Source organism: [Actinomadura] parvosata subsp. kistnae (genome assembly GCF_900323885.1).
Taxonomy (GTDB): Bacteria; Actinomycetota; Actinomycetes; order Streptosporangiales; family Streptosporangiaceae; genus Nonomuraea; species Nonomuraea composti.
The window spans coordinates 1-225,400 of sequence record NZ_OOHJ01000006.1; the positions used below are offsets into that span (position 1 = coordinate 1).

219 protein-coding genes and 12 pseudogenes are annotated in these 225,400 nt (G+C 70.2%); 107 read left to right on the forward strand and 124 right to left on the reverse strand.

The features are described 5' to 3' along the window. The first annotated feature begins 14 nt into the window (after positions 1-14). Both KIS93_RS03575 and KIS93_RS03580 read left to right on the forward strand, forming a co-directional pair. Entirely contained in the window at positions 15-140 is a 126-nt protein-coding gene (locus tag KIS93_RS03575) for a hypothetical protein (protein ID WP_478212894.1), read from the forward strand. Beyond that, a complete protein-coding gene (locus KIS93_RS03580; protein ID WP_186403567.1) occupies positions 137-670 on the forward strand; it encodes a GerMN domain-containing protein in 534 nt (177 codons plus the stop codon). Before KIS93_RS03575 ends, KIS93_RS03580 begins: the two co-directional genes overlap by 4 nt. An 82-nt stretch (positions 671-752) precedes the next feature. Here KIS93_RS03580 and KIS93_RS03585 read toward each other — a convergent pair whose 3' ends face one another. Next, a complete protein-coding gene (locus KIS93_RS03585; RefSeq protein WP_281261940.1) occupies positions 753-1,655 on the reverse strand; it encodes a D-alanyl-D-alanine carboxypeptidase family protein in 903 nt (300 codons plus the stop codon). A 207-nt stretch (positions 1,656-1,862) separates the two neighbouring features. On the opposite strand from KIS93_RS03585, the gene KIS93_RS03590 reads away from it, so the two are divergent. Together KIS93_RS03590 and KIS93_RS03595 are read left to right on the forward strand one after the other, a co-directional pair. Then, positions 1,863-2,045, forward strand: coding sequence for an ATP-binding protein (locus KIS93_RS03590; RefSeq protein WP_186403568.1), 183 nt, complete (start codon positions 1,863-1,865; stop codon positions 2,043-2,045). Between the two features lie 3 nt (positions 2,046-2,048). Continuing rightward, the gene (locus tag KIS93_RS03595; RefSeq protein ID WP_186403569.1) at positions 2,049-2,291 is read left to right on the forward strand and encodes a hypothetical protein; all 243 of its coding nucleotides are present in this window, start codon (positions 2,049-2,051) and stop codon (positions 2,289-2,291) included. A 4-nt stretch (positions 2,292-2,295) separates the two neighbouring features. Here KIS93_RS03595 and KIS93_RS03600 read toward each other — a convergent pair whose 3' ends face one another. The 4 genes from KIS93_RS03600 to KIS93_RS64495 form a co-directional block, all read right to left on the reverse strand. Continuing rightward, the gene (locus tag KIS93_RS03600) at positions 2,296-2,436 is read right to left on the reverse strand and encodes a hypothetical protein (protein ID WP_186403570.1); all 141 of its coding nucleotides are present in this window, start codon (positions 2,434-2,436) and stop codon (positions 2,296-2,298) included. Positions 2,437-2,628: 192 nt separating this feature from the next. Next, positions 2,629-3,000 carry a beta/gamma crystallin domain-containing protein gene (locus KIS93_RS03605; RefSeq protein ID WP_186403571.1) on the reverse strand — a complete coding sequence of 124 codons (372 nt, stop codon included), beginning with the start codon at positions 2,998-3,000 and terminating at the stop codon, positions 2,629-2,631. 167 nt (positions 3,001-3,167) lie between these two features. After that, positions 3,168-3,431: an SDR family NAD(P)-dependent oxidoreductase gene (locus KIS93_RS64490; RefSeq protein WP_246005163.1), complete on the reverse strand. Its 264-nt coding sequence runs from the start codon at positions 3,429-3,431 to the stop codon at positions 3,168-3,170. After that, a complete protein-coding gene (locus tag KIS93_RS64495; RefSeq protein WP_246005164.1) occupies positions 3,341-3,649 on the reverse strand; it encodes an SDR family NAD(P)-dependent oxidoreductase in 309 nt (102 codons plus the stop codon). The genes KIS93_RS64490 and KIS93_RS64495 overlap by 91 nt, the downstream gene beginning before the upstream one ends. Positions 3,650-3,896: 247 nt before the next feature. On the opposite strand from KIS93_RS64495, the gene KIS93_RS03615 reads away from it, so the two are divergent. Continuing rightward, on the forward strand, positions 3,897-4,763 hold the full coding sequence (locus KIS93_RS03615; protein ID WP_186403572.1) for a helix-turn-helix transcriptional regulator: 867 nt from the start codon (positions 3,897-3,899) through the stop codon (positions 4,761-4,763). Between the two features lie 77 nt (positions 4,764-4,840). Here KIS93_RS03615 and KIS93_RS03620 read toward each other — a convergent pair whose 3' ends face one another. The 6 genes from KIS93_RS03620 to KIS93_RS03645 form a co-directional block, all read right to left on the reverse strand. Further along, positions 4,841-5,041, reverse strand: coding sequence for an Lrp/AsnC ligand binding domain-containing protein (locus tag KIS93_RS03620; protein WP_186403573.1), 201 nt, complete (start codon positions 5,039-5,041; stop codon positions 4,841-4,843). A 173-nt stretch (positions 5,042-5,214) separates the two neighbouring features. Next, positions 5,215-5,457: a hypothetical protein gene (locus tag KIS93_RS03625; protein ID WP_186403574.1), complete on the reverse strand. Its 243-nt coding sequence runs from the start codon at positions 5,455-5,457 to the stop codon at positions 5,215-5,217. A gap of 328 nt (positions 5,458-5,785) precedes the next feature. Further along, positions 5,786-7,393, reverse strand: coding sequence for a tyrosine-type recombinase/integrase (locus KIS93_RS03630; protein WP_155127225.1), 1,608 nt, complete (start codon positions 7,391-7,393; stop codon positions 5,786-5,788). Between the two features lie 4 nt (positions 7,394-7,397). After that, entirely contained in the window at positions 7,398-7,718 is a 321-nt protein-coding gene (locus KIS93_RS03635; RefSeq protein ID WP_080038708.1) for a helix-turn-helix domain-containing protein, read from the reverse strand. Next, complete coding sequence (locus tag KIS93_RS03640; RefSeq protein ID WP_080038709.1) at positions 7,715-8,155, reverse strand: hypothetical protein; 441 nt, start codon at positions 8,153-8,155, stop codon at positions 7,715-7,717. Before KIS93_RS03640 ends, KIS93_RS03635 begins: the two co-directional genes overlap by 4 nt. Next, positions 8,152-9,210 (reverse strand): tyrosine-type recombinase/integrase, encoded by a 1,059-nt coding sequence (locus KIS93_RS03645; protein WP_222107218.1) that lies wholly within the window; start codon positions 9,208-9,210, stop codon positions 8,152-8,154. Before KIS93_RS03645 ends, KIS93_RS03640 begins: the two co-directional genes overlap by 4 nt. A gap of 367 nt (positions 9,211-9,577) precedes the next feature. Between KIS93_RS03645 and KIS93_RS64500 the strand changes: the two genes are divergently transcribed. Then, positions 9,578-11,209 carry an IS1634 family transposase gene (locus KIS93_RS64500; RefSeq protein ID WP_420895844.1) on the forward strand — a complete coding sequence of 544 codons (1,632 nt, stop codon included), beginning with the start codon at positions 9,578-9,580 and terminating at the stop codon, positions 11,207-11,209. Positions 11,210-11,289: 80 nt separating this feature from the next. Here the strand turns inward: KIS93_RS64500 and KIS93_RS03655 are convergent, their stop codons facing one another. Genes KIS93_RS03655 through KIS93_RS03665 form a run of 3 tightly spaced genes read right to left on the reverse strand, consistent with a single transcriptional unit; the run spans position 11,290 to position 12,274 of the window. Next, positions 11,290-11,586 (reverse strand): hypothetical protein, encoded by a 297-nt coding sequence (locus KIS93_RS03655; RefSeq protein ID WP_186403575.1) that lies wholly within the window; start codon positions 11,584-11,586, stop codon positions 11,290-11,292. Positions 11,587-11,603: 17 nt separating this feature from the next. Beyond that, positions 11,604-12,002, reverse strand: coding sequence for a hypothetical protein (locus KIS93_RS03660; protein WP_186403576.1), 399 nt, complete (start codon positions 12,000-12,002; stop codon positions 11,604-11,606). Continuing rightward, the gene (locus KIS93_RS03665) at positions 11,999-12,274 is read right to left on the reverse strand and encodes a hypothetical protein (protein WP_186403577.1); all 276 of its coding nucleotides are present in this window, start codon (positions 12,272-12,274) and stop codon (positions 11,999-12,001) included. Before KIS93_RS03665 ends, KIS93_RS03660 begins: the two co-directional genes overlap by 4 nt. A gap of 1,063 nt (positions 12,275-13,337) precedes the next feature. Here KIS93_RS03665 and KIS93_RS03670 point away from each other — a divergent pair. Together KIS93_RS03670 and KIS93_RS03675 are read left to right on the forward strand one after the other, a co-directional pair. Continuing rightward, positions 13,338-15,341 (forward strand): DNRLRE domain-containing protein, encoded by a 2,004-nt coding sequence (locus tag KIS93_RS03670; protein WP_186403578.1) that lies wholly within the window; start codon positions 13,338-13,340, stop codon positions 15,339-15,341. Next, positions 15,260-19,543: a phospholipase A2 gene (locus KIS93_RS03675; protein ID WP_186403579.1), complete on the forward strand. Its 4,284-nt coding sequence runs from the start codon at positions 15,260-15,262 to the stop codon at positions 19,541-19,543. The genes KIS93_RS03670 and KIS93_RS03675 overlap by 82 nt, the downstream gene beginning before the upstream one ends. A 66-nt stretch (positions 19,544-19,609) precedes the next feature. On the opposite strand, the gene KIS93_RS64505 is transcribed toward KIS93_RS03675, so the two are convergent. Further along, a complete protein-coding gene (locus tag KIS93_RS64505) occupies positions 19,610-19,846 on the reverse strand; it encodes a hypothetical protein (protein WP_246005165.1) in 237 nt (78 codons plus the stop codon). Between KIS93_RS64505 and KIS93_RS68735 the strand changes: the two genes are divergently transcribed. From KIS93_RS68735 to KIS93_RS64520, 4 genes are all read left to right on the forward strand, one after another. Further along, positions 19,763-19,954: a helix-turn-helix transcriptional regulator gene (locus KIS93_RS68735; protein ID WP_420895851.1), complete on the forward strand. Its 192-nt coding sequence runs from the start codon at positions 19,763-19,765 to the stop codon at positions 19,952-19,954. The two genes, KIS93_RS64505 and KIS93_RS68735, sit on opposite strands and share 84 nt — an antisense overlap. Before the next feature lie 15 nt (positions 19,955-19,969). Further along, on the forward strand, positions 19,970-20,755 hold the full coding sequence (locus KIS93_RS68255; RefSeq protein WP_335673877.1) for a response regulator: 786 nt from the start codon (positions 19,970-19,972) through the stop codon (positions 20,753-20,755). 614 nt (positions 20,756-21,369) lie between these two features. Continuing rightward, complete coding sequence (locus KIS93_RS64515; protein WP_246005166.1) at positions 21,370-21,633, forward strand: RNA polymerase sigma factor; 264 nt, start codon at positions 21,370-21,372, stop codon at positions 21,631-21,633. Next, positions 21,611-22,468, forward strand: coding sequence for an RNA polymerase sigma factor (locus KIS93_RS64520; protein WP_246005167.1), 858 nt, complete (start codon positions 21,611-21,613; stop codon positions 22,466-22,468). Before KIS93_RS64515 ends, KIS93_RS64520 begins: the two co-directional genes overlap by 23 nt. A gap of 1,421 nt (positions 22,469-23,889) precedes the next feature. Here KIS93_RS64520 and KIS93_RS03700 read toward each other — a convergent pair. From KIS93_RS03700 to KIS93_RS03715, 4 genes are all read right to left on the reverse strand, one after another. After that, positions 23,890-25,284 carry a DNRLRE domain-containing protein gene (locus KIS93_RS03700; RefSeq protein ID WP_186403581.1) on the reverse strand — a complete coding sequence of 465 codons (1,395 nt, stop codon included), beginning with the start codon at positions 25,282-25,284 and terminating at the stop codon, positions 23,890-23,892. 644 nt (positions 25,285-25,928) lie between these two features. Beyond that, on the reverse strand, positions 25,929-26,249 hold the full coding sequence (locus KIS93_RS03705) for a hypothetical protein (RefSeq protein ID WP_186403582.1): 321 nt from the start codon (positions 26,247-26,249) through the stop codon (positions 25,929-25,931). A gap of 118 nt (positions 26,250-26,367) precedes the next feature. Continuing rightward, positions 26,368-26,865: an Imm51 family immunity protein gene (locus KIS93_RS03710; RefSeq protein ID WP_186403583.1), complete on the reverse strand. Its 498-nt coding sequence runs from the start codon at positions 26,863-26,865 to the stop codon at positions 26,368-26,370. Positions 26,866-26,936: 71 nt separating this feature from the next. Beyond that, positions 26,937-27,302 (reverse strand): hypothetical protein, encoded by a 366-nt coding sequence (locus KIS93_RS03715; protein ID WP_186403584.1) that lies wholly within the window; start codon positions 27,300-27,302, stop codon positions 26,937-26,939. A gap of 300 nt (positions 27,303-27,602) precedes the next feature. Between KIS93_RS03715 and KIS93_RS03720 the strand changes: the two genes are divergently transcribed. Further along, positions 27,603-27,968: a hypothetical protein gene (locus KIS93_RS03720; RefSeq protein ID WP_186403585.1), complete on the forward strand. Its 366-nt coding sequence runs from the start codon at positions 27,603-27,605 to the stop codon at positions 27,966-27,968. A gap of 155 nt (positions 27,969-28,123) precedes the next feature. Here KIS93_RS03720 and KIS93_RS03725 read toward each other — a convergent pair whose 3' ends face one another. Both KIS93_RS03725 and KIS93_RS03730 read right to left on the reverse strand, forming a co-directional pair. Then, the gene (locus KIS93_RS03725) at positions 28,124-28,669 is read right to left on the reverse strand and encodes a hypothetical protein (RefSeq protein ID WP_186403586.1); all 546 of its coding nucleotides are present in this window, start codon (positions 28,667-28,669) and stop codon (positions 28,124-28,126) included. Between the two features lie 43 nt (positions 28,670-28,712). Continuing rightward, entirely contained in the window at positions 28,713-29,663 is a 951-nt protein-coding gene (locus tag KIS93_RS03730; RefSeq protein ID WP_246005168.1) for an NmrA/HSCARG family protein, read from the reverse strand. Positions 29,664-30,016: 353 nt separating this feature from the next. Between KIS93_RS03730 and KIS93_RS03735 the strand changes: the two genes are divergently transcribed. Further along, a complete protein-coding gene (locus tag KIS93_RS03735) occupies positions 30,017-30,670 on the forward strand; it encodes a GlxA family transcriptional regulator (protein WP_222107220.1) in 654 nt (217 codons plus the stop codon). A 389-nt stretch (positions 30,671-31,059) separates the two neighbouring features. On the opposite strand, the gene KIS93_RS03740 is transcribed toward KIS93_RS03735, so the two are convergent. Then, on the reverse strand, positions 31,060-31,674 hold the full coding sequence (locus KIS93_RS03740) for a TetR/AcrR family transcriptional regulator (protein ID WP_186403587.1): 615 nt from the start codon (positions 31,672-31,674) through the stop codon (positions 31,060-31,062). 119 nt (positions 31,675-31,793) lie between these two features. On the opposite strand from KIS93_RS03740, the gene KIS93_RS03745 reads away from it, so the two are divergent. Beyond that, entirely contained in the window at positions 31,794-32,612 is an 819-nt protein-coding gene (locus tag KIS93_RS03745) for a class I SAM-dependent methyltransferase (RefSeq protein ID WP_186403588.1), read from the forward strand. Positions 32,613-32,707: 95 nt separating this feature from the next. Here KIS93_RS03745 and KIS93_RS03750 read toward each other — a convergent pair whose 3' ends face one another. Then, positions 32,708-33,184, reverse strand: a complete 477-nt coding sequence (locus KIS93_RS03750; protein WP_186403589.1) for a CPBP family intramembrane glutamic endopeptidase — start codon at positions 33,182-33,184, stop codon at positions 32,708-32,710. Positions 33,185-33,623: 439 nt separating this feature from the next. Here KIS93_RS03750 and KIS93_RS03755 point away from each other — a divergent pair, with 439 nt between their 5' ends. Continuing rightward, positions 33,624-34,715, forward strand: a complete 1,092-nt coding sequence (locus KIS93_RS03755) for a sensor histidine kinase (RefSeq protein WP_186403590.1) — start codon at positions 33,624-33,626, stop codon at positions 34,713-34,715. Between the two features lie 40 nt (positions 34,716-34,755). Here KIS93_RS03755 and KIS93_RS03760 read toward each other — a convergent pair whose 3' ends face one another. Beyond that, complete coding sequence (locus KIS93_RS03760) at positions 34,756-35,010, reverse strand: hypothetical protein (protein ID WP_186403591.1); 255 nt, start codon at positions 35,008-35,010, stop codon at positions 34,756-34,758. 43 nt (positions 35,011-35,053) lie between these two features. On the opposite strand from KIS93_RS03760, the gene KIS93_RS03765 reads away from it, so the two are divergent. Continuing rightward, positions 35,054-35,563, forward strand: coding sequence for a hypothetical protein (locus KIS93_RS03765; protein ID WP_186403592.1), 510 nt, complete (start codon positions 35,054-35,056; stop codon positions 35,561-35,563). Between the two features lie 239 nt (positions 35,564-35,802). Here KIS93_RS03765 and KIS93_RS03770 read toward each other — a convergent pair whose 3' ends face one another. Beyond that, the gene (locus KIS93_RS03770; RefSeq protein ID WP_186403593.1) at positions 35,803-36,156 is read right to left on the reverse strand and encodes a hypothetical protein; all 354 of its coding nucleotides are present in this window, start codon (positions 36,154-36,156) and stop codon (positions 35,803-35,805) included. A gap of 228 nt (positions 36,157-36,384) precedes the next feature. Beyond that, positions 36,385-37,211: pseudogene (locus KIS93_RS03775) on the reverse strand (transposase). 133 nt (positions 37,212-37,344) lie between these two features. Between KIS93_RS03775 and KIS93_RS03780 the strand changes: the two are divergent. Together KIS93_RS03780 and KIS93_RS03785 are read left to right on the forward strand one after the other, a co-directional pair. Beyond that, a complete protein-coding gene (locus KIS93_RS03780; protein ID WP_186403595.1) occupies positions 37,345-37,638 on the forward strand; it encodes a type II toxin-antitoxin system Phd/YefM family antitoxin in 294 nt (97 codons plus the stop codon). Between the two features lie 6 nt (positions 37,639-37,644). Next, positions 37,645-37,884, forward strand: coding sequence for a hypothetical protein (locus KIS93_RS03785; RefSeq protein WP_186403596.1), 240 nt, complete (start codon positions 37,645-37,647; stop codon positions 37,882-37,884). A 76-nt stretch (positions 37,885-37,960) separates the two neighbouring features. Here KIS93_RS03785 and KIS93_RS03790 read toward each other — a convergent pair whose 3' ends face one another. Together KIS93_RS03790 and KIS93_RS03795 are read right to left on the reverse strand one after the other, a co-directional pair. After that, complete coding sequence (locus tag KIS93_RS03790) at positions 37,961-38,365, reverse strand: hypothetical protein (RefSeq protein WP_186403597.1); 405 nt, start codon at positions 38,363-38,365, stop codon at positions 37,961-37,963. 692 nt (positions 38,366-39,057) lie between these two features. Continuing rightward, on the reverse strand, positions 39,058-39,609 hold the full coding sequence (locus tag KIS93_RS03795; RefSeq protein WP_186403598.1) for a peptidase inhibitor family I36 protein: 552 nt from the start codon (positions 39,607-39,609) through the stop codon (positions 39,058-39,060). A gap of 354 nt (positions 39,610-39,963) precedes the next feature. On the opposite strand from KIS93_RS03795, the gene KIS93_RS62960 reads away from it, so the two are divergent. Together KIS93_RS62960 and KIS93_RS62965 are read left to right on the forward strand one after the other, a co-directional pair. Next, entirely contained in the window at positions 39,964-40,185 is a 222-nt protein-coding gene (locus KIS93_RS62960) for a transposase (protein WP_222107221.1), read from the forward strand. 27 nt (positions 40,186-40,212) lie between these two features. Continuing rightward, the gene (locus KIS93_RS62965) at positions 40,213-40,494 is read left to right on the forward strand and encodes a transposase (protein ID WP_335673880.1); all 282 of its coding nucleotides are present in this window, start codon (positions 40,213-40,215) and stop codon (positions 40,492-40,494) included. Between the two features lie 268 nt (positions 40,495-40,762). Here the strand turns inward: KIS93_RS62965 and KIS93_RS03805 are convergent. Beyond that, a pseudogene (locus KIS93_RS03805) lies at positions 40,763-41,593 on the reverse strand (IS5 family transposase); the annotation flags it as partial. Between the two features lie 108 nt (positions 41,594-41,701). On the opposite strand from KIS93_RS03805, the gene KIS93_RS03810 reads away from it, so the two are divergent. The 3 genes from KIS93_RS03810 (at position 41,702) to KIS93_RS03820 (ending at position 43,497) form a co-directional block, all read left to right on the forward strand. Continuing rightward, on the forward strand, positions 41,702-42,091 hold the full coding sequence (locus KIS93_RS03810; protein WP_186403599.1) for a transposase: 390 nt from the start codon (positions 41,702-41,704) through the stop codon (positions 42,089-42,091). Between the two features lie 163 nt (positions 42,092-42,254). Then, on the forward strand, positions 42,255-42,458 hold the full coding sequence (locus KIS93_RS03815; protein WP_222107223.1) for a helix-turn-helix domain-containing protein: 204 nt from the start codon (positions 42,255-42,257) through the stop codon (positions 42,456-42,458). Positions 42,459-42,567: 109 nt separating this feature from the next. Continuing rightward, entirely contained in the window at positions 42,568-43,497 is a 930-nt protein-coding gene (locus KIS93_RS03820; RefSeq protein ID WP_186403600.1) for a TolB family protein, read from the forward strand. 201 nt (positions 43,498-43,698) lie between these two features. On the opposite strand, the gene KIS93_RS03825 is transcribed toward KIS93_RS03820, so the two are convergent. Further along, positions 43,699-44,193, reverse strand: a complete 495-nt coding sequence (locus KIS93_RS03825; RefSeq protein WP_186403601.1) for a hypothetical protein — start codon at positions 44,191-44,193, stop codon at positions 43,699-43,701. Positions 44,194-44,613: 420 nt separating this feature from the next. On the opposite strand from KIS93_RS03825, the pseudogene KIS93_RS68740 reads away from it, so the two are divergent. From KIS93_RS68740 to KIS93_RS03870, 9 genes and pseudogenes are all read left to right on the forward strand, one after another. Continuing rightward, positions 44,614-44,724: pseudogene (locus tag KIS93_RS68740) on the forward strand (transposase family protein); the annotation flags it as partial. A 122-nt stretch (positions 44,725-44,846) separates the two neighbouring features. After that, the gene (locus KIS93_RS68745; RefSeq protein ID WP_420895845.1) at positions 44,847-45,497 is read left to right on the forward strand and encodes an ISAs1 family transposase; all 651 of its coding nucleotides are present in this window, start codon (positions 44,847-44,849) and stop codon (positions 45,495-45,497) included. Positions 45,498-46,131: 634 nt separating this feature from the next. Further along, on the forward strand, positions 46,132-47,319 hold the full coding sequence (locus KIS93_RS03840; protein WP_186403603.1) for a lipid-transfer protein: 1,188 nt from the start codon (positions 46,132-46,134) through the stop codon (positions 47,317-47,319). A 1-nt stretch (position 47,320) separates the two neighbouring features. After that, on the forward strand, positions 47,321-47,779 hold the full coding sequence (locus KIS93_RS03845) for a MaoC family dehydratase N-terminal domain-containing protein (protein ID WP_186403604.1): 459 nt from the start codon (positions 47,321-47,323) through the stop codon (positions 47,777-47,779). Continuing rightward, a complete protein-coding gene (locus KIS93_RS03850; RefSeq protein WP_186403605.1) occupies positions 47,776-48,171 on the forward strand; it encodes a MaoC/PaaZ C-terminal domain-containing protein in 396 nt (131 codons plus the stop codon). The genes KIS93_RS03845 and KIS93_RS03850 overlap by 4 nt, the downstream gene beginning before the upstream one ends. Positions 48,172-48,183: 12 nt before the next feature. Further along, positions 48,184-49,014, forward strand: coding sequence for an SDR family NAD(P)-dependent oxidoreductase (locus KIS93_RS03855; RefSeq protein WP_186403606.1), 831 nt, complete (start codon positions 48,184-48,186; stop codon positions 49,012-49,014). Between the two features lie 37 nt (positions 49,015-49,051). Next, positions 49,052-50,599 (forward strand): long-chain-fatty-acid--CoA ligase, encoded by a 1,548-nt coding sequence (locus KIS93_RS03860; protein WP_186403607.1) that lies wholly within the window; start codon positions 49,052-49,054, stop codon positions 50,597-50,599. 89 nt (positions 50,600-50,688) lie between these two features. Further along, positions 50,689-51,897 carry a TetR/AcrR family transcriptional regulator gene (locus tag KIS93_RS03865; protein WP_186403608.1) on the forward strand — a complete coding sequence of 403 codons (1,209 nt, stop codon included), beginning with the start codon at positions 50,689-50,691 and terminating at the stop codon, positions 51,895-51,897. Further along, a complete protein-coding gene (locus KIS93_RS03870) occupies positions 51,894-52,697 on the forward strand; it encodes an enoyl-CoA hydratase/isomerase family protein (protein ID WP_186403609.1) in 804 nt (267 codons plus the stop codon). The genes KIS93_RS03865 and KIS93_RS03870 overlap by 4 nt, the downstream gene beginning before the upstream one ends. On the opposite strand, the pseudogene KIS93_RS03875 reads toward KIS93_RS03870, so the two are convergent. The 4 genes and pseudogenes from KIS93_RS03875 to KIS93_RS03885 all read right to left on the reverse strand — a co-directional run bounded on the left by KIS93_RS03875 (position 52,694) and on the right by KIS93_RS03885 (position 55,637). Next, positions 52,694-53,728 (reverse strand): annotated as a pseudogene (locus tag KIS93_RS03875) (IS630 family transposase). The gene KIS93_RS03870 and the pseudogene KIS93_RS03875 overlap by 4 nt on opposite strands. A 240-nt stretch (positions 53,729-53,968) precedes the next feature. Then, on the reverse strand, positions 53,969-54,262 hold the full coding sequence (locus KIS93_RS68260) for a cytochrome P450 (RefSeq protein ID WP_335673881.1): 294 nt from the start codon (positions 54,260-54,262) through the stop codon (positions 53,969-53,971). Positions 54,263-54,438: 176 nt separating this feature from the next. Further along, a pseudogene (locus KIS93_RS68265) lies at positions 54,439-55,161 on the reverse strand (cytochrome P450 family protein); the annotation flags it as partial. After that, a complete protein-coding gene (locus KIS93_RS03885; RefSeq protein WP_222107224.1) occupies positions 55,158-55,637 on the reverse strand; it encodes a MarR family winged helix-turn-helix transcriptional regulator in 480 nt (159 codons plus the stop codon). The gene KIS93_RS03885 and the pseudogene KIS93_RS68265, both read right to left, overlap by 4 nt. 83 nt (positions 55,638-55,720) lie before the next feature. On the opposite strand from KIS93_RS03885, the gene KIS93_RS03890 reads away from it, so the two are divergent. Further along, positions 55,721-57,163 carry an FUSC family protein gene (locus KIS93_RS03890; protein ID WP_186403611.1) on the forward strand — a complete coding sequence of 481 codons (1,443 nt, stop codon included), beginning with the start codon at positions 55,721-55,723 and terminating at the stop codon, positions 57,161-57,163. Positions 57,164-57,919: 756 nt separating this feature from the next. Here the strand turns inward: KIS93_RS03890 and KIS93_RS03895 are convergent. Next, entirely contained in the window at positions 57,920-59,059 is a 1,140-nt protein-coding gene (locus KIS93_RS03895; RefSeq protein WP_222107225.1) for a SagB/ThcOx family dehydrogenase, read from the reverse strand. Positions 59,060-60,160: 1,101 nt separating this feature from the next. Here KIS93_RS03895 and KIS93_RS67245 point away from each other — a divergent pair. The 3 genes from KIS93_RS67245 to KIS93_RS03905 all read left to right on the forward strand — a co-directional run bounded on the left by KIS93_RS67245 (position 60,161) and on the right by KIS93_RS03905 (position 62,414). Continuing rightward, complete coding sequence (locus KIS93_RS67245; RefSeq protein ID WP_281261941.1) at positions 60,161-60,295, forward strand: hypothetical protein; 135 nt, start codon at positions 60,161-60,163, stop codon at positions 60,293-60,295. A 51-nt stretch (positions 60,296-60,346) separates the two neighbouring features. Then, positions 60,347-60,544 (forward strand): hypothetical protein, encoded by a 198-nt coding sequence (locus KIS93_RS62970; RefSeq protein WP_222107226.1) that lies wholly within the window; start codon positions 60,347-60,349, stop codon positions 60,542-60,544. A 481-nt stretch (positions 60,545-61,025) separates the two neighbouring features. Beyond that, on the forward strand, positions 61,026-62,414 hold the full coding sequence (locus KIS93_RS03905) for an FAD-dependent oxidoreductase (RefSeq protein ID WP_186403612.1): 1,389 nt from the start codon (positions 61,026-61,028) through the stop codon (positions 62,412-62,414). A 655-nt stretch (positions 62,415-63,069) separates the two neighbouring features. On the opposite strand, the pseudogene KIS93_RS68750 reads toward KIS93_RS03905, so the two are convergent. The 3 genes and pseudogenes from KIS93_RS68750 to KIS93_RS03920 form a co-directional block, all read right to left on the reverse strand. Then, a pseudogene (locus KIS93_RS68750) lies at positions 63,070-63,633 on the reverse strand (hypothetical protein); the annotation flags it as partial. A 102-nt stretch (positions 63,634-63,735) separates the two neighbouring features. Continuing rightward, positions 63,736-64,326: a hypothetical protein gene (locus KIS93_RS03915; RefSeq protein WP_186403613.1), complete on the reverse strand. Its 591-nt coding sequence runs from the start codon at positions 64,324-64,326 to the stop codon at positions 63,736-63,738. Between the two features lie 44 nt (positions 64,327-64,370). Beyond that, on the reverse strand, positions 64,371-65,150 hold the full coding sequence (locus KIS93_RS03920) for a TetR/AcrR family transcriptional regulator (RefSeq protein WP_186403614.1): 780 nt from the start codon (positions 65,148-65,150) through the stop codon (positions 64,371-64,373). A 72-nt stretch (positions 65,151-65,222) separates the two neighbouring features. Between KIS93_RS03920 and KIS93_RS03925 the strand changes: the two genes are divergently transcribed. The 8 genes and pseudogenes from KIS93_RS03925 (at position 65,223) to KIS93_RS03955 (ending at position 72,316) form a co-directional block, all read left to right on the forward strand. After that, positions 65,223-65,576: a hypothetical protein gene (locus KIS93_RS03925; protein WP_186403615.1), complete on the forward strand. Its 354-nt coding sequence runs from the start codon at positions 65,223-65,225 to the stop codon at positions 65,574-65,576. A 127-nt stretch (positions 65,577-65,703) separates the two neighbouring features. Then, positions 65,704-66,357, forward strand: coding sequence for a TetR/AcrR family transcriptional regulator (locus KIS93_RS03930; RefSeq protein WP_186403616.1), 654 nt, complete (start codon positions 65,704-65,706; stop codon positions 66,355-66,357). Next, a pseudogene (locus tag KIS93_RS68755) lies at positions 66,354-66,836 on the forward strand (FAD-dependent monooxygenase); the annotation flags it as partial. The gene KIS93_RS03930 and the pseudogene KIS93_RS68755, both read left to right, overlap by 4 nt. A 26-nt stretch (positions 66,837-66,862) precedes the next feature. Next, entirely contained in the window at positions 66,863-68,023 is a 1,161-nt protein-coding gene (locus tag KIS93_RS03935) for an FAD-dependent monooxygenase (protein ID WP_186403617.1), read from the forward strand. Continuing rightward, positions 68,020-68,946 (forward strand): ketopantoate reductase family protein, encoded by a 927-nt coding sequence (locus tag KIS93_RS03940; RefSeq protein WP_186403618.1) that lies wholly within the window; start codon positions 68,020-68,022, stop codon positions 68,944-68,946. Before KIS93_RS03935 ends, KIS93_RS03940 begins: the two co-directional genes overlap by 4 nt. Next, the gene (locus KIS93_RS03945; RefSeq protein WP_222107227.1) at positions 68,933-70,048 is read left to right on the forward strand and encodes an enolase C-terminal domain-like protein; all 1,116 of its coding nucleotides are present in this window, start codon (positions 68,933-68,935) and stop codon (positions 70,046-70,048) included. The genes KIS93_RS03940 and KIS93_RS03945 overlap by 14 nt, the downstream gene beginning before the upstream one ends. Positions 70,049-70,061: 13 nt before the next feature. Then, positions 70,062-71,042, forward strand: a complete 981-nt coding sequence (locus tag KIS93_RS03950) for a fumarylacetoacetate hydrolase family protein (protein WP_186403619.1) — start codon at positions 70,062-70,064, stop codon at positions 71,040-71,042. Beyond that, positions 71,039-72,316 (forward strand): RidA family protein, encoded by a 1,278-nt coding sequence (locus tag KIS93_RS03955; protein WP_186403620.1) that lies wholly within the window; start codon positions 71,039-71,041, stop codon positions 72,314-72,316. The genes KIS93_RS03950 and KIS93_RS03955 overlap by 4 nt, the downstream gene beginning before the upstream one ends. A gap of 22 nt (positions 72,317-72,338) precedes the next feature. Here the strand turns inward: KIS93_RS03955 and KIS93_RS03960 are convergent, their stop codons facing one another. Both KIS93_RS03960 and KIS93_RS03965 read right to left on the reverse strand, forming a co-directional pair. Next, a complete protein-coding gene (locus KIS93_RS03960; RefSeq protein ID WP_186403621.1) occupies positions 72,339-73,067 on the reverse strand; it encodes a hypothetical protein in 729 nt (242 codons plus the stop codon). After that, positions 73,054-73,569 (reverse strand): SigE family RNA polymerase sigma factor, encoded by a 516-nt coding sequence (locus KIS93_RS03965; protein ID WP_186403622.1) that lies wholly within the window; start codon positions 73,567-73,569, stop codon positions 73,054-73,056. The genes KIS93_RS03960 and KIS93_RS03965 overlap by 14 nt, the downstream gene beginning before the upstream one ends. A gap of 130 nt (positions 73,570-73,699) precedes the next feature. Between KIS93_RS03965 and KIS93_RS03970 the strand changes: the two genes are divergently transcribed. Continuing rightward, positions 73,700-74,608 (forward strand): hypothetical protein, encoded by a 909-nt coding sequence (locus KIS93_RS03970; protein ID WP_186403623.1) that lies wholly within the window; start codon positions 73,700-73,702, stop codon positions 74,606-74,608. Between the two features lie 207 nt (positions 74,609-74,815). After that, positions 74,816-75,790, forward strand: coding sequence for an SMP-30/gluconolactonase/LRE family protein (locus KIS93_RS03975; RefSeq protein ID WP_186403624.1), 975 nt, complete (start codon positions 74,816-74,818; stop codon positions 75,788-75,790). 777 nt (positions 75,791-76,567) lie between these two features. Here KIS93_RS03975 and KIS93_RS03980 read toward each other — a convergent pair. Both KIS93_RS03980 and KIS93_RS03985 read right to left on the reverse strand, forming a co-directional pair. Next, the gene (locus KIS93_RS03980; protein WP_222107228.1) at positions 76,568-77,014 is read right to left on the reverse strand and encodes a hypothetical protein; all 447 of its coding nucleotides are present in this window, start codon (positions 77,012-77,014) and stop codon (positions 76,568-76,570) included. Between the two features lie 676 nt (positions 77,015-77,690). Continuing rightward, positions 77,691-78,182: a glycosyltransferase family 39 protein gene (locus KIS93_RS03985; protein ID WP_186403626.1), complete on the reverse strand. Its 492-nt coding sequence runs from the start codon at positions 78,180-78,182 to the stop codon at positions 77,691-77,693. Between the two features lie 391 nt (positions 78,183-78,573). Here KIS93_RS03985 and KIS93_RS03990 point away from each other — a divergent pair, with 391 nt between their 5' ends. Further along, complete coding sequence (locus KIS93_RS03990; protein ID WP_186403627.1) at positions 78,574-78,810, forward strand: hypothetical protein; 237 nt, start codon at positions 78,574-78,576, stop codon at positions 78,808-78,810. A gap of 151 nt (positions 78,811-78,961) precedes the next feature. On the opposite strand, the gene KIS93_RS67250 is transcribed toward KIS93_RS03990, so the two are convergent. The 7 genes from KIS93_RS67250 to KIS93_RS04020 form a co-directional block, all read right to left on the reverse strand. Next, positions 78,962-79,087, reverse strand: coding sequence for a hypothetical protein (locus KIS93_RS67250; protein ID WP_281261942.1), 126 nt, complete (start codon positions 79,085-79,087; stop codon positions 78,962-78,964). A gap of 20 nt (positions 79,088-79,107) precedes the next feature. Next, the gene (locus KIS93_RS03995; protein WP_186403628.1) at positions 79,108-79,467 is read right to left on the reverse strand and encodes a hypothetical protein; all 360 of its coding nucleotides are present in this window, start codon (positions 79,465-79,467) and stop codon (positions 79,108-79,110) included. Between the two features lie 214 nt (positions 79,468-79,681). Beyond that, a complete protein-coding gene (locus tag KIS93_RS04000; RefSeq protein ID WP_186403629.1) occupies positions 79,682-81,886 on the reverse strand; it encodes a transglycosylase domain-containing protein in 2,205 nt (734 codons plus the stop codon). 111 nt (positions 81,887-81,997) lie between these two features. Next, the gene (locus KIS93_RS04005) at positions 81,998-82,198 is read right to left on the reverse strand and encodes a hypothetical protein (RefSeq protein ID WP_186403630.1); all 201 of its coding nucleotides are present in this window, start codon (positions 82,196-82,198) and stop codon (positions 81,998-82,000) included. Beyond that, positions 82,195-83,682 (reverse strand): alpha/beta fold hydrolase, encoded by a 1,488-nt coding sequence (locus tag KIS93_RS04010; RefSeq protein ID WP_186403631.1) that lies wholly within the window; start codon positions 83,680-83,682, stop codon positions 82,195-82,197. The genes KIS93_RS04005 and KIS93_RS04010 overlap by 4 nt, the downstream gene beginning before the upstream one ends. Positions 83,683-83,814: 132 nt before the next feature. Beyond that, positions 83,815-84,756 carry a hypothetical protein gene (locus KIS93_RS04015; protein ID WP_246005170.1) on the reverse strand — a complete coding sequence of 314 codons (942 nt, stop codon included), beginning with the start codon at positions 84,754-84,756 and terminating at the stop codon, positions 83,815-83,817. A 97-nt stretch (positions 84,757-84,853) separates the two neighbouring features. Then, a complete protein-coding gene (locus tag KIS93_RS04020) occupies positions 84,854-85,738 on the reverse strand; it encodes a LysR family transcriptional regulator (RefSeq protein WP_186403632.1) in 885 nt (294 codons plus the stop codon). 70 nt (positions 85,739-85,808) lie between these two features. On the opposite strand from KIS93_RS04020, the gene KIS93_RS04025 reads away from it, so the two are divergent. Beyond that, positions 85,809-86,993: an MFS transporter gene (locus KIS93_RS04025; RefSeq protein WP_186403633.1), complete on the forward strand. Its 1,185-nt coding sequence runs from the start codon at positions 85,809-85,811 to the stop codon at positions 86,991-86,993. A 105-nt stretch (positions 86,994-87,098) separates the two neighbouring features. Continuing rightward, complete coding sequence (locus KIS93_RS04030; RefSeq protein ID WP_186403634.1) at positions 87,099-88,283, forward strand: chymotrypsin family serine protease; 1,185 nt, start codon at positions 87,099-87,101, stop codon at positions 88,281-88,283. Positions 88,284-88,289: 6 nt separating this feature from the next. Here the strand turns inward: KIS93_RS04030 and KIS93_RS04035 are convergent, their stop codons facing one another. After that, on the reverse strand, positions 88,290-88,598 hold the full coding sequence (locus KIS93_RS04035) for an ArsR/SmtB family transcription factor (protein WP_240973605.1): 309 nt from the start codon (positions 88,596-88,598) through the stop codon (positions 88,290-88,292). Between the two features lie 113 nt (positions 88,599-88,711). Here KIS93_RS04035 and KIS93_RS04040 point away from each other — a divergent pair, with 113 nt between their 5' ends. The 3 genes from KIS93_RS04040 to KIS93_RS04050 all read left to right on the forward strand — a co-directional run bounded on the left by KIS93_RS04040 (position 88,712) and on the right by KIS93_RS04050 (position 91,681). Continuing rightward, positions 88,712-89,881, forward strand: a complete 1,170-nt coding sequence (locus KIS93_RS04040; protein WP_222107229.1) for an MFS transporter — start codon at positions 88,712-88,714, stop codon at positions 89,879-89,881. Positions 89,882-89,951: 70 nt separating this feature from the next. Beyond that, positions 89,952-90,662 (forward strand): dienelactone hydrolase family protein, encoded by a 711-nt coding sequence (locus KIS93_RS04045; RefSeq protein WP_186403635.1) that lies wholly within the window; start codon positions 89,952-89,954, stop codon positions 90,660-90,662. Continuing rightward, positions 90,659-91,681, forward strand: coding sequence for a TolB-like translocation protein (locus KIS93_RS04050; protein ID WP_186403636.1), 1,023 nt, complete (start codon positions 90,659-90,661; stop codon positions 91,679-91,681). Before KIS93_RS04045 ends, KIS93_RS04050 begins: the two co-directional genes overlap by 4 nt. Positions 91,682-92,109: 428 nt before the next feature. On the opposite strand, the gene KIS93_RS04055 is transcribed toward KIS93_RS04050, so the two are convergent. Next, a complete protein-coding gene (locus KIS93_RS04055) occupies positions 92,110-92,976 on the reverse strand; it encodes a TIGR03621 family F420-dependent LLM class oxidoreductase (RefSeq protein ID WP_246005171.1) in 867 nt (288 codons plus the stop codon). Between the two features lie 186 nt (positions 92,977-93,162). Between KIS93_RS04055 and KIS93_RS04060 the strand changes: the two genes are divergently transcribed. Then, positions 93,163-93,822: a carboxymuconolactone decarboxylase family protein gene (locus tag KIS93_RS04060; protein ID WP_186403638.1), complete on the forward strand. Its 660-nt coding sequence runs from the start codon at positions 93,163-93,165 to the stop codon at positions 93,820-93,822. A 682-nt stretch (positions 93,823-94,504) separates the two neighbouring features. On the opposite strand, the gene KIS93_RS04065 is transcribed toward KIS93_RS04060, so the two are convergent. From KIS93_RS04065 to KIS93_RS04090, 6 genes are all read right to left on the reverse strand, one after another. After that, positions 94,505-95,353: an SAM-dependent methyltransferase gene (locus KIS93_RS04065; RefSeq protein ID WP_186403639.1), complete on the reverse strand. Its 849-nt coding sequence runs from the start codon at positions 95,351-95,353 to the stop codon at positions 94,505-94,507. Positions 95,354-95,389: 36 nt separating this feature from the next. After that, entirely contained in the window at positions 95,390-96,541 is a 1,152-nt protein-coding gene (locus KIS93_RS04070; RefSeq protein ID WP_186403640.1) for a pyridoxal phosphate-dependent aminotransferase, read from the reverse strand. A 186-nt stretch (positions 96,542-96,727) separates the two neighbouring features. Further along, entirely contained in the window at positions 96,728-98,317 is a 1,590-nt protein-coding gene (locus KIS93_RS04075) for an alpha/beta hydrolase (RefSeq protein WP_186403641.1), read from the reverse strand. 135 nt (positions 98,318-98,452) lie between these two features. After that, the gene (locus tag KIS93_RS04080; protein WP_186403642.1) at positions 98,453-99,874 is read right to left on the reverse strand and encodes an aminomethyltransferase family protein; all 1,422 of its coding nucleotides are present in this window, start codon (positions 99,872-99,874) and stop codon (positions 98,453-98,455) included. 25 nt (positions 99,875-99,899) lie between these two features. Next, positions 99,900-100,811, reverse strand: coding sequence for a formyltetrahydrofolate deformylase (gene purU / locus KIS93_RS04085; protein WP_246005172.1), 912 nt, complete (start codon positions 100,809-100,811; stop codon positions 99,900-99,902). Further along, a complete protein-coding gene (locus tag KIS93_RS04090) occupies positions 100,775-101,512 on the reverse strand; it encodes a methylenetetrahydrofolate reductase (protein WP_222107230.1) in 738 nt (245 codons plus the stop codon). The genes purU and KIS93_RS04090 overlap by 37 nt, the downstream gene beginning before the upstream one ends. Positions 101,513-101,821: 309 nt before the next feature. Here KIS93_RS04090 and KIS93_RS04095 point away from each other — a divergent pair, with 309 nt between their 5' ends. After that, complete coding sequence (locus tag KIS93_RS04095; protein ID WP_246005173.1) at positions 101,822-103,003, forward strand: cytochrome P450; 1,182 nt, start codon at positions 101,822-101,824, stop codon at positions 103,001-103,003. Between the two features lie 7 nt (positions 103,004-103,010). Here the strand turns inward: KIS93_RS04095 and KIS93_RS04100 are convergent, their stop codons facing one another. Then, on the reverse strand, positions 103,011-104,216 hold the full coding sequence (locus KIS93_RS04100; RefSeq protein WP_186403643.1) for an FAD-dependent oxidoreductase: 1,206 nt from the start codon (positions 104,214-104,216) through the stop codon (positions 103,011-103,013). After that, a complete protein-coding gene (locus KIS93_RS04105; protein ID WP_186403644.1) occupies positions 104,213-105,598 on the reverse strand; it encodes an amidohydrolase in 1,386 nt (461 codons plus the stop codon). Before KIS93_RS04105 ends, KIS93_RS04100 begins: the two co-directional genes overlap by 4 nt. Positions 105,599-105,668: 70 nt before the next feature. Here KIS93_RS04105 and KIS93_RS04110 point away from each other — a divergent pair, with 70 nt between their 5' ends. Continuing rightward, positions 105,669-106,262 (forward strand): TetR/AcrR family transcriptional regulator, encoded by a 594-nt coding sequence (locus KIS93_RS04110; protein WP_186403645.1) that lies wholly within the window; start codon positions 105,669-105,671, stop codon positions 106,260-106,262. On the opposite strand, the gene KIS93_RS04115 is transcribed toward KIS93_RS04110, so the two are convergent. The 4 genes from KIS93_RS04115 to KIS93_RS04130 form a co-directional block, all read right to left on the reverse strand. Further along, entirely contained in the window at positions 106,263-106,871 is a 609-nt protein-coding gene (locus KIS93_RS04115; RefSeq protein ID WP_168015997.1) for a PadR family transcriptional regulator, read from the reverse strand. A gap of 681 nt (positions 106,872-107,552) precedes the next feature. Next, positions 107,553-108,089, reverse strand: a complete 537-nt coding sequence (locus tag KIS93_RS04120; protein ID WP_186403646.1) for a TetR/AcrR family transcriptional regulator — start codon at positions 108,087-108,089, stop codon at positions 107,553-107,555. Between the two features lie 142 nt (positions 108,090-108,231). After that, entirely contained in the window at positions 108,232-108,708 is a 477-nt protein-coding gene (locus KIS93_RS04125; protein ID WP_186403647.1) for an RICIN domain-containing protein, read from the reverse strand. 191 nt (positions 108,709-108,899) lie between these two features. After that, positions 108,900-109,349 (reverse strand): protein-tyrosine phosphatase family protein, encoded by a 450-nt coding sequence (locus KIS93_RS04130; RefSeq protein ID WP_222107231.1) that lies wholly within the window; start codon positions 109,347-109,349, stop codon positions 108,900-108,902. Between the two features lie 180 nt (positions 109,350-109,529). Here KIS93_RS04130 and KIS93_RS04135 point away from each other — a divergent pair, with 180 nt between their 5' ends. After that, complete coding sequence (locus KIS93_RS04135) at positions 109,530-109,961, forward strand: YbaB/EbfC family DNA-binding protein (RefSeq protein WP_186403649.1); 432 nt, start codon at positions 109,530-109,532, stop codon at positions 109,959-109,961. A 51-nt stretch (positions 109,962-110,012) separates the two neighbouring features. Beyond that, entirely contained in the window at positions 110,013-110,834 is an 822-nt protein-coding gene (locus tag KIS93_RS04140; RefSeq protein WP_186403650.1) for a WXG100 family type VII secretion target, read from the forward strand. Between the two features lie 248 nt (positions 110,835-111,082). On the opposite strand, the gene KIS93_RS67255 is transcribed toward KIS93_RS04140, so the two are convergent. Both KIS93_RS67255 and KIS93_RS04145 read right to left on the reverse strand, forming a co-directional pair. Beyond that, a complete protein-coding gene (locus tag KIS93_RS67255; RefSeq protein ID WP_281261943.1) occupies positions 111,083-111,217 on the reverse strand; it encodes a hypothetical protein in 135 nt (44 codons plus the stop codon). A gap of 67 nt (positions 111,218-111,284) precedes the next feature. Continuing rightward, positions 111,285-112,751, reverse strand: a complete 1,467-nt coding sequence (locus KIS93_RS04145; RefSeq protein ID WP_186403651.1) for an FAD-dependent monooxygenase — start codon at positions 112,749-112,751, stop codon at positions 111,285-111,287. A 101-nt stretch (positions 112,752-112,852) separates the two neighbouring features. Here KIS93_RS04145 and KIS93_RS04150 point away from each other — a divergent pair, with 101 nt between their 5' ends. From KIS93_RS04150 to KIS93_RS04160, 3 genes are all read left to right on the forward strand, one after another. Continuing rightward, entirely contained in the window at positions 112,853-113,494 is a 642-nt protein-coding gene (locus KIS93_RS04150) for a TetR/AcrR family transcriptional regulator (protein ID WP_186403652.1), read from the forward strand. A gap of 237 nt (positions 113,495-113,731) precedes the next feature. After that, positions 113,732-114,697, forward strand: coding sequence for an IclR family transcriptional regulator (locus KIS93_RS04155; RefSeq protein ID WP_186403653.1), 966 nt, complete (start codon positions 113,732-113,734; stop codon positions 114,695-114,697). 49 nt (positions 114,698-114,746) lie between these two features. Further along, entirely contained in the window at positions 114,747-114,956 is a 210-nt protein-coding gene (locus KIS93_RS04160) for a hypothetical protein (protein ID WP_186403654.1), read from the forward strand. A gap of 15 nt (positions 114,957-114,971) precedes the next feature. Here KIS93_RS04160 and KIS93_RS04165 read toward each other — a convergent pair whose 3' ends face one another. Continuing rightward, a complete protein-coding gene (locus KIS93_RS04165; protein WP_186403655.1) occupies positions 114,972-115,976 on the reverse strand; it encodes a GlxA family transcriptional regulator in 1,005 nt (334 codons plus the stop codon). A gap of 100 nt (positions 115,977-116,076) precedes the next feature. On the opposite strand from KIS93_RS04165, the gene KIS93_RS04170 reads away from it, so the two are divergent. The 3 genes from KIS93_RS04170 to KIS93_RS04180 all read left to right on the forward strand — a co-directional run bounded on the left by KIS93_RS04170 (position 116,077) and on the right by KIS93_RS04180 (position 119,239). Next, entirely contained in the window at positions 116,077-117,036 is a 960-nt protein-coding gene (locus KIS93_RS04170) for an NADP-dependent oxidoreductase (RefSeq protein WP_186403656.1), read from the forward strand. 466 nt (positions 117,037-117,502) lie between these two features. Next, positions 117,503-118,426, forward strand: a complete 924-nt coding sequence (locus tag KIS93_RS04175; protein ID WP_186403657.1) for an NAD(P)H-binding protein — start codon at positions 117,503-117,505, stop codon at positions 118,424-118,426. Positions 118,427-118,501: 75 nt separating this feature from the next. Then, positions 118,502-119,239, forward strand: coding sequence for an aminoglycoside phosphotransferase family protein (locus KIS93_RS04180; RefSeq protein WP_186403658.1), 738 nt, complete (start codon positions 118,502-118,504; stop codon positions 119,237-119,239). Positions 119,240-120,266: 1,027 nt separating this feature from the next. On the opposite strand, the gene KIS93_RS04185 is transcribed toward KIS93_RS04180, so the two are convergent. Both KIS93_RS04185 and KIS93_RS04190 read right to left on the reverse strand, forming a co-directional pair. After that, a complete protein-coding gene (locus KIS93_RS04185; RefSeq protein ID WP_186403659.1) occupies positions 120,267-120,554 on the reverse strand; it encodes a hypothetical protein in 288 nt (95 codons plus the stop codon). 23 nt (positions 120,555-120,577) lie between these two features. Then, positions 120,578-120,997, reverse strand: a complete 420-nt coding sequence (locus tag KIS93_RS04190) for an RNA polymerase sigma factor (RefSeq protein ID WP_246005174.1) — start codon at positions 120,995-120,997, stop codon at positions 120,578-120,580. 696 nt (positions 120,998-121,693) lie between these two features. Here KIS93_RS04190 and KIS93_RS04195 point away from each other — a divergent pair. From KIS93_RS04195 to KIS93_RS04205, 3 genes are read left to right on the forward strand one after another with little or no spacing between them, the layout of a single operon-like run. After that, the gene (locus KIS93_RS04195; RefSeq protein WP_186403660.1) at positions 121,694-123,070 is read left to right on the forward strand and encodes a hypothetical protein; all 1,377 of its coding nucleotides are present in this window, start codon (positions 121,694-121,696) and stop codon (positions 123,068-123,070) included. Between the two features lie 29 nt (positions 123,071-123,099). Continuing rightward, a complete protein-coding gene (locus KIS93_RS04200; protein ID WP_186403661.1) occupies positions 123,100-123,483 on the forward strand; it encodes a DoxX family protein in 384 nt (127 codons plus the stop codon). Between the two features lie 58 nt (positions 123,484-123,541). Further along, complete coding sequence (locus KIS93_RS04205) at positions 123,542-124,105, forward strand: TetR family transcriptional regulator (protein ID WP_186403662.1); 564 nt, start codon at positions 123,542-123,544, stop codon at positions 124,103-124,105. A gap of 108 nt (positions 124,106-124,213) precedes the next feature. Here KIS93_RS04205 and KIS93_RS04210 read toward each other — a convergent pair whose 3' ends face one another. Next, positions 124,214-124,750, reverse strand: a complete 537-nt coding sequence (locus KIS93_RS04210) for a hypothetical protein (RefSeq protein ID WP_186403663.1) — start codon at positions 124,748-124,750, stop codon at positions 124,214-124,216. 182 nt (positions 124,751-124,932) lie between these two features. Here KIS93_RS04210 and KIS93_RS04215 point away from each other — a divergent pair, with 182 nt between their 5' ends. The 11 genes and pseudogenes from KIS93_RS04215 to KIS93_RS04265 all read left to right on the forward strand — a co-directional run bounded on the left by KIS93_RS04215 (position 124,933) and on the right by KIS93_RS04265 (position 133,085). Next, the gene (locus KIS93_RS04215; RefSeq protein ID WP_186403664.1) at positions 124,933-125,592 is read left to right on the forward strand and encodes a cupin domain-containing protein; all 660 of its coding nucleotides are present in this window, start codon (positions 124,933-124,935) and stop codon (positions 125,590-125,592) included. Next, the gene (locus KIS93_RS04220; protein WP_186403665.1) at positions 125,585-126,313 is read left to right on the forward strand and encodes a dienelactone hydrolase family protein; all 729 of its coding nucleotides are present in this window, start codon (positions 125,585-125,587) and stop codon (positions 126,311-126,313) included. Before KIS93_RS04215 ends, KIS93_RS04220 begins: the two co-directional genes overlap by 8 nt. Further along, positions 126,310-126,633, forward strand: coding sequence for a Rieske (2Fe-2S) protein (locus tag KIS93_RS04225; protein WP_186403666.1), 324 nt, complete (start codon positions 126,310-126,312; stop codon positions 126,631-126,633). The genes KIS93_RS04220 and KIS93_RS04225 overlap by 4 nt, the downstream gene beginning before the upstream one ends. Positions 126,634-126,637: 4 nt before the next feature. Continuing rightward, a complete protein-coding gene (locus KIS93_RS04230; protein WP_186403667.1) occupies positions 126,638-127,717 on the forward strand; it encodes a mandelate racemase/muconate lactonizing enzyme family protein in 1,080 nt (359 codons plus the stop codon). Positions 127,718-128,008: 291 nt separating this feature from the next. Next, positions 128,009-128,610 (forward strand): annotated as a pseudogene (locus tag KIS93_RS64535) (fumarylacetoacetate hydrolase family protein). A 31-nt stretch (positions 128,611-128,641) separates the two neighbouring features. Then, complete coding sequence (locus KIS93_RS04240; protein WP_186403668.1) at positions 128,642-129,949, forward strand: MFS transporter; 1,308 nt, start codon at positions 128,642-128,644, stop codon at positions 129,947-129,949. A 44-nt stretch (positions 129,950-129,993) separates the two neighbouring features. Then, the gene (locus tag KIS93_RS04245) at positions 129,994-130,299 is read left to right on the forward strand and encodes a hypothetical protein (protein ID WP_186403669.1); all 306 of its coding nucleotides are present in this window, start codon (positions 129,994-129,996) and stop codon (positions 130,297-130,299) included. Positions 130,300-130,378: 79 nt separating this feature from the next. Further along, positions 130,379-130,792, forward strand: coding sequence for a YbaB/EbfC family nucleoid-associated protein (locus tag KIS93_RS04250; protein WP_186403670.1), 414 nt, complete (start codon positions 130,379-130,381; stop codon positions 130,790-130,792). Then, complete coding sequence (locus tag KIS93_RS04255) at positions 130,789-131,106, forward strand: hypothetical protein (RefSeq protein ID WP_186403671.1); 318 nt, start codon at positions 130,789-130,791, stop codon at positions 131,104-131,106. Before KIS93_RS04250 ends, KIS93_RS04255 begins: the two co-directional genes overlap by 4 nt. Before the next feature lie 6 nt (positions 131,107-131,112). Continuing rightward, the gene (locus KIS93_RS04260) at positions 131,113-132,870 is read left to right on the forward strand and encodes a WXG100-like domain-containing protein (RefSeq protein ID WP_186403672.1); all 1,758 of its coding nucleotides are present in this window, start codon (positions 131,113-131,115) and stop codon (positions 132,868-132,870) included. A 2-nt stretch (positions 132,871-132,872) separates the two neighbouring features. Further along, positions 132,873-133,085 carry a hypothetical protein gene (locus KIS93_RS04265; RefSeq protein ID WP_186403673.1) on the forward strand — a complete coding sequence of 71 codons (213 nt, stop codon included), beginning with the start codon at positions 132,873-132,875 and terminating at the stop codon, positions 133,083-133,085. 89 nt (positions 133,086-133,174) lie between these two features. Here the strand turns inward: KIS93_RS04265 and KIS93_RS04270 are convergent, their stop codons facing one another. From KIS93_RS04270 to KIS93_RS04285, 5 genes are all read right to left on the reverse strand, one after another. Beyond that, positions 133,175-134,053, reverse strand: a complete 879-nt coding sequence (locus KIS93_RS04270; RefSeq protein WP_186403674.1) for a hypothetical protein — start codon at positions 134,051-134,053, stop codon at positions 133,175-133,177. Positions 134,054-134,066: 13 nt separating this feature from the next. Continuing rightward, the gene (locus KIS93_RS04275) at positions 134,067-134,780 is read right to left on the reverse strand and encodes a hypothetical protein (RefSeq protein ID WP_186403675.1); all 714 of its coding nucleotides are present in this window, start codon (positions 134,778-134,780) and stop codon (positions 134,067-134,069) included. 163 nt (positions 134,781-134,943) lie between these two features. Further along, positions 134,944-136,965, reverse strand: coding sequence for a helix-turn-helix domain-containing protein (locus KIS93_RS04280; RefSeq protein WP_246005175.1), 2,022 nt, complete (start codon positions 136,963-136,965; stop codon positions 134,944-134,946). After that, positions 136,860-137,714 carry an AAA family ATPase gene (locus tag KIS93_RS64540; protein ID WP_246005176.1) on the reverse strand — a complete coding sequence of 285 codons (855 nt, stop codon included), beginning with the start codon at positions 137,712-137,714 and terminating at the stop codon, positions 136,860-136,862. The genes KIS93_RS04280 and KIS93_RS64540 overlap by 106 nt, the downstream gene beginning before the upstream one ends. Positions 137,715-137,974: 260 nt before the next feature. Continuing rightward, positions 137,975-139,036 (reverse strand): saccharopine dehydrogenase family protein, encoded by a 1,062-nt coding sequence (locus KIS93_RS04285; RefSeq protein ID WP_186403676.1) that lies wholly within the window; start codon positions 139,034-139,036, stop codon positions 137,975-137,977. A gap of 99 nt (positions 139,037-139,135) precedes the next feature. Between KIS93_RS04285 and KIS93_RS04290 the strand changes: the two genes are divergently transcribed. Next, positions 139,136-139,738: a TetR/AcrR family transcriptional regulator gene (locus KIS93_RS04290; RefSeq protein ID WP_186403677.1), complete on the forward strand. Its 603-nt coding sequence runs from the start codon at positions 139,136-139,138 to the stop codon at positions 139,736-139,738. A gap of 39 nt (positions 139,739-139,777) precedes the next feature. Here the strand turns inward: KIS93_RS04290 and KIS93_RS04295 are convergent, their stop codons facing one another. Both KIS93_RS04295 and KIS93_RS04300 read right to left on the reverse strand, forming a co-directional pair. After that, positions 139,778-140,422: a carboxymuconolactone decarboxylase family protein gene (locus tag KIS93_RS04295; protein ID WP_186403678.1), complete on the reverse strand. Its 645-nt coding sequence runs from the start codon at positions 140,420-140,422 to the stop codon at positions 139,778-139,780. A 5-nt stretch (positions 140,423-140,427) separates the two neighbouring features. Continuing rightward, positions 140,428-141,318 carry an SDR family NAD(P)-dependent oxidoreductase gene (locus KIS93_RS04300; RefSeq protein WP_186403679.1) on the reverse strand — a complete coding sequence of 297 codons (891 nt, stop codon included), beginning with the start codon at positions 141,316-141,318 and terminating at the stop codon, positions 140,428-140,430. 161 nt (positions 141,319-141,479) lie between these two features. On the opposite strand from KIS93_RS04300, the gene KIS93_RS04305 reads away from it, so the two are divergent. Then, complete coding sequence (locus tag KIS93_RS04305) at positions 141,480-142,739, forward strand: alpha/beta fold hydrolase (protein WP_186403680.1); 1,260 nt, start codon at positions 141,480-141,482, stop codon at positions 142,737-142,739. A gap of 27 nt (positions 142,740-142,766) precedes the next feature. On the opposite strand, the gene KIS93_RS04310 is transcribed toward KIS93_RS04305, so the two are convergent. Beyond that, on the reverse strand, positions 142,767-143,459 hold the full coding sequence (locus KIS93_RS04310; RefSeq protein ID WP_186403681.1) for a TetR/AcrR family transcriptional regulator: 693 nt from the start codon (positions 143,457-143,459) through the stop codon (positions 142,767-142,769). A gap of 127 nt (positions 143,460-143,586) precedes the next feature. Between KIS93_RS04310 and KIS93_RS04315 the strand changes: the two genes are divergently transcribed. Then, positions 143,587-144,804 (forward strand): cytochrome P450, encoded by a 1,218-nt coding sequence (locus KIS93_RS04315; RefSeq protein WP_186403682.1) that lies wholly within the window; start codon positions 143,587-143,589, stop codon positions 144,802-144,804. 169 nt (positions 144,805-144,973) lie between these two features. Here the strand turns inward: KIS93_RS04315 and KIS93_RS04320 are convergent, their stop codons facing one another. Together KIS93_RS04320 and KIS93_RS04325 are read right to left on the reverse strand one after the other, a co-directional pair. Next, positions 144,974-145,729, reverse strand: a complete 756-nt coding sequence (locus tag KIS93_RS04320; RefSeq protein ID WP_186404009.1) for a hypothetical protein — start codon at positions 145,727-145,729, stop codon at positions 144,974-144,976. Further along, entirely contained in the window at positions 145,713-147,290 is a 1,578-nt protein-coding gene (locus tag KIS93_RS04325; protein ID WP_222107234.1) for an AMP-binding protein, read from the reverse strand. Before KIS93_RS04325 ends, KIS93_RS04320 begins: the two co-directional genes overlap by 17 nt. 804 nt (positions 147,291-148,094) lie before the next feature. On the opposite strand from KIS93_RS04325, the gene KIS93_RS04330 reads away from it, so the two are divergent. From KIS93_RS04330 to KIS93_RS04365, 7 genes are all read left to right on the forward strand, one after another. Further along, positions 148,095-148,505, forward strand: coding sequence for a CoxS/CutS family dehydrogenase iron-sulfur subunit (locus tag KIS93_RS04330; RefSeq protein WP_186403683.1), 411 nt, complete (start codon positions 148,095-148,097; stop codon positions 148,503-148,505). Next, positions 148,502-149,398 (forward strand): hypothetical protein, encoded by an 897-nt coding sequence (locus KIS93_RS04335; RefSeq protein WP_186403684.1) that lies wholly within the window; start codon positions 148,502-148,504, stop codon positions 149,396-149,398. Before KIS93_RS04330 ends, KIS93_RS04335 begins: the two co-directional genes overlap by 4 nt. 293 nt (positions 149,399-149,691) lie before the next feature. Then, the gene (locus tag KIS93_RS64545) at positions 149,692-150,954 is read left to right on the forward strand and encodes an ISAs1 family transposase (RefSeq protein WP_246005177.1); all 1,263 of its coding nucleotides are present in this window, start codon (positions 149,692-149,694) and stop codon (positions 150,952-150,954) included. A 536-nt stretch (positions 150,955-151,490) separates the two neighbouring features. Continuing rightward, on the forward strand, positions 151,491-151,748 hold the full coding sequence (locus KIS93_RS04350) for a hypothetical protein (RefSeq protein ID WP_186403685.1): 258 nt from the start codon (positions 151,491-151,493) through the stop codon (positions 151,746-151,748). A gap of 204 nt (positions 151,749-151,952) precedes the next feature. Then, positions 151,953-153,281 (forward strand): IS256 family transposase, encoded by a 1,329-nt coding sequence (locus KIS93_RS04355; RefSeq protein WP_420895853.1) that lies wholly within the window; start codon positions 151,953-151,955, stop codon positions 153,279-153,281. Positions 153,282-153,362: 81 nt separating this feature from the next. Continuing rightward, positions 153,363-153,743 (forward strand): hypothetical protein, encoded by a 381-nt coding sequence (locus KIS93_RS04360; protein ID WP_186403687.1) that lies wholly within the window; start codon positions 153,363-153,365, stop codon positions 153,741-153,743. 12 nt (positions 153,744-153,755) lie between these two features. Further along, entirely contained in the window at positions 153,756-154,616 is an 861-nt protein-coding gene (locus KIS93_RS04365; RefSeq protein WP_186403688.1) for a hypothetical protein, read from the forward strand. 194 nt (positions 154,617-154,810) lie between these two features. Here the strand turns inward: KIS93_RS04365 and KIS93_RS04370 are convergent, their stop codons facing one another. The 8 genes from KIS93_RS04370 to KIS93_RS04405 all read right to left on the reverse strand — a co-directional run bounded on the left by KIS93_RS04370 (position 154,811) and on the right by KIS93_RS04405 (position 171,777). Beyond that, positions 154,811-155,077 (reverse strand): Imm32 family immunity protein, encoded by a 267-nt coding sequence (locus tag KIS93_RS04370; RefSeq protein WP_222107235.1) that lies wholly within the window; start codon positions 155,075-155,077, stop codon positions 154,811-154,813. 69 nt (positions 155,078-155,146) lie between these two features. Further along, positions 155,147-161,893, reverse strand: a complete 6,747-nt coding sequence (locus tag KIS93_RS67260; RefSeq protein ID WP_186403689.1) for a polymorphic toxin-type HINT domain-containing protein — start codon at positions 161,891-161,893, stop codon at positions 155,147-155,149. Positions 161,894-161,902: 9 nt separating this feature from the next. Then, entirely contained in the window at positions 161,903-166,081 is a 4,179-nt protein-coding gene (locus tag KIS93_RS04380; protein WP_222107236.1) for a LamG-like jellyroll fold domain-containing protein, read from the reverse strand. 286 nt (positions 166,082-166,367) lie between these two features. Then, entirely contained in the window at positions 166,368-167,111 is a 744-nt protein-coding gene (locus KIS93_RS04385; RefSeq protein ID WP_186403691.1) for an enoyl-CoA hydratase-related protein, read from the reverse strand. Between the two features lie 99 nt (positions 167,112-167,210). Next, positions 167,211-168,644 carry an FAD-dependent monooxygenase gene (locus tag KIS93_RS04390; RefSeq protein ID WP_186403692.1) on the reverse strand — a complete coding sequence of 478 codons (1,434 nt, stop codon included), beginning with the start codon at positions 168,642-168,644 and terminating at the stop codon, positions 167,211-167,213. Next, positions 168,641-169,258, reverse strand: a complete 618-nt coding sequence (locus KIS93_RS04395; protein WP_186403693.1) for a TetR/AcrR family transcriptional regulator — start codon at positions 169,256-169,258, stop codon at positions 168,641-168,643. The genes KIS93_RS04390 and KIS93_RS04395 overlap by 4 nt, the downstream gene beginning before the upstream one ends. An 81-nt stretch (positions 169,259-169,339) precedes the next feature. Further along, entirely contained in the window at positions 169,340-170,308 is a 969-nt protein-coding gene (locus tag KIS93_RS04400; protein WP_186403694.1) for a quinone oxidoreductase family protein, read from the reverse strand. Further along, positions 170,305-171,777, reverse strand: a complete 1,473-nt coding sequence (locus tag KIS93_RS04405) for an FAD-dependent monooxygenase (RefSeq protein ID WP_186403695.1) — start codon at positions 171,775-171,777, stop codon at positions 170,305-170,307. Before KIS93_RS04405 ends, KIS93_RS04400 begins: the two co-directional genes overlap by 4 nt. Positions 171,778-171,992: 215 nt before the next feature. Between KIS93_RS04405 and KIS93_RS04410 the strand changes: the two genes are divergently transcribed. Then, positions 171,993-172,541, forward strand: a complete 549-nt coding sequence (locus tag KIS93_RS04410; protein WP_186403696.1) for a TetR/AcrR family transcriptional regulator — start codon at positions 171,993-171,995, stop codon at positions 172,539-172,541. A gap of 23 nt (positions 172,542-172,564) precedes the next feature. Here the strand turns inward: KIS93_RS04410 and KIS93_RS04415 are convergent, their stop codons facing one another. From KIS93_RS04415 to KIS93_RS62985, 6 genes are all read right to left on the reverse strand, one after another. Next, positions 172,565-172,972 (reverse strand): RidA family protein, encoded by a 408-nt coding sequence (locus KIS93_RS04415; RefSeq protein ID WP_186403697.1) that lies wholly within the window; start codon positions 172,970-172,972, stop codon positions 172,565-172,567. A gap of 347 nt (positions 172,973-173,319) precedes the next feature. Beyond that, the gene (locus KIS93_RS04420) at positions 173,320-174,315 is read right to left on the reverse strand and encodes a hypothetical protein (RefSeq protein ID WP_186403698.1); all 996 of its coding nucleotides are present in this window, start codon (positions 174,313-174,315) and stop codon (positions 173,320-173,322) included. A 42-nt stretch (positions 174,316-174,357) separates the two neighbouring features. Beyond that, the gene (locus KIS93_RS04425; protein WP_186403699.1) at positions 174,358-175,311 is read right to left on the reverse strand and encodes an NADP-dependent oxidoreductase; all 954 of its coding nucleotides are present in this window, start codon (positions 175,309-175,311) and stop codon (positions 174,358-174,360) included. A 636-nt stretch (positions 175,312-175,947) separates the two neighbouring features. Then, complete coding sequence (locus KIS93_RS04430) at positions 175,948-176,652, reverse strand: alpha/beta fold hydrolase (RefSeq protein WP_186403700.1); 705 nt, start codon at positions 176,650-176,652, stop codon at positions 175,948-175,950. Further along, positions 176,649-176,993: a hypothetical protein gene (locus tag KIS93_RS62980; RefSeq protein WP_222107237.1), complete on the reverse strand. Its 345-nt coding sequence runs from the start codon at positions 176,991-176,993 to the stop codon at positions 176,649-176,651. Before KIS93_RS62980 ends, KIS93_RS04430 begins: the two co-directional genes overlap by 4 nt. 144 nt (positions 176,994-177,137) lie before the next feature. Beyond that, a complete protein-coding gene (locus KIS93_RS62985) occupies positions 177,138-177,566 on the reverse strand; it encodes an LLM class flavin-dependent oxidoreductase (RefSeq protein WP_222107238.1) in 429 nt (142 codons plus the stop codon). Positions 177,567-178,367: 801 nt separating this feature from the next. Here KIS93_RS62985 and KIS93_RS67265 point away from each other — a divergent pair. Beyond that, entirely contained in the window at positions 178,368-178,493 is a 126-nt protein-coding gene (locus tag KIS93_RS67265) for a hypothetical protein (protein WP_281261944.1), read from the forward strand. A 272-nt stretch (positions 178,494-178,765) separates the two neighbouring features. Here the strand turns inward: KIS93_RS67265 and KIS93_RS04440 are convergent, their stop codons facing one another. The 4 genes from KIS93_RS04440 to KIS93_RS04455 all read right to left on the reverse strand — a co-directional run bounded on the left by KIS93_RS04440 (position 178,766) and on the right by KIS93_RS04455 (position 183,749). Then, positions 178,766-179,950 carry a M24 family metallopeptidase gene (locus KIS93_RS04440; RefSeq protein WP_222107239.1) on the reverse strand — a complete coding sequence of 395 codons (1,185 nt, stop codon included), beginning with the start codon at positions 179,948-179,950 and terminating at the stop codon, positions 178,766-178,768. Positions 179,951-180,028: 78 nt separating this feature from the next. After that, a complete protein-coding gene (locus tag KIS93_RS04445) occupies positions 180,029-181,078 on the reverse strand; it encodes an MBL fold metallo-hydrolase (protein ID WP_222107240.1) in 1,050 nt (349 codons plus the stop codon). Positions 181,079-181,546: 468 nt separating this feature from the next. After that, positions 181,547-181,804 (reverse strand): hypothetical protein, encoded by a 258-nt coding sequence (locus KIS93_RS04450; protein ID WP_186403702.1) that lies wholly within the window; start codon positions 181,802-181,804, stop codon positions 181,547-181,549. 523 nt (positions 181,805-182,327) lie between these two features. After that, the gene (locus KIS93_RS04455; protein ID WP_222107241.1) at positions 182,328-183,749 is read right to left on the reverse strand and encodes an FtsW/RodA/SpoVE family cell cycle protein; all 1,422 of its coding nucleotides are present in this window, start codon (positions 183,747-183,749) and stop codon (positions 182,328-182,330) included. Positions 183,750-184,585: 836 nt separating this feature from the next. On the opposite strand from KIS93_RS04455, the gene KIS93_RS04460 reads away from it, so the two are divergent. The 3 genes from KIS93_RS04460 (at position 184,586) to KIS93_RS04470 (ending at position 187,382) form a co-directional block, all read left to right on the forward strand. Continuing rightward, the gene (locus tag KIS93_RS04460) at positions 184,586-185,062 is read left to right on the forward strand and encodes a hypothetical protein (protein WP_186403703.1); all 477 of its coding nucleotides are present in this window, start codon (positions 184,586-184,588) and stop codon (positions 185,060-185,062) included. 21 nt (positions 185,063-185,083) lie between these two features. Next, positions 185,084-186,172, forward strand: coding sequence for an NAD(P)-dependent alcohol dehydrogenase (locus KIS93_RS04465; RefSeq protein WP_186403704.1), 1,089 nt, complete (start codon positions 185,084-185,086; stop codon positions 186,170-186,172). Between the two features lie 88 nt (positions 186,173-186,260). After that, the gene (locus KIS93_RS04470; protein WP_186403705.1) at positions 186,261-187,382 is read left to right on the forward strand and encodes a cytochrome P450; all 1,122 of its coding nucleotides are present in this window, start codon (positions 186,261-186,263) and stop codon (positions 187,380-187,382) included. Positions 187,383-187,532: 150 nt separating this feature from the next. Here the strand turns inward: KIS93_RS04470 and KIS93_RS04475 are convergent, their stop codons facing one another. The 9 genes from KIS93_RS04475 to KIS93_RS04515 form a co-directional block, all read right to left on the reverse strand. Next, positions 187,533-188,885: a dihydroorotase gene (locus KIS93_RS04475; protein ID WP_186403706.1), complete on the reverse strand. Its 1,353-nt coding sequence runs from the start codon at positions 188,883-188,885 to the stop codon at positions 187,533-187,535. A gap of 31 nt (positions 188,886-188,916) precedes the next feature. Then, positions 188,917-190,011, reverse strand: a complete 1,095-nt coding sequence (locus KIS93_RS04480) for a mandelate racemase/muconate lactonizing enzyme family protein (protein WP_186403707.1) — start codon at positions 190,009-190,011, stop codon at positions 188,917-188,919. A gap of 28 nt (positions 190,012-190,039) precedes the next feature. Continuing rightward, positions 190,040-190,660 carry an SRPBCC family protein gene (locus KIS93_RS04485; RefSeq protein WP_186403708.1) on the reverse strand — a complete coding sequence of 207 codons (621 nt, stop codon included), beginning with the start codon at positions 190,658-190,660 and terminating at the stop codon, positions 190,040-190,042. A 2-nt stretch (positions 190,661-190,662) separates the two neighbouring features. Then, complete coding sequence (locus KIS93_RS04490; RefSeq protein WP_186403709.1) at positions 190,663-191,628, reverse strand: MBL fold metallo-hydrolase; 966 nt, start codon at positions 191,626-191,628, stop codon at positions 190,663-190,665. 13 nt (positions 191,629-191,641) lie between these two features. Then, positions 191,642-193,873: a xanthine dehydrogenase family protein molybdopterin-binding subunit gene (locus KIS93_RS04495; protein WP_186403710.1), complete on the reverse strand. Its 2,232-nt coding sequence runs from the start codon at positions 193,871-193,873 to the stop codon at positions 191,642-191,644. Beyond that, on the reverse strand, positions 193,870-194,733 hold the full coding sequence (locus KIS93_RS04500; RefSeq protein ID WP_186403711.1) for an FAD binding domain-containing protein: 864 nt from the start codon (positions 194,731-194,733) through the stop codon (positions 193,870-193,872). The genes KIS93_RS04495 and KIS93_RS04500 overlap by 4 nt, the downstream gene beginning before the upstream one ends. Beyond that, positions 194,730-195,269, reverse strand: coding sequence for a (2Fe-2S)-binding protein (locus KIS93_RS04505; protein ID WP_246005178.1), 540 nt, complete (start codon positions 195,267-195,269; stop codon positions 194,730-194,732). Before KIS93_RS04505 ends, KIS93_RS04500 begins: the two co-directional genes overlap by 4 nt. Next, positions 195,266-196,267 (reverse strand): asparaginase, encoded by a 1,002-nt coding sequence (locus tag KIS93_RS04510; RefSeq protein WP_222107242.1) that lies wholly within the window; start codon positions 196,265-196,267, stop codon positions 195,266-195,268. The genes KIS93_RS04505 and KIS93_RS04510 overlap by 4 nt, the downstream gene beginning before the upstream one ends. Before the next feature lie 391 nt (positions 196,268-196,658). Beyond that, positions 196,659-197,123, reverse strand: coding sequence for a hypothetical protein (locus tag KIS93_RS04515; RefSeq protein ID WP_186403712.1), 465 nt, complete (start codon positions 197,121-197,123; stop codon positions 196,659-196,661). Positions 197,124-197,502: 379 nt separating this feature from the next. Here KIS93_RS04515 and KIS93_RS04520 point away from each other — a divergent pair, with 379 nt between their 5' ends. Beyond that, the gene (locus tag KIS93_RS04520) at positions 197,503-198,636 is read left to right on the forward strand and encodes a hypothetical protein (protein ID WP_186403713.1); all 1,134 of its coding nucleotides are present in this window, start codon (positions 197,503-197,505) and stop codon (positions 198,634-198,636) included. 187 nt (positions 198,637-198,823) lie between these two features. Here KIS93_RS04520 and KIS93_RS04525 read toward each other — a convergent pair whose 3' ends face one another. Next, complete coding sequence (locus KIS93_RS04525) at positions 198,824-199,213, reverse strand: hypothetical protein (RefSeq protein ID WP_186403714.1); 390 nt, start codon at positions 199,211-199,213, stop codon at positions 198,824-198,826. 37 nt (positions 199,214-199,250) lie between these two features. Here KIS93_RS04525 and KIS93_RS04530 point away from each other — a divergent pair, with 37 nt between their 5' ends. Further along, the gene (locus KIS93_RS04530) at positions 199,251-199,913 is read left to right on the forward strand and encodes a hypothetical protein (protein ID WP_186403715.1); all 663 of its coding nucleotides are present in this window, start codon (positions 199,251-199,253) and stop codon (positions 199,911-199,913) included. A 29-nt stretch (positions 199,914-199,942) separates the two neighbouring features. Further along, a complete protein-coding gene (locus KIS93_RS04535) occupies positions 199,943-200,227 on the forward strand; it encodes a hypothetical protein (RefSeq protein WP_186403716.1) in 285 nt (94 codons plus the stop codon). Positions 200,228-200,233: 6 nt separating this feature from the next. On the opposite strand, the gene KIS93_RS04540 is transcribed toward KIS93_RS04535, so the two are convergent. Together KIS93_RS04540 and KIS93_RS04545 are read right to left on the reverse strand one after the other, a co-directional pair. Beyond that, the gene (locus tag KIS93_RS04540; protein WP_186403717.1) at positions 200,234-201,145 is read right to left on the reverse strand and encodes a hypothetical protein; all 912 of its coding nucleotides are present in this window, start codon (positions 201,143-201,145) and stop codon (positions 200,234-200,236) included. An 8-nt stretch (positions 201,146-201,153) separates the two neighbouring features. Next, a complete protein-coding gene (locus tag KIS93_RS04545; RefSeq protein WP_186403718.1) occupies positions 201,154-201,702 on the reverse strand; it encodes an RNA polymerase sigma factor in 549 nt (182 codons plus the stop codon). A 283-nt stretch (positions 201,703-201,985) separates the two neighbouring features. Between KIS93_RS04545 and KIS93_RS04550 the strand changes: the two genes are divergently transcribed. Next, entirely contained in the window at positions 201,986-202,552 is a 567-nt protein-coding gene (locus KIS93_RS04550; protein ID WP_222107243.1) for a TetR/AcrR family transcriptional regulator, read from the forward strand. A gap of 230 nt (positions 202,553-202,782) precedes the next feature. Here KIS93_RS04550 and KIS93_RS04555 read toward each other — a convergent pair whose 3' ends face one another. From KIS93_RS04555 to KIS93_RS04565, 3 genes are read right to left on the reverse strand one after another with little or no spacing between them, the layout of a single operon-like run. Continuing rightward, complete coding sequence (locus tag KIS93_RS04555; RefSeq protein WP_186403719.1) at positions 202,783-203,565, reverse strand: alpha/beta fold hydrolase; 783 nt, start codon at positions 203,563-203,565, stop codon at positions 202,783-202,785. A 14-nt stretch (positions 203,566-203,579) separates the two neighbouring features. Beyond that, on the reverse strand, positions 203,580-204,059 hold the full coding sequence (locus tag KIS93_RS04560) for a DUF3224 domain-containing protein (protein ID WP_168017671.1): 480 nt from the start codon (positions 204,057-204,059) through the stop codon (positions 203,580-203,582). After that, on the reverse strand, positions 204,056-205,246 hold the full coding sequence (locus tag KIS93_RS04565; protein ID WP_186403985.1) for an FAD-dependent monooxygenase: 1,191 nt from the start codon (positions 205,244-205,246) through the stop codon (positions 204,056-204,058). The genes KIS93_RS04560 and KIS93_RS04565 overlap by 4 nt, the downstream gene beginning before the upstream one ends. On the opposite strand from KIS93_RS04565, the pseudogene KIS93_RS68765 reads away from it, so the two are divergent. Both KIS93_RS68765 and KIS93_RS04575 read left to right on the forward strand, forming a co-directional pair. Further along, positions 205,212-205,550: pseudogene (locus KIS93_RS68765) on the forward strand (helix-turn-helix domain-containing protein); the annotation flags it as partial. The gene KIS93_RS04565 and the pseudogene KIS93_RS68765 sit on opposite strands and share 35 nt — an antisense overlap. Next, complete coding sequence (locus tag KIS93_RS04575) at positions 205,472-206,191, forward strand: IclR family transcriptional regulator (protein WP_420895846.1); 720 nt, start codon at positions 205,472-205,474, stop codon at positions 206,189-206,191. The pseudogene KIS93_RS68765 and the gene KIS93_RS04575, both read left to right, overlap by 79 nt. 364 nt (positions 206,192-206,555) lie before the next feature. Here KIS93_RS04575 and KIS93_RS04580 read toward each other — a convergent pair whose 3' ends face one another. From KIS93_RS04580 to KIS93_RS04595, 4 genes are all read right to left on the reverse strand, one after another. Continuing rightward, complete coding sequence (locus KIS93_RS04580) at positions 206,556-207,296, reverse strand: hypothetical protein (protein WP_186403722.1); 741 nt, start codon at positions 207,294-207,296, stop codon at positions 206,556-206,558. Positions 207,297-208,145: 849 nt separating this feature from the next. Continuing rightward, positions 208,146-208,529, reverse strand: coding sequence for a DoxX family protein (locus KIS93_RS04585; RefSeq protein ID WP_186403723.1), 384 nt, complete (start codon positions 208,527-208,529; stop codon positions 208,146-208,148). Positions 208,530-208,819: 290 nt separating this feature from the next. Continuing rightward, positions 208,820-209,566, reverse strand: coding sequence for a class F sortase (locus KIS93_RS04590; RefSeq protein ID WP_186403724.1), 747 nt, complete (start codon positions 209,564-209,566; stop codon positions 208,820-208,822). A 1-nt stretch (position 209,567) separates the two neighbouring features. Beyond that, positions 209,568-210,275, reverse strand: coding sequence for a lysophospholipid acyltransferase family protein (locus KIS93_RS04595; protein ID WP_186403725.1), 708 nt, complete (start codon positions 210,273-210,275; stop codon positions 209,568-209,570). Positions 210,276-210,733: 458 nt separating this feature from the next. Between KIS93_RS04595 and KIS93_RS04600 the strand changes: the two genes are divergently transcribed. Genes KIS93_RS04600 through KIS93_RS04620 form a run of 5 tightly spaced genes read left to right on the forward strand, consistent with a single transcriptional unit; the run spans position 210,734 to position 216,376 of the window. Next, the gene (locus tag KIS93_RS04600) at positions 210,734-213,253 is read left to right on the forward strand and encodes an ABC transporter permease (RefSeq protein ID WP_186403726.1); all 2,520 of its coding nucleotides are present in this window, start codon (positions 210,734-210,736) and stop codon (positions 213,251-213,253) included. Then, a complete protein-coding gene (locus KIS93_RS04605; protein ID WP_186403727.1) occupies positions 213,250-213,987 on the forward strand; it encodes an ABC transporter ATP-binding protein in 738 nt (245 codons plus the stop codon). Before KIS93_RS04600 ends, KIS93_RS04605 begins: the two co-directional genes overlap by 4 nt. 56 nt (positions 213,988-214,043) lie before the next feature. Continuing rightward, the gene (locus KIS93_RS04610) at positions 214,044-214,436 is read left to right on the forward strand and encodes a GntR family transcriptional regulator (protein ID WP_186403728.1); all 393 of its coding nucleotides are present in this window, start codon (positions 214,044-214,046) and stop codon (positions 214,434-214,436) included. Further along, positions 214,433-215,383: an ABC transporter ATP-binding protein gene (locus tag KIS93_RS04615; protein WP_246005180.1), complete on the forward strand. Its 951-nt coding sequence runs from the start codon at positions 214,433-214,435 to the stop codon at positions 215,381-215,383. Before KIS93_RS04610 ends, KIS93_RS04615 begins: the two co-directional genes overlap by 4 nt. Positions 215,384-215,395: 12 nt before the next feature. Continuing rightward, positions 215,396-216,376, forward strand: a complete 981-nt coding sequence (locus KIS93_RS04620; RefSeq protein ID WP_186403729.1) for an ABC transporter permease — start codon at positions 215,396-215,398, stop codon at positions 216,374-216,376. 302 nt (positions 216,377-216,678) lie between these two features. Here the strand turns inward: KIS93_RS04620 and KIS93_RS04625 are convergent, their stop codons facing one another. The 5 genes and pseudogenes from KIS93_RS04625 to KIS93_RS04645 all read right to left on the reverse strand — a co-directional run bounded on the left by KIS93_RS04625 (position 216,679) and on the right by KIS93_RS04645 (position 220,395). Further along, positions 216,679-217,341, reverse strand: a complete 663-nt coding sequence (locus KIS93_RS04625) for a response regulator transcription factor (RefSeq protein ID WP_186403730.1) — start codon at positions 217,339-217,341, stop codon at positions 216,679-216,681. Continuing rightward, on the reverse strand, positions 217,338-218,429 hold the full coding sequence (locus KIS93_RS04630; RefSeq protein WP_186403731.1) for a sensor histidine kinase: 1,092 nt from the start codon (positions 218,427-218,429) through the stop codon (positions 217,338-217,340). The genes KIS93_RS04625 and KIS93_RS04630 overlap by 4 nt, the downstream gene beginning before the upstream one ends. 90 nt (positions 218,430-218,519) lie before the next feature. After that, a complete protein-coding gene (locus KIS93_RS64555; protein ID WP_246005181.1) occupies positions 218,520-219,221 on the reverse strand; it encodes an FtsX-like permease family protein in 702 nt (233 codons plus the stop codon). Positions 219,222-219,306: 85 nt separating this feature from the next. Then, positions 219,307-219,819, reverse strand: a pseudogene (locus KIS93_RS68770) (FtsX-like permease family protein); the annotation flags it as partial. After that, positions 219,816-220,395, reverse strand: a pseudogene (locus tag KIS93_RS04645) (ABC transporter ATP-binding protein). The pseudogenes KIS93_RS68770 and KIS93_RS04645, both read right to left, overlap by 4 nt. Positions 220,396-220,532: 137 nt before the next feature. On the opposite strand from KIS93_RS04645, the gene KIS93_RS04650 reads away from it, so the two are divergent. Then, complete coding sequence (locus tag KIS93_RS04650; RefSeq protein WP_186403734.1) at positions 220,533-221,045, forward strand: hypothetical protein; 513 nt, start codon at positions 220,533-220,535, stop codon at positions 221,043-221,045. Beyond that, positions 221,042-221,734 carry a hypothetical protein gene (locus KIS93_RS64560; protein ID WP_246005182.1) on the forward strand — a complete coding sequence of 231 codons (693 nt, stop codon included), beginning with the start codon at positions 221,042-221,044 and terminating at the stop codon, positions 221,732-221,734. Before KIS93_RS04650 ends, KIS93_RS64560 begins: the two co-directional genes overlap by 4 nt. Before the next feature lie 13 nt (positions 221,735-221,747). Here KIS93_RS64560 and KIS93_RS68775 read toward each other — a convergent pair. The 3 genes and pseudogenes from KIS93_RS68775 to KIS93_RS04665 all read right to left on the reverse strand — a co-directional run. Next, positions 221,748-222,011 (reverse strand): annotated as a pseudogene (locus tag KIS93_RS68775) (1-acyl-sn-glycerol-3-phosphate acyltransferase); the annotation flags it as partial. 154 nt (positions 222,012-222,165) lie between these two features. After that, positions 222,166-222,786 (reverse strand): GNAT family N-acetyltransferase, encoded by a 621-nt coding sequence (locus KIS93_RS04660; RefSeq protein ID WP_186403987.1) that lies wholly within the window; start codon positions 222,784-222,786, stop codon positions 222,166-222,168. A 65-nt stretch (positions 222,787-222,851) separates the two neighbouring features. Further along, positions 222,852-223,451, reverse strand: coding sequence for a hypothetical protein (locus KIS93_RS04665; protein WP_168017656.1), 600 nt, complete (start codon positions 223,449-223,451; stop codon positions 222,852-222,854). Positions 223,452-223,579: 128 nt separating this feature from the next. On the opposite strand from KIS93_RS04665, the gene KIS93_RS04670 reads away from it, so the two are divergent. Then, complete coding sequence (locus KIS93_RS04670; protein ID WP_186403736.1) at positions 223,580-225,067, forward strand: alpha/beta hydrolase; 1,488 nt, start codon at positions 223,580-223,582, stop codon at positions 225,065-225,067. Positions 225,068-225,400 lie beyond the last annotated feature (333 nt).

The following is a 225,400-nucleotide window of genomic DNA, read 5'->3' on the forward strand; positions in this document are numbered from 1 at the left end:
GCCTGGGCCTGGCCATCGCCCGGGAGAACGCGCGCCTGCATCGGGGCGACCTTACCGTCACCAACGCCCCGGACGGCGGCGCGGTGTTCACCCTACGCCTGCCCCACCACACACCCGACCCGGACGGAGACCCCGCATGAGCACCCGGCCCGCCCGTCTGCTCGCCGCTGGCTTCGCAGCGCTCGTAGCGGTGGCCGGCTGCGGCGTGCGCCCTAGCGATCCCATCTCCGTCGGCGTCCCGCCGAGCGGTGGCGTCGCACGGCGGACGTCGATCGCCCTCTACCTGGTGCGGGACGGCCGGCTCAGCACGGTGAAGCGGCCCGGTTTCCGCCTGTCCCAGGCGGACGCGCTTGTGCTGCTGGCAGTCGGGCCCACCGAGAGTGAGCGGGCGCGCGGATTCACCACCGCCATCCCGCCTGAAGCCGCCCCGTTCTCGGTGTCCACCAAGGCGGCGGGCGGCCTGATGGTGAATGTGTCCGTCCCGGCCGGCGATCTGCCCGTGCTGGCCGTCGGACAGATCGTGTGCACGGTCGCCGCCATGGCGGAGGAGAGTCCTGCCCGGGTCACCGTCGTTGGCGCCGGGCAGAACGTCAGCCCTCCGGACTGCGCGAGCGCCGGTAGTGACCGGCCTGATGTTCCGGACCGGCCGTCGTCGTCCCGGCCGGACTGAGCGCGGACGGCGGTGACGGCGACGGGGACCGAGGACGACCGGTGGGGGCGGGGCCTGACCGCTGGACAGCGAGGCACGGCGTTCATGAGGCTGGCGTTCGCCGTGGGTGCAGGTATCGCTGGGCGGCTGTGATCAGCTTCCGGCCGGCGGCGAACGCGGCCTGCTTCTCCTCCTGCAGTGTGTCGCCGGGGTCGCCCTGGCGCAGGGCCACCCCGAGAATCAGCCGGTCACGGTTCCGGAAACGGGACAGGCGGCCCAGAGTAGCGCTCCGCCCGCCGGCGTGCTGCTGCCGGTCTGGAGACCGACCACCCCGGGCAGCGCGAGCAGGGTGTTGCTGTTGAGGATCACACCTGGGATGCCCGGGACGGTGGTTCTGGCGGTGGCGACGATGTCCCGCAGTACGGGGTTCTTCATGGCGTGGCGGGCCAGATGGCGTGGCGGGCCAGCTGAGCGGGTCCACCGCTGTGCTGACCATGGTGGGCTCGTACCCGCTGGTCCCGGTGTAGGTGGCGTTCCGCATGCCCAGCTCGGCGGCGGTCGCGTTCATCTTGCGGACGAACGCCTCCTCCGAGCCGGCGTCCCAGCGCGTCAGCAGGCGTGCGACGTTGTTGCCCGAGGGGATCAGCCTCAGTTCGAGAAGCTGTCGCTCGGTGAGGCGCCGCCCCTGCCTGAGCGGCACCGTGGACTCGTCCCAGTTGCCTGACTCGGTGGCCGCCTGCCGGTCGACACGGATGGACGGCCCCTGATTGCTCTGCCGGAGCGGATGGTCGCGAAGGATCATCAGGGCGGTCATCACCTCAGTGACACTCGCGATCGGCATGGGCCGCTGCTTGCCGTGCGCCTTGAGGCCGTCCGCCTGCCCCGTGAACTGGACCGCCGCCTGCCCCCTCAACGGCCAAGACAGAGCCGACGACCGCGTCAGGGCATCGGGCGCCGTCCAGTTGCCCAGCAGCAGCAGCGACCGGGCCTGTTGATGACAAACCACGATTGGTGGCGAATGTGCCCGCGCTGCCCGCTGAATGTCACCGTTTCTCGACGGCGGTCACCTCCGGCGCGCTGGCGACACGACCATGACCTGACGCGGACACGATGGCGCCACGGCCGATCGAGCGCGAGGGCGAGGTGAGTGGCGTGAGAGCGCCACCGCGTATGATCCCCGTGCTCGCAACGCGGGTATTGCCGGCGAAGAAGAATGGATGTCCCCATCAACGCGCACCACATAATCTATGGACGAGATGAGGAGCTGCGGCGCATTCAGCGGCTGCTCGACCGGATCCGCCGGGGAGGCGGTCCCGCCCTGGTGATCCGCGGCGAGGCCGGCGCGGGCAAGAGCACGCTGCTGCGGGAGGCGGGGAGCGGGGCGGTCCTGAGATGACCCGTGCTGACAGCCACGGGCGTCGACTCGGAGATCAGGCTAGCCTTCAGTGGGCTGCATCAGCTGCTCACCCCCGTACTGGACAGCCTGGACCTGCTGCCGGAGGAGCAGGCGCAGGCGTTGCGCTGTGCTCTCGGCCTGCGCGGCGGGCAGACCAGCGAGCACGTGCGCGGTGACGTGCCGGGGAACCGAACGGTCACCACGCCGGTAGAGAGTCGCCTCCACAAAGATCACTACATTGAGTAGTTAGTCACTTGACCGCGTCGGCCAGTAGCGGCCCTTCCGCGCGCTGCGCCGCCGCCATGGGCACGTGCTGGGCTGGGCGCGCGGCCGTCGCCGCGGCGGGAATGGGGGTGGCGGCCATCGAGGTCATGCTGGCCAGGAGGGTCACGTCGGTGATGGTGGTGCTGAGCAGGGAGTGGCACTGTGGGGGGTGGGGCAGCCAGAGCCAGTTGATGTCAGTGGCGGTGACGCGAACTCGCGACCTCACTGTGAGGGCCCGACTTTCCCGGGGCTGTGCCCCGGGACCTTGCCGGCCGGAGCGGCGATCGCGCAGGACCGCCGCCCCGATATCGCCGGCGGTTCAGACGATCCTGATTCCCTGGATGCGGACCCCACCGGGATGGTTCGGCCAGGTGAACACGGTCCACTTCGGGATCGGCTGAGCCGGCTGCCACCTTCCGTCCCCGTACCACTGGACGCGGTTGTTGCCGGTCGAGATCCGGGTGACCCACCAGATGTTCAGGGCGTACATGTCCTCTCCGGCGTTGGCGTAGCAGTAGTCGACCGACGAGCTGCCGGTTGCGTGGATCGTGGCGCGCACGAGGTCGGTCCGGTCGCCGCACGCGACCTCATTGATCGCGTACGCCGCCGTCGGGAGGGCGACGGCAAGTGAGGCCGTCACCGCGACGGATGCCAGAGTGGCCAGGCCCGCGCGTTTGGCGATGCGTTTCATGGACTTCTCCTTTGCAAGTGAGATTCATGCGGTGGAAGTGGAGCCGGACTATCCGCAGACTTGACCAGGAGGAGATCTCTGGCCACCTGCCGGGGTGGCCGTCTCGCTTCCGATAGGAACACCACGGCTCACGACCGGCTGCGATGCCACTAGGTGTCAGATCTGCCTCAGACGGGCTGGCCGACCGGCCGGATGGTCAGGGTGTTGAGGTCGACGCCAGCCGGCTGGCGGCTGGTGGCGTACATGCGCAGGTTCTCAGCCATGCCGGTGACGGCCCACTTGGTGGCGGAGTAGAGGTTGGCGGGGCTGTTCTTCAGGCCGGCGACGCTGCCGATGAGGATCAGCCGCCCGCCGGTGGCCTCGAGGTGGGGCAGGGCGGCGTTGGCCAGCAGGCGGGGCCGAGGACGTTGGTGAGGACCATCGGCGCCCACAGCTCCGGGTCGCCGTCGGCGATGGTGCGCGGGTGGCCGGCGGCGGCGATGATGCCGAGCAGCCGGTCGGGATGGCCGGTCTCGTCGAGGAAGAACTTGAGTCTGGTCTCGTCGCGGCCGGTGACGGCCACGCGGTGGCCGCGGTCGAGGAGTAATCGTGCGGTGTGGGCGCCGATGCCGCTGGTCGCGCCGGTGATCAGTACGGTCTTGCCGGTCATGGTCATACTCCCGGGTGCTGGAGGTCCTGGTGGTGCATCACAGGAGGGCATCGACGGTGATGGGCGGCCCGATCAGCACTACAAAAGCTGGTCGGACAGGGGCCATCTCCGTGTCGCAGGTCGCGTTCGATTCGCTGATCCCAGAAAACCCGCCTGGCCGGGCGCGAGACAGAGCGCATTTATAGGGGGATAAGCTCAACCCCCTTACCGTCGGCGCCTGTGCGAACCCTGCAGTTACCGTGGGAGCATGGACGACCGGCCCGACAACCGCGACCAGATCCGGGATTTCCTCGCCATCCGGCGCGCGAAGCTCACTCCGGAGCAGGTCGGGCTGCCCACCGGCGGTCGGCGCCGGGTCCCCGGGCTGCGCCGCGAGGAGGTCGCGGTGCTGGCCGGGGTGAGCACCGAGTGGTACACCCGGCTGGAGAAGGGCCACATCAGCGGCGTATCGGAAGAGGTACTCGACGCGGTCGCCCAGGCCCTTCGCCTGGACCAGGACGAACGCACCTACCTGTTCACCCTGGCCCACGCCGCCCGGCCCGCCCACCGCGCACCTTCGCGCCGCAAGGACGTCCAGGTCCCGCCGCGCGTCCAGTGGCTGCTGGACTCCATGACGATGTCGGCGGCGTTCGTACGCAACGGCCGCCAGGACCTCGTCGCCCACAATGCGCTGGCTCGGGCCCTGCTCGCGCCGGTCTTCGACAGCCCCGCCACCACACGGCACGGCTGCGCCAACCTCGCCCGCTACATCTTCCTCGACCCGGGCTCCCAGCGGTTTTTCGTCGACTGGGACGCGGCCACCGCCGTCAGCGCCGCGCTGCTGCGCGCCGAGGCCGGACGCGAGCCCCACGACCGGGCGCTACGCGACCTCGTCGGCGAGCTGTCCACGCTCAGCATCGCTTTTCGCGGCCAGTGGGCCGCCCACGACGTGCGCATCCGCCACGCTGGCGGCAAGCGGCTGTGGCACCCGCAGGTCGGCGACCTGGAGCTGACCTACCAGTCCCTCGACCTGCCCATCTCCAACCGGACAGTGTACGACCTCACCATCTACACCGCGGAACCGGACAGCACCTCCGAAGAGCGGCTCAAGCTCCTGGCCAGCCTGGCGCGATGATTGTGTCGGTGAGGCATTGGCCGGGGTACGGGCTGAGTTTCAGGGTAGGAAGGTGCCCGCCCGCTTGACCGTGCGGATCAGGGTGCGGTCTCCAGTTCGCGCACGCCGTGGAGAGGTGCTACCCGCTCGGTGATGTAGCTGTAGAGGTCACGGGTGTCGCGGCAGGTCACCCCGGCCATGAGATTGGTGGGGCCGGTGATAGCTGCCACCACGTCGGCCTCGGGGTGGGTGGCCATCGCGGTGCCGACCGAGGCCAGGGCCGACGGCTCGACCTTCATCCTGGAGGCACTCGCGCGCGACCCCTGTCTCCCCAGACGCTTGCCCGTCTGCGCGACTGACGTTGTGCGCCGTACTGAACGAATCGCAACGACTGGTGCGGTCTCCGCTAGGAGGCTCGCCCGCAGGATCTCCTTCCGTCCAGGGCTCCGGCGACGGTGGACCTGGTTGCCGGCTAGCGACCGCCGCCGATGGTCATCGGGCCGATCGCCTTGACGGTGCGCAGCACGGAAGCAGTCTCGATCGTGTGGATGGCCTCGGCCAAGCCGAGCCCCTGGGTGAGATAGCGGTGCAAGGCGGCCGGATCGGTGCACAGCGCGTTGGCCATCAGGTTGGTGGAGCCGGTGGTGGCGACCCGGTCCAGGTGTGCCGGGGCGACCGACATCCACAGCAGGGTCTGGACGGCGATGCCGAGCACTGCTCCACTCGGGTCCGTGCCACCAGCCGCAAAGTAGCTGTGAGTAACCGAGAGCTCCCGGACGGCTTGGCATAAAGGCTGTTAGCGAGCAACAGTCGCGACCTGCGAAAACGTCCCTCCCGTCTTATCGCGGTGTGGCGAGCGCCCGGACTCATCCCCGAAGGCCCGGACCGAAACTCGCGGTCGGACACCGCAGCCGTTACCCGCTGTGGCCGGCGGCAACGCTCTACTTTGGGGCTCATCGCACGGACCCGAGCGGAGGGCCAAGATTTCCTAGAGTTCAGGCAAACCGAAGGGTTCTCAGGATGAACTTATGGATTCTCATGCTCTATGTGGTCTGTGGACCCTTGGGTTCGTCTCGACTGGCGGGGTCTTGTTCCTCGGCCTGGGCGACGAGCAGTGCGCGGGCGTTCTCGGCGTAGCGGATGGCGGTCTTGGGATCAAGACCGAAGACGGCCGCCAGGTGGAGAGGATCGGGGCCAACGGCAAGTGCTTCGTCGAGCTGTCGTTGGACGCGTAGCCGCTCGAGAGTGGCGGCCTGGCCTCGGAAGGGTTCGGTCAGATGGACCTTGCCTATGGGGCCGGTTTCCATAGCCGTCTGCTGATTGATGAGCAGGTGGGGGTTGGCTGTGTTCGGCCAGCGTGCGCGTCGGTGGGTGAGCCAGGCCAGAAGCACCTGGTGGGTCAGGTCGTCCAACGGTCGTGAACGGCCAGCGACCGTCAGGCGTCGATTGCCCAGATCGACGTCGTCGAGCTGGAGTTCCCGGATGGCTTTGGGCCGGGCTGCGTGGATGGCAGCCAGGGCGAGGATGAGCCGGTCCAGAGGCTTGGAGACGGCGCTCACGGCCCCATCGATGTCTGCGTCTGCCAGGGGCATGATCAGTTTGCGGGGTTGTTCTCCGACTCGCAGGCGGGCTGCTGGGTCGCGGAAGATCATGCGGTTCTTCTTGCAGTGGCGAAACAGGGAGCGGATGACGCTGAGGGTGTGGTGGCGTTGGGCGCCGTGAAGGTCGTCGATGACGGCGAGGATGTCGTCGCGGGTGACCTCCCTGAGGTGGTCATAGCGGTCTGACCAGGTCAGCAGGCTAGGCCGGACAGCTTGCAGGTATGCCCAAACGGTGGCGGCGCTGCGGGACCGAGATCGAGGTCCGCCATCTCGCAAGGTTCGAAGCCAGTGCTCAACATCGGCTCGGATTCCAGGGGCGAGAGCGGCGAGGTTGCGCGCCAGCCATGATTCAAACGTGGGGATCCGGTCGTCCTCGACCAGGTCGAGTTCGCCGAGGACTTCGACGGTCCGTTCAACGCTGAGCCCGTAGCGGCGGAGCACGGGGAAGAGCTCCGAATATCTGATCCTGTCGTGTCCGGCATGGGAGGACAGCAGGATGACGAGGGCCCGGTCGACGTCGTTGGCAACCCATCGCGTCCAGCCCCGGCGCTCGCCGAGGTCGCCGGCGATCCTTCGGGCCTTGAGCAGAACCGGGTTGGCGAGGTCAGCGTGCTCGCGGCGGTTGAAGCGCAAGTAGTCGCGGCGGGTCGCGATCGGTAGCTGAAGTTGAGTCCAGCGTGAAGGTAACGGTGGCTGCTCGGGTGCAACTGCAGGTTTGCGGCCCTTGCGGCCGCCGGCCCTGCCCAGTAGCGGACCACCGCGCTGGCGGATGCGGTGCATCCCGGCGAAGAACAGCTGCTGGTGAGTGAGCGCCCGCAGGAACGGTTCGAGGACGGTGACGTGTCCTTTGGCGTTCAGACTGGCTTGGAGCCAGCAGAGCCGGCAGTAGCCGCGCTTGACCGGAACGAACCGGCCGCAGAAGGCGCACTCGCCCTTGTCGTGGAGCTGGCCGTAGGTGTAGCAGGCTCGACAGTAGCGGCCGGGCAGCACTCCCCAAGCGAAGCAGCCGACGCAGGTCGCGGCCGGCTTCTTCGGTGAGATGTAGCTCAACGGATCAGGTGGGTGGCAGGGTTCGTCCGTCCTTGCGCCGGGGTGTCACGGCCGAGCTCGCCGAGGCTGCGACCGGGAGATCCTGCTGCTCATTGACTCGCTTAACCTTCTCCGGCTGAGGGATGAGTAGTTCATCGACCCCGCAGCCGAGGACGGCGCAGATGACGTTGAGGTCATCGAGTTTGATGCTGGCGGGCTCGCCCGACCACAGACCGGACATCTTCCCGGCGCTGATCTTCAGGCCGTGTTCGGCGAACATCCGCTGCAGCTCAGAGGCTTTCCAGATGCCGCGGTTGGCGGCGGCCAGCCGCAGGTTCCATCTCATGTGTTCTCGGCCTCCTTCCAGGGCGCGGCCGATCCGGCCGGATGTCCGGCGGCGGCTCCTATCGCGGTCGCGGTCAGGGCGAGGTTGACGCCGTCCAGGCTGGTGAGCACGTCACGCAGGTCGACCGGGATGCCGCCGCTCATGCTCGCGGCGATGCGCAGAACGGCGCGTTCGCCGCCGCTGCAGGGCAGGCGGCCCTCCTGCAAGGCCGTGATCGCCCCATCCCAGTCGACAAAGGCCAGCGCCGTGGCGACGCCGGCGTCGACGGTGATGTACTCGGCGACGAAGTCGGGCCGGTGCAGCCACAGGTCGGTGTCGATGAGCAGTTCGACTCCTGCCTGGACGCAGGGCAGTCCGGTGGCGCCGAGCGTGAGTGCGCACGCCAGCTCGTGTCGGGCCCAGTAGTCGCCGACCGGTCCGGCGGGATGTGCGGTCATGGCGTCCGTCCCTTCCCGAGTCCCGTCAGGCGGGCGGCGGCACGCCGCTGACCTGCGGTCCAAGCGTCTTCTATGTGGGTGCCGGTGACGTGCACATATTTCATCGTGGTGGCGATCCAGGCATGGCCGAGCAACTGCTGGATGGCGATCAGGTCCATGCCCTGCTGGTAGAGCTGGGAGGCGCAGAAGTGCCGCAGCACGTGCGGGGTCAGGACGTCGGCCCATTCCGGCAGGTGAGCGGCGGCGGCCCTCGCGAGCGCGGCCCGGAGTGTCTCGTCGCCGATGCGGGCGACCGAGCCGTCGGTGTTCTTGCGCTCCGACAGCAGCAGCGCCACGCCGGGCCGGGTGTGGTCGTCGCCGAACTGGCCCCACACGTCCTCGACGAACCAGCGCAGCGTCGCCGCGGCGTTGTTGATCAGCGGCACCATCCGCTCACGCGGTCCGGACCTGCGCGCGCCCTTGCCATGGCGGACGTGCAGTTTGCCGAAACGGCCCAGACCCCACTTGATGTCGGCCAGGTCCAGCTTGCACGCCTCGTTGACGCGCAGCCCGACCTCCGACATCAGCCGGCAGGCGGTGTAGTTGCGGGCGGTCGGGGCGAACTTCCGGCAGGTCGTCAGCTCCTGCCGCCACCCGGCGAACAACCGGTCCACCTGCTCGATGGTGGGCGGGATGCGCAACTTGCCCTGCGGGCCACCGCGCGGCCGGTTCATCTCATCGATCGGGCACTCGACCACGCGGCCGGTCATCTGGTGGATCTCGACCTTGTGCCGCAGCTCCAGGAACAGGAAGAACGTCTTGATCGCCTGCGCCCGGGCCAGCCTGGTGCCCTTCGCGGTGGCACGCAGCACCTTGCCGAAGTACGCGTCGGCGTCAGCCGGTTCCATCTCCCACAACGGCCGGCCGAACCAAGCCCGCACCTGCTCCAGGTGCACCACGTCGGAAGAGATCGTCCCATCCGACAGCCCCGCCGCCGCCCGCGCCAGCACGAACCCGGCCAGCACGTCCGTCTCCAGCGCCTCCAGGTCCTCGGCAGTGGCCGGGGCACGCGCCACCCGAAGATCCTTCACCACAGCCAGCGTCAACTCCGGCCACCTCGCCTTCACCATCACAGCAAGACGAACGACCAGGACGATAGACCTTCAGAATCCCCGAAATCTCATCAACACCAGAAGAAGCCGGAGCACCAGCAGATAAGCCCAGGTCCAGGAGCTAAGGAGGTTCATAGAGCCTCAAGCAACTCAAGGGTTATTGGTTACCGCTCAGGCCATCGCACACTCTTGCATCATTATCACAGGTCAGAGATGGGTTCGTTGAATTCTCCGCGATTGCTACCGGAACCCCATGATGCGCTAGCCCCGTTTTCCGCATGTTGCGGTAAGTGAAGATCGCCGGGTTTGCCGTGGTGATCGTTGTCGCGGTATGACCTGGCTGGTGAGACAGCGTGCGCAGTGGGGTCAGGCCAGTGTCGAGAAGATGCTCGGGGCATTACCGGTGGTGGCCGGGTTTTGCTCGCGGTTGCGGGTCCGGGAGTTGGTGGATGCGGCCTGTCCGGTGCGCGATGTCGCCGAGTTGACTCATGGGCAGGTGATCGAGGTGCTGGTGGCCAACCGGCTGACCTCGCCCGCCCCTTTGGTGCATGTGCGGGACTGGGCGCGCGCCTGGGCGGTGGGTGAGGCGTTCGGGGTGGATCCGGAGTTGCTCAACGATGACCGGATCGGCCGCGCGCTGGATGCCATCGCCCCGCATCTGGAGCAGCTGGCCGGGTCGGTCGGGCTGGCCGCGATCGAGGCGTTCGGCCTGGACGTGGCGCGCCTGCACTGGGACATGACCTCGATCTCGCTGCATGGCGACTACGAGCAGGCCGAGCCCGCTTTCGCGACACCGCGCTTCGGTCACCCCAAGGACCGGCGGCCGGACCTGAAGCAGATCCAGGCCGGGATCGCGGTGGCCGCCGATGGTGCGATCCCGGTCTTGCACCGCGCCTACGACGGCGCGGCCGGTGAGGTCGGGCAGGTCATCGGCGCCATGCAGGGCCTGCAGAAGCTGGCCGGCCCGCAACGCATGCTCATGATCGGCGATTCCAAGCTGATCTCGTATGCCAATCTGGCGGCGATGAGCGCCGCCGGGGTCGCCTTCATCGCGCCGGCCTCCAAGCAGTACGTCGGCGCCGCGGCGCTGGCCGGCCAGAAGATCGACGACGCGGCCCGGGTGGACTACGTCGCCGCCCGGGACGAGCGCAAGAGCGCCGACCGGCGTGGTGCCTGGCATGTGCGCGAGGACGACACCATGACGCTGGCCGGGCCGCGCAAGAAGGACCCGATCCTGACCCTGCGGCGCATCTTCGTGCACTCCTCCGCCCGCGCCCAGGCCGCCGCCTGCGCCCGGGCCAAGAAACTCGATCGCGCCCGCGACGATCTGGCCCGGCTGGAACGCGGCCTGGGCACCCGCCACTACCCCACCGAGCAGGCCGTCGCCGACCGCCTCGCCGCGATCGGCCGCGACCGCCGGGTCAGCACCTACCTGACCGCCCGGACCGGCACCGACCCGGCCACCGGCAAACCCACCCTGACCTGGCAGTTCGACCAGAACGCGATCGACGCCGAAGCCGCCGCCGACGGCTGGTACGCCCTGCTCACGAACCTGCCCCCCGGGGCCGCCGACGCCGGACAGGTGCTACGCCACTACAAAGGCCAAGAAGCCGTCGAACGCCGCTACCAGGCCTTCAAGGGGCCGCTGGCCGTCACCAGCCTGTACCTGAAGAACAACCGCCGCATCCACGCCCTGATCACCGTCATCTGCCTGGCCCTGCTCATCTTCTGCCTGATCGAGCGCCAGGCCCGCCAAGCCCTCGCCGACCGCGGCGAAACCAAGGTCAACGGCCTGTACGCCGGACGGCCCGCCGTCCCCACCGGCAGACTCATCCTGGACGCGCTGGCCGGCATCCGGCTGATCCCGGGCACCGGCCAGTCACCCCCGACCATCCCGCAACCCACCGACCTCCAACTCGACCTCCTGGACCTCCTCGACATCGATCCACGAGACCTCCGCTGAAGATCACTCACCTGCGGAAAACGGGGCTAGCCGGGATGGCGGTTCCTGCCATGCCGTCTGCCCGAGCGCCGTTGCGCCGCCTACTCCACGATCGGCGCGCTGTCGGCGACGCTCACCTTCAGCTGCGCGCTCGACGACACGACACTCCCCACTGGGGCATTAGCCAGTTTCGCGTCCACGACCGCTCCCCGGCGGCCGAGATAGTCGTAGGTGTTCCGGTCGAAGATGTACTCCTCCCTGACTCCCATGGGCGAGACCATCGCCGCCGCGATGCCCGTGCGCCCCGCAGCGTCCTGCGCCTGTTTCGCGGTCACCACCCCGGGGATCGTGGCCGCCGCGCGGTAGAGCGCGGCTTGCTGCGCGGCGGCTGCTGGCACGGACCCGGCTCCCGGGCCTACACCTGGAAGAACTCCAGATGTCCGTATCCCGCCCAGCCTGCCGCGTCTCCCGTGAGAACGGGCCAGCCGCGGTCCAGTGCGAGGTGGGCGGTGTGGGCATGGTGCAGGGGCACCTCGAGAGGGCGTGCCGCGTGCCGGGCTTGACGGACGACGCGGAAGATCTCCTGCCGGGCGAGGTCTTCGACGACGCAGGAGCGGAAGCCGAACAGCCACATGAGTTGCGCGGGATCCGGGTCGGCGACGATGGCCGCCTGGGCGAAGGCGGTGACCGGCAGGAGCAGGGTGTGCCCGTCCTCGGTCAGGACCTCCAGGGCGGTCCGGGCGTCGGCGCCTTCCTCGTTGTCGGCCAGGAGTCGCACGATGGCGGTGAGATCGGCGACGTAGCCGGCGATCACGCGATGCCGGCCTTCTTCTCCGCCGCGGCCCGTTGGGCGGCGTGCATGCGCTCGCGCATCTCCGCCTTGCGGCGGTCGTAGCCTTCGGGATCGGCCGCGCGGTCTTGAGCGGTGAGGCGGGCGAGCCGCTCGCGGGAGGCCCGGTCGGCATCGGCGCGCTCCCTTGCCAGGCTGGCGAGATAGCCGGAGAGGGTTGTGCCTTCCTTTTCGGCCATCTCCTTGACGAGCTCGTACACCTCATCAGGCAGGCTCATGGAGAACTTCTGCGCCATACCTGAACCCTACCTGGTAGGAAACGGCTTGTCTCGCAAGAGCGGGAGCCGTCGGCCACCTCTCGCTGACCGATCGCTTCGACGCTGAAGAGATTGGGAACGGGATGCTGCGGTAATGGGTTTCCGGGAGGCCAGCGAACGGCCTCTCATGCACTCGGCCGAACGTGCTCGAGCCAGATTTCGTCCGCCTTCACAGGGGCCACACGGAGCGGGACACTACGGGGCTGGAGCACACCTGGGGCCTTGCCACGGCATTCGGGCGCAAGACTTCGCCTCGGCCGAGGCCGAGCCGGCGGGCAAGGTGCGGACCCACGCGTGAAACATCGGCGGTGGCTCGACCGCGTTGTTCCAGGACGCGGTGCACCGGCTGCGCGAGAACGATGTGCTGCTGCCCGGGATCAGCACGCTGTCCAGGCTGGTGGAGCGCGAGCGGGAACACGCCGCCCGGGAGCCGCAGGACGCCCTGGCCGCGCTGCTCAGCGCGCAGCAGCGCGGGCGATGCTGGACCTGCGGCTGGAGGTACCGCCGGACAAGACGGTCTCGAATCTGGAGCGCCGGCGAACCGGGCCGGCCGGAACTGGAGGACGCCACGGTGCCGCAGCAACGGCTGGACGAGCCGGCCCGCTACGGCCTGACCCCTCATTCGGCCCAACTGAAGAAGCATCCCACTCCCGGCCGTTGGCCACCGTGCAGCGGCTGGAGACCAAGACCACCGACGACACCCCGGAACTGCTGGACCTGCTCATGGTGCCCGAGTTGCGGCGCGCCAGACCCTGGCGGCCGCGGCCGTCTCGGAGGGGATCGGCCCTCACGCGAAGCGCCCGTCGAGGCCGGCGCTCCGCCCGCGCGTCCGTCGACTTGTGCAGCGCACACCAGTCAACTGACAGATTCACCCACAAAGACCCAAGCCTACCGTCGGGACAGTGATCGGCCTCCCCGCCGGGCAGGCATGGGCCGTGTTGCGACGCGTGTCGATCGTCTCTCGCGGGCCCCGCAATCTCCCCCTCTCCCTGGTGAAAAGGATCGCATCGTGCCCCCACACAGTCGTCCCGGATTCCGCAGCTTGGATGTAGACGAAGACCGACAATTATCCGGCTATCGGCCGCCGTTCGGCTCACACCTGTCGGCCTGGACCGGCGCCGCCCTGGCCGTGCTCCTCCTGTCGGCCGACCTGGGGGTCGCCTCCGCCACGTCCGCACCGGCCTCCCGGCCCGCCCCGACGGCCGCACCGGCCGCCACCACCCGATTCAACGGTCCTGGGCAGGCGCCCGACCAAGCGTCGGCACGGCTGATGGCCAGAGTGCAACGGAGGCGCATCGAGATCACGGGCGAGCGGACGGACTCGACCACGACATGGGCCGAACCGGACGGCAGCACCACGGTGGAAACGTTCACCGGGCCCATCCGCGCACGCGACCGCGATGGCACCTGGCAGCGCATCGACACCACCCTCCAGGAAGTCGGCGGCATGGTGCGGCCCAAACTGGCCGCAGCCGACATCGCGTTCTCCGCCGGCGGCACCGGCAAACCCCTCGCCCAGGTCCAGCGGGGCCGGCAGATGCTGGGCCTGTCATGGGAAGGCGCGTTGCCCCGGCCACGGCTGGACGGCCCGACCGCGACCTACCCCGGCGTCGCCGCGGGCGGCGACCTGGTCCTGACGGCGCTCAAGGAGGGCCTGTCCCACCATGTGGTCCTGCGCCGGCGGCCGCAGGGCGCGGTGGAGGTGCGCCTGCCGATCACCTCCGGCGGCTTCCGCGTCAAGGAGACCTCGGACGGGCGGCTGGCTTGGCAGGACGGCAAGGGCAGGACGAAGGCCACCGCTCCGGTACCGGTGATGTGGGACTCCTCGCTCGACCGCCTGTCGGGCGGGCCGGCCCATCAGGCGCAGGTCTCGGTCGAGATCGACAAGAGCCGGGACGGTTCGGAGCAGGTGCTCGTCCTCAAGCCCAGCCCCGAGTTCCTCGCCCGGCCTGACACCGCCTACCCGGTGACGATCGACCCGACCGACACCCTGATGGGACCGGTCACCGACACCTGGATCCAGTACAACGACTACCCGACCTCGCAACGCGGCTCGAGCGAGCTCAAAGCCGGCACCTACGACGGCTCGGCCAAGGCGCGCTCCTACCTGAAGTTCGACGTCGCGAAATACGCGGGCAAGCACGTCCTGGACGCCAAGCTGCGCCTGTACTCGTACTATTCCTCCACCTGCGCGACCTCCGGCACCGGCGTCAAGGGCGTCGAGGTACGCCGGATCACCTCCGACTGGGACCCGTCGGCAGTCGCCTGGTCGAATCAGCCCAGCACGACGACGACCGGCGCCGTCGCCATCACCGACGCCAAGGGCTACAACTCCTCCTGCCCTGCCGGCCACAACACCTGGGACATCGACGCGATCGGGCAGGCGTGGGCGAACGGCCAGCCCAACTACGGGCTCAGACTGGCAGGTGTCAGCGACACCGACACCTACAGCTGGAGACGGTATCGATCGGCGAACCACGTCGCGGGCGCGCACGACCCCGCCACCGAACCGTCCCTGACGGTGCAGTACAACACCAGGCCCGGCAAGGTGAGCCAGGTCTCCCCGCTGCCGCAGGCCGCGACCAACGACACCACGCCGACGCTGGCGGGCAAGGCCGTCGACCCCGACGGCAACACGGTGAAGCTGACCTTCGAGATCTGGACCCCCACTGGCACCACGGCCCTGACGAGCGGGACGTCACCGTTCGTGGCCTCCGGCGCCACGACCGGCTGGGCCCCAGCGCCGCCCTGGCGCCAGGCGCCTACAAATGGCGGGCGACGGCCCACGATGGCACGGACCCCAGCAGCGAATGGTCCCCCTGGCAGACCTTCACCGTCGACACGACAAGCCCCGGGCCGGCCACCATCACCTCCGACGACTTCCCCGCCGAGCAATGGTCAGGAACGCCGGACGGCTCAGGCGGGTTCTCGGGATCGTTCACCTTCGCCCCGCCCACGACCGACGTGGCGAACGTCCAGTACAAGATCGACAGCGGAGACTGGATCGATCTCGCCACGACCGGAGCCGCGGTCACCGCGAAACTGAGCTTCCCGGCCGGCGCGCACACGATCAGCGCCCGCACCCGTGACAGCGCGGGCAACGCCTCCGACACCACCGCCTACACCTTCTACGCAGGCAAGGGCGCGGCCCTGCTCGCACCCGCCCATGGCGAGCGCCCGGCACGACGCACCGCCCTGCTCGCTCAGGGCAGCAGCACCGACACCGGCGTCCGCTACCAGTATCGGCAGGGCGAGACCGACACCTGGCACGATGTCCCCCTGACCGACGTCCGCTCCAAGGCCGACGGTTCCACCCCCTCCGCGTGGCCGGTGCCCGTCACCAAGGGCGCCACCCCCGAACTGGTGTGGAACATCGCCGACAGCATCCGCGACGATGGCCCCCTCGACGTCCGCGCGGTCTTCATCGAAGGCACGACGTCGACGGCCTCCCCGCACAACACCATCGTCCTCGACCGCGTCGCCGGCGCCGCCCCCCGCCTGCCGATCAGCCTGGGCAACGTCAACGTCCTGACCGGCGACTTCACCCTCAACGCCGCCGACGCCACCATGTTCGGCATGTCCGTCACCCGCTTCGCCTCCTCCCGCCGACCCCAGCTCGGCACCGCGAACCCGGGCCAGGCAGCGATTTTCGGCCCTCAGTGGAGCTTCGGCAGCGATCTGGAGAGCACCGCAACGACCTGGACCTCCATCCAGGCGATCTCCCCCGGCCTGGTGGTACTGAAAGACAACGAAGGCGGCCAGACCGGTTTCACCGCCACCGCGAACGGCGGCTGGAAACCGGAGCCCGGGGCCGAGAAACTCGCCCTCACCAAGACCGCGGACGGCGGCTTCCTCCTCACCGACACCTCCGGTGTCACCAGCACTTTCGCCGCGATGGGCGGCTCCACCACGAGCTGGCAACTCGCCGGCACCGCACGCGCCGCCGACGACAGCCCCAGCGTCCTGCTGGTGTCGGAGGCGGTCACCGTGAGCGGCAAGACGCTGGCCAGGCCGAAGTACCTGATCGCCCGCACCTCGGCCGTCAGCAACGACACCTGCAAAGCCGCACCCGCCACAAAGGGCTGCCGGGTACTGGAATACCTCTACGCCACCTCCACCACCGCCACCGCAGCCCAGTTCGGCACCTTCGCCGGCCAGGTCGACGGCATCCGGCTGTGGGCGACCGACCCGGGCGCCGGCTCGGCCACCGCGACCACGCTCGCGTCCTACGCCTACGATCCGAACGGCCGCCTGCGCCAGGTCTGGGATCCGCGGATCTCCCCGGCGCTCAGGACCCAATACGACTACGACGACGCAGGCCGCCTGCAGAAACTGAGCCTGCCCGGCTCACTGCCCTGGACCTTCGCCTACGCCAAGGCCGGCGGCTCGGCAGTGGCGGGAGAGGGCATGCTGCTCTCGGCCGAACAACCGGCCCTGCGACCGGGGTCCAAGACGCAGACCGACGGCACCGCCACCTACAGCCTCGTCTACGAGGTTCCGCTGACCGGCGCCGCGGCACCGTACGCCATGGGCCGCACCGACGTGGCCGCCTGGGCGCAGGCCGACGCGCCCACCGACGCCACCGCGCTGTTCCCCCCGGACGCGATCCCGCGCGGGCACACCGGCATCGAGCTGACCGCCAACGACTACAAACGCGCCACGGTCGTCTACACCGACGCCTCCGGACGCTGGGTGAACGTCGTCCAGCCAGGCGGCCATGCCGAGACCGTCGAATACGACAGCTTCGGCAACTCCGTCAGAGAACTCACCGCCGCCAACCGAGAACTGGCCCTCGGCAAAGGACCGGACGCGCAGGCCCGGCTCGAGTCCCTCGACCTCGCCGAGCTGAGCACGGCCGAGCGCGCCCAGCTGCTGTCCTCGACCCACCTCTACAGCGACGACGGGCGCCGGGAGATCGACTCCTACGCACCCTTGCGGCTGACGACGGTCACCACCGGACTGAAGGCCACCGCAACCCTCCCGGCCGTTCCTGACGGCACCGAGATCCCCGGACGTCAGCACATCCACCAGGAATACGACACCGGACGCCCAACCGACGGCTCGGCCGCGATCAGCAACGTGATCACCAAGACGACGACCGGCATGCAGGTGCCGGGGTACCCGGAAACCGATCGCCGCAGCCAGAGCAGCTCCTACGACTGGTCCAAGGGCATGCCCGTAGGCCAGACCGAAGACCCGGGCGGGCTGAACCTGACGCGGACCACCACCTACAACGCGGCCGGGCGGGCGGTCCAGGCCGCCACACCCCTGTCCGACGGGGACGACGCCGGCACGACCGTGGTGCGGCACTGGACCGCGAGCGGCACCGGCGCCTGTGCGGGACGGCCCGAATGGGCCGACCTGACCTGCAGCGTCAGCCCCAAGGACAAGATCACCGATACCAACGGCAACCCGGACGAGGACCTGACGGTCAGCACCGAATACGACCGCCACGGCCAGCCAGCGAAGATCACCGAGACCGCCAACGGCGCCACGCGCGTCACCTCGATCTCCTACGACCAGGCCGGCCGCGCCATCCGCAGCGTCGTCACCGGCGGCCCCGGCGTCCCGGTGCAGGCATCCACCACCACCTACGACCCGGTCACCGGCAAACCGGCCACGATCACCTCCGACGACGGCAGCAAGGTCTCCTACGACTACGACGCGCTCGGCCGCAAGGTGACATTCACCGACGCCGACGCAGCCACGACGACGACCGAGTACGACGCGCTCGAGCGGGTGCTGCGCACCGTGAGCTCGGCCCCGTCCACCACCACCTACGAATACGACACCAGCATCGAACCGCGCGGCCTGGCCACCAAGATGACCGACTCCGCGGCCGGCGTCTTCACCCAGGTCTACGACGGCGGCGGCAACGTCATCCAGCAAACACTGCCCGGCGGCGTGACCATGCGGCAAACCCTCGGCCCCGATGAGGAACCGTACTCGCGCGCCTACACCATGCAAGGCGCCGCTGAACCCTTCTTCACCAGCACCGGCTCGACCTCCGTACACGAAGAGGTCACCGAACGCACCGGCCTCTCACGGGTGCGGCAGAAGTTCGACCCAGCCGGCCGCCTGGTCGAAAGCCTCGCCGAAAAACAGGACGGCAGCACGGACTGCGTCCTGCACACCTACACCTACAACGCCAACGGCAGCCGCAAGAGCGAGGCGTCGGCGACCTCGAGCTCCGGCACGGCATGTCCCACCACCACCGCCACGCCTGTCACGCACGCCTACGACAGCGCCGGCCGGATCGTCGACCCCGGCTACGCCTACGACGCCCTCGGCCGGCTCACCGCCACTCCCGACGGGCTGGCGAGCGCCTACTTCGCCAACGACGAGCTGCAGCAGCAAACGGCCGGCGGGCTGCGCCAGACCTGGACGCTGGATCCGCAAGGACAACATCGCCGGGCTGTGGTGGAGAGCAATGCCACCGGCACCTGGCAGAGCACCGCGACCATGCTGTCCCACTACGACGGCGAGGACGTCGTCTGGAGCGTGGACGGCGCGGGCGGCGTGACCCGAACGGTGCTCTCACCGGTGGAGGACCTCAACGGCATCGCCACGGTGCGGCCCGACGGCTCCGTGAGCCTCGAACTCGACGAGGTCACGGACGACGGCGAGATCGAGTACATCACCAGCAGCGGCGAGCTCATCGTCCATGACATGAGCGACGCCGCGATGACGAGCGTGCCCGCCCAGATCGTCGCCGGCGAGGAGGCCATCAGCCCGGCGCAACTGCTGGCGCAGTGTCTGGGCTGCGAGGCCACACTGCTGGACGACGCGGAAGCGCCGACCACGGCCGAGACCGTGACGCCGCTGTACTCACGATCGGGTTCCCGGGCATCGGCCACCGACTACTGGCTGTTCAGCGTCAGTCTCTGGGCCTTCAAGGACTACAAGAACTGGGGTTCTAACTCCTGCCGGCGCAAGGACCTGGTCTGGAAGGACGACGGGTGCTCGGTGCCCAAGGTGCTCGGTGGCATCGCCGTGAAGCACTACAAGAAGCAATTCAGCTGGCCGTGCCAGCGGCACGACTTCGGCTACCGCAACTATCGCAAGCAGCGTCGCAACACCTCAGAATCCCGCCGGCACCGCATAGACAAGCGGTTCAAGAACGACATGTACAAGTACATCTGCAAGCCGAAGAACTGGTTCAGCGAGAGAGCGTGCAAGGGAGCGGCCTGGAGCTTCTACCAGTCGGTGGACAAGTTCGGAAAGAGTGCGTTCTACAAACGCTGGTAAATCCACTGGCCGTCAGCCTGATCTCAGGGCCGCGGGCCGCCGACCGTGACCGCCCGGCCACGCACTTCAGAATGGCCGGCACGTGAAACACCTCTCGCCCTGGATGATCGCCGACTGCGTCAGCCGACGATCACCCAGGGCGGAGGCGTCCTCGGCCGTCCTGCCGCGCGCACTCTGCAACGGGCCTTCGCGCACGAAGGGCAGCCCCTGAGCGCCTACATCCGAAATCGCCGCCTCGACGAGGCGCGCCGCCCGCTTGCGGCACCGCACCCGCGCATGACGATCACGGACATCACCGCTCACTGGCAGCTCCCCGACAGCGGCCACTTCGCCCGCGCCTCCCACAACCGCTATGCGGCCGGACCCCCACCGACTACGCCACGACCGCCGGCGGAGCAGCGGACGTCATAGGAGAATGCGCGGAGTATGACAAGAGCGCGGAGACCGCGGCCCGCAGCCGGATGTCCGGCAGCGCCGCGTCCGGTCCCGGTCTTCTGGCGTGATGACGCGAGCCGGTCCGGAGGAATCCCCCATGTGTGCGTACGTCCTGGTGGCCGAGGACGATCCGAAACAGGCCGAGCTGATGCGCCGTACCTGTGCCGGGAGGAGCACGTCGTGCGGGCCGTCGCCGACGGGCGCTCGGCGATCGACGAGGTACGGCGGGAGCGGCCCGACCTGCTGGTGCTGGACGTGATGATGCCTGGGGTCGACGGTCTGGACGTGTGCCGGGCGTTGCGGCGCGAGCATGACCTGCCGGTGCTGATGGTCTCCGCGCGGGCGTCGACGTCTCCCGCCTCGTCCAGCGGATCCGCCCCGGTGGCTGGAACCGGCATGACCGACGCCAGCACCGCGCCCGTCACCACGATCCCGGCCGGCCGCGAACGGACCCGCCCCCACCAAGCGGCCATCTCCCAGTCCCTTCCCCGGCGAACTCCACGGGCCCGCGGAGAAACAGCCCACCTCTGGCCGGCCGGTGCTCCGCAGCGAACACCGGCAGAGCTGGATGGCACGCACGCGGGCGAACCCGTCAGTCCCCCACGGGATGATGACCGACTTCACGACGAAAGTAGCCACCAGCCGTTCACCGCTGAGTGGAATTTTCGGCTCCACCAACCGCGGCAGTCCACGTTCGAGATCAATCGGCCGCGGGAGCCGGTGGAGATCAGGCGGTGGGCTTGCCGGTCTCGGCGGCGAGCACTGGCCGGTCATTGAGATGGTGGTGGTTCCGCCTCCAGGCGGAGGCGAACGACGCTTCGCGGAAATCTGCCACCACTTCCCGCGCCGGACGTGGTCACGGCAGGTCTTCTGACAAGCCGGGCCGGGGATGTACGGACGCCATTCGGCCGCGGACAGCCCGCCGTCATTGCGGCAGTTCCGCGCGGTGGCAGCGATCCGATCGACGCTGGACTCGTATGTGACACGGTCTGCAATCGGGTCGAGGAGCACTGTCCGGTTGAATGCCTTCGATCTGTCTGGCTGCCCGAGGTGAAGCATGCGGCCAGACGGATTGAGATGTTGGGGTTGTTGAAGGAGGTACGGGCGAAGCCCGTACTGTTGTGAGAAAAAGGGCAGATTGCTTTACCATCTGGGCGCCTTTACAAAGTAAATCTGCGCTTGGACGGGAGAACGTGCTGGGAAACGTCAGCAAAGGAGCGGAGGGATGACCGGGGGTCATCCCTCCGCATGACGAATGCTGCCCGGCCGGTATGGAGACGCATGCCACTCGGTTCGGCGACGTGGAGTCTTGGCGTGCCCGCCTCGTAATGCACCGCAAGCTTCGGTCAAGTACAAGGCGTAAGCACTGTCGACCGAAGGGAGCCCGGCTCGTGCGGCCCGATCAGGAGGAACCGGGGGACCCGCTGACACGGACGCAGGCCTTCGAAGATTTCTACCTTTGGCACTTCGACATGATGACGCGGTTCGTCGCGCGGCCGACGGCCGATCCGCACACGATGGCCGACCTCACGGCGGAGATATTCCTCGCGGCACTGCACTCCCGGCACACCTACCGGCCAGGACGAGGCAACAAGACCGGATGGCTGTACGGGGTGGCGCGCAACGTGCTGGGTGGCCCAGCGACGCCGCACTGAGCGCGAGGCCCGCGCCGTCGAACGGATCGTCGCGCGCCGAGTGCTGGACAGCGACGACATCGCCGACCCGACCGACCGCATCGACGCCGGAGAACCCACCCCGCGCGCACTATCAGCCATGGCCGACCTGCCGGACGGGGAAAGGGCGTTGCTCGAGTTCGTGGTCATCGACCAACTGACGATGGCGGAAGCGGCCCAAGCCCCTGGACATCAGGGTCGGAACGGCCAGAGTCCGGCTGCATCGTACCCGCCGGACCCTGCGGAAGGGACCCGGCGTGGCGGCGGCCCTGGTGACGGAAGGACTGTGAGGGCGGTGTCGTGCAGGAACAAGCTGTTCGAGGAACAGCGCGCGAAGGCCGCCACGGTCTCGTGGCATGCCCGGCCGGCACGTCGGCCCGCACGCCCGTTGGCGGCTGCGGCGGTGGTCGCCGTACCGCTGGCGCCGCACACGCCGGCGTTCGCCGTCGTCAACAATCCCGACGGAACCGTCACCGTGCGGATCAACAAGTTCGTCAGGCCCAAGGAGTTGGAGAAGAGGCTGCGGGAGAAGGGCATGCGAGCGGTGATCGATTACGTCCCTTACGAGCAGATCTGCCGCGAGCCGCGGGGAGAGACCGTGCCCCGGCCAGATCGGATGCCGTTCAGGCGGATGAACGGCTCCGGCTTCTGGATCAACCCGAAGGACCTCGGGCCGGATGAGACGCTCGTCGTCGACACGCACTCCGCCAACGGTGATCTGGCCAAGAACCATGGAGGCAGCGTCGGAGTCATTCACGGACCGGTCGCAACCTGCGAACTCGTACCGGCTGAGGTCAGCGGCGTGGATGGCGGATGACTCAGCGGAGGAAGCCCGCACTGCCGTCACTGGGGTCATCGCGAGGGGCGGCAGAGCGCTCCAGGCTGAAAGGCCACGCCAGACCGATTGAGATCCACCACGTCATGTCGCGTAGATGTTCTTGCCCCAGGCCAGCCGATGGTCGCCGACTCCGTGGCCATAGCGGCATTCAGCCGTTCCAGGGACGGCGCCGCTTTCTTGGCGCTATGCCTGTGAACCGGAGTAGCGCGTAGGCGAACATTCCAGTCCAGTGGATCTTGGTGGAGCACTGGACAGCACGTGGCCGCCGTCGCATGGTAGGAAACTTGCCTGCATGAGGGCGGCTCCCAGCCGATGATCGCTGGTGGGCGGCGGAGGCCAGCGCTGGGAAGGGGGATCCGTATCTACCGCAGACCGGCCGCCTTGACAGCAGAACCGCCTCGCATGGCACCTTCGTTTTGGGACAGCAGCGTCACCACGCGCGTGACGCTCAACGACTCGAACATCGGGAGTGCCCTCAGTTCGGGCCGTCTCGTTGCCGAGAGGGTTCCTCTGCCGGTCATTGCGGTCGGAGCGCTCAAGCTCTTCGACGCTAAGCGGAATGAATCGCCTTTCCGTTCACCTCCGTTTCATGCTCCGATCCGATACAAAGGATATTCGGGGTCAAGCAACATATATCTGTCATATGACTGGTGTGTGGCAAAGCCGCTGAACGGCGGACGGCCTTCCCTGCCGCGGGACGACCGTCCGGCCACACCTCAGGAGCGACACCAGTGGAGCAGCGCAAGCGTGCACAGCAGCAAGCTCACTGGACCGGCCTGCTACACCCGCGATTGACGCGCTCTTCGGCATCCCAGGCGATCCAGTCGTCGCCGACGGGGATGTCTTGGTCAAGAAGTTCCCGTATCCTCGACCGCCCGGATCGGGCTCGATGACGACTACCGCCTGCAAGTCGCGTTCCCTGATCTCGGACTTGACCTCGCCGACCGTCTTCTCCCTCCACCGGGCTCGCACGGCGCCACCGGACCCCGCATCAGGTACGTGGGGTCGTGCCGCATTCGCCGCTGATGGTCCACACGAATGTCTCGCCTGCTGCTGGAGACCGAGCAGCGCAGCGGGCCCCCGCCCGCACAGCAGGCTCGGCCATCGTAGCCTTGCCGACGACGAGGCCGCAGCGGCCTGGCCCCCACAACGATGATGTCGTCGGGGCCGAGCACGCTCAGGTCGTGCGGCTCTGCGCCGCAGTCGAACCACGCCGTGGCCAGGCCAAGGCAAGGGGTCAGCGACTGCTCGGCCGAGGGCTCTCCCTTGCGGAGGGTCCTCGGCCGTCGACCGCGACGTCCGCCGGCGCTGGCTGCTCCCCCTCAAGGCCGGGCCCGGCCGGAGCCGAGAGCGCGCCGTCGGCGCCTGGCAGGCAGGCGAACGCCGGCGCGCGGGTGCGGCTAGCGCCAGTAGACGACCGTGAGGGTCGGCGGCTTGACGCCCGCGTCCTTATTCTCGGAGGCGGCGAAGGCCCGCCAGTTCGTCTTCTCGCTCTCGTCGGCGCCCCGGAGCTGGATGCCGTAGTTGGGGGCGCCGTCCGCCCAGGCCTTGACGATGTCGGTCACCGGCCAGGCGAGATAGCCGGCGCCGTCCGGGCACGGCTCGGTCCAGGTGCGGCCGCGGCCCGCCTGGGTGGTGCTGGCCCCCTGCGAGGTCGTGGTGGGCTTGTTGTTCCAGGTGAGGTTGGTCTCCGTCCAGGGGCTCGTGATGCGCTCGGCCGTGAGTCCGGAGCCGACCCTTGGGCCGCAGGCGTTGGTCTCGAGATTCCACATGCCGAGGCCGGCCAGGACCACCCGCTTGCCCTTGAGCGTGGCCGTGTCGAACGAGACCAGGCTGCGCATGATGTCGCCGCCCTGGCCGTTCTCCCACGGCATCGTGCCGGCGATGATCATCGCGTCGCCGGGGTGGGACGCCCACGAGGTGGCCACGTCGGTGTCGGTGACGACCGTGGGCATCGTGATCCCCGGGACCAGGCGCACCGGGTAGACGCGGTCCGGGTCGGACAGGAAGCCGGTGTCCGGCTTGAGCACCAGGACCTGGGCTCCGTCCTGGGACTCGACCGTGGCCGGCACCTCGGCGAGGGCGTCGCCGCGGGGCTTGCCACGGCCGCTGGAGTCGTACATGACCGGTGGGGCCGACGAGGCGAGCACGTCACCACCGGTGCTCTTGAGCTGCAGGCCTCCATCTGCGCTCCGCGTCAGGTCCGCGCCCTGCGTGCGGATGGGGATGCGCAGTTCGAGCGGGCCCTTGGGCTTCTCCCGCAGCACCACGTCGTGGCGCAAGCCGGTCGGCAGGACGGTCACCACCAGATCGGCCCCCGGGCCGGCCGCGTCGGCGTAGGTGGCGACGTTGGCGCTGACCGACGGCTTGGGCAGCGGATTCGCCCAGTTGAGGATGAACACCCGGCCGGCGCTGTCGACGAGCTTGGCCGCCGGCCCGTCGCCGCCGCCGGAGACCTCGACGACCGCCTGCGAGACGCGCGGCTTGAGCACCGAGCCTTCCGCCACGAGCGTGGTGTCGATGGCCGCCCAGGTGCCGTCGGACCGCTTGACGTTGGAGGGGCCCGAGGTGATCGTCGCAGTGAAGCTGCCGTCGGGGTTGGCGACGGTCGTGCTGTTCTCGTCGGTCAGGCTGGGCACGGGCACCGCGGTGCCGGTCTCGGCGGCGCGGGCAGAGGCGGCCGCCTCCGGGCTCTGCTCCACTGCCGCGACGGCCGGCAGGCCGGTCGCAGCGGCGAGCGTGACGACGGTTGTCAGGCCCAGGGCCAGTTTTCCTACCGCAGCAGAAAATCGCATGTACGTCCTTTCATGAGGGGTGGCATCACAAGGGCACGGATCACCGCTGGTCGCGTGCGCGCTCGTTCCCGTTGCGGTGATCCGCGCCTTCCGTGCACGATTTTTGGGATCTGTCAGGGCAGGGAAAGGGAAATCCCTGGCGATCCGACCGGGGTCATGGCACCATCGGCTCGCGGTTCCGACGGTCCGTGAGCGATTCGCCGGCGCGGATACGGCTGCGGCGGGGCAGGGTCACGACGGCGTCCGGAGGTTGCGCAGCCCAGGCGCGGCCGCTGGGCTGAGGATGAGAGCCGACCGGGCCGCCGTACGCCGGCCGGTGGTGCGGTTCTTCCCCCCTGAACCACAGGCCGGAGGATGGCCACTCAGCCGGCGTGACAGCCGCGCCCCTGGCGGGGGCGCCGCGCCGCTCTGCTGCCGGGCGAGGTTCGCCGCCGTGGAGACGTCCCAGGCCGCACCGAAAATCTGCGCAGGCGTCGTTTCGACATGGGACGACCGTAGTGAGAGCCACGGGCGGAACGCATCAGTCACATGACCAGTTGCCCGCCACCGGCGGCTTGGATGTGTGACCGGGCAGGCGGTCGAGCTGCTCGTCCGTTATGGGCTGTACGGGCTCATCCGCCGGATCGGCCAGAACGTCGGCTCGATCATCGGAGCATGGAGTCCGGAACCGATGTGGTGACCTCAGGCTCCGCGGTGGGAGGCTGCGGGGATGCCATGTGGATGAACTGCGCGATCATCAAGCCCCGGTCCTTCAGCAGTGCCCGCACCTCCTTCACGCTCTTGTTGCGGTATGGGACGCAGTACATGGGCTCCCCCGCGGCGGCGACATTGACGCCCTGCTCGTACTTCTCTCCGGGGCGAGCCGCATGTTCGATGGTGACAAGAGCCGGTCCCGCGAGGTCCTTGGCCGGTGAGTGCTCGTGGAGCGAAGTGCTGTCCGGGAGCCGGGCTGCCGTGGCATCCACCGAGGCTTTCTTCGCCGGCACCCCGCAGGCACATACCCGTCCCATTTGCGGGGCCGCCGGCTTCCGGAGCCTTGCGGATGCTGGTCAGCGGCGGCCGGGCCGCGTCACCCGGCGGCCGTCAGAAGCCGTCCTCCTGGACGCCGGCCGCGCCCTCACCGCGGAACCTGTCGAGTACGGCACAGCCCTGATCGAAGAGGCCGGGGTCGGCCGCGCGGATCACACGTGCCAGGCGCTCGGGCTCACGGTACAGACGGGCCATCATGATAGCGAGCCTGCGCAACGCGCCGATGTCCGCCTCGAACGCCGTCACGGCGAACCAGGTGTCCCAGATGCCTTGATCGCGTCCGGCATACTCCTGGAGCGAGAGCCGGTCCGACCTCAGCATCTCCGCGATGTCGGGAGCCTCGGCCTGAGTGGCGAGGAGGGCGACCACGGCCCAGTCACCGCCGTGTCCGGCGAGCCCGTGCTCAGCGAAAACGGCTGCCCGGACCTCGATGCCTGCCCTGGCGAGCTCCAGGGCGTATTGCGGTGGGTCCGAGCAGTGCAGGAAGAGGCCGAAGGGAGCCAGATCGCACTCGGGGATGCGGCAGTCGGGCGTTCGTGACGGGTCGGGCATGGGCCACATGCTAGTGAGGCGGCCCCGCAGCTGGGGCCCAGGTTCCGGAGGAGAGCCCGGACCTCTGCGGTCTAGCGGGTCAGGGCAACTCGAATCCCTGCTCCGGCTGCGGCAGGTCGACCCGCTCCGGTCCGGGGAACCTGGCCGTCCTTGGGTACGTCGGCCAGCGGCGTGCTCAGCACGAACGGGACCGACAGGCTGCTCCCGGGCAGGCCGACGGTGACGTTGGTGCCGGTCCCGCTCTCGTCGCTGTCGATGCGGTCGGTCCCGGCGATCAACAAACCGATCCTGTGGCCCTTCTTGGAAAGGTAGTCCTGCGGCAACGTCAGCCACGCGACCTTGCCGTACGTGCCGGCTGGCGACGCCTCGATCACGTTCGGCACCGAGTGCCGGCCGCGCCGCCGTTTTCCTTCTTTGGCGGTGAGGATGAGCTCCATGTGGTCAGTGCGGTGGCGAGCCAGGCCCTCAGCCGATGCCCTGTCCAGAACCGTGCGCCCGCCGTTGCAGCGGCTTTCGTTTCGGATCGGGGAGCCGATGGCGGCGTCGGCGGCCTTGCGAGCCTCCGGCGCGACCGTGTCCGCGGATCTGAGGTCGTCGTAGCGGAGCTTCCCGGTGGGGGCCCTCTGACATGTGGGCCTCGTCGTCAAGGCCTGGGCTGTTGACGGACCGGCATGAGGCCGTGATGATCACATCGCATGAGTCGTCCCGCTGCTGAAGAGACCAGCTTTCGAGTGCGGATGGAGACCAGCCAGTGGCTGATCATCGATGCCACGATGGACAACGAGGTGAGCGTTGAAGTTGTCGAGGGCGACCCGCGGGACGTGGCCGACCTCGGTGACAGCATCCGTCAGGCCGGCTGGGACCAGATTCCGGACTGGCCGCGTGACCTGGCCGGGTTCGAGCATTGGCCAGCGCCCGGCCAGACCTCAACGCTGACTTTGAGCCGAGCGCAATGGGACCTGGTCATCTCCGCGCTGGAACGCTGGTCGGCCGTGACCGCCGACCTCGGGGATCCCGAGGACGCGGACCAAGCCGAAGCAGATCGCGCCCTCCTCGAGCTGATCCGCACACAACTGCTGGAGCAAGGATGGACGCCTCGCTGACGTGCGCGGAGAGGCTCAGCCGGCTTGTTGGTCCAGCCGGTTGAGGAGTGTCGCCCGCGGCGCCGCCACCGCCGGTGCTCGTGCGCCGGGTTCACGAAGTCACCGACACTGTCGGGAGCTCATGCCTCCGTACGGTCCGGGTACCGGTGGCCCGCTCAGCCTTCGTCGGGTTCGTCCCAGAAGGGCGGGACGAACCCGCCGTCGCGGCGTGCCACGACCTCGCCGTCCTGGATGCTGAGCTGCTCCAGCCTGTCGTCCTCGTACCAGCGCTGGTAGCCGGAGAAGGAGTGGTGGTCCTCGTGAAGCCGGGCGGTCAGCCAGCCCATCAGCTCGGCCACCTCGCCGTGCCCGTCGGGATGGATCTCCCAGCGGCAGGTCAGCGCCCAGCGTCCGGTGTCGCGGTCATCCGAGCGCACCAGAACCGAGAAGCCCGCGCCGGGAAGCTTCGAGGCCGCGTACGGCGAGCCGTCGCTCCATGCCGGTTCCGGTAACTGTTTGATCACCCAGTCGCCGTGCTCGTCCCGGACCGGCTCCTGGTCCTCATCCAGCAGGTCGAGGACCTCGTTGACGATGATCGTTTCTTCGGTGAGGTGCGCGGGCCGCGGGCCGAGGCCCAGGTGCCAGCGCAACTCGGCCAGCTCGGTATCCGGCAGGTCATCGCGCACGTCCATCGCGAACATGAGCTCGTGAATGTCAGCCATGGCGGCAGCGTAGGGCAGGGGTCCGACATCCGGCGCGGGAGCGTCAGGGCAGGAGGGCGGCGATGCGGGCCGCTCCGCCGGTGGTCAGCCACTGGTCGAAGGTCAGCAGGCCGGGATGGAGCTCTCGGGCGCGGGCCAGGTCGGCGCCGTAGCCGCCGTTGCGGTTGAGGAAGCCGACCGCCTCGGCGAACGCCGCGTTCTGCGCCCGTACCGCTTCGATCGGGACGGGCACGTACGGGATGTCGCGGCCGAGGGCGGCACTCAAGGCACGCGCGATCTGCGGCGGGGTGAGCTGGTCGCCGGCGAGGTCGACGGCCCGGCCGAGATAGCCCTCCGGGTCGCCGAAGGCCAGGGCGGCGAAGGCGCCGATGTCGGTGAGCGCGATGAGCTGTTCGGGGACGCCGGCGGCAAACGGTGTGGCCAGCGTTCCTGAGGCGAGGCCGGAGGAGGGATCGGCGTAGTTGTCCATGAACGACGCGGGCCGCAGGATCGTCGCCGGCGCGCCGATGCGCCGCAGGTGGTGCTCGATCCGGAGCTTCGGCTCGAACACGCGTACTCCCCCGGCCCGGGGCGCGCCCGCCACCGACGAGTACACCAGGTGTGCCGCGCCTGCCGCCAGCGCGACGTCGGCGATGAGGCGCCCCCTGGCGACCTCCGCGTCGTACGGGACGGGCGTCGCGCCCAGCACCCCGGCCTGGACGCTGAACACCCCGTGGACGCCGGCCATCGCCGCCTCCAGCGTCGCGCGGTCACCGGGCCGGTCCTGAGCGATCTGCGCGCCCGCCGCGGCGAGTTCCCTGGCCGGGGGTGAGTGCGGGGACCGGGTGAGCGCCCGCACCGTCCAGCCGTCGGCGAGCAGCCGGTACGCGACCGCTCCTCCCTGCCTGCCCGTCGCCCCGGTGACCAGGATGACCTTGTTGTGGTGGTGTTCCGCCATGATGCCCGCCCTTTCGACGTGATCGAGGTCCGGCGCCAGCCTGGCGGGACGGGGCATTGCGGAAAAGTGGCCGTATTGCCGTTGATCGCGGGTTTTCTGCCAGGATGACGGGCCATGGGTTTTGAGCGGATCGTCGCCTACGCGCCGAGCGGGGTCACCGCCCTGGCGCTGGGCATCGTCAGCGGGGTGTTCGGCGCCGGGCCGGGCCGTCCGGCGTTCGAGACGGTGATCTGCGCCGAGCGGCCCGGCGAGCTGCGGACCGACCTCGGCCTCCCGCTCCAGGCCGGGCACGGCCTGGCCGCGCTCCGCGGCGCCGACCTGGTGCTGGTGCTGCCGGGCGATTCGTTCCGCGCCGAGCCCGCCGCGGCCGTGCTGGACGCGCTGCGCCGCGCGCACGCGGCGGGGCGGTCGTGGCCGCGCACTGCACCGGGGTGTTCGCGCTCGCCGCCGCCGGCCTGCTGGACGGCCTGGAGGCCACGACACACTGGCGGTACGCCGGCGAGCTCGCCGCCCGCCACCCGGCCGTACGGGTCAGGCCGGACGCCCTCTACCTCGACCACGGGAGCGTGGCCATCGGGGCGGGCGCCGCCGCCGGGCTCGACCTGTGCCTGCACCTGCTCCGCCGCGAGCACGGTGCCGCGCTCGCCAACCGCGTCGCCCGCGACCTGGTCACCCCGCCGCACCGGGCCGGCGGCCAGGCCCAGTACATCAGTACGCCGATGCCCGGCGACGGCGACGACGGTCGGCTCACCGAGGTCATCGCCTGGGCCCGCGCGAACCTGGACCGCCGCGTCCCCGTCACCGAGCTGGCCGCGCGGGCACTGATGAGCCGCCGCACGTTCGCCCGCGCCTTCAAGTCCGCCACCGGCGCCAGCCCGCACGCCTGGCTGCTGGCCCAGCGCCTCGACCGGGCCGAGCACCTGCTGGAGACCACCGACCTGCCGGTCGAGGAGGTGGCGCGCCGCGTCGGCTACGGCAGCGCGACCGTCCTGCGCGAGCGGTTCGTCGCACGCCGCGGCGTCGCGCCCCGCGACTACCGCCGGGCCTTTCGGCAGCTTCACTGACGCGGAGGGTCTGGCCTGTTCGACGTGTTCGCCCGCTCCTGCTCTCTCCATGGTGACAAGAGAGCGCCGGGCGAAGCATGTCGATGGAGATCCGCGGTTGGCGGCGTTCGTGGGGGAACGGGATGCCGTGTCACTGCGTCACGGCTACGTTCTGGCCGCGAACCGGCATGGCCATGAGCCGCGCCAACGCCTGATCGGGGGCCTCAGCGGGGCCTTTGGCCGTGGCGGCCGTCGTCGCCGCGGTCTGCTGCGGCTCGGGAGTGGGTGCCGCGGCGGCCACGCGGGTGTCGCTGAGCGGCAGGAGCAGGACGGCGCCGGTCCTCGCCGCACACCGGCACACGGTGCCAGCGCCTCGTGGGTCATCCCGACGCTCCCGCGGATTGTTCGATCTACAACGAGCGCAGCCCCTGCAGGGCGACGTCGAGGGCACGCCGGATCGAGGCCAGGTACTCCTCCATGGAGGGTCCTTGGCGGAGGCTGGCCGTGCCGGCGGCCTGAGCGGCTCCCATCAAAGATCCGACGGCGGCAGCCGCGGTGACCGGGTCGAGCACGCCGGGGTAGGCGTTCAGGAGCGCGCCGGCGATCGCCTGCTGGAGGTCGGACATGACGTGCAGGGCCTTGGCCTGCACGGCGGGCAGTTTCATGACGGTGTCGTCGAGGCGCTTCAGATCCTTGCCGGCCACGGCGAGCGGCCCCTCGGCCAGGCGCCGGGCGAAGACTCGTTCGTAGATCTCGAGCAGGACGTCGGAGACGTGTTCCCGCGGCGCCCGTTCGCGGATCACTTCGACGGCCGCCTCGACGTACTGGCCGGTGTCGGCGAACAGCACGTCCTCCTTCGTGGGGAAGTGGTTGAAGAACGTCTTCTTGGCCACGTCGGCCGCCTGGGTGATCTGCGCGATGGTGGTCTGCTCGTATCCCTGTTCGGCGAACAGCCTGAGCGCTGTGTCGACCAGCAGTTGCCTCGTCTGGAGTTTCTTGCGCTCGCGCCGCGTCTCATCCGCCATAGCACGAGAGCTTACACCAGGCGTATGGTTATACTCAGACTACTTTTAGTCCGGGTGTCATTTCATCGACGGTGTCGACGAGCCGGCACGCACGTCGGCGCAGAAAGGACGGAAACCCCATGACGCTTTCCCTTCCCGCTCTGACCCCGGTGGAGGAAACTTTGTGGATCACCCTGACCGGCCGGGCGTTCGACAGCCGCCAGCCGGACCCGATCCTCGGGGACACGATGGCCGACGCACTCGTCCGCAAGACCGGCTACACCAACGACAAGCTCCGCTGGACCAGGGCTTCCTGCGTCGAAGTCGCCCAGCGCGCCAAGAAACTGGATGAGGTGGCGCGGCGGTTCATCGCCCGCCACCCCGACGCGATCGGTATCGACCTGGGCGCCGGGCTGGACACGCGGGCGCTCCGCATCGACACACCGCCCACCGTCGACTGGTACGACGTCGACTTCCCTGACGTCGTCGCCGCCCGGCGGCAACTCATCCCCGGCCGCCCGCACGTCCACACCATTGGCGCGGACCTGACCGACCCGGCCTGGCTGCAGAGCCTCCCCGCCGACCGCCCCGCCGTGATCGTCGCCGACGGCCTGATGGCGTTTCTCGCCGAAGCCGACATGATCTCCCTGCTGCGGCGGCTCACCGACCATCTCCGCAGCGGGGAGATCGCGTTCAACGTCTACAACAAGTTCACCGTCCGGGCCGCGAAACTCGCCCCCAGCGCTCGGTTCCTGGTCCCCCTCTTCAAGTCCGCGGGCTTCGGCAGCCGCGACATCGTGCACTGGAACCCCGAGCTCACGCTCATGGAGGAGATCCTGCTGGTCCGCGAGCCGGAGGTCGCCCAGTATCCGCCGGCCCTGCGCCTGTGGACCCGCATGGCGGCGCTCAGCACGTCCGTTTCCAGGCTGGGCACCGTGGTCGCGCACTACCGATTCTGATGCGAACGGCCCCGCGAGCCCCGCCCGGCTGACCGATGCGCGGAGACGCGCGGCGCTGCGGGCGTCGGGAGCCAAAGCGTGCTGCTCACCGGCTTCTAGGCCGCCACCCGGCCGCTTTCCCGTGGAGCCGCCTTGACGCCGTCCCGTCCCCAGAGCAGGACGGCTCCCGTCAGCGCCAGCCCAACAGCCATCAGCACGAGCAGGAGCTCATAACTCCCCGCCTTCACCGGCACGTTGCGCCAGGCCAGATGAAAGCCCCAGTGCACGCCGGCCGCCATCCACAGCCCGCCGCCACGCACCCGGGCCACCCCGGCCGCGAAGCCGAGCGTCGTGGCCATGAGCGCGTAGAGCAGTTTGGTCCCGAGGGTGGTCCCCGAGCCTATCGAGATGAGGTGCATCGACCCGAACGCGACCGACGTGATGATCAGCGTCGCTCGCGGCGAGAGCCACTGCCGCAGGCTGTCGAAGACGTGACCGCGCCAGAGCAGCTCTTCCGGGAAGGCCTGGCCGAGCAGCAGCGCGACGGCCAACGCCGGCAGCAACGCCAGCACGGCAGAGACGTCCAGCGACACCCAGGTCCCGGCCCGACGACCACGACCATCCCGTGGGCGGCGAGTATCGGCAACCCACCGGCGAGGACACCGGACAGGAGACGCCACGGCCGCCGCCAGCCCAGCGCCCGCCAAGGCCGCCGGTCCAGGAATCGCCGCACCATATACACCACGAGCAGCGCGGTCAGCGTGATCCCCGCCGCGCCGGCAAGGTGCTGCAGCACCGGGCCGGCCCGGTGCGGGACCAGTGACGACAGAAGAGAGCCGATGAACGCCTGGACGAACATGACGACCACGGCCAGCAGGACGGTCCACAGAGGTTTCATGCCGGGAACGCTAGGCTTGCGCGGACACGCGGCGCATCGGACGTGCGATAGAGCCGGTCATGCCTCGGCCATGACCAACGTCATGATGACCTTTGGTGGATCACAGGCGCGCAGCGGGATCATAGGGTCGTCACATGGTGTGGCGACGTGACCCCGACCGGCCCGCTTTCCTCAGCGTGGTGTTCTGGCTGACGCTCGGGGCCACGGTCGCGATCAACCTGGCGGTGGCGCCCGGCACCGTCCTGGAGCGGGTCTTGTTCCTGTCCGACGTCGGGTTGCTGTGCGGGCTGTGGCCGGTGATGCCGTGGCGGCCCGTACACGGCGTTCGTCTCCTGGCGACTCCTGTTTTCCTGGCCGGCACCCTGCTCCTGGGGCTGGTCGGGGCGGCCGGCACGCACGCGCCCCTGGTGCTCATGGGGGTGGCCAACCTCGCCCTGGTGTACGGCCTGCGCATCGCCACCCCCATCCTCGCTGCCTTCGTCGCGATCATGACCGTCACCTCTTTGATGTTCTACGGCCGAACGCTCGTCCAGACGCTGGCCGATCTGGCGGTCATCGCGGTGCTCGCAGCCTTCTCTCTGGGCATGGCCGTGGCGGTGTCACGGGCCCGGCAACTGGCCGAGCGCGTACGGGAGCTGACCGTCGCCGAGGAACGCGCCAGGATCGCGGCGGAGATGCACGACTCGATCGGCCACCACCTGACCGTCATCAACCTGGGCCTGGAGAACGCCGAGCGGTTCCGCCACCGCCGGCCGGAGGCCGCCTGGAAAGAGGTGCGCCAGGCCAAGGAGCTCACCCAGGCGGCGCTGGCCGACACCCGCCGCTGGGTGCGCGCGCTGCGCCCGCTGGCACTCAGCGGCGACCTGGGCAGTGCCGCTCTGCGGAAACTGGCCGACTCCTTCTCCGGTACGGGCCTCACCGTGACCTTCCAGGTGCAGGGAACGGAACGCCCGCTGGACCCCGACACCGAACTCGTGCTCTACCGGGTGTTGCAGGAGGGGCTCACCAACGCCGTACGGCACGCGCAGGCAAGGTCCGTGCACGGCACGCTGACGTTCGAGAAGAGCAGGATCGTGCTCGCGGTCACCGACGACGGCAAGGGGGCCGGCCAGGGCGCCGGGTTCGGCCTGACCTCGCTGGGCGACCGTGTCAGGGCACTGGGGGGCAGGCTCGTCAGCGGCAACAAGGCCGTGGGTTTCGAGTTGCGCGCGGAGCTGCCGTCGTGAGGGCGGGGCGGGTACGTGCCTCACGTCTGACACCGCGGTCTCATACGAATGGCTTCGCCAGCCGGTCACCGGCCTCGTGCGGCGTCATGGCGGCGCCCCGCCGGTATGCGGTGTCGGAGCCGGCGCTGCCGAGCCGTTCCACGAGCGCCTGAACGAGGGAGCGCAACTCGGTGTCGCCGTGGTCGAAGACGCCGCGGAGAACCTGACTCAGGCCAAGTGCAGTGGCGGCGGCGGCCGGGTCGTCCTCCAGGAGCAGCAGCCGGGCCAGGAACCGGGCGGCGGAGGGGGCGTCCACGTTCGCCCGGGCCGCGCGGACGGCAGGGCAGCGGTTCGCGGGCGTGCGCGGTGTTCCCGGCGGTGAGAAGGCTGGCCATCCGGGCGGGAAGCAGCAGGTTCTGCGTCGTCTCGGCAGGAGGGGGTACCTGGCGGGCGAGCACCTCCATACGGTCGAGTTCCCGCTCGGAGTGTTCGACATCGCCGGAGCCGCGATACAGCTCGGCCAGAGAGCCAAGGAGCTCGATCTGCACCAGCACCGCTCACGTACGCAGGTCATGACGAAGGTCGACCAGGAGGGCCTCACCGTGCTCGTCGTGGGAGGCACGGGTGTGACCTGCTTCCTCGGCACGCGGAGGCTATCTTCGCCGGGACGCCGTTCGCTGGACGATGGCTGTACCCGGACCTGGGTCCACATGGATGAGCACGGCTGGCGCTTTCTGGCCACTCACGCCAGCCTGGGGGAGAGCGCGATGCGCTCGACGACCAGAGGGAGAACGGATCGCTGTCCATGGTCTGTTGCCGTGGTCATCACGTGCCCCCTGTGCCGGGCCTGCCTCAATCCAGCCAGGTGATGCGGACGATCAGCACCAGGCGCGGGTGCTCGGCGACGATGAAGTGCAGGAAGCCTCTGCCGCCGAACAGGTCCAGCGTTCGCAGTCCTCCTCCGTGCAGCGGGCCCCTGCCCCCGTCGGGCCGCGTCCCTGCCCAGGATCACGAACTGGCCGGCAAGCCGTTCCTCTCGGCGAGGACAGGAGCGGGCAGTCCTGGAGCAACGTGTTCTTCGTCCGGGTCATACTCCCAGGCCCAGGCGTCACTCACCGGTGGCGTCACGGCGTGCGGCGGCGGTGATCTCTCTGATCTGGGCCAGGGCCGCCGATACGGTACGCCGGTCGGTGGCATCGGCTACCTGCTGTTCGAGTTCTCGCAGGCGCGCCGCTCTCGCCGGGTGGCGGTGGATCGCGACGAACTCACCCCACTGAGCCAGGAATCCATGCAGAGGCGCGACGGTGCTCTGTCGCGCGGCCTGCTCCGTCGCCTGGTCGAGATGGTCGACGAATTGGCCGAGGTAGGCGGGCGCGATCTGAGCCACAGCGGCCCGCAACGCCGCCGTTGTGAGCGGCGGACGAGGGATCAAAGCCTCGTCGTCGCGATGCGGGGTGGACACCGGCGACCTCCAGGTTGTTGCCCACCTCACCGTACCGCCGGCCATCCAAGCCTTCCCACCGGCCGGCCGAGGCATGACGCATTCTCCGCGCCCGCTGGCGCTCGTACGGTAGTTTCATGTCGAAACCACTGCCTGCGCAATTTTCGGCGCCCTGAGTACGGCGAGGCCGATCCAGCGAACCCGGATCGTCCTGGCAAGGTAGTGGTCATGGGCGGAAGCGTCGCCGGGCTACTGGCCGCCCGCGTGAGTGACTGGCCCACCTTGTCCCGGCCACCACGACCCGCGTCCCGCCCATCCGCGGAAGGCGACCGGGTCGGTGAAGCGGAATTCGCCGCCGTGCTTGGGCGGGCGGTCGCCGGCGGGGTTGGCAAGGCAGTGCTCACGGCGCGGGTGCGCCGGGCGGCGCAGCACCCGATCGGAGCGGAGCCGGCCGAGCACCTCTACCGGCAGATCGGCCAGGAGGAAGGCCAGGCGGGGTAGGTCGTAGCCGGCGTCGAACACCAGCAGGATGTCCGGATCGCCCGGCCGCCACTGGCGGGCCTCGACCAGCCGCATGACCAGGTCCCGGACCTGGACGGCGGGCACGGCCGCGACATCGGCCTCGGCATCGAGCCGCAGGGCGTCCAGCATGTGTGTCCAGGAGGTGCGGCCGGTCTCGAGCGCGGCGATGATCGAGTACAGCCAGCCGGGGATCATCAGGTGCTGGTCCTTGCTGCGGCCGTAGGTGTGGCAGAACGCGCGTGCTGGGCTGGTGGCCGCGTCCGGCCGCAGCCATGGGGAGACGTCCGCTGCCAGGACAGGCGGCCGCCCGCGGCTCTGGGCAGGGGCAGGCTGGCCAGAGCGCGCCGAAATCGCCCGATCTGGATCCAGCCGTGATGGAGCTCGTCGTACAGGGTGCCATGCCCGCGCCGGTGCTCGGCCACCAGCGTCAGATCCACCAGCGACGTCACCGCCCCGTCGGCGCATAATACCGTGTCGACCAGCGCGAACAGCTCATCGCGCCGTGTGCTCAGGCACGCGTGCAGCAGGTGCCGGAAGTGGGACAACTCTCCCATCCGGGTCGTTGTGCAACATGTACATATTGCACACCCTGTGCTGGATGTTCAGATCCTCGTATGATGGAGAGACACCTGACACACTCACCTCGCGACCGGGGAGAGCGACCCCCGGCTGGTACAGGAGAACCGCATGACCGCCACGCATGACTCACTGGGGATTTCGGAAGCCCGCAGCCAGCTCGGCACGCTGGTAGCGCGAGCCGTTCACGGCCACCAGCCCACCACCATCAGCCGCTCCACCACGGAGCGCGCCGTCCTGATCTCCGAAGCCGACTACGAGGAACTGCTGCGAGCCCGCCGGGAACTGGAGGCCGGCCAAGTGACGGAAGCGATCGCCGCCCACGACCGCGGCGAGCGCGAAATGATGACCTACGACAGCAAGGAAGCCCTCTATGCCGATCTTGGCCTACCGATCCCCCAGTGAGCGCTCTTGAAAAGGCTCCTCCACATCGACCTCGCGGTCCGCGACATCCTGCGCCAGGCGGCGCCCGGTCTGCGAACCGCCATCGCGAACACCCTTCTCGAACTGGTCGAAGACCCTGAACCACTCGGAGCCGTGCCGTACGGCGGTATCCCCCACGCCTTCGAGATCCGTACCGACACCTTCCGCATGATCTACACGTGCGGCCCCGATCATGTCTCCACCTGGGTCTTGGAGATCAACACCTAGCCCCGGTCAAGCGAAAACGCGCTGGGAGCACCGCCGAGGCGCCCCCTGGCGCTCACCATGCCGCCCGTGGTGCTCCTCACCCGCACCCGTACGGCGTTCCTCCTCGCCCGGGCCCCGTCATCGCCAACACCGGAACGAGTGGTGGGTGAAGATCGCCATTCCTCTCTGCCCCGACGTGACCGGCGGCCCGCCCAGCATCGACACCCGCTGAATGGCCTGCACGATGCTGGCGCGCCTCGACGGCGTCGACTACAGCGAAGTGCCGACGCCCGACGACCGCGATGACCAGTGGATGGGTCAGATCGCTGGCAGCACCGTCCGGGCCGGGCAACCCGGTTGCGTCCGCCACCCACTCGGCGGCCAAGGTGAGAAGATCATCCCAGACACATCTCGCGCCGTCATCGGCCGGCCGCAACTGCCTGTACCTCTCGTCGTAGACGATCGTTGCCTGCGGGAGGTCCTCGTCCAGCGGATACAGCAAGAACCACGGCGTCGGGTCGGGGACCCGCCTCAGCGTGAAGAGGCTACACACAACTGCCGAGCCGTCCGTGACAGGTGAAGTGGCCGGCCAACGCGAGGTCACGCCATGATCAATGGCCCGGTTCGATGTCACCTGACACTCAGCAACGCCCCGAAAACCGCCTCGCCGGTCTCGTTACCGACGTCGCCGCCCCCGATGTGGATCGTGATCAGCCTGCCCCTTGGTGGTAGGCACGGTCACATCGGGGGTGGACCGGGCTCGGGTGGGACGGGCACCGGGGCCGGGTGCGGGGAGTTGGCCGAGGAGATGCTGGCCGATGGGGTAGCCGGCAGGGGCCTGGCCGAGAACGGGGCGGCGTACGGCTACGAACGATAGCCGAGACGGCGATGGCCGCCACCCTGGTCGAGGCGGCCATCGTGGCGTCGGTCAGTAGGGGCGGTTGATGAGTCCGGCCTTGGATGTGATGCGGGCACGGCCGACGACGGTGAGCCCGCGTCGGGCGGCTCGGCCTCCAGCTCCTCCAGGCCCGTGTCGGTGAGACGTGGCCGAACACCTCGTACTCGTGGCTGGTCGGGTCCTGGACGAGGATGACCTTCACTCATGGGCGCCGAAGGATCAAGATCAAAGAGCCGTCTCGAGGCAGCAGCGGCGCGGTGTCCGGCGCCACGCGCCGGACACCGCATCGGTCATCGCTATGAGGACGTGAACTTGATGGAACTCGCCTCGTCGCCCAAGCCAAAATCCTTCTCCAAGTCAAGCGAAGCGCTATTAGGCGGAAACCAGATATATGTGCCAACGTATCCGGTGTCTACGAACAGATTGCCATATCGGTTGGTATTGTTCCATGCCGAACTGGCTTTGTCGTTGACCGAGGTGTTGGTGCCATCCCACTCGTCGTTCTTGAAGTTCGCGTCGTTGGCGTTGTAGGACTTCTGATGGCCCCTATAAGAGTCATGTTCGTAGATCCAGAACCGGCCCGAGACCGCGGTGCTACCCATGTTGCCGGGCGGCTCCACAGGAGACGTCGACTGGAGGAGGTCCCAGCCACGATTTTCCTCCTTCGCCTTGCATGCGAACGGCCTTCCGCTCGCCTTGCCGGCTTTGACGCAGCCTGCGTAATCGGGATACCCGATGGCTGCCTGGGCAGAAGAACTGGCATTGGACGGCACGGCGAACAGTGCGCCTGCGGAGGAAACCGCTGCAACCATCAGCAGGATAGGAGTGAAACGCTTGGCTAGTGACATGCCTCTCCTTCTGTATCGACATCCGTTCGACGACCCCTCGACATTATCGGAGCGGTATGAATGTCATATCAGTCACTTGACTGGGCTTATTCGAGAATCGGGTTGCAGAACGAGTGCCCGCACTCGCCACGGCCTCTGGCGTGCACCACCGGCGTGCCACGGGAATACGGTGGAAACAGGCTGCGGGGAAGCCCTCGCCGATGGCCATGATGTACGGGTCTTCAGATCTGATCGAGCCCGGCCACCCGTGGCAGTGCGGCCGGTCAAAGATGGTGAGAAGCACGAGAGGGTGTCTGGCAAGGGTTCGGCGAGTCATGCTGGCAGGTATCGGGGGTGTGAGCCTGGAGGCGTGCGATGGTTCCTCGGCGTCCGTACCCGACCGATCTGTCCGATCGCGAGTGGCAAGTCCTGGCTCCGCTGATCCCGGTGCCCAAGCCGGGTGGCCGGCCTGTCGTTCATGAGCGCCGGGAGATCGTCAATGCGTTGGCGTACTGGGTGCGGGCCGGTTGTGCCTGGCGGCTGCTGCTCCACGACCTGCCGCCGTGGCAAACGGTCTACCACTACTGGCGCACCTAGCGCATCAAGGGCCGCTGGGAACAGATTCTGGCCCGCTTACGCGAACGTGAACGTGTCGGTGGCGGCAGTGACCCCACACCAAGCGCCGGCATCATCGACAGCCAGAGTGTGCGGGCCACCGACCGGGGCGGCCTGCACGGCTACGACGGCGGCAAGAAGGTACCGGGGGTTAAGCGGCACCTGCTGGTCGACACGCTTGGCACCGTGGTCACCGCCTACGTCAGCCCGGCCAGCGTCAACGACCGCGACGGCGCGGTCGTACTGCTCGCTCGCGCCGGCGAGCTGTCACGACGTCTGAGAGCCTGCTGACAAAGGCTTAAGTGCTGATGGACATGGGCCCGTAGAGAGCAGGACCGATCTTGTTGATGTGGCCCTGGTGAGACCATTGGGACAACTGAACGCGGAAGCTGTTGACGTTCTCGATGCCGAGGATGGCGGCCAGTTCGCTTCCCTTCCAGGCCCGCCAGGGCTGAGCGGCCAGCAGTTGCAGGACCTTGCCCCGCCGGTCGGGGCTGGTCAGGTGTGGGAGCGGTGGTGGGTCGCCCCAGCGACGGCCGGGTGGCCGGCCTGCCAGTTCGCGGGTCAGGCGGCGGGTCATCTGGTGCACGGTGGCCCACCAGATCAGGGCTTCGTGGTGGTCGGGCCGGCGTTCATAGACGCGCGCCAGGCGGCGGTAGCGGACCAGCCAGGCGAAGGTCCGCTCCACCACCCACCTGCGGGGCAGTACCACGAAACCGCGCAGGTCGTCGCTGCGCCTGACGATCGACACGGCCAGACCCAGGACCTGCCAGGCCCAGGTGACCAGCCGCCCGGCGTAGCCGCCGTCGGCCCAGACCAGAGCGATGGTGGAGAACTTCTCCCGCAGCAGCTCCAACACCGGATGCGCGCCGTCGCGATCTTGCACCGACGCGGCGGTGACCATCACGCACAACAGCAGCCCGAGCGTGTCCACCACGATGTGCCGCTTCTGCCCCTTCAGCTTCTTGCCCGCGTCATACCCGCAGGCCACCGCGTCGACAGTCTCGGCCGCACGGACCGTCTGGGAGTCGAGGCACCCAGCCGTCGGCAGTTCCGCCCGCCCGGCCAGAATTCGCAACCGCCCGGCCAGCCGCTCGGGCAGGCCACGCCGCGACCAGCGCACAAAGAACGCATACACCGCCTCATGCGGCGGGAAGTCGACCGGCAGGGCCCGCCACTCGATCCCGTACCGGGTCACATAACCGATCGCGTCCAGCACCGCGCGCAGGTCATGCACCATCGGCCTGCCGGTCGCGGTGACCAGCTCGGCCATCACCGCCCGCGCCTCGGGCTCGAGGATCTCCCACTCGATGTCGGCGAGATCCGACGGGTATGCCGGTTTCCGGCCGCGACATGCGCATCCCGATGAGGCACAACCGCTGGCGTTCACAGCCGCGGGCGTGTAGACAGACAACTACGGGCTCCTGGCCGCTGAGCTGCTTAGACACCACCTCAGCTATCGGGAGCCCGCTCCTGTTCACCGGTCAACAGCCCAAAGATGACCACACCCCGGCACTCTCCTGACCTGAGCCTCGACACCAAACCCCTTTGTCAGCAGGCTCTGAGGCATGTCTGGGTGGATCAGGGCTATCGCGGCCAGGAATTCATCGGCTGGGTCTTGGATCAGTTCGGCGTGACGCTGCAGATCGTCGTGCGGCGCGATAGCGGATTCCGCCACACCTGGGCCAAGAAGGGAAGCCGCCGCGGCAGGTCTCCCGATTCTCCCTCGTGCCCCGCCGGTGGGTGGGTCGAGCGCACCTTCGCCTGGCTGGGCAAGTATCGCCGCCTGGCCAAAGACTACGAATACCTGAGCGCGACCTCAGAGAACGTCATCTACCTCGCGATGACCATGATCCTGCTGCACCGCCACAGCGGCCGCTCACCCTGACCCTTTTCAGACACCCTCCACACAGGTTGAATGCGTAGTGTCTTAGCCTCGTGACGGATCGCTTCGGGTGAGGTACGACCCGGAGCATGCGGTATGCACAGAGAGGTGGGTACACGCCTGCGGAGCAGGAGCGGCGCGAGCGTGTACGGCTGCAGGCGGCCGAGTGGTTCGAGGCCGGGAGTCGACCAGGGCGATCGCGGCGCGGTTACGGATGCACGAGCGGTCGGTGACGCGCTGGCGCAAGGCCTGGCGCGAAGGCGGTGGCGCGGAGGCGTTGCTGTCGAAGGAGCCGGTCTCGAGGGAGAAGCTGTCGGCCCGGCAGCGGGCGCGGCTGGATGCCGAGCTCAAGCACGGGCCCCTGGCCTGAGGCTATGTCGAGGATTAGTGCTGGCCGGTGCAGGTGCCGACCCGGCGCGCCATCGAGCAGGGACGAGCAGGCGATTGCGCTGTGGAAGGCCGAGGTATGGCCGCAGGCCGTGCTCAAGGTCCCGGCCAGGACTCCCGACGAGCGCGGAATCCGCCCGATCCTGCTCCTCGACGGCCGGACCATGCTCGTCACCACCTGGAGCAGCTTCGAGAAGACCGACGCCATTTACGCCTACGACCTCACCACGCACGACCTCCGCAAGATCACCGACGTGCCGACGCCGAAAGGCACCACGCTGTTCGCCGGCGACTTCACGATCGGCGAAGGCCAGGTCGTCTGGTGGACGAGGCTGAAGCGCGGCCCGGCACAGATCTGGGCGGCGCCCCTGGACGGCGGCCAGGCCAGGGCGATCGGCACCCAGCAGACGGACGGCAGCGGCCTCGACGGCGTGGAGGTGTCCGGCGGCCGGGTCGCGTTCTCCGCACGCGCGGACGGCATCTACAGCCTTCCGCTCGCCGGCGGCCGGCCCGAACCGGTCGAGGGCGGCGCGCCGATGCACCTGCTGCGCTGGCCGTGGATCGGCACGCCAGGCCGCTTCAGCCACGGGTCCACGACTTTCACCGAGATCCGCAACGTCGAGACCGGGCAGACCAGCGAGGCCATGATCCGCGATGGCGAACGGTTCATGTCGTGCGACGTGGACATCTGCTGGAGCGGCCGGGAGGACCGCGCCTTCTACCGGTTGCGCGACGGCTCCGATAAGCGGCCGCTGCCCGGGAACGTGAGCCGGATGGGACAGATCGCTCGGAACCGTTTCCACGTGAGCTCGCTGATCGACCGGACGCGGACCGGCATCGACCAGTTCGTCGCCGCCGCCTTGTACGACCTGCCCACCGGCCGCGTGGGTGATCTCGGCGTCCGTCCCAGGAAGAACGGTGAGGGTTTCAGCTGCGATCGGCCCGGCTTCGACCGGACGGGCAGGCTGCTGGCCTACTCCATCGGCGAGCAGATGTACGTCATCGACCTCGATAAGCTTTAGCGGGTGGTGGACTTTCCGAGCGGTGGGACGGCGTCGGACGCCGGGATGGTTGTGGCCTGCCGACGGCACCCGGACAAGGCCGCCGGCGGGACGCATCCCAACGCTCGGGCGCCGGTGTCGATGGGGAACTGATCGGCAAGCGTGCGGAGTCCGAGCACCACCCAAAGCCTACGGTCGGTGCGTCTACGCATCGGCCAGGAATCAGGCCTCCCGGATGAGCCATCTCGCGGTCTTGCCGCCTACGACACCCGTATACACAAAACCGTCGGGTGTCTCCCCATCATAGAGATACCCGTCAGTCTGGTCGCTGACGAGCTGATAAAGGCCGTCACCCCAGTCGATTTTCTTCCAATGCCTGCTTGTCCAGTCTTCACATGTTCCCATCTTGACCGGACTTGTCGAGACCAGACAGCCTCCGGAGATCCTGTTCTTGAGGAGGCGATACCCGTCATTCCATGAGCTGTTGACCCAGTGCCATTGAATGCTTTCTCCAGAACCGCAGCTACCCATAGAGACCTCGCCGACCGGCTCGAGCTGGTCGACCGCCAAGCATCTACCAGTGCCTTGGTTCTGGACAAACCAGTAGATCACGGCGATAGTTTCGGTGCCGCCTGAGACGGCCTGTGCCGGTTGTGCGGCCACGAGGCTACAGACGGTCATCGCGAAAGCACTGGCGATTCTGCTCGGCCCGCGCATTAAGATCCTCCATCGGTCTCACCTCTGGTGCTCGGCGAATGCCCGAGAACCCACAGCACTGTGGCGTGCATCCACGGCTGAGACAGTAGACCGAAATGACAAAAGCGGAATCAGTCACGTGACTGGTGCACCGGTCTTCCGCTTGCCTTCACCTGAAACGTCTTCGATTTCCGTATGATGAGTAGACAGGGCCGTTGCGTTCTCGACTGGCGAGACTGCTGCACCCTTGAGCCGGGTGGGCAAGTAGGGCCCCGGTGCGGAGATGACGAACGCGACCCCTCATGATCATCGGTGTCTAGCCAGTCGATCAAGAACAGGGGCCGCGTTCGCGTGCCATCATCCACGATCGACGTGCTCTTCCGCCACCTGAAGCACGTCGCCCTCACCGACCCCGCCTCCGACCTGCCCACCCTGGCCGAGGTGCTGGATGCCGTACCCGACCCGCGTCACCGCCGAGGACGTCGCTACCGGCTCGGCCCCCTGCTCGCGTTATCCCTGCTCGCCGTCCTCAGCGGAGCGACATCCCTGGCAAAGATCACCCGGGTCATCGCCGGCTACGACCCCGACCTGCGCACCCAGCTCGGGCTTCCGGCCACCTCCCGGCCAGCCGGCCGCCAGCACCCTAGGACGGCTGCTGGCCCGTCTGGACGGCGATGCCTTCGACGCCGCGACCTGCGCCTACCTCTTCGCGATCACCACCGGCCACCCGCCGGAAACGACCACCCAGACGATCACCGCCACCAGAACCTCCCTGCTCGGCCTGGCCGTGGACGGCAAGACCCTGCGCGGCAGCCGTACCGGCGACGGTGTCACTCACCTGCTGGCCGCCGTCCGGCACGACACCCAGACCGTGCTCACCCAGCGGCAGGTCCGAGGCCAAGAGCAACGAGATCCCCGCCTTCACACCTCTGCTGTCCGGCCTGTACCTGCCCGGCCTGGTCATCACCGCCGACGCTCTGCACACACAAACCGAGCACGCCCGGCAGATTGTCGCGGCCAGCGGCCACTTCCTGTTCATCGTCAAGGCCAACCAGCCCACGCTCCACCACAGGCTCAAAGCGCTGCCCTGGCGCGAAGCACTTCTGAACGACCGCACCGACGAGCGCGGGCACGGCCGCCGCGAGATCCGCCGGATGAAGATCTGCACCACCCGCCCCCACCTGCCCTTTCCCATGCCACCCAGGCCATCCAGGTCAAACGCCGCCGCACCGACCTCAAGACCGGCAAGACCACCATCGTCACGATCTACGCCATCACCAGCCTGCCGCCGGGCCGTATCACCCACGCCCAGCTCGCCACGCTGATCCGCGGCCACTGGAGCATCGAGGCCCTGCACCACATCCGCGACGTCACCTACCGCGAAGACGCCTGCAAGGTCCGCACCGGCGCCGCACCCCGGATCCTGGCCGGCCCGCGCAATCTGGCCGTCGGCCTGACCCGCCTGATCGGTTGGACAAACATCGCCGCCGCCACCGACCACTACCGTAGCCACCCCGCCGACGGCCTTCAGCTACTCGGTCTCACCACATGAGAACGCTCCGGCCCTGGATGAGTAGAAGGTCGCCATGGCGAGCCAGCGGTGAACAGTTCCCTTGGACTCCGCGTCCTGGATCGGGCGCGTGACTCGGCAGGCGCGTGCGCACTGCCGTCTGCTCGATGCCGTGGCGTTGCAGCGCGTCGGTGACCTTGTCCGGCTCCGGTTCGGTGGCCCCCAGGTCCCATGGAATTTGATCAGCAGAGCGTAGGAGGTGACCTCCAGACCGGCGCGAGAGAAGCTGAGCCGTCGAAGGACGGCACCGTGTGTCGCGTTGGCGACAGCAGCCGGGCCAAGTGGCCAGGCACCCCGCTGTACCGCAGGAGTCGTTTGAGTCCTCTAGCCGACTAAGTGAATTATGCATAGGGTAGCTTGAAATCAATCGGCGCGTTCAGGAGGTCGCTGTGAGCAGGCGCACCCGGGTCGTCGGGGTGGGGATGAGTCCCTTCTCTACCCCGAGAAGGGCTGGGACGTACCTGGCCATGGCGGAGGAGGCGATCAGGGCCGCGCTTCGCGACGCCGGGATCGGCTACGAGTCCGTCCAGCAGGCCTACGTCGGTTATGTGTATGGTGATTCGACATCGGGACAGAACGTTCTCTACCAGGTGGGGATGACCGGCATCCCGGTCGTCAACGTCAGCAACAACTGCGCCACCGGCTCCTCCGCTCTGTGGCTGGCCCGGCAGGCCATCGAGCACGGCGCCGCCGACTGTGTCCTGGCGGTCGGCTTTGAGCAGATGCGCCCGGGTGCCATCACGGCGCAGTGGGAGGACCGGCCGAGCCCGTTCGACCGGTTCGACGCCGCCGCGGACGCGGCACTCGGCCCCGACGGCTCCACCCCCATGGCGCCGCGCTACTTCGGCGCCGCCGGTCAGGCCTACGCCGAGCGGCACGGCACGGCGCCGGAGACGTTCGCGCGGATCGCGGTCAAGGCGCGGGCGCACGCGGCGGGCAACCCGTACGCGGTCTTCCGCGACCCGGTCACCCTGGAGGAGGTGCTGGCCTCGCCGCACGTGTACGGCCCGCTGACCCGCCTGCAGTGCTGCCCGCCGACCTGCGGAGCCGCCGCCGCGGTGCTGTGCAGCGACGAGTTTGCGCTCGCGCACGGCCTGGACGCCCGCGTCGGCGTCGCGGCCCAGGCCATGGTCACCGACAGGCCGGGCAGCTTCGCCGAGCACGACATGATCAAGCTCGTCGGCTACGACATGTCCGCCGAGGCCGCCGCCCAGGTGTACGAGGCAGCCGGGGTGGACCCCGGCGACATCCGGGTGGCCGAGCTGCACGACTGCTTCACCACCAACGAGCTGCTCAGCTACGAGGCGCTGGGGCTGACCCCGGAGGGCACGGCGGAGAAGTTCGTCCTCGACGGCGGCAACACCTACGGCGGCCGGGTGGTGACCAACCCGTCGGGCGGCCTGCTGTCCAAGGGCCACCCGCTGGGCGCGACCGGCCTGGCGCAGTGCGCGGAGCTGGTCTGGCAGCTGCGCGGCCAGGCGGGGCCGCGGCAGGTCGAGGGCGCCTCGGTCGCCCTCCAGCACAACATCGGGCTGGGCGGCGCGGCGGTCGTCACGCTCTACGAGAGGATGTCCTGAGGTGCCGATCCCCTGCTCCGCCGCCGGCACCGAGCTGCCGCCCGTCACGGTGGACGTCGAACGCGGCAGGCTGCGCTTCTTCGCCGAGGCCGTCGGGGAGACCGACCCGGTCTATCTCGACCTGGCGGCGGCCAGGGCGGCCGGGCACCCGGATCTGCCGGTGCCGCCGACCTTCCTGTTCGGGCTGGAGCTGGAGCGGCCGGACCCGTTCGGCTACCTCACCGGCCTCGGGGTGGACCTGCGCCACGTGCTCCACGGCGAGCAGGCGTTCACCTACCACTCGGTGGCGCACGCGGGCGACCGGCTCGTCCTGCGCCCGCGCATCGCCGAGATCTACAGCAAGAAGGGCGGCGCCCTGCAGTTCCTGGTGAAGAAGACGGCGGTGACCCGCGCCGACGGCTCCCCGGTCGCCGACCTCACCAGCGTCATCGTCGTACGCGACCCGGCGAGCGCGCGGTGAGCGGCCGGCGCGTCCTGGAGGCCGGGCCGATCACCAGGACCACGCTCGCGCTGTTCGCCAGAGCCTCAGGCGACCACAACCCCATCCACCTCGATCCGGCCGTCGCCAGGTCGGCGGGTCTGGACGACGTGTTCGCGCACGGCATGCTGTCCATGGCCTACCTCGGGCGGCTGCTCACCGGCTGGGTGCCCCAGGAGCGCATCCGCTCCTTCCGCGTCCGTTTCGCCGCCATCACGCCCGTGCACGCCCGGCCCACCTGTACGGGCGAGGTCGTCCACGTCACCGCCGAAGGGGTGGCCACCGTCCGGCTGACGGTCGCCCTCGCCGACGGCACCGTCACCCTCACCGGTGAAGCCGTGATCGAGCTTCCCGCCACACCCCCGCACGACTGAGAGGCGCCGTCCATGGGATCACTCGACGGGAAGGTCGCGATCGTCTCCGGCTCCGGCCGGGGCATCGGGCGCGAGGTGGCGCTCAAGCTGGCGGCGCACGGCGCGCGGGTCGTGGTCAACGATCTCGATCCAGGCCCCGCTGCCGAGACGCTCGCGGCGGTCCGGGCGTTGGGCGGCGAGGCGGTCGCCTGTGCCGGGAGCGTCACCGACGCCGGGTTCGGCGAGCGGTTCGTCGGCGCGGCGCTCGACGCCTTCGGCGGCCTGGACATCGTGGTCAACAACGCCGGCTACACCTGGGACGGCGTCATCCAGAGGATGAGCGACGAGCAGTGGGACGCGATGCTGGACGTGCATCTCAAGGCGCCGTTCCGCATCCTGCGCGCCGCGCAGCCGGTCATCGCGGCGGCCGCCAAGCGGGCCGCGGCGGCCGGGGAGCCGGTCCCCTGCCGCAAGGTCGTGAACATCTCCTCGATCGCCGGGCTCAGCGGCAACGCGGGCCAGGCGAACTACGCGGCGGCCAAGGCCGGCGTGACCGGGCTGACCAAGACGCTGGCCAAGGAGTGGGGCCGCTACAACGTCACCGTGAACACCGTCGCGTTCGGGCTGATCAGGACGCGGCTGACCGAGACCGCCGCGGCCGACGGCGCGGCCATCGACGTCCAGGGCAGGCGCGTCAGGGTCGGCATCGGCGCCGACCTGATGGAGAGGATGGAACGCGACATCCCGCTCGGCCGCGTCGGCACCCCCCAGGAGGCGGCGGGGGCCGTCTACCTGCTGTGCTCACCCGAATCCGACTACATCAGCGCGCAGACCCTCGTTTGCGGCGGCGGCCTCACGATCTGACCCGCCATCGGACCCATCCGTTCGAGGAGTGGCCCCCATGTACCTCACCCAGACCGTGCACCAGGCGGTGCAGCAAACCCCCGCCGCCCCGATGACCGTCCACGGCCACCGCGTGCGCACCGCGGCGGAGTCCGCCGAGCGGGTGGCGCGGCTGGCGGGCGCGTTCCGCTCGCTCGGCGTCGCCCCCGGCGACCGGATCGCCGCCCTCGCCATGAACTCCGACCGCTACCACGAGTACCTGCTGGCCACTCCGTGGGCGGGCGCCGTGGTCCTGCCGCTCAACGTCCGCTGGAGCCCTGCGGAGATCGTGCACGCGCTGCGCGAGTCGGCCACCGGGGTGCTCCTGGTGGACGACACGTTCGCGCCCCTCGTGCCGTCGCTGCGCGCCGAGCTGGACGACCTGGCCACCGTGATCTTCTGCGGCGACGGCGACCCGCCGCAAGGCATGATCGGCTACGAACGGCTCATCGTGGACGGCACGCCGGCCGAGGACGCCCGGCGCGGCGGCGACGAGCTTTTCGGCATCTTCTACACGGGCGGGACGACCGGCCATCCGAAGGGCGTGATGCTCACCCACCGCAACCTGGCGGCCTCCGCGCTGGGCAGCCTGGCCACGGGTCAGTTCCTCACGCCACGCGGGCGGCTGCTGCATGCCGCGCCGATGTTCCACCTGGCCGACATCGCGGCCTGGACGGCCGGCATGATCGTGGGCTCGACCCACGTCATCATCCCGGCGTTCACGCCCGCCGGGGCGCTGGAGGCGATCCAGCGGCACCGCGTGACCGACACGCTCTGGGTGCCGACGATGATCCAGCTCGCGATCGACCACCCGGACGTCCTGTCGTATGACCTGTCGAGCGTCGAGCACCTGGTGTACGGCGCTTCCCCGATCTCCGAGGCGGTGCTGGAGCGCGCCCGCGCGGTGTTCTCCCGTGCCGGGTTCGTCCAGGCGTACGGGATGACCGAGCTGTCCCCCATCGCCACCCTGCTGCTGCCGGCCGACCACGATGACCCGGCGCTGCGCCGGGCGGCGGGCCGCGCCGCTCCCCATTCCGAGGTCCGGGTGGTGGACGCCCACGGCGCCGAGGTGCCGCGCGGCACCGTGGGGGAGATCGTGGTACGCGGTGACCACGTGACGCCCGGCTACTGGCGGCGGGAGGAGGAGACCGCGGCCGCGTTGCGGGGCGGCTGGATGCACACCGGCGACGGCGGTTACATGGACGAGCGTGGCTACGTGTTCGTCGTCGACCGGATCAAGGACATGATCGTGTCCGGTGGCGAGAACGTCTACTCCGCCGAGGTGGAGAACGCGCTGGCCAAGCACCCGGCCGTCGCCGCGTGCGCGGTCATCGGCGTGCCCGACGAGCGGTGGGGCGAGCGGGTGCACGCGGTCGTCGTGCTGCGGCCCGGCCTGGCCGCCACGGAGGAGGAGCTGCGGGAGTTCTGCCGGGACCGCATCGCGGGGTACAAGCTGCCGCGCAGCGTCGCCTTCGCCGGGGAGCTGCCGCTGTCGGGCGCTGGCAAGATCCTCAAGCGGGAGCTGCGTCGCCGGTACTGGAGCGGCGGCGCGCGCCAGGTATCTTGACCGCGAGGCGGGCTGTCTTGACCACGGAGTGCACGGTCTCGACCGTGGGGCGGACTGTCTCAACCGCGCAGCGGACGAAGGGACGATGGGTGACGGCAGAGCGGACGGCGGCTGCGGCGCCGGCGCGGGGCACCCGGCCGCGCAACCGGCGCACGCTGATCATCGAGGCGGCGGCCGAGCTGTTCGCGCGCCACGGCTATGACCAGGTGGCCATGAGCGACGTCGCCGACGCGATGAACGTGCGCCCCTCGGCCCTGTACCGGCACTTCGCCGGCAAACCGCGGCTGCTGACCGCCGTCGTCCTGGCCGAGATCGAGCCGTTCGAGCGGGTGCTCGCGACCGGCGGTCCCATCGACCGCCTGGTGCCGCGCCTGGCGGACGTGGCGCTCGAACATCGCCGCCTGGGCGTGCTGTGGCAGCGGGAGGCCCGCGCCCTGCCCGAGGAGGAACGCGGCGTGCTGCGCGACGCGCTGCGCTCGACCGCGGGCCGGCTGGCCGTGGCGCTGCTGGCCGAGCGTCCCGAACTCGGTCCGGCCGGCGCCGACCTGCTGTCGTGGTGCGCGTGGTCGGTGCTCAACAGCGCCGGCCACAGCAGCGTCGAACTGCCCAAGGCCGAGTACGCCTCGCTCCTGGAGCAGATCGTCCGGCCGGTACTCGCCCTCACTCCCCCGCCGCAGGCCACCGCCCCCGCGGAGCCGGACGACGGCTTCGACCCGCGCTCACGCAGGGAGAAGCTGCTCGCCGCCGCCGTCCCGCTGTTCGCCGCGCAGGGCTACGCCGGCGTGCGCATGGAGGACATCGGCGCGCGGGCCGGCATCGCCGGGCCCAGCGTCTACCACCATTTCACCTCCAAGCAGGAGATCCTGTACGCGGTGCTCAACCGCGGCAGCGAGTGGCTGCGCCAGGACCTGCACCGAGCGCTCGCCCGCGCCATGGACCCGGCGGACGCGCTGAGCAGGCTGGCCGGCTCCTACGTCAGGTTCGCGGCGGACAACAGCGCGCTCATCGACGTGCTGATCAGCGACGTGCGGCATCTGCCCGCCGAGCAACGGGCGGCGGTCGTCCAGGCCCAGCAGGACTACCTCGGCGAGTGGCAGCACCGGCTGCGCCTCGCCCGCCCACAGACGACGGCGATGCAGGCGCGGGCCCGCGTGCACGCCGCGCTGGCGATCGTCAACGACATCGCGCGCACCCCTCACCTGCGCGCGATGCCGGGCGCGCTGGAGACCGTCAGGCAGGCCGCCCTGCTCGCCCTGCTGGGCTGTGTGAATCATCATGAGGAAGTGGTGACGCGATGACCGCGAACGGCCGCGACGCCCGCGTACGGGTCGAGCACCACGGACCGATCTCCGAGATCGTGCTGGCGTGCCCCGACCGGCGCAACGCGCTGAACACCGCGGCGGGCCACGCGCTGGCCGCCGCCGTCAAAGAACTCGGCGCCCGCGCGCGTACCAGGGTCGTGGTCATACGCGGCGAGGGCGCCGGCTTCTGCGCCGGCGGCGACGTCAAGGACATGGTGTCGGGGGTGCGGGCTGGCCGGGGCACACCAGTGCTGCGCGAGATGGCGGGCGCCGTGCACCAGGCCGTCGCCGGGATCGCCCGGCTGCCGAAACCGGTGATCGCGAGCGTCCACGGCCAGGCGTACGGCGCGGGGTTCTCCCTCGCGCTCGCCTGCGACCTGGTCGTCGCCTCCGACGACGCCACGTTCTGCCAGGCGTTCGTCAAGCTCGCCGCCACGCCAGACTCCGGCAGCACCTTCTTCCTGCCGCGCGTCGTGGGGCGGCATGTCGCGGCGGAGTTGATCATGCTGGGCGAGGCCGTGGACGCCGCGGAGGCGTACCGGCTCGGCCTGGTCAACCGGGTGGTGCCGCGGCAGGAGCTCGGCGAGCACGTGCGCGCGCTGGCCGAGCGTCTGGCCGCCGGCCCGGCCGGCGCCTACGCGCGGATCAAGCGGCTGCTCGCGCTCAGCGGGGGCGGCGACCTGGAGCGGCAGCTCGACCTCGAACGGGACGCGCTGGGCGAGAGCGCGGCCACCGGCGACTTCCTGGAGGGCATCGAGGCCTTCACCGCCCGCCGCCCCGCCCGCTTCGGCGGCTAAGCGGCATTCCAGTAGTTCCGCTTGTAACCGGCGGGGAGCCAGGGGCTGACTTCGGGGATCGCGGTGGTCAGGAACTGGTCGGGTGAGCGGGCGCGGAAGAAGGCGTGGATCTGTCTGAGGCGGCCGGGCCAGGTGACGGCGGTGTTGGCGATGAACGCCTTCAGTGCCGCTCAGATGCGTTCGACGGGGTTGTCGTGCGGGCTGTAGCGCGCCCCGTACAGCAGCTCCAGGCGAGGGTGCTTGTCCAGGTAGGCGGTGACGGCCTTGGCGTGGTGGATGCTGTCGTTGTCGCAGATCACCACGATTGCCGGGGCGGCCGGGAACGCGGCGAGCACCTGGTCGAGCAGGAGCAGGAAGTCGGTCGCGCGTCGGAGGCCGAGTCGGTACACCCATCGGCCGGTGGTCATCTCCAGTGCGCCGAGCACGGTGACCTGCCGGTTCTTGCCTGGCGTGAGAACCTCCGGGCGGTGCGTGCGCAGCGTCCAGCTGGAGCGGACGTGCGGCAGCCAGTGGACGTGGGTCTCGTCGGCGGCCCACACCACGGCGCCGCGCGGCAGCGCCCGTAGCCGGGCGGTGAGGTCGAGCAGGATCCGCCAGCGGTCCGGGTCGCCCTTGGTGATCAGTTTGGGCCGCCGCCAGACGGCCACCAGGCGCACCCGCCGGTACAGGGTGCGGCGGCTCAGCGCGGGCCGGTTCAGCCACCGCCACAGCCGGGGGATCGTCCATGGTCCGGGCCGGGTCAGCAGCGCGGCGATGCGGCGCACCAGCCGCCGGCCACCCCGCCGCGGGCGTCCGGGGCGGGGACGGTCGGCCAGGCCCGCAACCCCCAGCCGGTTGAACCGCCCGATCCAGCGGCGCACCGTGCCCGGGTCGTAGCCGAGCAGGTCAGCGATCTGTGCTGCCGGCAGCCCGTGCAGCGACAACAGCACCATCACCGCCCGCATCGCCTGCCGCCAGCGTCCGCGTAACTCCGCCTGCAGGTGCTCGATGGAGGCGTCCGGAGCATTGGCGAACACGACAGGAGGGCGCATACTGACCACGACCTCGCCGGGACCGGAGAGACGGTGTGAGCAACCTCGATCCAACCCCCGGCGAGGCCCCTGTCAATGCCCATCCGCCTTGACGATCTCACGCCTCGTTACGCGCGGAACTTTTGGATACGCGCTTAGTGCCCTGAGCCGCGGCCGCTGCGCTCCGTGACGCGGTTTTGCCGTCAATGACCCGGCCCCCGGGGCTGAGCCGCCTGAGGCCCGGTCGGTGGCACCGGAGTTTCACCAGGTGACGGGAAGGGTGTCCACGCCGTACACGGGCATCTCATCGCGAAAGCGTAGCTGTGCGATGTCGGTGGCGAGCTTCATCCGGGGGAAGCGCCGCAGCAGCGCGGGGTAGGCGATCTGCAGTTCCAGCCGGGCCAGCTGTTGCCCGAGACACTGGTGGACGCCGAAGCCGAAGGCGACATGGTGGTTGGCGGGCCGCTCGGGGGACAAGCGGTCGGGGTCGGCGAAGACCTCGGGGTCGCGGTTGGCGGCGTCGGCGGCGGCGATGACGCCTTCGCCGGCGCGGATGACGTGCCGCGCAGGTCGACGTCCTCGACGGCGGTGCGACGGCGGCCGGTGTGGGTGATGGTCAGCAGGCGGAGCAGCTCCTCGACGGTACCCCTGACATAGGCGGGTTCGCCGTCACGCAGCCGTCGAGCCTGCTCGGGGTGCTGCAGCAGAGTGAGGGTGCCGAGGGCGATCATGTTCGCGGTGGTCTCGTGGCCCGCCACCAGCAGCAGCATCGCCATGGCCACCATCTGCCGGGTGGTCAGCTCGCCCGTGCGTCCGTGGCGTTCGATCAGCCGTCCGATCAGGTCGTCACCAGGATCGGCCTGTTTGGCGACCACCAGTTCGTGGAGGTAGCGGGCCAGGGCGCGGCGCGCGCCGGCCACGTCTTCGGGGTCGGCTCGTGTGTCCAGCATCGTCCTGCTGTGCTGCTGGAAGAAGGCGTGGTCGGCGTACGGGACGCCGAGCAGCCGGCAGATGACCATCGATGGAGCGGGCAGCGCGAACGCCTCCACGAGATCCACCGGTCGTGGACCGGCGGCCATCGCGGAGAGGAGCCCCTCAATGGTCTCCAGCACCAGGGGGCGCAGGCGTTCCATCCGCCGCATGGTGAACTCGCCGATCAGCATGCGGCGGTATCGGGCATGCTCGGGGTCGTCCATCTGTAGGAAGGACACCCCGCCGGTGCGCCGCTTACCGGCAGGGCTGCGGGCGGGATAGCCCGGGCGTGCAGGGTCGGCGCTGAAGCGTGGGTCGGCCAGAACGGCGCGCACGTCGTCGTACCGGGTGACGAGCCATGGCGTGGTGCCGTCCCAGAGCCGCACTCGGGTGATCGGCTGTTCCGCTCGCAGCCGGGCGAGCTGCTCAGGTGGGTTCAGTGGGCAGGTACGCGGCATCAGGAATGCCGGGATGTCGGTCATGGAGTCGCTCCCGTGGTGGGCGTGTCCGGGTGGGGACAGGGGCTTGCCGTTTCGGCCAGCTCCGCCAGCAGAGTCGCCGCCAGGCCGATCACCTGGATCTCGGTCTCGCTCAGGCCCTCCATCGCGGTGGCGAGCCACGTATCGCGGGCGCCCATGTCGCGGATCAGCACCTCGCGACCCTCGGGCGTGAGGTCCAGCATCGACGCTCGCCGGTCGAGCGGGCTCGGCCTGCGGGCGATCAGGCCCTGCTCCTCCAACTCGGCGAACACTCGGGTGAGCGACTGCAGCTGCTGGTGTTCGGCGATGGCGATCTGCGTCGGCGTGCTGGGACCGTGGCGGTACAGGTGGCCGAGGACGCTCACCTTGTTGCCGCTGAGCGCGCCGGATGGGCGCTCGGCGCGCAACCGGCGAGCCAAACCCGTGACCGCGCGCCGGGTCTCTGTTGCGACATGGCATCGCATCTCTGCATCCCTCACGTTGCTAAGCTATCACTTAGTGCTTTTGGCCTAAATACAGCGAATAGTCCTAGAAATTACTAAGTGTTGCTTAGTATGGGGCTGTGGCATCATCACCGAAGGACGCCGCGGTCACCGCCGGAGCCATGACGGCCAGCCTCGCTGTCGCGGTGGCCGTCGTCCAAACCGCGAAGCTGTCGCCTGGCCTCCTCGTCGTAGCCGCCGCGCTTGGCCTGCCCCTGGGCAGGACGCGGCGGGACGAGGATTGGCTGGATCGGGTCATCGCCCTCACCGTGCTGCCACTCGTCGCGGCGGCGGCGGTCGCCATGCACGCGCTGTTGGCCGGTCCGTACGCCGCGCTCGGCGCGGCGCTGTTCGTGGTCACCCTGAGCACGACCGTCTGGGTACGGCGCTGGGGAGCGCGCGCGACCACCGCGGGGGCACAGGCGTCCATGCCACTGCTCATCGTGGTGCTCGTGGCGCCGGTGGGCATGGCGGACATTGGCTGGACCGCGCTCATAGCCATGATGACGTGCGGCGTGGTGCTGGTGACGCATCTGCTCACCGGAACGCCATCGCAACGGCGCGCGGACACTCCGCCCCAGAGGCGGCTGCCGGCGAGCACCAAGATGGCGATCCAGTTGGGCGTGGCATTGGCGCTCGCCTTCCTTTGCGGCCGATTCGTCCTGGGCGAGCACTGGCAGTGGGCGGTGCTGACGACCTTTCTCGTGTGCAGCGGCAACAGAGGGCGCGCGGACGTCGTGCACAAGGGGGTCCTGCGGGTCGCCGGTGCGGCGGCGGGCACGGGCGGCGCGACGCTTCTGCTGCCGCTGTTCGACGGCAGCCCCGCGGCGCACCTCGCGGCCGTCTTCGTCGTCCTGCTCGCCGGCATATGGTCGCGATCATTCAGCTATGCGTACTGGGCCGGGAGCATCACCGCAGCTCTGGCGTTCACCTACGCCTATTTCGCGCAGAGTGCGGCGTCGCTGCTGGTCGTGCGCCTCGCGGGCATCCTGCTCGGCGGTGTGATCGCGATCGTGGTCTCGTGGTACCTCCTGCCGGTGCGCAGCACGGCCGTGGCCCGGCTGCGGGTGGCCGAATCCGTGCGCGCGCTGGCCGTCTTCCTCGAAAGTTTGCAAGAGCGTGTTGTCGGCCACGGCGGCGAGCAGTTGCCCGAGCATCGCGTGCGCTTCGAACAAGCCGTCGGGCGGGTGGAGGAGATCGCAGCCCCCTTCGAGGCTCGGCGGCGGCTGATGGGCAGCCGGCCGACCGGAGGCCGACGGCACGCCGACGTCTTCGACGCCCTGCGAGACAGTGCCCGGTCTGTGCGCGAGCTCGCTGCGTACGTCGAAGGCTCGCCGGGCGTCCATCGCAAGCCTGGCGTGGCCGCGCTGGTCGGCCAGGCCAGGAAGGAACTCGGAGTCCTGAGCGCGGATGACGATCGGCCGCGGCCGGCCCTGGAGGGTGCCCAGTTGCTCACGGTGTTGCGCCGGACGAATGAGCGGCTGGCTGAGACGGCCGCGGCGCTGGCCGCGCGGAGTCCGTGACGGCCGGCCCAGGCCCGGAGAAGTGCCGGCCGGCCTCTGTGGCAGGCCGCATGCCGGATGCGCGCGGCGCGCGTACTGGCCGGCGGGTACACGGCCCCGCGGGATGCGGAAGCCGTACCCCGGCGATTGTCCGACGAGCGGTAGAGGCTGATCCGGCCCGTCATCACCTCCTGGCAGGGCCGGCACTCCTGGGTCAGCGGCCATGCAGGGCGCTGCGATGTGCGGGAGATCGTGAAACGCGATCCTGTGTCAGGCCCGGGCCGGTTGCCAATGGCGCTACCTGCCGCCTCACAGCGCGATCTACTCCTACTCCTACTTCGTCGGCGCCGGGCGCGACGACGGCGCCGATCAGGCTCCTACTCGGCCGGCTCATCTCCGTGGCCGGGCTTGGTGACGGCGTCGCCAGGTCGACCAGTGGGCAGCGTGTTCCAGCGTTGGTGAGTGGCCGGTCCGGGCGTTGGAGAGCGACCTCTGCGACCGTCAGTGGGATCAGGCCGGGGGTCGGCAGGAGATGCTTCGTCGGGGCGGGTCGGGTGTGGGGCTTGGTTGCGGGTACGGTGACGGGCTGTGGCTGCGGTGACCGCGCAGGACAGCCACGGCAGCCATGACCAGAACGAGGTGCCGAAGCAGCGCCTTATAGAGGCGGACTTGGGACTCGTCCAGCCGAACAGGTCCTTGCCGGCCTGCAAGCTCTCCGCCACGGGGCATCCCAGCCCTGCGGCGGCAAGCGGGTGGTGATCTTGATGACGCGGGTCGTCATGCTGGGCGGGCCGGAGGCGTTGTCGTCTTCGCCTGGAGAGTTGTCAGGCCGAAGGTTTCCATGTCTGCTCCGGCCGGGATCGAAGCCCACTCCCCGTCCGGGAGGCCGGCGCCCAGCACATAGAGCGGCGTCCGAGAAACATTGTCCAGATTCAGCCGTTCCGCCAGGGCCTTGTCGTGGAACGCGCCTGTCTGAAAAGGCCCGAGCCCGAGCGCCACAGCGGAGAGGGCGAAGGTCTGGCCCAGATGGCCGGCGTTGAGGAGGCAGACGCGGTAGGCACGCGGATTCCGGTATTTGGCGAGCATACGCTCGATTTCCGCCGTCACGACGACAATGAACGCGGCGTCTTCCACCCACTGTTGATTTCCGCACATGGCTGAAAGGTCTTCGCCGGTGCATCCTTCGGCCATCAACTCCAGCGAGTGTTCCAAAGAGTTGTAGTGATACCACCCGGGCGTGACGCCGCTGACCTGGCGGATGCCCAGATAGGCCTCCAGTTCCTGCCGGGCACCGCCTGATGGGCTGGTGCGGCGGATGAGTGCGCCGAACGCGCCGGCGTCAATGTAGTCGGCGGGCCCGAAGGTGCTGCTCAGCAAGGCGGCGAAAGGCGCGAGCGGCACGGGAGCCGACGTGAAGGAGCGGTGGGTGCGCCGCCGGTACAGCACCTGTCCCAACGGCTCGTCGAGTCGGCCGGGGACGCGCGGGAGCAGGATTCGATCGGCTTCGGGATACGTGGTGAAGATGGGCGGCCGGCCCTGGGCCGCCAGCGCCTCGCGGTCGTCGCCGCTCGCCTCGGAGTAGACGTGGTTCTGCGTGGCGAAGTGGAAGAACGACGCCTCTGGAGACCATGGCCCCCATCGAGCGTCGAGCGCCTCATCCCGCAGATCCTCCTGGCTGCCTTCGGCGAGCAGAAGCCCGCGCGAGACCAGCTCGGGAATGACCGCGGCAACCGATTCGCGAGCTTCGTGCGGCAGGCACTCCACGGCCTCGTCCACAGTGCGCCAATCGGTGAAGGCGTCCAGTACTTCCGCGATGGCGACCGAAAGGACGAGGCCTTTTCCCCGCAGGAAAGGGTGGGCGACGAATGCCCCGTTGTGCCAATAGCAGACCAGACATCGTGCTCTACGCAAGCGCATGTGAATCTTAAATCCTCATCCCGATCGTGAAGATGCGCCTGTCGAGTGGGCCGCGGCCCGCTCGACAGGCGACCCCTCGCGATCGCGGCTAATGGCTCCAATGCCAGTTGTTGCGGTCGGAGCGCTCGAGCTCCTCGACAGTTAGCGAAATGTAACGCATTTCTGTTCACCTCCGCTTCATGTTTCGACCCGACGCACAGGGTATTGTGAGGGGACCGGCCGCGTATCTGTCATGTGACTGGTGTGCGACAGAAGTCGGTGCACAGCGGCTTCAGGTGGCCGGTCGTCCCAACCATTCCGTGAGCGCCTTCCTGACCAGTTCCGGTACTACAAGTACCATTCAAGATAGTGGTACTTGCAGTACCGAATGGCTGGCAACTCGATGGAGGCTCGCCGCGTGGTACGGCGCAGGCCGCCATGAAACGGGCCCGGCCCTCCGCCTCGACGTCGCGCCGGCCGACGGAGCCCAGAACAGCTCGCCGATCGCAGCCAGGTCATCCATCCGTCTCCTCCTTCATCGGGTTGACGCCGCCGAAAGCGGCGCGCACCTTCTTGCGGGCCGGTTGAGCCGGGACCCCACGGTCCCTGTCGGGATGTCGAGCGCCTGCGCGATCTCCTCGTAGCTGAGCTCCGCCACGCTCGCGGCCGCCGCACGCCCGACCACCGCGGACTCGTGCCCGGGATCGACCGTTTCGTGGGGGCCCGCCGCAGCGTCCGTAACCGGCGAATCTCCCTGCGGTGGTGCTGGGCGACGATGTTGGTGGCGATGCCGTACAGCCACGGACCACGCCCCGGCGGGCGTCGAAGCTGGCGCGATCGTGGAAGGCCGCGAGGAAGATCTCCCCGTTGAGGCCGTCGGCCGCCTGCGTGCCCAGCCGGCCCGCGACGTACCGGTGGATCTGCCGGCGCTCTTCGGCGACGGGGCGGGACGCACGGGCACCTCGAGCGCCACCGCGGCGCCGATCGCCCTCAACCGTGACGGCCGGCTCGTGACCGAGGCGCCGCGGCCGTTCCTCCAAGCGGTGCAGGTGCCGCCCGGCGACGCGGCCTACAACCTCCAGGCCGAGGCCGGGCGCGCCGGCGGCCACGCTGTCCACCCGCGTGTCGGTCACCTGGACGTTCCGCTCCGCCACCGTCCAGGACGGCACCACGGCGCTACCGCTGTCGGTGGTCGGCTTCTCCCCCGAACTGGACCGGCGCAACACCGCACCGGCCGGCCGTTCACCGTGCCGCTGACCGTACGGACACAGGCCGGATCAACCACTGGCGAGGTCCCGTGACCTGTCCGTGGACGTCTCCTACGACGACGGCGCCTCCTGGAAGGTGACCTGGTCCGGGGCGAACGGCACGGTCCCGCTGCGCCACCCGGCCATGGACGGGTTCGTCTCGCTGCGCGCCCGATCGAAGGACAGCGCGGGCAACACCGTCGAGCAGACCATCATCCGCGCCTACCGGATCGCCCCTTGCGCCCCCTCCCCCGGTTGACATGACGAGGGCCACCTCACCCGCCGCAGGGTCTGGGCCTCCGTCCGCACCCAGCCCTGACCGAAGTCCATCCGCGCGGTGTGCTCCCAGGAGTTCTCATCGCGCCGCGTGAACGCCTCCTGCCCGCGGATCTTCCGCTCCGCGTGCAGGATCGCCGCATCCGCCGTCAGCTCATCGCCCTTCCGGCCCGGCCAGGTCACGGTGGCACGGCGGCCCCGGTTGTCGAACCACTCGCAGACCAGCTTGTGCTGGGTCCGTCGCTCCCCAGGCGGACCGCCTCCACGGCATCAAGAGCGCCGCCGGAGCCCGGGTGCTCGGTGGATCAGAACTCTCGATCATCGCATCACGCTACGAGGATGCGCATGGCCCGCGAATCCGTCGGACGACTGGGGCAGGCGTGGTCCGGCCGAATGGGTGAGGCGGCCGACCGGCTGGTCATCTGACTGATTCTCCAGGCGGACGGCGCTTGTACGGTCGTCCCATGCCGCTTGGAACACCTGTGCAGATCTTCAACGCCCTGAGCGCGGCGAGGCCGATCGAGCGAACCCGGATCGTCGCCGGCAAGGCGGTGGTCATGGGCGGGAGCGTCGCCGGGCTGCTGGCCGCGCGCGTGCTCGCTGACCATGCCGAGACCGTCGTGATCATCGAGCGGGACGATCTGGGCGAGACTCGGATTCCGCGTCCAGGTGTGCCGCAGGGCAGCCAGTCGCACGCGCTGCTGGTGGGCGGGCTCCGGCAGCTCGAACGCTGGTTCCCCGGCATCACCGCGCAGGCCCGCCAGGAGGGCGCGGTGCTGCTGCCCGGCAGGGAGGTGCGCACCTACGTCGACAACGTCCCGCAGGCCGCGACGGCCCCCTACGACCTGCTCAGTGGCACCCGCCCATTCCTGGAGAACGTGATTCGCCGCCGTACGTTCGATCTGCCGAACGTGAAGGTGATCCCGGGCAGGGTCACCGGGCTGGGCCTTGGCGGCGGACGGGTGCAGGGGGTGCGCTGGATCAGCGGAGGCGAGGAGGCGGTGGAGGACGCCGACTTCGTGGTGGACGCCATGGGCCGCGCCAGCAAGCTCGGAGACTGGCTGGAAGAGGCAGGCTGGCAGAAGCCGTCGTTGCACCGGGTGCCCATCAACGTCAACTACGCCACGGGACTCTTCGCCCGCTCACCGGACGCTCCGATCTTCGGGGCGCTGGCCCGCCGCAGCCCCGCGTTCGCAGCGGCCCGCACCGCCGGCGGCGCGGTCAGCCCCGTGGAAGGGGGCGCATGGCTCGTCATGCTGGGTGGTTACGACGACGACCGCCCGGACCGTACCCTGGATGGCTTTCTCCTACGCTGCCGCGAGGACCTGCCGCCCGCGTTTGCGCGGGCTGTCGCGGGCGAGCCGCTCAAGCCCATCGCCACCTACCGCCAGGCCGACGCCCGCCGCCGTGACTACGCCGGGCTGACGCGCCTGCCCGGCGGCCTGGTGAGTGTGGGCGACGCGGTGGCCTCCTTCAACCCCATCTACGGCCAGGGCATCACATCGGCCACGCTGCACGCCTCCAGCCTGTCGGCCTACCTGTGGCGCACGCCGGACGCCCGGATGCCAGCCCACGAGTTCTTCGACCTGCAGCAAGTGATCGTCGACGCCGCCTGGCAGTTGTCCACGGCGGCCGACCTCGCCCGGCAGCAGAGCGGCGCGGTGCTCTCGCCGCAGGCGCGGCTCGCACGCTGGATCGGCGAGCAGATCGTCGACGCCTCGCTGGCCGACGAGACCATCTCGCGTCGCTTCGCCGACGTGACCAACATGACCGCCCACCCCGCCACCCTCATGACACCTGCCACCGTGGCCCGCTCCATCTGGGCGAACCGCCGCCGTCCCGCCGCGCGCTAGCATCTGGTGCCCGGCGCCCAAGGGTCGAGTAGGGACTGGAAGTCTGTATGACCCTGTGAGCGCTGCGGCCTGCGCGGCGTCCGCCCGTTGTGCAACGGAAGAGGATCCAGCGTTCACCTGGTCCCACCGACTTATTGGGGCGAGACGGGTGTGGGAGCGTGGAAGCATGGCGATCGGGTGGTCTCGGCAGGAGATTGTCGCAGCGGTCAGGACGTGCCTGTCACGGGCGGGTGCCGTGACCGACGGCTACTCCTATGTCGATGTCCGGACGGAGCCCGACGGCATGGTCGTGCTCTTTCGCAGGCGGCGGGATCCGAACCTCTACACTTTTCGCGGTCGAGTACCCGGCGGCGCCGCGCAGCCCGTGGACCGGCCTGCCGGTGCACTCGGCGGCCGAATGGGCCGCGGACGTCGAGGGGCGGCTCGCGGAGGAGCTCGCGACCGGGCTGGTTCGCAGGGGACGCCGGACGGTTCGAGACGAGTACGTCCTGCTGGACCCGCGCGACGCCCCTGATCTCCATCCCCCCGGCTTCTTCATCAGCTCGGTCCCCTCGCATGCGACCGCGGCCGGCGCCTGGCTGGCCAGGGAAGGGACGGAGGTGGACCTCCGGAGAGGGCTGATCGCCCAGGGCAGGCTCGTCTGCTGGCTGCAGGGCTACGTCGACAGCGCTCGTGGCGGACCTTTCGTCAGCCACGCGGCCGCGTCATGGGAGGACGAACAGCGCACCACGGCCCGTCTCGAACGGGTGCAGGTCCTTCCCGGCGTCCCGCCGGAGGTTGGCGGCGCGCTGGCCCGGGTCGCGATCTGTGAGTACCGGCGTGGAAGCGGGGGCCGGCCGGCATTGGCGCTGGCAGGTCGCGACCCTGCTGATCGCGGACCGCCCGTCCCCACGACAGGTGGCCAGGGCCTCGGGCCGCAGGTCTGGCGTCGAGACCGTGCACGGCGGCCATGGCCTGCTGGCCCAGGTTGGCGCTGTCGCAGATGCCGACGGTCCGCCCGCGCCCGTCGTCTCCTGACCGGGCACGCCGTGCCGGACCGCGATCCGCTCGTCGGCGCCACGCGCCGCATCCCGCCCCCACGTACGGTGGTCACCACGAAGTCCGCGCCGTCGAGCGCCCGCCGCGCGTCTGTGGTGGCCACCACCCGCACATCGCCGTGGCGCCGTGCCAGGTGGGCCGCAACGCCGCCGAGCAGCCGCAGCTTGTGCTCATCGACGTCGAGGAGTTCAGTCTTGAGGCACCAGCCACATGCCGCTCAGCACCCCCTGTCCGGCGCCGCCCCGTCCGGCGCGGCCCTGATCCAACGGTGACAGCGAGATCGTCAGAGCACCCGGTTGTGTCCGAAGCGGAGAATGTGCTGGTCGTCGGTCAGTTCTTCGATGAGCCTGTCGCTGAGTGCGTCATGCTCATCGTCAGGCAGGTCGTGGCCAAAGGCGTCCGCGGTGCCTTCGGCCAGGTCCACGAGCACCGAGGCGTCCTCAGGAAGCAGCGGCGGTTCGAGGTCCGGCCAGGTGACGTCGCCCCAGTCGATCGTCACCTGGATCTCGTCCGGATGTTCGTTGATGAGATCGGGGAGCACCGCCCCTTCCAGGTCGATCTCCGCGACGTCCTCATAGCCGCTGCCGGGTTCGGGAACGCCTCCGATCGTCAGCCCCTCATGGTCGAAGCTGATCTCGGAGAAGCCCGGGATCTTCACCCTGGCGAACGGGTAGACGCGCAGTTCGAGGTCAACGTCGCCGCGCTGGTACACCCGGATCACGCAGGTGTCGCCCCAGGACCCGAGCCAGTGCCCCTGCCGGATGTAGCGCATCGCCGCCCGTGTGATGGCGGGCAGATCGTGGCGGATGTCGAAGCACGCCCATCCGCCTCCCCCTTGGTAGAAAGACCCCTCGAAAAGGTAGAAGCTGTACATGGAGCCGTGCCTCCTTGGGGACGCCGTCAAGGTGATCGTCGCCTTCAGGTTCGCACGGCGCGGCAGAACGCCTCCGCCAGGTCGGCCGCCAGCCGGGCGCGTGCCGCAGCGCTCAGGTGCTCGTCCGTGGCCAGCGCGGCCACGCTCCTGGCCAGCACCGGCCCGGCGAACTGACTGAGCAGTGTCTTCTCCGGCAGGTCACGCACCGCCCCGGCGTCGATGTGCGTTCTCAGCCAGCCCATGATCAGGCCGACGAAGCGGGGCGCGTAGTTCTCCCGTACGTGCACGGCCAGCGCGCCGCCGGGCCGGGAGGCGATCTCGGCGAACATCGCGGCCATCACCCGCGCCTCGCCCATCATCGCGTCGAGCACCGGTTCGTACAGCAGCCGGGCGGCCGGCTCGAGGTCCGCCGGCGGGTCGGCCAGGACCTCCTCCACGCGTGGCATCGGGCTGTAGCGGTCGAAGACCGCCGCGAGGAGGCCGTCGCGGCCGCCCGCCTGCCCCTGGATGGCCTGCACGGTGCATCCCGCGTCGGCGGCGATCATCTCCAGCGTCACCTCGCCGACCCCGTACGTGCCGTAGAGGCGGGCGGCGGACTCCACTGCCCGGTCCCGCGCCGACCGGCGGGCCACGTTCGCGCCTTGCCTGGCCAGGGCCTCGTCGAGGCGGGATCGGTGACCGATGCGGCGGATGAGCGTGCTCCGCGACACTCCCATCACGGCGGCGATGTCCTCCAGGGTCAGCTCGCTCGCCTCTCCCCCGGTCCGCGTGAGATGGCCTCGTACGGCCATGGCCACTTCCTCGACGTAGGCGTCGGTCTCCATACCTGGAACTTACACTTGTCTTTAACTCAAGACAAGTTCTAGTATCAGGGCCATCCAAGGAAAGGACTGATCATGCACGCATTCATCCGCCGGTACCGCATGGGGACCGGCTCCATCGACGACCTCATGAGCAAGGTCAACAGGCAGTTCGCGAGCCAGCTCTCCCCCGAGGGCGACGCCGCCTCCGGCGCCCCCGTGCAGGTGCCCGCCGGCATCGTCAGCTACCAGGCGATCGCCGCAGGCGACGACACGATCATCACCGTGACGTTGTTCGAGAGCGAGGAGGCCTGCCGGCGGGCGGAGCAGGGAGCGCGGGACATCCGCCTGAGCCTGGCCGAGTTCCAGGTGGAGGAGACGCACACCTTCACCGGCGAGGTGATGTTGTCCCGGGCGAGCGAGGCGCTGCTCACTCCCGTGGTGCGCTGATCTCGACGGAGCGTGACGCCGGGCGGCCCCTTCGTGTGAGGCGGAGACGGCCACCCGGCCCGCCCGGGCAAAAATTAAGCGCCCGCTGAATTGACTAATTAAGCAACCGCTGGTTTTAATGGCGGTCGTGACGGACGAGAGAAAGCGGCGGCCCGGACGGCCGCGCAGAGACGAAGGACAAGACACCCGGCAACTCCTGCTGGATGCCGCGCTGGAGCTGTTCGCGCTGAAGGGGTACGCCGCGACCAGCGTGCGCGAGATCGCCAAGCAGGCCGAGGTGCACGACAGCGCGATCTACTTCCACTTCGCCAACAAGGACGCCCTGTACACGGCGCTGTTCGAGCAGATGGGCCCGCCCTCGCTGGAGGCGTTGTGCCCCGACCTGGACGCCATGGCGTCCACGGCACCCGACGAGGCCATCCGCGAGCTGGTCGGTCGCCTCTTCGAAGTGTGGTCCAGCCCGCGGGGACGCCGCTTCGCCCGGGTGATCCAGCGCGACGGCTCCGGCCAGGACGGCGTCCGCGGGCTGCACACCGCCATCGAGGCGGCCAAGCACCGGCTCGCCGGGCCGTTCAAGGCCTGGCAGGCGGCCGGCCTGCTCCGTGCCGACCAGCCTCCCGAGCAACTGGTGTGGGAGCTGATGGCGCCGCTCGACACCATCTGGTTCCTGCGCCTGCCCCCGGACGCCTCCGATGAGGAGCTCATCGGCGCCAGGAGCCTCGTCGAAGCACATCTGGACTACTTCCTCACCTGCACCATGACCAAGGAGGCGACGTCATGACCGTCCACGACACACAGGTGCTCGTCGTGGGAGCCGGGCCCACGGGGCTGACCGCGGCGATCGAGCTGCTCCGGCAGGGCGTGGACTGCATGCTGATCGACGAGCGCAGCGAGCCCGCACGCTACTCGCGCGCGCTCGTCCTGCAGGCACGCTCCCTGGAGCTGCTACAGCTGCACGGCCTCAGCGACGCGTTCGTCCGCGACGGATACCTGGCTCCCGGCTTCAACTTCGGCGCCGACGACCGCACGCCCGCGATCGTGGAGATGTATCACACCGGCAGCCGCTACCCGTTCATGCTGACCCTGTCGCAGGAAGAGACGGAACGGGCCCTCACCGAGCGTCTCGGCGAACTCGGCGGGACCCTCCACCGCGGGCTCAAGCTCGTCAGCGCCGCCCAGGACCGCGAGGGCGTGACCGCCAAGCTGAGCGGCGAGTCGGGCGAGCGCACCGTAACGGCCCGCTACCTGATCGACTGCAGCGGATCGCACAGCGTGCTCAGCCAACAATGGGGGACGACCGAGGAAAGCCCCTGTTCCGCGGCACCGCGCTCATCGCGGACGTCCTGGTCGAGGGGGACCTGCCGCGCGGATTCGTCAGCCTGCACACCAACGAACGGGGCGGCCTCGCTCTGCTGCCCTTCCAGAACGAGTACGTACGGGTCATCGCCTTCGACCTGGCCAAGATGGAGATCTCACCCAAGGAACCCCTCGACATCGAGGAAGTCCAGGAGACCGTGGACGCGATCGTCCCCTATCCCCTGCGCATCGGGAACCCGCAGTGGATCACCAGGTTCCGCGCCCAGAACCGGCTGCTGAGCACGTACCGGAACGAACGGCTGTTCTTCGCCGGCGACGCGGCGCACCTCTACATCCCCGTGGCCGCCCAGGGCATGAACACCGGCATCCAGGACGCCTTCAACCTCGCGTGGAAGCTGAGCTTCGTGTGCCGGGGCCGGGCGCCCGAGTCGCTGCTCGACAGCTACAACGAGGAACGGCACCTCATCGGCGAGCGGACCCGCAAGCTCTCCGACCTGCTCTTCCAGCTGTTCATCAAACAGGCACGCTCGACGACGTACCGCAAGATCAGCAGCAAGGTCATGGGGCTCGCCCTGTCCACGACCCCGGTGCAGAACCTCATGAGCGGCCGGGTCTCCCAGACGGGGGTGGAGTACCGGCACACGGCGCTGTCGAAAGCGCAGCGCTTCGGCGGGCTGCCGAAGAGCGCGATCAACGCCGGCGACCGGGTCCCCGACCTCGACCTGGCCGACGACGACGGCCTCGGCATCCGCCTGTACGACCTGATGCGCACGCCGGGATTCGTGCTCATCGGGTTCGCCTCCTCCTACACCTCCAGCCGGAAGAAGGAGGCGATGGCCGCCGAGCTGGCCCGGCTGAAGGATCGTTACGCCGGTTCGCTGCAGTGCCTGATGGTGCTGGGCGAGGGGTTGCCCCGCCAGGGAGACGTGCCGACGTTCCTCGACGCCCGGCGCGAGGTGCTGCACAAGCTCGGCGCCAGACCGGGCGATGTGTTCCTGGTCAGGCCCGATGGCTATCTCGCCTTCCGCGCCGACGACCCGCGCAGGCTGCCCGGGCTGCTCGGCTCCTGGCTGAGCACACCCGTTGCCGACAGCGGCGTCCGTACCGTGCCGGACGGGGTGCTGCGGTGAGGATCGCGATCGTCGGCGCCGGCGGGGTCGGCGGGTTCTTCGGCGCGCTGCTGGCCCGGGGCGGCGCGGACGTCACGTTCGTCGCCCGGGGCGCCCATTTGGAGGCGATGCGGCGGGACGGCCTCCGCATCGAGGGCGGCGCCCATCCCGTCCACCTTCCGGCGGTGCGCGCGACCGGCGACCCGGCCGAGGCCGGCCCTGCCGACCTGGTGATGCTGTGCGTCAAGCTGTGGGGCGTCGAGGCGGCCCTGGAGCAGATCCGGCCGCTCATCGGGCCGGACACCACGGTCGTGTCGTTCCAGAACGGCGTTCTCAAGGACGACTACCTCAGGGACGCCTTCGGCGCGGAACGCGTGATCGGCGGGGTCGCCTACGTCGCCACGCGCATCTCCCGCCCGGGGGTGATCGAGCAGACCGGCTCCTTGCAGCGGCTGGTCTTCGGCGAGTTCGACGGCCGCATCTCGGCCCGGGTCACCGCCTTCCACCAGGCATGTGTCGCGGGCGGGATCAACGCCGAGGTCAGCCCGGACATCCGGCGCCAGATCTGGCAGAAGTTCGTGTTCCTCACCGGCCTGTCGGCCACGACCGCGACCACCCGCCTGCCCATCGGCGCCGTCCGGGAAAACCCGCAGACCAGGGCTTTTCTGCTCGACCTCATGCGGGAGGTCGTCGCGGTCGGGCGGGCGTCCGGCGTCGCACTCGCCGAGGACTACGCGCGCGAGTGCCTGAAGCTCGTCGACGACGTCGCCTACGACATGACCTCCTCCCTCTTCCACGACCTCGACGCCGGACGTCCCCTCGAAGTGCGGTGGCTGTCCGGCGGCGTCGTCGAGCTCGGCCGGAAGGCCGGGGTCGGCACACCGCTGAACCGGGCCGTGGCCGACATCCTCGCCCTGCACGCCGACGGCCGTGCACGAGGGTGAGCGGGTGGAGCGCCCGCTGAGCGTCGAGTCGATCGAGACGATCCCGCTCCAGGTACCCATGCGCTTCCCCCTCGGCACGAGCGCCGCGACGGTGCGCGCGGCCCCGCTGCTGCTGTGCACCCTCAGGACGCGGGAGGGCGCCGACGGACGGGCGTACCTGTTCTGCTACTCCACCGCGGCGATGCGCGCCCTCGACCTCCTGCTCCACGACGCCGCCGAATTCATCGCGCAACGGCCGCTCACGCCACGGCAGGCGGCGGCGGAGCTGGCGCGCCGCGCCATGCTCGTGGGCGTGACGGGCCTGGTCCGCATGGCGCTGTCCGCGATCGACATCGCGCTGTGGGACGCGCTCGCCGTCGCCGCCGGCCGCCCGCTCGCGGCGCTGCTCGGCGGCACGCGAACCGCCGTGCCCGCCTACAACTCCAGCGGGCTGGGCCTGATGGCACCGCACGCCGCGGCCGATGAGGCCGCCCGGCTGCTGACCCACGGGTTCGGCACGCTCAAGGTCCGCCTGGGCCACCCGACCCTGGACGAGGACCTGGCGGTACTGCACGCCATCCGGGAGCGGGTACCCGGTACCGGGCTCCTGGCCGACTACAACCAGGCGCTCACCGTCGCGGACGCGCTCCGGCGCGGCCTGGCCCTGCAGGACGAGGGCATCGCCTGGCTGGAGGAGCCCATCCGCCACGACGATCTGGCGGGAAACTGCCGGCTGGCGGACGCGCTCGACGTCCCGATCCAGCTCGGGGAGAACTTCAACCGTCCCGAGGAACTGGCCGAGGCGGTCGATCGCGGGGCCTGCGACCTGGTGATGCCGGACGTCGCCCGGATCGGCGGGGTCAGCGGCTGGCTGCGCGCGGCGGCGCTCGCCGCGGCGCGCGGGACGCCGATCTCGTCCCACCTGTTCCCCGAGATCAGCGTCCACCTCCTGGCGGCCAGCCCCACCGCCCACTGGCTGGAGTACGTCGACTGGGCCGGCCCCCTGCTGCGGCACCCCCTGCAGATCCGCGACGGCCAGGCGATCGTCCCCGACCGGCCCGGGATCGGGCTGGAGTGGGACCCTGACCGGGTGGCCTTCCACCGCTACGACCGGCGGCACTGACAGGAGAGCACGCATGAGACTGCTGACCATCGACGCGGGCGCAGACGGCCACGCCGGAGCGCTGCTCGGCACCGGCGACGTCCTCGACCTCACCGCCACCGCATCCGGCCCGATCACCCGGCGGGTACCGCCCTCGGTGCGGGGCATCCTCGAAGGCGGCGAGGAGACCCTCGGCCTGCTGAGAAAGATCGTGGCCACCATCGAAGCCGACGACACGGAACAAGAGCGCCTGCGCGCGGCGGGCGCGCTCACCCCGTACGCCGTCACGCCGCTGCGCGCCGTCGTCCCGGACCCCGCGCTCGTCCTGTCGACAGGCATGAACTACCGCACGCACCTCCAGGAGATGCGGAAGGTCGCCCCGCCGCAACTCCCGTACGCGTTCATCAAGGTCCGCGAGACGCTCACCGGGCACGGCCACCCGATCGTCCTGCCCCGGCGGTTCCCCGACATGGTCGACTGGGAGGGCGAGCTGACCGTGGTCATCGGACGCACCTGCCACGACGTGCCGGAGGACGAGGCGATGGCGTACGTCGCCGGATACACGCTCGCCAACGACGTCTCCGCGCGCGACTGGGCCGGTGAGTTCTACGCCGCCACGGGCAAGGTCGACGTCCTGCAGGGCTGGGGGCGCGCCATCAACGGCAAGCTCTTCCCGACGTTCCTCCCGTGCGGGCCGGTCCTCACCACGGCGGACGAGATCGCCGACCCGCACGACCTGCGACTCACGACCACGGTGAACGGCACCGTCATGCAGTCGGCGAGCACCGGAGAGATGATCTTCAGCATCGCGCGGCTCGTCTCCTACTTCTCGCAGTGGTACCGGCTCCGCCCAGGCGACATGATCACAACCGGCACGCCCGCCGGAGCGGGATACGCCCGCGACCCGCAGATCTTCCTCAGACCGGGCGACGTCGTGACCGTCGGCGTCGAGGGAATCGGCGAGCTGCGCAACCCCGTCGTCGCGGCCGGCGCGCGAGGACAGGTGCGAGCATGAACCAGATCATGAAAGGGGTCGTGAAAGCCGTCGTCCCGCACCTCGCCGGGACGGCCATCCGCCACGCGCCCGCCGTCAAGGCCGGGCCATGGGTGTTCGTCACAGGTCAAGAGGCCATCGACCCGGCCACCGGCGCGACCGGCGGGAACGCCCCGAAGATCGGCGAGTCACGCCGCCGCCGCGAGGGCGAGGCCGTCATCGCCGAACTACGGCGGCTGCTCGGCGAGATGGGCACGGACTGGTCGCGGAGCGTGCGCGTCGACCAGTTCTACACCAGCCCGGACGCGGTCAACCCCTACCACCGCGCCCGGCGGCACGCCGTCGGGGATCATCTCCCGGCCAGCACGTCCGTGGTCGTCGATCGCTGTCTCGCCGCGACGAGCTCCGTCTCGGCGGGCCTGATCGCCGCCCACCCGGACGCGCGACTCGACGTCGCCGCCGTCCACCCGCCCGGCACCGAAGCCGGCGGGCACGGGGTCCCCCCTGCGGTGACGTGCGGGGAGTTCGTCTTCGTCTCCGGCCATATGGCCAGCCAGTCCGGCGAGAGGCTCGACCCGCGCGCCGCCGTCCCGCCGGACATGCGCTGGGGCGCGAGCGCGATCCGGCGCCAGACCGAGCACCTCATCGCCCACCAGCTCACCCCGCTCCTGGAGGCGGCCGGGTCGTCGTGGGAGACGGTCGTCAAGGCGCAGGTCTTCCTCGGCGACGGCGACGACCTGCCGGAGTTCCTGGAAGTCTGGTCCGAGCACCTGAACGGCATCCCGTGCGCGCTCACGGTCGTCCCGGCGGCCGCCTTCCGCATCGCCCAAGGACGCATCGAGATGAACCTCGTCGCGCTGCGGAACGAGGCGGCCGGACACAAGACGGTCGTCGAGGCCGGACTGCCGCACGGCGCCGCCCTCGGCCCCTGCGTCCGGGCGGGCGACCTGCTCCTGCCCTCGGGCCTGATGGCAGTGACGGCGGACGGAGCCGTCGCCGGCGCGGGACTCTCACCGGCCCTGGACGGCCTCGCCCACGCCGGTCACCTCCAGGCCGCCACGATCTACGACCACGCCGACGCGCTGTGCGCCGCCGCCGGCACATCCATGGCCGGCGCGCTCCGCGCCCAGTACTTCGTCACCGCGGTACACGACTTCCCCGGCGTCACGGCCGCCTGGGCGGCCAGGTACGGCGACGAGCCCCATCCCTTCTGGTGCCTGCAGGTGCCACGGCCGCTCCCGGCGCCCAGCGCGGCCCTGGTCGCCGACTTCTGGATCTACGTGCCCGAGCGATGAAGCCCGCACGCCCTCATGCTCGTCAGTCCGTCGAGGTCAGGCCCTCGGCGATCTTGCGCAGCTCCCGGTCGACGGCTTCGGAGGTGCGCAGGTCCTTGGCGTAGACCGGGCTGAACGAGATCTCGGCCCGCCGCCGCTCGCCCATGTCGAGGAACAGCGTGGGAGTGCCCTTCATGCCGTCCTCGCCGACGTTCTGCACGACCATGTAACCGGTGCGGTCGCCGATGACCACCTCCTGCCCCTCTCCCTCCTGCCGGTGAATGCTGATGCGGTCGTCGACCTCCAGCACGGCCTCGTCCTCGAACACGTAGATCTGGACGCAGTAGAAGCCGTGCTTGTCGCCCTTGTAGTCGTAACCGGTCGAATAGCTGTCGCCGAAGTCCACGGACCAGTTCTGCCACCGCAGCCCCTCGGGCAGATAGCCCACCTTGACATGCCCGAACGCCTTCCCGTCGCCCAGGTCCCCGAGATCCTTCTGCGTCGGCCTGCCCGTGGGGGGCAGGTCGTCGACGGCGGGCGGGGGCGGCGGTGTCTCGGTGACGATCGGCGCCGGCCCGGAGCCCGCGACCGCCGCCAGATAGAAGGGGGCGGCGCCGGCGACGGCCACGGTGGTGGCCAGCGCGGCCAGCACGCTGCGCCTCCTCCTCCGCCTGGCGGATCGCATGACCCGCAGCCCGAGGTCGGGCGGGACGTGCAGCCCCGCGGTCTCCTCCGCCATCAGGTGGCGGATGCGGTCCTCAAGCGCGGCCATGGCCGACCACTCCTTCCACGGACTCCTCGCCGAGCGCCGCACGCAGCTTGACCAGCGCCCTCGAGCACTGACTCTTGACCGTCCCGATCGCGCAGCCGAGCACCTGCGCCGTCTGCTGCTCGCTGAGGTCCTCCCAATACCGCAGGACGACCACCGCACGCTGCCGGGGCGGCAGCGCGCGCAGCGCGTCCATGAGCACCTCGCGCAGGTCCACGTCGTCCGAGCGCGCGGGGGTGTCCGGCAGCACACGCACCGGGATCATCCGCAGGATCGCCCGGCGGCGGGCCCGGCTGATGGCGGTGTTCACGATCACGCGGCGCACATAGGGCTCGGGGCTGTCGTGCCGTACCTTGTTCCAGTTCCTGTAGGTACGCTCCAGCGCCGTCTGCAGCAGGTCCTCCGCCTCCGCCCGGTCCCCGCAGGCGAGGTGGGCGAGCCGCAGCAGGGTCGTGGCCCTGGCCGCCACAAACGCGCCGAAGTCATCCTCCGCGCCGCCGCTCACGGCGCTGTCTCCCGTTTCACGCCCCCTTATACGCCTCGGCAGTCCGCAAGGTTGCTCGTGTGTCACAGGCAACCTTCAGGGGCGCCCGAGCGTAGTGAGAGGCGTCACATCGCAATCACGGAGGATGCACATGAAGCTGGCGACCGCACCGGGGCGGCGGCTGATCGTCGCCGGGACGTGCCTGGCGGTGGCTGCCGCCGCGCTGCCGGCGCTGCCGGGCCTGGCCGAGTCACCGGTGACGCGGCTGGCGGCCGCGTCGACGCCGCAGGGCACGTACTGGCACACCAGGGTGTTGTCCCGCCGCGACAACTTCCGGCAGGTCGGCAGCCGCGCGAACCCGTACTGGGTGGTTCAGCAGCGGCTCATCGAGCAGTGGCACACCACGGACGGCAGGGGCTGGACCGGGTACCGCGAAGCGGGGGCATACCCGAAGAGCGCCAAGGACCGCCAGGCGTGGCAGCGCGACGGCTCGCCCGCCAAGTGGACCCGCGACGTGGTGGGCCAGACCGTGGTGCTGTCCACCCGGCCGACCAGGGGCCACGTCACCCCAATACGCGGCCAGAACACCCAGTTCTTCCTCCTCGGGCAGTACCTGACGTACGAGGAGGTGCAGCGGCTGCCCGCCGACCCGGCCGCGCTGAAGGCCTGGCTGACGAAGGCCGCTCAGGTGCGAGCCGGCAGAGACACCGATTCCTTCATCGCCGGCCTGCTGCCCGACCTGCTCTACCGCCTCCCAGCGCCGAAACAGGTCCGCGCCGCGGCCTACCAGGTGCTGCTGACGCTGCCCGGCGTGCACGCCGAAGGCGCCGCACGCGACGACCTGGGCAGGAACGGCACCGCCCTGTCGATCGACCAGCGGCAGGCCACCGGTCCGAAGGACGAGCAGGGAAAGATCACGAGGCGGCTGATCGTCGACACCGCCGGCATGGTCCTGCTCTCGGACGCGCAAAAGGCCGAACGGCCGGGCGTCGACAACACTGATCTCGTCCTGCACGCCGGCTGGACGAACGCCGCACCCGCTGTTCCTGCTCTGCCTTGATGGGGCGGCTTCTGGCGCGGGCTGTGTACTGACGGTTGGCTGTCAGTTCACCAGTGCGACCGCCTTTACCTTGTAGATCTTGTTCGTCGTCGCCCACTGATCGGCCGGACCGTCCACGTCACGGAGAGACGGCCTCACCCAGGCCCGTACCCGGCCAGTCATCGAACGGATTCGCGCGAGCCCCCCGCGGCGTAGCGTACTCGTCTCGTGGAGACTCTGAGGCGATGGCGGGTGACGGCGGCCACCGTGGTGACAGCGGTGTTGGCGGGCGTGTCGGCAGGTCCCGCCCATGCCGACCCCCGCCGGTACACCTTCTCGTACACGATCGCGGGTGAGCGGGTCTTCCCCGAAGGGGTCGTCGCCGACCAGGCGCGCGGCGTGTTCTACGTCAGCAGCGCCTACGACGGCACCATCTACCGCGGCCGGGCCGGTTACCAGCGACTGGAGGTCTTCCTGCCTGGCGGCGCCGATGGGCGCACGCAAGCGCAGGGCCTGCGCCTGGACCCGCGTGGCCGGCTGTACGTGGCGGGCGGCGCCACCGGCCAGATGTGGGTCTACGACACCAGGACCCGATCCCTGGTCCGCCGCTTCGACACCGGCCTCAGGGAGGACGTGCTGGTCAACGACGTGGCGTTGGACCCCGCGGGGAACGCGTACTTCACCGACTCCCGCACGCCGGTGCTGTGGCGCTTGCCGGCCGGCCAGATCCGGCCGTCCGCCACGCCAGCCTCCGCGGAACGCTTCCTCGACCTGACTCGGACGACGGTGCGCTACCAAGAGGGCTTCAACCTCAACGGCATCGCCCTCGCCCCCGGGCGGCGCTCACTGCTCACCGTCCAGTCGAACACGGGCAAGCTGTTCGCCATCGCCCTGCCCGGCGGCCGGGTGACGGAGGTGCCGGTCGAGCAGGGGCCGCTGACCGGAGGTGACGGCCTCACCTTCACGGGGAAGCGGCTGGTCGTCACGCGTTCCGCCCCGGACCGGCTCGACACCCTCACCTTGGGCACCGTCAAGGCGCGCGTGGTGCATTCCTACACCGACACCACCTTCCGTTTCCCTACCACCGCCGCGGTCCTCTACAACCGGCTGCTGGTAGTGAACGCGCAGCTCGACCAGGACCCCGACAGGCAACCCGAGCTGCCGTTCAGCGTCAGCGCCGTTCCTCTGGAGAAGCTCGGGTAGCCGGTGCCCGGCAGGTCAGCTCCCGCGCCAGCCGGACGACCCCGCGGAACTTGCCGCCGGCCTCCTGCCGGGCTGCTCGCGAACACTCGATCATGACGTCGCCAGCCCGTGCCCTTGAGCAATCGGGCGAGGTCGTCGAACACCGTCCGCCGTCCACCCCGTCGTCCAGGTGGGCGATCAGCGTCTTCGCCTCACTGAAGGCCAGACCCCGGGAATCGAGCCAGACGGCCAGGCACGTCGTGACCAGCTCAGCCTGTCACGAGAGTGACACAAGACCAGCAGGTCGTCGGCGTATCTTGAGCCACCGGCCGACCGGCCACCGAGAGGGGAAGGTCCCCAGCGAGGCGAGGAGGTGATCGTGGCTGAGCCGATCGAATGCCGCCCCCAGGTCCGCATCGAGCACCCATAACCGTTCAGCCAGCGTCCTGCTCCACCCGTCCTTGTTCACCGCGGTCGCCGTCACGGCGCTCCACTGGTCACGCCACACGAACTGAACGCAGGCCCACCGGCGCGCGCTCGCCGTCAGCACCACGCTCACCCACGCCTGACACTCGCTCTCCCTGAGAGCTCATCCCCTGCCGGGAGAGCGGCAGCCCGAGCCGGCGCTCGACCTGCCCAGCAACGCCATCCTGGCGGCGGGCACCGTGGCCCTGCCGGCGATCGCGGCCCAGCGGCCGCGCGCACCCGGCCAGCCCCTTCGATGAGGGCAGGCACGGGCCCCATCGTCCGGCGCGGTCAGGTTCTCGATATCCGGCTCCCGGACGTTGTCCGGTGCGGTCACCGCACTTGCGCGACCCGTTCGTACAACGACAGTTGCCTGGTGCGGAAGGACCAGTGGGCGGTCCGCCGGAACCGCCTGTCCTGGCGCATCTCCACCGCGTTGCCGTAGCTCGTCGCCCCCTCCACCACCCAGACACGGGCCATCCGCCCGGCCGCACGACGGAGCTGTGCGGGCGGCAACTCGCCGAAGAACCGGTCGGCGTGCAGGCTCCATGTGTCCAGCCCGGCGACGGAGCCGGTATAGGGCAGCGTCGACATCCAGTTGCCGGCGGGAACGTAGAGCACGCCGTCACCGGGCCGGGCATGCGTCCGGAGCGCCTCGGCCAGGCCGCGCAGGTTGTCCGTCCTGCTGAGCGGCAGGCGAATGGCCGCCTGTGCCGGTCCTGTGAGCACGACGAGCACGGCCAGCACCGCCGCTGGGAGCACCTGACGGGCAGCCGGCACCCGCGTGCCCGCCCAAGCGGCGACATGGGTGATCCCTGCCCGGCAGCCAGGGCGAGAGCGGCCACGCTGTGCAGCGTGTAGCGCGGGTAGAAGATGGGCTGAACGCTCAGCGAGATGGCGACCATCAACCCGCCGGGAATCAGCAGCCACGGCAGGACGACCATCGGCACAGTGAGCCGGGCCAGAGCGGGACGCCCCGCCGAGGCGGCCGATGGGGCAGAGCCGAGAGTGACGCCGAGCGGCTTCAACGGCTGTGCCGAAAGCCGGGTCGACAGCTGTGCCGGCCGTGGTGGCCCTGCCATGGCGCCGGCCCTGGTATCCGGCGTCGCACGACCGGCCGTCGTCGCGGATGTCCCGCACGGTACGGGCCGCGGGCGTCGCCGGCACACGCCCGCGACCGCGAGCGCAAGAACGACGGCGATCACCACAGGGTTTCCGCCGAAGATCAACCAACCCAGGTGCCGGACGGTCGCCAGGTCCGGCCGGGGAATCCAGGAGACCAGCCCGAACTGAGCACGAGCCGCCAGAGCCAGCGGAGCCACGACCGTGCCCGCGATCGCGGCGGCGGCGATCCAGCGCCGCCACACCGCCGGCGACGACCTCCGCCACAGCAGAACGGCTCCGTGGGCCGGCAGGATGAACAACGCATACAGGTGCAACCAGGCGGCGACCGTCATCAGCACCGTGTAGGCCGCCGCGGGTGCCGGCGATCCCGTCCGCTGCCGATCGCCACCACGAGCAGGTACGTGGTACTGATCAGCAGAGCGCTCACCATCGCGTACTGGCGAGCTTCCTGCGCATACCGGCTCACCACAGGCAGCAGGGCGTAGATCAGCCCGGCGAGCAGTCCCGCCGCTGGAGAGAGCAGCCGGCGGCCGAGGGCGGCGAGCACGGCCGCTCCCACGGTTGTGGCGAGCACGGAGGGCAACCGCATGGCGATCTCGTCCGTGCCCGCGATCGAGGCGACGAGGTGGAGCAGTACGTAGTACAGGCCGTGCACCAGGTCCATGTGCGCCAGGATGGCCGGCAGGTCAGCCAGCGGACGGCTGGCGATCGACACGGACACGCCTTCGTCGGCCCAGTAGGAGGGCCCGTCGATCCGCCACAACCCCAGGGCTCCGGCGAGGGCTGCCGGACCGGCCAGTACCAGCGCGGAGGCGGCACGCACCCGCCTGCTCAATGTCGTCCCCCTCACGGCCGCGGCATCGTGCCGGCGGGTACCACCGTCACGAACGTCCACAGCGTGGCAGGCCGGGGCACGACGCCGTATCTGTCGGATGACCGGTCCTGGGGGCACGGCCGCGGCCGCCGACCGGTAGCCTCCGCCGCACGGTGCGCTCACGGCGGCCTCACCGGCGGCTGCGTACCCGGCTGCGCCCGAGGGCATGACGGCGTCCCCGATCACTGGCGTCCTGGCGGAACTCGCGCGGTGACCTCAACCTCATGGAGAGGGTCGCCCGCTGGGACGAGCAGAGCCAGCCGATGGTCAAGTCCGTCGTCGCCGCCGTCCTGGACTCCGGTTCCGAGGACGCCACGGACCTGCTGCTGGCATCGCCACCATGGAGCAGCTCACGATCGCCGGCCTGCGCGGGCCGGAGCACGGCACCACGCTGGCGTCGGTGCTCGGCCGCTGCGGCCTCGACCGGGGCGACGCCCACATGGCGGCGCCGGCCGACGCCTCCGTGTGCCCGATCGTCACTCTGGAGGCTCCCATTGGGCGCAGACGGCCGGCGCGTTCGACAAGCGGCGGCACAGCATCGAGATCTCCGACCCGCCCGGTCATGAGGCCGATCTGACGCCGTTACGCCTGCCGCAGGGGTTCCCGGGCGAGGTCGAGCAGCGCCTTATTCGCCTCCGCCATCCTCCGGAACTCCCCAGGGTGTTGCCCGATGACGCCGAACTGGACACGGCGTCGGCCTCGGCCCAGATCGGAATGAGGTTCGTCTGCTACTTGCAGCGCATGTCCGCCCGCGCCACGGTCCGCTCCCGCTCCGACGGCTGCGCGGTCTTCCACCACGTGGCGTCACCGAACGCCTCGAACGGGCCGGGACAGCGGTAACCGGCCTCCTTCATACAGGCGCTCCGCTTCCGGATCACGGCGACAACCTCGGTTTCGCGCTGGGCCGCCTCGAACGCCTGCGAGGAGTACCGGTTGAGCGGCTCCAGCCAGTCCTGGGCGCCGCGCCCGTCACCTGGGCGCGGGCGCGACCCCGGCAGCCGCCGTCGTGACCTTGCGCGCCGTCGAGGGCCAGTTTCTCCTTGGGCGGGAGCTTCTCCCCAGAGGCCCACACGGCGTCGCGGCGCGCCTGCGCGGGCGTGGGCAACGGCAGACGGTAGCCGTAGCGGGTGGCGTCTCCGGCGTCCATGATCCCGTAGCGGCCCGTGTGGGGCGGCCTCGTCCCCGCGGCCACAGGCGCGGGCAGGCTCAGCCAGGTCAGCCCCTGCTCGCGCATGCACGCACCGATCAGGATGTCCTGCGCGGCCTCGGTGGTGCGGATGTCGAACTGCGAGAGCTCGTACTGAGTCCTACTGAATGCCGGGGTTCCCGGACGGACTCCAACATCAGGAGCCGGCGCCGACCGGCCGCATCTGTCACGTGACCGGTCATGATCACCGGGGATTTCCCGCTCATGCTCCCGAAGCCCTGCCCGTCACCGGAGTCGTCCGTCATCCTCCGTCATCTGTCGCTGGCGGGGCGGTGCCCTCGCCGCCACGCCCGGCACCGTCGTCACCGCCCTCGTCATGGGGTTCATCGCGGGGTTCGGCGGGCCGCACCGGCCGGCAGTTCGAGCCGCAGCCGCCGAAGCGGGCGCTGTTGACCGGGGTGAACGGGGTTTTCGGGGTGCCCTTGAGCGCGGCCATCATGGTGTCGTTCCAGATCGGACCGGGGATCGTGGCGCCGAAGACCGAGCCGTAGGAGCGGCCGCCGATCGTGACGTCGTTCAGCTTGTGGTCCTGCGCGCCGCGCGGGTCGCCGATGCTGACCGCGCCCGCCAGGTCCGGGGTGAACCCGGCGAACCAGGCCGTGGCCTGCGCGTCCGTGGTGCCCGTCTTACCGGCGGCGGGCCGGCCGATGCCGCCGACCCCGCTCATCGTGCCCTTGGTGAACACGCCGGACAGGATGTTCGCCGCGGCATCGGCCACCTCCGGATCCAGGGCCTGCTCGCAGTCGGACTTGTAGCGCGTCACCTTGCCCTCGCGGTCGGTGATCCTGGTGATGGCCATCGGCTTGCAGTACTTGCCGCGCGCACCGATCGCGGCGTACGCGGTGGCGACCGTGACCGGGTCCATCTCGTTCGTGCCGAGCGTGAACGTCTCGTACTCGGTCAGGTCCAGACCATCGGAGCGCTTGATGCCCAGCGACTTGGCCGTCTTGATCGTGTCGCACAGGCCCACTCTGCCCTCCAACTGCACGAAGAAGGTGTTCACCGACTTCCAGGTGCCGGTCGCCAGGGTCAGGAAGCCGCCGCCGCCCTCGTCGTTGGTGACGGTGTGGGACGGGTCGCCGATGTTCTGACCCTTGCAGTTCTTGAACGAGGAGTAGGAGGGCGCGGTGTAGCCGCCGCCCACGGAGAACCCCTCATTGATCCTCATGCCCTTCGACAGGGCGGTGATCAGGGTGAACGTCTTGAACGTGGAGCCCGCCTGGAAGCCGGTGCCGCCGCCGTGCTGCCGGTCGGCCACCAGGTTGTAGGAGCTCTCTCCTTTGCCCGGGTCGTCGGCGTACCTGCGGCTGGCGGCCATCGCTCTAATGGCGCCGGTGCCCGGCTCGACCAGTGCCTCCGCGGCGACCGGGTGATCGGAGGCGAACACGCGTCTCTTGATGGCGCTTTCGGCGGCCTTCTGCATCCTGGGCTGCAGGGTGGTGCGGATCGTCAGGCCGCCACGGTTCAGGAGCTGGCTCCTGGCCTGTGCCGTCGCGCCGAAGGCGGGATTGCTGAGCACCTCGCTACGGACGTACAGGCAAAAGTACGGATATTTGCTCTCTTCGCATCCGCCCGGAATGGGAGTGCCCTTGAAACCCAGCTTCTCGGCCTTGGCCGCGGCGGCCTGCTCGGGCGTGATCTTCTTCAGCTCCTCCATCCGGTCGAGCACCACGTTGCGCCGCGCCAGCAGGTTCTCCCGCCGCTCCTTTCCCTGGCTGGGGTCCGTCGCGAAGGGCTGCTGCACGGCGCCGGCCAGCGTGGCCGCCTGGGCCAGCGTCAGCTCCGAGGCGCTGACGCCGAAGAAGCGCCTGGCCGCCGCCTCCACACCGTTCGCGCCCGCGCCGAAGTAGGCGATGTTGAGGTACTTCTCCAGGATCTGGTCCTTGGTGTACTTCTCCTCCACCGCCAGCGCGTACCGCAACTCCTTGAGCTTGCGCGCGTAGCTGGCCTCCAGGGCCGCGTTCTTCTCCTGGTCGGTGCTGGCGGAGTTGAGCAGCACCTGCTTGACGTACTGCTGCGTGATGGACGAGCCGCCCTGGGCGATGCCGCCGGAAGCGAGGTTCTTGGCGAGGGCGCGGGCGGTGCCCTCGATGTCGATCGCGCCGTGCTCGTAGAAGCGGGAGTCCTCGATGGAGAGGATGGCCGTCTTCATGACGTCCGCCACCCGGTCGAGCGTGACGCTTTCGCGGTACTGCTCGTAGAACCAGGCGATCTCGTTGCCCTTGGCGTCCAGGACGGTCGTGCGTTCCGCCAGCGGAGGCTCGGCAAGCTCTTCGGGCCTGATGTCCAGGCTCTCCGACGCGGAGACGAACAGCGCCCCGGGGCCCCCGACCACCGGCAGGGCCATGGCGGCGACGATCACACCGGCCGCCGCCGCGGCCACCGACAGTCGTGCGACACCCGACCATCGGGAACGCGCGGCAGCGGCCCCTGCCCGTGGTGACATGTGAGCGGCTCCTCGATCCCGGGCCTGAATTCATGACTGAAGAGCGTTTTCCGGCCGGGGGTGTTGTGCGAGGAGGCGAATCGCGGCACGGCCGATGCCTGGAGGCCGCGGCTACCCTGCGGCGATCCTGCGGAAGGTCTGCTCGTCGGAGGGCTGCCGGCTCTCGCCGGTGTTCAGCTCGCCGCGATGGCTGAACGCGGCCTCGCCCGTGCTGATGAAGACGTCGCGCAGTTCGAGGGTGCCGCCCGGCGCGACGATGGTGCCGGGGAGAAGGCTGAACGCCGGCGCAGAACCTCTGATCGATTGGTTCACCACAGGTGCGTCCCGCGGATCGCCGCAGCCCGGGCTAGCCTTGAGGGCTCTTCCGCCGGGCAGCGGTTGGCCGTGACAGGGGTGGCCGGCGAGATCAGGTAGCCGTCCATCACCTTCGTGGTGCACTCGGTCATGCCGTACACGCCGTGGCCCCAGCCCTCGTAGGTGAGCAGCGTGGCCTTGGAGCCGAGCTGGCGGGCCACGTTGGCCGACCACTCATACGGGGTGTCGGGGTCGTGCTTCGAGGTGGCCACCAGCAGCGGGGTGCTGCCGAGGTAACGCAGCCGGTGCTGCGGGTTGCCGACCGGGTGGCCCTGGCAGATCGGCATGTCGCCCATCGGCATCGGGTTGTAGCGCATGTCCGGGGCGACCGCGTTGGAGGCGCTCATCACCTCGGCGTAGTGGGCGTAGTCGCGCAGCCCCAGGTTCCAGTCCTGGCACAGGATCGCGGTCGGCAGCTCGGCGGTCTCGCCGCCCACCTGCCAGTTGCCGGGCGGGCCCGGCATGTCGTCCGGCACCGGGCCGCCGTCCAGGGCGAGCAGCACCTGGGCCTCCAGCCGCCAGGACGGCGCCTCGTTCATGATCACGCCCAGCCACAGCAGGTTGTGGGCCGGCACCGGGCGGCCGTCGCCCGGCCACAGCAGCTCGCCGCGCTCGGCCTTGTCCAGCAGGCTCTTCCACAGCGCGCGCACGTCCCGGCCGTGCAGCACGCACTCCTGGCTGCGCTCGCACCAGGCGACGAACTCCTCGAAGCTGTCCTGGACGGTGGCCGCCTCGGTGACCTGGAACGCCTTGACGTCCAGGCTGTGGTCCATGTTGCTGTCCAGGATCATGGCGCGGATGCGGTGCGGGAACAGCTCGGCGTACATCTGCTGGGCGAGCGTGCCGTAGGAGACGCCGTAGGAGGTCAGCCTGGTCTCGCCGAGCGCGGCGCGGATGGCGTCCATGTCGCGGGCCACGTTGACCGAGTCGAGGTGATCGTACAGCGGGCCGGTCCGCTTGCGGCAGTCGTCGCGCAGCTTGCGGTCGAAGGCCACCCACTTGTCGTAGTCGGCCTGGCTGGTCATGACCGGGTACGGCATCTCGTTGTAGACCGCGGCCGAGCACGTCACCGAGCCGCTGCGGGCCACGCCGCGCGGGTCGTAGCTGACGATGTCGAAGCGCCGCTGGATCTCCTCGCTGAAGCCCGAGGGGCGCAGGATGTCGTTCACTCCCGAGTTGCCCGGCCCGCCGGGGTTGGTCAGCAGGGACCCGATCCGGGCGGACGGGTCGGTGGCCTTGCGCCGGGCCACGGCCAGGGCGACGGTCGGCCCGTACGGCCGGGACCAGTCGATCGGCACGGCCAGCGTGCCGCACTCGACGCTCGGCTCCTCCTCGCACGGCCCCCAGGTGATGCCGCGCCTGCCGATCTCGTCGGTGACGTCCTCTCCGGTCGTCGCCGCGCCGGCCACTCCCGCCATCGGAGCGGTCAACAGCGTTGCCATCGCCACGAGGGCGGTGGTGAACAGGGACATTCTTCTTGGCACGTTTCTCCTCATTGTTGACCGGCCGTGGCCGTGTACGCGAGCGCGTCGCTCGCACCAGTGACGCCAGACACCAGGGCCGCCTCCTGTAGGTCAACCCTTGGTCCCGCTCCAGCCGCTCCCTTCCCTGAGGGCGGAGGGCTCGGGGTCGAGGTGGCCGAAGACCTCCTGGGCGGAGGTCACGCTCCGCCGCAGCGCCCGCTCCAGCAGGCCGGCGTCCACGGCCAGGCGTTCCAGCTCCGGTACGGCGAACGCGTCGGCCCCCGTCTCGGCCACCAGTTCCTCGTACTGGTGCACCCGCCCGCGCAGCTCCTCGACCTGAAGGCGGGCCTGGAACGCTCGGTCGGCCTCGGACACGTGAGCGGCGTACCGTTCAAGCGCCTCCACGCGGGCCAGCACCGCCTCCTCGCTCAGGTCCAGCGCACGAGTGAGCGGCAGGACCACAGCCTCGGCCTCGGGTGTGAGCCCCTGCGAGACGGTTGCCCCGTGCATGGCGCGCACGGCCGACAGCTTGGCCAGCAGGCGAGCGATCTCCCATTCCTGCGCGGGCAGCATCACCGCGTTGCGCACGTCATCGAGCAGGCCCTTGGCATTGACCTCGGAGGCGGTGACGACGAAGATGGCGCGCCGGGCGCGGGTCAGCAGGCGCCCGGCGGACGCGTCGAGATCCTCGACGAGCACATAGTGGCCCTCGTAGCAGCGCAGCAGCGAGAACAACTTCCGCTCGTGCTCGAACTCGTCATCCTCATCCTTCGGCCGACGGAAACACTCGATCAGAGACGCGATCAGCAGGACGAAGGCGAGCGGCACGAGCGGCAGCAGGAACAGGCCCAGGCCCGTGAGCCCCAGAATCAGCAGCACGCCGGGGATGGCCGCCAAGCCGAACGCCGCGATCATGAGGTACTGGCCGCGTCGGGACGGTCGTCGCAGCCCGGGAGTCCAGCCCCGGCGCGACTTGAGCAGGACGTCCCGGCTCTCCCTCAGCGACTGGGCGTCTTTCGGCGGCACCCGGGGGTCGACGATCACATCCGCCATGAATCCGGATCCTCGACGCGGGTTTCGGCGGGCGCGGCATGCATGCAGGAACCTTCCCCCAGAGACCGGGGCGGGCGAATCTGTCACGTGACTGGTCTCAGGACCCCGGCCGCAGGACCGTTTCGAGGAAGGCGTGACTGACGGGGCCCAGCGGGCGGGAGGCGGAGGCGGCCAGCGCGACCTCGAACTCGGCCGGGAGGTCACGTACCCGCAGGAACCGCACGCCGGACGCGTCGCGGGCCAGGAACCCGGGCACGAACGCGACCCCCAGCCCGTGCCGGACCAGGTCGAGGATGGTGGACAGGTCGTTCATCTCGAAGGTGACCCGCCGCTTGAGGCCGGCCGCGGCGTAGGCGGCGTCCACGGCGGAGCGCACGCCCCAGGTGAGGGGGAAGTCGATCGTGTTCTCGGCGTTCAGCTCCGCCAGCCCGACGGTGTCGCGCCCGGCCAGGGGGTGGCCGGGGTGGCAGGCCAGCAGGATGGTCTCGGTGCCGATCGGGTGCAGGACGAGGCCGGGCAGGGCCGAGGTCACCAGGAGGAAGGCGAGGTCGAGGTCGCCGTCGTGCAGGCGCTGGGCGTGGTCGGCGAGATCGTGCGCGCCCGTGCCCTGCAAGTGGATGGCGACCTGGGGGTGTCCGGCGCGGAAGCGCGCCAGGTGGGTGGCGATGCCGGTGGGCGCGTAGCCGTACAGGATGCCGAGGTTGAGTGTGCCGGTCAGGCCGCTGCGGATACGGGCCAGCTCCTGGCGGGCGGCGGCGACGTCGTCGAGGATGCGCCGCGCCTGGTGGAGCAGGGCGTGACCGGCGGGGGTGAGCTCGACGTGCTGGGTGGTGCGTACGAACAACGCCAGGCCGAGATCGCGTTCCAGCGCCTTGATGGAGGAGGAGACGCCGGACTGCACGATGTGCAGGCGGGCGGCGGCACGGGTGAAGTTCAGCTCCTCGGCGACGGCGACGAAGTGCTCCAGCCTGCGGAAGTCCATCTCTGTTTCTGCTCAGCTCATCGGGTTTTCATGTTGGACGGAGATCGATGATGTCTCCACAGTGGGTGCCGTGTCCAGAACGTGGCGGCCCGTGGCGGCGGTCAGCGCCTGTTACGCGGCCGGGATGGCCGCCAACACCGTGCCCACGCCGCTGTATCCGCTGTACCAGCAGCGCGACCAGTTCGGCGTCTCGACCGCGACGCTGGTCTACGGCGTGTACGCGGTGGGCGTGCTGGCCAGCCTGCTGCTGGCCGGCCGGGTGTCCGATCGCGTGGGGCGGCGGCCGGTACTGGTCGTCTCGGTGGTGGTGCAGGCGCTCGGCGTCGCGGCGTTCGTGCTGTGGCCGGGCCTGGCGGGGCTGCTGGTCGCGCGAGTCCTGTCCGGGCTGGCCGTGGGTCTCCTCACCCCTGCGGCCAGCGCTTTCCTAGCCGACCTGTATGCCGGTGCGGGCCGGGACCGGGCGGCCAGGACCGGGACGGCGGCCAACTTCGGGGGCTTGGCCGCCGGGCCGCTCATGTCCGGGGTCCTGGCGCAGTGGGGACCGGCGCCGCTCGTCCTGCCCTATCTGGTCTACGCGGCGCTGCTGGCCCTGGGCCTCGGCGGGTTGCGGCTGGCGCCGGACGTCAGGCCCGCGTTGCCCGGATGGCGATACCGCCCGCAACGGCCGGCGGTGCCGGAGTCGGGCAGGGCCGTGTTCTGGGCTGCCGTGTGGGGCAATCTGCTGGCGTTCGCGGTGCTGGGCCTCTATGTGGGCATGACGCCCGCGGTCCTGGCCGCCATCGGCCGCGGCGGATCGCCCGCGCTCACAGGTTTGGCGGTGTCCGCGGTCCTGGCCGCGGGCACGGCGACCCAGCTCTCCTCGGCCTGGTTGCGGCGCACCCGCCCGGTCGTGCCGTCCCTGGTCCTGCTGTGGTGCGGGCTCGCCCTGGGAACCGTCGCCGTCTGGGCGTCGGAGCTGGTGACGTTCCTGATCGGCGGGGTGTTGTGCGGGGGCGGCGCGGGATTGTTGTTCAAGGTCAGCGTGGCGGCGGGGATGGCGCAGGCGGAGGACGGGCGCGACCGGGCGGGCGTGCTGGCCACGCTGTTCCTGGCCGCCTACGTCGGCATGTCGATCCCGGTGATCGGGCTCGGCGTGGCGACCCAGCACACCGGTGCGCGTATCGCGCTGACGGGCTTTGCGGCCCTGGCCGCCGGCGTGCTCGCCTGCGTCGCGCCCGGCCTGCTGCGGGGGCACGCGCCGGACGAGCGCCGGTGAGCTCGCGCAAGTACCGTCGCGTGACTGATTCGCCTCACCCGTGCGTTCGCCGACCATCGGCAGCAACGACTCGAGGAAGGTCGGAAATCCATGCCTTGTCGTACGTTGACGATCACCGTGGCGCTCGTCACGGGATTGTCCTTGTCCACGGTGCCGGCGCAGGCCGAGCCCGAGGATGTCGCGACCATCGCTGACGAGCAGGCGGCGCTGGCGCAGGATCTGGGCACCGTCGCCGCCGACGAGGGCCTCACCTTGGAGGAGGCCACCGCCCGCTACGGCTGGCAGGAGGATTTCGTCACCTTCGCCAACCATCTGCAGGACACCTATCCGGACGAGTACGCCGGCGCCGCCGTGACCGATGACGGGGCCGCGTGGGTAGCGTTCAAGGGCACCCCTCCCGCCGAGGCGTTCGCACGCGCGTCCGGCGTCCCCGCCGGCGTCCGGGTCATCGCCGACAGGGGCTTTTCCGAGGCCGAGCTGAACAGGACGCTGACCGACACCTACTACGGCATCCGGGCCCGGACGGACCTCGTCGCCGACACCGGCGGCGACTACGACGTCGAGACCGGCGTGGTGACCATCGAGGTACAGCCGCAGGCGGGGCTGACCGCGGCGGCCCGGCAACACCTGAAGGGCGACCTGCAGCCGGTCCCCGTGCCCGGCTCCCCCATCCAGATCGACGTCAACGTCGTCGACCAGGTCGAGCAGGCCACCGAGGCGTACGTCAGAGGCGGCGGTTACCTGGATCTCCCTGACGACGGGATCTGCACCACCGCGTTCACTGTCAAGTTGCGCGACGGCGGTTACGGCGTCTCCACCGCCGAGCACTGCGGCCGGGGACAGACGCTGCGTTACCTGAATCACGGCAGTTCCGCCTACACCACGATCAAGTGGAAGGGCGGCAACGAGAACATCTTCGGCGACTTCGCCTGGTACACCCGCGGCTCCTACACCGCGGCCAGGACGTATTTCTGGGACTACAACAAGACCCGCTACGTCGACCAGGTGAAGCGGCCGGTGAAAGGCATCAAGATCGCCAACTTCGGCCGGACGACCGGCTCCAAGCATGCCAAGGTCTACAAGGTCAACATCTGTTCGGGCGTGGCGTGCGGCCTAACCGCGATGACCAAGGCGGGCACGCGGGGCGGCGACAGCGGCGGACCGTGGTACTGGGGCGGCACCGCCTACGGCATCCACCGGGGGCGGAAGAAGATGGGCGGCACCTGGCGTGCGGTGTTCACTCCCGCGCTGGCGCTGGCGCAGACGGAGAATCCGGTGTACGAGCGGTAGCCCGCCTCACCGCTGGGGTCTGGGCGGGGTGGCGGTGAGGATGGCGGACAGCAGGCCGGGGAAGCGGCGCTCCAGGTCGTCGCGGCGCAGGCGGCTCGGGCGGGCGGTGCCGTCGATCCGGGTGGAGACCAGGCCGCTGTGGCGCAGGATGTTGACGTGGTGTGACACCGTCGAGACCTTCACCGGTAGATCGAGTGCGGTGCAGGTGGACTCCTCTACCTCGGCGAGCAGCCGGACGATGCGCAGCCGCATCGGGTCGGCCAGCGCCTGCAGCACGGTGGCTACGTCGATCTCGTCGAGGTCGGGCTGTGCCATCCACGTTTCCATCGCGCCCCTGTCATGTCCGATGACCGTCCTGTTTTACGATATCCATCGTAGCTCTATTACGATGAGTGTCGTAATTTCCGACGTATATCGGAGGAGGTATCGTGACCTCGCCCTCGCGCACCGCCCCGCGCACGCGCTGGCGCCTCCACGCCGCGGTGCTGGCCTTCGGCGCCTTCGCGGTCGGCACCGATGGCTTCGTCGTCGCCGGGCTGCTCCCCGCCGTCGCCACGTCCCTGCACGTCACCGTGGCCGCCGCCGGCCAGCTCGTGACCGTGTTCTCCGCCTCGTACGCGGTGCTCGCACCGGTGCTGGCCGCCCTGACCGCCTCGTGGCCGCGCAGGAGGGTGCTCGTCACCGCTCTGGCGGTGTTCGCGGCGGGCAATGCGATCACCGCGCTGGCCCCGTCGTACGGCCTGGTCCTCGGCTCGCGAGCGGTCGCCGCCGCCGGAGCCGCGCTGTTCACCGCGACCGCGAGCGCGACGGCGGCGCTGCTGGCCGGTGAGCGGGAACGGGGCCGCGCGATCTCGTTCGTGATGCTCGGCGTGACATCCTCGCTGGTCCTCGGCGCCCCGCTGGGCACGTTGATCGGCGGCCTGGCCGACTGGCGGGCCGCGATGTGGCTGGTCACGGCGCTCGGCCTGCTCGCCGCCCCCGCCATCTGGCTGCGCCTGCCCGGGGCGGCCGGGCGGGGCGACGGCGACCTGCGCGCCTTCCTCGCGCCGCTGCGCGACCGGCGCGTCGTCACCCTGCTGGGCGTCACCGTGGTGGCCTTCACCGGTATCTACCTGCCCTACACCTACGTCAGCGAGATCTTCGCGCCCGCCTGGGCGGGCGGCTCGGGGCTGGCCGTCCTGCTGCTGGTCTACGGCCTGTCCGGAACGGCCGGCAACCTCACCGCCGGGCACCTCGCCGACCGGCACGGCCCCCGCCGCGTGGTCGTGACGGTCATGCTCGCCCTGGCCGCGGCCTTCGCTCTCATCCCGCTCGGACGCGGCACGTTCGGGACGGCCGTGGTGACCATCGTGGTCGTCGGGTTCCTGTCGTTCTCGGTCACGACGCCGCAGCAACATCTCGTCATCAGCCTGGCCGGGCCAGGCGCCGGGCTGGTCACCTCGCTCTACCAGTCGGCCGTCTACCTGGCCGTGTCGCTGTCCGGAGGGGTAGGGGCACTCGCCCTCGAGGCGTGGGGGGCAGCCGGCCTGCCCTACCTGGCCGCCGTCCTGATGCTGGCCGCCGCGGCGACGAACGCCACCCGCGCCGGGCGTGCCTGACCGGCGGCGGGTGCAAGATCCAGTCGCTTGACGGATTCGGGGGCGCCGCGGCTGCCTGGAACATCTGAGGATGCGAACCCGCATCGACACCCTGACCACCGGCGACGGCTCGTTCGACGCCTACATCTGGCTGCCCGCCTCCGGGACCGGCCCCGGGATCCTGCTCCTGCAGGAGATCTTCGGCGTGGGCCCGTACATCGAGAAGGTCGCGCGCGACCTGAGCGAGCTGGGCTATGTCGTCCTGGCCCCCGAGCTGTTCTGGCGGATCCGCCGGAACTGGCGGGGCGATCACTCCGAGCAGGGCGTGGCCGAGGCGCTCGACCTGTCGCGCGACTTCGACTTCGCCCAGGGAGTGGCCGATTCCGCACTCGCCCTCGCCCACCTGCGCGCCCTGCCGGAGGTGCGGGGCGGGGTGGGCTCCGTGGGCTTCTGCCTGGGCGGCGGACTGAACTACGCGCTGGCCGACACGATGGACGCGGTCGTCTCCTTCTACGGCTCCACCGTCCCGGCCGCCGCGGGCGACATGAGCACGATCAGCTCGCCGCTGCTGCTGGTGTTCGGCGGCAAGGACGAGTACATCCCGCGCGACCGCGTCGCCGTGGTCGAGGAGGCGGCCCGCGACCTGGCGAATGTAGAGGTGTACGTCGCCGAGGAGGCGGGGCACGCCTTCCATAACCACGAGGCGCCGATGTTCTATCACCCCGAAGCGGCCGCCGCCGTCTGGAGCCGATCCATCGGCTTCCTGGGCACCCACCTGCCCGTGATCGCGGAGGGATCATGATCCTGCACACGGGAGCGGCACTGGCCTTGGCAGCCGTGCTCGCCGCGCCGCCCGCGCAACCATCGCCAGGTGACCTGCCCGGCACGACGGCCAAGCTCGTGGCCGACATGAGCGGCCGTCCCGTCCAGCTCAGCTTCTACAGGTACCTCGCCAGGCGGGGCTCCCGCCCGGGACAGCGAGCCTGGGATCCCGAGAAGCGGGCATTCGTCACGATCAACGGCCTGACCAGCGTCTCAGTTGGCGACGGTGGGCGAAGCGCCGCAGTCACCGTCTCGCCCGACGAGCGCTGGCAGGCCATCCACCTCCAGTACCGTCCCAAGCGCCCGCCCGCGGTCCGCATGGCCGACCGCAAGACCGGCAGGACCACCGAGGTTGAACTGCCGGTCGAGGCCGACCCCACCGGGCAGGGCCAGTACCTGAACACGCTGTGGCCCACCTGGTCGCCGGACAGCCGCACCCTGCTACTCAACGTCTTCGCGCCCGGCGCGGAACCCCGGTCGGAGGGCATCGTGCTGATCGACGTACCCTCGCTCAAGGCCCGCTTCGTCCGCATCGAAAAGGCGCTGATCACCATCGGTGGGTTCCAGTGGACCCGCGACAGCAAGGGCGTCGTCGTGCGCTGGGGCAAGAACGGCAGGTCCTCCATCCGGCAGTACGACCTCAACGGCGTCGTGCAGCGCACCTGGAAGGTACGCGGCCGCCCCGCCGACCACGGCCTGGGAACCTTCTCCCCTTCCGGCCGGCGTTTCCTCACCGCGTGCCACGCCCTGGAGTCCTCGGCCTGCGTCTGGGACACCGCCACCGGCAAGGCCGTCACCCGCATCAAGGTCGCCCACCGCTTTCCCGTCTTCGGCTGGTACGACGAGGAGCACCTGCTGCTGCCCGTCCGCGACGGCTACGGCGTGACCGACCTCAAGGGGAAGGTCACGGAGACCCTGGTCAAGGTCGGCGCCAAGGAGATGTTCTTCCCCCGCTTCGACGCCCGGGCCGTGAAGCGCGCGTCCTCCGGCCGCCCATAGGCGAACAGGCCGACGGATGTCCATCCCGCCGGATCGAGACCGGTGCCGCGGATCACGAAGGAGACGCAGCCTCCTGCCACTACACCGATCACGGCACCGGCGACCGCCTGGAGCGGGATGCGCCCGTCCGTGCCGCCGGTCCGGCGATGGATCCGTACCGGCGTCACGACCGCGGCCGTCAGCGCGAAAGCGGCCACCCCGATCCAGGCGCCGAAGTCCAGGAGGCAGAGGGGGCCCCACAACACGCCGGTGGCGCCCGCGGCGTGTACGCCGGTGGCGATGGGGCGGGACGACGGCAGTGGAGGAAACCTTGGCGAGCCGTGAGCAGTGGTGACATGCACGCAAGGTGAAGACCGCGCAAGCGACCATGGGTCCGTCACACGACCGGACCCGGGGCATGAAGGGGCCGGATGAGCAGGGCCGGCGGCTCAGCGCAGCAGCTCGATGACCGCACCCATCGCCTCCAGCCCGCCCTCGTGCACGGTGACGTAGCCGAAGCCGAGCCGTTCGCGGTTGAGCAGGATCTTGTCGGCGATCTGCCGGGCGGTGCCGACCATCAGGCTCGGCATCTCCGCCCGCTCCTCCACACTCAGGCCGGGCGCGAAGTGGGCCAGCTTCTCCAGGGCCGCCCTGCGCTCGTTGGTGATGACGACGGCCGGGACGGTGCTGTTGAACTCCACCTCCCGCCCGTCCAGCGCGGCCCTGACGAACTCGACCCGCTCGGTCAGGTCCTTCAGCCCGGCGAAGACCGGCAGGCCGCTGCCGTCGTGAGCGGATGAGGCGGCGCCGTTGAAGCCGATGATGTCGGCCTCACGGGCGGCGAGTCGCAGCAGCCGGTCGCCCCGCCCGGCGATCATGATCGGTGGTCCCGGCCGCTGGGCCGGGCGCGGCTGGGACCCGGGGTCGGCGAAGATCTCGCGCAGGCGCGAGACCATCCGGCCCAGTGCCTGGACCCGCTCGCCGCCGGTGCCGAACGGCAGGCCGGCCGCCTCGAACTCCTGCCGGGCATGCCCGGCGCCGAGCCCCACCTCCAGCCGTCCGCCGGTGAACACGTCGGTGGTGGCGATGTCCCGCGCGGCCAGCGCGGGCCGGTAGAAGCCGGCGTTCAGCATGTATGTGCCCACCCGTACCCGCTCGGTCGCCTCGGCGGCCAGAACGAGGGCCGGGAAGGGCGACGGCATCCCCAGATGGTCGGCCACGGAGATCGTGTCGAAACCGAGCGTCTCGGCCTTTTTGCACTTCTCCACCCATTCGCGACGGGTGGCGGGCAGGTGCAGGGCGACTCCGAATCTCATCGTCATTACGCCTCCTTGGAGTCAGACTCCTGACACCATATCCCCAAACGAGGACTTGAAAGTCCCCATTTGGGGATATATCGTGAGCTGATGAGGCGGAAGACGGCGCGGCCCCGCCCCGGCGAATCTCGCCAAGCCTCTCGGCCCCTCACCACCCCATCCCACGATCAAGAGAAAGGCCGGCCCATGGTTGACCTCCCCAGCAGCCCGCTCGCCGCCGTCGACACCGAGTTCGAGAAGATGGCGCTGGAGACCGGCGGGTTCACCTTCGGCCTGCCGGGCACCAGCGTGCGCGAGAAGCTGCTGCAGGTGACGGCGCACGACATCTGCCGCGCCAGCTTCGGCCTGCCCTTCAAGATGCACGTCACCGCGATGAACATGCACGGCATCCCGTACGCGGACATGCTGGCGCTGATCAGGTTCGTGGCCCCGTACTCCGGCTACCCGTCGGCCGCGGGGGCGCTCGGCCGGGTGGCGGAGATCGCCGGCGAGCTGGGCCTCGACACCACCGCCGAGCCGTCCCGGGTGACGGACGGCTCGACGGGCGGCTCGGCAGACGTCTCCTGGCCTGTGGCGGACTCGTGGATGGCCGGGTTCGTGGCCTCCCGTACCGGGAGGGCCTGGTCGGAGGAGCGGCTGAGCCCGCGCGAGCGCGCCTTCGTCGCGCTCACCGCGCACGTCACCCAGCGCGCGCTCGGCGAGTCGTTCCACCGGCACGTCGAGCTGGCCCTCAAGGTCGCCGGCGCGGACGACGTGCGTGACGCCGTCCGCTTCACCGCCGAGATGGGCGTCATCGAGACGTGTGCCGCGCTGGAGGAGCTGGAGAAGATCCTGGCCACGTCCTGACCGCGGGCATCTCAGCCGATGCCGGTCAGGGCCCGACGCGTGCTTCTCGCCTGTTTTGTGAAATCCGATTTGCGCTTGTGCAGCGCGGCCACCTCACGCTGCACGTGGTGCAGGTCAGCGGTGTCCGTGCGCGTTTCCCGACCGGGGTTCGTACCAGTTCAGCCAGACAGCTGAAGACGCGGCCGGCGGCGTGCATGGCCGAGCGGATCCACTGCTGCACCCGCTGAGCGAAAGGCCGCAGGCCCGCCACCGCCAGCCCTGCCAGGCCGACGAGCACTCCGCCCATGGGAGCGTGGTCACCGCCACCTGCAAGATGCTCGCCGCCACCGAGACGCGGTAGGCGTGCGCCGTGGTGCGCGGCGGCACGCCCTCCTTGCCCCTCACGTAAGCGGCGAGCGCGTCGCTGCCCGGTCCGGCGTTCGCGCCGTCGAGCCGGTGGGCGCGTGCACCCTCCATGCCGGGTCCCCCGCTGGGGCGGGCGACGGTTCGACCCGGCTCAGCCTGTCTGGTGTGCCGTCCGCACGGCGGAGAGAACGCGGTTCGCGAGGCGCATCGCCCGTGCGTCCAGCCGAGCCTGGCCGGCAGGCCGTCCTCGCCCGCGACGGCGCGTGTCAAGCCTCCGGCAGCTTGACCTCGCCGATGAGCCCTTCGTCGTCGGAGGCCGCAGCGATGCGGGTCGTGGTCATTCGGGCTTGGCGAGCCGGGCGGTGCCCAGCCAGCCGGGGCCGGAGCCTTCCCTGGAGGGGTCGAACGCGGCGGGCACGGGGCGTCCGTACGTCGCGGCCACTTCGGAGATGTCCCGGACCTGCGGCGTCCACCCGTGCCGTCTCAGCCACAGGCCCGGCTCGCCCTCGGGGCCGCCGAGCCAGATGTTCGCCATCTCGGCGGAGATCGCCTGCCTGGCCGCCCGCAGCGCCGGACTGTCCGGAACGTGCTCGAAGGCCACGACGCTGCCGGGCGCGGACAGGCTCGTCACCCGGGCGAGCAGGCCGTCCGCGGCCTCGGGCGTCAGGGCGTACAGGATGCCCTCGATCAGCCAGGCCGTCGGGACGCCGGGCACGAACCCGGCCTCGCGCAGCGCCAGCGGCCAGTCCAGCCGCAGGTCGGTCGACACCTCCACCCGCTCGCACGCCGGCTCCGCGTCCTTCAGCACCGCGGACTTGAACGCCAGCACCTCGGCGACGTCGATCTCGAACACACGGGTGTATTCCGGCCAGCTCAGCCGGTACGCGCGCGCGTCCATGCCGGCGGCCAGCAGCACCACCTGCTCGCAGCCGTCCGCCGCGGCCCGCAGCAGCTCCTCGTCGAAGTAGCGGGTGCGTACCGCCACCTCTTCGCCCATGAGCGCGACGAAGCCCGCCCAGGCGGTGGGTGCCGTGTCCCAGTAGCCGTCGCCGCCGGCCGCCTGGACGAACCGCTCGGCGTAGGGGTCGTGGAAGAGCCGGTCCGCACGGCTGTCCTCCATCGCGCGGATGGCGGCCACGCCGATGCTCGTTTCGGCGATGCCCGCGAGGGACGAAGGTGTGCTCATGCCTGCTCCTTGGATGTGATCGTTGTCCCGGGCCCGTCAGCCCAGCGCCGCCTCGACGCGGGCCCGCAGGCTGGACAGGCGGGCTACCGGTTCGTTGCTGAACACCAGGCGGACGTGGCGGGTGGCGACGGCTCCGCCCCAGGCGGTCATCGGTGTGGCGGCGACGCGGCCCCGTGCCAGGAGGCGATCCGACAGCTCCTGCGCCGTCAGGGACAGGGCCTCGGCGTCCAGCAGGCAGGACCAGCCGCCCGCGGCGGGCACCACGGGCAGCCCCGCCAGTTGCTCGATCACCACGTCGTGGCGCGCCTGGTATTCCGCGACCGCCTCCCGCACGCCGGCCCCTGACGGATCGCGTAGCGCGGCGGCGGCACCCACTTGGGCGAAGCCGCTGGCTACCGTCGTGTTGTAGATGGTCGCCAGCCGGATCCGCTCCATGATGTCGGCGGGCCCGGCGATCCATCCGATCCGCCAGCCGATCATCCGGTATTCCTTGGACATCGACCCGATCACGATGGTCCGCTCGGCCAGCCCGTCCACTCGGCACGGGTTGATCCGCGGATGGCCGTCGAAGACGATGCGCTCCATCGCCGCGTCGTAAATGAGGTACGCCCCCGTCCTGGCGCACACCTCGGCAATCGTCTCCCAGTCATCCTCGTCGAAGACCATTCCGGACGGCATCGACGGGCTCATCAGCAGCAACGCCGCGGCCCGGTCCACCTCGACGAGCTCCTCCCGGTCGAGCCGCCAGTAGCCGCGTTCGACCCGCAGCGGGACCAGCCACGGATGCGCCCCCGCCAGCCGTACCCGCTGGAGCAGGCCCGCATAGGTCGGGTCGGTGAGAAACACCGGATCTTCCGGCTCGGTGACCGACAGCAGCACGGGCATGACCGCCGAGGTGCCACCGGAGGTGATGACGATCTGCCGGTCCGGGTCGTAGCCGAGCCCCGTACGCGTCAACAGCTCGGCCGCCACCGCCTCGCGGAGCACGGGAAGCCCGGTGAGCGGCAGCCAGCTGTTGCCCTGCCGCTCCAGCAGCGCCTGCGCGGTCGCCTGCACCGCCACCTCCGGCGGCGCGATGTCGGTGTCGAGGTTCTCCAGCCGCAGCACGTCCGGATCGTCCCCGGCCGCCGCGGCCACCTGATCCAGGCCGATCGGCTGAACAACGGCAAAGCGGGAGTTCGGGCGCACGCAACCCTCACCTCGGCAGTCCACGACGCGGCGGCGAACCGACGACGGACCTCATCCGCCGGCTACCGTTCCTGATGTGTATCGACCCTAGAAGGCGGTCGTGGCGGCGTGCATCCGTCAGGTGACTGGTGGGCGGCGGCCTGCCGGGCGATGCCTGGCCCGGCAGGCCATAGTGGTCGATTCTCGCTATTCAGCCCCGGGCAGTGCGGTCCTCGGCAGCGCGGGAACGGCGCTGCGCACCGACTCGCCGGCCGAGGCGGCCGCCGGCACCGGCAGGGCATGGCCGGGGATGGTGATGTCGCCGGCCGGCAGTTTGCCGTCGACCAGGTAGTCGGCGCCGATCTGCTGCGCCGCGGGGTTGGTGGAGATGAACGGACCGGCGAAGACGGTGTGCTTGCCCGAGTCCAGCTCCGTGACGAGCACCGAGCTCGGCAGCGCCTGGTGCATCTTCACAGCGCCCTCGTACGGGGTGGCGGGGTCGTCGACCGAGTTGAACATGAGGATCGGCGGCAGGCCCGCACCGGTGGGCAGCACCCGCTGCTGGTTCGGCACCGCCCAGCTCGCGCACGCGGCGCCGCTGGTCCACATGTTGAGGTAGGCGAACTGCGAGGTCTGGGCCGCCTGGCCGGCGTCGCGCTCGTACTCGATGGTCTCGGCGGGGAAGGGCGCGTCGCGGCAGATGATGGCGTTGTAGGCGGCGTTGTAGTTCTCGTTGGCCGCGTCGGCGGAGGGCGCGGCGAAGGCGACCAGCATGCTGTCGTCATGGTTGACGACGTAGTCGCTGAGCGCCTGGGCCAGCGGGATCCACAACGACTCGCTCAGCGCCGAGCCGTAGGCGAGCGAGAGCAACTCATTGCCGCCGACCTCGCCGTGCGGGGTGGTGCGGAACTCGGTCAGGGTCGCGTTCCAGGCGGCGCGCGTCTGGTCGAGGGTGGTGCCGAGGTGGAAGACGTTGTCGTACTTGGCGACCCAGCTCAGCCAGGCGTCGTGGCGCTTCTGCATCTTCTCGTTCTGGGCGAGGGTCGCCTTGTACCACATGCGCTCGGGGGTCGGGTCGACGTTGCCGTCGAGGATCATGCGGTCGACGCGGCCGGGGAAGAGCGTGGCGTAGACGGCGCCGAGGTAGGTGCCGTAGGAGAACCCCAGATAGCTGATCTTGGATTCGCCGAGCTGGGCCCGGATCTGGTCCATGTCCTGGGCCACGTCGCGGGTGCCCATGTGGGCCAGTAGCGGGCCGGCGTTCTTGGCGCAGGCGGCGGAGAAGTCGTCCCAGTACTTCCAGAGCTTCAGCCGGTTGGCGCTCGCGTCCGGGTCGAGCTGCGGCCCGGCCCAATAGGACGGGTCGACGCAACTGATCGGCGAGCTGTGTGCGACACCGCGCGGGTCCAGGCCGATGACGTCGTAGGCGGCCAGCACCTTGGCGGGCAGCCGGGTGTTGCCGGAGGCGTCCGCCTGGGTCAGCCGGCCGATGTAGTCGGCTCCGCCCCGGCCCGGGCCGCCCGGGTCCATGAGCATGACGCCGCGCCGCTTCGCCGGGTCGGTCGCCGCCGACTTGGAGATCAGCAGCGTCGTCGTGCCCGCGCCCGGGTTGGCGTAGTCGATGGGCACCTTCACCTTGGCGCAGGTCAGGTGGGGGTACGGCGTGGCGATGTCCGCCGGGCACGCCCCGAAGACGAGGGCGGACGACCCCTCGGGCGTCGCCGCCTGCGCCACCGCCGTTCCGCTGGATGCCGCGACGACCAAGGCGGTCACGCCGAGAGAGATGAGCTTACGCATGGAGCCCCTTGCGTACGGATCAGAGTTGACGGCCTGAAGGTAGATCCCGGCGAGGCTCGGCACATCGGTCGCGCGACGGGCGATGCCCGGTTGACACCTGCCCCATCTGTTTGTGTGGATCAGTCGTCTGACTGGTCACGGCGACCCGGCGGCCGTCATCGTCGCCCGTTTCACCTCGCGGACGTGCCGGGCGTACGGTGCCGGCGCGACGGTGGCGCGGACGGTCGTCTGGTGGTGGCGCTCCACGTGGGGCTTTCTGGAGCCACCGTCCGGCTCGCCCCAGACGAGCACGACCTGCGTTCCAGGAGTCGCGTGCCGCTCGTTGAGCATGGCCAGCGAGAGCACGGCGCCCTCGTTGTTGCTGTAGCCGCAGTGGCTGGACAGTCCCGCCATCCCGCCGGCCTCGTCGCGGACCTCGTCGAACTGGGGGAAGCCGTAGAACGAGACCGGGAAGTCCAGCGACTTGAACCGGGGGCCCGTCCCGAACTGCGAGGCCAGGATCCGCAGCACGTCCTCCTCGTTCCAGACGAGGGTCACCTTCCTGCGGTGCGGCCGGGAGGCCAGGCTCTCGAGCGCCGGGCGGCCGATGAAGTCGTGGTCGAACTTGAGCAGGCGGTCATAACCCAGATCCCACGGGGTGACGTAGTAGTCCTCGATGTCGGCCGAGACGAAGCTGCCGCCGAGTTGTGCGTTGGCCTCCCAGCCGGTCGCCGGCAGCCACTGCCTGAAGTGCCTCAGCTCCTCGCCGGTGTAGATCCCGGCCAGCGGGTAGGCGATCCAGCCGCTCTCGAAGATGGTGCTGAAATACGACTGGGTGCCGCCCTGGACGATTCCGTACTTCTCGCCGGCCGCGAGAATGGCCGACCGTACGGTGTCGAGCTCCTCGTACGGGCCGGACAGCTCCACTCCCTGGTGGCCGGCCATTCCGTGGCGCAGGGCCAGGACCTCGGCTCCGCCGATCCGCACCCGCGCGGTCCTGAAGAACGGGATGTCCGGCACCGGCCCTTCGACGGCGTCGCCGAAGGTCTTGCCCGCGTGCGGCCCGTCGAGCTGGAAACGGTAGAAGACGCGCCTGCCCGCCGGGTTGTACGGAGTCGGCGCGTCCCGCTCGATCGTGACGTCGTATCCGCCCGTCTCCGCCTGGTAGTGCACCCAGTTCAGCACCGCCATGCCGCTGACGAGCTCGAAGCTGTCGGCGCCGAGGCAGTACACGATGCAGTCGCCGACCACGTGCCCGCGGGGCGTGCACGCGACGAGCTGCTTGGCCCGGCCCGGGCCGAACCCGGCGAAGGTGTTGATGCCGACCCGCGTCAGCAGGCGCAGCGCGTCCGGGCCTTTCAGGAACAGCTCGGGCATGTGGTGGGACTGGTCGAACAGGATCACGCTCTCGCGCCAGGCCCGCTGCTCATCCCGCCAGTTGGAGAATTCCGGCGGGACGAACGCCGAGGTCAGGCTCGTACGCGCCCGGTAGTGCGGGGCGATGGTGTCGTTGTGGAAGTAATCCACCAGGTTCGGCGTCGCGTCGATCAGGTCCTGAAGGGACCGTCCTTCTCCCATGAAAGGGCCTCCTTGTTTGTTGGCGTCAGAAGACGATCGTCTGGTTGGCGTGGCGGATCACCCGGTCCTGGCAGTGCCACAGCACGGCGCGGGAAAGGACCTGGCGTTCGATGTCGGCGCCGCGCCTGACGAGTTCGGCGACGGAATCACGGTGGGACACCCGGACCACGTCCTGTTCGATGATCGGCCCCTCGTCGAGGTCCTCGGTGACGTAGTGGGCGGTGGCTCCGACGAGTTTCACGCCGCGGTCCTTGGCCTTCTGGTACGGGCCCGCGCCCACGAACGCGGGCAGGAACGAGTGGTGGATGTTGATGATCGGCACGTTCACCTGCTCGATGAACGACCCGGACAGGATCTGCATGTATCTGGCCAGCACGATCAGGTCGGCGTTGCCCGCCAGCAGCCGGAGGAGCTCGGCCTCGGCGGCCCGCTTGTCGCCGCCCTGGGACGGCACGTGAAAGAAGGGAACGCCGAAGAACCGCACGTCGTCGGCGACATCCGGATGGTTCGAGATCACCATGGGGACGACGGCCGGCAGCTCGCCCCGGCGCTGCCGCCACAGCAGGTCGAGCAGGCAATGGTCGGATTTGGACGCGAGAATGGCGACGCGCAGCGGGACCGAGAGATCGCGCAGCCGCCACCGCAGGCCCAGTTCGTCGCCAACCGTGCCGGCGAGGTCCTTCTCCAGCGCCGGCAGGGCGGCCGCGAGATCCTTCACGTGCACGACGGTCCTCTGGAAGAAGGCGCCCGCTTCCACGTCGTCGGTGTGCTGGTCCAGCGCGACGATGTTGGCGCCGTGCCGCGCCAGCATCCCGGCGACGGCGGCGACGATGCCGGGCCGGTCGTCGCCGTACACGATCAGGCTGGCGTGGTCATGGAGCATGGGCGCCCGGTTGTGCGTCATGGTGTCCTGGCCGATCTGTGCTCGTGCGCCCACCGGGCCGAGGCGGGCAGGTCGCCGAAGGTGTAGAGGTGCAGGCGGACATCGCCGTGCCGGGCGGGGTCGAGCTGGCCCCGCAGCCGCTCCACGAACCGTTCCGGTCCCGCGGTGGCCAGCAGGTTCGTCAGCGAGATCCCGTACTTGCGGACGATCCCCGCCGATGAGTTCACCCCGAAACGGCGGGCGTACCGGAGCAGCCGCTTGACCCCGACCGGCCCCGGCACGCCGACCCGTACGGGCGAGCGGATTCCCCGCGCGCGCAGCTCGCCCAGCCAGCGCACGATGGGCGCGGCGTCGAAACCGAACTGCGTGATGACGGTCATGCCCAGGTCCTGCTCCAGCAGGGCGCGATGTTTGTCCTCAAGGGCCCGCCACAACTCGGCGGGCGGAATGTGGGGATGCCCTTCCGGGTAACCGGCGACGCTGACCTGGCGGACGCCGGACCGGGCGAGCAGCCCCGTGCGGATGAGGGCCGGCGCGTCCTCGTAAGGGCCTGCGGGCCGGGCCGGGTCGCCGCCGACCACGCACACCTCCTCCGCCGCGCCGGCGTCGGCGAGGGCGGACAGATGCCGCATCAGCTCCCGCTCGGAGGTCAGGCGCCGGGCCGACACATGGGGAACGGCACGAAAGCCGAGCCGGCGTATGACCCGTGCGGCGTGCACCCGCAGCGCGCTGTCCTCACCGGCGAGAAACGTCACATTGACGCGGGTCCCGGCTGGGAGGAGTCCGGCCGCTTTCTCCAGTGCCCCGGCGTCCTTTGCGGTCATCTCCAGCGAGAAATCGCTCAGCAGGTCACCAGGACGCTCGCTGATTACGGGATCGCCATCCGCTTTCACCCGTCACACCTTTCCGATGAAGCCTCGCCTCCGAACGGAAGGTAGGGCGGTCGGCACGGTGTCAGGGCGAGATTCTGTATCGCAGAGCGGGGGTTCACGGCGACCGGCTCGTGCGACCTTTTCCCCTCTTTCCCCATTTCCGTCTTGCCGCCGGAAGAAGGGTGGTCATTCGTGAGCGAAGACTTTCCGATGCCGCGAACCTGTCCGTTCGATCCGCCACCGCGATATGCCGAGCTGCGCGAGGAGGCACCGGTCATCCGCGTCTCGGTCCCGGGTGGCAGATCGGCCTGGCTGGTCACCGGCCACGCGAACGTGCGCGCGACGCTGACGGACCCGCATGTCAGCTCCGATCGCACACATCCCGCTTTTCCGCTCGTCATGCCGGGGTTCGGGGAGAACCTCAAGGGGTCGATCCTGAGCATGGACCCTCCGGAGCACAACAGGCACCGGCGCATGGTCACCCCCGAGTTCACGGTCCGGCGAGTGCAGGGCCTGCGACCTCGCATCCAGGAAATCGTGGACGAGCGGATCGACGAACTCCTGGCCGGCCCGCGCCCCGCCGATCTGGTGCAAGCCCTGTCACTGCCCGTCCCCTCACTGGTGATCTGTGAGCTGCTCGGCGTGCCGTACTCCGAGCGGGACTTCTTCCACACCCGCACCGCCGAGATCGTCAGCAAGAGCACCACGGCCGAGCGGCGCATGGCGGCCATGGGCGAAGTCCGGAAGTTCCTGCACGAACTCGTCACTCACAAACAGGGCGATCCGGGAGAGGATCTGCTGAGCCGCCTGGTGGTGAAATATCAGGAGGCCGGCCTGTTCGACCACCAGATGATGTCGGCTATGGCGCTCACCCTGCTCATCGCCGGGCACGAGACCACCGCCAACATGATCTCACTCGGCACGGTCGCGCTTCTCGAGAACCCGGACCAGCTCACCGAACTGCGGGACGATCCGTCGTTGATGCCGGGCACGGTGGAGGAGCTGCTGCGCTACTTCACCATCGCCGAGACGGCGACCTCCCGGGTGGCGACCCAGGACATCGAGGTGGACGGCGTGCTCATCCGCGCGGGCGAAGGGTTCATCGCGGCCGGCGCCTCGGCCAACCGCGACCCCCGCGTCTTCGCGGACCCGGACACGCTGGACATCCGTCGCTCGGCACGGGGCCACCTGGCCTTCGGCTACGGCGTCCACCAGTGCCTGGGACAGAACCTGGCGAGGCTGGAGCTGGAGATCGTCTACACGACGCTGTTCCGCCGGCTGCCCGGGCTGAGGCTAGCCGTGCCCTTCGACGAGCTGCCGTTCAAGCACGACGCGAATGTGTACGGGCTCCACAGCCTCCCCGTGACGTGGTGAGTCTCCGTCACGGGGACGGCAGCCGGGGCGCTCCCGTCCTGGCAGGGGTGCGGGTGACGCACGACACCATCAGCGCCGCCCGCCGCCCGATCGCCGGCACGAGCCCGGCCAGGGCGAACGCTGCCGTCCGCACCACGTGCACGGCCATGGTGTCGAGGCTGACCAGCCGCATCAGCCGGTCGGTGAAGCCGACGACCTGCCCGGCCGCGGCCATCCGGCGGCGCCGGTAGCCGGCCAGCATGGTGTCCGCGTCCGCGCCGCCGTGCACGGCGGCCAGCGTGGCGGCCAGGTCGCAGGCGTCCTGGATGCCGGTGTTCATGCCCATCCCGCCGGCGGGGCTGTGCACGTGCGCGGCATCGCCGGCCAGGGCGACCAGGCCACGGCCGAAGTCGTCGGCGAGGCCGTGGTGCAGCAGGACGCCGGCGCTCTTGTGCACCGTCGTGACCGTGGCATGCGGCAGCCCCCGGCGCCGCAGGTGCGCCTGCACCTCGGAGAGAGCGGGCGGTTGCGGGCGCCGGCCGCCGGGAGAGCGTACGGAGATGATCAGGCGCCACCCGCCGCCGGGCATCGGAGCCATGAACAGCAGCCCGTGACGGCTGGGCGTGATGTGGGCCAGGGCGCGGTCAGGCCCGCCGGTCAGCTCCACGTCGGCGGTCAGGAACGCGGTGTCGTAGGTGTGCTGGGGGAAGCCGATGCCGAGTTGCTCGCGTACGGTGCTGTGCAGGCCGTCCGCGCCGGCGACGCATCGGGCGCGCACGGCGAACGGCCGGCCCTGCGCGTCCTTGCCGGTGACCTCGCAGCCGTCCCCGTCCTGGCGCACGCCGGTCACGCGGTGACCGGACAGGATGGCGTGCCCCTGCGCGGCGAGGCGGTCGCGCAGGACGGACTCCGTGACGGCCTGCGCAACGATGAGGAAGTACGGGAAGGCCGTGGGCACGGTGCCGAGCGGGATGTGCATGAGCGCGTGCCCGCGCACCGCGACGCGGAAGGTGCCGACCCTTGTGCCCCTTTCCAGCAGCTCCGCGGCGACGCCGAGCTCGTCGAGCACCTCCAGCGCGCCCGCGTGCACGACCAGTCCGCGCGACTCCTTGACGGGGCCGTCGCCGTCGTCGAGCAGGACGAACGGCACGCCCGCGCGGGCCAGGCCGAGTGCCGTGACCAGCCCGGCCGGCCCCGCGCCGACAATGCAGACAAAAGTCTCGTGAATGTTCATCGTGCCCGCCCTCCGTCGGCGGCGGCGAGCGCGCGCACTTCGCGCGCGGTGGTGGCGGCGTCGATCCGGGTGAGCCTGCCGTCCTCGACGACGGGTGTGCCGTTGACCAGCACCAGGGAGGCGATGTCGCTGAGCCCGGTGAACAGCAGCGCTGCGAGGGGGTCGTGCGTGCCCGCCCGGTCGACGGTGGTCAGGTCCCAGCAGGCGATGTCGGCGGCCTGTCCCACGGCCAGGGAGCCGAGGTCGGGCCGGCCGAGGCAGGCGGCGGAGCCGCGGGTGGCCATCGCCAGCAGCTCCCTGACGGTGGGCCACTCCCCCGGGTCGGTGCGGTGGGCGCGGTGCGCGAGCGCGGCGACCCGCAGGTCGCCGAGCAGGTTGGCGCCGTCGTTGGTCATGGAGCCGGTGGTGCCGAAGCCGAGCGTGACGCCGGCGTCGAGGTAGCGGCGCACGGGGGCCAGGCCCCAGCCGAGCTTGAGGTCCGCGGCCGGGATGTGGGCGACACCGATGCCGGCCGCCGCGTACTCGGCGATCTCCTCCGGTGGCGGTGTGACCCCGTGGGCCACCCACAGCCGGTCGCCGGTGAAGCCGTGCTCGGTGAGGATGCGCCATGGCGAGGTGCCGAATCTGGCCCGGGCGAACCGGGTGTCCTCGTGGTGGTGCAGATGGGTGTGCAGCCGTACGCCTGGATGATCGGCGGCCAGGTCGGCGAAGGCGCGGAACATCTCCGGCACGTCGGCGACCACCCCGGAGGGGGCGAGAACGATGCGGGTCATCGCGTACGGCTCGGGGTCGTGGTGGGCCGCGATCAGTTTCTCGGCGTGCCGGATGACGGCGTCGACCGGTTCGGTGAAGACGTCGCCGACCATGCCGCCGCGGGCGCGGGAGAAGGTCACGCTGCCGCGGCCCGCGTGCAGCCGCACGCCGACCTCGGCGGCGGCCTCGATGACGGCCTCGACGTACGGTTCCGGCTCCTCGCCGGGGAAGACGGTGTGCTGGTCGGCGACGGTGGTGACGCCGCCGAGCACGGATTCGGCCAGGACGGCGCGGGCGGTGGCCCTCATGTCGGCGGCGCCGAACCGGCCTTCACGCCAGCGCCGCAGCACCAGCTCGTCCTGCAGGCGCAGGAAGTCCGGCATGCCGGAGCGCTCCAGCGGCGGCAGGGTGCGCAGCGAGGCTTGGAACAGGTGCTGATGGGCGTTGATGAGGCCGGGCAGGGCGAGCAGGCCGGTGCCGTCGATGACCCGGTCGGCGTCGTCGGCGGGTAGGTCGTGGCCGATGGCGGCGATGCGCGGCCCGTCGATGAGGATGTCCGCGTCGCTCAGTTCCCGGTCCTCGGTGTCGAACGTGGCCACGTACGCCAGCCTGCGGAGGAGGACTTTCATGATCACCCCTACTGTAAACAGTCGTTTGCAAACGATCGTATGCATACGGGTGGTGATATTGTCAATCGGCATGGAGGAAAAGGGCGGCGAGGGATGGGCGCCGGTCATGCGCTTCAGCGAGCGTTCGGCGCCGACGCGGCGAGCGATCCTGGAGGCCGCACGGACCAGGTTCGCCAAGGACGGCTACGACCGGGCCACCATCCGCGCGATCGCCGCCGACGCCGGGGTCAGCGCGGCGATGGTGGTGCGCTACTTCGGCAGCAAGGCCGACCTGTTCGCGCTGACCACCAGGGCGGGATTCCTGTCACTGGACCTGACCCACGTGCCCGTCCGCGAGATCGGGCGCCGGTTCGTCCGGGCGGCGCTCGAACCGTGGGAGCGCGGCGATGACGAGGCGATGGCCGCGCTGCACCGCTCCGCCACGACCCACGAGGATTCGGCGAAAGCCGTGCAGGGGCTGCTCACCCACCAGGTCCTGCCCGTGCTGAAGGCGGCCTTCCCCGACGATCCCGGCATCGAGGCGAAGGCCGCCCTGGTGCACGCGCAGGGGCTCGGCGTCATCGTCGGCCGCTACCTGCTGCGGCTGGAGCCGCTGGCCTCCATGGACTTCGACGCTCTCGTCGCCTGTGTGGGCGACAGCGTGCAACGTTATCTGGACGCTTGACTACGGCTCGCCCCGCAGCGGCACGCCTTTGCTCTCCAGCTCATCCAGCAGGGCCAGCCCCTCCTTGGCCCACTGGATCTCCATGCGTGCCTTGGCGATCTGGCCCCTGAAGGTCAGCTTGCGGAAGGCGACGATGGCCTCGTGCTCCTCCTGCGGCCGCTGGGCCAGGCGCTCGCGCAGCAGCGAGACCCGCCGGTTGTCCACGTCGTCCAGCACCTGCTTCCAGATCTGCAGGGCGCGGGTGTAGTGGTTGAGATGCTCCTGCATCTGGCGGCGGGCCGCCTCGTAGGTGGACTGCTCGAAATGAGCCGCCTTCAGCCGGTACACATCCCGCTCAGGCTGGTACGGCGTGAGCTCGCGGATCCACCGCTGGAACTCCTCCAGACCGGCCTCGTTGATGGAGTAGATGCGCTTCTTCGCGTGCTCGCCCCGGGGGACGATCTCGACGTCCACGAGGCCGTCGCGCTCCATCCGCCGCAGTTCCGGGTAGATCTGGCTGTGCGGCGCACTCCAGACGTAGGCCACGCTGCCGTCGAAGTACTTGACCAGTTCGTAGCCGGTCATGGGCTCGGCGGTCAGCATGGCGAGCAGCGCGTGACGAAGCGACATGAACATCCACTAATGAGTAACGTGACAGGTACGCATAACAGTATCAATGAAGGTACCTTGCGTCCTGGGTCGGCGGCGGTGTCATCCCGTTTGAATGGTGTGCCCGCTCATGCCCGCGCGCGCTCCGGTAGCCGGCGAAGGGCGGCCTTCGCCGCGGTCGCCATGGCTCTCGCGGCGCTCGGCGTCTACCTGACAGTGTGGCCACCTGCGCCGCAGGGCCGAAGCACGCGGTGCGGGCCACCGCGGTGAGCACCCCGGCCCCGCCCAGAGCGGCCCCGCTGCCTTTCGACCTCTACTCCTACCTGCCGATGCGCGAGGAGCAATGCGCCGCCCCGGGGCCGCCGGCGAGCTGAAGCAGATCAGGCAGAGCGCCAGGCACTCCGTCGTCTTCGTCGTCGCCATGACCCGCCGGCCGACCAGCAGGCGCGGTGAGGAGCGGCTGACACCGGAGCTGGCAGTCACGGTAGGCCGGTCCGGCGCGGCCTGGCGCATTCTCGATGTCCAGCCGGCCACCCAAGGGCAGGGCGGGGACTGCCTGTCCCTGAGTCCGCACCGCCGGATCCGTGCCACAAGCAGGGCGGATGAGCCGAAGCGGCCCCCCTTGGCGGCGGTGCGGCCGCCGCCGGTCGGGACGAGCAGTGCCACCGGGGGTGAGGCCGCCTCATCGGGGTGAGCAGCGTGTCAGCCGAGGTCTCCGGTGAGGTGGCGCTGCACGACAGCGCCCTGGACAGCGACCAGTCGCTCGCGGTCGAGCGAGGCGAGTGGCTGCACGCGCAGGACGTACCTGGCCGTGGCCAGCCCCAACAGGTGGGCGCCCGTCAGGTTGGCCCGCAGTTCGGCGTGATCGGCCCCGATGGCGCGGGCCAGGGGCAGCATCACCTCCTCGGACATGAACGCCGCCACCATCGCCGACGCACTCGGCGACGCCGACGCCCCACGCGCCACCGCCAGCAGCCGTGCCCCCGTGTCCGGCGTTTCCCACAGCTCGAGGTATCGGCGCAGCAGCCGCTTGCCCAGCGTCCCGGTCTCCCCCTCGAACACCAGGGCCAGCAGGGACCGAGTCGGTGGATCGACCCGCAGGGCGGCATCGAACAGCCCGTCCTTGTTGCCGTAGAACTGCAGGATCAGCGCCGGATCGACGCCGGCCACGGCGGCGACGCCCCGGATGGTGGTCGTCGTGTAGCCGCGCTCGGCGAAACTCTCCTGCGCTGCTCGCACGATGGCCTCGCGGGTCCCCGAAGCCCCTGGACGGCGTCCGGGACCTCGTCTCTGGCGGGTCTCACTCACTCCTGCAAAATAACTCATCGATGTTGAATTCGAGGACGCGGACAAGTGCCCTGCCCGGCCGGACGAGCAAGCACTAGTCGATGTACCAGTAGCCCATGTCACCTGGTGCGACATACACCTCGAGGCGATCCCACTCATGCACGAACAGGCGGCCCGCGTCGGTGCCACTGACGATACTGTTCTTCGCCCCGGAGTCAGCGATCCTCCAGTGCCTGCTCGTCCAGTCTTCGCAAGTGCCCGAGGTGACCGGCGATGTCGCGATCAAACACCTCCCGGTCCACCTGTTCTTGAGTAGCCGGTGATCGCCGTTCCACGAGCTGTTGATCCAGTGCCACTGCTGGGCCTGGCTGTCATCTTCGCAGACCCAGGTGATGACCTTGCCGCTCTCGTAGGTGCTCAGACAGCCGCCGGTGGAGGCGTTCCGGAATGACCAGTAGAGCACCGCGGTAGCCGTCTCGGCTGTGCGGGGGACGGCCTGGGCCGGTTGCGCCGGAAGAAGACCGCACACAAGTGCTCCGGCTGCCATGACGCTGTTCGCGATCTTCCGCACTGGGATCCCTTCATGAAACTCTGTCTACGCATCCCGGCGGACAGGCCCCTGTAACCACATCTCGGCTTGCAGAAAACCCTTGAGAGAATAGATCGAGGCGACATCAGCCGAATCAGTCGCACGACCGGTCTGACGCGCCCTGGTGTCGCAACGCGCCTTCTACGGGCGTGCCGTGCAAGGTGGATGAGCGGTCAACCACGCCAGGTCGCGTAGATATGGTCCGCCCAGGCCAGCCGATGGTCTCCGACTTCCGCAGCCATGACGGCACTCAGCCGTTCCAGGGACAACGCCGCTTCCTCGGCGGTCATGCCGGTGAACCGGAGTAACGCGTAGGCGAACATTCCGGTCCGGTGGATCCCCGCGGAGCAGTGGACCAGCACGTGCCCGCCATCGCGCAACAGGGAACTCACCTGCATGAGGGCGGTCCCCAGCCGTTGATCGCTGGTGGGCGGCGGAGGGGCCGCGCCGGGAAGGGGGATCCATATCCATGGCAGGCCGAGCGCCCTGACGGCAGAGCCGAGCTGCAGGGCACCTTCGTGCCGGGACAGCAGCGTCACCACGTGCGTCACGCCCAGCGATGCGATGCCCGGCAGCGCCCTCAGTTGCGGCCGTCTCGTCACGGAGAGCGTTCCGCTGCCCACGGAAATCTGATCGACAGAGGGTCGGGATGGCACGAATGGGGATGCTATCGGCGAGCCCGCCGATGCCGCTGCAGGTTTGTCGGCCAGCCGTTTGGACGGCTGGCCGCATCAGCGGGCCCTCGCGTAACCGGTCATGCGACAGATTCGTCCCGTGCCTGAGTGGACATAACGTGCGGGAGCATGATCGAGCGGGATCTCGGGCATCTGGACATCGACAGGCTCCTGAAGAACGCCGACGCGCAGATGGCGCGCTCGGCCGACCTCGGCACCGCCATGGCCGGGCTCGTGGGCCGGGCCGAGGACGAACTGGTGACGGTCACCTACGCCGGCACCGGGCTCGATGACCTCCGGCTGCACCCTAAGGCGATGCTGCTCACCTCCGCCGAACTGGCCGAGCGCGTCAAACGTGCCATCGAACAGGCCGCGGCGGACCTGCGGCGGCAGACGACCGAGAAGATGGAGGAGGTCTTCGGCGAGGAGAACCCGCTGCGCCCTGACCTTGACCCGGAACCGGCTGCGGAACAGGCGCGTCTGTTGCGGGCGGCACAAGATCGCATGTTCGGGGACCCCGCGGGAGAGATCCATCGGATGGTGCAGCGCCTCGAGTACTGAGGCCGCTCCCGACGACGACGCCGGCAACGTTCGGCATTCCGGAGCAGTGAGATGGAAAGCTATCAGGGGGATCTGCAGCTCTTCATCGGGGCTGTCGTGACCATCACGTCCCTGTCAGGCGTGATGCCATACGTGCTGCCGATCGCCGGCCTCATGTCGACGCTGATCGCCGACCCTGCAGAGCAGCATCGGGCAGCCACCCAATGGCTCGACGAGACCCCGATCGACATCGGCCCCGAGTACGGCCCTACAACACCGTCAGCACCGGCCGTGCACGCCGATGGCGTCAGCGACCTGACCTATGTGCGCAACGAACTGAAGCGACTCAGCAAGCAGATCGGCGAGTCCGAGGACTGGCAAGGACGCGCCTACACCTCGTTCCTCGACAAGGTCGCGGAATTCGACGGTCACCTGCAAACACTCGAGAACAACAGGTCCGGCTGCGGGCACACCCTCAAATGCTCCGCAACGGCCTTTCACGCGCTGATGGGGGTCTGCGTCGCCCTCGCCGGAATTCTGGGAGCGCTGGCGGCGTTCCTCATCGTGGCGCGGTCCACGCCGGCCGGTCCGGCGGTTGAGGCGAAGGCGATAGGTATCGTGGTGCGTTTGCACCGATTGTTGTCGAGCGTGGTCAAAAATCACTGGAAACTGGTGCGGAGGGTCGGCCTCATCCTGACGAGCGCGGGTGTGACGCTCAACCAGCTCACCCGAGACCTGCCGCTGGTGAAGCCGGTATCGGCCGCCAGGCCCGACCTGCTCGAGGCCCGCGCCATCTGGGACCCCGCACAAGCGGACATCGTCGACGATCCACAGGCCGCCTTCGACCCCAGCGCGATCAAGTCGCCGAGCCCTCTGCCCGAGCTCGGCTGGTAGGACTCGCGAGGCCATCACCATCACCTGCGCCACCGGGCTCTTCGCCAGGCCGCCGGACGCACCGGTCGCCCGGACCGCACGCCGCAGGCCCCTTGCCCGCACCTCAAAAGGGCGCCGGGGTGCGAAAGGCAGTCCGGTACGCGTCATCAGCGCCGCCGCGGTCGCCAGCAGGGGCAGGCCCGCCACTACGGCGATCATGAAGGGCCCCGGTATGGCGATGGTGACAGGATCCCCCGCCCCATAGGTCGTCATCGCCGGCCCAGCGCCACACCCGTCACCACGCCCGCGGCCAGCTCCACCAGCGTGCCGAGCCCCGAGATGCAGAGGGCCTGACCGGCCACGATCATCCGTAACGTCCCGCGCGCGGCGCCGATGCCCATCATCGTCGAGCACTCATGAGGCCCGCGGGGCTGGAATGCGGAGGATTCCCGGCATGCCGCTTCTTCCTTGCTAGCGGGACAACCATTGGGCGAGCGCCGTGCTGATCTGCTCTCCGCTCGGGAAGGTCCCCGTCCAGGCGGTATAGCCGTCGGGTCGTACCAGGATGGTGGTGGCCTTGCCCAGCAGCAGCGGGCGGGAGGAGCGCAGGACGCGTAGCCGGTCGGGCCAGGGGTCGTCGCCGGGCGGGAGGCTCTGCGTGGTGTCGAGGAGGACGAAGCGGCCGTCGCCGAGATGCTCGTAGAGGCGGCTCGCCCTGTCGTCCAAGGTGAGCGCCAGGTCGGGGACGCGGGTGCCGGCGAGCGGCGTTGCGGTGGCCGGGCCGGGGGTGGGGTAGGTGACGGCCATGCCGGCGAACATCAGCCGGAGCCGTTCGGAGACCCGCGGATGGTTGACGATCTTCGGGAAGAGGTAGGGGCGGACCGCCCGGACGGCCGGCGGTGCTTCGGCGACGCGGCGCAGGGTGTCGGTCAGGCGCAGAACCTGGCGGCCGACCGGGTGGCGTTCAGGCTGATAGGTGTCCAGCAGCCAGGACGGCGCCCATCCCCGGTCGGCGGCGGCCAGCTTCCAGGACAGGTTGGCGGCGTCCTGGATGCCGGTGCTCATCCCCATGGCGCCGAGCGGTGAGTGCACATGGGCGGCATCCCCGGCCAGGAAGACCCGGCCGACGCGGTAGTCGCTGGCCTGGCGGCGCTCGCTCAGGAACCGGGTGGACCAGCGCATCTCGGCCACGCCGAGGTCCCGGCCGGTGATCCGCAGCATCGCATCGCGGACCTCCTCGATGGCCACCGGCCGCTCGATGGGGATGCCCTGGCCGGTGCGGTCCCAGATCGTCGCACGGTACCAGCCGCCGCCGTAGGGGGGCAGGAGCACGACGCCGTCGTCGCCCATGAACGGGTTGACCGCCAGCGGCAGGTCGGCTTCGAGCCGGACATCGGCGAGCAGGATGCGGGTGTCGTAGGCGCGCCCGCTGAACCCCACCCCCAGCAGCCGCCGCACCGCGCTGTGCGCCCCGTCACACCCCACTACGTAGCCGGCCCGCTCGGTACGGCCGCCGGCGAGGGTGAGCGTCACCCCGGCACCGTCCTGCGCCAGACCGGTGACCTCCGCCCCACGGACGATCTCCACGCCGAGCCCGCGGGCCCGCTCCTCCAGCGCCGCCTCGGTGCGGGCCTGACCCAGGATGATCAGATAGGGGAAACGGCTGTCCGGGTGACGCACGTTGAAGACGACCCCTTCACCCTTCACACCTTTGACGTGCGGTCGCACCTCGTCGACTTTGAGACCTTCGGCGACCAGCTTGTCGGCCAGGCCACGCATGTCGAGCAACTCCAGAGTGCGAGCGTGGATGGCGAAGGCCCTGGTCAGATTGGACTCCTCTGCCCGGCGCTCGAGGACCTTGACCGGAATGCCGGCGGCGGCCAGGTCTCCGGCTAGCATCAGCCCGGTGGGACCGGCCCCCACGACGATGACGCTCACAACGCCTCCATGAGATACTCAGAGTTCCGGTACTACAAGTACCGGTTGCTGTATTGGTACTCTCAGTACCGGATAGTTGTCAATGGGCGTGGGGGTGACCGATGCCGGCCAGTCGTGGAGGACGCAGGCCCGATCCCGAGGTCGACGAGGCCATCAGGCAGGCCATGGCCGAGCTGCTCTTCGAGCGCGGCCTGGACATGACGTTCGACGATGTGGCGGCACGTGCCGGGGTGGGGCGCACCACGGTGTTCCGCCGCTTCCCGACGAAACGCGAGCTGCTGGTCGAGGCGTTCTCCCAGGTCAGTCTCAAGCGCTTTCATCTGCCTGACACCGGCTCCATCCGCGACGACCTGTGCGAGCTGCTGACGGTCATCATGCGGGAGTTCGGCAGGCCGGAGCTGCGCATGCTGCTCAGGCAGGGGCTGGGCGAGGCCTGCCGCGACCCGGACTTCACCGGATTGTTCCGCGACGTCATGAAGCGCCGCCTGGAGCTGATCTCCTCGCTGGTGGAGCGGGGGATCGAACGCGGCACGTTCCCGCCGGGCACCGACGCCAGGCTGATCGCGGACCTGATCTCGGGAGTCATCTCCATCCGCGTCGCCGACGGCAGTCCCCTGCCCGGCGCCGACGAGATCTCCGCCCTGGTCGACGGCCTGCTCCACGGCTTCGCCACCGCGCAGGGCTCGGAGGCGATTTCCGGTCGGGTGACTGATTCGGCCCGCCGCCTCCGGCCTCTATCGTGACAAGACCGATGGACCGCATCGATGCCGCCGTACGGGCCGGGCACCGGCGACTCCCTCGCCTTCCCCCATCACGATGGGAGCGTGACGTGCGTCTTCCGCCTGCCGAAGTGTTCGACCGGACCAGCACGACGAAGGTACCGGCCCGTACACCGGCGCTCTTGAGCGGAACGATCGCGCGGCCCGTCGTGACGGGCCAGGCTCGGGAATGAGGGTGTCCCCATGGGAAAAGCACCGCCCATGTACCCCACCAATGCCCTCGATCGCGGTCTCCGGCTAATCCAGCTCGTCCGCGACGAGGGCGACATCCGCGTGAAGGAGGCGGCGCGGGAGCTGGGCATCGCCACCTCCAGCGCGCACCGGCTGCTCCAGGCGCTGGTGTACCGCGACTTCCTGGTCCAGGACGAGACGCACGCCTACGTCCCCGGGCCCGCCATGTCCGCCGGGGCGGCCGGCCTGAGCTGGAGCCGCGACCTGCGCCGGATCGCCACGCCGCACATGATCCGGCTCAGCCGGCGCGTCGGCAACTCGATCAACCTGGCCGTCCACGCCCAGCACGACATCCGCGTCCTGTCCAGCGCGACCGTGCCCGGCGGCACCCACGACTGGCGGGGATCCATCCTGCCCGCGCACAGGACCGCGGGAGGCAAGGCGATCCTGTCGGCTCTCCCTGACCCGGCGCTCGAACGGCTGTACCTCGGCGTGGATCACAGCGCGGGCGTCTCGACGGCGGAGTTCGACCGGCTCATGAACGGCGTCACCTGGGCGAGAAGCACCGGCTGGTCCATCTCCAAGGGCGAGTGCGAGAAGACGATCACCGCCGTCGGCACCCCCATCCAGCACCGCTCCGGCCGCACGCTCGGCGCCATGACCATCACCACGCACGGCCCGCGAGCCTGGTGGGGCCTGGCCTGGACAGGACCCTCCGGCACCTGCAGCACGCCCGCGCCCGCATCGAGGCGGACCTCGACGATCTTCTGGGATCGGCCGTATCCGTCATGTGACTGGTCTCCGGAATCAGGGGCGCATCCGATGGACCGGGGGTGTGGCCGTCTGCATCATTGCTTCCACGTCCGAAGCCACATGATCTTCGACGCCGAATCCGGAAGGCACCCACATGATCCTCTCCACGACGGTCCGCGCTCTGACACTGGGCATCACGACGGCTGCCCTGGCCCTGGCCGTCGCGGCGTGCGGCAGTGGTGATGCCGCTGGTGACGCCGGCGGTACCGGCGCGCCTGACAAGGCCGGGCTCGTGGGCAAGCTGACCGCCGACGAGAACTTCAAGGGGCTGCCGGGGGACCTGACCGACTGCATGGCAGAGGTCGCGCTCAAGTTCGGCGACCAGGACGACCTGCAGTCCTACATGGCGGGGAAGATCACGCTGGAGCAGGTCAAGGGCTTGGGCAAGGACGACAAGGCGGCCGAGGCCGAAGCCGAGAAGTGCACGAACCTCGGGGGCTGAGCCGCCGGGCTTGCCTCACCCTCCGCTGTCAGGACGCCCTCTCACCGCCGGGGTGACGCGCTCGGGTGAAGGGAAGCTGCGGCGATAGGCGGCGGGCGAGATGCCGACGATCGTCCGGAAATGTTGCCGGAAGGACGACGGGCCGCCAAAGCCGCTCCTGTCGCCTACCTGGTCGATCGTCAGGTCGGTGGTCTCCAGCAGGCGGCGGGCGCGCTCCACCCGCTGCCTGGTCAGCCACTGCCCGGCGGTCATCCCGACCTCCTGCCGGAAGCGGCGGGTGAAGGTGCGCACGCTCGTTCGCGCATGGGCGGCGAGCTGGGCCAGGGTCAGGGGCTGTTCGAGCTGCTCCAGCGCCCAGGCCCGGGTGCCGGCGGTGGTGGCCTGCGCCGCTTCGGGGATGGGCCGCTCGACGTACTGCGCCTGCCCGCCGTCCCGCCAGGGCGGCACGACGCAGCCGCGGGCCGCGCGGTTGGCGGCCTCGCTGCCGTGGTCCAGCCGGACCAGGTGCAGGCACAGGTCCACCCCGGCGGCGGCGCCCGCGGAGGTGAGCACGTCGCCGTCATCGACGAACAGCACACTCGGATCGACCCTGACCTGGGGGAACGTCCGCTGGAAGGCCTCCGCCTCGCGCCAGTGGGTGGTCGCCGGACGGCCGTCCAGCAGACCGGCGGCGGCCAGCACGTACGCGCCCGTGCAGATCGACACGATGCGGCCGCCTGGCCGGATGCGCGACAGCGCCCCGGCCACGGGCTCAGGCAACCGGCCGTGCTCGCGCACCGGCCCCAGAGCGGTGAACGGAGGGATCACCACGGTGTCGGCGCCGTCGAGGGCCCCGGCGTCATACGCGGCGCCGATCGCGAAGCCCTCGCTGCTGACCACAGGCTTTCCGTCCACCGTGCAAACGATCACCTCGTAGAGCGGCTCCCCGCTCGCCCCCGTGGCCTCGCCGAAGATGCGGGACGCAATGCCCAGCTCGAACGGGATGACGCCGTCGAGCGCGAGAACGACCACACGATGCATGGCCAGATCCTGGCACAAAGTGACCTTCCGGCCAATGGTGGTCGCTCCCCTCCGGCGGCAGGCTGGCGGCGTCCTGCACACCGAGAGGGGCACATCGAACATGAACGACACGACCGCGCGGATGCGGGCCATCGTCGTGGCGGCCTGGGGAGGCGCGGAAGGCCTGCGCGAGACCGAGCTTCCCCGGCCCACGCCGGGGCCCGGCGAGATCCTGGTGCGCGTGCACGCGGCCGGAGTCAACGCGACCGACTGGAAACAGCGCACCAGTGGCGGCCTCGGCTTGTGGGCCGACCCACCCATCGTCGGATGGGACGTCTCCGGGAGGGTCGAGGCCACGGGCCTGGGCGTGACGCTGTTCCGGCAGGGCGACGAGGTCTTCGGCATGCCCCGCTTCCCCCACCAGGCCGGGGCGTACGCCGAGTACGTGGCGGCTCCCGCCCGGCACTTCACCCGCAAACCACCGCAGATCGACCACATCCACGCGGCGGCCCTGCCTCTCGTCTCGCTGACGGCCTGGCAGGCTCTCTTCGACACCGCACGGCTCCAGCCGGGACAGCGGGTTCTGATCCACGCCGCCGCCGGCGGTTTCGGGCACATCGCCGTCCAGATCGCCAAGACACACGGCGCCCACGTCGTCGCCACCGCACGCCGGCACAAGCATGCGTTCCTGCGCGGACTCGGCGCCGATCACCTCATCGACTACACCATCACGGACTTCACCACCGCCGTCCGGGACGTGGACATCGTGCTCGACCCCGTCGGCGGCGACTACGGACTCCGGTCCCTGGACGTGCTGCGCAAGGGGGGAACACTGGTCTCGCTCGCCTCACCGGCCGACGACGCACTGAAACCGCACGCCGCGGCCCTCGGGCTGCATGCCGGTTTCATGCTGGTCGAGCCCGACAACGCCGCCCTGGCCGCCGTCGCGGACCTGGCCGCCACGGGACGGCTGCACGCCGCGGTCGAGCGCGTCTTCCCTTTGTCGGAGGCGGCCACCGCGCACCGGCTGGGCGAGACCGGCCGCACCACCGGCAAGATCGTGCTGCGGGTCCTGGAATGACCCGCCCGGCGAGACTCCACCGGAGCAGGCGATGACGAGCCTTGAGGAGTTCTCCCCGTGCACCTCCGGCTGCACTGGTCTCCCTACGAGCTGACCAGGTGCGCGAGGCTGCGGGACAGCACGGTCGGCACCCGCTCGATCTACGGCGGCTACAAGTTGCCTCCGCCGTTCCCCGCGCCGGCGTCAGGCGTGCTCACCGCAGGAGACTTTGACGATCTCGATCCTGGCGTCTGGGTGCCACGGCGATCCGCACGCGCGGCATCCGGAGAAGAACCCCTCGGCGAATCCGGCCCCCATCAGGTGACATCGCCCAGCGCGCTCCTGACCCTAGCCGAGATGACCACGGTGACCTGGGAGGTTACCGCCGTGTTCGTGACAGACACGAAAGTGCCTCCTTACGCCCTGCGTGAAGACCCGCGCATACTCCACCTGTCCGCGCGGGATCAACACAAAGGAGTGTCCCCAGATGATTCTCGTCACCGGTGTTTCCGGAGCTCTCGGCGGCCTGGTCCTGGACGGCCTGTCCGCCGCCGGCGGGATGGAGGTGGTGGCCGGCACCAGCTCCGCCACCCGTACGGCGGCGCGCCGCGTCGACTTCGACGACCCGGCGACCCTGGCCGGCGGGTTCGCCGGGGTGGACGTGCTGGTGTTCGTCTCGGCCGGGTACGCCGAGGACGACGTGGTGCTCGCCCGCCACGGGGCCGTGGTCGCGGCGGCGGCAGCGGCGGGCGTCCGGCACGTGATCTACACCAGCCTGGCGGGCTCGGGCGACTTGATGACCCTCGCGTTGTCACATCGCTGGACCGAGGCCCGCCTGGCCGCCGCCCCGTTCGACGTGACCGTCCTGCGCAACGGCTTCTACGCCGACGTGCCGGTCGGCCTGGCCGCGGCGGGAGCGGGATCCGCCGCGGCCACGGGGGTCTTCGCGGCGGCGTTCGGCAACGGCAGGGTGTCGGTGGTGGCCAAGGAGGACCTCGCGGACGTGGCCGTACGCGTGGCGGCCGAGACCCAGCACGACCTCGACGCGGGCGGGCGCAGCCGGCACGCGGGCAAGGTCTACGAGCTCGAGGGTGTCACCGCGATCGGCGGCCACGACATCGCCGGGGTGCTGAGCACGGCGCTGGGCCGCAGGGTCGAATACCGGCCCGTCTCCCTGGAGGAGACCCGCAAGGCGCTGGAGGGCAGCGGCCTGGAGCCCTACCAGATCGGGCACTCGGTGTCGCTTTTCGCCAACGCCGGCGCGGGCGTCCTCGAAGCTCGCGGCACCGATCTGACCAGCCTGCTCACCACGAAGCCCCGCCCCGTCCACGACCTCATCGTCAAGGCCGTCGAAGCGGGCGGCTACCGCTCCCGCTCGGTCGATGCCCGCTCCACCGGTACCGGGGGCTGACGCCCCGGTATCGGCGTGCCAGGTGGGCGTTTAACCCGTTGTGGCGTCGGCGATCATCTCCCGATAATGGCCGGCATGGAGGAGATCGAGGTCGTCGTCGCCCATAGCGAGCGAGCGACCCTGCGTGTCGGTGATGTGTTTCTGAAGATCGACGTCGATCAGACGCGCACCGACGTCGAGGTCAGGGCGATGGCCCTGGCGCCGATCCCGACTCCGCAGGTCCTGTGGCGCAAGCCGCCCGTGCTGGCGCTCGCCGCCCTGCCCGGGACGGCACTGGGCAACCTCGGTGAGCCGTCGCCCGCGGCACCGGCGGCGTGGGCCGCGGCGGGTGCGGCCGTGCGGACCCTACACGACGCGCCCCTGCCGCCATGGCCCGGCCGGCGCCTCGACGAGATCGCCTCGCGCCTCCATGACGAGTGCGCGTGGCTCGTCACGAACGGCGTCCTTCCCAAGGACGTCGTGACTCGTAACCGCCAGGTTGCCGAGGCTGCGTTGCGGCCGTGGAAACCGGTGTTCATGCACGGCGACCTGCAGATCACCCACGTGTTCGTCGAGGATGACGAAATCACCGGTGTGATCGACTGGTCCGAGGCGGCTCAGGGCGACGCCATGTACGACCTCGCCGTCCTGACGCTAGGACACGAGGAGCACCTCAACGATCTGGTGACCGGCTACGGCACCCACGTTGACCTCGACGTGATCCGTGGGTGGTGGTCGTGGCGAAGTCTGGTGGCGGCCCGCTGGCTGATCGAGAACGGCTTCGATCCGTCCCTGCCAGGCTGCGAGTTCGACGTGCTGCGAGCCCGGATGTGAGGTCCGCACGTGTGCCCGGGTACGCGCCCGCGACCGGGCACCGAGGTGGACGCGAAGTCCGGCAGGCGGGTGATCGGACCGGCAAACGTTGCTGCTTGTCGCCAGCGAATCACTCTGCCGCAGCACGGAGCCTACGTGTCCCCGCGAGACCAGAGCTGGGCGCGTCGGTCACAGGCGGTCCAGTGTGTTGCGCGTGTGCCGAGCCACGCGCCCCTTCCTCCTCGGCGACCGGGCACATGGCAAGGACGAACAGGTGGCGGGGCACGGCGCGCACGACGTCGATGACGGCTGGGCTGATGTCGCCGGCTTGCCCGGGTGCGAACGCGACGATGAGGCGTTCGGGGGTGACGGTCACTGTCCGTCCTTTCCCTTTGGCGTGGTTGCCCTGGGGTTCCTGTCGCTGGTCGTCGGTGCTGCCCGTTCCGCCTTCGGTCCCGTCGACCTCCTTGTCCCGGGGTTGTTGGGGTCTTCGTGTCGTCCCCTGGTGTCTCCTGTCGTGGTGTAGGGGCGCGGTCCGGCACGGGGCTTGTAGGGAGGTGGTGGACTCCGGAAGGGGTGAGGGGCCCGCCGCCGCGCCTGCTCACTCATCGAACACCTCAGCGGTGGTGCGGGGCACGGCGACGAGCTCCCGGCTGCGGCCGTTGAGCGCGTCGAGGATGCCGGCCAGTTCGGTGGCGAGCGCCGGGCCGAGGTCGCGGGTCAGGCGGCGGCCGTCCTGGTAGCTGCGGTTGATCCGGGCGACCGGCGGATGGGCGCCGAAGTAGCGGATGAACAGTTCGATCTCGACGCCGTCGACGCGCCAGGAGGGCGAGCTGGGCGGCGTGGCCGGGCTGGTCGCCGGGCCGGTGTCAGGATCGGCCCCAAGGCACGTCGCATCGGGGCGTGGGAGCGAAGGTTGCGGTCATGGTCACGCCTTTCCGTGACGTTGGTGTGCGGCGCACGACGGACCGGCGCACCAAGGCTTGGGATGCGGCGGCGGACGCCTGGGACGGGGTCACGCTGCCGCGCCTGCTCGAAGGGGCCGGGCTCATGTCTCCTCCGCGGGGGACGTGTTGCCCAACAGGGAGACCTGCCAGGCCAGCGCGGTCGTGAGGGTGGCATCGTTCGGCCGCTCAACAAGGGCGAGCACACCGGCAGTCTTCAGCTCAGGCATGATGGCGCGTAACAGCACGGCCACCCACCACTCCCGGTACTCTTCGTCGCGGTGCCGTTCCATGTGCCGGCCGGCGTAGACCGCGCGAAGCTCGACCAGCCTGCGGACCGCCCGCCACTCGCGGGCCGCCCCCAAGCGCGCCGCGAACGCCGCCCGCGCCACCGCCCGCTGGATGTCCCCAACGCTCAGCCGCCGGGCAGGATGGCGAGCGCCTTGGCCAGGTGCGGCTGCATGCGCTCGGCGGCGACGGAGGTGACGACCCGGTCCTCGTGGCCTTCCACGACAGGCTCGGGGCCCAGCTTGGCCAGCGCCTTGTAGTGGCGGGTCTCCTTGCGGCGGTGCCTGGCGATCAGATTGGTGGCGATGCCGAACAGCCAGGGCCGCAGGTCTCCGCGTTCCGGTTCGTAGCGGTCGCGCCGGTCGAAGGCCAGCAGGAACGTCTCGGCGGCGAGGTCCTCGGCGATCTGCGTGTCCAGGCGGCCGGCGACGTACAGGTAGATGTCGCGGTAGTAGCGGTCGTGGACGGCGGTGAACAGGTCGGGGTCGCGCCGGTACCGGGCGGCGAGCTCGGCGTCGGTCACCTGTTCGCTCACGTCGGCGCTCACGTTCTTGTCTTCGGCATCAGGTCGGCTTTCCGGTCGGCGGTCACGATCATCCATCCTTCGCCGCAAGCCGGAATCGCCTTCCCGCGGGATCCGATAGGGAAGAAGGCTGGGCCAGCCGACCAGGAGGAACCCCGTTAACGCCGCGTCCCAGTTGGGAAGCCGAGCGCCGGTCCACAACTCTGTCACCCATAGTGACGGGGCCTGCTCTTCTCGAATCCATGCTTTCGAGACCCGGCCCGGGCGCACCTCGGCAGCGGCACCCCCGAGGAACTCATCTGGTCCGACCGGCGTACCGGAGCCACGATGGGCCGCGACAGCCTGGAGGACCTGCTGCGCCGCCTACCGCCGCACGGCATCCATCGCCGTCAGCTCACCCATTACCGGGCCGACCGCACACACGGCGCAGAGCCGTACGGTCAAGTACCTGTCCGTCTCCTGGAGGAGACCCGCAAAGTGCTGGAGGGCAGCGGCCTGAAGCCCTGCCAGATCGGTCGATGCTCGCTCCGCCGCGAACGGGGGCTGTCCGCCCGGCATCGCAAGAGACCGTACGCATGGGCCGCCCTTCGCAGGGCCAGTCACGTGACAGATGTGCGCCGGTACGCGGGGCGATTAGCGTCTGGCTGTCTGTCAGGCCCTGGCCGGGGCGCTCTCATCGCCGGTGCCCGCGCGGGCTTCCTGCCGACGATCGGACGCCACATGCTCGCCGACACCCGCACGGCCCTGCCCGCGCAACGCCGCGCCACTGCCCTCGCTGACCACCGTGCCTTCATGGTCCTGCTGGCCCTGGCCGCCGCGCTGCGGTTGGTGACGATGCTCGGCTACCGCCCCGCCACCCTCTACTGGTACGACTCCTTCACCTACCTCGACACCGCCGTGCACCCGGCCCCCTCGGCCACCTTCCACCCCATCGGCTACCCGCTGCTACTACGCGCCCTGCTGCCCTTCCACAACGTGGACCTGATCGCCGCCGTCCAGCACACCCTCGGCCTGGCCACCGCCATCCTGCTCTACGCGGTACTGCGCCGCCGATCGGCACCCGCCTGGCCGGCCACCACCGCCACCGCGCCGCTGCTGCTGGACGCCTCCTTCCTGCGCCTGGAACACGCGGTCCTGTCCGACACGCAGTTCATCTTTCTCATCACGGCCGCCCTGGCTGCGCTGCTGTGGAACCCGACACTGTCCTTGCGCGCCACCGCCACCGCGGGCCTGCTGTTCGCCGCCGCCACCCTGACTCGTACCATCGCGCTGCCGCTGCTCCTGCTCGTCGGCCTCGTCCTGGCCGCCCAGCGGGCCGGCTTGCGCCGCCTGACGGCGCTCACCGTGGCCGCCGCCCTGCCTCTGAGCGGCTACGCCACCTGGTACGCCGTCTGCCACGGCCGCTTCGCCATCAGCGGGGCCGACGGGGTCGCACTGTGGGCCCGCACCATGACCTTCGCCGACTGCGTTCGCATCCAGCCCCCGCCTGACCTGGCCGTCCTGTGCCCCAACGGCACCACGACCGACGCCGCCTCCGAATATGTCTGGGCCCCGCAGGCCTCACTCAACCGCCTGCCCGGTGACCGCTTCACCCACAACGGCCTGGCCCGCTCCTTCGCCATCCGCGCCATCCTCGCCCAGCCGCTGGACTACCTGGCCGACGTCGCCACCGACACCGCCATCGCCTTCTCCTGGACCCCGATCGCCCACCCCGTCCGCGTCACCCCCGCCTTCGGCTTTGGCCACGGCCACGGGGACCTGCCCGCCCAGCCGCTGATCGATAAGGTCACCCGCGAGTACGACCCCGACATTCGCGGCCAGAGCTCCGTCTCCCCGTACGCCGACCTTTTGATCGCCTACCAGTACGTCGCTTATCTGCGCGGTCCCCTCCTGGGCGCGATTCTGCTGCTCGGCGCCGCCGCCATCCGCCGCCCCCGCGTGGCCCTGCTGCCCTGGGTGGTGGCGATCGGCCTGCTCGTCGGCCCGGTCGCGGTCCTTGACTTCGACCATCGGTATGTGCTGCCGGTCATCCCGGTCGCCTGTCTGGCCGCCGGGCTCTTCCGTGCCATACCGTACCGTATGGTACGGTCTCGTTAGGTTGTCCGTCCTGTGATCCGAGGAGAGACATGTACGCCTTGTCCGGCCCCCTCTGGTACGCCCTGCCCGACCCCGTCTGGCCGGTCGTCGTCCTGGCCTTCATCCAGGCCGGCGACGCCGTCATGTGCATCAAGCCCATGCCGTTCATCGCCCAGTGCTTCGAGGACGTGAACTGGCCGCGGCGTTACTGGTGGATGATGCCGCCGCTGAAGTTCTCCGCCGCGGCCGGCCTGATCATCGGCATCTGGCTGCCGTACCTCGCCGCCCTCACCTGCGCCGCGCTCGTGCTGTACTTCATCATCGCCATTTCGATGCACATCATGGCCCGCGACTTCGGCCGCAACCTCTTCCTCAACGCCACCGGCATGCTCCTGATCTGCATCGCGACCGGCATCTACAGCTTCCTGCCATGAGGCCGGCCCGCGCCCGTGCACACCCGGGCCGGCCCGGCGCCTGTGCTACGTTCGCCCGATGAGCACGGCACGTGACCGGTGGCTGGACGAGGGGCTGAAGGTCCTCGCGGAAGAGGGTGCGGCAGGGGTCCGCATCGACCGGATCGCCGCCCGGCTGAAGCTGTCGAAGGGCTCCTTCCACCACCACTTCGACGGCGCCGAGGGATACAAGCAGGAGCTCCTCGCGCACGTCGAGCGCCTGTCACTCGAAACGCTCGACCGTGCCATCGCCGAGGCCGCCGGATCGACCGACGCCCGCGCCGTGCTCGCGCACCTGACGCGGCTCGTCCGCCCCGACGGCACCGGCCTCTACCGGCCCGAGCTCGAGATCGCCCTGCGGGCCTGGGCCACCTGGGACGCCGACGTACGCGCCGTGCAGACCCGCCTCGACGAGGCCCGGCTGGCCGCGCTGCAGCAGGTGTGGCGACCGGCCGTGGACAGCGACGAGGCGGCCAGGACCGCGGCCCTGCTGCCCTACCTGCTCGCGGTGGGCGCGACCGTCGTCTTCCCGCCCATCGACGCCGACCGGCTGCGCGGCCTCTACGAACTGCTGCTACCGCTTGTCCCGGACACCTCAGCGTAGACAGGCGAGCCGAGGCCGGCGCGGATCCGTACGGTGACCGGTCCTGCGCTCGGGCCCCAAGGTCAGCGGGTCAGAAGCGCGTGCCCGGCCGGCCCCTTCTCCCTGGTCCTACCGGCCCGGCCGGAACGCCAGCCACCTGCGCGAGGACGGGAGCCAGACCAGGACGAGCATGCAGGCCGCGCAGCCCGCGGCCGCGAACGACAGAACCGACCGGAGCACGACGACGCTCGCGCCGACGTCGTACACCCACAAGGCGATGACCGGCAGCGTGACGAGGGTGAGCGCCACGTGCGCCCCGCGCTGCCGGGTGGCCAGCAGCAGAGTCACCGCCAGCACGAACAGCCCGGCACTGGCAGTGACGTGGCCGCGCATGACGAGCTCGGTGTGGACCTCGGCCCGATGCAACTCGGCCACCAACGGCTCATACGCCAAATCGGCGGGTACCTGGCCCGGCCCGCCGATGATGGTGCCGGCCAGGGCGGCCACACCGGACAAGGCGGCCAGCGCGGCCAGGAGCCCGCTCGCGAGGATGGTCACCGGCTGCGCCGATTCCATCCGGTGTCTGGAGTGCGCCGGCCGCGCCGGGTCCGTCCGCTGCCTGGAGTACGCCGGTCTCGCCGGCGCCACGAAGCGATGAGTGGCCATCAAAGGGGTCTCTCCTTCGAGCACATAAGGGTTCACGGCAAGCCTGGCACCGGTGCCCGAGCGATCGAATCTGCCGCGCGACTGGCCCGCGCCGATCTGCGCCCATTGCCCTCTTGACGCGCCGATCAGTAGATGCTTTTTTAGGTAAAGTCATACCTAAACTGATAAGCAGGTGCCCCGCGATGACAGAGTCCCGACCAGCCCACGGCAAAGCGATCAGCATCGAGGAGTACCGCGAGCTGCTCCCCAACATGCGCTCGGTGACGGAGTCCAACGAGGTGGCCTCCGTTCTCACCGCCGACGACTACTTCAAGGTCGTCAACAAGCCGGACACCCGCCCGGCCTTCTGGAAGTTCGCAGACGTCCGCGCCACCCTCGACCGGCTCGCCGAGGAGCCGCTGCGCGAGGCCGAGCGGCGCTTCTGCACGACGGTGAACGCCGACACCGGCGAGCTCGTCGGCGCGACACCGTTCATCTTCATCGGCTGGCAGCTCATCCACCCCGGTGAAGAGGTCCCGCCGCACCGCCACAACTCGGTCGCGATCTACCACATCCTGGAGGGCAGCGGCTACACCGCCGTCCAGGAGGCCGGCTCGACCTGGACGAAGTACCACTGGGAGAAGGGCGACACCCTGGCCTGTCCCGCCTGGGCGTACCACGCGCACTACGCCGAGGGCGACGCCGACACCCTCATGTACGTCGTCCAGGACATGCCGATGATGGCCGTCAGCCGCACCTTGTTCTGGGAGGAGCCGCTCGGTCAGGAGAACATCCGGCACATGGTCACGGGAACGAGCCCCTCCTGGAGCGTCACCCGGACGAAGGACGACGTCGATGCCTGAGATCGTGCGGCAGCCGGTCGTCCTCGGCGAGCGGGGCGCCGGAGGGTTCCTCGTCAGCGACGGCAGCGGCGGCGGCGAGCGGCCCGCGCTGGTGCTCACCACCGCGATCGCCGGCGTCAACGACTACATCCTGCGGCAGGCGGACCGGCTGGCCGCCGACGGCTACGCCTGCCTGGTGCTCGACTACTACGCCCGCCAGGGCGGCCAGGCCCCCGACCTCAGCGGCATGGACAAGGTCATGCGGGCGGTCGCCTCGCTGTCCGACCCTCAGGTGCTCGCCGACATGAGCGACGCGGTCGCCTGGCTCAAGGACCGCTGGTACGGCGGCGTCGGCGCCCTCGGCTTCTGCATCGGCGGCACGTACGCGCTGCTGGCCGCCTCCCAGATCCCCGACCTGAGCTGCGCGATCACGTTCTACGGCATGCTGCGCTACACCGAGCTCACCGAGAACAAGCCCGTCTCCCCCCTGGAGACCCTCGACAAGGCGGCCTGCCCGGTGCTCGGCCACTTCGGCGAGGCCGACCATCTCGTCCCGCCGGCCGACGCCGCCGAACTGGCCGAGCGGCTGCGCGGCAAGCCCGCCGAGATCTACACCTATCCGGGCGCCGGTCACGCCTTCCACGAGGACTTCCGGCCGGAGGTGTACCGGCCCGTGGCCGCGACCACCGCATGGGCCCGTACCGGCGCGTACCTCTCGTACTACCTGCCTCCGCCTACGTGATCGACTGGGTGCGCCTCGCCCCCGCGGGCGCGCTTCCCCTCAACGAGTCGGTCACCGTCGAGATCGACGGTGACCGGATCGCCCTCTTCCACACCGAGCACGGCTATCACGCGCTGGCCGGATCGTGCCCGCACATGGGGGGCCCGCTCAGCGAGGGGAGCGTCGGCGACGGCGCCGTCACCTGCCCCCTGCACGGATGGCGCTACGACCTGAGCACCGGCGAGCGGCTGGACCGCCGCGGCCAGCCCGTCCCCACCTACCCCGTCGAGGTCCGGCAGGGCTGGCTCTGCCTCGGCCTGCCCGCGCAAGACAGGAGCTGAACCTTTGAAGATCGACAACGTGGCCGCGAGGCTGGTCGTCGTGCCGCTGGGCGCCGCCAGGGGCGGATCGGGCGCGACCAGCGTCCAGGTGCTGCACGTCACCGTGCACGACACGGACGGGGCGAGCGGCACCGGCTTCACCTACGCCCTCACCGGCGGGATCGAAGGCGCCCACGCCATCCTCACCTCCCTCTACACCCCGGCCGTGACCGGCCTCGACCCGCTGGACTGGGAGCGCACCTGGCACCGGCTCTGGGCCGCCACGCACCGCGTCGGCCGGGGCGTCGCGCTGCCCGCCCTGTCGGCGCTGGACATCGCCATGTGGGACCTGCGCGCCCGCCGCGCCGGCCTGCCCCTGTTCCGGCTGCTGGGCGCGCACCGCGACACCGTCCCCATCTACGGCAGCGGGCGCGCCACCCACCAGATGAGCGACGACGACCTCGTGGCCGGCGCCCTGTCCTACGTCGCGGAGGGCTACCGGGCGGTCAAGCTGCGCGCCGGCGTGCACGACGTCGAGGCCGACGTACGGCGGGTGGCCAAGGTCCGCGAAGCAGTCGGCCCCGAGATCACCATCATGGTGGACTGCAACGAGCGGCTCACCGCCGCCGACGCCCAGCGGCTGGGGCATCGGCTCGGCGAGCACGACGTCGCCTGGATGGAGGAGCCGCTGCCGTCCGACGACGTCAAGGGGCACGCCCTGCTGGCCGCGCGCTGCCCGGTGCCGATCGCCGTCGGCGAGCACCTGCTGGGCAGGTTCGAAGCCAAGCAGTACCTGGACGAGGGCGCCTGCGCCGTTCTCATGCCGGACGCGCCGCTGGCCGGCGGGATCAGCGAGTGCCTGCGCATCGCCACGCTCGCCGAGGCGTCCAGCGTCGCGATCAGCCCGCACTTCCTGCCCGACCTGCACGTCCACCTCGCCGCCGCCGCCAGGTCCGCCACCTACGTCGAGCACTTCCCGCTGATCGACGACCTGCTCGCCGAGACGCTCACCGTGCGGGACGGCATGGCGGTGCCACCGGACCGTCCCGGCCACGGCATGCGCTGGAACCCCGAGGCGCTGGACCACTACACGGTGAAGGGCTGAGACATGCGACTGGCGATCTTCGACGACTGGCGGCTCGGCCTCGTCGACGCGGCCGGCGAGACGATCCGGGACGTCACCGCCGCCGTGCCCGACCGGCGCGACGCCGACCCGCACGGCGCCGGCTGGTGGCTGCGGCTGTGCCGGGACCTGCCCGCGCTGCGGCCCGCCCTGGCCGAGGCCGCGCGGCAGGCGCACGCCCGTCCCTTGCGCGAGGTACGGCTGCGCGCCCCCGTCCTCAACCCCGGCAAGATCATCGCGTGCGCGTCCAACTACGCCGCCCACGTCGCCGAGATGCGCGACGTCGTGCTCCCCCGCCACGCCGGCGCGCCACCACCCTCGTGGCTGCTGGACTTCGACGTCTTCCTCAAGGCGCCCAGCTCCATCAGCGGGCCGGCCGACCCGATCGTCCTGCCCGCGCTCGCCGCCGGCCGCGAGATCCACCACGAGAGCGAGCTGACCCTCGTCATCGGGCGCGGCGGCAGGGACATCGGCGAGGACGCGGCGCTCTCCCACGTCCTGGGCTACCTCATCGGCCTGGACATCACCGAGCGCGGCGACGGCGACCGCTCCCGCCGCAAGAGCCACGACACCTTCACCCCGCTCGGCCCGTGGCTCACCACCGCCGACGAGGTCGGCGACCCCAGTCGCTCGACATCGAGCTGCGCGTCGGCGACGCCGTCCGCCAGAAGGTGTCGGCCAGGGACATGGTCACGCCGATCGCGCGGATCGTCTCGCACGCGTCGGCGCTCATGACGCTGCACCCAGGCGACGTGATCATGACCGGAGCCCCGCCGGGGGTCGGCCCGATCGTCGCCGGCGACCTCGTCTCGGTCTCCATCAGCCGGCTGGGGCACATGAGCATCCCTGTCCGCAGGGCCGGCTCACCCACCTGAACGCGCACGGCCCCGGAAAGGGGATGCCCAGATGAGCGTCGTCCTCCCTGCGCTCTCACGCCGCCCAGCCCTCCTCATCACGCTTCTGTGCTGGTCGGCCATCGTCTTCGACGGCTACGACCTCATCGTCTACGGCAGCGTCCTGCCGGTGCTCGCATCCGAGCCCGGCTGGGCGCTGGACGGCACAGCGCTGGGCGTCATCGGATCGCTGACCTTCCTCGGCATGCTGCTGGGGGCCATCACGGGCGGCGTACTGAGCGAGCGGTTCGGCCCCCGCGCCTGCATGCTGGCCTCCATCACGCTGTTCTCGGTGTGCATGATGGGCTGTGCGCTGGCGGGCTCGCCCACCGCGCTCGCCACGAGCCGGCTGCTGACCGGCATCGGCCTCGGCGGGCTCATCCCGACCGCCTCGGCGCTGCTGATGGAGTACTCGCCACCCCGCCACCGCACCCTCACCTACGCGCTCGCGCTGTCGGGCATCCCCCTCGGCGGAGTGCTGGCGGCCATGCTGTCGGCGGCGCTGCTGCCCTCGCCAGGCTGGCGGGCCCTGTTCTGGATCGGCGCCTGCCCGCTCGTGCTCATCGTGCCACTGGCGTGGCGCTACCTGCCCGAATCGCTGAACCACCTGACCCAGGCCGGCAAAACCGAGCGGGCCGCAGCGCTCGCGCGCCGGTACGGCCTGACCGTCCCGGAGCGCAGAGCGTCCTCGAGGCCGAGCACCCAGCCCCTCTTCCGCGGCCGCAACCTGGCGGCCACCCTGTGCTTCTGGGCGGCCACCTTCCTGGCCCTGCTCACCTGGTACGGCCTCGGCACGTGGCTGCCCCGCATCATGCTGTCGGCCGGATACCCGCTCGGGCCGGCCATCGGCGCCCTGCTGGCGCTGAGCATCGGAGGAACGCTCGGATCCTGGGCCACCGCCGCCGCCGGCGACCGGTTCGGCCACCGTGCCACAGTCGTCACCTCCTTCCTCCTGGTCGCGGCGTCCCTGCTGGCACTCAGCCTCCCCTTGAACCCGCTGATGTTGTACGTGCTGCTCGCCCTCGCGGGCACCGGAGCGGCCTCCAGCCAGGTCCTGGTGAACAGCTTCGTCGCGGCCACCTTTCCCGCCCGCCCGGCCGGGGCGCTCGGCTGGTCTCTGGGCGTCGGGCGTACCGGCGCCATCGCCGGACCGCTCGTGGTGGGCGTCCTCATGGACGCGCGAGCGTCCTATACGTGGAACTTCTACCTCTTCGCGGCCTGCGCCACGCTCGGCGCCGTCGCCGCCCTACTCGTACCGCGAGCGCTCGGGGACGGCCCCGGTCACGTGACGGATGCACGACGATCATCGCGTGCTCAATAGTGTGCCCCGTCGCAAGATCCGAAATCCCCCGAGGAGAACACCGCATGTCGATGATCAAGCGTTTCACGGCCGCCCTCGTCACGGTCGCGGCCGTCTCGACGGCAGGCGCGCTCATGGCCGGCCCTGCCTCCGCTCAGGACAGGACGTTCGGCGCCTGCGCGGAGCTGGAGATGACCATCTACCGCTTCGCCAAGGTCGGCAACGACTGCGACGTCCCCATCCAGGGGACCGTCGTCCTGACGGACGGCACCACCATGCCGTGCCTGTGGATCCCGCCACACGTCAGCAGGGGATTCTTCTGGGACCGCCCCGTCCAGGCCGACTACGCCAAGGACTGCCCCCGGGAATAACGATGCCGACAACCAGTCGACTGACGGATTCACGTCCCCTTCGATGGACCTAACGTTCTCTGCGGCGACAGGGATGGCGGTGTCCGATGAAGGGCTTGGTGTGCACGACGAGGTTCATGCCGCACTCGAGAAGGCGGCGGCTGATTTCGAGCGCAGCACCGGCCCGCTGCGCGAGGTGTACGCCCGGTTGAAGGAGCTGACTCACACCTCCCGGTCCTCCAACGGGATGGTGACGGTCACCGTGGGAGCTCACGGCCAGGTCGTTTCCATATCTCTGGACCCCCGGGTTTATCGCAAGCTGTCGCCGTCCGAGCTGGCCGATGCGATCGCCGGTCAGATCGCCGTCGCCTCCAGGCAGGTATCAGCGCGCGTGCGGGAGGTGGTGGAGCCGCTTATGCCGGACGGCCTGCGATATGAGGAGATCTTCGGCGCGGGCGCCAGCCTGGAGGCGTTCTTCTCCGCACCCATGTCAGCACCGCGCGAGAGGGCATGAGCGGCGCGCCGGACGGCTTCACCGTCGAGGCGGAAGGCGTCCGCCGCCGTGGCGGCGATGCGGCGGAGGAGGCCGAGTTCGTCGAGGCCGTACGCGACGACGTGCGCGAGGCCTTCGCCGCCGCCGGCCGCCCGATGGGACACGACCAGTACGGCGCGGAGCTGGACAAGAGCTTCCCGCAGCTGAGAGAGCAGATCTTCGACGCGTTCGCCGCCTACCTCGACGAGCTCCACGAGCTGAGCACCGGCTTGGGCACGGCGGCCGGGAATTACGAGGCGGCCGACCAGCCACTGCTGAGGCCGGAGCAAGGCTGAACTCCGATGTGGCTGGACGGGATCCCGGTCCCGGAGCCGGTGCGACCGTGGATCGGCTGGGTGGTCGGCATGGACTGGCCAGAAGGGGACGAGGCCAAGCTGTTCCAGCTGGCCGACGACCTGGCCAGGGCCTTCCACCGCATCAACGGCGGGGTACGCGGCGACGGCCGGCTCGCCGGCGGGGCGGCCTCCGGCACCCGGCACGGCGTGTGGGACGGCCAGGCGCTGGAGGCGTTTCTGGAGCGGGCGAAGGAGACGACCGGCAGCCGGAAGGCCGAACTGCTCGTGCGGCTGGCCGGGATGGCGCTGGCCTGCAACGACCTCGGCGTCCAGGTCCAGTACACCAAGCGCATGATCAAGCTGTCAGTGCTGCTGCTGATCGTGCAGCTCATCTGGCTGCTGTGGGCGGCCCTCTCGCCCGCCTCGGGGATCGCCTGGAGCGCGGCGGGCGCGCGGGCGCGGGTCACGCGGGCGATGATCCGGCAACTGGCCCAGCGGCTGCTGCTCAACATCGCACTCTTCGGGCTGCTGATGGGCGGGGTGGACCTCTACATCCAGGCCACCCAGTCCCGGCGCGACGAGATCGACCTGAAGCAGGTGGGCTGGTCGGCCCTGTCCGGCGCCATCACCGGCGGCCTGCTGACGCTGACCACGGGGCTGCTGCCGCCCCGGTCGATCCTGGCCATGATGGGGCACTCCGGGGTAGCCGGGAGCGGGACTTCGCTGGCCGTCATGGCGCTGAGAGGAGACCCCATCGACTGGGAGGCGGTGGCCAAGGGGGCAACGGGCGGGGCGCTGTCGAGCGTGGACGTGCGCGTGGCGACCTGGAGCCCCCGCACGGCCGCCGCCGCCCCCGCCACCACGACGGCGAGCGCCGCGAGCCGTCCCGTGACCGCACCGGGCGCGCCGCGACCCTCGATCAACCGCATCGACCGGCTCATCAACCGCCCCCAAGACGAGCCGCCCGCCCACCCCACCCGCACCCACGACGGTGCCGTCCCGCGGGCGACGCCCCAGATCCCGGACCCGGCCGTCCCGTCTCACCCGGGCCATCGGCCGATCCCGCCGGACCTGACCGAGGCGTTCGCGGCGGTCGGCCCGGACGACGGGCTCAGGCTCGGCGGCGGCGTCAGTGCGAGATCGGTCCGCCTGGTCACCTTCGAGGACGGCTCGAGCTGGGTGTTCAAGCAGGTGAAGACCACGAGGGAGGCGGACGCGGAGGAACTGGGGTCCATCCTCGGCGAGCGCATCGGCGCCAACGTCCCCGCTGTCTACCGGCTCGACCCGCATCGGGTCGCGATGCCGTACGTGGCGACGGGCACCCCGATGGCGATCGCGCCGGTGGCGATGGACTCCCTGCCTGCGAAGGTGCTCGGCCTCCTCCACGTCCTCAACCGGGATGCGGACGCCAACTCTCTCAACATCATCGTCGACGAGCACGGCCATCCATGGGGCATCGATATGTCGGCGGCCTTCCACGAGGTGTCCGAGAAGTACCGCGGAGTACTCCCCGAAGTGACGAACAGCCCGCTCGCCGGCCCTTGGGTGTCGAGAACGTGGTCAGGGCTGCTCATCCAGAGCTTCCGTTACCTTCCCAACGAGCTCAACCAGGCGGACGTAGCATGGCTGGCCGGCCAGATCCGCTCGACGCGGCCCGCCTTCGAAGCGCTCGGCCGCGCCGACTGGTACGCCAAGGTGTGGAGCCGATTCGTCGCGATCGCCGAGAATGCGTCAGGAACTCGTTCGATGTTCGAGCAGGAGTGAACGTGCTTGTCGTCAGGGACGTGCGCACCGCCACCGTGGTGGGCACGATCGAGCTCACCGGCGAGGGCGAGCTCGTCGCCAGCTCCGACGAGCTGAACCGGCTGGTCGCGCAGACCATGATCCGCCGGGGTCTGAGCGCGCAGGAGGTGTACGAGTACTACGACGGCTGGAGCAACGGCTACGTGGTGTTCGAGCCGGTGGACCGGCTCCTCTGAGCGGCCGGAGGACAGGGTGCCGCCGCGTTCACCTTGCGGCGGCACCCTGTCGCGTGAGGTACTGAACGACTCGCGCGGCCGGCCCCGTGTCAGTTGTCGCCCACGTCGTCAGGGTCCTCCTCGACGTTGTCCTCCGCGCCGTTCCACGGGTCCACGTTGATCTCGTCCTCGCCGTGGTCGGCCGAGTCCTCCTCGGGGATGGGGTCGAGCGCCGCGAGCTCGGCGGCGACCTTCTCCCACCGGGCGTCCGGATCCAGGGAGGCGTACTGGGCCACCAGAGGATCAGGCCGGGCGGAGGCGAGCGTCGCCGCCATCGCGGCCTCGTCCTTGGACTGCAGGGCGAGCTGGGCGGGGATCTCCTCCCCAGCGATGACGCCCTTGGCCTCACCCCGGCCGATCACCCCGCGGTCGTAGGGCAGGATCGCCTGGGCCGCGATCGGAGCCCACGCTCCGTCCGCCTCGCGCGCGATCGGAATGAGGTAGGTGTGGCCGGCCTCGACCCGTGGCGCACCCTCGATGACGAGCTCCGTTCGGGTCTCACCGGTGAACTCCCATCCCACTACGTTGAGGGGGAAGCTCGCCGGCGGCGCGGGTGTCCAGCCGTCGGCCGACGTCCGGGACCACAAGGTCTTGTTCACCGTCAAGCGTACGCTCCGCCCGATGTAGCCTTCCCCGGCGGCGATGTCCTGTTCGTCCGGCGTGCCCTCCTTCTCCTGCGAGGCTGTGGCCGCCACCACATGGTCGGCGTACCCTGCCCAGTCCGCGAGCGTGCTGTACGGCAGGCGGGGCGATCCATGGGCGACGATCAGGTCGGCCACGTCGTTGTCGCCCGCGGCGGCACCCGCTCTGGCGGCGGAGGCGAGGTGGCCGGCGGCGGGGAGGTCGCCGGTGGCGGCGGAGGCCACCCCGATCGTCCCCGCCAGCGCGAGCAGGAGCACGCCGGCCGTGATACTTGTACGAGTTCTCATTCGACACCCCTGCTCAGTAGGTCTTATTGATCATCTTGCGGTTGTGGCCGCCGAGCGTTTCCGCTGCTGGCACTCCCGGCCTCGGAGGGGTCTGCATGCATCCCAACCGGCTGTCCTGGTTGCCGACCTCGGGGTCGGCGTTGTTGCCGTGGGTGAGGCCGACCGCGTGCCCGGTCTCGTGGCACGCGAGTATCTTGCCGGGAGTTCTTCCCTTGAACAGGACGAGGTGCTGGTCGCACTTGACTGCGTCCACCGCGTCGTTGCACCATGTCAGCCCCTGGACACCGGCCGGCCATTCCTTCGGCTGCTTGTAAATGATGTCTGTTTCCGCAGGGCCCGAATAGACCGGCTTCTTGACGAACTTGACCTTCAGATCCGTCGTACGGTCGAAGTCCTTCTTGAGAACCGCCTTGATCCGGTTCCATCCTTCGGCCTTAATGGTCTTCTTATCGTGCCAGACCGTGAGGGTGCTGTTGTCGGTTTGACAGTACAGCTGCAGGTGGTCGCGACACTTCCACTTCGTGTTCTTCGTGGGAAACATGTTGTCGAAATCCCCTGGCGAGCAGTCGGCAGGGCCGTCGAAGCACATCGACGGAGGATCCTGCGCGTCGGCGAGCGCCGTGGCGGCCGAGCCGGCGCCGGTGATTCCCAGTGCCACCAGACACAAGGTCCCCACTACCGGCGCCCAGCGGGCACCCTTGATAATTCTCGCGCCATTGTCGGTCATTCTTTTCCTTCCGGCTCCATCGCCGTGCCGTCGCCGGCGACACGAGAGAACGATCTCCCAGAATTCAGGAGATCGAATCTGTCGGGCGACTGGCCGGAAAAACGGCGAGTTACGCTGAGTCGGCACGGTGAATGTCGCGTGAATTATTTGGGAAGGACCGGCGTCAGCCGGTCAGGCGGCCGCCCTCGTCGAGGTCGAGCCTGGCCAGCTCCGCCCGGGAGGCCACCCCCAGCTTCGGATAGGCCTTGTACAGGTGGTAGCCGATCGTGCGCGGGCTCAGGAAGAGCTGGGCCGCAATGTCCCTGTTGCTCAGCCCCGTGGCCGCCAGCCGGATGATCTGCAGCTCCTGCGGGGTGAGCCGATCCAGCACACCCTCCGACGCACGCCCGTCGCCGGTCTGGCGCTCCCCCGCCGCACGCAGCTCCGCGCGGGCCCGCTCGGCCCAGGGGCGGGCGCCGAGCCGGTCGAAGATGTCCAGCGCCGAGCGGAGCTGGTGGCGGGCGTCGGCACGCCGGCGCAGCCGCCGCAGCCACTCGCCGTACAGCAGCTCGGTGCGGGCCCGCTCGAACGGCCGGCCGCCCCGCTGGTGCAGGTGCAGCGCCTGCTCGTAGTAGCGTTCGGCGTCCTCGTCGGGGGCCAGCAGCGCGCTGCAGCGCAGCGCCACCGCATCAGCCCAGGATGATGGGGTCTGCGCCGCCCACATCTGCACCCGTTCGGACGCGGCGGCGGCGAAGCGGGGGCGGCCGGCCCGCACGGCCGCCTCCACCAGGTCCGGCATGCGGTGCATGATCATGACGGTACGGGCGGCGGGCCCGAACGCGCCGAACGCCTCAGCCCTGCGCAGAGCCATCTCAGGCCGGCCCAGCGCGAGGTCGAGCAGGTTCAGCGAGACGCAGCGCATGCCGCCGGTGGCGGCGTCGTGGACGTCGGCGATCTGCTCGGCGAACTTCAGGCACCGCTCCTCATCGCCCTCGATCGCGGCCAGGTACGTCAGGACGCCGACGAGCAGCGCCGCGTAGTACCCCTGATCGGTGTCGCGGGCGATGCGCAGCCCCTCCTCGGCGCTGGCCAGCGCCTCACGGTGCAGGCCGAGGAACATCTGCGAGCGGGCCACCAGGGAGAGCACCAGCGGCAGCAGCCCGATCGCGCCCTGATCCCGGCACTCGCGCTCGATGGCCACGGCACGTTCGTACGCCATCGTGTCGTCGCCGATCACCAGGTCCCAGATGGCGAGCTGGGCGCGTTCCTGCAGCTCGGCGGGCTCGGAGCGGTCCCGCAGACCTTCGATCATGTCGCGCAGCCACGCCAGGCCGGCCGGCGGCTCCTCGCCGGCCAGGCCGCCCATGCCGGCCAGGACCCGCCTCATCGGCCGCAGCGGCCCGGCTTTCGTGCTGTGCAGCTCGGACACACGGGTGGCCGCCCGCGCGATTGCGGCGTAGTTGCTGCTGATCCAGGCGGGGGTGAGCGCGTCGAAGAACAGGGTGACGGCGACGTCCTCGGCCTGGCCGATGATGGCCTCGGCCGTTCCGGTGAGCACCGTGTGGGCGGTTTCCGCCTCGCCGCGCGCCATCGCGATCATCGCCCGGGTGCGGGCGAGGTAGGCCAGCACCTGGGGGTCGGCCACGTCCGCGGCCGCCTGGTCGGCCAGCTCGCCGGCCCGCTCGTACAGCCCGGCCTCGGCGGCCGCGGCGGCGGCGAGGGTCAGGCGGCGGCCACGCTCGCGGGGGTCGGGGCTGAGCCGGGCCGCACGCTCGCAGGCGGCGGCGACCGCCGCGTGCCCGCCCCGGGCGCGGGCGTGCTCGGCGCTGCGCTCCAGCGCCGCCGCGCTCTCCTCGTCGGGCCCGGTGGCGGCCGAGGCCAGGTGCCACGCCCAGCGGTCCACGTCGCCGGGACGCCCGGCCAGCGTCCCGGCCAGCGCGCGGTGGGCGGCCAGCCGCCGCATAAAGGAGGCCAGATGGTAGGCGGCACTGCGGACGAGGGGGTGGCGGAAGGTGACGCGGCCGTCGCCGACATGCACCAAGCCGGCCGCCTCCGCGGTATCGAGGCCGGCCAGGTCCACGCCGAGCGTGCGGGCCGCCGTCAGGATGACGTCGAGCGAGCCGGTGTCGTCGGCGGCGGCCACCAGCAGCACGGTGCGCGCCGCCTCGGGCAGGCGCGCGATGCGGTCGCGGAACGCGCGGTGCACCCGGCCGGGGCCGGGGAGGAGCCGATGCCGAAGGCGTGGATGGGTGCCGCGTCCGCCGCTTGTGCCTCGGTGAGCAGCGCGGGCAGCTCCAGCAGGGCCAGCGGGTTGCCGCGTGCCTCGCGCAGGAGGCGTTCGCGCGCCTGCGGGGCCAGGTCGCCAGCATAGGCGGCCAGCAATTCGGCCGAGCGAACGGTGTCGAGCCCGGTCAGGTGCAGGTCCGGTACGCCGGCGGCGGGGAAGGCGCGCTCGTCCTCGCGGGCGGCGAAGACGAGCACCACCCCTTCGGCCTCCAGCCGCCGGGCCGCGAACAGCAACGCCTCGGCGGAGGCGTGATCGAGCCATTGGGCGTCGTCCACCAGGCACAGCAGCGGGCGCCGCTCGGCGAGGTCGGCCAGCAGGGTGAGCACGGCCAGCCCGATCAGAAACCGGTCACCGCTGAAGCCGGGCTCCAGGCCGAGCGCACTGCGCAGGGCCCGGGCCTGCGCGGCGGGCAGCAGGTCGATAGTGTCGACGGTGCCGCGCAGCAGCAGGTGCAGCCCGGCGAAGGGCAGCTCCATCTCCGGCTCGAAGCCCGTCCCGCGCAGCACCCGCATCTCCTGGCCCGCTGCTGCGGCGGCGGCGTGATCGAGCAGCGCCGACTTGCCGATCCCGGCTTCGCCGCGCAGCACCAGCGATCCGCTCTTCCCGGCTCTGGCCGCGGCGAGCAGCCGGTCGATCACCGCCTGCTCCTTGTCCCGCCCTATGAGCATGAGCATCCCCATTCGCCCGGCGTTGTCCGGCCACGCTGCCGGCGCCGTCCGTTTCCGCCCTCGTCACGATGGGGCGCCGGCCGCCGACCAGGACTTCGATGCCTGGCTTGATCTGCCGGTCACCAGCAGAGATTCGTGCCCAACGCCCTCCCCCAGCGGTCTCGTCCGCGGCGATGCACCGTGGCGAGGCCTGTCACCGGGCGGTTCGCGTTGTTCAGACTAAAGGCACGGCCCTGTGTGCGAATCTGTCAAATGACTAGTCAGCTCGCGTTCACCTTCTCGCCGGCGACAACGCTCCATTCGACGCCGTGGGGGGCGAGACAGTCCAGGAAGGCGGCCGAGTCGAACGCCTGCGCCGGGCTGAGCACCCCGGCCTTGGCCTCTCCGGCGGCCAGGCGGCGCGCCGCCTCGACGGTGAACACCGCGGCGCTGCCATAGATGTCGGTGGCGCGCACCACGCCGGTGGCACGCCGGCCGTCCACGCCGATGGCCTCGGCCACGATGGTGAACTCGGCGACGGGGCGGCGTTCCTCAGAAGGGCCCTCGGGCAACTGGCCGATGACGGCGTCCCACTGGTCGGCGGGCAGCTGCATGAGGGAGATCATGTCCGGGGTGAACACGGCCGCGTCGGTGATGATCTCGAGGCGCCGGGCTCGCACGTGTCGGGGGACGGTCACGATCTCCGCACCCGGCCACCGCGCCGTCGGCCTCTCCTCGCTCTGACCGGGGAAGGTGAACGACGTGCGCTTGACGGCCAGTCCCTCGGCGGGCCGCCACTGGCCGTCCTCATAGGCGAGGTCGCCGTCCAGCAGCACCTGCAGCGACGAGCGGATGGTGCCCCGGGTCATGTCGAAGTCGTTGGTCTGATAGGCGATCGTCAGCTCGTCCAGCGGCTCCACCTCGGCGCCCGCAAGGTGCGCGATCATGTCGCCCGGCAGGATGTCGAAGCCCACCGCTGGCACGACGCTCACCCCGGCCTGCTCCGCCCGCTCGGCGTAGGTGTCGAAGACGTGTCGCAGGAACAGCTGCTCGGCGGAGGTGTCGACGTAGTGGGCGCCGGCCGCGATGGCCGCCCGGACCACCGGCTCGCCGACCTGCGAGAACGGCCCGGCGCAGCCGACGACCACGTCGCAACCCTCGAACGCGCGGGCCAGCGCTGGGGCGTCGTCCACGCCGGCCACCCTGACCTCGGCCCCTTCGGCGACCTCCCGCAGCCTGGACTCGTCCCTCCCGGAGACCACCACGTCGAGCCCTCTGCGGCGCGCTTCGGCCGTGACCAGTCTCCCGGTATAGCCGCTCGCCCCGTACACCGCGACCTTCATGTCGAAACTCCTAGCTCGTCGTGATCGGTGCCTCGACCATAGAAGCGTACGATCGTATTTGTCAATGCGATCGATCGTATTCCGACGTATGATAGCGACATGCCCACAACCCGCCCCGGAGACGAACGCCGCCGCGCCATCCTCGAGCGCGCCCTGAACGCGGCCACCCTCGACGGCCTGGAGGGGATCACCCTCGGCAAGCTCGCGACCACGCTGGGCATGAGCAAAAGCGGCGTACAGGGCCTGTTCGGCACCAAGCAGGAGCTGCAGCTGGAGATCGTGGCGACGGCGACACAGGTCTTCGAGGAGCGAGTCCTGCGCGTGGCCGAACGCGCCGACGACGGGCTTCCCCGGCTACGGGCGCTGGCGGATGCCTGGATCGGCTACCTCGACACCTTCGACGGCGGCTGCTTCTTTTGTGCGGTCGCCCCCGAGTTCGACGGCCGCGAAGGACCCGTCCGCGACGCGATCGCTGAAGTGGCCCTCACCAGCGACAAGATCCTGCACAAGCAGATCCGCCTTGCCCAGCGCCTGGGCGAGCTCTCCGAAGACCTGGACGCCGAACAGTTGATCTTCGAGATCCACGCCGCGGTCCTGCAGGCCAACTACGCCCGCCGGCTTCTCGGCCGAGCGGACGCCTACGACCGAGCACGCCGCGCCATCCACGACCGCCTCGACCGCGCCCGGCCCGCACGAGCGTAGTCATCCCTCAGCCGCCAAGGGCGTCGCGCGCGGGTGTGGTCATCCCCGGCTCTCAAGGGCGGCGAGGGCCTCCAGGGCCTGCCACACCTTGCCCGCACCGAGCTCCCCCATGAGCCGCAACAGGTTACGCAGGGTCTCCGCATCGACGCCGGCGGCCCTGGCCGCCTCGACGTGGGTCCGGAACGGCTCGCCAAGCGTCTGGTAGAAGACGTCGACCGCCACGCAGAGCAGGGCCCGCTCGCGGGCGGTCAGCAGCGGACGCCCCCAGCGGGTCTCCTCCTGCTGCCGCAGCCAGTCCGCGAAACCGCCGTCGACCTCAGGCGGCGCGGGCGGCTCCCCTGCGGGGTCGCCAACTGAGGCGGGAGCGGAATCCGCGCCGTCCGCGATCTCCCGCAGGCGTACGAAGGCCTGCACGACGGCCGGATAACCGGCGTACGGGGCCAGGTGCCGCAGCACCTCGCGCAGTTCCTGCCAGGGCAGCCCCGCCTGGAGCCCCAGCGACAGGTGCAGCTCGTACGGCACGCCGAGGTGCCCGTTGCAGACGTCGCCGGCCAGCCAGATCATCACCTTCTCCCGCAGAGCCAGCCCGGGCACACTCATCGCGTGGCCGCCGGCCTCCACGGCCATCGGACCGAAGTCGTCGTCCAGGACGACGACCCGCTCGACAGGCAGATCCACCGACATGGTGATCACACTCCCGCAGTGGTCGAAGAAGCAGAGGAAGCTCGGTCGAGGCCGAGCATGCGCAGGAACAGGGCGTCCATCGCGCGGTCCGGCAGCACGCGCCGCAGCCGGGTGAGCAGCCTGGCGTGCCCGCCGGCGGGGTAACGCGTGCGCGGCCTGGGCGCGGTCATCGCCTGCACCACGGCCCGGGCGATCACCTCCGGAGGGCTGCCCGTCCGTTCGTGACCGGCCGCGATCTTCTCGATCACGTGCAGGAACGTCGCGCCGTAGTCGGCCCGGCCGCGCGCCGTGAACAGCTCGGCGACGGCGCGGCGGCCGTTGTCGACCAGTTTGACGGGGGCCCTGCTTTGGGTGGCGCCCGGCTCCACGATGCTGACCTGCACCCCCCACGGGCGCAGTTCCATGCGCAGCGCGTCGGTCACCGAGACCAGCCCGTGCTTGGCGACTGTGATGGGGCCGAGGAACGGCAGTGTGATGCGCCCGCCCTCGGAGCCCACGTTGACGATGCGCCCCCTGGCCCGCTTGATCAGCGGCAGGAACGCCTGGGTGACGGCGAGCTGCCCGGTGAGGTTGACCTCGAGATGCTCCCGGAACACCTCCAGCGGCACGAGCTCCATCGGCCACGGCGCGCCGCTCCCGGCGTTGTTGACCAGCCCGGCCAGCCCTGCCGCCCCCGTGGCCTCCTGCACCCGCGCCACCGCGGTGGCGATCGACTCCGCGTCGGTGACGTCGATGCGCACCGGGACGATGCCGCCTCCGGACGTGGCGCGCAGGTCTTCGGCGTCCGCGAGATCGCGGACGCCGGCGAACACGGTGAAGCGCTTGGCTCGCAGGGCCAGGGCGGACGCGCGGCCGATGCCCGACGAGGTCCCTGTGATCACTACGGATGGCGGCATCGTCATCTCCTCCCGAGATAACTCAACGGTGATGAGTTCACCATAACTGCAGCCCGACCAAGAACTCAACGCCGTTGAGTTAAGTCGGGCCGGAAGAACTGTCACACCGCGCCGCCCTGCTCCGTCCATAGCTCGATCAACTCACCGTCGAAGGAATCGACATGAACCTCTTCCGCAGATCCGTGATCGCGGTGCTCGCCGCCGCGACCGCGATGATCGCGGCCCAGCCGGCATCCGCCCAGGCCGATCCCTACCTGCCCTACCCCTGCGACACCTGGTGCCAGGCTGCCCTGCAACAGCAGCAGGCCAACGCCCTGCCCCGCACGCGCTTCTACGACGCCCCCGTTCCCCTGCCCTGGGCACCGGCGGGCACCCTCATCCGCCAGGAGGCCGCCAAGGACTACGCCACCGCGGGCCGGCCGCTGCCCGCCACCCGCCTGCTCTACCACTCCCGCACGGCCGACGGCCGCGACCGCGCGGCGTCCGGAGTGGTCCTCCTGCCCAAAGGCAGGGCGCCGAAGGGCGGCTGGCCGGTGGTGGTGGACGCCCACGGGGCCAGCGGGACCGCCCGCGACTGCGCCCCCTCGTTGATGCGCGACCTCTACCACGGCGACCAGATGGCCCGCTTCCTCGACAGCGGGTACGCCGTGGTCGCCCCCGACTATGCCGGCCTGGGCACGAGCGGAGGGCACGCGCTCGGCGACAAGACCGCCGCCGCCAACGACGTGATCCACGGACTGCGCGCGGCCCGCGACGCCGTGCCCAGCCTGTCGCGCAACTGGGTCATCTGGGGCCACTCACAGGGCGGGGCGGCGGCGCTGGCCATCGCGGAAGCGCAGGTCCACCGGCCCGAACCCGGCTACCTCGGCGCCGTGGTCACCGCACCCGGCGCGAACATCACCCAGATCGTCCGGCACGCCGCCGAGCAGCCCGGGCTCGGCGGCTTCGTCCCGCTGATCGCCGCCGGCGCCAAGGCGTCCGACCCTGGCCTGCAACTGTCGCGGCTCCTGACGCCCCAGGCGATGGCCCGGCTGGACGCGGTGGACAGCCAGTGCCTGGGCGTGGTCGCGGCCGTCTACACCGACCTGACCGGCGCCGCGCTCGTCCGGCCGGGATATCTCACCGAGCCGCGCTTCGCCCGCTTCCTGGAGCGCAACAGCACGGGCCGGAGCCCCGTGGCCGGCCCGCTGCTGCTGCTCCAGGGCGAGGCCGACACCCTGGTCACCCAAGCCATGACCGACGAGGTGGCCGGATCGCTGTGCCGTACCGGGGCGCGCGTCGACTACCGAACGTATCCGGGGCTGGCGCACGACACCTATCCCGGGCAGGTCACCGGCATCGACGACGGCGCCATGCCCGACATCCTGGAGTGGATCGGCGACCGTTTCGACGGCAAGCGCGCCACCTCGACCTGCTCCTGAACGAACGGCCGGGCGCTTTGGAAGCTTTCAGGACACCTCAGCATCATGCGCCGGTCTCGCAGGGGAGTCGGCTGGGGCCCCGCTGATGTCGGTGAGGCTGATCGGCTGGCCGGCCAGCGCTGATTCGGGCTGGACGCGCAACCCGTCGATCATGAGCTCGACAGTACGGTGCGGGAGCGAATCGATGACCTTGGGAGGAAGCCCGGGGAACCGGTAGATGAGCAGGGCGGCGAGCACCGCGATGTCCCCCGCGGCGACATCCGGTCGCATCGCCCCCTGCTGCTGGGCCATCGTCACCATACGGTCGACCTCGCTGAACAGCGCCTCCCGGACAGGGGCCAGCTCGCGGTCCAGAGCTTCGCGCTGAGAGACATCGAGATTCCAGGCGATCATGGACAGACGTAGCCCGGTGGAACGTCGCACGAAGCGGGTCAGCGCGCTCCAGGCGTCGGGTTCCTCTTCGCGCGCCGCACGTCCCTCCTGAAGCAGCTGCTCGAACATATCGAGCGCCACAGCGCGGATCAGCGCCTGACGGTCGGGAAAGCGTCGATAGAGGGTGCCCACGCCCACGCCGGACCGGCGGGCGATCTCCTCCATCGGCACGTTGACGCCCTGTTCGGCGAAGGCCAGGCGAGCCGCGGCGAGGATCTGCTGTTTGTTGCGCTGGGCGTCCACGCGTAGACGCGGATCGCGGCGGTCCTCGTAGTCATCTTCCACCATGCGGGTTCCCCTTCGGCCTGCCGACCTTCTCGATATCACAGGTTCGTCCCGAAGATGATGTGGACGATTTTCTTCCGGTTGCATATACTCAACCGGAAGAAAATCGTCCATTTGTGATGGGAGTCCCATGACCGACGTGGTCGACTTCGAGCTGAACGCCTTTCCTCCGCGCCGCACCTGTCCGTTCTCACCGCCGCCCGAATACGCCCAGCTGCGCGCCGAGCGGCCGGTTGCGCTGGTCAAGACGCCCGCCGGGGAGAAAGTCTGGCTGATCACGGGGTACAAGGAGGTGCGCCAGATCCTCGCCGACCCCAGGGTCAGCGCCGATCGAACGCACCCCGCGATGCCCAACCCGCTGATGGATCTGCGTACTATGCAGCGGCTCAGCAGGGAGGCCCGCCCCATGATCATGATGGATCCGCCCGAGCACACCACACACCGGCACATGATCATCAACGAGTTCACGGTCAGGCGGATGACGGCCTTGCGCCCCCGCATCCAGGAGATCGTCGACGACTTCGTGGGGCAACTGCTCGCCGGGCCTCGGCCCGCCGACCTGGTACAGGCGCTGTCGCTCCCGGTGCCGTCCCTGGTGATCTGCGAGCTGCTCGGCGTGCCGTACGACGACCACGACTTCTTCCAGAGACGGTCGAACACCCTGCTCGACCGTTGCCGGACGCCCGACGAGCGCGTCGCCGCTGCAGGTGAATTGCATGGCTACCTGGACGAACTGGTCGTTCAGAAAGAAGAGCAGCCGGGGGACGACCTGATCGGCAGGCTGGTCGTCAAATACCGTGAGGCGGGCTCCTACGACCACGCGTACATGGTGGCCACGGCCCAGTCGCTGCTGAACGCCGGACACACGACCACTGCCAACATGATCTCCCTCGGTGTCCTGGCTCTGCTACAAAACCCAGAACTGCGCGCCGGGATCACCGCGGCCTCTGACCTGACCCCGCAGGTGGTCGAGGAGCTGTTGCGCTACTTCAGCATCGGAGAGCTGGCGATGGCGCGCGTGGCCACGGCCGACATCGAGATCGGCGGCAGACTCATTCGCGCAGGGGAAGGTCTGCTCGCGCTCGGCGCCGCCGCCAACCGTGACCCTGACGTCTTCGACAATCCCGACCAGCTCGACTTCCACCGGGGTGCCCGGCAACACGTCGCCTTCGGCTACGGGGTCCATCAGTGCCTCGGGCAGAACCTCGCGCGGCAGGAGCTGGAGATCGTCTTCAACACCCTGTTCGGGCGCATCCCCGGCCTGCGGCTCGCCGTGGCGGTGGACGAGCTCCCGTTCAAGGACGACTCCCCCGTGTACGGCCTCCATGAGATGCCGGTGACCTGGTGAACGGAGGCGGCCCCGCACACCCCCGCTTCGTTCCCTTGCGCCACCGTCACCGGGACCGGCGCCCGGCTCCTGCCGGCTCGCTCACACCGGGAACAGGACCCCGCCTGGCCGAGGACGGTTGACGAGGACCATGGTCCTCCTCCTGAGTCGAGGGAGGAAACCAGCGTGATCACCGCTGTCTTCTCCGGCGGGGCCGTTGCCGGTGCCACGGAGGGACGCGATCGACCGCCGGCCGCGCCGGGACGGCCCGCCTCGCCTTCGCGGCCTTCTTGACCGTCCGGAAAGCAAGACCCGCGGTGACCGGTCCGCCGAGCCCGGCCAGCGCCAGGAGCACGCCCTCGGCCCACAACGCCGTGCCGAGGCCCTCCAAGTCAGCACTGACCCGCGGCTGGACGCGCCGCCGCGGATCCACCATCACCTCGATGGCCGTACCGACCTTGGTCTGGCACGCCGCCCGATCCGGCAGGGTCTCGACGGGGAAGTCGTCCGTCCACTGATCGGCGAAGGCGCCGCCCAGGATGTACCGGCAGTGCACCCCGCGCCTGGCCTTGTCCACCTGCACCAGGGAGATCCGGGCCTGCTGGGGCACGCCGTACCAGTGCTGGTACCCCTGCTCCAGGTGGATGGCCGCGTTGACGCCGAGGCCGAGGCCGAGCAGCATGGCCACGGCGAAACACACGAGCACGGGCGACGGATCCCCCTCCACCAAGACGCCGGCCACGACGGACAGCGCGGCACCGGCGAGGATGCCGACGACCAGCGCCAGAGCCGCCCATCCTGTGCTGGCCGTCGCCGCGAACACCCCCACGGTCGCGCTCAAGGGCAGCAGGCAAACCAGCAGGAAGGCGGCACCGGCCAGCAAGGCTCGCGGCAGCGCGCGCGGACGTTCCTCAGCCGCGGGTGACGGGTCAGTCGCCCGCGTCACGGAGCTCTCGTCGCAGGATCTTGCCCGAGGCCGAGCGCGGCACCGCCTCGACGAACCGCACCTGACGCACCCTCTTGTACGGGGCCACCAGCCCCGCCACGTACGCCATCACCTCATCCTCGTCCAGCTCGCTGCCCGGCCGCCTGACCACGACGGCCCTCGGCACCTCGTTGCCCTCGGCATCGTACACACCGACGACGGCGGCGTCGGCGATGGCCTCGTGGGCGAGCAGCAACGCCTCCAGCTCGGCCGGCGGCACCGGGTACCCCTTGTACTTGATCAGTTCCTTGACCCGGTCGACGATGTAGAGCCAGCCGTCGCCGTCCATCCGGCCCACGTCCCCGGTGTGCAGCCAGCCGCCCTCGTCGATCATGGCGGCCGTGTCACCGGAACGGCCCAGGTAGCCCTTCATCACCTGCGGGCCGCGAATGGCGATCTCCCCGGGCGCGCCGGCCGCGGCATCCCTGCCGGGGGCGGCCAGGTCGAGCAGCCGCAGCTCGGTGCCCGGCAGCAGTCGTCCGACCGTACCGGCGGGGGCGTCCGTCCCGCCGCGCGGGCACAGGCTGACGCCGGGCGACAGCTCCGTCATGCCGTACCCCTGCACGACGGACGGCAGGCCGAGCCGGCGCGCACATGCCTCGGCCAGGCCGGCGTCCAACGGAGCCGCCGCCGACAACACGAACTCCAGGGACGACAGGTCCCGCCCGTCTACCGCCGGGTGCTTGGCGAGCATCAGCACGATCGGCGGCGCGACGTACAAGCTGGCGATCCGGTACCTCTCGATCGCCGTCAGGAACTCTGCCAGGTCGAAACGCGGCAGCACCACCACGGTCGCCCCCATCCGCAGCGGGGTGTTGAGCAGCACGGTCAGGCCGTAGATGTGCGAGAACGGCAGCACCGCCAGCAGCGGCTCCCCCACCCGGGAGGGCAGGAACGCCTCGATCTGGATGAGGTTGGTCGCCACGTTGCTGTGCGAGAGCATCACTCCCTTCGGCGCCCCCGTGGTTCCCGAGGAGTACGGCAGCACTGCCAGATCCTCGCGCGCGTCGAACACGATGAACGGCTCGGGCGCCGTGGAACGCTGCATGTCGAGGATCGAGGGACGACCGTCCTGCTCGGGACCGCAGAGGAAGATCTCCTCAACCCCGCCCGCGCGCTTGGCCGCCTCTTGCGCCACGCCCAGCCCGGCCGGGACGGTCACGACCCACCGGCACCGCGAGTCGGCCAGTTGGCCCGCCATCTCCGGGACAGTGGCCTGCGCGGACACCGGTGTGACCACCGCCCCGGCCCGCAGGACCCCGTAGAACACCACGGGATACAGGACGGAGTTGGGGCTGTGCAGGGCCACCACGTCGCCCTTCCGCACCCCCGCCGCGGCAAAGGCGGCGGCCAGGCGCCTGGATCGCTGGTCGAGCTGACGATAGGTGGTCACCTCACCAGTGAGGCCGTCGATCAACGCCGGCCGGTCACCGAACTCCGCGGCACGCCGGAGCACCACCTGATGCACGGGCGCCTCGATGAGGCCGATGTGCGGGTGCTCGCTGGTAAAGATCACGGACATCGCCCCCTGTCGCCCGGTGGACGCGCCGCGTCCACCCCCGCATGAACGATAGAAGCGCAGCGATTCCCCTGAATCCGTCGAACGACTGGAATCGGGCGCCGTCCCCGTCGCGATGTGTGCACCACCCCGAGGTCAAGAACGGCGGCCCATGACCGGCCGTACAACAGACCCGCCGCCTGCGACACCGGCTCGTACGTTGTCCGCCACCGGACCCAGGGCCGGTGCCTCATGATCTCGACAGGCAGTGTCCCAGCATGGATCTGCCACTCAGCGGCCACATGGCCGTGGCCACCGGGGCCTCCCAGCGCATCGGGCTGACCGGGCCGGATCTTGTGCACGTGTCGATGGACCTCACCCACGCGGCTCCGGCGCCGACTGGGCGGGCATGTTCGAGCTGGAATTCTTCGCCGTCATCCGGACCGCTTGCGCGGCCCTTCCCGTGAGGCTGGGGCTGGGGGTGGCGCCACCGTCAACGTCTTCATCATCAAGACCATGCTGCCGCTGCCCATGCTGGTGGAGTTCGGCAGCCGTGGCGTGTGCGTGCACGGCGGCTGCGGAGATCACCATCGACTCCGGGGCGCTCAAGCAGGTTTGATCAGCCGGACCAGTCGCACGACCGATACCTCCGGGAAGAGGGATACCTAGGGTTCAGGTGATCACGATCACCACAGCCGCAGAACAGGAGGTGCCATGGATATCTGGTACCCGCCCTTCAAGTAGCGCCATCCCATCAGGGACACGAAGGCATGCCTGGTCCTGGTGCGAGCGCCGGGACCAGGAACGGGCAGCGGAGGACGGCGCAACATGGACGCCGAAATCGTGCTGCGGGCGGACGGGCTAAAGCCTCGGCTCAAGGTCGACACCCGCACCACAGTGCTGGACGCCCTGCTGGAACGGCTGGGCACCACCAGTCCCGAAAAGGGCTGCGATCACGGCAAGTGTTGGGCCTGGACCGTGCTGCTCGACGGCCGCCGGGTGACGAACTGTCTCATGCTGGCCGTGGCGAACGGCCGAGCCGAGATCGTCACGGCGGCCGGGCTGGCCAACGGCGGTGAGCTGCGGTCCGACAGCGGAGGCATGTTTCCTCCTTGCTTTCGTGCCGACCTGAGAGCGAAATGTCCGGCCCATGCCCGTCTAATGTCCTGGTTTCCACTGAGCCGCCGAAAGACCATGGGGTGTAAAGGCGCCATCCACACCGGGTCAGGAGATTCATGAAGAAGCCACTCTCCATGTTGGCGGCGGCCGCCACGATCACCCTCGCCCTCCAGCCGATCCCCGCCTCGGGATCGACCACAGGTCACCGGAAATCGCCGTCAGAATGCGACAGCATAAAAGACAAGAGCGCCGCAATCCGCGATTTCGCCGAGTACGTGAGCAGTAAATGGAAGCTCAGCATCAAGACGCAGGACTACGAGATGCGGCCCTTCGACGCCGGCTGCGTCATCCAACCCAAAGGCGCCACACCCGTCACAGCTCAGGGCGACCCGAACTCCGCCGGTGGCTCGATCACCGTCAGCGCAGTGGAAACCGCGCCACCTCCCGAGACGCCTCCTAGCGGCGGAGCGGCCATCCAGCAGGAGGCCACCTGGAGCGAGCCCACCTGCCGCGAGACCTTCGACTCGGCAGGTATCGGAAAGATGCGCGCCTGCGGGCAGTGGGGCCGGATGGACTACGAGGGGGCGACACACATCAATTACGCCTTCAGAAGCTACGCGTCATGCGGCGCGCGCGAGGGCGGCCCCATCGCCACCTACGTCTCCGAGTGCTACGTGGAGACCGATCCCCTCAGCCCGACGTCTACGACTCTGGTCTGGAATGACTGGAGCCCGAAATCGACCGCCGAGTTCAACCCCTGCGGAAGCCTCGGACTCAACTTGGGAGTGGGACCGGTCTCGGCCTCCTACACCGTCAACACGTGCGAGAAGCTGATCCCCGCCTGGGGAACGTATGCGCCAGACTTCAGAGCCACCTGGAAGGGCAAGTCGTATTTCGCGGAGGATGTGCGGGAGACCGCCGCGATGGTCGGCTTCTGGAGCCAGGGCACCGGCTCTCCCAGCATCTACTACAGACACGGCTACACGGTCGCCGTGGGCCCTCCGGCGCGCTGACTCAGCACAGCGTATCGGTGAAGACCCCGGCAGAATCCATTACCAGCCGCTCGCGTCTGTCACTTCAACCCAGAAAACCACTCCGGCAGGAAATCCCTCCGTCCGGCGGGCGAACATCCCCCTATTCGCGGGCGATAGTGACCGGCATTCGGAGCACAACATGCAGGATCTCTTCGGCTGCAGCACCATGGCCACGGGTGCGCTCAATTTCGCTGCCAGGGCCGTGGGGTTCTCGACTGGTGAGACTGCTCTACCCCTGAGCCAGGTGGGCGGGTAGGGCACCCTGCGCGGAGATGACGAACGCGACCCCTCATGATCGTCGGTGTCTAGCCAGTCGATCAAGAACAGGGGCCGCGTTTGCGTGCCATCATCCACGATCGACGTGCTCTCCCGCCACTCAGAGCACGTCACCATTGACGATCCCGCCTCCGACCTGCCCACCCTGGCCGGGGTGCTGGAGGCCGTACCCGACCCGCGTCACCGCCGACGACGTCGCTACCGACTCGGCCCGCTGCTCGCGTTATCCCTGCTCGCTGTCCTCAGCGGAGCGACATCCCTGTCAAAATCGCCCGGTTCATCGCCGGATACGACCCCGGCCGCGCACCCAGCTTGGGCTCCCGGCCACCATCCGGCCGGCTGCCAGCACTCTCGGGCGGCTGCTGGCCCGCCTGGACGGCGATGCCTTCACCGCCGCGACCTGCGCCTACCTCTCCGCGCTGACCACCGGCCACCCGTTAGAAACGACCGCCCCGACGACCGCGACCGCCAAAACACCCCTGCTCGGCCTGGCCGTGGACGGCAAGACTCTGCGCGGCAGCCGCACCGGCAACGGCGTCACTCACCTGCCGGCCGCCATCCGGCATGACACCCAGACCGTGCTCGCCCAACGGCAGGTCGAGGCCAAGAGCAACGAGATCCCCGCCTTCGCACCCCTGCTGTGCGGCCTGGACCTGTCCGCAATGGTCATCACCGCCGACGCCCTGCACACACAAGCCGAGCACGCCCGCCAGATCGTCGCCGCCGGCGGTCACTTCCTGTTCATCGTCAAGGCCAACCAGCCCACGCTCCACCGCAGGCTCAAAGCGCTGCCCTGGCGCGAAGCGGTCCTCAACGACCGCACCGACGAACGTGGGCACGGCCGCCGCGACATCCGCCGCATGAAGATCTGCACCGCCCGCCCTGGCCTGCCCTTTCCCCACGCCGCCCAGGCCATCCAGGTCAAACGCCGCCGCACCGACCTCAAGACCGACAAGACCACCATCGTCACGATCTACGCCATCACCAGCCTGCCGCCGGGCCGCATCCCCCATACCCAGTTCGCCACGCTGATCCGCGGGCACTGGAGTGCCGAGGCCCTCCACCACATCCGCGACGTCACCTACCGCGAAGACGCCTGCAAGGCCCGCACCGGCAACGCGCCCCGGATCCTGGCCAGCCTCCGCAACCTGGCCGTTGGCACGACCCGCCTCATCGGCTGGACCAGCATCGCCGCTGCCACCGACCGCTACCGCAGCCACCCAGCCGACGGCCTTCAGCTCCTCGGTCTCACCACATGAGAACGCTTCAGCCCTGCCAGCATCGCCCCCACAAAGCAAGGACGACGCCTGACTCATACGCCAAGAAGAAGATCCGTCTCGATAGAGAATCGCAGGTCAGGCTCCAGACAAAAGTTTCAGTGGCCCGTACCGGCGAGGCTTACAGCACGACTGCGGCCCTGATGCATCGTTTGCCGCGACAAATCCAGAGCAATTCATCAGAGCGTCACCGCCGAGAAGCCTCATCATCGATTTCCGCTCGTTCCCTTTTCGCGTCGACACCGGTCGGATAGGCCTCACCAAGACGCACAAGCGCTGTCGGCACCGGTTCCACATCGTCCGCACGCATCCACCCTTGCCCGGGCAGATGGCCGGGATCTGCCTGATCGCCTCGGTGCCACCATGGGCCGCATTCCTTTCCTTGTCGCATGGGTGCGGATCAGCGTGCCGACGGCAATGACCGTCCAACCGCACCACGACACCTTCCAGTCAGCCGACAGATTCGATTTTTCCTCCCAGTAGCAAGACTTTCCGGGTCACACGGCAGAAGGGACACCATGAACGGCAATGTCAAGCGGGCAGCCATAGCGGGGGCAGCCCTGACAGCAGTCCTCTCGATCACCGGGGCAGGAATCGAGTCCGCTCAGTTCTCCGGCTACGACAACATGTTCCCTACCGCGAACACCCAGTGGAAGTGCAAGGACGGCGAGCTTAAGGGCCCTCATCCCAATTTCTGCCAGACGGACAACCGGACGCTCACCGTCTTCCGCCGGAAGTCGCTCAGGTCCGATGGCTGGATGGGGGTATCACTCTAGGTGTGGAAATGATCACCAAACGTAGACGAAAGTCTGCAACGATCATTCACCATCTCGGGGGAGAACACGATCATGTCCACGACACGGGGAAGAACCGCGCTGGCCGCGGTGGGGCAAGACCAGCGCGATGATGCATCGGCGCTGCTGGGGGCGGCTGCTCATCATGGCGGGGAACAATCCCCCCAGCGTGACGGTGAGGTGCCGTTGCGGGACCTGCTCGGCGATCACGTGCTGGACCTGCTGCTGGAACGCTCACGCGACGGCGCGGGCGGGCTGCGGCTGACCGGTGAAGGCTCGATGCTCGGCGAACTGGTCAAGGCGGTGCTGGAACGCGCGCTGGAGGCCGAGCTGTCGTCGCATCTGGGCTATGGCAAGCACGAGGTGGCCGGCCACGGCTCGGGCAACTCCCGCAACGGCAGGATCGGCAAGACCGTGCAGACCGGGGTCGGGCCGGTCCGGCTGGCCGTGCCCCGGGACCGGGCCGGTACCTTCGAGCCGGTGCTGGTGCCCAAGCGGGCCGGCCGCGTCTCCGGCGGCCTGGACGACATGATCATCAGCCTGTACGCGCACGGCATGAGCGTGCGCGATATCCAGCACCACCTGCGCCAGATCTACGAGGTCGAACTCAGTCACGAGGCCATCTCCAACATCACCGACGCCGTGCTGGAAGAGGTCCGCGCCTGGCAGGCCCGGCCGCTGGAAGCGGTCTACCCGGTGGTGTTCCTGGACGCCATCGTGGTCAAGGTCCGCGACAACCACAGCGTCCAGGCCAAGCCCGCCTACCTGGCGGTCGGCATCGACGCCGACGGCGACAAGCACGTCCTCGGGATCTGGCTGGCCAAGACCCCGCTCGATACCGCCACCGCCGGCGAATCGGCGCGGTTCTGGACCACGGTGATGACCGACCTGAAAAACCGCGGCGTGCGCGATATCCTCATCGCCTGCACCGACGGCCTGACCGGCTTCGAAGACGCCATCCACGCGGCGTTCCCGCACACCACCGTGCAGGCCTGCGTCGTGCACCTGATCCGCAACGCGCTGCGGCCGGTCGCCCGCCGCGACCGCGCCGCGCTGGCCGCCGAACTCAAGAAGATCTACACCGCGCCCACCGAGCAGGCCGCCTTCGACGCCCTGGCCGACCTCACCGCCTCCACCTGGGGCCAGCGCTATCCGCAGGCGGCCCGGGTGTTCGAGACCGCCTGGGACCGCTTCATCCCGTTCTTCGCCTTCTCCCCGGCGGTCCGCAAGCTGCTCTACACCACCAACAGCATCGAGTCCCTGAACTACCAGCTGCGCAAGGTCACCAAGGCCCGCGGGCACTTCCCCAGCGACGACGCCGTGGTCAAACTGCTGTGGCTGGCCATCATCAACATCGAGGACAAACGCGCCCGCGAACGCGCCGCGACCAAGGAGAAAACCGGCAAGATCAAGAACTCGCCCAGCACCGCCCGCCTGATCGAAGGACAGCGCACCATCGGCTGGCGCGAAGCCCTCATCGAACTCGACATCGCCTATCCAGGCCGCATCAGGTAAAGACCGCCATCAAGCACTCAGCAACGATCTTTACACACCTGAAGTGACAACCTCGGCTGGATTCGTGTCCGGAAGGTCTTGTTGAGGGAGTTCGACGAGGGAACGGACCTGAAGGTCAAGTTCGTCAAGAAGCTCTCAACGAGCGGAGACCACGAGACGGACATCGTCTACGAGTCGGGCGACCTTCCTGACGACGTCGGCGGCGCCAGAGGCCTGGTCTGGTGCGACGATGCCATCTCGGACAAGAAGTGCGACCAGCATTACGCCCGCTTCAAGTCGAGGACGCCGGTACAGACGACCGGCTGTCATGAGACGGGGCACGCGGTCGGCCTCACGCACGGTGCCCAAGCCGAGCCCAAGGTGGCCAACCGCCATTCATCGCTCGGTTGCATGAGAGCCCCGTACACAGATGGGCCATACCTCGGTGGACACAATGTCGCCATGATCAATAAGACGTACTGAACGGAGAGTGCCGTGAAATCCGGGACCAAGATCACTGTAGGTGTGCTCGCGTTTGTGCTCGCCGGGGCAGGCGGCGCCGCGTACGCCGCGACCAACCACATCAGTCACGCCTCCTCATCCGCGGCTGTTGGGGACGAGGATGACACCCCCACCCTGGTCGTCGCAGAGTCGACCGATCGTCTGCCGTTCGACACCGTCGCCGATTGGGTCGGATACGCCGACCATGTCGTGGTAGCCCGTGCCGTCACCGAATCGGAGCATCCAGCCTCGGAAGAGGAGGTCGCCGCGAAGGAGGGATACATTCCGCGCACGGTCACCCTGCACATCCAGCAAACGCTGTGGTCGCGACCTGAAACCGGATGGCCACCGCTGCACGTGCCGTCCAACCCCTTGAAGCTGAACGTGGGCGGCTGGACGTTCCACGGCGACTCGCGCGCGGAGTTCGTCGTCGACGGAGCGCCGCGGATCGAGGTCGGCCACACCTACATCATCCCGCTCGCGGAAGAGAATGACGGACGCTGGAACCCGCTGGCTCCCAGCGCGATCCTGCCCTACGACGAGGGCCGGATCGGTATAGGGGAAGGCAAGGGAATCCGAAGCGACGACACGTCCGCGCTGGCCACCGCCGTGTGGGGTAAGACCGCCGCCGCGTTGACCCGGGCGCTCGAGACCACGCAGGCGGAGCCGGCTGTCGCCAAGTACCGTAACCTCGCGCCGGACGACCGCTTCGCGGCCGTGGTGAAAGACATCGAGGCGACCGAACCGCCTCCCGGCGAGGACACCGACGACCACGGTGCCGAGGAGCCGCAGGAAGACCCGTGGAACGGTGCGGAGGACACCTTGGAGGAGGACCCGACCCAGGGAGGTGACTGACGCATCCGCAGGGATCGCACCGCTGCGCCCCGGCCGCCTGGCCGGCGACGACCGTGTGAACTGGCCCGACGATGGCGTCATACCTGAGCCAGATCGCCGATTGGGCCCGGAGGAGTCTCGCCTCCGGGCCTTCACGGGGTTGAGCGTGACGATCTCTTGTCATTGCGCTTGTCGTCACGGACGTGACGCCCGGCTCAACCTGTTTCTCTCAGCTCAACGATGAGGTCGACATCGGATTCGATCTCTTGATCCGCCGTCAGATGGACATGAGATCCTGCACGAACGCCTTGCTGGGCGAGGGTCAGCAGGTGGCGGGCCAATGACGTCAGACCGGCGCGGTTCGCCTTGACGACGACCTCGGTCGCCGTGACCCGCAATTCAATCTCAAAATCATCGTCCCAGACGAAGCGCAGCCCTTCCTCGCTTCGATATTCCGGAACATCGATCAGATGGTCCATCATCACCCTCCTTCCAACCATGATGCCCTGGGAGGCCGTTGCGGCTCGCGCAACGGCCTCCCACCCGCATGCCTATTCGAGATAGATGTGTCGATTCTCGACGACCATCGACTTGCCGGGTTTTCTTGGGTTCGGTCCCATTCGCTCAAGGTTCATGTGAGGGCCGCCGCCGTGCTGTCCCGTGATGTCCGACTCACCTATTCTGGCGATGCGGGTGCCGTCTCTTGAGACGTAACGCCCACTACCACTTACAGGCTCGGTATAACCGGGACCGAGCCACCTCTGTGCCGCCTCGAGGGCCTCATCCGTCGGCAGGAGGGTTCCGTCCACCGGATGGCCATTGTCGTCAAAACGCCGATAAGAGCGCCAAGGGTCGCATCGTGGCGAGTTGTGAACGAGAACCGGTGTGGTCGCCGCCAGCACGTAGTACGTGTGCGGGCCGGCGATGCTGAGGTTGTGGACCCGCCGCACTGCCATCTGCTGCGTCACGGCGGTGATTTGCACGTACGTCCCGGCGGACGTCCGCAGCCATTGGCCCGGCTGGAGCGCATCGGCGGTGACCCACTGGCGCAGCACGTCCACCCAGAACGGGTGATGCTCGGTCGCGATCACCGCGCCACCGTCGTCGCTCCGCAGGCTGACCCGGACCAGCCGCTTGACGCCCTCGGAGGTGATGGTGCCGGTGACGGGCTCCGGCCCGGTGCGGCCGGTTTCCGGGTCAGTGGCGATGACCTTGTCGCCGGCCTTGACGTCCTTGATGGGCTTGGTCGTGCCGTCGGCCATCAGCACGCGGGTCTCCGGGACGAAGCTGTTCCTGCACGCCCTGGCGACGTCCTCGACGACGTCGCCGCGTTTCGCGCCGACCTTGGCGGCTTTGGCCACCTTGCCGGCGACCTTGCCGAGCCCGCTGATCGCGACGCTGAGGCCGATGTCCACGGCCGTCCAGGCGCACGCGCTGCCGGATCCCTTGACGCAGTTGACGGCGTCCTCCACGCCGAGCAGCCCGAGGAGGCTGAAGCCGCCGCCGCGCTTGAGGCCGTCGAAGAAGCCCAGGTCTCTGGCGGCGCCACAGAACTTGACGTTGGTCGACATCCCTCTGTTGCATTCGGCCGACGCCCAGGTCGCCAGGGCCATGTCAGGGTCGTCGGTGCGCCATTTCTCCATGAGCTCGGCCTGGGTGGGAACGCGGACGTTCTCGATGACGACCGCGTCGTCCTGTGCCACCCAAGCCCGGTAACGCGGCTTCGCATGACCACCGCCACCACCACCGCCGCCGCCTCCGTTGCTGCGCGGCACGTACATGCCGCCGCCGCTGCCGCGCGGGGCGTCCGGGATGGTGTCGTCATCGGGCCGCTTGTTCCTGCCGCCCGACCCGTATTCGCAGGATCCGCCGCCGCAGCCGTAGTCGAGGCCGGACGGGTCGCTGTAGGTGAGCGGGTTGTTGCCGGCGTAGGCGTAGCCCTGGTACTTCTGCGGCTCGGCCAGGTCCATGATCGGGTCCACGCTGAGGAACCGCCCGATGGCGGGGTCGTACTCGCGCGCCCCCAGGTGGGTCAGGCCGGTGGCGGCGGTGTCGTCGATGCCGCCGACGAAGCCCTTGGTGCCCGGCCACAGGGTGAGCGGGGTGCCGCGCGGGCCGCCGAAGGGCAGGGTGCGGCGCTGGGTGAGGTTCAGGGTGGTGGCGTCCACGGCGAGGTTGCCGGTGCCGTGGTGGTCGGCGATGGTGAAGGAGACGGAGCCGTTGTCCTTCTGGACGGCCTGGTGGCCGCCGCCGAGGTCGAGGTAGCGGGTGGCCTGGGTGGCGGTGGCGCCCTTGGCCAGGGTGATCTCGGTGCTGCCGAGGTAGAGGGTCGTCTCCGTCGGGGTGCGGCCGATGAGACGGTTGCCGTCGGCGTCGTAGAGGTACTCGGTGACCTTGCCGTCGGTGTCGGTCACCTTGGCCAGGTGGCCTTCGGCGTCCCAGACGAGGGTCTGGCCCTTGCCGGCGACGACGCGGGTGCGCGTGTTGCCGGTCTCGTCGTAGTCGAAGGTGTCGGGTGCCGCTCCGGTGGAGGGGGTGATGGAGGTGACGGCGTGCGGGCGGGGTTTGCCCGCCTCGGGGTAGGCGTAGGTGCGGGTGACGTCCTTGGTGGCGCCGCCGGTCGGGTCGTGCTGCGTCTCGGTGACGCGGTTGCCGACCTTGTCGTAGCTGTAGGTGTGCCAGTACGGGGCGGGCCCGCCGGGTGAGGGGGCGCCGGTGCAGGAGGTCGTGGCCTGGGCCCATGCCTCGGTCAGGCGGCGCAGGTAGTCGTAGGCGAAGCACTGCGTGTCGGTCCCGGGGGCGGACACGTCCGAGACCGACAGGACGTTGCCGGCCTGGTCGTAGCGGAAGGAGGCGGACTGGTCGGCGCCCGGCACATCCTGGCGGTGCACCGTGGAGGAGGCCAGCCGCTGCGTGCCGTACTCGTAGGCGTTGGCGACCTCGGTCAGCTTGCCGCCGGTGACCGACATCCTGTACGTCAGCGGCTTGCCGGTGTAGGAGTAGCTCGTCGTCCCGGTGACGCCGAAAGCGTTGACGGTGGCCGGCCGCAGGGTGACGTCCTCGTAGGCGTAGCTCACGGTCGCGGCCGGCAGCGAACCCGCCGCCGGGTAGCCGCTGCCCTCCGGCAGGCCGGACACCTTGTAGGAGGTCCTCGCCCGGTAGGTCCCGCCCAGCGCGCCCTCGGCGGCGTCGATGGCGACCTCGGTCGTCACCGGCCGGTAGAGCCGGTCGTATTCGGTCACCCGGGAGGTGTAGGTCCGGCCCGAGGCGTGCCGGGTGGACTCCGACAGCCGGCCTTCCTTGACCGTGTCGTACGTCCACTCGGCGCGCAGCTCACCGGTGGCCGAGCCGGTGCGGAGCTGGGTCCTGCGGCCGAGCCCGTCGTAGAGGTGGGCGAGCGAGCCGCGCGCGTCGGTGGCGAGCGTCAGCTGGCCGCGCTCGTCATAGTCGTTGTGGGTGGCGCCCTTGTCGGGATCCGTGGCGTCGGTCAGCCGGCCGAGCAGGTCGTAGGCGTAGGTCCAGGTGTTGCCGGCCGGGTCCTTGACCTGCTCAAGCTTGCCGGCGGGGTTGTAGGCGAAGGTGGTGACGTCGGCGGCGGCGCCGGCCTCGCGCTGGTGGTGCTGGTGCAGCTCGACGGTCCGGCCGCGGGCGTCGGTGACCGTGGTGGTCGCGGTGCCGCCCTGGGGTGGGATGACGGTGACGCGGTCGCCGCCGTAGACGGTCCTGGTGGTGGACAGCACCTGCCCGCCGTCGCTGTTGCCCGCGATCTGCTTGACCTCGGTCTCGCGGCCCAGCCCGTCGTAGAGGTGGTGGAACTGCGATTCCAGGGTCAGGGCGTTCGCCGGCTTGAACAGCTGTCCGGCCTTGCCGTCTTTGGTGTAGTAGGTGGCGAACTCGACGCCGATCAGGCCGCGCTCGTCGTAGAGGGTGTCGGAGATCAGCAGCCCGCCCTCGGGGCCCGGGCTCTGCGTCTGGCGGGGGCGCAGGAAGCCGTCGAACAGCGTGTACGAGGTCTGCTGCTCGCCCAGGTTGCCGATGGTCTTCGTGCCGACGGCGGCGGCCTGCTCGCCGGTGATGGAGTAGGTGAACTCGTACGTCGGGGTCTGGCCGGTGAGCCGGTCCGGGAGCCAGACCTTGCTCGTGCGGCCGAGGGCGTCGTAGGCGAGGTTCGTGGTGTTGCCGTTGGTGTCCACGATGCGGGTCGGCAGCCCGCGGGCCGGGTTGAACGTCGTGACGGTGACCTGGGTGCTGGCCGGGTCGTCCGGCCTGGCCCGGGGGGTGGTCGTCGTCACGGTGGTCGCCACGCCGGTCGCCGGGGCGCGCTGGGTGGTCGTGGTGCGGCCGTCGGTGCGCGCGGTCCTGGTCAGCGTCCCGCCGCTGGTGACCTTGACGTCGGCGGTCAGGTCGGTGCTGGAGGTCACCCGCCCGTAGCCGTCGTAGGCCGAGCCGGACTCCAGGTAGATGGCGGTCGTGCCGGAGTACTTCCGTAGCACGGCGGTCGCGGTCGGGTCGCCCTTGGACGGGGCGGTCCCGTAGGCGCTGCCGTCGTAGGCGGACCTAATGTCGGTGATGACGTCGTCCGGCCGGGTGGCGGTGGCGCCGCACGCCTTGGCGACCGTCTCGACCCGTGCCGGCAGCATCAGCAGGCCGCTGTCGGTGGCGTACGTGGTGCGGGTGCACGTGTCGTCGGCGGCCGTGGAGCCGTCGCCGAGGTCGTTCACGCTGACCAGGCGGCCTGCGACGGTGTCGTAGGTGTTGGCGACGGAGGTGGTGCGCCACTTGTCGCCCTTGCCGCCGTCGAGCGAGGTCCAGGACTTCGAGCCGGCGGTGCCGGTGAAGTTGGCGGTGATGGTCCCCCAGTCCCGCTCCTTCTTCGCGGTCTCGCGGTGCCATGGCCTGGTCACGGTCTTGGCCAGCACCGTCCCGCCCGGGCCCGAGTAGGTGACGGTCTTGTACGCGAACCCGGCGGCCGACTCGTGGTCGGTGATCGGGTCGCCTTCTCCGTCCTCCAGCTTCACCTCGACGGTCTTGGTGCCGTCGCCGGAGTCGCGGCCCTTCCTGTCGCCGTGCATGCCGCGCAGGAAGTAGGTGTCGGACTGCGTCTTCATCACGCCGCCTGCACCTCCGGTGCGCACCTGGACGTGTCCGTAGCCCCGCCACTGCGACCAGGTCTTGAACTTCTCCTTGGTCAGGCCGTCGTCATCGTCGTAGTGCCAGGCCGCGCCGTCCTTGTAGTCGTAGGAGGTGACCTGGTCGGCGGCTCCGCCGGTGCGGTCGCTCAGGATCACGTCGGTGACCACGTACTTGTTGAACCAGCTCAGCTCGGGGTCGTCGGTCGAGCTGCCGCCGAGGTACTGGGGGAAGCAGCGGGTGGTGTTGGTCTGCGGTACGGGCAGCTTGTTCCATCCGCAGTCGGGCTCGGAGTAGACGACGTCGATCTGGCCGCCGGCCTCGTCGGAGATGCTCTTGAGCCGCTCCTTGATGAAGGGCGCGTAGCCGTCGCCGGTCTTGTCCAGCCGGTTGTCCCGCTGCGTGTAGGTGAAGGCGATCTTCGGGAGGGTGATCGCGGGGGTGGCGGTGTGCCCGGAACGCTGGATGGAGGACAGCAGGAGCTGGTAGTCGGTGTCGGCCATGCCCCAGCGGTGGGTGAAGGCCCACGAGTCCGCCTTCTTGCCGCCGATCTCGGTGGTGATGGCGGTCAGGCGTTTGCGGGTGAAGAATGCCGGCGACATCCGGCCCTCGTCGCAGTCCTCGCCGCTCTCGCAGTTCAGGTCCCAGGGGGTGTCGTACCAGTGGAAGGCGTCCTGCTCGATGGAGGAGCAGGTGGCGCCGGTCGCGCTGTCGGGCAGGCAGCGCTCGCCGCTGGTGAAGTTGACCTTGGCCAGCGCGGCGGTGGTGTAGACGGTGTCCTTGCGCAGCCCGTACTCGATGGACTTCAGCACGCCGCCGCGCACGTATCGGGTGTTGTTCGTCTTGTCCAGGAAGCGGCCGTAGGAGTTGGTCTCCTGTTCGTAGTAGTAGGCCATGGCGTTGCCGTGCGGGTCGACGACGTAGTCGAGGTTCCATCGCCAGCCCTGTTGGCACCACGAGTCGCTGATCTTGTCGGCGTGGCACTCCTCGCCGGCGTCGTCGCCGAACACCGGCACCGTCCAGGTGGACCCGGTGGTCGGCTTGCCGCTGCTCCAGCCGGGCAGCCGGTTGTAGCCGAAGTAGTACTGGACGCCGTCGGGGGTCGTCAGCTTCCAGTACTCGTCCTTTCTGGCGCCGTTGTCGCGCACGTCGCCCGTGCCGCCGTAGAGGCGCTGGATCCTGCTGCCGTCGTCGCCGCGAAACTTCCAGGTGTCCTTGCCGTCCGGGACGAGCTCGCCGCCCTTGCCGTCGAAGGAGATGAACGCGTTGTCGTAGGCCCAGCACAGGTCGCCGATCTTGAAGCCGTCGGCGTTCTTCACCCCGTCCTCGGAGCACGGCTTGTATCTGCGCTCGATGTAACCGGGCGACAGCTCGAAGCCGTCACCGATCCAGGACGCCTGGTTGTTGGTGCTGGAGGTACGCCCGTCGATGGCGCCGGAGGAGTAGGACAGCTTCAGGTCGGGGGTCAGCCCGCCGGGCACGTCCGGCACGGCGATGGGGTAGCTCCAGCCGAAGTCTCCGGTGTTCAGGTCGGTCGCCCAGGTGGCTGAGGGCGACAGGGGGCTCGCCGTGTAGTCCCCCTTGTCGCCGGCCGCCGCCGAGACGGCGGCCAGCACGGTGGGCGCGCCGGCCCGCAGGGGCGCCCGGCGCGCGGTGAGGGTGTGCTTCTCGACGTCGTTGACCGTCTCGACGGGTGTCTTCACCCGGCATTCGGGCTCGGCGGGCGCGGTGAGTGCGCACGCGGGCAGCTCGGCCAAAGTCAGGCGGGAGGCGTACGCGCCGCCGTACAGCTCGGCGAAGGCCGTGTAGTCGAGGGTCACCTGCCGGGACGGGGCTTTGAGCCCGGTCGTGGGCGCGAGGGTGAACAGCGGCCCTGACGTCCCCGCGTTGCGGGCGCTGTCGCGGCCGAGCACCTTCACCTGGACGCCGGCGCCGGCCGACGCGCCGGCGGCCGGCCACGTCGCCGCCGCCTTCCGCGGTGCCGGGACCTTGTCCACCGGCCGTGGCCTGGCCGGGGCAAGGGCCCCGGGCACCGGCTCGCTCTGCCGTGGCGGGCTGTCGTCCTGGGCGGCGACCTGCGGGGTGAACGGCAGCACCTGCAGCAGCCCGCTGGCCACGATCACGGTCAGGGCCGGGGACAGGCGCCGCCACCATCGGATGTTGCTCATGACGACCCTTCAGTTGCCAGGGACTTGCGAGGGGAGGCCGGGCTGGCCGACCGCCAGGTGCGCGACCTGCAGCTCGCTCAGCGCGCCCTGGAAGGTCCACACGTCGGAGATCAGGCCGGGCCAGTACTCGCCCCAGGTGGACGCGCCGGTCTTGGCGCGGCCGAGCTGCAGGGGCTGGGTGGCCTTGAAGGTGCGGGTGTTGTCGGTCCAGGACAGTTGCGCCTCACAGGCCGGATCGTCCTGCTCGCCGTCGTCATCGTCGTCGGCACATCCCAGGCCCTGCGCCTCGCCGTCGACGTACAGGGTGAGCTCGTTGGCGAAGGCGTCGTAGACGACCGCCAGGTGCGTCGGGTCGGTGGGGCCGTAGAACTGGCCGTGCTCGGCCTGGGCGACGAGCGCGCCGTCGGTGTCGGCGTCGGCCATGGTGACCTGCCATCGGCCCGGGTCGGTGGGCGTGTCTTCGGGGTCGTCGCTGGGAGGCGGCGGCACGTACCGCAGGGTGATCGCGCTCTGCTTGACGCCGGGCACGGTGAGCACGGCCGTCTGCTCCTTGGGGAACGACGACGCCTTGGCCCACAGGGCGAGCGTGAAGCTGCCGCTGGTGTCCACCGGCGTCGCGGCGGTGACGGCGTACTGGCCGGCCCCGTTGAGGGTGAGCTGCCCGTCGATGAAGCCGGGGGCCACGGTGGCGCCGTTCTTCAGGGTGAGGTCGTTGCGCGGCTCGGTGTCGTCCCGCGTGAGCGTCCCGTCGGCCGCCACGAGCTTCCAGCGGGCGGTGACCACGGGGCGTTGCCTGAACAGCTGGCTGACCTCGCCTGCGGACAGCACCCGGTCGTAGAGGCGCAGGTCGTCCAGCTTGCCACGCAGGAAGCTCACCGGGCCGGCCGAGCCGCCCACCGGGCCCGCCGCGCCCATGGTCAGCTCGCCGCCGGCGTACCACGGCGTGGTGAAGGGGCGGGTGGCCCTGAGCTCGCCGTTGACGTAGAGCTGGATGACCGCCGCGTCCCTGTCGTACACGCCCACCACGTGCGACCACTCGCCGAGCCCGGCGTCCACGCATGTGACGGTGCCGTCACCGCACGGGTCCTGCACGGCGCGGATCGGCGTCGCGGCGGAGCTGTCGGCGTCGGCCCGCATGAACACCCATCCGGACGCCGAGGAGTGGTACAGCTCGAAACCGCGGTGGTTGACGCCCGCCTGGCCGATCACCGACATGCTCCTGGCCTCCTTGTCGGGCGGCACCCAGGCCCAGGCCGAGACGGTGAAGCTCTGCGCCGTGTCGACCATGGGGCGGCCGACGGCCGCGTAGTCGTCGGTGCCGTCCAGCTCCAGCGCCTGTCCGCGCACGCCGAGCACGCCCGCGCGAGCGCCGCCGCGCAGGGCCGCGCCGGCCTGTTGGGGCCGGCCTGTCACGTGCGGCTGTCCGGCGTCCTCGTCGAGGTTCCAGACGAGCTTGGCGGGGCGGTTGGTGGTGACCGGCTGTTTGCCGGACAGGCGCAGGATCTGGTCGTCGGGAAGCTGGTAGTCGAAGAGCTGGACCTCGTCCAGGTCTTCGGCGAAGAAGCTCCTGACCCAGTCGTGCCGCATGCCCTCGGCGCCCAGGACGGTCCTGCCCCGGGCGTCCCACGGTCGGGAGTAGCCGGCCTGTCCGGCCTGCACACCGTTCACGTACAGCTTGATCTGCTGTTCGGCGTTGTCGAACACGCCCACCAGATGCGTCCAGGCACCCAGCCGGGAGGCCTCGCACGCCGGGTCGCCGGACGGGCAGGGCGGCTGCACGGCCTTCACCTCCGGCGCCGCCGCGGCATCGACCGCGTGCGTCATGAATGTCCAGCCGGTGCCCAGATAGGTCAGCTGAAAGCCGCTGGTGTTGACGCCCGTCTGCGAGATCGCCGTCATCGCCGTGGGAGCCCGGTCGGCCGGCAGCCGCGCCCACAGCGACACCGAGAAGCTCCTGGAGGTGTCCAGCGCGGGTGCCTCGGTGGCGGCGTGGTCGTCGACACCGTCCAGGTGCAGGCCGCCGGCGCCCGCGACGCCCTCGCCGCCCGGGGTCAGCCCTCCTTGCAGCGCGGCGGGCCATTCGGCGCCGGCGCCTGCGGCCTGCGTGGCGCCGGCGTTCTCGTCCAGTTGCCAGGCGGCGCGTTCCTGCTGGCCGGACCGGACCCGGAAGCGGTAGCTGTAGGGGGCGGAGGCGTTCCCGGCGGCGTCGAAGGAGCGGACGTAGAGCGTGTTCAGGCCGATCTGGGCGGGCAGCAGCTTGATCGTCTTGTCGGCTCCGGCGGTGGTGGCGATCGCGTGGTCGGAGGAGGCGTCGACGTTCAGGCCCCACCAGTACTTGACCACGCCGGTGTCGCCGCTCTTGAGGGTGAATGTGCCGTACTGGCCCATCCCGTCATACCAGGGGGCGTTGGGGTCCTCGGTGTCGAAGGGCGGGTATTCCGGAGAGGTGACTGTCGGTGCCTTGGGCGCGGTGGGGTCGTAGGTGAAGTAGCAGGACGTCGGGCTGCCTTCGTGGGACCAGGGCGAATACCGCAATCCGTCATAGACGCGGGCGAACCAGTGAACCTGGACGTTCTTCGGGATCGTCGACGGCAGGGTGATGACGAAGTCCGACCCGGACTTCTTGGGCCCGGTCAGCCGCTTCGTCGGCGACCAGGATCCGCCCTCCCACTCGGCCCTGAACTCCACCGACACCTCGTCGCCGTCGGGGTCGGTGACATGGTTGGCGTAGATCTTGCCGAGGGTGCGCACGTACGGGGCGTCCGGCGGGCGCTTGCAGATGCCGCCGTACTCCATGGTGAGCTGCGACATCTTCAGCTGCGCCGGCGGCCGGTTGTATCTGACGCGCAGGTAGGCGTCGTCGGAGAAGCGCTTCCAGCCGTAGGCGTCGTCCTCGTCGGTGGCCCGCATGCCCAACGTCAGCGTCGACCAGTTGCTCTTCGCGGCCAGTTGCACGGCGGATCTGACATCGAACTCGGCGTCTTTGGCGGCGCAGCCGTCGTAGCCGTAGGCGAACGACCTCGTGTCGAGTTTGTCGAGCCAGAAGCCAGAGGTGTCCTGGGTGTTCCAGGTGGTGGAGGAGGAGATGCCCTTGGTCCGCCACACCTGTACTCCGCGTTCGGTGCAGGAGGCCGACCAGGTGTTGCGTACGACGAACTCCGCCTTCAGGATCGTCTTGCCCGCGAACCGGGACGTCGGCAGGCGGTAGAACAGGCGTTTGGTGTCGTACGGCTGGCAGTATTCCCAGCCGCAGTAGCCCAGGCCCGCGTCCGGTTTGCCGTTGAACTTCCACTGCGGGCTGGAGGCCCAGTACTTCGAGGCCATCGTCCACGCGGTCGCCTTCGGCGTGTACCACTGCGGGTCGATGAACACCGGATACACCGTCTCCGGGCCGCGCAGCACGCCCAGGTCGGGCTTCAAGGTCAGCTCGCCGCCGCCCGCCGGCACGTCCACCTCGACGGCCGCCAGCTTGCCACTCTCGCCCGCTCCGAGCCCCCCGGCCGCCCGGCCGCTCGCGCCCGCGCCGGGCTGCCCGTCCGTACGCGGCGTCTTGGCGGGTCCGGCGCTGGAGTCCCACATGAGTGGCTGCGCCGCCTCGAACACCGTCCCGCCGGAGCCGTTGTCGGTCACCGACAGCCCGCCCGTCGCGGTCTGCTTGACGGTCATGCCGTCGGCGGCCATCCCCAGGCGCAGGCCGGCCAGCCGGGCGTCGGCCGCGGCCGCGGCCGCGGCGGACTTGACCACCAGGATCTGGCTGTAGCCGTCCTCCTGGGCCGTCATCCGCAGGTCCACGCCAGGCAGGACGTCGGGGTATGTCGCGGTGTCGCCCTCCAGACGCGGCTGGGGAAGCGGGTCCGGCCACGACAGCGCCAGGCGGCGGCCCGCCTGGGTCAGCTCCACCAGGGGCTTGTCGCCACCGCCGGAGAAGCCGAGGCCCACCGTTGCGGCCTTGGGCGCCACCATGCCGGCGCCGGTCGCGGCCAAGGTCGTGTCGATCGGCTGCCAGGTGCCGGAGAGCCTGGTCCGGACCGGGCGCAGGTACTCGCGGGCCTCCAGTTGCCCGTCCGGAGTGACGAAGACGTCGCTGCTCTCCCCGCGCAGCGCGGCCACCTCCACGGGCACGCCCAGGTGCGCGGCCTTGACGGCGGCCTCGTCCTCGCTCGCCTCGACCGGCTCGGGCGCAGCCACGCTGGACGCGGAGGTGGAGGGAAGGGCCGATACGGGCCCGGCGGGCAAAACGATGAGCGCGGCGACGACGGTGAGCGATAAGGCTCCGGCAGCCAGGCGTGCGCGACGCGTGGTGTCCACTGACATTTCCTCGTCTCATGAAAATCAGCCACAGCGGCACACGCGTGGTCAACAGGATCGCGGCAGGAGTACGAGCAGGAAGGGAATCCGCCGATCGACAGCGCGCCGACGACATTTCGGAAGAAGAGGCGTCCGCCCTACCGAAGTCCGGGAAAAGAAGAAGCGATCACCGTTGGCCGCGCAAAACGTGGAAGGCGACGCGACGGCCGGATTTCGGCCGCCACCTTATCGGGGGTACGGACGGTGCTTCCCGCGACCCGCAGGCGCACAGCCACTTGTCCTGCAGCGCCTCCACGACGGGCGCGTACAGGCGCGCCTTGATCTCGCCAAGCGCGGGGCCCGCCTGGTGATTGTGATCGCGAGCCAGGTCGACGGCGAGCTGGCGGATCGTGTCCACGTCCACGATGCGGTCCACGATCTCCGCGGCCAGGGCATCGTAACCGTCGAAGCGGCGGGCGGTGACGACGGCCTCGTGCGCGACCTGGGCGGTCAACCGGGCCCGGAGCAGCGCGGACATCCCCGCGGTCAGAGGCAGGCCGGCTCGCGCCTGGGGCAGCCACCATGAGCCCCGGTCACGACGCATCACCCGGAAGTCGTGGGCCAGCGAGATCATGGCGCCGGCCGCGAACGTGTGCCCCCGCAGGGCCGCGACGGTGACCATGGGGAAGGTCAGCAGGCGCGCCAGCAAGCCCTGAATGCCTGCGACGAACTCCCGCTCATCGGGCACCGCTGCACCCGGGTACGGAAAGAATTTGTTCTCCGTGAACGTCACAAGAGATCGCGGCCCGTCACATCTCTCTATTTTGTCGAGCAAGTCGTGGACCGCGTCGATCCAGTCAGGGTGCGTGCAGTCCTCGTTGTCCCCGATATCGAGAATGAAGACGTCGTCCTGTCGATCGAGCACGGGCATGACCGCTCCTCACCAAGCCGCTACTAAAGCGCCATGGTGGGTCTCGAAAACGCCGTCCCGCATCTGTCGTGTGACTGGTTGCCCGCTCACAGCTTTTCCTCAGGAGGCGGGGCCGCACCAATCGGCCAGCGGCCGGGTCAGGTCTCCGGCGCCGGCCCAGGCGAGATGGCCGTCGGGCCGGATGAGCAGGTCGCGCGTCCCCGGGGCGGCGGGAACGACGTGGGCCACCCGGTCGCTCCAGCCGGGCGGCGGGACACGCGGGGTGGCGAGCACGAACTTCCCGCCGCGCAACGCCTCGTACAGTCGGGCGGGTGCCTCGCCGTCGAGCGCGAAGTCGGGCACGCGCCGTCCCACCCACGGGTGGGCGCCCTCCGGGGCGGTGTAGCGGTGGGCGAGCCCGGAGAGCATGTTGAGCGCCACGGCGCGGCGGATCGGCCTGACCCGCATGGCCGCGCCGCTGACCTGGTTGCGGGCCGCGCGCAGCAGGGGCGAGCGCAGCAACGCCAGCCGGGTGAAGATCCCGCTGGTGCGCAGGACGGTCCTGCCCACCGGGTGACGCTCACTGTCGTAGGTGTCCAGCAGCCCCGGCCGCGCCCAGCCGCGGACCGCCGCCACGAGCTTCCAGCTCAGGTTGGCCGCGTCCTGAAGGCCGGTGTTCATGCCCTGGCCGCCGGCAGGCGCGTGCACATGAGCGGCGTCACCCACGATGAACACCCGCCCGGTGCGATAGTGCACCGCCTGCCGCTCCTCGCTGTGGAAGCGCGACATCCAGCGCGGGCTGTGCATGCCGAAGTCGGTGCCGTACGCCTTGCGGGTCAGCCATTTCAGCTCCTCCAGGTCGACCGGCGCCTCGTCGGGCAGGTCACCGTTGAGGTGGTTGCGGCCGATGACGCGATACCAGCCGTCGCCGAACGGGCCGATGAACACGAACCCTTCGCGCACGCCGTTGACCGACAGCACGTCCTTGGGCTCCTCGGTCAGCCGGACGTCGGCGAGCATCACCGACCGGGCCACGGCGTGGCCGGGGAAGGCGAGGCCGGCCGCGTCCCGGACGACGCTGTGCCGGCCGTCGGCGCCCACCACGTAGAGAGCGCGCAGGGTGCGCTCCTGCCCGTCGGACGTGCGCGCCTGCACGCTCACGTCGTCACCGCCCTGCCGCAGGCCGATGACCTCGTACCCGGTCAGCAGCTCGACGCCGGTGTCCAGCGCCCGCTTCAGCAGCAGCCGCTCGATCTCGTACTGCGGTGTGATGAGCATGTACGGATACCGGGTCGGCAGCTCGGCCATCCCCACCATGACCTGGTCCCAGACCAGCAGTCCTGGAACCGTGCTCCCGCCGGCGAGGGCCTGCTCGGCCAGGCCGCGCATGTCCAGCACCTCCATCGTCCGCGCGTGCACCGCGAACGCCCGCGACAGCGGCGACTCACCGGTACGCCGCTCGATCAACGTCACCCGGATTCCGGCCCCGGCCAGGTCTCCGGCGAGCAGCAGCCCGGTCGGCCCGGCTCCGACGACGATGACCTCCGCGTTCATGTGGTCTCCTCCGTGAAGACGATCGTCCTGAGGAACAGGGACACGCACGCATCGACATCGAAGGTCTCCACGGGCTGCGCCGTCCCGGGCGCGACCAGGAGGACCTGCGTCAACGCGTGGATCACCAGCGGTGACACCAGCATGCGCGCCGCGTTGCGCAGGTCCATGTCCTCGATCACGCCGGCGTCCCGCGCGGCCGCCAGCAGCCCTTCCGCCACCCCCAGCGCCCGATCGGGGACCGAGGAGCGGAAGGTCTCACCGACGTGCGGCAACCTCGGTGTCTCGGCGATGACGATGCGCGCCAGCTCCATGTACTCCCGGTCCATGAGCCCGGCCAGCAGTTTGTCGGCGAAATTGCGCAGCTCACGTTCCAGGTCGGTTCTGCAGGTGATGACCGTGGTGGCGACGGGCAGTTCCTCGGTGGTGGTGATGAGGTGCTCCAGCACGTCCGCCAGCACGGCCTCCTTGCTCGGATAGCGCGTGTACAGGGTCTCCTTCGACACGCCCGCTTCCTTGGCCAGCGCGGCCGTACTCACGTTGGCGAATCCGTGGCGCAGGAACAACGTCTTCGCCGCCGCCCGAATCTGCACGATCTTCACATCGTCGTGATCCATCCGACACCTCACTACGAACCGAACGGTACGGTTCGTACCGTAGTTGTGCGTGACGGTGCTTTCAAGCCGCCCGCGCCCCGGTCAGGGCAGCAGGACGGTCGTTCCCACCACGTCGCGACCGGCGATGGCCCGATGCGCCTGCTCGGCTTCTTCGAGGGGGAGCATCTGCCCGATCGTGACCTCGAGCCCACCGCCGGCCAGGAGCTGCACCAGCTTCCCGACGACCTCCGCCAGACGGGCGGGATTCTGCATCTGTCCTGGCAGCCCGTAGCCGATCACCGACTGGTTCTTGACCATCAAGGACATGCCGGTGAGGGCGGCCGGAGAACCGCCGGCCGCGCCGAAGGTCACGATCCGCCCGAACGGTGCCAGGCACTCCAGGCTCCGGGTGGAGATGTCGCCGCCCACGGAGTCGAGCACCACGTCCACGCCTTTGCCGTCGGTGGCGTCGAGCACGTGCTGCGGCCACTTCTCATCGGTGTAGTCGACAGCGACGGCGCCGAGGCCGCGGATGTGCTTGAGCTTGCCGGGCCGGCTGGCGGTGCCGATGACCGTGCTCGCACCGTGCAGGCGGGCGAACTGCACCGCCAGGTTGCCCACGCCTCCCGCCGCCGCGTGGATGAGGACGGACTCCCCCGGCTGCAGGCGGGCGGCGTCGTGCAGCGTCTGGTAGGCCGTCACGCCTTGCACCGGCAGGGCCGTCGCCTCGCGCAGATCGACCGCGTCCGGCAGCGGGACGACCGCCGAGGCCGCGGCCAGCGCATACTCGGCATAGCCGTGCTCCACCCAGGCCATCACGCGGGTGCTCGGAGCCGGCGCGCTCACCCCTGCTCCGGTCGAGGCCACCCGTCCCGCCGCGACGAGCCCCAGACCCGCGGGAAGGGACAGGTCGGGCCCGAATCCGCCCTGGCGCTTCATGACGTCGCCGTAGGTCACGCCGGCGGCCTCCACCTTCAGCAGGACGTGACCGGCGCCAGGCTGGGGGACGTCGATCTCGCCCAGGCGCAGCACTTCCGGGCCGCCGACCGCGTGCATCCGAATGGCTTTCATGTGTTCCTCCGTGATCCGTAGGTGGTGGTGAGATAGGCGGAAAGGTCGTGGACATCGCCGCCCAGCAGGGCCAGGTATCCGTCAGGGCGGACCAGGACGAGCCCGTCGCCCTGGATCCCGCAACGCTCGCGCGTCCGTACGTCCGAGACGGACCGGACGTCGACCAGGTCGGCGAGATCGCCGAGCACGGCCGGCAGCGTGGGCGGTTCCGAACCGAAGACCAGCAGGGTGTGCTTCCAGGGGTGTTGCAGGCCGATCTCGGGGAACCGGTCGCCGACGGCGAGCCGGTCGTCGTTGCTGCCGCCCGAGCCGTCGCGATAGGACACATCGAGCTGGGTCAGCGCTCGCGACAGGACCTTCTGCACGACGGGAAGCGGGGTGAGGCGCGGGGCCAGGTGGCGCCGGGCCGCCGTGGTGACCGGGTTGCTCAGCAGCGTCATGCGGGTCGCCCGGCGCGTTCCCTTCACCAGCCGTTCCGCGACCGGCGAGCGCTCCGCGGCGTAGGTGTCCAGGAGGCCGGCGGGCGCTCTGCCCTGGATCACCGCGGCGAGCTTCCAGCCGAGGTTGAAGGCGTCCTGGATGCCGGTGTTCATGCCCTGGCCGCCGACGACGGAGTGCACGTGCGCGGCGTCACCGGCGAGGAAGACGCGCTCGACCGAATGGCGCGCCACCTTGCGCTGGTTGATGCGGAAGCGGCCGGACTCCAGGATCTCCACCAGGCGGGTGCCCGGCGGGGAGCAGACGGCCACGGCGGAGCGCACCTCCTCGAAGGTCACCTCACCCTGCGGTGCCCGGCCCGGCGGGTAGGCGATCGTGATGCGGTGCAGGCCGCCGGGCATCGGGAAGTAAGCCACGAACCGGCCCCTGTCGAGGAAGGCGTGGAAGACGTCATAGGGCACCGGCCAGTCGACCCGGCCGTCGGCGACGGCGAAATTCTCCTCGAACGCCTCGCCGACGAAAGGCACGCCGAGCTGGTGGCGTACCGTGCTGTGCGCGCCGTCGCAGCCGATCAGCCACGGGACGCGGACCTGCTCCACCGAGCCGTCGCCGTGCAGCAACTCCGCCTCGACGACGCCGGGCCGCTGAAGCAGGCCGGTCAGCTTGACCTCGCGCTCCACCTTGACGCCGTAGTCCAGCAGCTTCAGGTAGAGGACCTCCTCCACCTTCGGCTGCGGCGCCATCAAAAGGTACGGGTAGGGCGTGTCCAACCGACTCAGGCTCAGGTCGAGGAACTGCCTGCCCTCGCTGAAGACGTGGAAGTCGGGCACCGGGAGCCCCGCGGCGATCGTCGCCTCCGTCAGCTCCAGCCGCTCGAACAGCTCCAGCGTCCTCGGCTGGACTCCCAGCGCCCTGGTCTCGGTGGTCGGCGCGGGGAGGGCGTCGATGACGCGTACGTCGATGTTGCGCCTGGCCAGCTCGACCGCCATGGTGAGCCCGGTCGGCCCGGCGCCGACGATCAGCACGTCCACCTTGGTCTCCCCACATCGCCTCGGCACGCGTTTTTCATGGCCTACTCCCCTCGAACCGAACCGAACGGGACGGTTCGGATAGTACGCCGCGCCCGCCCCCTGCGCCCAGCCCTTACGCCGCTCCCGAGCCACGACCAGTCAAACGACAGATACACCGCTCCCCCGGCGCGCCGTTAGCATCCGATCAGGGCACGGCTGAGGACGGATGGCCCCACATGAATGACAAGAAGCAGCCGCCCCCGAGGCCCCGCGGCAGACGGGCGGCGGTGTCCAAGCCCGCTCTCGACGAGATCCTGGAAGCGGCGCGGCAGAGCTTCGCCGAGCGCGGCTTCGCCGCCACCTCGATACGCGAGATCGCGCGCCGGGCCGGCGTGGATCCCGCGTTGCTTCTGTACTACTTCGGCGACAAGACCGATCTGTTCCGCGCTGTGGTCCGGCCGGCGTGGGAGGTGCTGCGCGAGAGCACGGGCTTCACCGATGAGCACACGCTCGTCACCCTGTGGCTGGCGAACCTGTGGGAGGACCCCGGCACGGCACAGGCGATGCGCATCCTGCTGAAAGGCGTCTGCTCAGAGGAGGAACTGCTGGAAGCGGTTCCCGGCGTCTTCGGCGACGCCTCGGCCCCGCTTCGGACCGGCGTGCTCCATGCCTGCCTCCTCGGCTTCGCCGTGTGCCGTCACGTGCTGCGGCTCGAACCCCTGGCGTCCATGAGCCCCGAGCACCTCGTCGAACTCACCACCCTCACCTGGCGGGGCGAAGCCTAGAGCGGGGCGTATCGCCCCCGCGTTCAGTCGAGAACGGCGACGGCCTCGACCTCGACGAGAAGGTCGGGCTCCCCGAGAGCGGCGACGCCCACCAGCGTGCCGGGCGGCGCCAGGGTGACGCCCAGCCTCCCGGCGGCCCCGCCGATCCCCTCCAGCAGCAGGGGCATCTTGTCGAGGGTGTAGTCGACGACGTAGATGGTCACCTTCGCCACATCGTCGAAGGAACCTCCGGCCGCCGCCAGCGCGGTGGCGACGTTGAGGTAGCACTGCTCGGTCTGGGCGGCGAGGTCGCCCTGCCCGACCTTGTTCCCGTCGGCGTCGCGGGCCACCTGACCGGCGACGAAGACCAGCCTCGATCCGGTAGCGATCGACAGCTGCCGGTATGCCTCGGTCTGCGGCAGCCCTTCGGGATTGATCAGAGTGACGGCCATGTACGGGACTCCTCTGTCGCCTCAGCGTGGACAAGATCCGCACTATAGCGCCGCCGGTCGCCGGTCACGTGACGGATGCGCCATCCCCGCCGCCGGTACCGGGCCCCGGGGGTGATCGGAGCGGTGCAGACGACCGATGCGACCGGCCTCGTCCGCGGCTGACGCCTGGTGGACGCGCCGGCCGCCACCCGGACGATCGGGTGCGGCGTCCTGTGTTACGGCTTCGCGGTGGTGCTGCCCTGTTCTCGGCCACTCAAGTCAAGGATGAACGCGCCCTTCACGATGACGATGAAGCGGGATGAGAAGACCTGCCGGCAGCCCGCGTCCGCAGCGAAGACGGTCAGGTTCTATCTGTCCCGCGGGAATTCCGGCCAGTACAGGATCGCCTGCTGGGCGGCGGCCGCGATGGCCGCGCCGTCGAGTTCGACCATACTCAGCTCGATGCCGCCGACGGGCCACTCCACAGCGAGTTCGAACCTCTGCGGGGGAGGCGAAGGCCACAGCCACAGCCCCCAGGTCGTGACACCTGCGTCCTCCTCACCGCTGCGTATGGACATGCTCGGGAGCAGCAAGGACAACTGCGGGCCCGGTGGCGGATCCTGCGGGAGTTGTGTTCTGTCCAAACGTTGTCCGACGGTGGTGGCCTTGGCGCCATCGGCGAAGCGCACACCGAAGCGCAGCAGCTGGTCCGGTAACGGCTGCCCGGCCTTCACCCCGGTGATCAGGTGCGGGAACACGGATAGTTGGAGGGCCTGGAAGTCGTCGGGGGACAGAGTCTGCCGCCGGGTGACGATGTCCACGTTGATCAGGCAGCCGGTGCTGAACGCCTGGATCGTCGGTACGGTGATGGCGACATTCGAGGTGCGGGCCAGTATCAGTCCGCTGACCATCACCGCGCCCATCTCGTCCGCCGGCGGAGCGGACCAGGCCGGCCATCCAGGTTTGGGTGGGCGAGTCGATTCTTCGTGAGCTGGCGGGGGTTCGAAGAACATATTTTCACCGTACGGAAATCCTGCGGACGGCGTGGTGCGCCGATCGTGGATAGCTGTCTGGAGAAAAAATCGTGAAGCCGCCGTGCCGATGTTCGGCTCGGTCTCGGAGCCGGCACCATCGCCTGGCCGCATCCGCTGACCGAGCGCTACGGCACCACGGCCTACGCCAACCTGTCCGGCCGGCTCGTTCTGTCCGGCCGGCTCGTTCTGTCCGGCCGGCTCGTTCTGTCCGGCCGGCTCGTTCTGCCCGCCCGGCTCGTCCTGTCCACCATGCTCGCCGGGGCCGGCGCTCCCGCCGCCCTGGGCCGTCGCCGGAACGGCCGGATACAGATGGGCGATGGCCGCGGTCACCGTTGCCTGCCTGGTCGCGGCGGCGTCACCGACCCTCCGTCCTCACCTGTCCTCGGGGTCGGCCACCTGAAGGACGACCTTGCCGGTGGTCCGCCCCTTGGCCACCAGGTCATGGGCCGCGGCCGCCTCCTCCAGCGGGAACTCCCGCTCCACGTGCACCGCGAGGCGGCCCTCGCGATACAACCGTGACAGCGACTCCAGCCCGGCGGCGTCCGGCTCCACCAGGTACGCCACGGCGCGCACCCCCAGCTCGCCGGCCCGCTCGGTCATGCCGGGCGTCCACGCCCCCTGCCCGCTCACCATCAGCCCGCCCGGGCGCAGGCACTCCAAGGTCTGCAGCCCGGTGTCGCCGCCGAACATCTGGATGGCGACGTCGACGTCCCGCACCGCCTTCGTCACGTCCACCGCGGTGTAGTCGACGACCTCGTCGGCGCCCATCCGGCGGACGAAGTCGTGCTTGGCCGCGCTGGCCGTACCGATCACCTGGGCGCCGCGGGCCTTGGCGACCTGCACGGCCAGGTGTCCCACTCCCCCGGCCGCGGCGCCCACCAGCACGCGCTGCCCCGGGCCGGTCCCGGCGACGTCGACCGCCATCTGCCACGCCGTCAGGCCCGCCAGCGGCAGCGCGGCCGCCTCGGTGAACGACATGCCCTCCGGCATCCGTGCCAGGTGGCGTGAGGGCGCCGTCACGTACTCGGCGTACGCGCCCGCCTCACGCGGGAACCACGGCATGCCGAACACCCGGTCACCCTCCTTGAACCGGGTGACGCCATAGCCCACGTCGACGACGACGCCCGCCACGTCCCAGCCGTTGACGAAGGGCAGGCTCAGCACCCGGTTGTAGGCCACGCCCATCCGGGTGTAGACGTCCACCGGGTTGATGCCCGCCGCGGCCACCTTCACCAGCACCTCGGTCGGGGCCGGCTTCGGCACCGGCACGTCCACGACCTCCAGCACCTCGGGGCCGCCCCATTCGCTTTGTTGCACCGCACGCATGTTTCTCCTCAAGTTCGGAATTTCAGCTTGTGACGCTATTACAGTGATATGTCCGGCGGAATCTGTACGACGACTGGTGTCTGGCTGACGAAACCTTCGCCAGATATCCGCATATTTGGATCTTGTAAGGTCGAGGGATCATGTTTCGACCCGTCTACATGGGATCATGTGCTTTGGAGCAGAATGCCGTCCCGGATTCGGGTACGCGGGAAGGGGTGATTTCCACGCCTGACGAGAAACGTTATTCGTGACGGCCCACCGGGGCACTCCGGCCCTCACTTTTCTCTCCGAATCGGCAGCCGGAACAGGCGATGAAACCGGCGCGAGCGAGGCCGTGCACGGTCTCGATCGCATCATCGGAGACGCGGACATGGAAGACCTCCTTCTCCACCCGGAACTCGTGGACGGTCCGCGGTCCGCGGCCGCTTCGGCGTCGAAGCCGGCCTGCAGCCCGAGCACGGCTCAGCCGGGCTGGAAGGACTCCTGTTGACGCGGCCCCAGGCCTCGCAGGCTGCGCGGCAGCGTTTGGGGCCATCAGCAGCGCGCGGATCAGCAGGGTCCAGCGGTCTCCGACGAGATCGAGCGTGCGCGCGGCCGCGCAGTACTGGTGGTGGGTCGCCTCACCACGTCATCGTTCTAATGGCCGGCCTTCTCGCCGGTGACCTGCGACGCGTGGACGTCCAGCAGCAACTGGGCCACCTCCTTCGGGTGGGTGCTCATCGCGTCGTGCGGGCCGTCCAAAGGCAGCGTGCGATATCCGACCGCCTTCCCGAACTGGTCGAACGGGAAGGTCACCGGACGGCAGTAGATCGCGGTTCCGGGGATCTGGTTGACGGCGCCGCTCAGCCGGGTCGCCTCGGTAAAGGTACGCAGCGGCTGGGGCCGCAAGCGCTGCGCCAGCAGGCGAACCTGCTCGGGGTCGGTGATGCCGAAGCGCTCCGGCTGCGGGGCGGGCACGTGACGGCCGTCGGCGCTGGCGCGGGCGCTTCTGCTGATCACGGTGACGAAGGCGTCGGGGGCCAGGCTGAACAGGCTCTCACCGTCGCCTCCGGCCCAGCCGTCGATCATGATGAGGTGGCTGACCAGGCCGGGCCGCTGATCGGCCGCCTGGCGGACGACGAGTCCGGCGTAGCTGTGCCCGACCAGCACCACGTCGTCGCGTGCCGCCACGTCGTCCAGCGCGGCGAGGACCTCCTGGACGTGGGTGCCCAGACCGGCGTCGCCCTCCAGGGTCAGGGTCGGGGTCACCGTCCGCACTCCGGCTTCGTGCAGGAGTGGGGTGACGCCGTCCCAGGCCCAGGATCCGTACCAGGCACCGTGGACAAGAACGAAGGTGGTCATGCTTTTCCTTTCGTGTGCAAGAGCGGCAGAACGGTGCCGGCGAACTCCTCCAGGGCCGCGCGATGGTCGTCGGCGGCCAGGCGGATCACCAAATGGCGGGCACCGGCTTCGATGTAGGACGTGAGCCAGTCCGCGGCCTGGTAGGCCGGGTCGGCGAACATGGCTTGGATGGCTTCGACGGCCTCCAGCGGAGCGTTGTAGGAGCGCTCGATGCTGACGCGCAGCCGCTCGCGCGCCCGTCCGGAGTCTTCGTCCCGGCAGAGCGTCGCGTACAGGGCGGGCGTGACGGGCCGCGTTGTACTCTGCCGGCTGCTGTCCTGTTCGTGGGCGTAGGTCCGCACCTGGGGTGGGTAGGGCAGCCAGCCGTCGGCCACCCGCAGCGCGGCCTCGTCGCCGCCCGCCGGCCGGATCGGGGGCCTGACGGGTGCACCGGTGGCGGAGCCGGGCTGGTGTCGCGGCAGGCCAGGGAGACCTCTTGGCCCGCTTCACAGGCGCCGCATCGCGCCGATCGACTCCTCCAGCAGGGCGATGCGCCGCTTGAACAGGACTCCGATCGCGGCGAACTGCGCCTCGGTGGCCGCGTTCGGGAACCCGCCGCCTAAGCCGGCGATCAGCCGCCCGCCGCAGAGCCGGTCCAGGGTGGCGAGCTGGTGCGCCAGCAGGATCACATGGCGCAGCGCCGGAAGCAGGACCGCGGTGCCGAGCGTGATCCGCGTGGTGGCGACGGCCACGCCGGACAGGAGGAGCAGCGGGTCGGCGCGGGGCCTCGTCAGCGGGCTGTCGCCGGCCCACACCGAGTCCAGGCCGAGGGCTTCGGCCTGGCGGGCCTGGTCGATGAGCTGCTTCAGATCGTGGTCACCGCGTATCGCGTGATCCCGGGCCGGCAACAGGTGACCGACCTTCAGTGGGGCCATGGGTGCCCTCCTGTCGTTGTCGGTTCTCCATCCTAAGCAATGACTTCCTGATTTTGAAGTAGCAAGTCTGATTTCAGGAAGTTCTGTTGGGGAAGCCTGATGCTCAGACGCCGAGCAGGGCGAAGAGGCGGTCTGCGGAGGATGCGGGATCGCCGCCCTCGGCCGTGGCGGCGACGCCATGTCGCCTGTCGGGCGCGGCGCGATGGCGAACGGGGGCGGCCGCGAGGTGCCCGTGGCGCCGGCCGCCAGCACCCTCGACAGAGGGGAGCACCTCGAGGCTATGTCGCATGATGGGCTACCAGTGAGAAACGTGCCATGAGCCAAAGACCGCTGTGATGTGCCTGGTCGATGCCGGGCGGTCAGGAAACGCCCGTTCGCACATCAACAAGCGGGGCGAGCTGCGTCGGGATCCGCTTTGCGGCATGGAAGCCGAGCAGGCGTTGCACCGCGCGAGGCCGCCCGTACCGGCTCGGACGGTGTCGCCGAGCCATGTCTGCGGGTCCAGGGAGGCGGGGGCGCGTCGCCGACACGTCCCGCGCTTCGCGTCGTGATGACCGTCGACGGCACAGCGACGGCAGCGCGACGATGACCGTGAGGCGTGCTATCGGCTCGCCCCGCGCTTGTGCACAGCCACCGCGCCGAGCAGCACGGGCAGGCCGGCCAGGTGAGCCAGATGCCGGCCCGATGGCTTAGAGGTGGGCTAAGGGGTGGTCGATCAGCGGGTTGATCGGAGCGAGTCGTTCGCCTCCCGGCAGACGCCTCCACAGGACGTTCCCCATGATCTAGAGGACGGCCCCGCACGTGATCGCCAACGGAGCGGCGAACAGGACCGGCTCGGCCAACCAGGCCACACGCGCCGACCCGGCGGCCAGTAGCAAGGCGGTGGACAACTCCACCGTCTCCCTGCGGCGGCGAAGGCGAGATTGATTCCCGAGCAGGCACGCGGGCGAGGTCAGCGCCGCCGCAACCGACCATCAGGGGCTGCCCGCCAGGCGCCGCAACTTGGAGAAGAACAGCGCCATCACAGCGTCATCTCGACGGGTCTGCCTACCAGCAGGAGGCACCCGCCCTCGACACTCGGCACAGCCGCCTCGCCTCCCGCCGGGTGCTCGCCGAGGACCCGGTTGCGGCTGTCGGCGGTGCGCCAGAACAGGCCCCCGCCGGGCGTGTGGCGCAGAACCGAACCTGCCCGCCCAAGTTCATCCCTCGGCCTGGAGAAGCCGTGCGGTGAACGGATTGTGCTCGATGGGCTCGTGGTCGCCGACCACGACCGTCCCGCCGAGGTTGACGGTATGGTCGCCGACAACGCAGTTGGGTTCGAGGGAGAAGCTCATGCCCGGCGCGAGCGGCACCTCGGCTCCGATGGTGGGCACCTCGGTGATCAGCCCGTAGGAGGCCGCTTCCGGCCGCGCCCGCATCCCGGCACCCCACCCGCAGACAGGACCGAACGGATTGAGGGCATGGATCAGCGGGTGCACGTTCCATCCACCCGCCTCGTCGAGGGGCGCCCGCATCGCCTCCACGACCTCGCCGAACCTGCGGCCGGGCCGCAAGGCTTGCAGGCCGGCCTCGTACGAGGCGCGGGCCACCGTGGCGGCCCGCACGGCGTCGCGGTGCGCTTCCCCGATCGCGATGGCGACCTGGTGCTGGGTCTCCTTCATGCCGTAGAAGCACATGACCTCGGCCAGCACGATGTCGCCCTCGGCCAGCACCCGCGGAGCCTGCGGCCGGTACGACCAGCCGGGCATGCCCCAGGAGATGGTGCCGGGCCCGGAATTGATGATCATCGGCGCGATCATGACGCCGCGCCGAAGGGCCTCGGCCGTTCCGGCGGCACAGACTTCGGCGTCCGTGGCGCCGGGCCGGGCAACGGTGAGCATCGCCTGCGCCACGGCCTCGCCCGCTTCGGCCGCGTACGCCAGCACGGCCAGTTCCTCCGCCGACTGTGCGCTGGTCCTGGCGTAGAAGGACCGGTAGACCCCCTTGAACGTGGCGTGCGGCAGGTGCTCGGTCATCGCGGCCCAGTAGGCGTGTGGCATGATCGGGACGAAGTGCCAGGGCGGGCACGGGTCGATGCCGAGCACGCCGATCGCGGCCTGCTCCAACCCATGCTCCCGAAGCACCTGAACGAGGCCCTCCGGGTGCCGGGCGACCCGCATGTTCCCCGGGGTGATCCAGGTCGCCTCACCCCGTCGTTGTGCTTCGATGTGGTCGCCGATCGTCATGGGGGTCCCGACCAGGACGATCGGGTCAGCGTCACGGGGGAAGACGACAATGGCGCCGGGCCTGTCATTGGTGAAGTAGGTGTCGGGCGCGTACGGGGCCGGGTAGACCATCTCATGTTCGCCGTACACCACGAGCGCCTGTACGCCCTCGTCGTCCATCAGATCTCGCGCCAGGTTCCAGCGGCGATCCCGTTCGGCGATGGAATACCTCGGTGGTTCTTTCAACATGTCGACCTCTCACCCGTACAACGCGCGATAGGTGGCCAGCGCGTTGAGGCGGTGCAGGTTGCGGCAGATCTCCAGCATGCTCTTCTCGGCCCGGCCGGCCGGCAGGCCGTAGGCGGCGAGAGCAGCCGACAAGCTCGTCTCCAGTCCTTGATCCCAGGGGTTGGTGGTAGCCGCGATGGCCTCCTCGACCTCGAGGTCGCGTAGCTGGGCCATCTCCTCCAGAAGCCGGGAGAAGTACGTGGTGAGGAAGTCGATGGCCGCAGGGCCGTCGCCCATCGGCCCGTGGCCCGGCACCACCGTGCGAAGGCCGGGCAGCGTCTGGCGCATCTTGCGCAGCGACTGCAGGTACGGCTCCGGGCCGCCCTGCAGCAGCATCGGGGCCACCCCCGCGTGGGTGATGTAGTTACCCGTCCAGGCGACTCCCGCATCCGGCACATAGACCACCGTGTCGCCCGGCCCGTTACCGGGGCCGAACTGCCACAGCTGGACAATGCGCCCACCCAGGTCGATCTCGGCCCGCTCGTCGAAGGTCACATCTGGCAGCCGCCAGCTGCGTACCTCGTCCAGCAGCACCTCCTCGCCGGGCAGGTGACCCGAGCGGATCTGCTTCTCCCTGGCCAGGTCGGTCATGTTGTCGCGGTTGGCCCGGGAGGAGACCACCGTCACCTCCTCGGGATAGGAGGCGTTTCCGAAGGTGTGATCTCCGTGGTAGGTGGTGTTGACCAGATAGCGGAGCGGAACATCACTCAACTCGGCCACCTGCGCCTGCAGCCGATCCGCGACCTGGGGAGTAAATCCGGCATCGATGAGCAGCGCTGCCCGTGACCCGACGATCAGGCCGTTGTTGTCCTTCGGGGGCATGTTCGCCATGAGTGCGTGCACGCCGCGGGCGAAGGTGTGCGGAATGTGTTCGAGTCCGGTCGGGCTGAGACTGGGCTCCTGGTAACCGGCTGGGCGCTCAGCGCTCTCCCTCTCGGGGATCTTCGTCGACATCTCGAATCCTCTCGTCACCTGAAAAATAATCGATCGATCGATTATTTTCAAGGACATGGCGTACATCCCTGGCTCGCCTCCTTCACTGGCCGCTCGAATCCGGTCGCCAGCAGCGCTCTGCCGCGCACAGCGAGCCCAGACGATGAAACCTTCCCGGCTTCCCTGCCGACCCTTCTCCCGCGAGCATCGGGATCACGCTGGACATGGCGGTCAGCGATGAAGAGGTCACACGAGGTCCAGGCCTCCTGCGGGATGCCGGTGAATCAGGCGCGCACTCGTAACCGCCGCTGCTGGAGGTGGATGAAAGCCCTCCAGCAGCGCGCCGAGCCGCTGTGGCGCAGCCGCATCAGTGGTAGCCGGTCACCGCCGCCAAGTTCACCTTCGAACTCGTAGCCGTACCAACTCGCCATGTGTATCAACCGGCCTCTGATCACGAGTCCGGAAAACCGGACATGCCCGCCCAGGTGGCGGCTGGCCTGCTCGTCGCCGTGCCACGAGGCCGCGAGGATCGCGCGGTTCTTGCTGCCCCCAGGATCAGGGTTCGACGAAGCCGACGAGCGAGAAGCAGCGATCGAGGGCGAGCCCGTTGATCTCCGCGAGCGGGCAGCCATGGACGTCGGTCACCATCACCTCCCTCCAGGAGCCCAGGAAGCCTCGGCAGAACGAGCCGCGTTCCACGCTCATCAGGTGAGACACGGAAAGGTTTCCAGCGAGGACCTCGATGATGACCTCGGCCGTCGGTTTCAGAGAGACCAGAGCCAAGCGGGGCAGAAGCCGCCGGGCCCGCACCACACCCGTTCCGGTTCGACCGCGTTGACGAACCACGCCGCCTGGACGAGGGAGCCGCCACGGCGGTGGGCTCTCGGCCCGGCGCCGATCAGGCGAAGCCGTTCGTCTCTGCGTCGCGGGGATCAAGTCGTGGTCGCCTTGCCCCGGTCTTTCACCTTGGCCGCGTAGATCCCGGATCTTCGGGGAGACGGTGGTATCGCTCATCCCCCAGGTGGTAGCGGACGAAGCAGGGGAGGCGTCGTCCGGTCCGAGACCGGCGCGGGCAAGGCGGTAGATGACGTGGAAGTGCCGGCGAAAATGTCCACCTCCCCTTGGGGATCTGCGGAAATCGATCGATCGCCTCGGAGTCGGATACCTCGTGGGTTCTTACAGGCAAGCTCCGGATCAGCAGCATGGTCCGCGCCCATCTCACCGTACGGGCGTCGCGCCGACCGGCGACGGCTCGGCTCCAGCGCCTTGATCATCGGCGGGCAGGCGGTGTCCTCGCCCCGGAATCACGGCCGCCCCGCCACAAATCTCGTCCCGATCACCGCTGGAACATCTGCGTCAGCCCCTCGTTCTGGATCGCCTGCGGCGGCGGCCGCCGTGCCGCGTCCGACATGCGGACCAGGAGCGCGACGAGCATCCAGTTGGCCAGCAACGCCGAGCCGCCCTGGGACATGAACGGGGTCACCAGACCGGTCAGCGGGATGAGGTTCGTGACACCGCCGACGATGATGAACACCTGCCAGGCCACGATGAACGACAGCCCGCCCGCCAGCAGCTTCGACAACGGGTCGTGGGCCGCGAACGCGGTACGCAAGCCCCGTTCCACCAGCAGCAGGTAGAGCATGAGCAGGGCCATCAGGCCCGTCAGGCCCAACTCCTCCCCTGTCGCGGCGAAGATGAAGTCGGAGAAGGCCAGCGGAATCAGGTCAGGGCGGCCCTGACCCAGGCCCGTGCCCAGGATGCCGCCCTCACCCAGGCCGTACAGACCCTGCATGATCTGGAAGCTCTTGCCGCACATCGGATCGCCGGGCCCGCCCGGCCCGCAGATGTCCGCGCTGCCGTAGGTGATCGGGTCGGCCGGGTGGAGCCAGGCGGCGAAGCGGGCGCCCACATGGTCGAAGGCCAGCCCGGCCACGCAGGCACCACCGGCGAACAGCAGCACACCGATCAGCACCCAGGAGGTGCGCTGGGTCGCGATGTACAACATGGCGACAAACGTGCCGAACAACAGCAGCGACGTACCCAGATCCTTCTCGAAGACCAGGACGAGCAGGCTGAGCATCCAGGTGACGAGAAGGGGGCCAAGGTCCCTGGCCCGGGGCAGGTCGAGGAACAGCAGCCGGCGCCCGGTCAGCGCCAGCACCTCGCGCTTGGCCACCAGGTAGCCGGCGAAGAAGACGACCAGCAGCAGCTTGGCGAACTCGCCCGGCTGGATCGAGGCGACGTCGCCGAACCGGATCCAGATCTTCGCACCCTGGACCTCACTGATGCTGCCCGGCAGCACCGCCGGCAGGGTGAGCAGGACCATGCCGGTCGCGCCGACGGTGTAGGTGAGCCGCTGGGCCGCGCGGTGGTCGCGCAGCACGATCAGGGTCAGCGCGAACATCACCACTCCGACGGCCGTCCACATGATCTGGCTCGCCGCCGACGCCAGCCGCATGCCGCCGGACTCCAGCCGGTAGATCATCACCAATCCCAGTCCGTTGATCAGCGTCACCAGCGGCAGGATCAGCGGGTCCGCCCACGGGGCGAACCTCGCCAGCACCAGATAGGCGCCCAGCATCAGCCCACCGAGGCCCAGCCCATACGTCAACGTGCCCGCGGGCACCCTACCGTCGAGGGCCAGGCCCACGTTGACGTAGGCACCCATCACGATCAGCACCGCGAACGCGAGCATGACGAGCTGGACTCCGCGCCGCCTTGCGGGCATCGAGATGGGGGCTACCGCAACTTCGCTCATGCACCTGCTCTTTCGCCTGGGTCGCGGCGGCGGACGCCGACGGTGCTCCGACTTGGGCGCGCGGCGTGTGCGCTCACCAAGGAGGAGCACCGACCTTAGAGCGGGCTATGGCACGGGGAATCTGTCGATCGACCGGTGGCCGGGCCCGGCCAGAGCGTGACGTGCGGCGTGCGCGGCGTCCCTCACGGCGCGCCGTGAGGGACGTCTGCTGGTGCTCCCCCACCTCCCTCGGCAGGTTCGTTCCCGGCCTGGGACGCGTGCGAGGCTGCCCGTGAAGAGCGATCCGGCCCGCGCCGGCTCATCCGGACCGGGATCTCGGACAATGCTGGACGGCGCGGCCGCCGAGGAGGGCTGGGGACATGGCGGCGATGCAGGCGACGGCGCCGACGGCCGTGACACCGCCCCTGCCCATCCAGCGTCGAGGGATCACCTGCGACGTCTCCGTCGATGAGCTCGCCACGATCGGGCCGCCCGTGACGGCCGACCTCGGTCGAGGTGTGCTGCGCTCGGAACCGCCGCTGCCCGGCGAACCGGACGGGCCTCACCGCCAGCGGCGACAAGCTGCCCGGCGGCCACGCGGACGCGCCGGGTGGTGGCGCTGGTCGACGACACACGCTCGTCCTGGACTCCGCATGCCGCCGCGCGGCTTCTTCCACGAACCGGACCGTCGCCGGCACCTCCGCCACGGTCGGTTCACCAGTCGGGTGACTGATTCGGGGGAGGACGAGGGCCCATAACATCGGAAGACGACTTCGTGAGAAAGACACCTCTCGCTGCCACGCCGGACGTCCCCCGCAACCTGCAGACAGCGCCTCACCACATCGGAGTGCAAGGTCTTGGATTCTCCTGTCGACGAGCTGCGACACCTGCTGTTCTTCACCGGTGCGTGGGAGGGCACAGGCGCCTTCGAAGCCACGGAACTCACCCCGCCCTTCTCTCAGCCGGTCATACGCGTGGAGGGCAGCATCCGCCTTGGCGGGCAGTGGCTGGAGCAACGATTCACGTGGATCGAGCAGCCGGATTCCGGCGGCCCGAGAATGGCCGAGGCCCTGCGGCTTTGGGGATACAGCCCTGGCCGTCGGCTGTTCGTCTCGGAATGGTTCGACAGCATAGGGCGTCGTGGCACCGTCACGTCGCCGGGCTGGCGAGGGGACGAACTCGTGGCCGACACGGAGATCTCGCACGCCGGACGGCAGATTCGGGCACGAGAGATCTTCACCCGGTACGGCGACAGCAGCTGGCGTCACGCGGCCGAGATGGATTTCGGGCGTGGCTGGGTGCCGACGGATGAGCAGGTCTTCCACAAGCTGTAGCGCCGTAGAGGAAGAGGGGCCATGCACATCAAGGCGGCCGTGCTGCGGGCACACGACGCCCCCCATCGCATCGAAGACCTCGATCTCGGCGATCCAGGGATGGGAGAAGTCCGGGTCAGGATCGCCGGCGCCGGGCTGTGCCACACCGATCTCCTGCCGCGCGTGCCCGACTATCCGGCTCAGCGGCCACTCATCCTCGGACACGAAGGCTCGGGCGTCGTCGAAGAGGTGGGCCCGGCGGTGACAGGGTTGCGCTCTGGGGACCATGTCGTCCTGTCCTACGATTCCTGCCGCTCCTGCGCCACCTGCCTGGCCGGGCACCCCGCCTACTGCGCCACGTTCTTCCCGCGTAACCTCACCGGCGGCGGAGTCGACGGGCCGAGTCCCGTACGCGATCGGGAAGGGCAGCAGGTCGCCGCGCGCTGGTTCGGGCAGTCGTCGTTCGCCACTCACGCGCTCGTCGCGAGCCGCAATGTGGTGAAGGTGGCCAAGGACCTGCCGCTGGAGCTGCTCGGCCCGCTGGGCTGCGGGATCCAAACCGGTGCGGGAACAGTGCTGCTCGCGCTCCAGGTGGCCGCAGGGTCAAGTGTGATCGTTTTCGGTACGGGAGCGGTGGGCCTGAGTGCGATCATGGCCGCACGCCTCGCGGGCGCCGCCACGATCGTCGCCGTCGACGTCAATCCGGCACGCCTCGATCTGGCGCGCGAGCTGGGCGCGACCCACGCCTTCGACGGTGCCCACGACGGCTTGCCGGCGATGCTGGAGAAGGTGACCGGCGGAGCCCACTACACGATCGACACCACGGGATCGCCCGCGGTCATCGCCACGGCGGTCGGCGCGCTGCGTCCGAGCGGCACCTGCGGCCTGGTCGGCGCGCCGCAGGGGGACGTGGTGCTCGACTCCCGGGTCTTGATGGCCGGCCGGAACCTGATGGGGATCTCCGAAGGCGACGCCGTCCCCCAGGTCTTCGTCCCCATGCTGATCGGACTCTGGCGCCAGGGACGCTTCCCGTTCGACAAGCTGATCAAGACCTTCCCACTGGACCGCATCAACGAAGCCGAGCGGGCCACCGTCACAGGCGAGGTCGTCAAACCCGTTCTGCTGCCCTGAACGGCAACGGGCCCCGGCCGGTCCGAGGGCGGAGGCGCCGCAGGACATCCATCCCTGGTATCGAAGGTACTCGGACCCGAGGAGAGACATGCCACCACCGCCCCCACCATCCGACGGCTTCCCCGCCGGCCCAGGCGACCTGCCGCCTTGGAGCGGCGGTTCGCAGGAGAGCGGATCCATCCTTCCTGTCACCCTGCCCGGTGGTGACCTGGTCTGGCTGGTGAGCGGACACGCGGACGCGCAAGCCGTCCTGTCGAACGCGCAGACCAGCTCCGCCCGTTCGCATCCCGGCTTCCCACCGGTCAGGCCGGGCTTCGGCGAGCGGTTCCGGGCAACCTTCGCTGCCGTGGGTGCGCCGCAGCACCCCGTTCACCTGCAGCTGGCCGCCGCTGAGTTCACCACCGAACGGGTCGCGGCCATGAGGCCCCGCGTGCAGGACATCGTGGACGACCAGATCGAGGCCCTGCTGGAGATGGAGCGCCCTGTCGACCTCGTCCAGGAGCTCGCCCTGCCGGTAGCGACCCTGGTGATGTGCGAACTGCTCGGGGTGCCGTACGCCAGCAGGATTCGTCTCCACGGCTGGTTCCGGCAGCTGGCGAGCAGAACAGCCACCGCCGAGCGGCGGACGATCCTGATGGGCGAACTTGAACGGCTGGCCGGAGACCTGATCGAGGCCAAGCACCGCCATCCCGCCGGCGACCTGCTGAGCCGGTGGGTGATCCGGCACCAGGAGGCGGGCCTGTACGACCGGGAAGGGCTGTCCAGGCTGGCGCTGGCCTTCCTCACCGCTGGCCACGAAACCACCGCGGGCATGATCACCCTCGGGATGCGCGGACTCCTGGAGAACCCGGTCCACCTCGCGGCTCTTCGGGACGACCCCTCACTCGTCGCCGGCGCGGCGGAGGCGATGGTGCGCCTCTGGGTGCTCGCCGGCACGGCCACCCTGCGACGGGCCACCGACGACATCGAGATCGGCGACGTGGTCATCCGGCGCGGTGAGAGCATCCTCGTGCCCGCTGCCGCGGACACCGAGGACCTCGGCGTGCCCGATCTTCGCCGCCACGTTCAAGAGCTGGCCCGGCTGCAACTGGAGACCATCTCCAGTACGCTCCTCACCCGTCTTCCCGGCCTGCGACTGACACAACCGCAACCACGGTCCGAGCATGACACCACCGCCTACGGCCTGCCCCATGTCACCGTGACGTGGTGACCAGACGCACCCTTCCGTCGTGCGTGAATCGGCCCCGTGGGGCAGGGACGGATCGCCCTTGCCCAGAGCGCTGCGGCCGAACAGGGACAGCCGCACAAGCCGGTGAAGGTGGCGCGGCCCGTGGCCGAGGACGGGGTGACCCGAAAAGCGTCATCCGGGCGTACGCCGCCGGCTGATCAGCCGCCCCGTACGCCGGTCGGCCGGCTTGCCGCGCTCGGCGATGAGCTCGCCGCGCAGGTACGTGGCCACGGCGCGCCCGGTCATGTCCATGCCGTCGTAGGGGGTCCAGCCCGCCTTGGACAGCACGTCCTCGTTGCGCAGCCGCCAGCGCTCCTGCGGGTCGGCCAGCACGAGGTCGGCGTCCGCGCCCGGGGCAATGCGGCCTTTGCGGGGCCACAGGCCGTAGATCCGGGCGGGAGCCTCGCTGTAGAGCCTGGCGATGTCCTCGTAGGCGAGCATCCCGCGCGCCGCCGCGCTGAGCAGCACCGCCATGGTGCTGTCCAGTCCGGGAAGCCCGAAGTGCACGTCCCAGATGCCGCCGGCACTCTTCTGCGCGGGGGTGGAGGGCGCGTGGTCGGAGGAGACGTGGGTGAGTTCGCCCTCGCGCAGCAGCCGCCACAGCGCGGCCTCGTCCTGGTCGTGCCTGGCGCGCGCCGGCGGGGTGAACTTGCGGAACGGGCCGTGCGTGTGCACCTCGTCCTCGCGCAGCAGCAGGTACTGAGGGCAGGTCTCGGCGTACAGCCGCGCCCCGCGGGCGCGTTCGGCGGCCAGGTAGGCGGCGACCTCGGGATGGCTGACGTGCGCCACTGTGGCTCGCGCGCCGGTGCGCCGGATGAGCAGGGCGGCGACGGCGGCGGCGACCACCTCGGCGTCCCGGTCGCGCCATTCGGGCAGGATGCCGGGGTCTTCGCGCCCGGCCGCGCGCAGCACGGACTCGGCCGCGGCGGTGAGCGACTCGTCCTCGCAGTGGATGAGGCTGATCGCGCCCGCGTCGGCCGTGGCCCGCAGGTGGGCGCGCAGCGCGGCCGCGTCGTGGCCGGGGATGCCGTGGGTGGTGCAGGTGAACACCTTGAAGAACGCGGCCCCGGCCTCCCACAGGGGCGCGACGGCGCCGGGGTCGCCCGGCCACGCGTGCGCGGCCAGGGCGAAGTCGACGTTGGACCGGCCGCTCAGGTAGGCGGCCTTCTCCTCCAGGTCACGCACGGTCCGTACCGGCCTGCCGTGGGAGTGCTCGATGATGGTCGTCACGCCGGACGCGGCGGCGGCGCGGGTCCCGCTGGGGAAGTCCTCGCGGTCGGTGCTGCCCGGGTCCATGAGGTGCACGTGCGTGTCGACGCCGCCCGGCAGGAGCAGCAGGCCGGTGGCGTCGACCGTGCGGGCGGCGGACAGGCCGGCGCCATCCAGTGTCAGGACGCGACCGTCGCGCACGGCGACGTCGGCGCGGCGGCGGCCCTGTGAGGTGACCAGCGTGCCACCGGTGATGAGCAGATCGGCGTCGGGCATCAGACACGGTCCCTTTCCACGGCGGCGGGCATCAGACGCGGTACCTTTCCACGGCCTCCTGGGACAGGACGATGCCGAAACCGGGCTGGTCGCCGGCCGGGACACAGCCGTCCATCACCTGCAGCGGCTCCTGCATGATCGGCTGCCACCAGGGCTGGAACTCCTGCCACACGACGTTCGGCAGCCCCGCCGCCAGGTGCAGGCAGTGCTCCATGAACAGGTGCGGCGTGACCGGCAGCTCAAGGCTCTCGCACTGATGGGCCGCCTTGACCAGCTCCGTCATGCCGCTCATCCGCATGAGGTCGGGCATGATGTAGTCGGCGCCGCCCTGCCCGGCCAGGGTCATCAGCTCGGCCTTGAGATAGTTGGACTCTCCGGTGCACAGCGGCATGTCCATCGCCCGGCGTGCGATGGCGTACGCGTCCACCTGCGTGTACGGCATCGGCTCCTCCAGCCAGGTCAGCTCGTACGGGGCGAGCCGGGCGGCCATGCGCAGCGTCTGCTTGAGGTCCCACGCCTGGTTGGCGTCGACCATCAGCTTGACGCCTGGCCCGATGGCCTCGCGGACCAGGGCGACGCGGGCCACGTCCTCGTCCTCCTCGGGCAGCCCGGCTCGCATCTTGACGGCGCGAAATCCCTGCTCGACCAGGCTCTGTGCCTCCTTGGCCAGCTCGTCGCGTGAGCGGTCCAGCCACAGTCCCTGGCTGGCGTACACCTCCACGCTGTCGCGGTAGCCGCCGAGCAGGCGGTGCACCGGCAGGCCCGCGGCCTGGCCTTTGATGTCCCAGCAGGCGGTGTCGAGGGTGGAGATCGCCAGCGCGGCCAGGCCCTGCCTGCCGACGAACCCGACCGCCTTGGACATGCGGGCCCACAGCCGTTCGGTCTCCAGCGCGTCGGCGCCGACCAGGATCTCGGCGAGGTCGTCGATGAGCCTGATCAGTGCCGCCACCTTGCCCTGGCCGAAGGCGAAGCTCCAGGCCACGCCGGTGTGACCGGCAGAGGTGCGGACGTGGACGAGGGCGGTGTCGATGGCGGGGATGGGGAAGGCCGCGGTGACCAGGGGCCGGTCGAGCGGGATGGACAGGAAGTCGATGTCGACGCCGGTGATGCGGGTGCCGGTGGGCATGGTGCTCCTGGGGAAGGGGTCGGGTCCGTCAGCGGTGGCCGAACAGGCGGACGATGCGCTGCCAGAGGCGGGCCGCGAGCGAGCGGCCTGCCAGGCTGAGGACGTTGATCTCGCGTGCGGGACGGGCCGGGGTGCCGTGCTCCGGCGCCGCGGCGGGCTTCGTGCGGTCGACGCCGGCGGACGCGGCCGGGGTGGCGGTCGTGCGTTCGGCGGCCAGCTTGGCGGCCAGTTCGTCGGCGAACTGGTTGATGATCCGGTTGCTGACCTCGGTCATCACTCCGCGGCCCAGCTGGGCGGGCCGCCCGGTGACGTCGAGCTCGGTGAGCAGGTGCACCCGCGTGCGGTCGCCGTCGCCGGTCAGCCGCATGGTGACGGTGGCCCCGGCTGTCCCGTTGCCGCGGGCGTCGCGCCCCCGGGCCACCAGCACGGCGACATGAGAGGCCGCGTCCCTTCCCGTGATCTCGGCCTGGCCCTTGTAGGTCAGGCTCACCGGGCCCACCTTGACCTTGACCCGGCCGGAGAACACGTCGCCGTCGACCGAGTCGAGCTCCGCCCCCGGCATGCAGGCGGCGATCCGGCCGACGTCCAGCAGCGTCGTCCAGGCGTCGTCCACCGGCAGCGGGACGGCGAAGTCGTTGTCGATGCGCATGGTCATCGTGGTGCCGTCGCTTCGAGGTAGCGGTAGGTGAGCAGGACGTTCAGCCGGTGCAGGGAGTCCATCAGCGCGGGGAAGCGGTCCGCGCCCGGGACGTCCGGGGGCAGCGTGAGCCGGTCCTTGAGCTCGATCGTGTCCATCATGGTGTCGAGGTCCATGCCCTCGCCGCGGTACCGGTGGACGCTGGCGGCGATGTTCTCCAGGTAGGCCAGCATCCAGCTCACGGACGGCTCGGCGTCGCTGAGCGGGCCGTGGCCGGGCACGAACCGGTCGAGTTCGAGCGTGGCCTTCATGGCGCGGATGGATCGGCTGTAGCCGATGGGGTCGCCGGCCAGCAGCATGGGCGGCATGCCCGCGTGCCGCAGGAAGTTGCCGGCCCACACCACCCGCGCGTCGGGCACGTGGACGAGCGTGTCGCCCGAGCCGTTGCCAGTGCCGAAGTGCCACAGGTGCACGACGCGGCCGCCCAGGTCGATCTCGCAGAAGCGGTCGAAGACGATGTCCGGCTCTCGCCAGGTGACGACCTCCTCCATGCCCGGATCGCCGTACATGCTCTCGCCGCGCAGGCTCTTCTCCATCTCCAGGTCGGTCATCGCCGCCTTGTTGAGCCGGGAGGAGATGATCGGCACGTCGTCGGGGAAGGCGACGTTTCCGAAGGTGTGGTCGCCGTGGTAGGTGGTGTTGGCGACGTACATGATGGGCTTGTCGGTGATCTTCCTGACCACGTCCTGGATGTAGGCGCCGACGCCGGGGGTGATGCCCGTGTCCACGACGAGCGCGCCCTTGCTGCCGACGATCAGGCCGTTGTTGTCCTTGGGCAGCCGGTTGGCCATCAGCGCGTAGACGCCCTTGGCCAGCTCTGTGGGGATGAGCTCGAGCCCGACCGGGCTCAGGTTGGGGGCGAAGAATCCCTTCTGGCGCTCGGTCATCTCGGGGACGACGGGGGCGGGCCAGCAGTACACGAATACCTCCTGATCAGGTGGAGCGGAGCAGCTCGCGGACCCGGCCGGGCGTGAGCGGCAGCCGCCACACCCGGGCGCCGCTCGCGGGGCCGAGCGCGTCGGCCACGGCGTTGGCGATGGCGGCGGGAGTGCCGACCATGCCCGATTCGCCGCCTCCCTTGATGCCAAGAGGGTTGGCCGGGGTGGGCCGCTCCTCGACGATGACCTCGATGTCGGGCAGCTCCTCGACCGTCGGGATGCGGTAGTCGGACAGGAGGGTCGACAGCGGCTGGCCGTACTCGTCGTACAGCAGTTCCTCAAGCAGGGCCGCGCCGATCCCCTGCGCCGCCGCGCCGGTGAGCTGGCGGCGCAGCAGCACCGGGTTGACGGCACGGCCGACGTCGTGCAGCACGAGATGGCGCAGGACCCGCACCTGCCCCGTTCCGGCGTCGATCGAGACGAGCGACAGGACGGCGCCGAAGGAGAAGCTGGGATGAGGCTTGTCGAAGCGGCCCCAGCCCTCGCCCAGGTCGCTCAGCGGCACCGACCGGCCGGAGGGCGCCGTGGCCCGTCCCCCGCCGAGCTCCACGTCCGCGCTGGGCACGCCGAGCTTGTCCGCGGCCCGGGAGCGCAGGTCCTCGGCCGCCAGGGCCAGGGCGTTGCCGGCCAGAGTGGTGGCGCGGCTGGCGAAGGAGCCGAAGCCGTGGGCGAGCTGGTCGGTGTCGTGGTGGTCGATGGTGATGTCCTGCATTGCCACGCCGAGCTTGTCCGCGGCGATCTGGGCGAGCACGGTCTCCACGCCCTGACCCAGGGAGCCGACGCCGACGTGGGCGACGAACCCGCCGTCGGGGCGCGGGACGATCGTGGCCTCCTCGAACGGCCCGATGCCGCCGATCTCGGTGTAGGCGGCCAGGCCGATGCCCACGTGCTCGCCCCGGGCCCGCCGCTCGTCCCGCTGCCGGCGCAGCTCGGCGTAGCCCGCGTGGTCGAGCAGCCGGTCCAGGCCGGCGGGGAAGTCGCCGCTCTCGTAGGTGATGGGGGTGGGCGCGAAGTTCCACGGCAGTTGCGCGGGCTCGATCAGGTTGCGCCGCCGCAGCTCGGCGGGATCCAGCCGGAGCTCGTGGGCGAGCCGGTTGAGCATGCGCTCGCGGACGAACGTGGCCTCCGTCATGCCCGGCCCTCGGTAGGTGCCCACGGGCGTGCGATGGGTGAGCACGCCGTGGACCTCCAGGGCGAACGCCTCCCATCGGTACGGTCCCGGCAGATGCTGAGCCGGCAGCAGCGCCGGCAGGATGCCCTGCGAGCGGACGTAGGCCCCCTGATCGCACCAGGCGCGGTCGCGGAAGGCCAGCAGCCGCCCGTCGGCCGTGGCGGCGACCTCGAAGTCGTGCTCCTGCTCGCGGGCGTGGTTGGTGGCGACGAAGTGCTCGGCGCGGTCCTCGATCCACTTGACCGGCCGGCCGAGCCGCAGCGCGAGGAAGGCGATGAGGTAGTCCTCCGGGTACGGCTCACCGCGCACCCCGAAGCCGCCGCCGACGTGGTTCTCGACGACGCGGATGCGTTCGGGGTCGATCCCGAGCATGCCGCTGAGGGCCTGCCGGGTGAAGTGCTTGACCTTCGCCGCGCCCCACAGGGTGAGCACGCCGGTGCCCTGGTCCACCTCGGCCAGCAGGCCGCGCGTCTCCATGGGCACGGCGGTGTGCCGGTGCACCCGCAGCCGATCTCTGAGCACGATGTCGGCGCGGGCGAAGGCGGCGTCGACGTCGCCGAAGGTCAGCGGGACGGTCGCGACGAGGTTCGTCCCGGCCTCGGGCTGCACCAGCGGCGTCCCGGTGGAGGCGGCGGAGGTGATGTCGGTCACCACGTCAAGCTCGTCGAGGTCGAGATCGACCAGCTCGGCGGCGTCCTCTGCGAGGTAGGGGTCGGCGGCCACGACGACCGCGACCGGCTCGCCCACGTACCGCACCACGCCGCGGGCCAGCGGCGGCTGGAGGAACTTGTGGGTGTCGGGCGTCTCGGCCATCGGCAGGCGGATCGGGATGCGCACGTCGGGGAGGTCGGCGGCTGTGATCACCGTGACGACGCCGGGCTGGGCCAGGGCCTCGGCCACGTCGATCGCCACGATACGGGCGTGCGCGACGGGGCTGCGCACGATCCTGGCGTGGAGCTGGCCCTCGCGGCTGACGTCGGCGACGTACTGAGCGGTTCCGTCGAGGAAGTGCCGGTCGTCGCGTTCGACGCCGGCGCCGATGTAGCCGTGGGTCATCGTTCCTCCTTCAGCCGCGACAGGGCGCGCTCGACAAGCGTGGCGATGAGTTGCCTGCGGTAGGTCGCGCTCGCGTGCGCGTCGCCGGACGGGGCACACCCCGCGGCGGCTCGTCCGGCGGCCTCGCGCACGGTGGCGTCCGTCAGGGGCTCGCCTTCGAGTGCCTGCTCGGCCTCGTAGGCGCGTACGGGCACCGCGTCCACTCCGCCGAGCGCGATCCGCGCCTGCTGGACCGTGCCGTCGTCCCGCGTGCTCAGCGTGACGGCGGTGGAGGCGAAGGCGAAGTCCCCGGCGCGCGGGCCGAACTCCTCAAATGCGCTGCGCGTGCGCGGCGGCGGAGCCGGGAAGCGGGCTTCGACCAGCAGTTCGGCGGGGTCGAGCACGGTCATGAGCGGGCCGGCGAAGAAATCGGACGCCGGGATCTCCCGCTCGCCCGCCGTGGAGCGGACGACGAAGGTCGCGTCCATGGCGACGGCCACGACGGGTAGCTCGGCCGACGGGTCGGCGTGCGCCGCGCTGCCGCCGAACGTGCCGCGCAGCCTGATGGGATGGTGGCCGATGAGGGCCGCCGCCTCGCGCAGGGCACGCCAGGGGCCGGTGAGCCGGGCGTCGCGTTCCAGCGTCGCGTGGCGGACCAGCGCGCCGACGCGCAGGCCGGCGCCGCTCTGGCGCAGCTCGTCCAGGCCGGGGAGGCGGTTGATGTCGATGAGGTGGCTCGGCCGCGACATGCGCAGCGCCAGCAGGGGCATCAGGCTCTGCCCGCCGGCGATGAACTTGGCGTCCTCCCCCGCCTGCGCGGCCAGGGTCAGCGCCTCCTGCACGGAGGACGGCCTGCGGTAGGCGAAGGGCGGCGGTTTCACGCGTGCCCTCCGTTCAGTTCTCGCTGCGCGGCGAGCACGGCCCGCAGGATGGGAACGCCGCCGGTGCACCGGCACAGGTTGGCCGACAGGACTTCCCGCACCCTCGCGGCGCCGGCGTCCGGCTCGTCGCGCAGCAGGCCGGCGGCCAGCATCAGGAATCCCGAGGTGCAGAACCCGCACTGCAGGGCCCTGTGCTCGTGGAAGGCGCGCCGCAAGGCGCCCAGCTCCCGGCTGGGCGGCGCCTGTTCGGCGGTCTCCAGCTCGCAGCCTTCGGCCTGTACGGCGAGCGTCAGGCAGGAGCGGACCGGCAGGCCGTCGAGCAGGATCGTGCAGGCGCCGCACGAGCCCTGTTCGCATCCCAGCCGGGTCCCGGTGAGACCTCGTTCCCTGAGCGCGTCGGCCAAGGTGCACCGTGCGGGCACCTGCACGCGCACGGAGCGGCCGTTGACGAGCAGGTCGAGATCCGCGTGTTCGTCCGGTTCGAGCCACGCGCTGTCGACGCGATGGCCGGTGTAGGTCATGGGTACCTCTCTCATCCCGAAAGGGCGTCGTAGGCCGCGGTGATGGACGTGGCGCTCCAGCCCGCGCTCAGCGCGAGCGCCAGCAGGACGCGGGCCTGGGGTGCGGCCAGCGCGCCGGCGGGGATCAGGCCGTTGCCGAGCAGGTCACGCTCCGAGCCGGGAAAGCCGTAGGTGCCGGTGAACGTCTCGCCCGCTCCGGTGCGTGAGGCGAGCACCACCGGCATCTCCCGCGCGAGGCGGGCCAGGCTCTCCACCGTGCGCCTGGCCACGTGCCCCACCCCGAACCCGGCCACGACCACGCCCTGGTAGCCGTGGCCGGGCAGTGTCCCCAGCGCGCGCCCGTCGTCACCGAGGGCCGCGGTCACGAGCGCCACCGCGGCGATCTCCTCCGTCTGCGGTGGCAGGCCGATGTGCACGCGCCGCGACAGCCGCAGCGGGATCCTGACGCGGTCCTCGGCCGTCCAGCCCACCGGGCCCGCGCCGGCCGACACGAACGCCGATGGCCGGCTGGTGTGGGCCTTGCGGACGAACCTCGCGGCGTGGATCTCGTCGTTCATCGCCACCAGCACTCCCATGCCGCGAGCCCGGTCGCTCGCCGCGGCCAGGACGGCGCCGCGCACGTTGGCGGGGCCGTCGGCGCCGGGCCGGGCCGGATCGCGCATGGCCCCGGTGACGATCACCGGCTGCTCGGTGGCCAGCAGCAGGTCGAGCGCCATGGCGCTCTCCTCGATCGTGTCGGTGCCCTGGGTCACGACCACGCCCTCGACACCGTCGCCGATCACCTGCTCGATCCTGCGGGCCAGCCGCACCAGGTCGAGGAGGGTCAGGTGGGCGCCGGGCACGCGAGCGAAGCTCTCCGCCTCGATCCTGGCCAGCTCGTTCAGCCCGGGCACGGCCTCGATGAGCGCCTGCGCGTCGAGGGACGGGGTGACACCGGCGTGGCCGTCCTTGGCCGTCATGGCGATGGTGCCGCCCAGCGCGATCACCCGGACCCGCCGCTTCCCCTCGGACACCGCTTCTCCTTCCGGCCAAGTTAGGGATGAGCTTACGTAAACTCATACATAAATGGAAGCGGTAGTGCGCCGGTGGCTGGGAGACCTCCTTGATGGTGGGCGCGGGCCCGCGCGGGCGGCGGCGACATCTGGCCCTGTCCCCGGCAGCGCGCTCACCCACGACCGGGGCCGGCCGGGGCGACCGCCACCTCACGGGTATGTGGTATCGCTCCAAGATGCGACTCGTGACCGTACAACGGGGCGCGAACACGGCGGATCCGTCGTATGACTGGTTCCGGGCTCCAGCCGTTGCCGGGTCGAGGCTTCCTCTGACGTCTGCCTTGTGGGACATCAGGGCTGTCGTGTCGGCAGAACCGCTCACGGTGTCGGCTGATTTCAGGGCTCCGTGCCGTTAACCTGACTTGCCATGATCGGTAGCAATGCGGGATGGCAGGCGGTTTCCCCCGTTCAGGAATGGTCGCGGCACCTGGCCTACAGCCCCTCGCTGGGCGCGCTGGTGCTCTACTGCGTGGTGGGCGGCGGGATCGAGCAGTGGGTCTGGCAGGGCGACCGCTTCGTCCGCAGGCAACGCCGCCCGTTCGAGGGCAAGGATCTGGCACTCCTGACACCCGAGCACGGCGAGCCGGAGCCGCTCCCCCTCCACGAGGACGGCATCCTCGACGCCTGCGCTCTCGGCGCCGACGTCTACGCCGTCCGCAGGAACGGGGCCGTTCTCCGGCTCGACGGGGACTCGTGGGCGCAGGTGGCCGGCCCGCTGCCCGGCATGGAAAACGTCTTCACCGACCATCTGTCCCTCGTGGTCGCCGATCACGAGAACGGCCGCCTGGTGGCCGTCGAACACGAGGGGCAGGGCCATCACTTCGTGCCCGGTTCGGGATGGGAGCCGGGCCCCCGCATCGGCCCCCTGGGCCACGGCCTGACGTGGAATCCGCTCACCCGGCGCCCCGAAGTGCTGCGCGGCGGCGGGAACATGGGGCCGTGGGCCGAACCGGAGCCCTGGGGCGAGGAGCAGGCCCCGACCGAGGTCTACATGCGGGCCGGCTGGTACCACCGGCCGTTCGCGGTGGACGAGGCGAGCGGCGAGTGGGCCCTGCTCGAAGCGCACCAGCTCCTGCGCCGCCGCCCGGAGGCGAGTGGATCACCTATCCGCTGCCGCTGGCACTGCCCGATCGTCCCGAATGGGTCAGCGTGGGGGGCAACCTCATGGCACTGTCGGTCAGAGGCGCCGGCGACGTGTGGCTCGACGGCGACCACTGGGTCGAGACCGACGCGCCGACCAGCGGCTACTACCTGCACGCCGCGGCCCGCACGGCACCGTCACCCTCGATGGGCGCGGCGCCCTCAGCCGGACGGCCGGCGGGCACACGGACGAGATCGCCGCCCCGTGCGAGGCACTCACCGATCTCGACGAGATCGACGACGACCTCACGCTGATCTGCGACCGTGACCGCGTCGTCCTCTGGCACGGCCGCAAGCGCCGGACCTGGGTCGCCCGCGAGGGGTCCTGGCGGAAGGTCACGGGCGGCGGCCCCCCGAGGGGCACGGGGCTGTTCTGCTCGACGCCCGCCGGGCTGTTCTACGTGGACGAAGAGGATCGCCCGTTCCTGCTGGACGACTCCGACCGCTGGGGGCGCCTGCTGCCCCTGGGCGACGGCATCGAGCTGCTGTTCTGCCGCCCGGCCTCCCCCGCTCTGTGGGCGGTGACGTCCGAGGGGCTCGCGGTGTGGCGCGGCGGCGCCTTCCGCCCCGTGGCGCCTCTGCCCGAGGAGGCGGGGACGGACGCGCGCCTCCGGGACGTCTGGTACGACCCCAAGGGCGACAGGGTCCTGCTGCGCCTCGGCGGCGGAATGTGGCAGCTACCCGTACCCGATGTCAAAGGCGGATTCCCCCAGGCCTACACAGCGGCCGGCGAGCCGGCTCCGGAGCCGTGGGAGAGCCGGAGCTGCTACGTCCTGGAGGCGTCCATCGAGCCGGGCGGCGCGCGCCAGGGCCTGCTGTTCGCGCTCCCCTATCTGGAAAGTGTCCGTGACATCGTCGAGGAGCTCGTGCTGGACGACTCCGCCGAGGCGAAGGCTCAGCGCGACCTGCTGGCCATGGGCGGCATGCTGACCCTGTGGGTCGTCCAGGAGGGCCTGCTGGCCGGAGGTGTCGACCTCAAGCCGCACCTGGATCCGGCCGGGCGGGCGATCGACTGGGACGCGGTGGCCGCCGCCACGCCCGCTCTCAGAGGGGAACTGATGGACGTGGACGGGGTGCTGGTCGAGATGGGCGAGTTCGCTCCCGGGTTCACCTACCTGGAGGACGGGGTGCTGCTGGAGCCGGGCCCCAACGACCTCGAAGGCGGCGGCCTGCCGTCGATCTTCCGGTGAGCCCGGCCGCGAGTCAGAGATCGTCCGTGCCAGCCTCGCGGTCCATGGCCTGAAGCCGGTGAATCGCGCCCGCAGGTCGGTCGCGGCGGACTCCGCGACCGTGTTCACCAAGCCCGCCAGCTCCACCGCCTCGGGCAGGTCGCCGAAGATCCCGGCGGGGAGACGGCCGGCGGCCCGCGCGGCGGCGTCACCGGCGGCCGGCTCCCGCCACGCCGAGGTCGTCGCCCTCCAGGACGGGGGCCCGAGTGTTGCCGCAGCGCTTGCCGAGCGGCAGATAGGTGATGTCGGCCGTCACCCCCCGCCCGGCCAGGTCCTGCTCAAGCTGCTCGGGCTCCCGCAGATCGTAGATCTTGATGTTGATCGATCCGTCCTGGTTGCCCTTCACGGCGTATGCCGGGAGGCGGAGCCGAGCAGGAAGGGCAAGGTCCTCGGCGAGTTCCGGGCCGAGCCGGAAGGAGACATACCGGTAGAGGATGCCGGCGTAGCGGTCGAAACCGGCGGCGAACCGCTCCGGGCCGTCGAGCGAGCTCGCGATGACCTCGGAGTCCGCCGCCGCCGGCGATGCGTCCGTCACCATAGATCGTCTTTTGTCAGCACGTGCGAGACTTGGGAGGATGGACGACGGCCTGACCACGGCGCTGAAGCGGCTTCGCGAGGTGTTCGCCCGCTACCCCCGGCGCGCGGTGCTCGACGGATGCCCGCACTGCCGCGGCTCCGTACGGCCGGACGAGCACGACCTGTTCGCGCTCACGATCAGCCTCGGCAACACCGTCGGATCCGTCGAGGACGTCAAGAGCCTGCTGCCCTTGCTGCTGGAACGGCTCGTCACCGGCGACGAACTCGACGCGGGCATCGTCCTGGGCAAACCGGCCGCGCACGGCTGGCGGAGCTGGCCGCAGGACGAGCAGGACGCCGTCGAGGGCTACCTCATGGCGGTCTGGCGCTCGTTGCTGTCCGGGTATCCGCCTCGGGCCGGCTCGTTCGGCGACGCGGCCGGCTTCCTCGGCGCGGCCGGCGAACTCACCGGCGACGTGGGCGCGTTCCTCGGCGAATGGGACACCGCTGGTGGACCGGCCGCCAACCGCCACCTCGCCGACCTGGTGACCGGGTGGGCCGGCGGGGCGCGGCTGCCTGCCGAGGTCCTCACGTGGCTGCACGGCGAGCTGGTACGTGACCGCCTGCTGGCGGCGTTCGAGCGTGACCATGACAGCGCGTGGGCCGATGACCTCGCACGAGCCTATGACCTGCTCGGCTGGCGCGCCGGCTCAGACCGGTAGCGGCTGCCGATCAGGGCTACCGTGGAGCGGTGAGGCACCAACTCCCCAGCGGCTGGACGCCCGCGCGGATCGCCGAGGTGGCCAGCACGCGGTCCGCCGAGTTGCTGCCGCTCGACACGCCGGTGTTCATGGACCTGCACACGGGCGGCCGTGAGCGGATCCGCCCCTCGCTGATCATCAAGCTCGGGGAGATCTGCCTGGCGCGCGACGCCGAGGACGGCGCCTACGCTATGGGGCAACTCGACGGCCACGGCGCCCTGCGCTGCTGGGGGTACTACGGGGACGATCTCGCCGAAGCCTTGCGAGCTCTTTAGAGCACCCTACTCGCCGGTGACCGGGTTCCTGTCCAGCCGCTCCTCGGTGACGCGCAGCCGGATCACTCCCTTGGAGCGCTCTTCGGCATCCCAGACGATCCAGTCGTCGCCGACGGGGATGTCCTGATCAGAAGGTTCCGCGAAGCCTCCGCTCGGATTGAGCTCGATGACGACCAAGACCGCCTTCAAGTCGCGTTTCCTGATCTCTGACATGACCTCGCCGACCGTCTTGCCATCCACCGGGAAGCCGGCCAGCGAGCCGTTCTTCCCGGTGGCGGAGTGGTACACGAGGACCTTCGGCGTGGGCGCCGGCACCGGCTCGCACGGCGCCACCGGTCCCCGCATCAGGTACGTGGTGGTCCCGCCGTACTGGCCGCTGATGGTCCACACGAACGTCTCACCGGGATTGAACAGCTTGGTGTTGATCCGCATCTGCCACCCTCTCCCCGGCTCGCCGGGAATGTTCTCCGGCACGCTGTACAGGCCGCGCGGGATGGTCTGCACGTGCTCGCCGCGCGGTTCCCTGCACATCATGCCCGTGGGCACGTGGTCCACCAGCGCCGGCACCCCCAACTCCCGCAGGCGCCGCTGCAGCGCAGGGGCGTCGTCGAAGTCGCGGATCTGGATCGTCACCATCCCGTCGTCCAGGTTGACGGCGTACGAGCTGGGCGCGCCGTCCCGCAGCACGATCGGGACCGCCACGATGCCGGCCGCGAGCGCGACCGCGGCCGCCAGCCACGCGGGCCTGAACCGGCGCCGGGCCCGCATCGTCACGGGACCGGACCCGGACGCGGACTCGTGCGCGGTGACCTCGGCCAGCAGCGCCCGGGCCGCCGGACCGGACGGATCACCGCCCAGACCGCCGGGCTCGACCCTGGCCAGCGGCCTGATCGCTTCGATTTCGTCGATGTTCTTCACAACGCTCCTCACAGCGCCCTCTTCGACGGGACCAGCCCGCTCCGCGTGCTCACGTGCACGCCCGCCTCGGCGAGCGCGCGGGACAGGCGGCGGCGGGCCCGGTGCAGCCTGATCCGTACGGCGTTGCGCGACAGCCCCAGCACCTTCGCGATCTCCTCGCGCTCCAGCCCCTCCCAGGCGAGCAGGGACAGCAGCTCCCGGTCGTCGCCGGGCAGGCTCCTGAACGCCCTGCCGATCGCGTCCAGCTCGACCTCGGTATCCGGGCAGTGCCCGTACAGGTCGGCCAGCTCGGCGTCCAGCTCGGCCGTGCGCGACCGGCGGCGGTTGTCGCCCCGGAAATGATTGGCCAGGACCTTGCGCGCCACGCCGTACAGCCACAGCGTGGCCTCATCGCCCTCCGGCAGCTCCTCCACCCGCCGCCAGGCGACGGCGAAGGTCTCCGCCACCACGTCGGCGGCGTCCTGCGGCTCGCCGCAGCGGCGCGCGGCGTAGGCCGTGATCAGGCCGTAGGCCCGGTGGTAGGCGGCCTCGAACCTGGCCGGCCGCTCGTCATCCACGGGCGGTTCCCATGGTGCGTCTCCTCATCGGCTCACGTGGTCGGACACCTGTGCCTATGTGCGCGGATCGCCCATCATTTCCAGGAACCGTGGCTTCCGCCGTCGCGCGGCGGCGCCCAGTCATCCGACAGATTCGGCCCACGGCCCCGCCCCCGTACCGTGGTCACCGCTCAACGCTCGACAGTGGTTCAAAAGGGAGTGTGGACGGCTGGACGGAATCGCGGTTCCTTCCAGCCGTCCATCCCGCCGTAACCCGGGGCGGGGCGGGCACAGGGGCCTGCCCTTGACACTGGACGAGATCTGCTCGAACGCGCTGCGCCTGATGGACGAGGCGGGCCCCGAGGGCCTGTCCATGCGCCGGCTGGCGGCCGAGCTGAGCGTCAACCCGATGTCGCTCTACCACCACGTGCCCGGCAGGGAGGCGCTGATCGGGCTGGTCTGCTCCAAGGTGGCCGAGCGCGTGCCCCTGCCGCCCGACGACGGAGCACCGTGGCAGGACCAGCTCGCGGAGCTGGCGCTCGCCTACCTCCGCAACGCCCAGGCACACCCCACCATCTGGTCCTACATCCACACGCACCCGGAGCTCATCGAGGAGCGGCGCTCACCGATCCGGAACACCCTGGACCGGGTGCTCCGGCTGGCCGGGGTGGCGGAGCCGGAGCTGCGGCGCACGAGCGACGTGCTGCACGCGCTGGTCACCGGCTTCGTCATCACCGCGGCCCAGGGGCACCTGCCCGGCGGGCAGGACGAGATCGACCGCGATTTCGGCACGGCCCTGCGACTCCTCGTGTCCGGCGTCACGGGGCTCTCGCAACGTCAGCCGCCCGGTCGTTCAGCGGACGGGCGATAGCCGGCGTTCCCCGCCGGTCGGATCGCTCAAGGCGACGGTCAAGGTGTCGAAGCGCAAAGTGTGGCGATCTGCCGGGGTGTAGGCCACCCGTGCGGGAACGCCTGGGCCGTTGGGATTTTCCGGTGCGGACGAACGAGCCCACGACCCGGCGGAAGGGACGACCGACCGGTTCGACGACGGCAGAACTGCGTCGCGGGCGATGGCCGCGGTGAGATCCCTCATCTCAGCTGTCAAGACGGCTGGCTAGAGGCACTAAGGCGTCGGAGCAGCTGGGCTGTCGCCTGTGGCTCGACTGCGTAGGGCATGTGTCCTCCGGCCAGGTCATGTACGTGCGTTCCCACTTGATCGGCGACCCACTGTGAAGTGACCCTCAGCGGCCCTTCGGCGCCGGCGACGACGGCCACGGGAACGTTCGTCTTGGCCAGCGCTGCGGCGTCGAGCTGGTAGGCGGTCAGGGCGGGCACGTCCAACCCGAAGAACGGCTCCCCGTTGGCGATCAATCGTTCGCGGTGGCCGGGGGTGAGGCGGCTGAAGATGTCGCTGAGGGCCTGGCTCGCATGCTCCTCCATCGCTTTGCGGGCATCGCCACTTCGTGCTTGGCGGGTGATCTCGGCGGCCATGGCCTCGCCCTGGGAAAGGACCGAAAACAGCGGCGGCTCGTGCACTATCGCCGTGGCCACCAGGTCGGCGCGGCGGCTGATCAGCTCAAGCAGGATGACGCCGCCGAGGCTGCCGCCCCAGACGATGGCGGGTGCGAGGTCCAGCGCTTCGAGCAACCCCGCCACGTCGTCTGCCTGCTCGGCGATCGTGGTTCCGTCCTCGGGCCGGCGGCTGCGGAAATAGCCGCGGCGGTCATAGGTCACGGTGGTGAACTCGTCGGCCAGCAGTTCGGCCACCTGGGCGAAATGGCTGGCGTCCACCCCTCCTCCTGGAATGAACAGCATCGCGGGGCCGCTGCCGCGCTGCTCAAAGTAGAGCGAGACGCCGTTGACGGCGGCGTAGTCGGAGATCATGTGCTCGTTGCTCCTCAGTCGAACCAGTAGGTGAAGTTGTCCTCGGCGCGCCACGAGCCGTCCGGCTGCACCCGCGCGGTGAATTCCCCGCGCCCCCGCAGTCCGGCCAGCTCGCCGGTGCCCGAGCCGGGCACGACCGTCCAGACGCCGCGCACCGCGTTTGATCCGTCGTCCTGGGCGTGGCTGGTCAGCACGAAGGAGCCCGTCCGGCCGCCGACCGATCCGATGACTCGCTCGACGCCTGCGGCGATCTGCGTGCCGTCGGGGCGGAACACGCGGATGTGGTCGGCGTACCCCATGCCTTCGATTCCGCCGCTGAAGCGCTCGGTGAGCAGCGTTGCGACCACCTCGTAGCCCTCGGCGGCAGGGCCGATGTCCTGCTTGTCGTAGCCGACGACCTCGACCGTGCTGGTGTGGGTGACCGCGTGGTCCGGCGGCTGTGCCTCTTCCACGGCGGCGTGGCCGGGCGTCAGTCCGCCCCAGGTGAATGTCATGTTGCGTTCCTTTCGGCAAAGGCGTGTTCGGCGTCGTAGGAGTAGAGCCAGCCGTTGTGGCCGAGCGGGTCTTCGGCGGCGAATGCCGCGTCTCTGCTCTGTTGCTCGGGACCGTCCGGAAGGTGATGGTGGGCCAGCCGCGCCCGGCTCATGATTTGTACCCGCCGGGCGCGTGGCACGCGTGCCTGCTGGTATTGCTCCAGAGCGGCGTGGACGTGTCCCGGGTCACGCGCGAGGCAGGCGGCCAGGACGGCCGCATCCTCGATGGCCTGGCCCGCGCCCTGGGCGAAGAAGGGCAGCATGGGATGAGCTGCGTCTCCCAGCAGCGCCAGACGCCCAGCCGTCCAGACGTCAAGGGGATCGCGTTCCAGGACGGCCCAGCGTCCGACGGACGTTACGGCCGTGAGGAGCTCGCGCAGGCGCGGGTCCCAGTCGGCGAACTCCGCGGCCAGGTCTTGCGGCCGCCCCTGAGAGCTCCATGACTCCACGTCCTGACTGCCCGCGGGGGTGAAGGCCACGACGTTGACCTGTCTACCGCCGGAGACGGGATAGTGCACGAGATGGCGCCCGTGACCGAGCCAGAGCGTCTGGACGGGGCGGCGAGCGAAGCCGGGGACGGCCTCGGCCGGGACGAGGGCCCTCCAGGCGCACAGTCCGGTTGCCGTGGGCGCTCGCGGCGCGGTGACGCGCCCGCGCAGGATCGAGTGGACGCCGTCGGCCGCGACGACGACTTCGGCGTCAGTGGTGGAACCATCGGCGAAGACGAGCGTTGCGCGATCGTCTTCCATGCGCAGGTCGACGCAACGTTTGCCAAGGTGGATGGCGTATTCGGGCACTGCTGAGCAGAGCATGCCAAGCAGGTCGGCACGGTGGAGCACCCAGGTGGCCTCGCCGTAGAGACGCTCACACTCCTCGCCCAAGGGCTGGGCGAACAACACCCGGCCGTCCTGCCATCGGCGAAACTCCCACCCCACCTCAAGCCGTACCCCGGCCTCCTCCAAGCGCTGGCCCAGACCGAGGCGGCGCAACAACCGGGCGGCGTTGGGCGCCACGACGAGCCCGGCGCCGACCTCGGTCAATCTGGCGGCCTGCTCGAACAACGCGACGTGCAGGCCGGCCCGGCGCAGGAAGGCCGCGGCTGCGAAGCCGCCGATGCCACCTCCGACCACCGCAACGGTGAGCGCCATCACGGCACCCCCTTTCTCATCAAACCGGGAATTCACTGGAGTCGGAATTCACTATGAAAGGAGACGAGTCGGGTCGAAACGCCGATCCCACTCAGTGGGAGACCACCTGGTGGAGGAAGTCGTGGCAGGAAACAACGGGCATCCCGGGCAGTCGGTCATTGCCAAGGTCGCGGCGATCTTGGGCGCCTTCACCGGCGAACGCGTCCAGTTGTCCCTCTCCGACCTGTGCCGGGCAACCGGCCTGCCCACGAGCACCGTCCACCGCCTGGCCCAGGAACTGATCAGCCTGGGTGTGCTGGAGCGCTCGCGAGACAGGCGTTACATGGTGGGGCGCGGCCATGGGAACTGGCCGCCCGCGCGTCCCGGGTCTCGGTCCTGCGTGAGGCCGCACTGCCGTACATGCACGACCTGCACCACGCCACGCGCCAGCACGTGCAATTGGCCGTGGCGGACGGTGACCAGGCCCTGCTCGTGGAGAAGATCTCCGGGCTGGGCGCGATCCCAACCGTTGGACGCGCAGGGGGTAGATTGCCGCTGCACGCCAGCGGAGTGGGCAAGGCCATCCTCGCCCATTCCAGCCCGGCCGTTCAGGACAGGATTGTGACCGGCGCGCTCGTTCGCTACACACCGAAAACGCTGACCTCGCCGGACGCGCTGCGTACCGCGCTCGCGGAGGTCCGGCGCGTGGGCCACGCCACCTGCGACGAGGAGCTCACCCTGGGAGCCGTGTCGTGTGCGGCACCGGTGTTCGGCCCGCGCTCCGCGATGGTGGCCGCCGTGTCCGTCGTGGGACCAGCGAGCTCAGGGGCGCTGCACGAGATGGCCGCTGCAGTCCGCACCATCGCACACGGCATTTCGCGTGCGCTGCACGCGATGCCTGCTTCGCGCCCCGTCGGTGGGATGTCGCCGCTGTCTCATCTCCTCGTGGGCGGCGCGCTCCGGTAACGCCGCATCTGGACGCCAGCTGGGAATGCAGGACCTCCATGCAAGCGTTCGCCTTCGCGCCGATCTACCAGAGTGCTGGTCAGAGGGCCGGCTCGGCCGGAAGACGGCGGTGCGATCTCTGCCGGCGAACGACAAACCTCGGGTTCGTCGGCCTGCTCGAGAAGGGGGCCATCACAGGCGCAGGTCGATCTCGGCCGCTGAGCATTTCCGGGCGAGGTAGCGGCCACGCCGCGGTGGGCGCGCTGGAACGGGCTGCCTGGCACGTACGACCTTGCGGCGTGAATGGCTCGAAATCCCTGGCAAAGCCGGTCCGCCAAGAGGAGGGCTTGAGGAGCGCCAGGGGTTCGCATTGCCAACGTCAAGATCAAGACCTGGTCCCGCTCCAGCCACTCCTTTCCGCGGTGAGAGCGGCGGGTTCGAGGCCGAGATGGCCGGAGACGGCCTGGGCGGAGCTCACGCTTCGCCTCAAGGCCTCCTCCAACTGGCTGGCATCCATGGCCAGGCGCTGCAGTTCCCGTATGGCGTACGCGTCGGCTCCCGTCTCGGCCACCAGTTCCTCGTACTGGTGCACCCGCCCGCGCAGTTCCTCGATCTGGAGGTGGGCTCGGAATGCGCGGTCGGCCTCGGACACGTGGGCGGCGTACTGTTCGAGTGCCTCCACGCGGGCCAGCACCGCCTTCTCGCTCAGGTCCAGCGCACGGGTGAGCGGCAGGACCGCGGCCTCGGCCTCGGGGGTGAGCCCCTGCGAGACGGTCTGCCGGTGCGTGGCGCGCACGGCCGACAGCTTGGCCAGCAGGCGGGCGATCTCCCATTCCTGCGCGGGCAGCATCACCGCGTTGCGCACGTCATCGAGCAGGCCCTCAGTGTTGACCCGGGAGGCGGTGACGGTGATGATGGCGCGCTGGGCACGGGTCAGCAGGCGCCCGGCGGACGCGTCGAGATCCTCGACGAGCACATAGTGGCCCTCGTACCACCGCAACTGCGCGAAGAGCTCTCGCTCCTGCTCGAACTCGTCCTCCTCGTCCTTGGGCAGGCTGAGGCGGCCGGTCAGCGCTGCGATCACCAGGCCGATGATCAGACCGGCGGTGGGCACCGCGAGCAACATCAGGGCCGAGCCCAGGCTCGTGGAGTCCCGGCTCAGCAGCAGGCCGATCAGAGCCGCGGGCCCGAAGGCTGCGAGCATGAGGACGTGTCCGCGCGTGAGCGGCCGCCGAGACGCGGGGGTCCAGCCCTGACGCATCTTGAGCAGGACGCCTCGGCTCTCCCTCAGCAGGTGGGCACTCTCCGGCGGCACCTCAGGGTTGACTATCACATCCGCCATGAATCCGGGTCCTATTGCTGTTGGCGGTCACTCTTCGATGGCACGGCAGGCATGCCGAGATCCTTCTCCAAGGCCCAGGGCGGCCGCATCTGTCACACGACTGGTCTCAAGGGCATCGAGCCCCAAGATCAGTTCCCTTCAGGTAGGCATGGTTCAGGGGGCTCAGCAGGCGTGAGGCGGGTCCTGGCCGCCGGTGTGCCGGGCTTGGGTCGCGCCGAGCCCGCTGGGGGGGCACGCGCCGCATGATCGCTGGAATGGCGGCGCACTGTCCGCGGAGTGGCACCCGCCGAACACCTGATCTCACAGCCTGACAGAGGCGTGGAGGGGGCCATGTGCCGTCGCGTGACGCGGTCGCCTCGCGCACGCGTTCGCTGATCATCGGCAGGGCCGGCTCGAGGAAGGCCGGAACCCGTGCCTTGCCGCACGTTATGGATCACCCCGGCGGTGGTGACGGGAATGGCCATCTCTTCGGCACCAGCCAGTGCTGGGGCCGAGGATGTCGCGACCATCGCCGACGAGGAGGCGGCGCTGGCCCAGGATCTGGCACCGTCGCCGCCGACGATGGCCTCGCCTTGGAGGAGGCCACTGGCTTCTCAAGCCACCTGCGATCGGCTTGTGCCCTCGGTTCCGCGATCAGCCGGCGAAGGGAATGGGGCCGAAGCGGCACCACGCCACGAAGACGGCCAGGACGAGATAGGCCACGTTCACCACGATGGCCTTCTCCTCGTGACGGCGGAGGTGCGTGATCATCGCGCCGACCATCAGGAGTGCCAGCCCCAGGGCGGCCAGCGGCACCAGGACCGGCGCGATGCCGAGGGCGGCGGGCAGGATCAGGCCGGCCGCGGCCAGGACTTCGAGAACTCCGATGGTTTTCACGCTGCCGGTGCCGAAGTCCTCGGCCCAGCCTCCGGTCGAGGTGGCGGCCAGCTTCTTCTTGGGCAGGACCAGCTTGATGGTGCCGCCCGCCAGGAAGGCGGCGGCGAGCAGTCCGGCGATGATCCACAGAGCAACGTTCATGGGTGTCCTTCGGAGGGTCGTTGACGAGCCCGGCTACCGGAGCCGGCGCAGCCGTCGGGTCTCCTGTGAGGGCGCCGACGGCCGGATCGCCGGCTCTCCTTCGGCTGTATGACGACACAGCCGCTCGGAGTGTGAGGCCGGTCTCCGTTCACCGCAGCGTTCCTGGCCGGCCACGAGACCCCGAGGGCTTGTGAAAAGCCGCAGGCTCGTGTGGTGCGCACGCTGCCCTGCACGCGACGGGCCCGCGTCGAGGAAGGAGGCCCTGTGCCGCCGGCGCCTGGCTCTCGCGCTCAGCTTCGATGGAAGCTCGTCATCGTCGCGTAGACGATGATGTTGTCCAGGTAGTGCCCGGTGGTCCGGTCGTAGTCGCCGCCGCAGGTGATGAGATGGAGCTGGGCGTCGTCCCGGGGCCCGTACACGCGCTGGGTCGGGAAGGCCTTCTTGCCTGCCTGCTCCACGCCGCCGACGGTGAAGACCGCCGTTGTCCTGTCCTGGCGCCTGATCTCGATCACGTCGCCGTTCTTGATCTCCCGTAGCCGCGCGAACACGGCGGCGCGTGTGCGGGTGTCCTTGTGGCCGAGCAGGACCGCCGGGCCCGCCTCCCCCGGGGTGGACATGTTGCGGTACCAGCCGGCCAGGTTGGGCTCGTCCATGTCGGGCACCTCGATCGTGCCGTCCTTGGCCAGTCCCAGCGACGTGATCGGCGCGTCGATCCCCAGTGAGGTGATCACGATCCTGGTGGGTGTGGACGGCAGCATGGGAGGTGCCGGGGTGATCCGCGGCAGTGGTGGCGGCATGTCGGCCGGGGCCTGGAAGAGCGCCTGCCCCGGCCGGCCGCTCTGCTCGGGCTGCGCTGGCAGGTTCAGGGTGTCCCTGTCGCGCGGCAGGCCGTACTCGCCGGGCGACCGCAACACGATCAGCAGCCCCGCCACGACCGACGCCACGCCGGCGAGGGCGGCCACGATCAGGACGGCCTTGAGCGCGCCGCGTGACGCCGCCGGGTGCGCGGTGCCACGGTACGGCCGGTGGTCCGGCATCTCACCTCCTCATGAGGCCGCGCCGCATGGCAGGCTCGGAGGAGTCTTCCGCTTCGGTCGCCAGCCGGCGCAACGCCCGCATGATCTCTTCGGTGACCGCGTGAAGATCGGCGCCGCTGCCGTCCTCGTACGATATCCGCAGAGGCGGCCCGGCCACCACGGTCACCGGCGTGCGGAGCCGCAGCCGCAGGCGGCCCGTCTCCGGGTCCAGGATGTTCTGCGGGCCCCAGCTCGCGACCGGAACGATCGGCGCGCCGGTGCTCAGCAGCAGGCGGGCCGCGCCCGTCTTGCCCTTGCGGCGCATCTTGTCCTCCCACGGCTTGGGGGTACCGCCTTCGGGATAGATGACGACGGCGTCACCCGCCCGCAACGCTTCGGCGGCCACGACGAGCACCCGGCCCGCGTCGGCGGCGCCGCGGTTGACGGGGATCTGCCGCATCCTGAGCAGGAAGCGGCCCAGCAGGGGTACGTCGAACAGCGGCGCCTTGGCCAGGAACCGCGGCCAGCGGCCCGCCGCGCCCACGAAGCCGGCGATCACCAGCGAATCCACCTTCGACACGTGATTGGCGACGACGATCACGGCTCCGCCGCGCGGGATGTGGTCGAGGCCGACGTAGCGACGCCGGGTGGCCAGGCGCAGCACGCCCTGCAAGGCCGCCATCGACACCCGCTGCCAGAAGTCCGGCGCACGACCCGAGCGACTGTTCACCAAGCCATCCCCCAAGCACCCGACTCAGCGGCTCCTCGTGAAGACGGCCGCGGTGGAGCACCGCGCTTTCGCTGAAGCCGTGTGAACCCGCAGTGAACCGTCGTGCGGTGCCGACGTACGCGCACGCGAAGCTACCGACCCGGGTCGCGGTGGCGAATCTGTAGCATGACCGGACTTCGCTCACCCCCTCTCTTCGCGTGTGCGGGTTGGTGCCGGGTTCCCAGGCCGAGCTGACCCATCTGCTGCGCTTCAGGAGATCCAGTACGAGGGAGACGGTCCTCGAACCCGCCCCCATGTGGATCGCATATCTCTCTAAATGAGCATCCCGGACTGGTACCACGGTCCCGTCCGGCCCGCCGATGGTGACCCGGGTGCCGGGTCATGATCCTCCCCGCGGACGAAGAAGCAGAGCATGACAGTCGCCACGCTGGAGGCGTCAATCGATTCGGGGACGGTGAATGGTGACGTGGCTGGCGTGGCGGACGCTGCGATGGCATCCGGGAAGCCTGATCGGCACCTGGGTCACGCTGGTCGTCGCGGCGACCGCGGTGGCCGCCCTGTGGTTCGTGGTCGACACCACGGACCGGCGGCAGGTGCCGGTGGAGCGGTACGCGGGCGTCCCGCTGGTGGCCGGCACGGCCGGAGGGGGCATCTCGCCCGGCCTGGTGGTGTCGGTCCGCTCACTCCCGGAGGTGGCGGCCGCGGTGCCCGAACGGAGTTTCCCGGCCGGCCTGTCCGTTCACGGGCGTCCGGTGCGGGTGCCCGGCGACCAGAACGCCTGGCCGTGGGGGCATGGCTGGTCGAGCGCCCGGCTGACGCCGTTCGCGCTCCGTGACGGGCGGCCGCCGCGCGCCCGGGACGAGGTGGTCGTCGACGCGCGGCTCGCCGCCGCCGCAGGGCTCGGGGTCGGGGACCGGGTGGAGGTCACCGTGGCGGGGACCATCCGCACCTGCGAAGTGGTCGGCGTGGCGGCCGCCCGTTCGGCCTGGCGGTACCAGTCGGCGCTGTTCTTCGCCGACGGCCACGTCACCAAGCTGCTCGGAGGCCGGCGCGGCGCTGACGCGCTCGGCGTCTTCCCCCGGCCAGGCGTCGGGACGCAGGCACTGCGGGCGGCTGTGGCGCGGGCCGTCCAGCCGTACAACGCGCCCGGCCTGCCCGTGGTGAGTGTCGCCACCGGCGCGGACCGCGGCGAACAGGAGAACAACTTCCCCTCCCCCGCCGGGTTCAACACCCTGTGGTTCTCGGTGTGGATCACCGCCCTGATCTCGACCGGAATGATCGCCGCCGCCATGGGCGTGTCGGTCCGCCGCCGCGGCATGGAGATCGCCGTGCTGCGGGCGATCGGTGCCCGGCCCGGGCAGATCCGTCGCATGCTGCTCGCCGAAGGGGTGTCGCTCGCCGTCGTGGCCGCCGCCGTGGCGGTCCCGCTCGGCATGCTCCTCGCGCCGGCCGTCGCGGCCCGCTTCCGCGACCTCGGCGCCGTCAGCGTGGCGTTCGAAGTCGGCTACCGCCCGGCGCCCATGGCGGGGACGCTCGCGCTCGCCCTGGCCATGGCCCTGACGGCGAACCTGATCTCGGTGCGGCGCGCGCTGCGCATCCGCCCGGGCGACGCGCTGGGCGAGGCTCCGGCCGAGGGCCGGCCGCTTGGCAAGGGACGGCTGCTGACCGGCCTGGCCCTGCTGGCGGGTGCCGGCGCTCTGTCGGCGGCCCTGCTGTCGGACCTGTTCGCGCTGTACGGGCCCGCCCTCATGGCCCTCCAGTTCGCCACGCTGGGCCTGGCCGTGTCCGCGGCCGGCCTGCTGGCGCCGTGGGGGGTGCTGGTCGCGGGCAGGCTGGTGCGCCCCGTCGTCGCGCGCCTGTCACCGGTGAGCGGTCACCTCGCCGCCGCCGCCGTGGTGTTCAACCATCGCAGATACGCCGGCGCGGTGGCGTCGCTGACGCTCGGCCTGGCGCTGGTGGGCGTGGTCACCGGCACGCAGCTCTTCTACGACTGGCGGGTGGCCGCGCAGGCCGTCCGGGACGTCCGTGCCGACTTCGTGCTGCGGCCCACTCCTGGGGCGGGCGCGCTGTCGGAGGTGCTGCGGCGCCGTGTGCTGGCGCACGAGGGGACGTCGGCCGCGGTCGGGATCGGCTCGATGCCGGCAGCGGTGTCGGTCGAGGGCCGGCCGGCCGCCCGGGAGCCGCTGCCGCCCGCCTCCGTCACGCTGGTCACCGGCGATATCACCCAGGTCCTCGATCTGCCGGTACGCGGCCGGCCATCTTTCGACCTGGGCGTGGACGAGATCGCCATGAGCGACGCGCTGGCCGCCCGCGCCGGGGCCGGGCTCGGGTCGCGGCTGCGGATCCGCTTGCCCGGAACGGCCGAGGACTCCTCCTTCACGGTGACCACGATCTACACGGCCACTCCCGAGGTAGGGCTGATGCTGCTGCCGGCCGGGGCGATCGCCGGCACCCACCTGACGTCGAACCTGCACGAGCGGATCTACGTGCGCGGCGCCGACCCCGGCGAGGTCGTGGACGCGCGCTCGGCCGTCGAGTCCCTCACCAGGCAGCAGTACATGTGGCGCAAGAGCGAGGAGAACGCGGCGCGCAACCGCCTCATGCCGTACCTCTCCGTCCTGGTCGCGGTGTTCTGCGCGGTGGCCGCGGTCAACAGCCTGTGCCTGGCGCTCGTGGACCGGCGGCGGGAGTTCACCGGCCTGCGGCAGCTCGGCATGCGGCGCGGCCGGCTGGCGGGCATGGCCTGCTGGGAGAGCGTGCTCACCGTCGTGCCCGTCCTCGTGCTCGCCCTGGCCGCCTGCGCGTGGCTGGTGGCCGTGCAGGCCGCGAGCGAGCCCGGCGGCGTGGCCGGGACGTTGTCGTTCATCCCGTTCGGCTGGCTGGCCGCGCTCGGAGGCGGCGCCCTCGCGGGCACGGTGGCCGGGTCACTGCTGGTCATCCACGGGGTCATGAGGAACAACAGGCAGGAGATGGCATGAACGTCGATCCGGAGCCAGCGGTGCTCCTCGACGGCGTCGGCAAGGTCTACGGCACGGGGCCCTCGGCCGTGACGGCGTTGCACGAGGTCAGCCACGGGTTCCCCCGGGGCTCGTTCACGGCGGTGATGGGGCCGTCGGGCTCCGGCAAGACCACGCTACTGCAGTGCGCCGCCGGGCTCCTTCGTCCCACGGCGGGCTCGGTACGGGTGGGCGGCGCCGACCTCACGACGCTGACCGAGGCCGAGCTGTCCAGGCTGCGCGGCCGGCGCATCGGGTTCGTCTTCCAGGCGTTCAACCTGCTACCCGCGCTCACCGCCCGGGAGAACATCGAGCTGCCGCTGCGGCTTACCGGGACGAGGGCCCGGCCCGGCTGGGTGGAGGAGCTGGTGCGCCGGACCGGCATCGCCGACCAGGCCAACCGGCGGCCGCACGAGCTGTCGGGAGGGCAGCAGCAGCGGGTGGCCATCTGCCGCGCGCTGGTGGCCCAGCCGGAGGTGGTCTTCGCCGACGAGCCGACCGGCAACCTCGACACCCGGTCGGGGCAGGAGGTCCTGGCCCAGTTGCGTCTGGTGGTCGACGTCCTGGGGCAGACGGTCATCATGGTCACCCACGACCCGGCCGTCGCCTCTCGCGCCGACCGGGTGCTGATCCTCAGCGACGGGCGGCTGACCGACGTCATCGACGCGCCGACGACCGCCGGGATCTCCACCGCCCTCACCCACCGAGCCCGTTGACGAAGATCGTACGCCCCAATACCCTTTTACTAGTATAATACGAAAAGGGTATTGAAGTGATCAAGTTTCGCCTCGATCCGGGCTCCGGTGTGGCGACCTACCTGCAACTCGTTCATCAGGTCAAACACGCCCTGCGGCTCGGCGAGCTCATGCCGGGCGATCAGCTGCCGACGATCAAAGAGGTCGTCGGCGACCTCGCGATCAACCCGAACACGGTGGCCAAGGCCTACCGCGAGCTGGAGCGCGAGGGCCTCGTCGCCGGCAGGCCAGGGCAGGGCACGTTCGTCCAGCTCTCGCTGCGCGGCGGATCCACCGCCGACCACGCCCGGTTCCGCCGCGACCTCGCCCAGTGGGTGCGCGCCTGCCGTGCGGCGGGGCTCGGCCAAGGAGACATGGAGGCGCTGTTCGCCTCGGTGCTCGCCGACTCCTCCCAACAGGAGATCGCATGAAGGCGGCTCGGGCGCAAGAGATGTCCGGCCGCGACCCCGGTGAGCCGCACAGCCCGGCGGCCCTGGAGGCCGTGCGACTCACCAAGCGGTATCGAGGCACGTGGGCGTTGCGCGACTGCACGCTGTCCGTCCCCGCCGGCCGGGTCGTCGCGCTCGTCGGACCGAACGGCGCGGGCAAATCCACGCTCCTGCACCTGGTCGCCGGGCTCATCGCCCCGACCCGCGGCGGCATACGCATCTTCGGCGAACCGGTCGGGCAGCGGGCGGCGGCCCTGGCGCGGGTGGCGTTCCTGGCCCAGGACAAACCCCTCTACGGCGGCTTCACTGTCGCCGAGACGCTCCGCTTCGGACGCCATCTCAATCCAGGGTGGGACGACGCCCTCGCCCGGCAACGCCTGGCCGAGCTCGACATCCCGCTGAACCGCAAGGTCGGCAAGCTGTCCGGAGGCCAGCGGGCACAGCTCGCGCTGACCCTCGCCGTGGCCAAACGGCCGGATCTGCTGGTCATGGACGAGCCGCTCGCCAACCTCGACCCGGTGGCCCGGCACGACGTCATGCGCTCCCTGATGGCGGCGGTGGCCGAGACGGGGATGACCGTCGTGATGTCCTCCCACGTGGTCTCCGACCTGACCGACGCCTGCGACTGGCTGGTGGTGCTCAACGGCGGCCACGTCCAGATCAGCGGCGAGGTCGACGAACTGCTCGCCGCCCACCGGATGCTGACCGGACCGGCCGAGCTCGCCGACGGCATCGCGGCCAGAATCCCGGTGATCGGCGACAGCCGCAGCGGACGGCAGGCCGTCCTGCTGGCCCGCACCGGCCCGGGAACACCGTCGCACGACCCGCGATGGAGGGTGTCCGGCGTGAGCCTGGAGGAGCTGGTGCTGGCCTACCTGCGCCACCCCGACGCCACGGTGCTGCCCCGTCCGGCCCTGACCGCCACCTGACCGCTAGGAGACATGGAAGTGTTGTGGCTTACCTGGCGGCAGCACCGCATGCAGGTGCTCCTCACCACGGCGCTGCTGGCCGTCCTCGGCGTGGCGCTGCTCATCAGCGCTCTGGGCACGGCCGAGTTCGCCGCCCGGAACGCTCCGGTGGCCGGCTGCATGCCGTACACACCCCCATGCAGCACCTTCACCATAGCGATGAACGAACGCATCCGGCCGTTGGGTGAGCTGCTCGGCTGGCTTCCGCTGCTGGCGCCGGCGATGATCGGCGCCTTCTGGGGCGCGCCGCTCCTGGCCCGGGAGTTCGAGCACGGCACGCACCGGCTGGCCTGGACCCAGTCGGTGACGCGGCGCCGCTGGCTGGCTGCCAAGATCGTCGGGCTCGGCGCCGCGGTCGCGCTCGGCGGACTGGCGCTGTCCGGCATGGTGGGCCCGTGGCTGGCCGCCTTCGACGTCCCTCCCTTCGACGTCGACCGCATCGACCTGAGATGGTTCCGTCTTGTCGGCATCGTGCCGGCGGCGTGGTGGCTGTCGGCGTTCGTGCTCGGCATGGCCATGGGCGCGCTGCTCCGGCGCACCCTGCCGGCGATGGCGGCGACCCTGGCGGTGTGCGCGCTGGCGTTCTTCGGGCTGCTCCACGCCCCACCCTCCTATGCGGCGCCGCAACGAGCCGTGCAGACCAAGGTCATGGAGGATCCCGCCCCGGAGGACTCCCTCTTCGTGAACGCCTACTGGATCGACAGGAACGGCACGACGTTCACCCATGAGCAGGTGACACTCGCGCTCACCGGCCCTTGCGGGACGGACGGAACAGAGGAGACGGCCAAGACGTACGCCACGTGCTCGTTCAGCCATGGCTACCGGCAGGTGGCCGAATTCCACCCTGCCGACAGGTTCTGGCAGTTCCAGTGGACCGAAGCCGCCATCCTGCTCGTCCCCGCTCTCGCCCTGGGCGGCGTCGCCGTCCGGCGCACCCTCCGGCCCCGCATCTGAACGCAATCGCCTCCAGGAAGGGAGGCGCCAGCTCGGCCCGCCTGGGTGGTCGATCCAGAGCTTCATCCGGCCGGCCGACTATGTCACCCCGAACCGGTCCGCAGCAGGACTGCCGAGAGACAGTCGCGGTCTCCTTGACCACGTCCCCCGCCCCGAAGACCCCACCGCCATGGAGATGCACTGGCAGGGCTTCGCCACGACTCCCTTCGCCGCCTTCCCCCACTTCCACCCGGACGCCGGACGCATCCCACAAGAGAGGATGATCAATGGCGGCCACGACCTCCGCTCCCAAGAGCGCCTGCTCAACGGTCGCCGGGGGTGACGAGGCCGGCCTCGTACGCGACGATCACCGCCTGCGCCCGGTCCCGTAACCGCAGCTTGGTGAACAGGTCGCTGACGCGGTTCTTCACCGTCGAGACCGCCAGCCCGGTCTCACCGGCGATCTCCTGGTTGGACAGCCCGCGCGCGATGAGCTCCAGCACCTGCCGCTCCCGCTCGCTGAGCGCCGCCAGCTCCGCGGGGACCATGACCGCGCGCGAGCGGGAAGGGCGGACGAACGTGCCGATCAGGCCGACCAGCAGCCGGGGCGCCACCGCCGCCTCCCCCCGGTGCACGATCCTGATGCCGTCGATCAACTCCTCCGGCGAGACGTCCTTGGGCAGGAACCCCGACGCCCCCGCCCGCAGCGCCGCCACGACCTGCTCCTCCAGGTCGAACGTGCTCAACGCCAGCACCTTCGTCCCCGGCAGCTCGGCCACGATGCGCTCGGTGGCGGCCACCCCGTCCATGACCGGCAGGTGCAGGTCCATGAGGACCACGTCGGGTCGTACAGCATGGCACTGCCGCACCGCGTCCACGCCGTCGGCGGCCTCCCCCACCGTGGCCAGCCCCGACGCGGTCTCCAGCAGCAGCCGCAACCCGGCCCGCACCACGGCGTGGTCGTCCACCAGCAGTACCTTGATCACGTGACCTCCGTCAGCGGGATGCGGGCGCTCACCACGAATCCTCCCTCGGGCGCGGGCCCGGCACGCAGCTCTCCGCCGCACGACGACACCCGTTCGGCCATCCCCGCCAGCCCGAGCCCCAGCTCTCCCCCGCCGGACGGCGCCCGCCCGTCGTCGGCGACCTCCACCTCCACCAGACCGGGCCGGTAGGCCAGCCGCACCGTGGAGCGAGCGCCCGCGGCGTGCTTGCGGGTGTTGGTGAGCGCCTCCTGGACGAGGCGGTAGATCGCGTGGTCCACGGCCGCCGGCAGCTCGACCGCCGTGCCGGTGACCCGCAGCTGCGCGTTACCGGACTCCTCGACCAGCGCCGGCAGCCCGGCCGCGCCGACCCCCGCCTGGCTCTCGACCTGCTCACCGTCGGCACGCAGCACCTCCAGCAGCCGGCGCATCTCCGCCATCGCCTGGCGGGCGGTGTCCTCGCCGGTCAGCAGGGCCTGCCGGGCCCGCTCCGGGTCGGCGGGGATCGTCCTTCTGGCCACGCCCATGTAGAGGTTCACGACGCTGACGTGGTGGGCGATCACGTCGTGGAGATCGCGGGCGATGCGCCGGCGCTCCGCGCGGACCGCGTTCTCGGCCGCCTGCCGCTGCCTGCGCCGCGCCAGCTCCGCACGCAGGCGCACGATGTGCCCGGCCGCCACGGGCAGCGCCGGCGGCAACGTCAGGCTCAGTGCCATCGCGGCGCCGTACGCCCAGCTCACCCTGTGCACGAGAGCACCACCGACGACCGCGCCCACGGCCACGGCCACGGCCGCCGCCGCGGAGCTGTGCCGGCCCACCGCGTACAGCGCGATGAGGATGGCGCTCACCGGCGCGTCGGGCACCGGCATCCGGTAGGCCACGACGTACAGGCAGCCGACGAGCAGCGCCACGGCCACCGGATGGCGGCGCCGCAGCGGGACGAGGCCCGCCGCGACCAGCGTGATCAGCACCGCTTCCGTGCCGGGCCGCCCGCTGAACGGGCTGAACTCGGCCACCAGCACGGCCAGGGCCAGGGCGATGTCCGCTGCCCAGGCGTGGGTCAGCCATCCCCGCAAGATCGCCCATGCCACGCCACCAATGCACCACAACCCCGCTCACGGCGCAAACGGCACCCGCGTACGGTGGCGGGCGGCCCTCGTGCAGCGCCCAGGTGGCGGGCGTCATCCGCGCTGGGCCCGGCGCGCGGCGCCCAAGGTGGCGGCCAGGCCGCTCGCGGCGCAGATCGCCACCAGGCCGGCGTACTGCGGCAGGGAGTAGGCGAACCACGGCTCGCCGGTCAGCGCCTCGCCCAGCGCGCTCAGCGACGCGGCGGCGATCGCCGTCCCGAGCAGCGCGCCGACCCCGGTCACGAGCAGCGTCTCCCAGCTCAGCGCCCGGACCAGTTGCCGGGGCTTGGCGCCCACGGTACGCAGCGTCCGCATCTCCTCACCCCGCTCGGCCACCGACATCGCGGTCGCGTTCAGCACCGCCACAACGGTGTAGATCACCGCCGACCCCACCAGCGTCGGCGCCGCCCACGCCGACGCGCCGGTACGGGTGACGCCGGCCACCGCGTCGCTGGTCGCCACGGCGAACAGAAAGGTGCACGACAGCGCCACGGTCAGCACCACCGGGGACGCGGCCGACATCGCCCGCCGCGGCTGCGTCACCATCCAGAACGCGGCCAGCGTCCCCGGCCCCGGGTCGAGCCGTGCCGCCACCGCGCCGAGCAGCCCGCCCAGCGCCCGCAGCAGCACCGGGCCCAGCGCGGAGGCGGCCACGCACAACATCATCGCCGCTCCCAGCCCTGTCGGCGGCGCGTCCGGAGGCTTGACCCGAGGCACCAGCTCCACCAGCACGATCCCGGCGGCCAGCGCCGCCACCCCCGCCACCGCGCGCGGCCACGGCAGCAGCCGCCGCTGCGTCCGCGCTGTCGCGCAGCACCTCCAGCGGCCCGACCCTCGTCGCCTCGCGCGCCGCGACCCGGGCCGCCAGCAACGTCACCACCAACCCGGCCACCAGCGCCGGCACGAACGGCCCCGCCGTGATCCGCACCGGAACACCGCCGGGCGCCAGCCCGGTCACCCGCAGGACGGCGCCCATCACCAGCGCGTACGGCACCGCCAGCACGCAGCCCGGCACGGCGGCCAGCACGCCCAGCATCAGCGCCTCCGCCATGACCAGCCGCCTGACCTGCCGCGACGTCATGCCGACCGACCGCAGCAGCGCCCATGTCCTGCGCTGCCGCAGGACGTGCAGGCTCAGCGTGCCCGCCACCACGAACACCGACACGAAGGCCGACACCGCCGCCGACACCGCCAGCAGCCCCACGATGCCGTCGAGGTCCGCGCGCGTGTCCGCGCCGGCGATCAGCAGGCCGCCGCCGGCCACCAGCATCACCGCCAGCAGCACGGACGTGAACGACGCGGCCAGCCCCGCCCAGCCGTCCCGGACGTTGTTCCAGGCCAGGACGAGCATCATCGCCGCTCCCCCCGCCACGCGCCGATCCGCTCGGCCGAGGGCCGCTCCAAGACCTCGACGATCCGCCCATCGCTCAGCATCAGCACGCGGTCGGCGCGGGCCGCCGCCTGCGGATCGTGCGTCACCATCACCACCGTCTGGCCGAAGTCGTCGGCCGCCTCCCGCAGCAACGTCAGCACCTCGTGCCCGCTGGCCCGGTCCAGCGCACCGGTCGGCTCGTCGGCGAACAGCACCTGCGGCTCGCCGAGCAGGGCACGGGCGATCGCCACCCGCTGCTGCTGGCCCGTTGAACGCCTGGAAGATGACGCCGACCCGATCGCGCCGCAGGACCGCCAGCTCCCGCTCCCCCAGCCCGGTGATGTCCTGCCCGGCGACGCGCACCGTACCGGAATCTGGGCGCTCCAACCCCGCCGCGCACTGCAGCAGCGTGCTCTTCCCCGACCCGGACGGGCCCATCACCGCGGTGAAACCACCACGCTGCAGAGTGACGCTCACCTGCCGCAACGCCGCCACCTTGGCGGCGCCCCTCCCGTATGTCCTGGACACGTCCTCCAGGACGACCGCGTGCTCGTCCATGATCACCAGTGTGGCGCAGGCGCCCGCCGCCACCCATCCGGCAGCCCCCACCGGACTGGTAGGGCTGGCCCTACCAGCTCTCCGGCATGCTTACGTGGACAGGTGCCGAAAAGGGGTTCTGCGATCAGGAGGCGGGAGTGCGGGAGATCGAGTTCCGGCTGGATAGCGGCCGCGATGAGATCCTCATCGACGGCGTCCCGTTGCTCGACCTCGTGCGTGCGGCGGAGCTGCCGTACGCGCGGCAGGAGCAGCTCGAGCGCGCCGGGGAGTTCGCCCCCGAGCCCGCGCCCCTGCTGGCCGGTGAGTACGGCTACCTGCCGGGGCGCTCGACCTGCTGGCCGGCCCGGCACTTCCTGGGCGAGCCCGTGGAGGTCACCTACGACCAGGAGGACGGCGAGACCATGCCGCTCGGGTGCGCGTGCGGCATCCTGGAGTGCTGGGCGCTGCTGGCCAGGATCGAGGTCACGGAGGCGGAGGTGCGCTGGTCGGGGTTCCGTAACAACTCCAGGGACTGGGACCTGTCCGCCGTACTCGGGCCGTTCGTCTTCGCCCGCCGCCAGTACGAGGAGGCGCTGCGCGCGACCGCGCAGCCCCCGCCGCCCCGCCGCCGGCGCCGGTGGTCCACGATGATGTACGTCTGGTGCCGGTGATCGACGTACTGTCCGGCCTGGTGCACGACCTGATCGAGGACTACCCGGCGCCGCCCGCCGACGAGTCGCTCTGGGACGGCTACTGGTCAGAGCGGATCGCCGCGGCGGGCCTGCCGGAGACGACGACGGCCAGCGCGCAGTTCGTCCCACTGTCCGGCTTCCTGGACGAACGACACCTGACGCTGCTGGTCCGCGCCACCCTCCGGCGCTCCCTCGGCGATGACGACCTCGCGGAGCGCCTGGCCGGCGCGGACACCTTCGAGGAGGTCTTCGAGGAGGTCGGCTGTGTGGCAGGGGGATACCGCCTCATGGCGGCCGGACGGCCTCTCGTGGCACCGGGCTGCTGCAGCGACCTCACGGACCTGGCGAGCTGGCGCGACGCCGCCCGGCATCGCGAGGGTTCGCCGTCGATGGTGTGGATCGGCCACCCCTGGCTCAATGTCACGGCCGACGGCGACAAGCTCCTGCTGACCGGCCCGACCGAGCACGATCCGGGCCCTGAGCTCGCCTGGATCACCCGCCGGGCGCTGGATTCGGCCGTTCGGCAGGCCGCGGCAGAGGTTCGCTACTTCGCCCGGCCACTTCACGACCTCTGCACCCGGCTGGCCGGCGCCCGCAGGGCGGACGCGCTGTGCACGGCTCTTCTCGGAGGGTCCTGGCTTCGCGCCGGCTCCGACTGGCTGGCCTGACCCTCTCATGTGCGCAGGCTCTTGCCCTCTTCCGCTTCGCGGGCCAGAGCAGGGGCACATCGAACAGCGGCGCCTTGGCCGGGAACCGCGGCGAGAAGCGGCCCGCCGCGCCCACGAAACCGGCGATCACGAGCGAGTCCACCTTCGACACGTGATTGGCGACGATGATCACCCCGCCGTGGCGAGGGATGTGCCGCAGGCCGGCGTAGCGGCGCCGGACGGCCACGCGCAGCAGGCCTTGCAGGGCGCGCGTCGACAGCCGCCGCCAGAGGTCCATCGCACGATCCGACCGATTGTTCTCCAAGCCATCCCCCAACGCAGGCGGCCATCGCTGCCGACGTTCGCGCACGCGAAGCTACCAACCCGGGCCACGAGCGTGAATCTGTAAAGTGACCGGGCTGGACACCGGGAGCCGGCCGGTGAGCGGCGCCTCAGCGGCCGGGCAGGGTCGGGTGCGGGACGCTGGGAACGATGCCGGCCATGTCGTTGGTGATGGCCCAGCGTCCATGACCTCGCCAGGCGCCGTCGATGAACAGCAGATCGGGCGAGTAACCCTCGTAGCGGAAGCCGTAACGCTGGACGAGTCTGATCGACGCGTGGTTGTCGGGCCGGATCTGCGCTTCCAGCCGGTGCAACCGCAGCTCCTCGAACGCGTGGCGCAGCACCATGCCGAGGCCCTCTGTCATGTACCCGCGACCGGCGTAGGGCGCGAAGGCCGCGTAGCCGAGCGAACCGGTTTGCGCGCGTCCAGGGATGATGCTGTTGATGTTGATGTTCCCGGCGATGGCGCCCGTGTCGCGCAGGCAGACCAGCAGGCCCTCAGCGGTTCGCCCCTCGTCGAATCGATCGACGAACGCCTGGAAGTCCTCCGGTGTCGCGGGCAGGGTCATCCTCGCCCGGTGCTGGTCGACGCCGGCACGGACCCGTTCGAGCCACTCGTCCTGGTCACGGCCGGTGATCCGGCGTAATGTCACCCGAGGGGAGCTTCCCAGGTCGCCGGACACAGGGGTGTCCGGCCGCTCAGCTTGTTCCGTCCCGCCATTCTCGATCATGAACAGCACGCTACCGCGCCTGCCGCCCGGCGAACGGGCGGATCTCACCCCATCACGTTCCGGCCTCACAGCCGGCCGGTCACGTTGCCCTCGGGGTCCAGCACCTTGATCACCGGCGTGTCGTCCGCGTCGATCTCCAGCACGATCCTCGGGCGCCCCCGAGAGTCGCTGAGCACCAGGAAGGCACCTTCCGCGGTGCTGTAACCGAGCTGGACGCGGGGCGGCATGGCGGGCACCTGCTCGACCGGGAGCGCCGGATCGGGCATGTGCTTCATCTCCAGCATCGCCGCGCCGTGGACGCCCTCCCAGCGGGCGGCCATCGTGATCGCCTGCGCGTTGCCGTAGTCGAGCGACAGGCTCGCCCCGGCCGAGGAGGCGACGATGCCGCCCTTCTCGCTGCCGTCCCCGTCGTTGAAGATCAGGTACGTGCCCTCAGGGCCCTGACGCTGGTCGGCGGGGTACGTCCTGCCCCCGATGATCACCGGCGGTTTGGTGGAGCTCGCCAGGAAACGCTGCCGCCCCCGGCGGTCCACCACCCGGAACGACTCCCTGGCCTGCTCCCCGGAGGCGTCCGCCTGCGCGGGCCCACCCGCCAACACGGTCATGCCACCCGCCAGCAGCGTGGCCGCCGTTCCAAGCACGGCCCGCCGATCATGCTGTTCCATCTTCGGTTCCCTTCTCGTCCGGAGGGCCACCAGTCGATCATGTGAGCGCCGCCGTGTCCCTGCGGCTAGCGTGAAGATCACGAGTAGGGGTGACCCCACCCTGCGAAGCTCCCGGCGATCGGAGACGCATGCGAAGACCCCTCTTGTTCCTCGCCGTCGTCATGACGATGGCGACGTCCGTGTTCCCGCTGACCCGCGCGGCGGCCGGCACCACCAACGACATCACCTGGACCCCCTGCGCCGAGAACCCGGCCGCCGAGTGCGGCACGCTGACCGTTCCCATCGACTGGCGGACGCCGGGCGGGCCCACCGTGGACCTGGCGGTGGCCAGGCGCAAGGCCACCGACCCCGCCGCCAGGACCGGCTCGCTGATCGTCAACCCGGGCGGCCCCGGGGAATCCGGCGTCGACTTCGTCCTGAGGCGTACCGCCTTCTTCAGCGAGGAGCTCACCCGCAGGTTCGACCTCATCGGCTTCGACCCTCGCGGCGTGGCACGCAGCAACCCCGTGGTGTGCTCCGCCGACGTGGTCCAGCAGGCACCGGCGGACCCGTTCATGAAGAGCCAGGCCGACTTCGACCTGTGGCTCGACTACAGCAGGCGGCTTCGCGCCGACTGCCGGGCCCGGACCGGGCCGCTGTTCGACCACGTCGACACCGCCAGCGTGGTCAACGACGTGGATGCGCTGCGCGCTGCCGTCGGCGACACGCGGCTCGCCTTCTACGGCCTGTCCTACGGCACGTTGATCGGCCAGCTCTACGCCGAGCGCTTCCCCGGCCGGGTCCGGGCGCTCGCTCTGGACAGCAACGTGGACCACAGCCTCGGCACCGCCGCGTTCCTCGGCACGGGAGCCGCCACGGCCCAGGACTCCTTCGACGAGTTCGTGACCTGGTGCGAGCGGGAAAGCTCCTGCGCGCTGCACGGCCAAGACGTGCGCGCCTTCTGGAGCAGCCTGCTGGAGCGGGCCGGACGCGGGCAGGTGCACTACCCCGGTGACCCCTCCTTCGTCCTGACCACGCTGGAGCTCATCAGGCTTCCCTTCAGCGCCGCGTACGGGTCCTACTGGCAGCAGCTCGCCGAGCTGATGGCCGCGATCGACAGCGGCGCCACACCTCGGTCGGCATTGCCGGAGACCTTCACCCTCCGGCGGGAACATCTGCGGGAGGGGCTCGTCGCCAATCCCCTGCAGATCGTCTGCGAGGACTTCCACCTGCCGATCCGCGGCTATCCCGAGTTCGCGGCCCACCTGCGCCGCATGAAACGCCTCGCCCCCGACATGCTGGTCAGCCCGCTGACGTACTCGTTCACGATGGCGTGCCTCGCCGAGCCCGCGCCGGTCCCCAACCCGCAACACCGGCTGCGCGTGTCGGGCACTCCCGTGCTGCTGCTGGCCAACTCCTTGCACGATCCCTCCACCGGCTACGCGTGGGCGAGTAACGTGGCCCGGCAGATCGGCCGGGAGGCGCGGCTGCTGACGTACGAGGGCGGCGGGCACAGTGTCTACTACCGCAGCGCCTGCGCGCGCGACGCGATCGACCGCTACCTGATCGCCGGCACGTTGCCGACGGACGGGGCCCGCTGCCCGGCTGTGGAGAACGCGGGTGATTTCGTTTCGTGAGCAGCTCGCGGAACGTTCAGGTGGTCGACCATCTGCTGGGTGACCTCCTCGGTGGTCGCGCCCCGCTCCTCGGCCAGGTGCCGGAGGTGGGCGGTGGCGCCGCCGTCCTGCTCAGGCCGGCTGCGCGAGGCCGTCATCATGCCCGCTGCGCGCCGACGCGCGACGCAACCGCGAGGCACTGCTGTCCCCGGCCCGCCAAGCGTTCCTCGCCGGCGACACCGACGTGCACGTCGAGGACATCGCCCGCAGCGCCGGCGTCCCCGTCGGCACGCTCTACCGCCACTTCGGGACCCGCGAGGCGCTGATCGAGGAGCTCTACCGCAAGGAGGTCGA

What these genes read in the sequence shown, in the direction of transcription:
- KIS93_RS03580 (WP_186403567.1), top strand. Translation starts at nt 137, where the DNA reads ATGAGCACCCGGCCCGCCCGTCTGCTCGCCGCTGGCTTCGCAGCGCTC.
- KIS93_RS03590 (WP_186403568.1), top strand. Translation starts at nt 1,863, where the DNA reads ATGGATGTCCCCATCAACGCGCACCACATAATCTATGGACGAGATGAG.
- KIS93_RS03605 (WP_186403571.1), bottom strand. Translation starts at nt 3,000, where the DNA reads ATGAAACGCATCGCCAAACGCGCGGGCCTGGCCACTCTGGCATCCGTC.
- KIS93_RS64495 (WP_246005164.1), bottom strand. Translation starts at nt 3,649, where the DNA reads ATGACCGGCAAGACCGTACTGATCACCGGCGCGACCAGCGGCATCGGC.
- KIS93_RS03615 (WP_186403572.1), top strand. Translation starts at nt 3,897, where the DNA reads ATGGACGACCGGCCCGACAACCGCGACCAGATCCGGGATTTCCTCGCC.
- KIS93_RS03620 (WP_186403573.1), bottom strand. Translation starts at nt 5,041, where the DNA reads ATGAAGGTCGAGCCGTCGGCCCTGGCCTCGGTCGGCACCGCGATGGCC.
- KIS93_RS03635 (WP_080038708.1), bottom strand. Translation starts at nt 7,718, where the DNA reads ATGAGATGGAACCTGCGGCTGGCCGCCGCCAACCGCGGCATCTGGAAA.
- KIS93_RS03640 (WP_080038709.1), bottom strand. Translation starts at nt 8,155, where the DNA reads ATGACCGCACATCCCGCCGGACCGGTCGGCGACTACTGGGCCCGACAC.
- KIS93_RS64500 (WP_420895844.1), top strand. Translation starts at nt 9,578, where the DNA reads ATGACCTGGCTGGTGAGACAGCGTGCGCAGTGGGGTCAGGCCAGTGTC.
- KIS93_RS03665 (WP_186403577.1), bottom strand. Translation starts at nt 12,274, where the DNA reads ATGGCGCAGAAGTTCTCCATGAGCCTGCCTGATGAGGTGTACGAGCTC.
- KIS93_RS68255 (WP_335673877.1), top strand. Translation starts at nt 19,970, where the DNA reads ATGACAAGAGCGCGGAGACCGCGGCCCGCAGCCGGATGTCCGGCAGCG.
- KIS93_RS03700 (WP_186403581.1), bottom strand. Translation starts at nt 25,284, where the DNA reads ATGCGATTTTCTGCTGCGGTAGGAAAACTGGCCCTGGGCCTGACAACC.
- KIS93_RS03710 (WP_186403583.1), bottom strand. Translation starts at nt 26,865, where the DNA reads ATGCCCGACCCGTCACGAACGCCCGACTGCCGCATCCCCGAGTGCGAT.
- KIS93_RS03715 (WP_186403584.1), bottom strand. Translation starts at nt 27,302, where the DNA reads ATGGAGCTCATCCTCACCGCCAAAGAAGGAAAACGGCGGCGCGGCCGG.
- KIS93_RS03720 (WP_186403585.1), top strand. Translation starts at nt 27,603, where the DNA reads ATGGAGACCAGCCAGTGGCTGATCATCGATGCCACGATGGACAACGAG.
- KIS93_RS03725 (WP_186403586.1), bottom strand. Translation starts at nt 28,669, where the DNA reads ATGGCTGACATTCACGAGCTCATGTTCGCGATGGACGTGCGCGATGAC.
- KIS93_RS03730 (WP_246005168.1), bottom strand. Translation starts at nt 29,663, where the DNA reads ATGCCCCGTCCCGCCAGGCTGGCGCCGGACCTCGATCACGTCGAAAGG.
- KIS93_RS03740 (WP_186403587.1), bottom strand. Translation starts at nt 31,674, where the DNA reads ATGGCGGATGAGACGCGGCGCGAGCGCAAGAAACTCCAGACGAGGCAA.
- KIS93_RS03745 (WP_186403588.1), top strand. Translation starts at nt 31,794, where the DNA reads ATGACGCTTTCCCTTCCCGCTCTGACCCCGGTGGAGGAAACTTTGTGG.
- KIS93_RS03755 (WP_186403590.1), top strand. Translation starts at nt 33,624, where the DNA reads ATGGTGTGGCGACGTGACCCCGACCGGCCCGCTTTCCTCAGCGTGGTG.
- KIS93_RS03780 (WP_186403595.1), top strand. Translation starts at nt 37,345, where the DNA reads ATGACCGCCACGCATGACTCACTGGGGATTTCGGAAGCCCGCAGCCAG.
- KIS93_RS03795 (WP_186403598.1), bottom strand. Translation starts at nt 39,609, where the DNA reads ATGTCACTAGCCAAGCGTTTCACTCCTATCCTGCTGATGGTTGCAGCG.
- KIS93_RS62960 (WP_222107221.1), top strand. Translation starts at nt 39,964, where the DNA reads ATGGTTCCTCGGCGTCCGTACCCGACCGATCTGTCCGATCGCGAGTGG.
- KIS93_RS03810 (WP_186403599.1), top strand. Translation starts at nt 41,702, where the DNA reads ATGACCACACCCCGGCACTCTCCTGACCTGAGCCTCGACACCAAACCC.
- KIS93_RS03825 (WP_186403601.1), bottom strand. Translation starts at nt 44,193, where the DNA reads ATGCGCGGGCCGAGCAGAATCGCCAGTGCTTTCGCGATGACCGTCTGT.
- KIS93_RS68745 (WP_420895845.1), top strand. Translation starts at nt 44,847, where the DNA reads ATGCCTTCGACGCCGCGACCTGCGCCTACCTCTTCGCGATCACCACCG.
- KIS93_RS03855 (WP_186403606.1), top strand. Translation starts at nt 48,184, where the DNA reads ATGGGATCACTCGACGGGAAGGTCGCGATCGTCTCCGGCTCCGGCCGG.
- KIS93_RS03860 (WP_186403607.1), top strand. Translation starts at nt 49,052, where the DNA reads ATGTACCTCACCCAGACCGTGCACCAGGCGGTGCAGCAAACCCCCGCC.
- KIS93_RS03870 (WP_186403609.1), top strand. Translation starts at nt 51,894, where the DNA reads ATGACCGCGAACGGCCGCGACGCCCGCGTACGGGTCGAGCACCACGGA.
- KIS93_RS03895 (WP_222107225.1), bottom strand. Translation starts at nt 59,059, where the DNA reads ATGCGCTTGCGTAGAGCACGATGTCTGGTCTGCTATTGGCACAACGGG.
- KIS93_RS03905 (WP_186403612.1), top strand. Translation starts at nt 61,026, where the DNA reads ATGCCGCTTGGAACACCTGTGCAGATCTTCAACGCCCTGAGCGCGGCG.
- KIS93_RS03915 (WP_186403613.1), bottom strand. Translation starts at nt 64,326, where the DNA reads ATGTACAGCTTCTACCTTTTCGAGGGGTCTTTCTACCAAGGGGGAGGC.
- KIS93_RS03920 (WP_186403614.1), bottom strand. Translation starts at nt 65,150, where the DNA reads ATGGAGACCGACGCCTACGTCGAGGAAGTGGCCATGGCCGTACGAGGC.
- KIS93_RS03925 (WP_186403615.1), top strand. Translation starts at nt 65,223, where the DNA reads ATGCACGCATTCATCCGCCGGTACCGCATGGGGACCGGCTCCATCGAC.
- KIS93_RS03935 (WP_186403617.1), top strand. Translation starts at nt 66,863, where the DNA reads ATGGGGGACGACCGAGGAAAGCCCCTGTTCCGCGGCACCGCGCTCATC.
- KIS93_RS03950 (WP_186403619.1), top strand. Translation starts at nt 70,062, where the DNA reads ATGAGACTGCTGACCATCGACGCGGGCGCAGACGGCCACGCCGGAGCG.
- KIS93_RS03955 (WP_186403620.1), top strand. Translation starts at nt 71,039, where the DNA reads ATGAACCAGATCATGAAAGGGGTCGTGAAAGCCGTCGTCCCGCACCTC.
- KIS93_RS03960 (WP_186403621.1), bottom strand. Translation starts at nt 73,067, where the DNA reads ATGGCCGCGCTTGAGGACCGCATCCGCCACCTGATGGCGGAGGAGACC.
- KIS93_RS03970 (WP_186403623.1), top strand. Translation starts at nt 73,700, where the DNA reads ATGAAGCTGGCGACCGCACCGGGGCGGCGGCTGATCGTCGCCGGGACG.
- KIS93_RS03990 (WP_186403627.1), top strand. Translation starts at nt 78,574, where the DNA reads ATGGAGCAGCTCACGATCGCCGGCCTGCGCGGGCCGGAGCACGGCACC.
- KIS93_RS67250 (WP_281261942.1), bottom strand. Translation starts at nt 79,087, where the DNA reads ATGAAGGAGGCCGGTTACCGCTGTCCCGGCCCGTTCGAGGCGTTCGGT.
- KIS93_RS03995 (WP_186403628.1), bottom strand. Translation starts at nt 79,467, where the DNA reads ATGCGCGAGCAGGGGCTGACCTGGCTGAGCCTGCCCGCGCCTGTGGCC.
- KIS93_RS04000 (WP_186403629.1), bottom strand. Translation starts at nt 81,886, where the DNA reads ATGTCACCACGGGCAGGGGCCGCTGCCGCGCGTTCCCGATGGTCGGGT.
- KIS93_RS04010 (WP_186403631.1), bottom strand. Translation starts at nt 83,682, where the DNA reads ATGGCAACGCTGTTGACCGCTCCGATGGCGGGAGTGGCCGGCGCGGCG.
- KIS93_RS04015 (WP_246005170.1), bottom strand. Translation starts at nt 84,756, where the DNA reads ATGGCGGATGTGATCGTCGACCCCCGGGTGCCGCCGAAAGACGCCCAG.
- KIS93_RS04020 (WP_186403632.1), bottom strand. Translation starts at nt 85,738, where the DNA reads ATGGACTTCCGCAGGCTGGAGCACTTCGTCGCCGTCGCCGAGGAGCTG.
- KIS93_RS04035 (WP_240973605.1), bottom strand. Translation starts at nt 88,598, where the DNA reads ATGGCACAGCCCGACCTCGACGAGATCGACGTAGCCACCGTGCTGCAG.
- KIS93_RS04045 (WP_186403635.1), top strand. Translation starts at nt 89,952, where the DNA reads ATGCGAACCCGCATCGACACCCTGACCACCGGCGACGGCTCGTTCGAC.
- KIS93_RS04050 (WP_186403636.1), top strand. Translation starts at nt 90,659, where the DNA reads ATGATCCTGCACACGGGAGCGGCACTGGCCTTGGCAGCCGTGCTCGCC.
- KIS93_RS04055 (WP_246005171.1), bottom strand. Translation starts at nt 92,976, where the DNA reads ATGAGATTCGGAGTCGCCCTGCACCTGCCCGCCACCCGTCGCGAATGG.
- KIS93_RS04060 (WP_186403638.1), top strand. Translation starts at nt 93,163, where the DNA reads ATGGTTGACCTCCCCAGCAGCCCGCTCGCCGCCGTCGACACCGAGTTC.
- KIS93_RS04065 (WP_186403639.1), bottom strand. Translation starts at nt 95,353, where the DNA reads ATGAGCACACCTTCGTCCCTCGCGGGCATCGCCGAAACGAGCATCGGC.
- KIS93_RS04075 (WP_186403641.1), bottom strand. Translation starts at nt 98,317, where the DNA reads ATGCGTAAGCTCATCTCTCTCGGCGTGACCGCCTTGGTCGTCGCGGCA.
- KIS93_RS04080 (WP_186403642.1), bottom strand. Translation starts at nt 99,874, where the DNA reads ATGGGAGAAGGACGGTCCCTTCAGGACCTGATCGACGCGACGCCGAAC.
- KIS93_RS04100 (WP_186403643.1), bottom strand. Translation starts at nt 104,216, where the DNA reads ATGAACATTCACGAGACTTTTGTCTGCATTGTCGGCGCGGGGCCGGCC.
- KIS93_RS04105 (WP_186403644.1), bottom strand. Translation starts at nt 105,598, where the DNA reads ATGAAAGTCCTCCTCCGCAGGCTGGCGTACGTGGCCACGTTCGACACC.
- KIS93_RS04110 (WP_186403645.1), top strand. Translation starts at nt 105,669, where the DNA reads ATGGAGGAAAAGGGCGGCGAGGGATGGGCGCCGGTCATGCGCTTCAGC.
- KIS93_RS04115 (WP_168015997.1), bottom strand. Translation starts at nt 106,871, where the DNA reads ATGTCGCTTCGTCACGCGCTGCTCGCCATGCTGACCGCCGAGCCCATG.
- KIS93_RS04135 (WP_186403649.1), top strand. Translation starts at nt 109,530, where the DNA reads ATGATCGAGCGGGATCTCGGGCATCTGGACATCGACAGGCTCCTGAAG.
- KIS93_RS04140 (WP_186403650.1), top strand. Translation starts at nt 110,013, where the DNA reads ATGGAAAGCTATCAGGGGGATCTGCAGCTCTTCATCGGGGCTGTCGTG.
- KIS93_RS67255 (WP_281261943.1), bottom strand. Translation starts at nt 111,217, where the DNA reads ATGATGGGCATCGGCGCCGCGCGCGGGACGTTACGGATGATCGTGGCC.
- KIS93_RS04150 (WP_186403652.1), top strand. Translation starts at nt 112,853, where the DNA reads ATGCCGGCCAGTCGTGGAGGACGCAGGCCCGATCCCGAGGTCGACGAG.
- KIS93_RS04155 (WP_186403653.1), top strand. Translation starts at nt 113,732, where the DNA reads ATGTACCCCACCAATGCCCTCGATCGCGGTCTCCGGCTAATCCAGCTC.
- KIS93_RS04165 (WP_186403655.1), bottom strand. Translation starts at nt 115,976, where the DNA reads ATGCATCGTGTGGTCGTTCTCGCGCTCGACGGCGTCATCCCGTTCGAG.
- KIS93_RS04170 (WP_186403656.1), top strand. Translation starts at nt 116,077, where the DNA reads ATGAACGACACGACCGCGCGGATGCGGGCCATCGTCGTGGCGGCCTGG.
- KIS93_RS04175 (WP_186403657.1), top strand. Translation starts at nt 117,503, where the DNA reads ATGATTCTCGTCACCGGTGTTTCCGGAGCTCTCGGCGGCCTGGTCCTG.
- KIS93_RS04180 (WP_186403658.1), top strand. Translation starts at nt 118,502, where the DNA reads ATGGAGGAGATCGAGGTCGTCGTCGCCCATAGCGAGCGAGCGACCCTG.
- KIS93_RS04195 (WP_186403660.1), top strand. Translation starts at nt 121,694, where the DNA reads ATGCTCGCCGACACCCGCACGGCCCTGCCCGCGCAACGCCGCGCCACT.
- KIS93_RS04200 (WP_186403661.1), top strand. Translation starts at nt 123,100, where the DNA reads ATGTACGCCTTGTCCGGCCCCCTCTGGTACGCCCTGCCCGACCCCGTC.
- KIS93_RS04205 (WP_186403662.1), top strand. Translation starts at nt 123,542, where the DNA reads ATGAGCACGGCACGTGACCGGTGGCTGGACGAGGGGCTGAAGGTCCTC.
- KIS93_RS04210 (WP_186403663.1), bottom strand. Translation starts at nt 124,750, where the DNA reads ATGGCCACTCATCGCTTCGTGGCGCCGGCGAGACCGGCGTACTCCAGG.
- KIS93_RS04215 (WP_186403664.1), top strand. Translation starts at nt 124,933, where the DNA reads ATGACAGAGTCCCGACCAGCCCACGGCAAAGCGATCAGCATCGAGGAG.
- KIS93_RS04220 (WP_186403665.1), top strand. Translation starts at nt 125,585, where the DNA reads ATGCCTGAGATCGTGCGGCAGCCGGTCGTCCTCGGCGAGCGGGGCGCC.
- KIS93_RS04240 (WP_186403668.1), top strand. Translation starts at nt 128,642, where the DNA reads ATGAGCGTCGTCCTCCCTGCGCTCTCACGCCGCCCAGCCCTCCTCATC.
- KIS93_RS04245 (WP_186403669.1), top strand. Translation starts at nt 129,994, where the DNA reads ATGTCGATGATCAAGCGTTTCACGGCCGCCCTCGTCACGGTCGCGGCC.
- KIS93_RS04255 (WP_186403671.1), top strand. Translation starts at nt 130,789, where the DNA reads ATGAGCGGCGCGCCGGACGGCTTCACCGTCGAGGCGGAAGGCGTCCGC.
- KIS93_RS04260 (WP_186403672.1), top strand. Translation starts at nt 131,113, where the DNA reads ATGTGGCTGGACGGGATCCCGGTCCCGGAGCCGGTGCGACCGTGGATC.
- KIS93_RS04270 (WP_186403674.1), bottom strand. Translation starts at nt 134,053, where the DNA reads ATGAGAACTCGTACAAGTATCACGGCCGGCGTGCTCCTGCTCGCGCTG.
- KIS93_RS04275 (WP_186403675.1), bottom strand. Translation starts at nt 134,780, where the DNA reads ATGACCGACAATGGCGCGAGAATTATCAAGGGTGCCCGCTGGGCGCCG.
- KIS93_RS64540 (WP_246005176.1), bottom strand. Translation starts at nt 137,714, where the DNA reads ATGCTCATAGGGCGGGACAAGGAGCAGGCGGTGATCGACCGGCTGCTC.
- KIS93_RS04285 (WP_186403676.1), bottom strand. Translation starts at nt 139,036, where the DNA reads ATGAAGGTCGCGGTGTACGGGGCGAGCGGCTATACCGGGAGACTGGTC.
- KIS93_RS04290 (WP_186403677.1), top strand. Translation starts at nt 139,136, where the DNA reads ATGCCCACAACCCGCCCCGGAGACGAACGCCGCCGCGCCATCCTCGAG.
- KIS93_RS04295 (WP_186403678.1), bottom strand. Translation starts at nt 140,422, where the DNA reads ATGTCGGTGGATCTGCCTGTCGAGCGGGTCGTCGTCCTGGACGACGAC.
- KIS93_RS04300 (WP_186403679.1), bottom strand. Translation starts at nt 141,318, where the DNA reads ATGCCGCCATCCGTAGTGATCACAGGGACCTCGTCGGGCATCGGCCGC.
- KIS93_RS04305 (WP_186403680.1), top strand. Translation starts at nt 141,480, where the DNA reads ATGAACCTCTTCCGCAGATCCGTGATCGCGGTGCTCGCCGCCGCGACC.
- KIS93_RS04310 (WP_186403681.1), bottom strand. Translation starts at nt 143,459, where the DNA reads ATGGTGGAAGATGACTACGAGGACCGCCGCGATCCGCGTCTACGCGTG.
- KIS93_RS04315 (WP_186403682.1), top strand. Translation starts at nt 143,587, where the DNA reads ATGACCGACGTGGTCGACTTCGAGCTGAACGCCTTTCCTCCGCGCCGC.
- KIS93_RS04325 (WP_222107234.1), bottom strand. Translation starts at nt 147,290, where the DNA reads ATGTCCGTGATCTTTACCAGCGAGCACCCGCACATCGGCCTCATCGAG.
- KIS93_RS04330 (WP_186403683.1), top strand. Translation starts at nt 148,095, where the DNA reads ATGGACGCCGAAATCGTGCTGCGGGCGGACGGGCTAAAGCCTCGGCTC.
- KIS93_RS04335 (WP_186403684.1), top strand. Translation starts at nt 148,502, where the DNA reads ATGAAGAAGCCACTCTCCATGTTGGCGGCGGCCGCCACGATCACCCTC.
- KIS93_RS64545 (WP_246005177.1), top strand. Translation starts at nt 149,692, where the DNA reads ATGACGAACGCGACCCCTCATGATCGTCGGTGTCTAGCCAGTCGATCA.
- KIS93_RS04350 (WP_186403685.1), top strand. Translation starts at nt 151,491, where the DNA reads ATGAACGGCAATGTCAAGCGGGCAGCCATAGCGGGGGCAGCCCTGACA.
- KIS93_RS04370 (WP_222107235.1), bottom strand. Translation starts at nt 155,077, where the DNA reads ATGATGGACCATCTGATCGATGTTCCGGAATATCGAAGCGAGGAAGGG.
- KIS93_RS67260 (WP_186403689.1), bottom strand. Translation starts at nt 161,893, where the DNA reads ATGAGCAACATCCGATGGTGGCGGCGCCTGTCCCCGGCCCTGACCGTG.
- KIS93_RS04385 (WP_186403691.1), bottom strand. Translation starts at nt 167,111, where the DNA reads ATGCCCGTGCTCGATCGACAGGACGACGTCTTCATTCTCGATATCGGG.
- KIS93_RS04390 (WP_186403692.1), bottom strand. Translation starts at nt 168,644, where the DNA reads ATGAACGCGGAGGTCATCGTCGTCGGAGCCGGGCCGACCGGGCTGCTG.
- KIS93_RS04395 (WP_186403693.1), bottom strand. Translation starts at nt 169,258, where the DNA reads ATGGATCACGACGATGTGAAGATCGTGCAGATTCGGGCGGCGGCGAAG.
- KIS93_RS04400 (WP_186403694.1), bottom strand. Translation starts at nt 170,308, where the DNA reads ATGAAAGCCATTCGGATGCACGCGGTCGGCGGCCCGGAAGTGCTGCGC.
- KIS93_RS04410 (WP_186403696.1), top strand. Translation starts at nt 171,993, where the DNA reads ATGAATGACAAGAAGCAGCCGCCCCCGAGGCCCCGCGGCAGACGGGCG.
- KIS93_RS04415 (WP_186403697.1), bottom strand. Translation starts at nt 172,972, where the DNA reads ATGGCCGTCACTCTGATCAATCCCGAAGGGCTGCCGCAGACCGAGGCA.
- KIS93_RS04425 (WP_186403699.1), bottom strand. Translation starts at nt 175,311, where the DNA reads ATGCGTGCGGTGCAACAAAGCGAATGGGGCGGCCCCGAGGTGCTGGAG.
- KIS93_RS04430 (WP_186403700.1), bottom strand. Translation starts at nt 176,652, where the DNA reads ATGACCACCTTCGTTCTTGTCCACGGTGCCTGGTACGGATCCTGGGCC.
- KIS93_RS62985 (WP_222107238.1), bottom strand. Translation starts at nt 177,566, where the DNA reads ATGGCCCCACTGAAGGTCGGTCACCTGTTGCCGGCCCGGGATCACGCG.
- KIS93_RS04440 (WP_222107239.1), bottom strand. Translation starts at nt 179,950, where the DNA reads ATGGACGACGAGGGCGTACAGGCGCTCGTGGTGTACGGCGAACATGAG.
- KIS93_RS04445 (WP_222107240.1), bottom strand. Translation starts at nt 181,078, where the DNA reads ATGTACGCCATGTCCTTGAAAATAATCGATCGATCGATTATTTTTCAG.
- KIS93_RS04455 (WP_222107241.1), bottom strand. Translation starts at nt 183,749, where the DNA reads ATGAGCGAAGTTGCGGTAGCCCCCATCTCGATGCCCGCAAGGCGGCGC.
- KIS93_RS04465 (WP_186403704.1), top strand. Translation starts at nt 185,084, where the DNA reads ATGCACATCAAGGCGGCCGTGCTGCGGGCACACGACGCCCCCCATCGC.
- KIS93_RS04470 (WP_186403705.1), top strand. Translation starts at nt 186,261, where the DNA reads ATGCCACCACCGCCCCCACCATCCGACGGCTTCCCCGCCGGCCCAGGC.
- KIS93_RS04475 (WP_186403706.1), bottom strand. Translation starts at nt 188,885, where the DNA reads ATGCCCGACGCCGATCTGCTCATCACCGGTGGCACGCTGGTCACCTCA.
- KIS93_RS04480 (WP_186403707.1), bottom strand. Translation starts at nt 190,011, where the DNA reads ATGCCCACCGGCACCCGCATCACCGGCGTCGACATCGACTTCCTGTCC.
- KIS93_RS04485 (WP_186403708.1), bottom strand. Translation starts at nt 190,660, where the DNA reads ATGCGCATCGACAACGACTTCGCCGTCCCGCTGCCGGTGGACGACGCC.
- KIS93_RS04495 (WP_186403710.1), bottom strand. Translation starts at nt 193,873, where the DNA reads ATGACCCACGGCTACATCGGCGCCGGCGTCGAACGCGACGACCGGCAC.
- KIS93_RS04505 (WP_246005178.1), bottom strand. Translation starts at nt 195,269, where the DNA reads ATGAGAGAGGTACCCATGACCTACACCGGCCATCGCGTCGACAGCGCG.
- KIS93_RS04515 (WP_186403712.1), bottom strand. Translation starts at nt 197,123, where the DNA reads ATGGCCCTGCCCCTCGTGTTCGACGGCCACCAGGCGGCCGTTCTCGTG.
- KIS93_RS04525 (WP_186403714.1), bottom strand. Translation starts at nt 199,213, where the DNA reads ATGGTGACGGACGCATCGCCGGCGGCGGCGGACTCCGAGGTCATCGCG.
- KIS93_RS04530 (WP_186403715.1), top strand. Translation starts at nt 199,251, where the DNA reads ATGGACGACGGCCTGACCACGGCGCTGAAGCGGCTTCGCGAGGTGTTC.
- KIS93_RS04555 (WP_186403719.1), bottom strand. Translation starts at nt 203,565, where the DNA reads ATGATCTCCGACTACGCCGCCGTCAACGGCGTCTCGCTCTACTTTGAG.
- KIS93_RS04560 (WP_168017671.1), bottom strand. Translation starts at nt 204,059, where the DNA reads ATGACATTCACCTGGGGCGGACTGACGCCCGGCCACGCCGCCGTGGAA.
- KIS93_RS04565 (WP_186403985.1), bottom strand. Translation starts at nt 205,246, where the DNA reads ATGGCGCTCACCGTTGCGGTGGTCGGAGGTGGCATCGGCGGCTTCGCA.
- KIS93_RS04580 (WP_186403722.1), bottom strand. Translation starts at nt 207,296, where the DNA reads ATGTTGCTCGCGGTGCCCACCGCCGGTCTGATCATCGGCCTGGTGATC.
- KIS93_RS04585 (WP_186403723.1), bottom strand. Translation starts at nt 208,529, where the DNA reads ATGAACGTTGCTCTGTGGATCATCGCCGGACTGCTCGCCGCCGCCTTC.
- KIS93_RS04590 (WP_186403724.1), bottom strand. Translation starts at nt 209,566, where the DNA reads ATGCCGGACCACCGGCCGTACCGTGGCACCGCGCACCCGGCGGCGTCA.
- KIS93_RS04600 (WP_186403726.1), top strand. Translation starts at nt 210,734, where the DNA reads ATGGTGACGTGGCTGGCGTGGCGGACGCTGCGATGGCATCCGGGAAGC.
- KIS93_RS04605 (WP_186403727.1), top strand. Translation starts at nt 213,250, where the DNA reads ATGAACGTCGATCCGGAGCCAGCGGTGCTCCTCGACGGCGTCGGCAAG.
- KIS93_RS04615 (WP_246005180.1), top strand. Translation starts at nt 214,433, where the DNA reads ATGAAGGCGGCTCGGGCGCAAGAGATGTCCGGCCGCGACCCCGGTGAG.
- KIS93_RS04620 (WP_186403729.1), top strand. Translation starts at nt 215,396, where the DNA reads ATGGAAGTGTTGTGGCTTACCTGGCGGCAGCACCGCATGCAGGTGCTC.
- KIS93_RS04660 (WP_186403987.1), bottom strand. Translation starts at nt 222,786, where the DNA reads ATGATCGAGAATGGCGGGACGGAACAAGCTGAGCGGCCGGACACCCCT.
- KIS93_RS04665 (WP_168017656.1), bottom strand. Translation starts at nt 223,451, where the DNA reads ATGGAACAGCATGATCGGCGGGCCGTGCTTGGAACGGCGGCCACGCTG.
- KIS93_RS04670 (WP_186403736.1), top strand. Translation starts at nt 223,580, where the DNA reads ATGCGAAGACCCCTCTTGTTCCTCGCCGTCGTCATGACGATGGCGACG.